186 protein-coding genes, 3 tRNA genes, 1 other RNA gene, 4 pseudogenes and 1 riboswitch (2 of these 195 running past the window's edge) are annotated in these 230,686 nt (G+C 45.2%); of the genes and pseudogenes, 80 read left to right on the top strand and 114 right to left on the bottom strand.

Annotation, left to right across the window (positions count from 1 at the left end; all coding sequences use genetic code 11):
• From AC1HDP_RS01995 to rssA, 6 genes are all read right to left on the bottom strand, one after another.
• Nucleotides 1–694 carry the 5' portion of a hypothetical protein gene (locus AC1HDP_RS01995; RefSeq protein ID WP_479637468.1) on the bottom strand. The gene continues 134 nt to the left of window position 1, outside the view, so the window shows 694 of its 828 coding nt (coding positions 1–694); it begins with the start codon at nt 692–694; the stop codon falls past the left edge of the window.
• A gap of 264 nt (nt 695–958) precedes the next feature.
• A complete protein-coding gene (gene ribA / locus AC1HDP_RS01990) occupies nt 959–1,570 on the bottom strand; it encodes a GTP cyclohydrolase II (protein ID WP_140932238.1) in 612 nt (203 codons plus the stop codon).
• Between the two features lie 178 nt (nt 1,571–1,748).
• Nucleotides 1,749–2,105 (bottom strand): YibL family ribosome-associated protein, encoded by a 357-nt coding sequence (locus AC1HDP_RS01985; RefSeq protein WP_479637467.1) that lies wholly within the window; start codon nt 2,103–2,105, stop codon nt 1,749–1,751.
• Nucleotides 2,106–2,194: 89 nt separating this feature from the next.
• Nucleotides 2,195–2,680 (bottom strand): anaerobic ribonucleoside-triphosphate reductase-activating protein, encoded by a 486-nt coding sequence (gene nrdG / locus AC1HDP_RS01980; RefSeq protein ID WP_140932236.1) that lies wholly within the window; start codon nt 2,678–2,680, stop codon nt 2,195–2,197.
• A gap of 60 nt (nt 2,681–2,740) precedes the next feature.
• Entirely contained in the window at nt 2,741–4,858 is a 2,118-nt protein-coding gene (nrdD, locus tag AC1HDP_RS01975; protein WP_479637466.1) for an anaerobic ribonucleoside-triphosphate reductase, read from the bottom strand.
• Between the two features lie 423 nt (nt 4,859–5,281).
• Entirely contained in the window at nt 5,282–6,235 is a 954-nt protein-coding gene (rssA, locus tag AC1HDP_RS01970; protein WP_479637465.1) for a patatin-like phospholipase RssA, read from the bottom strand.
• 149 nt (nt 6,236–6,384) lie between these two features.
• Here rssA and AC1HDP_RS01965 point away from each other — a divergent pair, with 149 nt between their 5' ends.
• The gene (locus AC1HDP_RS01965) at nt 6,385–7,749 is read left to right on the top strand and encodes a DEAD/DEAH box helicase (protein ID WP_479637464.1); all 1,365 of its coding nucleotides are present in this window, start codon (nt 6,385–6,387) and stop codon (nt 7,747–7,749) included.
• A gap of 138 nt (nt 7,750–7,887) precedes the next feature.
• Here AC1HDP_RS01965 and AC1HDP_RS01960 read toward each other — a convergent pair whose 3' ends face one another.
• Complete coding sequence (locus tag AC1HDP_RS01960) at nt 7,888–8,343, bottom strand: YHS domain-containing (seleno)protein (RefSeq protein WP_479637463.1); 456 nt, start codon at nt 8,341–8,343, stop codon at nt 7,888–7,890.
• A 112-nt stretch (nt 8,344–8,455) separates the two neighbouring features.
• On the opposite strand from AC1HDP_RS01960, the gene AC1HDP_RS01955 reads away from it, so the two are divergent.
• Together AC1HDP_RS01955 and AC1HDP_RS01950 are read left to right on the top strand one after the other, a co-directional pair.
• Nucleotides 8,456–8,893: a DUF3010 family protein gene (locus AC1HDP_RS01955; RefSeq protein WP_140932231.1), complete on the top strand. Its 438-nt coding sequence runs from the start codon at nt 8,456–8,458 to the stop codon at nt 8,891–8,893.
• A 39-nt stretch (nt 8,894–8,932) separates the two neighbouring features.
• A complete protein-coding gene (locus AC1HDP_RS01950) occupies nt 8,933–9,439 on the top strand; it encodes a M48 metallopeptidase family protein (RefSeq protein WP_479637462.1) in 507 nt (168 codons plus the stop codon).
• A gap of 65 nt (nt 9,440–9,504) precedes the next feature.
• On the opposite strand, the gene AC1HDP_RS01945 is transcribed toward AC1HDP_RS01950, so the two are convergent.
• From AC1HDP_RS01945 to AC1HDP_RS01900, 10 genes are all read right to left on the bottom strand, one after another.
• Nucleotides 9,505–10,773, bottom strand: coding sequence for a peptidoglycan DD-metalloendopeptidase family protein (locus AC1HDP_RS01945; protein WP_479637461.1), 1,269 nt, complete (start codon nt 10,771–10,773; stop codon nt 9,505–9,507).
• 125 nt (nt 10,774–10,898) lie between these two features.
• Nucleotides 10,899–14,627, bottom strand: a complete 3,729-nt coding sequence (locus tag AC1HDP_RS01940; RefSeq protein WP_479637460.1) for an AAA family ATPase — start codon at nt 14,625–14,627, stop codon at nt 10,899–10,901.
• Nucleotides 14,624–15,838, bottom strand: coding sequence for an exonuclease subunit SbcD (gene sbcD / locus AC1HDP_RS01935; RefSeq protein ID WP_479637459.1), 1,215 nt, complete (start codon nt 15,836–15,838; stop codon nt 14,624–14,626). The genes AC1HDP_RS01940 and sbcD overlap by 4 nt, the downstream gene beginning before the upstream one ends.
• 17 nt (nt 15,839–15,855) lie before the next feature.
• Nucleotides 15,856–16,626 carry a TSUP family transporter gene (locus tag AC1HDP_RS01930; RefSeq protein ID WP_479637458.1) on the bottom strand — a complete coding sequence of 257 codons (771 nt, stop codon included), beginning with the start codon at nt 16,624–16,626 and terminating at the stop codon, nt 15,856–15,858.
• A gap of 74 nt (nt 16,627–16,700) precedes the next feature.
• On the bottom strand, nt 16,701–18,656 hold the full coding sequence (locus AC1HDP_RS01925; protein ID WP_479637457.1) for an NERD domain-containing protein kinase family protein: 1,956 nt from the start codon (nt 18,654–18,656) through the stop codon (nt 16,701–16,703).
• A gap of 319 nt (nt 18,657–18,975) precedes the next feature.
• Nucleotides 18,976–19,365, bottom strand: coding sequence for a ribonuclease E inhibitor RraB (locus AC1HDP_RS01920; RefSeq protein ID WP_140932224.1), 390 nt, complete (start codon nt 19,363–19,365; stop codon nt 18,976–18,978).
• A 10-nt stretch (nt 19,366–19,375) separates the two neighbouring features.
• Nucleotides 19,376–19,609, bottom strand: a complete 234-nt coding sequence (locus AC1HDP_RS01915) for an RNA-binding S4 domain-containing protein (RefSeq protein ID WP_479637456.1) — start codon at nt 19,607–19,609, stop codon at nt 19,376–19,378.
• Between the two features lie 73 nt (nt 19,610–19,682).
• The gene (locus tag AC1HDP_RS01910) at nt 19,683–20,204 is read right to left on the bottom strand and encodes a GNAT family N-acetyltransferase (RefSeq protein WP_479637455.1); all 522 of its coding nucleotides are present in this window, start codon (nt 20,202–20,204) and stop codon (nt 19,683–19,685) included.
• Between the two features lie 44 nt (nt 20,205–20,248).
• Complete coding sequence (locus AC1HDP_RS01905; protein ID WP_140932221.1) at nt 20,249–20,527, bottom strand: peptidylprolyl isomerase; 279 nt, start codon at nt 20,525–20,527, stop codon at nt 20,249–20,251.
• 265 nt (nt 20,528–20,792) lie between these two features.
• Entirely contained in the window at nt 20,793–22,634 is a 1,842-nt protein-coding gene (locus AC1HDP_RS01900; protein ID WP_479637454.1) for a DUF885 domain-containing protein, read from the bottom strand.
• 69 nt (nt 22,635–22,703) lie between these two features.
• On the opposite strand from AC1HDP_RS01900, the gene AC1HDP_RS01895 reads away from it, so the two are divergent.
• Nucleotides 22,704–23,216 (top strand): diguanylate cyclase domain-containing protein, encoded by a 513-nt coding sequence (locus AC1HDP_RS01895; RefSeq protein ID WP_479637453.1) that lies wholly within the window; start codon nt 22,704–22,706, stop codon nt 23,214–23,216.
• A gap of 141 nt (nt 23,217–23,357) precedes the next feature.
• On the opposite strand, the gene AC1HDP_RS01890 is transcribed toward AC1HDP_RS01895, so the two are convergent.
• The 10 genes from AC1HDP_RS01890 to AC1HDP_RS01845 all read right to left on the bottom strand — a co-directional run bounded on the left by AC1HDP_RS01890 (nt 23,358) and on the right by AC1HDP_RS01845 (nt 39,229).
• Nucleotides 23,358–24,611, bottom strand: coding sequence for a tetratricopeptide repeat protein (locus AC1HDP_RS01890; protein WP_479637452.1), 1,254 nt, complete (start codon nt 24,609–24,611; stop codon nt 23,358–23,360).
• A 2-nt stretch (nt 24,612–24,613) separates the two neighbouring features.
• Entirely contained in the window at nt 24,614–25,240 is a 627-nt protein-coding gene (locus tag AC1HDP_RS01885) for an energy transducer TonB (protein WP_140932217.1), read from the bottom strand.
• A gap of 1 nt (nt 25,241) precedes the next feature.
• The gene (locus tag AC1HDP_RS01880) at nt 25,242–25,646 is read right to left on the bottom strand and encodes an ExbD/TolR family protein (protein WP_140932216.1); all 405 of its coding nucleotides are present in this window, start codon (nt 25,644–25,646) and stop codon (nt 25,242–25,244) included.
• A gap of 14 nt (nt 25,647–25,660) precedes the next feature.
• The gene (locus AC1HDP_RS01875; RefSeq protein WP_140932215.1) at nt 25,661–26,188 is read right to left on the bottom strand and encodes a MotA/TolQ/ExbB proton channel family protein; all 528 of its coding nucleotides are present in this window, start codon (nt 26,186–26,188) and stop codon (nt 25,661–25,663) included.
• The gene (locus AC1HDP_RS01870; RefSeq protein WP_140932214.1) at nt 26,188–27,540 is read right to left on the bottom strand and encodes a MotA/TolQ/ExbB proton channel family protein; all 1,353 of its coding nucleotides are present in this window, start codon (nt 27,538–27,540) and stop codon (nt 26,188–26,190) included. Before AC1HDP_RS01870 ends, AC1HDP_RS01875 begins: the two co-directional genes overlap by 1 nt.
• A complete protein-coding gene (locus tag AC1HDP_RS01865; protein WP_479637451.1) occupies nt 27,540–28,322 on the bottom strand; it encodes a DUF3450 domain-containing protein in 783 nt (260 codons plus the stop codon). Before AC1HDP_RS01865 ends, AC1HDP_RS01870 begins: the two co-directional genes overlap by 1 nt.
• 606 nt (nt 28,323–28,928) lie before the next feature.
• Entirely contained in the window at nt 28,929–31,694 is a 2,766-nt protein-coding gene (locus AC1HDP_RS01860; protein ID WP_479637450.1) for a TonB-dependent receptor, read from the bottom strand.
• A gap of 446 nt (nt 31,695–32,140) precedes the next feature.
• Nucleotides 32,141–34,891 (bottom strand): TonB-dependent receptor plug domain-containing protein, encoded by a 2,751-nt coding sequence (locus tag AC1HDP_RS01855; protein ID WP_479637449.1) that lies wholly within the window; start codon nt 34,889–34,891, stop codon nt 32,141–32,143.
• 413 nt (nt 34,892–35,304) lie between these two features.
• Complete coding sequence (locus AC1HDP_RS01850; protein ID WP_479637448.1) at nt 35,305–36,489, bottom strand: porin; 1,185 nt, start codon at nt 36,487–36,489, stop codon at nt 35,305–35,307.
• 223 nt (nt 36,490–36,712) lie between these two features.
• Entirely contained in the window at nt 36,713–39,229 is a 2,517-nt protein-coding gene (locus tag AC1HDP_RS01845; RefSeq protein ID WP_479637447.1) for a DNA polymerase II, read from the bottom strand.
• Nucleotides 39,230–39,401: 172 nt separating this feature from the next.
• Here AC1HDP_RS01845 and dinG point away from each other — a divergent pair, with 172 nt between their 5' ends.
• From dinG to AC1HDP_RS01830, 3 genes are read left to right on the top strand one after another with little or no spacing between them, the layout of a single operon-like run.
• Nucleotides 39,402–41,474 carry an ATP-dependent DNA helicase DinG gene (gene dinG / locus AC1HDP_RS01840; RefSeq protein ID WP_479637446.1) on the top strand — a complete coding sequence of 691 codons (2,073 nt, stop codon included), beginning with the start codon at nt 39,402–39,404 and terminating at the stop codon, nt 41,472–41,474.
• A gap of 10 nt (nt 41,475–41,484) precedes the next feature.
• Nucleotides 41,485–42,141 (top strand): primosomal replication protein, encoded by a 657-nt coding sequence (locus tag AC1HDP_RS01835; protein WP_479637445.1) that lies wholly within the window; start codon nt 41,485–41,487, stop codon nt 42,139–42,141.
• Between the two features lie 9 nt (nt 42,142–42,150).
• Nucleotides 42,151–42,879 carry a DUF2057 domain-containing protein gene (locus AC1HDP_RS01830; RefSeq protein ID WP_479637444.1) on the top strand — a complete coding sequence of 243 codons (729 nt, stop codon included), beginning with the start codon at nt 42,151–42,153 and terminating at the stop codon, nt 42,877–42,879.
• A gap of 452 nt (nt 42,880–43,331) precedes the next feature.
• On the opposite strand, the gene ffs is transcribed toward AC1HDP_RS01830, so the two are convergent.
• An RNA gene (gene ffs / locus AC1HDP_RS01825) (signal recognition particle sRNA small type) lies at nt 43,332–43,428 on the bottom strand.
• A 141-nt stretch (nt 43,429–43,569) separates the two neighbouring features.
• Nucleotides 43,570–43,974 (bottom strand): ComEA family DNA-binding protein, encoded by a 405-nt coding sequence (locus tag AC1HDP_RS01820; RefSeq protein ID WP_479637443.1) that lies wholly within the window; start codon nt 43,972–43,974, stop codon nt 43,570–43,572.
• A 343-nt stretch (nt 43,975–44,317) separates the two neighbouring features.
• Here AC1HDP_RS01820 and AC1HDP_RS01815 point away from each other — a divergent pair, with 343 nt between their 5' ends.
• Nucleotides 44,318–45,694, top strand: coding sequence for an SLC13 family permease (locus AC1HDP_RS01815; protein ID WP_479637442.1), 1,377 nt, complete (start codon nt 44,318–44,320; stop codon nt 45,692–45,694).
• Nucleotides 45,695–45,747: 53 nt separating this feature from the next.
• Here AC1HDP_RS01815 and AC1HDP_RS01810 read toward each other — a convergent pair whose 3' ends face one another.
• From AC1HDP_RS01810 to pspA, 6 genes are all read right to left on the bottom strand, one after another.
• Nucleotides 45,748–46,941, bottom strand: a complete 1,194-nt coding sequence (locus tag AC1HDP_RS01810) for a trans-sulfuration enzyme family protein (RefSeq protein ID WP_479639801.1) — start codon at nt 46,939–46,941, stop codon at nt 45,748–45,750.
• Between the two features lie 222 nt (nt 46,942–47,163).
• On the bottom strand, nt 47,164–48,309 hold the full coding sequence (locus AC1HDP_RS01805) for a TIGR01620 family protein (RefSeq protein WP_479637441.1): 1,146 nt from the start codon (nt 48,307–48,309) through the stop codon (nt 47,164–47,166).
• Nucleotides 48,306–49,721, bottom strand: a complete 1,416-nt coding sequence (locus AC1HDP_RS01800; protein ID WP_479637440.1) for a YcjX family GTP-binding protein — start codon at nt 49,719–49,721, stop codon at nt 48,306–48,308. Before AC1HDP_RS01800 ends, AC1HDP_RS01805 begins: the two co-directional genes overlap by 4 nt.
• A 55-nt stretch (nt 49,722–49,776) precedes the next feature.
• Nucleotides 49,777–50,163: an envelope stress response membrane protein PspC gene (gene pspC, locus AC1HDP_RS01795; protein WP_140932201.1), complete on the bottom strand. Its 387-nt coding sequence runs from the start codon at nt 50,161–50,163 to the stop codon at nt 49,777–49,779.
• Nucleotides 50,156–50,389, bottom strand: a complete 234-nt coding sequence (gene pspB, locus AC1HDP_RS01790; RefSeq protein WP_140932200.1) for an envelope stress response membrane protein PspB — start codon at nt 50,387–50,389, stop codon at nt 50,156–50,158. Before pspB ends, pspC begins: the two co-directional genes overlap by 8 nt.
• 10 nt (nt 50,390–50,399) lie before the next feature.
• The gene (pspA, locus tag AC1HDP_RS01785; RefSeq protein WP_479637439.1) at nt 50,400–51,095 is read right to left on the bottom strand and encodes a phage shock protein PspA; all 696 of its coding nucleotides are present in this window, start codon (nt 51,093–51,095) and stop codon (nt 50,400–50,402) included.
• Nucleotides 51,096–51,270: 175 nt separating this feature from the next.
• Between pspA and pspF the strand changes: the two genes are divergently transcribed.
• The 8 genes from pspF (at nt 51,271) to AC1HDP_RS01745 (ending at nt 59,441) form a co-directional block, all read left to right on the top strand.
• Nucleotides 51,271–52,359, top strand: a complete 1,089-nt coding sequence (pspF, locus tag AC1HDP_RS01780) for a phage shock protein operon transcriptional activator (protein ID WP_479637438.1) — start codon at nt 51,271–51,273, stop codon at nt 52,357–52,359.
• A gap of 71 nt (nt 52,360–52,430) precedes the next feature.
• Entirely contained in the window at nt 52,431–54,056 is a 1,626-nt protein-coding gene (locus tag AC1HDP_RS01775) for an ABC transporter substrate-binding protein (protein ID WP_479637437.1), read from the top strand.
• On the top strand, nt 54,053–55,084 hold the full coding sequence (locus AC1HDP_RS01770; RefSeq protein ID WP_479637436.1) for an ABC transporter permease subunit: 1,032 nt from the start codon (nt 54,053–54,055) through the stop codon (nt 55,082–55,084). Before AC1HDP_RS01775 ends, AC1HDP_RS01770 begins: the two co-directional genes overlap by 4 nt.
• Nucleotides 55,071–55,961 carry an ABC transporter permease subunit gene (locus AC1HDP_RS01765; protein WP_479637435.1) on the top strand — a complete coding sequence of 297 codons (891 nt, stop codon included), beginning with the start codon at nt 55,071–55,073 and terminating at the stop codon, nt 55,959–55,961. Before AC1HDP_RS01770 ends, AC1HDP_RS01765 begins: the two co-directional genes overlap by 14 nt.
• A 1-nt stretch (nt 55,962) precedes the next feature.
• Nucleotides 55,963–56,970: an oligopeptide/dipeptide ABC transporter ATP-binding protein gene (locus AC1HDP_RS01760; RefSeq protein ID WP_140932194.1), complete on the top strand. Its 1,008-nt coding sequence runs from the start codon at nt 55,963–55,965 to the stop codon at nt 56,968–56,970.
• Nucleotides 56,951–57,736 (top strand): peptide ABC transporter ATP-binding protein, encoded by a 786-nt coding sequence (locus tag AC1HDP_RS01755; RefSeq protein WP_140934039.1) that lies wholly within the window; start codon nt 56,951–56,953, stop codon nt 57,734–57,736. Before AC1HDP_RS01760 ends, AC1HDP_RS01755 begins: the two co-directional genes overlap by 20 nt.
• A gap of 196 nt (nt 57,737–57,932) precedes the next feature.
• On the top strand, nt 57,933–59,135 hold the full coding sequence (fabV, locus tag AC1HDP_RS01750; protein ID WP_140932193.1) for an enoyl-ACP reductase FabV: 1,203 nt from the start codon (nt 57,933–57,935) through the stop codon (nt 59,133–59,135).
• 96 nt (nt 59,136–59,231) lie between these two features.
• Nucleotides 59,232–59,441 carry a TOBE domain-containing protein gene (locus AC1HDP_RS01745; protein ID WP_479637434.1) on the top strand — a complete coding sequence of 70 codons (210 nt, stop codon included), beginning with the start codon at nt 59,232–59,234 and terminating at the stop codon, nt 59,439–59,441.
• A gap of 82 nt (nt 59,442–59,523) precedes the next feature.
• On the opposite strand, the gene ppiD is transcribed toward AC1HDP_RS01745, so the two are convergent.
• The 9 genes from ppiD to AC1HDP_RS01700 all read right to left on the bottom strand — a co-directional run bounded on the left by ppiD (nt 59,524) and on the right by AC1HDP_RS01700 (nt 68,509).
• Nucleotides 59,524–61,383 carry a peptidylprolyl isomerase gene (gene ppiD, locus AC1HDP_RS01740; protein WP_479637433.1) on the bottom strand — a complete coding sequence of 620 codons (1,860 nt, stop codon included), beginning with the start codon at nt 61,381–61,383 and terminating at the stop codon, nt 59,524–59,526.
• 191 nt (nt 61,384–61,574) lie between these two features.
• On the bottom strand, nt 61,575–61,847 hold the full coding sequence (locus AC1HDP_RS01735) for an HU family DNA-binding protein (RefSeq protein ID WP_140932190.1): 273 nt from the start codon (nt 61,845–61,847) through the stop codon (nt 61,575–61,577).
• A gap of 262 nt (nt 61,848–62,109) precedes the next feature.
• Nucleotides 62,110–64,461 carry an endopeptidase La gene (gene lon / locus AC1HDP_RS01730; RefSeq protein ID WP_479637432.1) on the bottom strand — a complete coding sequence of 784 codons (2,352 nt, stop codon included), beginning with the start codon at nt 64,459–64,461 and terminating at the stop codon, nt 62,110–62,112.
• Nucleotides 64,462–64,590: 129 nt separating this feature from the next.
• Nucleotides 64,591–65,871, bottom strand: a complete 1,281-nt coding sequence (gene clpX / locus AC1HDP_RS01725; protein ID WP_140932188.1) for an ATP-dependent protease ATP-binding subunit ClpX — start codon at nt 65,869–65,871, stop codon at nt 64,591–64,593.
• Between the two features lie 84 nt (nt 65,872–65,955).
• Complete coding sequence (gene clpP / locus AC1HDP_RS01720) at nt 65,956–66,567, bottom strand: ATP-dependent Clp endopeptidase proteolytic subunit ClpP (RefSeq protein ID WP_140932187.1); 612 nt, start codon at nt 66,565–66,567, stop codon at nt 65,956–65,958.
• 91 nt (nt 66,568–66,658) lie between these two features.
• Nucleotides 66,659–67,963: a trigger factor gene (gene tig / locus AC1HDP_RS01715; RefSeq protein WP_479637431.1), complete on the bottom strand. Its 1,305-nt coding sequence runs from the start codon at nt 67,961–67,963 to the stop codon at nt 66,659–66,661.
• A 244-nt stretch (nt 67,964–68,207) separates the two neighbouring features.
• Nucleotides 68,208–68,283 (bottom strand) — tRNA-His (locus AC1HDP_RS01710).
• Between the two features lie 8 nt (nt 68,284–68,291).
• Nucleotides 68,292–68,368, bottom strand: a tRNA-Arg gene (locus AC1HDP_RS01705).
• Between the two features lie 64 nt (nt 68,369–68,432).
• Nucleotides 68,433–68,509 (bottom strand) — tRNA-Pro (locus AC1HDP_RS01700).
• Between the two features lie 304 nt (nt 68,510–68,813).
• Between AC1HDP_RS01700 and folD the strand changes: the two genes are divergently transcribed.
• Complete coding sequence (folD, locus tag AC1HDP_RS01695; protein WP_479637430.1) at nt 68,814–69,680, top strand: bifunctional methylenetetrahydrofolate dehydrogenase/methenyltetrahydrofolate cyclohydrolase FolD; 867 nt, start codon at nt 68,814–68,816, stop codon at nt 69,678–69,680.
• A gap of 165 nt (nt 69,681–69,845) precedes the next feature.
• Here the strand turns inward: folD and cysS are convergent, their stop codons facing one another.
• On the bottom strand, nt 69,846–71,225 hold the full coding sequence (gene cysS, locus AC1HDP_RS01690) for a cysteine--tRNA ligase (protein ID WP_479637429.1): 1,380 nt from the start codon (nt 71,223–71,225) through the stop codon (nt 69,846–69,848).
• Nucleotides 71,226–71,366: 141 nt separating this feature from the next.
• Here cysS and AC1HDP_RS01685 point away from each other — a divergent pair, with 141 nt between their 5' ends.
• Both AC1HDP_RS01685 and AC1HDP_RS01680 read left to right on the top strand, forming a co-directional pair.
• Nucleotides 71,367–71,861: a peptidylprolyl isomerase gene (locus AC1HDP_RS01685; RefSeq protein WP_479637428.1), complete on the top strand. Its 495-nt coding sequence runs from the start codon at nt 71,367–71,369 to the stop codon at nt 71,859–71,861.
• 9 nt (nt 71,862–71,870) lie between these two features.
• Complete coding sequence (locus AC1HDP_RS01680; RefSeq protein ID WP_479637427.1) at nt 71,871–72,587, top strand: UDP-2,3-diacylglucosamine diphosphatase; 717 nt, start codon at nt 71,871–71,873, stop codon at nt 72,585–72,587.
• 89 nt (nt 72,588–72,676) lie between these two features.
• Here AC1HDP_RS01680 and miaE read toward each other — a convergent pair whose 3' ends face one another.
• Entirely contained in the window at nt 72,677–73,429 is a 753-nt protein-coding gene (miaE, locus tag AC1HDP_RS01675; RefSeq protein WP_140932181.1) for a tRNA isopentenyl-2-thiomethyl-A-37 hydroxylase MiaE, read from the bottom strand.
• A 267-nt stretch (nt 73,430–73,696) separates the two neighbouring features.
• On the opposite strand from miaE, the gene AC1HDP_RS01670 reads away from it, so the two are divergent.
• Nucleotides 73,697–74,293 carry a Yip1 family protein gene (locus AC1HDP_RS01670; protein ID WP_479637426.1) on the top strand — a complete coding sequence of 199 codons (597 nt, stop codon included), beginning with the start codon at nt 73,697–73,699 and terminating at the stop codon, nt 74,291–74,293.
• 94 nt (nt 74,294–74,387) lie between these two features.
• Here AC1HDP_RS01670 and glnS read toward each other — a convergent pair whose 3' ends face one another.
• The 3 genes from glnS to AC1HDP_RS01655 form a co-directional block, all read right to left on the bottom strand.
• Entirely contained in the window at nt 74,388–76,055 is a 1,668-nt protein-coding gene (glnS, locus tag AC1HDP_RS01665) for a glutamine--tRNA ligase (RefSeq protein WP_479637425.1), read from the bottom strand.
• Nucleotides 76,056–76,207: 152 nt separating this feature from the next.
• Nucleotides 76,208–78,502, bottom strand: a complete 2,295-nt coding sequence (gene feoB, locus AC1HDP_RS01660; RefSeq protein WP_479637424.1) for a Fe(2+) transporter permease subunit FeoB — start codon at nt 78,500–78,502, stop codon at nt 76,208–76,210.
• Nucleotides 78,495–78,734, bottom strand: a complete 240-nt coding sequence (locus tag AC1HDP_RS01655; protein WP_140932177.1) for a FeoA family protein — start codon at nt 78,732–78,734, stop codon at nt 78,495–78,497. The genes feoB and AC1HDP_RS01655 overlap by 8 nt, the downstream gene beginning before the upstream one ends.
• A 406-nt stretch (nt 78,735–79,140) precedes the next feature.
• Between AC1HDP_RS01655 and AC1HDP_RS01650 the strand changes: the two genes are divergently transcribed.
• From AC1HDP_RS01650 to panP, 8 genes are all read left to right on the top strand, one after another.
• Nucleotides 79,141–81,321, top strand: a complete 2,181-nt coding sequence (locus AC1HDP_RS01650) for an OmcA/MtrC family decaheme c-type cytochrome (protein WP_479637423.1) — start codon at nt 79,141–79,143, stop codon at nt 81,319–81,321.
• A gap of 329 nt (nt 81,322–81,650) precedes the next feature.
• Complete coding sequence (locus AC1HDP_RS01645; RefSeq protein WP_479637422.1) at nt 81,651–83,636, top strand: OmcA/MtrC family decaheme c-type cytochrome; 1,986 nt, start codon at nt 81,651–81,653, stop codon at nt 83,634–83,636.
• 61 nt (nt 83,637–83,697) lie between these two features.
• The gene (locus AC1HDP_RS01640; RefSeq protein ID WP_479637421.1) at nt 83,698–84,672 is read left to right on the top strand and encodes a DmsE family decaheme c-type cytochrome; all 975 of its coding nucleotides are present in this window, start codon (nt 83,698–83,700) and stop codon (nt 84,670–84,672) included.
• A 9-nt stretch (nt 84,673–84,681) separates the two neighbouring features.
• On the top strand, nt 84,682–86,766 hold the full coding sequence (locus tag AC1HDP_RS01635) for an MtrB/PioB family decaheme-associated outer membrane protein (protein ID WP_479637420.1): 2,085 nt from the start codon (nt 84,682–84,684) through the stop codon (nt 86,764–86,766).
• 215 nt (nt 86,767–86,981) lie between these two features.
• A complete protein-coding gene (locus AC1HDP_RS01630) occupies nt 86,982–87,617 on the top strand; it encodes a hypothetical protein (RefSeq protein ID WP_479637419.1) in 636 nt (211 codons plus the stop codon).
• Nucleotides 87,618–87,779: 162 nt separating this feature from the next.
• Entirely contained in the window at nt 87,780–87,911 is a 132-nt protein-coding gene (locus AC1HDP_RS01625) for a hypothetical protein (protein WP_479637418.1), read from the top strand.
• Between the two features lie 312 nt (nt 87,912–88,223).
• Nucleotides 88,224–89,405 (top strand): glycerate kinase, encoded by a 1,182-nt coding sequence (locus tag AC1HDP_RS01620; protein ID WP_479637417.1) that lies wholly within the window; start codon nt 88,224–88,226, stop codon nt 89,403–89,405.
• 468 nt (nt 89,406–89,873) lie between these two features.
• The gene (gene panP / locus AC1HDP_RS01615; protein WP_479639800.1) at nt 89,874–91,595 is read left to right on the top strand and encodes a pyridoxal-dependent aspartate 1-decarboxylase PanP; all 1,722 of its coding nucleotides are present in this window, start codon (nt 89,874–89,876) and stop codon (nt 91,593–91,595) included.
• Nucleotides 91,596–91,700: 105 nt separating this feature from the next.
• On the opposite strand, the gene AC1HDP_RS01610 is transcribed toward panP, so the two are convergent.
• Complete coding sequence (locus tag AC1HDP_RS01610) at nt 91,701–91,973, bottom strand: SpoIIAA family protein (protein ID WP_479637416.1); 273 nt, start codon at nt 91,971–91,973, stop codon at nt 91,701–91,703.
• A 527-nt stretch (nt 91,974–92,500) separates the two neighbouring features.
• Here AC1HDP_RS01610 and AC1HDP_RS01605 point away from each other — a divergent pair.
• The 4 genes from AC1HDP_RS01605 to AC1HDP_RS01590 all read left to right on the top strand — a co-directional run bounded on the left by AC1HDP_RS01605 (nt 92,501) and on the right by AC1HDP_RS01590 (nt 98,660).
• Nucleotides 92,501–94,030, top strand: coding sequence for a flavocytochrome c (locus AC1HDP_RS01605; RefSeq protein ID WP_479637415.1), 1,530 nt, complete (start codon nt 92,501–92,503; stop codon nt 94,028–94,030).
• A 2-nt stretch (nt 94,031–94,032) separates the two neighbouring features.
• Entirely contained in the window at nt 94,033–94,404 is a 372-nt protein-coding gene (locus tag AC1HDP_RS01600; protein ID WP_479637414.1) for a cytochrome c3 family protein, read from the top strand.
• A 536-nt stretch (nt 94,405–94,940) separates the two neighbouring features.
• Nucleotides 94,941–95,687 (top strand): TerC family protein, encoded by a 747-nt coding sequence (locus AC1HDP_RS01595; RefSeq protein ID WP_140932168.1) that lies wholly within the window; start codon nt 94,941–94,943, stop codon nt 95,685–95,687.
• Nucleotides 95,688–96,029: 342 nt separating this feature from the next.
• The gene (locus tag AC1HDP_RS01590; RefSeq protein ID WP_479637413.1) at nt 96,030–98,660 is read left to right on the top strand and encodes a glycosyltransferase; all 2,631 of its coding nucleotides are present in this window, start codon (nt 96,030–96,032) and stop codon (nt 98,658–98,660) included.
• 468 nt (nt 98,661–99,128) lie between these two features.
• Here the strand turns inward: AC1HDP_RS01590 and AC1HDP_RS01585 are convergent, their stop codons facing one another.
• The gene (locus tag AC1HDP_RS01585) at nt 99,129–100,958 is read right to left on the bottom strand and encodes an LTA synthase family protein (RefSeq protein ID WP_479637412.1); all 1,830 of its coding nucleotides are present in this window, start codon (nt 100,956–100,958) and stop codon (nt 99,129–99,131) included.
• Between the two features lie 319 nt (nt 100,959–101,277).
• Nucleotides 101,278–101,365, top strand: a riboswitch (cyclic di-GMP riboswitch).
• An 82-nt stretch (nt 101,366–101,447) separates the two neighbouring features.
• Between AC1HDP_RS01585 and AC1HDP_RS01580 the strand changes: the two genes are divergently transcribed.
• Both AC1HDP_RS01580 and AC1HDP_RS01575 read left to right on the top strand, forming a co-directional pair.
• Nucleotides 101,448–104,849 carry a M66 family metalloprotease gene (locus AC1HDP_RS01580; protein ID WP_479637411.1) on the top strand — a complete coding sequence of 1,134 codons (3,402 nt, stop codon included), beginning with the start codon at nt 101,448–101,450 and terminating at the stop codon, nt 104,847–104,849.
• Between the two features lie 202 nt (nt 104,850–105,051).
• Nucleotides 105,052–106,683 (top strand): methyl-accepting chemotaxis protein, encoded by a 1,632-nt coding sequence (locus AC1HDP_RS01575; RefSeq protein ID WP_479637410.1) that lies wholly within the window; start codon nt 105,052–105,054, stop codon nt 106,681–106,683.
• 162 nt (nt 106,684–106,845) lie between these two features.
• On the opposite strand, the gene AC1HDP_RS01570 is transcribed toward AC1HDP_RS01575, so the two are convergent.
• Nucleotides 106,846–108,456 carry an NAD(P)/FAD-dependent oxidoreductase gene (locus AC1HDP_RS01570; RefSeq protein WP_479637409.1) on the bottom strand — a complete coding sequence of 537 codons (1,611 nt, stop codon included), beginning with the start codon at nt 108,454–108,456 and terminating at the stop codon, nt 106,846–106,848.
• Nucleotides 108,457–108,659: 203 nt separating this feature from the next.
• Here AC1HDP_RS01570 and fdxA point away from each other — a divergent pair, with 203 nt between their 5' ends.
• Nucleotides 108,660–108,983, top strand: a complete 324-nt coding sequence (fdxA, locus tag AC1HDP_RS01565; RefSeq protein WP_479637408.1) for a ferredoxin FdxA — start codon at nt 108,660–108,662, stop codon at nt 108,981–108,983.
• Nucleotides 108,984–109,208: 225 nt separating this feature from the next.
• On the opposite strand, the gene AC1HDP_RS01560 is transcribed toward fdxA, so the two are convergent.
• The 4 genes from AC1HDP_RS01560 to xapA form a co-directional block, all read right to left on the bottom strand.
• Nucleotides 109,209–110,219, bottom strand: a complete 1,011-nt coding sequence (locus AC1HDP_RS01560; protein WP_479637407.1) for a DUF4382 domain-containing protein — start codon at nt 110,217–110,219, stop codon at nt 109,209–109,211.
• Nucleotides 110,220–110,418: 199 nt separating this feature from the next.
• Nucleotides 110,419–111,294, bottom strand: coding sequence for a DMT family transporter (locus AC1HDP_RS01555; RefSeq protein WP_479637406.1), 876 nt, complete (start codon nt 111,292–111,294; stop codon nt 110,419–110,421).
• A 63-nt stretch (nt 111,295–111,357) separates the two neighbouring features.
• A complete protein-coding gene (locus AC1HDP_RS01550; RefSeq protein ID WP_479637405.1) occupies nt 111,358–112,620 on the bottom strand; it encodes a NupC/NupG family nucleoside CNT transporter in 1,263 nt (420 codons plus the stop codon).
• A gap of 12 nt (nt 112,621–112,632) precedes the next feature.
• Nucleotides 112,633–113,463: a xanthosine phosphorylase gene (xapA, locus tag AC1HDP_RS01545; protein ID WP_479637404.1), complete on the bottom strand. Its 831-nt coding sequence runs from the start codon at nt 113,461–113,463 to the stop codon at nt 112,633–112,635.
• 182 nt (nt 113,464–113,645) lie between these two features.
• Between xapA and AC1HDP_RS01540 the strand changes: the two genes are divergently transcribed.
• Nucleotides 113,646–114,590: a LysR family transcriptional regulator gene (locus AC1HDP_RS01540; protein ID WP_479637403.1), complete on the top strand. Its 945-nt coding sequence runs from the start codon at nt 113,646–113,648 to the stop codon at nt 114,588–114,590.
• Nucleotides 114,591–114,915: 325 nt separating this feature from the next.
• Here the strand turns inward: AC1HDP_RS01540 and AC1HDP_RS01535 are convergent, their stop codons facing one another.
• The 4 genes from AC1HDP_RS01535 to acuI form a co-directional block, all read right to left on the bottom strand.
• On the bottom strand, nt 114,916–115,365 hold the full coding sequence (locus tag AC1HDP_RS01535; RefSeq protein WP_479637402.1) for a dCMP deaminase family protein: 450 nt from the start codon (nt 115,363–115,365) through the stop codon (nt 114,916–114,918).
• A gap of 157 nt (nt 115,366–115,522) precedes the next feature.
• Complete coding sequence (locus AC1HDP_RS01530; protein ID WP_479637401.1) at nt 115,523–116,017, bottom strand: ribosome recycling factor family protein; 495 nt, start codon at nt 116,015–116,017, stop codon at nt 115,523–115,525.
• Between the two features lie 300 nt (nt 116,018–116,317).
• Entirely contained in the window at nt 116,318–118,084 is a 1,767-nt protein-coding gene (locus AC1HDP_RS01525; RefSeq protein ID WP_479639799.1) for a phospho-sugar mutase, read from the bottom strand.
• A 310-nt stretch (nt 118,085–118,394) separates the two neighbouring features.
• The gene (gene acuI, locus AC1HDP_RS01520) at nt 118,395–119,378 is read right to left on the bottom strand and encodes an acrylyl-CoA reductase (NADPH) (RefSeq protein WP_479637400.1); all 984 of its coding nucleotides are present in this window, start codon (nt 119,376–119,378) and stop codon (nt 118,395–118,397) included.
• Between the two features lie 293 nt (nt 119,379–119,671).
• Here acuI and AC1HDP_RS01515 point away from each other — a divergent pair, with 293 nt between their 5' ends.
• A complete protein-coding gene (locus AC1HDP_RS01515; protein ID WP_479637399.1) occupies nt 119,672–120,331 on the top strand; it encodes a nitroreductase family protein in 660 nt (219 codons plus the stop codon).
• A gap of 214 nt (nt 120,332–120,545) precedes the next feature.
• Here the strand turns inward: AC1HDP_RS01515 and AC1HDP_RS01510 are convergent, their stop codons facing one another.
• Nucleotides 120,546–121,523, bottom strand: coding sequence for a LysR family transcriptional regulator (locus AC1HDP_RS01510; RefSeq protein WP_479637398.1), 978 nt, complete (start codon nt 121,521–121,523; stop codon nt 120,546–120,548).
• 462 nt (nt 121,524–121,985) lie between these two features.
• Here AC1HDP_RS01510 and AC1HDP_RS01505 point away from each other — a divergent pair, with 462 nt between their 5' ends.
• Entirely contained in the window at nt 121,986–122,564 is a 579-nt protein-coding gene (locus AC1HDP_RS01505; protein WP_479637397.1) for a DnaJ domain-containing protein, read from the top strand.
• Between the two features lie 124 nt (nt 122,565–122,688).
• Here the strand turns inward: AC1HDP_RS01505 and AC1HDP_RS01500 are convergent, their stop codons facing one another.
• The 5 genes from AC1HDP_RS01500 to AC1HDP_RS01480 form a co-directional block, all read right to left on the bottom strand.
• Nucleotides 122,689–122,934, bottom strand: coding sequence for a hypothetical protein (locus tag AC1HDP_RS01500; protein WP_240778870.1), 246 nt, complete (start codon nt 122,932–122,934; stop codon nt 122,689–122,691).
• A 342-nt stretch (nt 122,935–123,276) separates the two neighbouring features.
• Nucleotides 123,277–124,436, bottom strand: a protein-coding gene (locus AC1HDP_RS01495) for an IS3 family transposase (protein ID WP_479637396.1) whose coding sequence is annotated in 2 segments (ribosomal slippage) — nt 123,277–124,187 and nt 124,187–124,436 — 1,161 coding nt in all. Because the reading frame shifts where the segments join, the coding sequence is not laid out codon by codon here.
• Nucleotides 124,437–124,691: 255 nt separating this feature from the next.
• Entirely contained in the window at nt 124,692–124,961 is a 270-nt protein-coding gene (locus tag AC1HDP_RS01490) for a hypothetical protein (RefSeq protein ID WP_479637395.1), read from the bottom strand.
• A 294-nt stretch (nt 124,962–125,255) separates the two neighbouring features.
• Nucleotides 125,256–126,329 carry a patatin-like phospholipase family protein gene (locus AC1HDP_RS01485; protein WP_479637394.1) on the bottom strand — a complete coding sequence of 358 codons (1,074 nt, stop codon included), beginning with the start codon at nt 126,327–126,329 and terminating at the stop codon, nt 125,256–125,258.
• Nucleotides 126,326–127,216: a diguanylate cyclase regulator RdcB family protein gene (locus AC1HDP_RS01480; protein ID WP_479637393.1), complete on the bottom strand. Its 891-nt coding sequence runs from the start codon at nt 127,214–127,216 to the stop codon at nt 126,326–126,328. The genes AC1HDP_RS01485 and AC1HDP_RS01480 overlap by 4 nt, the downstream gene beginning before the upstream one ends.
• A gap of 162 nt (nt 127,217–127,378) precedes the next feature.
• Between AC1HDP_RS01480 and AC1HDP_RS01475 the strand changes: the two genes are divergently transcribed.
• Nucleotides 127,379–128,910 (top strand): IS3 family transposase gene (locus AC1HDP_RS01475; protein ID WP_479637392.1). Its coding sequence is split into 2 segments (ribosomal slippage): nt 127,379–127,823 and nt 127,823–128,910, totalling 1,533 coding nucleotides; the frame shifts between segments, so codons are not numbered across the junction.
• A 15-nt stretch (nt 128,911–128,925) separates the two neighbouring features.
• Here the strand turns inward: AC1HDP_RS01475 and AC1HDP_RS01470 are convergent.
• On the bottom strand, nt 128,926–131,256 hold the full coding sequence (locus tag AC1HDP_RS01470; protein WP_479637391.1) for a dynamin family protein: 2,331 nt from the start codon (nt 131,254–131,256) through the stop codon (nt 128,926–128,928).
• Nucleotides 131,257–131,738: 482 nt separating this feature from the next.
• On the bottom strand, nt 131,739–132,716 hold the full coding sequence (locus tag AC1HDP_RS01465) for a transposase (protein ID WP_479637390.1): 978 nt from the start codon (nt 132,714–132,716) through the stop codon (nt 131,739–131,741).
• 292 nt (nt 132,717–133,008) lie between these two features.
• Here AC1HDP_RS01465 and AC1HDP_RS01460 point away from each other — a divergent pair.
• Nucleotides 133,009–133,322, top strand: a pseudogene (locus AC1HDP_RS01460) (IS4 family transposase); the annotation flags it as partial.
• 128 nt (nt 133,323–133,450) lie between these two features.
• On the opposite strand, the gene AC1HDP_RS01455 reads toward AC1HDP_RS01460, so the two are convergent.
• Nucleotides 133,451–133,930, bottom strand: coding sequence for a YehS family protein (locus AC1HDP_RS01455; protein ID WP_479637389.1), 480 nt, complete (start codon nt 133,928–133,930; stop codon nt 133,451–133,453).
• 602 nt (nt 133,931–134,532) lie between these two features.
• Here AC1HDP_RS01455 and AC1HDP_RS01450 point away from each other — a divergent pair.
• Together AC1HDP_RS01450 and AC1HDP_RS01445 are read left to right on the top strand one after the other, a co-directional pair.
• Nucleotides 134,533–136,842: a peptidase U32 family protein gene (locus tag AC1HDP_RS01450; RefSeq protein WP_479637388.1), complete on the top strand. Its 2,310-nt coding sequence runs from the start codon at nt 134,533–134,535 to the stop codon at nt 136,840–136,842.
• 661 nt (nt 136,843–137,503) lie between these two features.
• Nucleotides 137,504–138,712, top strand: coding sequence for a NupC/NupG family nucleoside CNT transporter (locus AC1HDP_RS01445; RefSeq protein ID WP_479637387.1), 1,209 nt, complete (start codon nt 137,504–137,506; stop codon nt 138,710–138,712).
• Between the two features lie 234 nt (nt 138,713–138,946).
• Here AC1HDP_RS01445 and AC1HDP_RS01440 read toward each other — a convergent pair.
• Both AC1HDP_RS01440 and AC1HDP_RS01435 read right to left on the bottom strand, forming a co-directional pair.
• Nucleotides 138,947–139,084, bottom strand: a pseudogene (locus AC1HDP_RS01440) (excalibur calcium-binding domain-containing protein); the annotation flags it as partial.
• A 615-nt stretch (nt 139,085–139,699) separates the two neighbouring features.
• Nucleotides 139,700–143,062, bottom strand: a complete 3,363-nt coding sequence (locus AC1HDP_RS01435) for an Ig-like domain-containing protein (protein WP_479637386.1) — start codon at nt 143,060–143,062, stop codon at nt 139,700–139,702.
• Nucleotides 143,063–144,270: 1,208 nt separating this feature from the next.
• Between AC1HDP_RS01435 and AC1HDP_RS01430 the strand changes: the two genes are divergently transcribed.
• Nucleotides 144,271–144,783: a GNAT family N-acetyltransferase gene (locus tag AC1HDP_RS01430; protein WP_479637385.1), complete on the top strand. Its 513-nt coding sequence runs from the start codon at nt 144,271–144,273 to the stop codon at nt 144,781–144,783.
• Here AC1HDP_RS01430 and AC1HDP_RS01425 read toward each other — a convergent pair.
• From AC1HDP_RS01425 to AC1HDP_RS01415, 3 genes are all read right to left on the bottom strand, one after another.
• A complete protein-coding gene (locus tag AC1HDP_RS01425; RefSeq protein ID WP_479637384.1) occupies nt 144,728–145,504 on the bottom strand; it encodes a phosphatase PAP2 family protein in 777 nt (258 codons plus the stop codon). The genes AC1HDP_RS01430 and AC1HDP_RS01425 overlap by 56 nt on opposite strands.
• A gap of 206 nt (nt 145,505–145,710) precedes the next feature.
• Nucleotides 145,711–147,036: a methyltransferase gene (locus AC1HDP_RS01420; RefSeq protein ID WP_479637383.1), complete on the bottom strand. Its 1,326-nt coding sequence runs from the start codon at nt 147,034–147,036 to the stop codon at nt 145,711–145,713.
• Nucleotides 147,037–147,147: 111 nt separating this feature from the next.
• Nucleotides 147,148–148,314 carry a chemotaxis protein gene (locus tag AC1HDP_RS01415; protein WP_479637382.1) on the bottom strand — a complete coding sequence of 389 codons (1,167 nt, stop codon included), beginning with the start codon at nt 148,312–148,314 and terminating at the stop codon, nt 147,148–147,150.
• 82 nt (nt 148,315–148,396) lie between these two features.
• On the opposite strand from AC1HDP_RS01415, the gene AC1HDP_RS01410 reads away from it, so the two are divergent.
• Nucleotides 148,397–148,597, top strand: a complete 201-nt coding sequence (locus AC1HDP_RS01410) for a DUF1289 domain-containing protein (protein WP_479637381.1) — start codon at nt 148,397–148,399, stop codon at nt 148,595–148,597.
• A gap of 68 nt (nt 148,598–148,665) precedes the next feature.
• On the opposite strand, the gene AC1HDP_RS01405 is transcribed toward AC1HDP_RS01410, so the two are convergent.
• The gene (locus tag AC1HDP_RS01405; RefSeq protein WP_140932132.1) at nt 148,666–149,016 is read right to left on the bottom strand and encodes a YajD family HNH nuclease; all 351 of its coding nucleotides are present in this window, start codon (nt 149,014–149,016) and stop codon (nt 148,666–148,668) included.
• Between the two features lie 164 nt (nt 149,017–149,180).
• On the opposite strand from AC1HDP_RS01405, the pseudogene AC1HDP_RS01400 reads away from it, so the two are divergent.
• Nucleotides 149,181–150,504 (top strand): annotated as a pseudogene (locus AC1HDP_RS01400) (IS4 family transposase).
• Nucleotides 150,505–150,552: 48 nt separating this feature from the next.
• Here the strand turns inward: AC1HDP_RS01400 and phoU are convergent.
• The 4 genes from phoU to AC1HDP_RS01380 all read right to left on the bottom strand — a co-directional run bounded on the left by phoU (nt 150,553) and on the right by AC1HDP_RS01380 (nt 156,159).
• Entirely contained in the window at nt 150,553–151,263 is a 711-nt protein-coding gene (gene phoU, locus AC1HDP_RS01395) for a phosphate signaling complex protein PhoU (RefSeq protein WP_479637380.1), read from the bottom strand.
• A gap of 60 nt (nt 151,264–151,323) precedes the next feature.
• On the bottom strand, nt 151,324–152,142 hold the full coding sequence (gene pstB / locus AC1HDP_RS01390) for a phosphate ABC transporter ATP-binding protein PstB (RefSeq protein WP_140932128.1): 819 nt from the start codon (nt 152,140–152,142) through the stop codon (nt 151,324–151,326).
• A gap of 64 nt (nt 152,143–152,206) precedes the next feature.
• Nucleotides 152,207–153,859, bottom strand: a complete 1,653-nt coding sequence (gene pstA / locus AC1HDP_RS01385; RefSeq protein ID WP_479637379.1) for a phosphate ABC transporter permease PstA — start codon at nt 153,857–153,859, stop codon at nt 152,207–152,209.
• A 47-nt stretch (nt 153,860–153,906) separates the two neighbouring features.
• Nucleotides 153,907–156,159, bottom strand: a complete 2,253-nt coding sequence (locus AC1HDP_RS01380; RefSeq protein WP_479637378.1) for an ABC transporter permease subunit — start codon at nt 156,157–156,159, stop codon at nt 153,907–153,909.
• Nucleotides 156,160–156,310: 151 nt separating this feature from the next.
• Here AC1HDP_RS01380 and AC1HDP_RS01375 point away from each other — a divergent pair, with 151 nt between their 5' ends.
• Together AC1HDP_RS01375 and AC1HDP_RS01370 are read left to right on the top strand one after the other, a co-directional pair.
• Nucleotides 156,311–156,805 carry a glycine cleavage system transcriptional repressor gene (locus AC1HDP_RS01375; RefSeq protein ID WP_479637377.1) on the top strand — a complete coding sequence of 165 codons (495 nt, stop codon included), beginning with the start codon at nt 156,311–156,313 and terminating at the stop codon, nt 156,803–156,805.
• 77 nt (nt 156,806–156,882) lie between these two features.
• Complete coding sequence (locus AC1HDP_RS01370) at nt 156,883–157,707, top strand: DUF2797 domain-containing protein (RefSeq protein WP_479637376.1); 825 nt, start codon at nt 156,883–156,885, stop codon at nt 157,705–157,707.
• Nucleotides 157,708–157,808: 101 nt separating this feature from the next.
• On the opposite strand, the gene AC1HDP_RS01365 is transcribed toward AC1HDP_RS01370, so the two are convergent.
• A complete protein-coding gene (locus AC1HDP_RS01365) occupies nt 157,809–158,264 on the bottom strand; it encodes an N-acetyltransferase family protein (RefSeq protein WP_479637375.1) in 456 nt (151 codons plus the stop codon).
• A gap of 157 nt (nt 158,265–158,421) precedes the next feature.
• Here AC1HDP_RS01365 and AC1HDP_RS01360 point away from each other — a divergent pair, with 157 nt between their 5' ends.
• On the top strand, nt 158,422–159,351 hold the full coding sequence (locus AC1HDP_RS01360; RefSeq protein WP_479637374.1) for a LysR family transcriptional regulator: 930 nt from the start codon (nt 158,422–158,424) through the stop codon (nt 159,349–159,351).
• A gap of 7 nt (nt 159,352–159,358) precedes the next feature.
• Here AC1HDP_RS01360 and AC1HDP_RS01355 read toward each other — a convergent pair whose 3' ends face one another.
• Nucleotides 159,359–160,405: a YjjW family glycine radical enzyme activase gene (locus tag AC1HDP_RS01355; RefSeq protein ID WP_479637373.1), complete on the bottom strand. Its 1,047-nt coding sequence runs from the start codon at nt 160,403–160,405 to the stop codon at nt 159,359–159,361.
• A gap of 10 nt (nt 160,406–160,415) precedes the next feature.
• Nucleotides 160,416–161,951 carry a YjjI family glycine radical enzyme gene (locus tag AC1HDP_RS01350; protein ID WP_479637372.1) on the bottom strand — a complete coding sequence of 512 codons (1,536 nt, stop codon included), beginning with the start codon at nt 161,949–161,951 and terminating at the stop codon, nt 160,416–160,418.
• 235 nt (nt 161,952–162,186) lie between these two features.
• On the opposite strand from AC1HDP_RS01350, the gene AC1HDP_RS01345 reads away from it, so the two are divergent.
• Nucleotides 162,187–162,804, top strand: coding sequence for a peptidylprolyl isomerase (locus AC1HDP_RS01345; RefSeq protein ID WP_479637371.1), 618 nt, complete (start codon nt 162,187–162,189; stop codon nt 162,802–162,804).
• 87 nt (nt 162,805–162,891) lie between these two features.
• Here AC1HDP_RS01345 and AC1HDP_RS01340 read toward each other — a convergent pair whose 3' ends face one another.
• The 3 genes from AC1HDP_RS01340 to AC1HDP_RS01330 all read right to left on the bottom strand — a co-directional run bounded on the left by AC1HDP_RS01340 (nt 162,892) and on the right by AC1HDP_RS01330 (nt 164,647).
• On the bottom strand, nt 162,892–163,284 hold the full coding sequence (locus AC1HDP_RS01340) for a DUF2541 family protein (protein WP_479637370.1): 393 nt from the start codon (nt 163,282–163,284) through the stop codon (nt 162,892–162,894).
• Between the two features lie 502 nt (nt 163,285–163,786).
• Nucleotides 163,787–164,089: a YkgJ family cysteine cluster protein gene (locus AC1HDP_RS01335; protein ID WP_479637369.1), complete on the bottom strand. Its 303-nt coding sequence runs from the start codon at nt 164,087–164,089 to the stop codon at nt 163,787–163,789.
• A gap of 141 nt (nt 164,090–164,230) precedes the next feature.
• Nucleotides 164,231–164,647 carry a GNAT family N-acetyltransferase gene (locus AC1HDP_RS01330; protein WP_479637368.1) on the bottom strand — a complete coding sequence of 139 codons (417 nt, stop codon included), beginning with the start codon at nt 164,645–164,647 and terminating at the stop codon, nt 164,231–164,233.
• Between the two features lie 471 nt (nt 164,648–165,118).
• Between AC1HDP_RS01330 and AC1HDP_RS01325 the strand changes: the two genes are divergently transcribed.
• The 4 genes from AC1HDP_RS01325 to AC1HDP_RS01310 all read left to right on the top strand — a co-directional run bounded on the left by AC1HDP_RS01325 (nt 165,119) and on the right by AC1HDP_RS01310 (nt 168,354).
• Nucleotides 165,119–166,336, top strand: a complete 1,218-nt coding sequence (locus tag AC1HDP_RS01325; RefSeq protein ID WP_479637367.1) for a hypothetical protein — start codon at nt 165,119–165,121, stop codon at nt 166,334–166,336.
• The gene (locus AC1HDP_RS01320) at nt 166,275–166,691 is read left to right on the top strand and encodes a hypothetical protein (protein WP_479637366.1); all 417 of its coding nucleotides are present in this window, start codon (nt 166,275–166,277) and stop codon (nt 166,689–166,691) included. The genes AC1HDP_RS01325 and AC1HDP_RS01320 overlap by 62 nt, the downstream gene beginning before the upstream one ends.
• Before the next feature lie 392 nt (nt 166,692–167,083).
• Nucleotides 167,084–167,611 carry a DNA glycosylase AlkZ-like family protein gene (locus tag AC1HDP_RS01315; protein WP_479637365.1) on the top strand — a complete coding sequence of 176 codons (528 nt, stop codon included), beginning with the start codon at nt 167,084–167,086 and terminating at the stop codon, nt 167,609–167,611.
• On the top strand, nt 167,587–168,354 hold the full coding sequence (locus AC1HDP_RS01310; protein WP_479637364.1) for a DNA glycosylase AlkZ-like family protein: 768 nt from the start codon (nt 167,587–167,589) through the stop codon (nt 168,352–168,354). The genes AC1HDP_RS01315 and AC1HDP_RS01310 overlap by 25 nt, the downstream gene beginning before the upstream one ends.
• 201 nt (nt 168,355–168,555) lie before the next feature.
• On the opposite strand, the gene AC1HDP_RS01305 is transcribed toward AC1HDP_RS01310, so the two are convergent.
• The gene (locus tag AC1HDP_RS01305) at nt 168,556–168,831 is read right to left on the bottom strand and encodes a peptidylprolyl isomerase (protein ID WP_140932102.1); all 276 of its coding nucleotides are present in this window, start codon (nt 168,829–168,831) and stop codon (nt 168,556–168,558) included.
• Between the two features lie 299 nt (nt 168,832–169,130).
• Between AC1HDP_RS01305 and pyrC the strand changes: the two genes are divergently transcribed.
• Nucleotides 169,131–170,165 carry a dihydroorotase gene (gene pyrC / locus AC1HDP_RS01300; RefSeq protein ID WP_479637363.1) on the top strand — a complete coding sequence of 345 codons (1,035 nt, stop codon included), beginning with the start codon at nt 169,131–169,133 and terminating at the stop codon, nt 170,163–170,165.
• A 156-nt stretch (nt 170,166–170,321) separates the two neighbouring features.
• On the opposite strand, the gene AC1HDP_RS01295 is transcribed toward pyrC, so the two are convergent.
• Nucleotides 170,322–171,020, bottom strand: coding sequence for an NAD(P)H-binding protein (locus AC1HDP_RS01295; protein WP_479637362.1), 699 nt, complete (start codon nt 171,018–171,020; stop codon nt 170,322–170,324).
• 287 nt (nt 171,021–171,307) lie between these two features.
• Here AC1HDP_RS01295 and lgt point away from each other — a divergent pair, with 287 nt between their 5' ends.
• Nucleotides 171,308–172,105, top strand: a complete 798-nt coding sequence (gene lgt, locus AC1HDP_RS01290) for a prolipoprotein diacylglyceryl transferase (RefSeq protein ID WP_479637361.1) — start codon at nt 171,308–171,310, stop codon at nt 172,103–172,105.
• A gap of 145 nt (nt 172,106–172,250) precedes the next feature.
• Here lgt and fdhD read toward each other — a convergent pair whose 3' ends face one another.
• From fdhD to AC1HDP_RS01275, 3 genes are read right to left on the bottom strand one after another with little or no spacing between them, the layout of a single operon-like run.
• Nucleotides 172,251–172,994 (bottom strand): formate dehydrogenase accessory sulfurtransferase FdhD, encoded by a 744-nt coding sequence (gene fdhD, locus AC1HDP_RS01285; RefSeq protein ID WP_479639798.1) that lies wholly within the window; start codon nt 172,992–172,994, stop codon nt 172,251–172,253.
• A 29-nt stretch (nt 172,995–173,023) separates the two neighbouring features.
• Nucleotides 173,024–173,350 carry a hypothetical protein gene (locus tag AC1HDP_RS01280; RefSeq protein ID WP_479637360.1) on the bottom strand — a complete coding sequence of 109 codons (327 nt, stop codon included), beginning with the start codon at nt 173,348–173,350 and terminating at the stop codon, nt 173,024–173,026.
• Nucleotides 173,351–173,355: 5 nt separating this feature from the next.
• On the bottom strand, nt 173,356–174,081 hold the full coding sequence (locus AC1HDP_RS01275) for a 4Fe-4S dicluster domain-containing protein (protein WP_479637359.1): 726 nt from the start codon (nt 174,079–174,081) through the stop codon (nt 173,356–173,358).
• A 464-nt stretch (nt 174,082–174,545) separates the two neighbouring features.
• On the opposite strand from AC1HDP_RS01275, the gene AC1HDP_RS01270 reads away from it, so the two are divergent.
• Together AC1HDP_RS01270 and AC1HDP_RS01265 are read left to right on the top strand one after the other, a co-directional pair.
• On the top strand, nt 174,546–175,493 hold the full coding sequence (locus AC1HDP_RS01270) for an alpha/beta fold hydrolase (protein WP_479637358.1): 948 nt from the start codon (nt 174,546–174,548) through the stop codon (nt 175,491–175,493).
• Nucleotides 175,494–175,595: 102 nt separating this feature from the next.
• Nucleotides 175,596–176,919 (top strand): annotated as a pseudogene (locus AC1HDP_RS01265) (IS4 family transposase).
• 56 nt (nt 176,920–176,975) lie between these two features.
• Here AC1HDP_RS01265 and AC1HDP_RS01260 read toward each other — a convergent pair.
• Nucleotides 176,976–178,568, bottom strand: coding sequence for an ABC-F family ATPase (locus tag AC1HDP_RS01260; RefSeq protein WP_479637357.1), 1,593 nt, complete (start codon nt 178,566–178,568; stop codon nt 176,976–176,978).
• Between the two features lie 668 nt (nt 178,569–179,236).
• Nucleotides 179,237–179,362, bottom strand: coding sequence for a GlyGly-CTERM sorting domain-containing protein (locus AC1HDP_RS01255; RefSeq protein ID WP_479639797.1), 126 nt, complete (start codon nt 179,360–179,362; stop codon nt 179,237–179,239).
• Nucleotides 179,363–179,921: 559 nt separating this feature from the next.
• Between AC1HDP_RS01255 and arsB the strand changes: the two genes are divergently transcribed.
• The 3 genes from arsB to AC1HDP_RS01240 all read left to right on the top strand — a co-directional run bounded on the left by arsB (nt 179,922) and on the right by AC1HDP_RS01240 (nt 181,577).
• Entirely contained in the window at nt 179,922–180,977 is a 1,056-nt protein-coding gene (arsB, locus tag AC1HDP_RS01250; protein WP_479637356.1) for an ACR3 family arsenite efflux transporter, read from the top strand.
• Between the two features lie 99 nt (nt 180,978–181,076).
• Nucleotides 181,077–181,292: a protein-tyrosine phosphatase family protein gene (locus AC1HDP_RS01245; RefSeq protein ID WP_479637355.1), complete on the top strand. Its 216-nt coding sequence runs from the start codon at nt 181,077–181,079 to the stop codon at nt 181,290–181,292.
• 12 nt (nt 181,293–181,304) lie between these two features.
• Entirely contained in the window at nt 181,305–181,577 is a 273-nt protein-coding gene (locus AC1HDP_RS01240) for a phosphatase domain-containing protein (protein WP_479639796.1), read from the top strand.
• A 215-nt stretch (nt 181,578–181,792) separates the two neighbouring features.
• Here the strand turns inward: AC1HDP_RS01240 and AC1HDP_RS01235 are convergent, their stop codons facing one another.
• Together AC1HDP_RS01235 and AC1HDP_RS01230 are read right to left on the bottom strand one after the other, a co-directional pair.
• Nucleotides 181,793–183,814: a HAMP domain-containing methyl-accepting chemotaxis protein gene (locus tag AC1HDP_RS01235; RefSeq protein ID WP_479637354.1), complete on the bottom strand. Its 2,022-nt coding sequence runs from the start codon at nt 183,812–183,814 to the stop codon at nt 181,793–181,795.
• Nucleotides 183,815–184,072: 258 nt separating this feature from the next.
• Entirely contained in the window at nt 184,073–185,161 is a 1,089-nt protein-coding gene (locus AC1HDP_RS01230) for a TonB family protein (protein ID WP_479637353.1), read from the bottom strand.
• Between the two features lie 432 nt (nt 185,162–185,593).
• Between AC1HDP_RS01230 and AC1HDP_RS01225 the strand changes: the two genes are divergently transcribed.
• The 5 genes from AC1HDP_RS01225 (at nt 185,594) to pyrI (ending at nt 191,169) form a co-directional block, all read left to right on the top strand.
• Nucleotides 185,594–186,205, top strand: a complete 612-nt coding sequence (locus AC1HDP_RS01225; RefSeq protein WP_479637352.1) for a chemotaxis protein — start codon at nt 185,594–185,596, stop codon at nt 186,203–186,205.
• Between the two features lie 15 nt (nt 186,206–186,220).
• Nucleotides 186,221–186,952 (top strand): oxygen-binding di-iron domain-containing protein, encoded by a 732-nt coding sequence (locus AC1HDP_RS01220; RefSeq protein ID WP_479637351.1) that lies wholly within the window; start codon nt 186,221–186,223, stop codon nt 186,950–186,952.
• A gap of 468 nt (nt 186,953–187,420) precedes the next feature.
• Complete coding sequence (ushA, locus tag AC1HDP_RS01215) at nt 187,421–189,124, top strand: bifunctional UDP-sugar hydrolase/5'-nucleotidase UshA (RefSeq protein ID WP_479637350.1); 1,704 nt, start codon at nt 187,421–187,423, stop codon at nt 189,122–189,124.
• 636 nt (nt 189,125–189,760) lie between these two features.
• The gene (gene pyrB / locus AC1HDP_RS01210) at nt 189,761–190,690 is read left to right on the top strand and encodes an aspartate carbamoyltransferase (protein WP_140932056.1); all 930 of its coding nucleotides are present in this window, start codon (nt 189,761–189,763) and stop codon (nt 190,688–190,690) included.
• A gap of 11 nt (nt 190,691–190,701) precedes the next feature.
• A complete protein-coding gene (pyrI, locus tag AC1HDP_RS01205; RefSeq protein ID WP_140932054.1) occupies nt 190,702–191,169 on the top strand; it encodes an aspartate carbamoyltransferase regulatory subunit in 468 nt (155 codons plus the stop codon).
• 112 nt (nt 191,170–191,281) lie between these two features.
• Here the strand turns inward: pyrI and AC1HDP_RS01200 are convergent, their stop codons facing one another.
• Entirely contained in the window at nt 191,282–193,522 is a 2,241-nt protein-coding gene (locus tag AC1HDP_RS01200) for a heavy metal translocating P-type ATPase (RefSeq protein ID WP_479639795.1), read from the bottom strand.
• A 677-nt stretch (nt 193,523–194,199) separates the two neighbouring features.
• Here AC1HDP_RS01200 and AC1HDP_RS01195 point away from each other — a divergent pair.
• A complete protein-coding gene (locus tag AC1HDP_RS01195; protein ID WP_479637349.1) occupies nt 194,200–194,628 on the top strand; it encodes a MerR family DNA-binding protein in 429 nt (142 codons plus the stop codon).
• 56 nt (nt 194,629–194,684) lie between these two features.
• Here the strand turns inward: AC1HDP_RS01195 and AC1HDP_RS01190 are convergent, their stop codons facing one another.
• The 10 genes from AC1HDP_RS01190 to AC1HDP_RS01145 all read right to left on the bottom strand — a co-directional run bounded on the left by AC1HDP_RS01190 (nt 194,685) and on the right by AC1HDP_RS01145 (nt 204,789).
• On the bottom strand, nt 194,685–194,933 hold the full coding sequence (locus tag AC1HDP_RS01190) for a hypothetical protein (protein ID WP_140932050.1): 249 nt from the start codon (nt 194,931–194,933) through the stop codon (nt 194,685–194,687).
• 192 nt (nt 194,934–195,125) lie between these two features.
• Nucleotides 195,126–195,893 (bottom strand): SDR family oxidoreductase, encoded by a 768-nt coding sequence (locus AC1HDP_RS01185; protein ID WP_479637348.1) that lies wholly within the window; start codon nt 195,891–195,893, stop codon nt 195,126–195,128.
• A 16-nt stretch (nt 195,894–195,909) separates the two neighbouring features.
• Nucleotides 195,910–196,812 (bottom strand): 3-hydroxyisobutyrate dehydrogenase, encoded by a 903-nt coding sequence (mmsB, locus tag AC1HDP_RS01180; protein ID WP_479637347.1) that lies wholly within the window; start codon nt 196,810–196,812, stop codon nt 195,910–195,912.
• Between the two features lie 18 nt (nt 196,813–196,830).
• Nucleotides 196,831–197,946, bottom strand: a complete 1,116-nt coding sequence (locus tag AC1HDP_RS01175; RefSeq protein ID WP_479637346.1) for an enoyl-CoA hydratase/isomerase family protein — start codon at nt 197,944–197,946, stop codon at nt 196,831–196,833.
• Nucleotides 197,946–198,719 carry an enoyl-CoA hydratase gene (locus tag AC1HDP_RS01170; protein WP_479637345.1) on the bottom strand — a complete coding sequence of 258 codons (774 nt, stop codon included), beginning with the start codon at nt 198,717–198,719 and terminating at the stop codon, nt 197,946–197,948. Before AC1HDP_RS01170 ends, AC1HDP_RS01175 begins: the two co-directional genes overlap by 1 nt.
• 9 nt (nt 198,720–198,728) lie before the next feature.
• Entirely contained in the window at nt 198,729–199,886 is a 1,158-nt protein-coding gene (locus AC1HDP_RS01165; protein ID WP_479637344.1) for an acyl-CoA dehydrogenase family protein, read from the bottom strand.
• Nucleotides 199,887–199,918: 32 nt separating this feature from the next.
• Entirely contained in the window at nt 199,919–201,457 is a 1,539-nt protein-coding gene (locus AC1HDP_RS01160) for a CoA-acylating methylmalonate-semialdehyde dehydrogenase (protein WP_479637343.1), read from the bottom strand.
• A gap of 203 nt (nt 201,458–201,660) precedes the next feature.
• Nucleotides 201,661–202,845, bottom strand: a complete 1,185-nt coding sequence (locus AC1HDP_RS01155; RefSeq protein ID WP_479637342.1) for a thiolase family protein — start codon at nt 202,843–202,845, stop codon at nt 201,661–201,663.
• Between the two features lie 559 nt (nt 202,846–203,404).
• The gene (gene metA / locus AC1HDP_RS01150; RefSeq protein ID WP_479637341.1) at nt 203,405–204,346 is read right to left on the bottom strand and encodes a homoserine O-succinyltransferase MetA; all 942 of its coding nucleotides are present in this window, start codon (nt 204,344–204,346) and stop codon (nt 203,405–203,407) included.
• Nucleotides 204,347–204,387: 41 nt separating this feature from the next.
• Nucleotides 204,388–204,789: a YbaY family lipoprotein gene (locus AC1HDP_RS01145; RefSeq protein WP_140932032.1), complete on the bottom strand. Its 402-nt coding sequence runs from the start codon at nt 204,787–204,789 to the stop codon at nt 204,388–204,390.
• A 204-nt stretch (nt 204,790–204,993) separates the two neighbouring features.
• Here AC1HDP_RS01145 and AC1HDP_RS01140 point away from each other — a divergent pair, with 204 nt between their 5' ends.
• Nucleotides 204,994–205,737, top strand: a complete 744-nt coding sequence (locus AC1HDP_RS01140; RefSeq protein ID WP_479637340.1) for an SDR family NAD(P)-dependent oxidoreductase — start codon at nt 204,994–204,996, stop codon at nt 205,735–205,737.
• Nucleotides 205,738–205,813: 76 nt separating this feature from the next.
• Here the strand turns inward: AC1HDP_RS01140 and ompW are convergent, their stop codons facing one another.
• The 4 genes from ompW to AC1HDP_RS01120 all read right to left on the bottom strand — a co-directional run bounded on the left by ompW (nt 205,814) and on the right by AC1HDP_RS01120 (nt 208,970).
• Complete coding sequence (ompW, locus tag AC1HDP_RS01135) at nt 205,814–206,437, bottom strand: outer membrane protein OmpW (protein ID WP_479637339.1); 624 nt, start codon at nt 206,435–206,437, stop codon at nt 205,814–205,816.
• A gap of 264 nt (nt 206,438–206,701) precedes the next feature.
• Nucleotides 206,702–207,106 carry a YbaY family lipoprotein gene (locus AC1HDP_RS01130; protein WP_479637338.1) on the bottom strand — a complete coding sequence of 135 codons (405 nt, stop codon included), beginning with the start codon at nt 207,104–207,106 and terminating at the stop codon, nt 206,702–206,704.
• Between the two features lie 7 nt (nt 207,107–207,113).
• Nucleotides 207,114–207,977, bottom strand: coding sequence for an acyl-CoA thioesterase II (gene tesB, locus AC1HDP_RS01125; RefSeq protein ID WP_479637337.1), 864 nt, complete (start codon nt 207,975–207,977; stop codon nt 207,114–207,116).
• 96 nt (nt 207,978–208,073) lie between these two features.
• Nucleotides 208,074–208,970 carry an SDR family NAD(P)-dependent oxidoreductase gene (locus tag AC1HDP_RS01120; RefSeq protein ID WP_479637336.1) on the bottom strand — a complete coding sequence of 299 codons (897 nt, stop codon included), beginning with the start codon at nt 208,968–208,970 and terminating at the stop codon, nt 208,074–208,076.
• Between the two features lie 228 nt (nt 208,971–209,198).
• On the opposite strand from AC1HDP_RS01120, the gene AC1HDP_RS01115 reads away from it, so the two are divergent.
• The 4 genes from AC1HDP_RS01115 (at nt 209,199) to pepT (ending at nt 213,520) form a co-directional block, all read left to right on the top strand.
• Nucleotides 209,199–210,083 carry a 1,4-dihydroxy-2-naphthoate polyprenyltransferase gene (locus tag AC1HDP_RS01115; RefSeq protein ID WP_479637335.1) on the top strand — a complete coding sequence of 295 codons (885 nt, stop codon included), beginning with the start codon at nt 209,199–209,201 and terminating at the stop codon, nt 210,081–210,083.
• A gap of 580 nt (nt 210,084–210,663) precedes the next feature.
• Nucleotides 210,664–211,662: an AbgT family transporter gene (locus AC1HDP_RS01110; RefSeq protein WP_479637334.1), complete on the top strand. Its 999-nt coding sequence runs from the start codon at nt 210,664–210,666 to the stop codon at nt 211,660–211,662.
• A complete protein-coding gene (locus AC1HDP_RS01105) occupies nt 211,622–212,218 on the top strand; it encodes an AbgT family transporter (protein ID WP_479637333.1) in 597 nt (198 codons plus the stop codon). The genes AC1HDP_RS01110 and AC1HDP_RS01105 overlap by 41 nt, the downstream gene beginning before the upstream one ends.
• A gap of 60 nt (nt 212,219–212,278) precedes the next feature.
• Nucleotides 212,279–213,520 carry a peptidase T gene (gene pepT, locus AC1HDP_RS01100; protein ID WP_479637332.1) on the top strand — a complete coding sequence of 414 codons (1,242 nt, stop codon included), beginning with the start codon at nt 212,279–212,281 and terminating at the stop codon, nt 213,518–213,520.
• Nucleotides 213,521–213,636: 116 nt separating this feature from the next.
• Here pepT and AC1HDP_RS01095 read toward each other — a convergent pair whose 3' ends face one another.
• From AC1HDP_RS01095 to AC1HDP_RS01080, 4 genes are all read right to left on the bottom strand, one after another.
• Nucleotides 213,637–213,993, bottom strand: coding sequence for a 50S ribosome-binding protein YggL (locus AC1HDP_RS01095; protein WP_479637331.1), 357 nt, complete (start codon nt 213,991–213,993; stop codon nt 213,637–213,639).
• Between the two features lie 226 nt (nt 213,994–214,219).
• Complete coding sequence (locus AC1HDP_RS01090) at nt 214,220–214,738, bottom strand: hypothetical protein (protein ID WP_479637330.1); 519 nt, start codon at nt 214,736–214,738, stop codon at nt 214,220–214,222.
• Between the two features lie 332 nt (nt 214,739–215,070).
• On the bottom strand, nt 215,071–216,603 hold the full coding sequence (gene gndA, locus AC1HDP_RS01085; protein WP_479637329.1) for an NADP-dependent phosphogluconate dehydrogenase: 1,533 nt from the start codon (nt 216,601–216,603) through the stop codon (nt 215,071–215,073).
• 220 nt (nt 216,604–216,823) lie between these two features.
• Nucleotides 216,824–218,797, bottom strand: a complete 1,974-nt coding sequence (locus AC1HDP_RS01080) for a propionyl-CoA synthetase (protein WP_479637328.1) — start codon at nt 218,795–218,797, stop codon at nt 216,824–216,826.
• 324 nt (nt 218,798–219,121) lie between these two features.
• Between AC1HDP_RS01080 and AC1HDP_RS01075 the strand changes: the two genes are divergently transcribed.
• From AC1HDP_RS01075 to AC1HDP_RS01035, 9 genes are all read left to right on the top strand, one after another.
• A complete protein-coding gene (locus AC1HDP_RS01075; RefSeq protein ID WP_140932008.1) occupies nt 219,122–219,511 on the top strand; it encodes a MerR family transcriptional regulator in 390 nt (129 codons plus the stop codon).
• A 116-nt stretch (nt 219,512–219,627) separates the two neighbouring features.
• Nucleotides 219,628–220,797 (top strand): isovaleryl-CoA dehydrogenase, encoded by a 1,170-nt coding sequence (locus tag AC1HDP_RS01070; protein ID WP_479637327.1) that lies wholly within the window; start codon nt 219,628–219,630, stop codon nt 220,795–220,797.
• 109 nt (nt 220,798–220,906) lie between these two features.
• Complete coding sequence (locus AC1HDP_RS01065) at nt 220,907–222,514, top strand: carboxyl transferase domain-containing protein (RefSeq protein WP_479637326.1); 1,608 nt, start codon at nt 220,907–220,909, stop codon at nt 222,512–222,514.
• Nucleotides 222,515–222,536: 22 nt separating this feature from the next.
• Complete coding sequence (locus AC1HDP_RS01060) at nt 222,537–223,430, top strand: enoyl-CoA hydratase-related protein (protein ID WP_479637325.1); 894 nt, start codon at nt 222,537–222,539, stop codon at nt 223,428–223,430.
• A gap of 1 nt (nt 223,431) precedes the next feature.
• On the top strand, nt 223,432–225,498 hold the full coding sequence (locus AC1HDP_RS01055; protein WP_479637324.1) for an acetyl/propionyl/methylcrotonyl-CoA carboxylase subunit alpha: 2,067 nt from the start codon (nt 223,432–223,434) through the stop codon (nt 225,496–225,498).
• Nucleotide 225,499: 1 nt separating this feature from the next.
• Nucleotides 225,500–226,396, top strand: coding sequence for a hydroxymethylglutaryl-CoA lyase (locus AC1HDP_RS01050; protein ID WP_479637323.1), 897 nt, complete (start codon nt 225,500–225,502; stop codon nt 226,394–226,396).
• A gap of 54 nt (nt 226,397–226,450) precedes the next feature.
• The gene (locus AC1HDP_RS01045; protein WP_479637322.1) at nt 226,451–227,158 is read left to right on the top strand and encodes a CoA transferase subunit A; all 708 of its coding nucleotides are present in this window, start codon (nt 226,451–226,453) and stop codon (nt 227,156–227,158) included.
• A 10-nt stretch (nt 227,159–227,168) separates the two neighbouring features.
• The gene (locus AC1HDP_RS01040; protein ID WP_479637321.1) at nt 227,169–227,828 is read left to right on the top strand and encodes a 3-oxoacid CoA-transferase subunit B; all 660 of its coding nucleotides are present in this window, start codon (nt 227,169–227,171) and stop codon (nt 227,826–227,828) included.
• Between the two features lie 362 nt (nt 227,829–228,190).
• On the top strand, nt 228,191–230,143 hold the full coding sequence (locus AC1HDP_RS01035; protein ID WP_479637320.1) for a methyl-accepting chemotaxis protein: 1,953 nt from the start codon (nt 228,191–228,193) through the stop codon (nt 230,141–230,143).
• Between the two features lie 137 nt (nt 230,144–230,280).
• On the opposite strand, the gene rluF is transcribed toward AC1HDP_RS01035, so the two are convergent.
• Nucleotides 230,281–230,686 carry the end of a 23S rRNA pseudouridine(2604) synthase RluF gene (gene rluF, locus AC1HDP_RS01030; protein WP_479637319.1) on the bottom strand. Its footprint extends 506 nt past the window's final position, so the window shows 406 of its 912 coding nt (coding positions 507–912); the start codon falls outside the window, past its right edge — the gene reads right to left on this strand; the stop codon is at nt 230,281–230,283.

Genomic DNA, 230,686 nt, shown 5'->3' with positions numbered 1-230,686 from the left:
TGGCGTTATCAGCAAATAGATTCTTTTCACCTGAGTTAAAGTTAACTGGTGAAAAAAACCAGTAAGCGGCAGCAAATGCGCGCGGTTGCCACTGATGCGCTTGCCAATGCCATCCCTCCCCCAACGACCAATCAATGCCAGTATGTAAGGCACCATAGGTTTCGGTTTGGCCGCGGTTATTATCGTTATAGCCTGCGATATACAGCCTTGCGACCCAAATGGCCGCATCTTGTTCGGGGGTTAATTTATAGAGACTACTCACACCAGTGGAATAAATACCGACTTGGCGATTCTCACTAAAATTCCAACCTACACCTAAATCTAAATATGACTCTAAAGTAAGTTGCGGGTCAATAAACCAACTGTATTCAATCCCAGGGGTAAAGGTTGCTGTGCCTATGCTTGACGGTAAATCGCCAATAGGTAAGTCTTGCCATTGATAATCAAAAAAACCTAAGGACACAGGTAAGCGTAAATTGATCTTATGGTCGCTATCTTGCTCAAGGGTGACATATAAGGGTAAGTTGAGTACTGATGCTTGCTGGCCACTGGTGCGATAAATACCACTACCTAAATAACTGGCAAAGGCAAAATGCGCGTCACTACTGGAGTCAGTACTTTCTGTTGTTGCGAGAGCGCTTGTTGCAACGCAAAGATTAACCCCTGCCATCAGTGCCACTTGCCTCACATCCATTACTGCGCCCTCTTATGCTCTTACGGTAATTCGCTCACCATAATAAATGAGATAGGCATGATGTTAAGTAAAATTTTGATAATACTGATAAAACTTTGAAAGCTTGCAGGGATATACAAGGATAGAAGACACAAATATAGATGGGATGATATTAAGAAAAATAACTCATGAAAAAATAAGCTATGAAACAGAAGCAAAGCCTAAGCATATACACTTAAGCCTTACATCTAGCGACGCATAAGCAATAATGGATCTAAAGGCTAGTTAAGCCTCATCATTAAAATGATATTCGCTCATCATATGGCCTAGTTCAGTCGACTTGGTCTTTAGATAGGCTTCGTTATAGCGGTTTTTACCCACTTGCAAAGGCACGCGTTCAACCACATTGATACCAATATCTTTAAGCGCGTTTACTTTTCTTGGGTTATTGGTCATTAACTTAACCTGAGCTATGCCTAAATGCGCGAACATAGGCGCTATCATGTCATAGCGGCGCATATCGGCTTCAAAGCCCAGCATCTCATTAGCTTCAACGGTATTAGCGCCTTTATCTTGCAATTCATAGGCGCGAATTTTGTTGAGTAAGCCAATACCGCGGCCTTCTTGACGCAAATAAAGAATAAATCCTTGACCCGCTTCGGCAATATTTTGCATCGCCGTTTGTAACTGAAAACCACAATCACAACGTAAGCTAAACAGCGCATCACCGGTCAAACACTCAGAATGCACTCGGCCCAACACTGGAGTGTCTAACGACCACTCACCAAAAGTTAACGCTACATGCTCTTTGCCGGTTTCTGTATCTTCAAAACCATGCATAGCAAAAACGCCCCAAGGGGTGGGTAATTTTGAGGTAGCGACATAATTAATCGACATGTAAAAACCTTAACGACAACTCTATCCGTTGAATTCTATCCAATCCATTGAAGAGAAATCCTTTTAATAATTGAGTGTTGACATCACTAATGGTGTTTTCACACATAGACACAACACTCACTGACACGCTTACTCTGTGGACGTCTTAAATCCTAGACGGCAACCAATGGCGCTTTAATTAGAATGCGTTAGGAGCGTAACCAGTCACTTTAGTTAAGCCCATTTGACGGCCTAATTTAGTCATAGGATGCACGACAATTAAGTCTTTAACTGTCTTTTTCAGCTGTCCCATGTTGGCTTGCTCTTGCGAAGTTAATTCACGCTTAAATGGCAAGTTCTTGATATCTTGCCCTTCTTTATTAAGTAAACGGTCTTGTTGGCCTTTAATGCTAGCAATACGCTTAGTCACAGTGGCAATTTCACGTTTAAACTGCAGAATTACACCGGCATCGCCGCGCTGTTCAGCCACGGCCAGTTTACGGCGAAACTTATCCAGCTTGTCATTGAGCTGTTGCAGTTCTTCTTTCAAATTCATCTTGATACCTTAGGGATGGAAAATACAGCAAGCAATTGCTGTTTGTGCGCTGATTATAACACTGCCTGTCGCTTGAGAAACAGTCTGATTTATACCTCAGGGCTGGAGTTTACCGTCAAATAGTGAATTTGCTGATTACTTGAGCCCCGAAAACGCAAACTGGGATCGGCCAAGGCTTGCTCAAATTTACCATCCACCAGCACATCTATGAGTGCCACCACACGTTCTTGCGCGGCGCTTAAGCTCGATAATTCATAGCCAGTCCACAGCCACACATCTTTGCCAGGGCAATGTTCACGCACTTGCAATAATAAGTGTTCAATGGCGGCTAAATTCGCCGGATGCAAAGGATCGCCGCCACTTAATGACAAACCACGGCGTTTAATACGCTCATCGTTTAAATCGTTAATGATTTGCGTAACCATGGCGTCATCAAAATAATGCCCAGAATTGAGTCCCCAGGTGCTTTGGTTGTAGCAACCACGGCATTGATGCTCGCAGCCCGACACAAATAAGGTGGCGCGCGTGCCGGGACCATTAATCACATCGAGCGGAAAATATTGATGATAATTCATAATAACCTCAAAGGGCGCCTAAGGCGCCCTGTGGATGAATAGCAGAAGTAAACCTAGCCTTTATAAGTGTTTAACACGGCGCTTCACTTCTTCTTGCTTACCATAGTTAAATGGGCGCGCATCTGGGCTACCTAAATAACCACATACGCGGCGTGTCACTGACACTCGGCTCGGCTCATGGTTACCACACTTAGGGCAAGTAAAGCCTTTGCTGGTACAGCTAAATTCGCCAGTAAAACCGCAGTCATAACATTCATCGATTGGCGTGTTAGTGCCATAATATGGCACGCGGGAATAGCTGTAATCCCACACATCTTCCAGTGCTTCAATGTTGTGCTGCATGTTCGGGTATTCGCCGTAGCAAATAAAACCACCACTGGCGATTTCAGGATAAGCGCGCTCGAACTCTAATTTGTCATAAGGGTTCACCGCTTTTTCCACATCCAGATGGAAGCTGTTGGTGTAATAGCCTTTATCTGTCACACCGGTCACGACGCCAAACTCTTTGGTGTCAATTTTGGCAAAACGGCTACATAAGCTCTCACTTGGAGTACTGTATAAGCTAAAACCATAGCCAGTTTCTTCTTTCCAGCTATCGGTAGCATTGCGTAAGTATTGCACCACTTCAATGGCTTTTTGACGCAACACTTCACTGTCGTACACATGACCTTGGCCCACATACAAGGCATTAATGGTTTCATGTAACCCAATAAAACCTAATGAAATAGAGGCGCGGCCATTTTTGAAAATTGGCGCGATATCATCATCAGGGCCTAAACGTACGCCGCACGCGCCTTCCATATAAAGAATTGGAGCGACACGGGCTTTAACGCCATTTAAGCGCTCAATGCGCGAATCTAAGGCGCGGCGTGCCACCAGCAAACGCGCGTCTAAAATTTTATAAAACTCAGCTTCATCACCCTTAGCTTGTAAGGCAATGCGCGGTAAGTTTAAGCTCACAACACCGAGGTTATTACGGCCTTCGTGAATAAGCTCACCGTTTTCTTCATAAGTACCAAGGAAGCTGCGACAGCCCATAGGCGTTTTAAATGAGCCGGTGACGCGTTCAACTTGCTCGTAGTTTAAGATATCAGGGTACATACGCATGGTGGCGCACTCTAAGGCTAACTTCTTGATGTCATAGTTAACATCATTGGCCTTATGGTTTACACCATCACGAATGGCGAAGACTAATTTAGGGAATACCGCTGTTTTACGGTTTTTACCTAACCCACCAATGCGTACTTTCATCATAGATTGCTGGATTAAGCGTGATTCCCAGCTAATCCCTAAACCAAAACCAAAGGTCACAAACGGTGTTTGGCCATTGGCAGTATGCAAGGTATTGACTTCATACTCTAACGATTGAAAAGCGTCATAACATTCTTTTTCAGTTTGCGCGCGGGCAAAAGCGACAGGATCAGCAATCTGCCACTCTGTGCCTATGGCTAAATGCTTTTGATAACTCTTAGTCACAAATGGCGCTAACACTTCATCGATACGGTTAATCGTGGTGCCGCCATAAATATGGCTCGCCACCTGCGCAATGATTTGCGCGGTCACGGCAGTCGCGGTTGAAATCGATTTAGGCGTATCAATTTCAGCATTACCCATCTTAAAGCCTTGAGTTAACATGCCGGTCAAATCAATCAGCATACAGTTAAACATTGGGAAGAATGGCGAGTAATCTAAGTCGTGGAAGTGGATTTCACCCGCTTCGTGCGCGGCGACTACATCTTTTGGTAATAAATAGCGAGTGGCATAATGCTTAGCCACAATACCGGCTAACAGGTCTCTTTGAGTCGGAATAACCTTGGCATCTTTATTGGCATTTTCATTTAATAGCGCAGGATTGCTTTGCTCAACCAAGCCTTTAATCTCGAGATTCAGGCGACTGGTGGATTCACGCTGCACATCACGGTCATGGCGATATTCAATATAATGGCGCGCCACTTCCTTGTATGGGCCTTCCATCAGCGCATTTTCTACCGCATCTTGAAGACAAGCAATTTCTACTTCAGCCAAATGGGCAACAGCACCACTTACGCCTGCAGCAACCGCAACCGCATATTCATCATCTTGTATGCCAGCTGAGCAAGCTGCCGCCATTACTGCATCCTTGATCCTGGCTTCGTCAAACAAAGTACGGCAACCGTCTCGCTTAATCACTACTGGCATTATGATTTATCTCTCCACGCTATGATGAAAATACGCACTATATGTAGTGGCATTCAAAACTACAGACACAATATGTAGCGTATTAAGCGCCAAGCTGACAGAAAAAACATTGATCCAGATCATGCAAATTGTGTGATGGCTGCAACACTGCCCTATTAGTGATGCTCCGAGCACTGTTTGCCAAACTGCTACTTGACCCTAAGCATTTCTCGGAGTAACAGCGTCATTATTGCTGTTATTTTGGGCGTGAAAGCGACTATGGATTGAAACGAACAAACGGCGAAACCAATCAGAAAATAGCGAAACACGCTGATGGCGATTAATTGGATTGGGTAGAGTGAGTAGATTGAGTACTAACATATGTGCCTAGCGACAATGACTCTGCCACTAAGCACTTTTAATCATAAAAATATGAGTAACTCTCTAGTGGCCGCTTAATGCGGCTTCAATCAAATGGGCAGCCTCAATTACAGCTTGCTCACCAGCGGCAATCGCTTCACTGGCGCGATGAAATTCCATAGTGCCAATATCTGCCACTTTCGGGGCTAAACAGATATCCGGCGGGTCGCCCATTAAGCGCGCGCGTTTATGGCGCATTTCTAAGATTTCCATAGATTGCGACATCACTGCTAACATGCCAGGATCGCCAAAGCTTTGGCTAAGACTTAGCTTATCGGTTAAGCCCGACACATACTCTTTGCCTTTGGCGAGTAAATCCATAAAGCCTGCACTTTTGTGACCCGCATTATCCACCACATCTTGCGCGCTTGGAGTACTCGACATCATTTGCACTGGCAATACCTGCATGCGAGTGCGCTTATAGGCACTTAAATCAACCGCAATCACAATATCGACATCCATGGCTCTAGCCACAGATACAGGCACAGGGTTAACCACAGCGCCATCCACCAGCCAGCGTTGATTTAAGCGCACTGGTGATAAAATCCCCGGCATTGAGCAAGAAGCGCGCACGGCTTGGCGCAAGTCACCTTGTTGAAACCAAATTTCTTGGCCGGTATAAAGGTCAGTTGCTACCGCTGTAAACGGGCGTTTTAAGTCTTCGATCTTAACCGCGCCAATACTGGCCTGCATTTGATCAAATACCTTTTCACCGCCCATTAAGCCGCCTTTACGCCAGCTTAAATCCATCATGCCGAGCACGTCCCACGATGAGAAACCTTCCACCCAAGATTGCAATTGCTCTAAATGATCATTGGCATAGGCCGCGCCCACTAACGAGCCAATGGAGCAACCCGCCACTTTATCTGGCTCAATGCCCATCTTCTTTAAGCCATTAAGCACACCAATATGTGCCCAACCTTTGGCGGCACCACTGCCAAGGGCTAAGCCTATGGTTGCGCGTTTTTTACTTTGCATTGGTTTATTCATCCTAGCTAATCAAACTTGGCGCCATGTATACCATAGCTAGCAAAAGGCACAAGCCTTAGCTGTGATTATCCATCATTGCTGGTGCCAGACAGGCTTTGGGTTTACAATATTGGGTCAATTTTTTAAGGAGTTTTCTTTTGCACTTTACCGATTTTTCCCTTGATAAACGCTTAATGACGAGTCTTGAGCATATGGGGTTAACCACTCCAACCGACGTCCAGGCTCAGGCCATTCCAGTCGCTATGGCTGGCAAGGATTTAATGGTCTCGTCAAAAACGGGATCGGGTAAAACATTGGCGTTTTTATTACCGGCAATGCAAAGGATTATTTCTACCCGCGCACTGAATAAAAAAGACCCTCGGGTACTGATTTTACTGCCAACTCGCGAACTGGCTCATCAGGTGTATAGCCAATTACGCTTACTGATTGCTAATACCCAATATAAAGCGGTTAGCATTTTAGGCGGTGAGAACTTTAACGATCAGGCCAAAGCGCTTGCCCGCGAACCGCATTTTATTGTGGCAACCCCTGGGCGCATTGCCGATCACTTGCAAAAACGTCATTTATTTTTAAATGGCTTAGAGCTGCTGATCTTAGATGAAGCCGACCGTATGCTTGATTTAGGTTTTGCGCCGCAACTGCGTGCCATTAACTTGGCTGCGGATCATAAGCGTCGTCAAACCTTAATGTTCTCGGCCACCTTAGATCACAGCGATATCAATGAACTTGCCAGTGAATTACTGAAAAACCCTGAGCATATCGCCATTGGTAGCGCCAACGTCGCCCACCAAGATATTCAGCAAGCTGTGTACTTGTGCGATCACTTAGATCATAAGCAAGCGCTGTTAAGCCATTTGTTAACGGCTAAGACCCACAAGCAAGTGATTATCTTTACCGCGACTCGCAGTGATACCGAGCGTTTAGCGAGCTTGCTGAATCAATCAGGCCTTGGTGCTATCGCCTTAAGTGGTGAGTTAAAGCAAAATGAACGTAACCGCATCATGGATCAATTTAGCCGTGGTCAGTACAGCATTTTAGTGACCACAGACTTAGCCTCGCGCGGTCTGGACTTACTCAATGTGTCATTAGTGATTAACTTTGATATGCCAAAGTTTGCCGAAGAATATATTCACCGCATCGGTCGCACCGGTCGTGCTGGCGCTAAAGGGGATGCTATCTCTTTAGTCGGTCCTAAAGACTGGGCGAACTTTAAGAAAGTTGAATTGTTCTTACGCCAACAATTGGATTTCAGCCAAGTCGCTGGCCTTGAAGCAAAATTCAAAGGTTTGAGTGATAAGCCTAAAGCTAAAGCGGCCAATGTTAAGGTCAATACTGCTGCTAAGACGCTCCGTACCACTAGCACCAAAGCACCAAAAGCGGCGCCAAAGCGTGACAAACGCTTTATTACCGGTATTGATGTGGGTGATGCGCCAATGCGCCGAAAAGCTAAACCACTGCAAGATACTGATGAAGAAAGTATTATCGGTACGTTTGAAGATTAAATGCTAAAATCTCAGCTTTTGTAAAAATTAAGCCCCCGCACTTAGAGCCAAGCTTCTGAATGCGAGGGTTTTATTTTTTGTTGTTGTCTTAACTTTTCAGTACTTTTGATTCAGCCACCTTTGATGCTTACTCAAGCCTTATTCCTTCCTTTGCGCTTGCAGTTTTTCTTGCCAGTTGTCATTAGCGGCCTTTATATAACCCTCTTTATCTTGTAGCCAAGTTTCACGCACGTCCACACTGTAATTAAGGTACAGCTTATCTTTATACCAAGTAAAAGCCTTAGGATCTGAACTCACCACAAAGCCCTGCGCCATGGCATAAGCGCAATAACCGCCGTATTGGGGTAGATATTGTTGCGGGTTTTTACTAAATAATTTGGCATGTTCAGCCGAGCTAAAGCGCCAAACGGCATTAGCAATATTCACCACAAACTCATCCTTGCCCTCGAGAGCTTGCTGCTCGGTTTGATAACTCACCAAATCATACCCTGATGCGCCAAATCCTTGCTCATTCACATACCAATTATCACCGCCTAAGCTAGTGCAAGCGCTGATGCCAAGCATCAGAGTAACCAATAAAAAGAGTCTCATCATGGCTTTCCGTTAGTGAATCCTTGTCAGTTGACCTTAAGTATAAGGAAATCATTTCAGCTTTAGCCCGAAAGCTTATACAATGACGGCCTTAAAATTTGCTGACAGGTGTAACATGAAAGTTTGTGGTGTGGAGTTAAAAGGTGGCGAAGCCATTATTTGTTTACTGGAACAAAATGCGGATGTGTTTGTGGTGCCTGCATGCCGTAAGCAATCCTTTGCGGTACCGCAATCTGCCACCACTGAGGCAATTCGTAAGTTTCAGTTCGATTTTGCCAAGCTGATGGCTGACTACAAAGTCGATGAAGTGGTGATAGTTGAGCGCGAGCAGAAAGGTAAATTTGCCGGCAGTGCGACTAGCTTTAAATTAGAAGCGGCCATTCAGTTAATGGATTTACCGGTAAGTTTGATTAAAGCTGTCGATATTAAGGCGCAATTAAAGCGTAATCCGCCAGTTGCGGCATTTGAAGGTTTAGATTTAAAGAAATTCCAGCAATTATCTTTTGAAGCTGCCTATGCTCAGCACATGAATTTAATGTACAACAAAGATTAATCATTAATGCCGAAGCTAAGCTTCGGCATTTTTCATTAGGTGGCTATGCTCAAGTATCTCGCTCATTATCCAGAATCTCTGCAACAACAAGTACAAAGCTTACTCGACAACCAACAACTCAAGTTGGTGCTCGATAAAAAATACCCCCAACCCCAAAATAATCTGCGCAACGATAAAGCCTTGTATCAATATACTATGGCGCTTAAAAATCGGTATTTGAAAAATGCGCCGCCGTTGGCCAAGGTATGTTTTGATGACAAGCAAACCTTAAAGCAGCAAGCGCTAGGATTACATACTTACGCTCGGCGTCAGCATGGAAGTCGTATCAAGGCTAAGCATGAAATTAGGATAAGTGGTCAGTTAAAACAGTTACCGGAGGCGCTACTGCATATGGTAGTGGTGCACGAACTGGCCCATATTAAAGAAAAAGACCACGATAAGGCCTTCTATCAACTTTGTTGCCATATGGAGCCTGACTATCATCAGCTCGAACTCGACTTACGGCTATTTTTAACCTTGCAAGACCAAAAACTGCCAGCAAGTTAATGACCTAGCGCATTTGTGTCTATGGGCTTTAGCGTTGCGTTTTAGCCCATAGACACAGATGTTAGTTACACACCCATTTGAATATTGCGCTGACTGACCATGCTCTTAAAGCGTTTCAATTCGGCTTTATTTAGACGGCTTGCCATTGGGATCTTCGCTGTCATGGCATTTACTGGGCGACCATTGATATGGAACTCATAATGCAAATGCGGACCAGTCGTGCGACCAGTATTACCCGTTAATGCAATAGGTTGGCCACGAGTCACGCGTTGCCCTTTACGAACCATAGTTTTTGATAAATGCAGGTAACGGGTCACATATTGGTTGCCATGATCTATCACTATGTATTTACCCGCATAACGGTGATCGGTAACTAAAGTGACTACGCCATCACCTGGTGCAATCACTTGCGTGCCAATCGGGGTCGAGAAGTCAGTGCCGTTATGAGGCGCTATCCGCCCTGTCACAGGATGGCGACGCTTACCATTAAAGTTAGAGGTTAAACGATAAGTCTTAGCTAGCGGCGTACGCAGGAAAGCTCTAACTAAACTCTCACCATTGGCATCATAGTACTGACCATCACTGAATTGATAAGCATCAATTTGTTTACCACGATTATTGATATGAATCGCCAGCAGCTGACTATCACCACTCGCCACACCTTCAATGTATTGCTCACTTAAAGCCACAGAGAAACTTGCACCAGCTTGTAAGTCGCGGGCAAAATTGATTTTTTCTTTCAAAATAGTTTCAATGCGCTGAATTTGCCCAGCCGTTAAGCCTGCTTTGCTCGCCGAAGTATAAAAAGATCCATAAATATCGCCACTGACAGCTTTGGGCTGCCATTGACCTTTTTTCTGAATTTCTTCTACATCATAACTGCCATCAACTTGAGTAAATACCACTTGACGAGCTAAACTAAAATCAATCTCAAGACGCATCAATTGATGGTTTTCGTCAAGATAGAAACTGATCTCGTTCCCTGGCTGCAAGGTATCTAAGGCCAAAATATTTAAGTCGGCCTCAAGCACCTTATACATGGTTTGTTGATCAACCCCAGCGCGCTCAAATAACTTACTTAAGGTGTCACCAGTCGTGATAGTAGTGCTAAAAGCAGGCTTATCTGCCAAGGCTTCTAATGTATCTGGCACAGAGAAATGGGTACTAGTGCTTGATAAATCTAAGGGCAACGCAATGCGCTGACCTGTCGTTAATTGGGGCGTTGGCCATAGCAGTGCTGTAGCGAGTAATAACCCGCCGCCTAGTAACGCTCGCTTATGGTATACGCTTAGCCATTGAGGCCATGAACTAGGTTCTTGTTCCGATAAATGCACTCTTATAATCCTAGTAATTCACCTTAGGTGAAGCAAATTTGGGAAATAAATCGCCTTTAACCGGCGATGTTATCGTAAAAATTATCGGTTTGACAAATATTAACTACCACAGTTCCCAACCTTGATCACTCTGTTCTCATTTTAAAACAGTCTTGCAGCTGACTATAGCCAAGTCCAGACTGTTTTTTCACCTTGATTTGCACATCAATGCGCTCTTTCATCGCCTCAATATGACTGATCACACCAATCATTTTACCGCTAGCATGCAAGTTATCGAGCGCATCTAAAGCAATATCTAAGGTGTCCGCATCTAACGTACCGAAACCTTCATCTAAAAACAACGAGTCAATGCTAGTTTTATAACTAACAAGGTCGGACAAGGCCAACGCTAAGGCTAAACTCACAAGGAAACTCTCACCGCCAGAAAGGGTGCGAGTATCGCGGCTTATATCGCCTTGCCAAGTATCTATGACTTCAAGTTCAAGTAAACCATCAGCCTTACGTTGCAATAAATAACGGCCATGCAAGCGTTCAAGTTGGCGATTGGCCAGCGCCACTAAATGCTCTAAGGTAAGCCCTTGGGCAAAGCGTCTAAACTTACTGCCATCGCGCGAGCCAATTAAGCTATGTAAGCGTGCCCAATCTTCATGGGTTTGCTTAGCCAATTGCCATTGCTCTAACAATTGCTGCTGCGTTGCTCGCAGCTGATTATCTTGCTGCAGTTTTGCCTTAATACCACCAAGCTGCTCGTTACATAAGTCTCTGCCATGTTTAATGGCCACTATTTGGCTTTCAAGCGTATCAACATCAAGTTCAGGGCAAGCGCTAGCGGCCGCTAAATGCTGAGCTAGTTCACTGGTTACCGACTCAAGACTAAGGCGCGCATGTTGCAATTGTTGCTGCAATTCATGCTCAAGCGCTTGCAGTTGGTTACGCTCTTCATCATTTAACAATGCCGCCGTAAACTCGGCCTCATCATTAAATTCACTCTCATCAAGTAACTGTTGCCACTCGCTGATGGCAGCGCTCAAAAATGGCGCGAGTTTGAGGCTATCGGCATCGAGTGCCTCGATTACCCCTGCCTCATGGGCTAAACGCGTTTGCAAGCCTTGATGATTAAGCTGTAACTGCGCGGCACTCTCTTTATGTTGCTGATATATGCCTTGCTTAGTATCGAGCAAGAACTTAATGGGTAAATCGCCCACTAATTCAAAACGTTTGGCACGATTAGCACTAATTTTTTGGCTAAAGACTGCAAGCTTAGCCTCACTTAACTCAGTCTTAGCGCTTAAATCAGTATCTTTAGCATTGCTGACAGCTAAAGTGGAGCGCAGTTTATCGCTCTCGCTATTTAGTTCAGTGAGCTGTTGCTGCCAGTGTTGCCAAGCTTTCAGTTTATTGCGTAAGGCTTGCAGCCAAGCCTCTAGTTCATGATCTTGCGGCACCGCTAAGGCAAACGGCTGCAATTGACTCGCCAATTGCTCGCGCAAAGTACTTGCTTGCTGATTAGCCTGCTGATATTCCGCCAGTTGCTGCTGCTCTTGCTGCTGTAAATGCTTAAGCTCCAGCTCACTTTGCTGCTGCTGATAGCTTAAGCCTTGGCATTCTTGCTGCGCTTGCAATGCTTGCTGCTGACTCACTTGCAACGCTTGCTGCGCGGCGCGCAAATTATTGGCTTTCGCTTCAAGGCTAGCAAGTTCGGTACCAACATGGACTAAATGCGCCGCAATACTGGCTTCTGACTCACTTTCAATGGATACCAATAACAATGGGCTTATGCCAACGGGTGGCACTAAGTTCGTCATCACCTCAGTGATTAATGCCTGCCAGCGCGTCTGAATTTGGCCTTGATGGAGCTCAAATTCGGTAATTTTTTGTAATTGCTCAGTTTGCGATTGCAGCCATAATTTTTCGGTTTCAGTCAGAGTACTGCCCTGCTGCTTTATTTCCGCTAACTGCTTTTCTAATTCGCTATAGCGCTTTTGCGTATCGCTTACATCTAAGTGCTGATATTGCTCAACTAACGGATGCTCGCTAGCGCCACATAGTGGGCACGGCTGCTGGGGCTGCAGCTGCGCGCGCAGTTGCTGCAAATCCATGATGGTTTTTTCTTGGCTCAGCAAGATCGCCACATCATTAAATTGCTGCTGCACTTGGCGATACTGCACCCGCAGTTGCCCGCGTTTAGCATCAAGCTGCTGCAATTGCTGCTCGCGCTCATTATGCTGCTGGCGTAATTGACTGATTTGTTCATTATGCTGCTGGAACTCTCGCGCCAGCGGCTGCAAGGTTAAGAGCTTAGGCTGCAATTGCTGCCAGTAATGTAAGCTTTGATAGACCTCAGTATCACTGGCACCTGCCAGTAATTGGTTTAATGTATGACTGGCTTGTTGCTCGCGTTGTTGCACACTGGCTAATTGCTGCTGCGCCCGCTCAAGCGCGGGTAGCGCTTGTTTTATAGCATCAAGTTTTTTCGCCTGCGCTGCTTGCTGCTGCAAAGTCACCTGCTGCAAATTGGCGGCCGCAGAGCTTAACGCGTGCAATTGCAATAACTGTTGCTGCCAACCGCTTAAGGATGATGTGATATCACTACAATCTTGATATTCATTTTGCTGCTGATTAAGCGCATGCAATTGCAGCTCAATTTGCTGCAATGATGCCTGCATTGCGCTTTGCGCCGCGCGCGCCTCAACTATTTGCTGCTGATTAAGTTGCTGCTCTTCATTTAAGCTGCGCTGCTGCTCAGTTAACAATTCGCATTCGGTATCAAGCGGCCGCACTTGCTCATCTATGACTAAGGTTAAGGCGGCTAATTCGGTCTCAGCTTCCTGCAAACTCTGGCTAATATTGGCTAACTCAAGGGTTAGTGCTTGCTCTTGCTCTATTAAGGCAGCTTTAGCTTCAGCGCGGATCTGCTGCTTAGCGATTATCTCTGTCTGCTGGGTTTGCAGCGCCGTTTTCACTTGATAATGCCCTTGCAGGCGCTGCGCCGGCAAACTGCGCGCTAAGCGCTCAAGCGATGGCGCATTAGCCATCAGTGCTTGCTGCGCTTGCTCGTCTTGTGTGGTCGCAGCCAATTCCCGCGCCTTGAGCGCACTTCTTTGCTGCCACCAATTAACTTGTTGCTGCACTTGCGTAAACTGATTATCAAGCCCAGCCACCTCAGCATTGATATTGCTTTGCTGGTCAGTTAATTGAGTAAGCTCTTCTGCGGTTAGCAGCACAACCGATTCAGCCTTATCCTGCAAGTGAGCTAAGGCTAGCTTTGACTCACTATAATCAAGGTGCACTTGCTCTGAAATACGGCCATAAATCTCACTGCCAGTGAGCTCTTCCAATAACTCGGCGCGATCATTGGCCGATGCATTTAAAAATGCGGCAAATTGCCCTTGAGATAACATCATGGATTTAGTAAAACGGCCAAAATCCAAGCCGGTAATACTTTCCATCAGTTCAGATTTTTGTCTTATTTGGCTCGCTAAAATCTCGCCAGATTCTAAATAGGCCAGTTCCACCATGGCATCTTGCAGCTTGCCATCCACTTGATTACGGCTGCGTCTTTGGCTCCAAAAGGCGCGATAACCGACACCTTTTACCTCAAACTCGACCTCGGCGTGGGCTTCGGCGGTGCCGCGGGTCATCAGTTCATTACTGGTTTTGGAAATTAAGCCAAGTCTTGGGGTCTGATGATATAAGGCCAAGCAAATAGCATCTAATATGGAGGTTTTACCTGCACCCGTGGGGCCTGTAATGGCAAAGAGTCCAGAATCGGTAAAGGGCGCCGCCGTAAAATCAATAAACCAACTGCCTTTGAGGGAGTTAATATTGCTAAAGCGTAAACGTAAAATCTTCATGCCTCAGGGGCCTCCATTGCCGCCATACTGACTTGCTTAAATAAGGCGGTCAGTCGCAACTGCTCATCTTCAGTGTAAGGTTCACTCGCTAATCGGCGACTAAAGACTTCATCGACACTAAGCTCAGACAAGGTTTCACCAGTATCGATAGCGCTTAATTGCCGTTGGCTGCGCAACCGTTTGATTTGTAATACTTGCACTTGCGAGTCCGCCACTTGCGCTTGCAACCTTTGCTGTAAGTCACTGAGTAATTCATCACTGCCAAGGACGATACTGACCCACACGCTCTCGTTCATTGCCACCAGCTTTGCAAGCTCAGCTTCTACCTCACCGAACAGGCCTTTAACCACCATCAGCTTTTGATACATGGGTACGGCAAGTGATTCAACCTTGACTAGGGCTTGCTCATCAAAATGAGCCAGTAACACTTGTTTACTGCGGCTGACTTCATCAAAACTGAGTGGAATAGGTGAACCGCTGTAACGAATCGCTTCACTACCCGCCACCAATTGACCACGATGAATATGGCCAAGCGCTATGTAGCTTGCTGGCGGAAATGCATTAGCATTAAAGGCATCTAAACTGCCAATATAAATCTCGCGCACCGACTCACTACTGGTCGCGCCAACGGTGGTTAAATGCCCCGTCATTACTACAGGTAAAGGAGCATCAGCGCCAAGTTCAGTGGCTTTAGCTAACGCCAACTCATAATGGCTGTGGTAATAATCCCTGATGGCGTCCCCCAGTTGCTGCTGCTTATCTTGCCCGGTTTGCCCGGCTTCACTGCGAATAAGATCTCGTGGGCGTAAATAAGGCACGGCGGCAAGTACTAGGCCTGGTTGGCCATTTTTGTCATTGATAATAAAGGTTGATTGCTCAGCACTGGTGCCATTGGGCACGACATAGGTATTGAGGCAACTTAACAAACTTTGGGATTCAGCCAACATAGCGACCGAGTCATGATTGCCGCCAAGAATAAACATGGGGCAAGCTAAACGCTGCATTTGCACCACAAACTGGTTATATAAGGCGCGGGCGTAACTAGGGGGCGTACCGGTATCAAACACATCGCCTGCCACTATCAAGGCATCAATGCTGTGCTCACGCACTTGCTCTAATAACCAGCCTAAAAATGCTTGATGTTCTTCAAAGCGGCTTTTGCCATAAAACGATTGCCCTAAATGCCAATCTGAGGTGTGTAACACACGCATGACTTATTCCTATCTCACTAAAAAAATGAAAAGTGATCGTTCAGTAACTTAATACTCATCACCAATGACATGCTGACAACGAGTGGTTTCACTATGCTTGAGCCTTTAGTCACTACCATACGCGAACCTAATGTCGCGCCGAGGGCTTGGCCGAGTAACATAATGCCACCAAGTAACCACACCACCTTGCCACCCAAAGCGAAAAATATTAACGATGAGATATTGGTAGCAAAGTTCAATAACTTGGCGTGCGCTGTGGCTTTGGCAAGGCCAAAACCCGCTAATGAAACAAAGGCCAACGCAAAAAAGCTGCCGGTCGCTGGACCAAAAAAACCATCATAAAAACCTATGCTAAGCGCGGCGGTAAATGAAAATACTGTGGGCGTTAACACTCTATGGCGATCATCATCGGTGATTTTGGGTGAAAGCAAAAAATACATGCCAATGGCCAAGATAAGAAATGGCAGGGCTAATTGTAAAATACTGGCGTCAATGGCTTGCACTGTTAACGTGCCTATCGCCGCGCCCACAAACGCGCACGCTAAAGGCAGTTTCAGCTCAGAGATTTTTACTAAGCCTTTGCGCACAAAATAAAGACTGGCAAAAAAGCTGCCACCGCAAGCCTGCAACTTATTGGTTGCTAAGGCATGTGCTGGAGATAAACCGGCCCAGAGTAAGGCCGGGATAGTCAGTAAACCGCCGCCGCCAGCTATCGCATCAATAAATCCTGCAACTATTGCCACCCCAAAGAGGATGGTCACCAGTTGCCAAGTTAGTTCAAATTCCATGGCAGTATCCATACAGCGAAAGTGAGGCTATTAGACTCACTTTTGTTCGAAAATTCAAAAGGTAATCACCCTCTTCAGGCAGATAATCCGAAATTTGCTAAGTAGTCCTGACCTGGGGTCACATGTAAGCGAAAAGTAAGTACCTGCTCACAGGCTTGATACAGTGACGATTTGGCAAACATAGGTTGGATTTGCACTAATGCCGCGAGCAACCTCTCCGCGCTGGCCTCCTCACCATGACGGCTAATGCTGGCAATCATAGAAGCCACTAAACCATAGAGATCTTTCTCAGCAGGCCCTTCTTCTAGCCATAAAGCGGGATCGGCATACTGGCTGGCATAATGACTAGCAGCAATATCAAGCCCAATGCCAAAGTTGACTAAAATAGCGCGCCCGCCACGGACTATGATGTTTTTAGGGCAAATGGCCCCATGGTAAATATCTAATTGATGCAAGTATTGCAAGGCGCCAAGCAGCTGCACAAACCAAATCTTTAACTGCTCGGGCTCATAACTTTCTAGCTCATCAAGGGATACGCCATCTTCCCACGCCCGCACAATATACAAGTCATCACTCTTAGGCAGTTGACCAAAGGCCAGTAGCTTTTCAATGCTTGGATGATATAAGTGAGATAAGCTAACAAACTGGCTGCAAAGGCTCGGCCAATGACACTCAGTCTCACGATAAAAGCTAATCCCCACCGGATATTGCCCTTGAATGTGGCGCCCTTGCCATAACTCACTCGTGGCCGTTTTAGCGATAAAGCCTTGTAACTCATAATGATTGTCTAAGATAGCCGCGGGTGCGATAGTAAAGGCAACATCCAGACTATCGCACACCCCTTGCTGCATTAAGGCGCTTAAATCACAGCGTAAACCATCAATATCAACCGTGCTACCGCGCGCAGCTAAGCGATACCACGCCGTGATTCGCGGTTGATGAGTGCGTTCCGCCACCCTTAAGAAACACTTGGCATAAGCCATTATGTCTTGGCTGCTATCAATATTGTCACGGATATCTATGTACTCAACATCACCTATGGCTGAGATAAACACGCAGTTTTCGGCCCACCCGCCCACAGTAAAGCCGCGGCGATGAATTTGCTGCAGCCCAGTAACTGAGCGGCGCAATATCTCTAACAGTTGATAGGTTGTGAGCCTGTCGTACTCCACAATATTCATCGGCACGCCGCGCGGCATTCTTATGGGTAAAACCAGCTGCTCACCGTCTTGAATAAGCGGCGCGCAATAAGGCACGCCGCTGCAACCTGATAATGATTGCAAGCGCGCAAATTCATCACGCATAGTCAGTTCATGGGCATGGGCTTGCTCTGGCTCAGTAAACTCTACTGGGGTTAGAATTTTAAGTAACCAAGGCGCCGTCCAGCCACCAGGGCTATATTCGGCCTGCCAAATTTCAAGGCCATGTTGAATAAACAGACACTTTAATTTAATGAAATCCTGAATGCGATTATTGCGCTGCTCAACAATGGCGACCTGCCCTATGGTATCGAGCACCATTGCTTTTTGCTCTTCAGTGATCATATGTTTGCGCGGCGCTGTTAGCCACCACTCTTGGGTTAAAGCTTCAACAATTTGTCTTGGCGTATAAATACTTAAGGTGCCATCATCTTTTTCAAGCTCTATTTCTTCGCCTTTACGGCCAGTGACAAACACCATGCCTTGGCACCAAGGCGCGTACACGCCTACAGGGATTTTATATTTGAGTTTGCCAGCTAACACGCGCGCCACATAATTGGCTTTGGCCAAGGAATTATCCACATCACGGCCATCTAATGACCAAGCATGCATACCCGCATTTAAGCGCCCTATATAGCCTTTAACATCGACCACATACACGCCCCATTCGCCTATGACTAAGGCATCGACTTCTAAGGGTTGACCTGAGCGCGACGGGATTTCAACATTGGTGAGCAGGCTATAGTCATCGGGAAGCTCATCGGCTAATAAGGTGAATGCCCAACGCTCGGCGTCATTAACTGGGGTATTAAAGCTGATGTGTTTGGCCATAAAAAACATCCTGTTGGCTGGCAAAAGTTGAATCGAGTCTAAAGGGCGAGAGAGCAAATTACTAGGGCTAATCCCAGAGGCAGAATTTAGGGTTCAAGAGCGGCATTAGCTGCGGTAAAAACTGAGGTCATAGCAGAGGTAATTGCTGACTTAATCACTGACTAACAAACCACTTGCGGCTTCAAGAAGAATTCAAAGCGATCATCAAACCAAAGGTATCTGTCTTTAGCCAAGAAATAACATTAAGCGACAACACTGCAAAAAAAAGCCAACCTAAACAGGTTGGCAGTATTTTTTGACATTAATGGCAATGGGGCCATTAATGGTGGCAATGATCGCCACACTCATGATCGTCTTCGTCGCTAAATTCGTCATCACCATGTTGGTGCTGCATCACGCCCCAGCCATCACTTTGACCATCAAACTCACCGGCAAAGGTATTTAACCAAGTTTCTTTAGCCACCAGTGCATCGTACTCTGGCACCATGTTAAGACAGACTATCAGTTCCCACTTTTCCAACTCTTCGTTGAAAGTAAGTTCTAATTCACCATTAAGCTCAGAAGCACTTAAATCTTCTAAAGCTGATTCGGCGTCACGCTTGTCTTCAAACACTAAGAAGAAATCAACATCAAGAGCTTGGCTTAAATCAATACCAGACTCTTGCATGGCAGCTAGCATTTGGCCATTGTCATCATCAGGAAATTGCATGGTAGATTCCTTATTGCGCTGCAGAAATTACGACTGACTCACCATTAAATTGGATTTTGTCACCCACGACTAATTTTTTACGCTTGCGAGTTTCAACTACGCCATTCACTTTGACCTGGCCTTCGCTGATCAAATGCTTAGCATCGCCGCCGCCATCTACCCAGCTTTGGATTTTGAGTACCTTGTACAGTTCAACAAACTCATCCCCAGCTCGCAGGGGTAATTGCTCAATATTATCGCTCACGCGTATTCGCCTATTCGGTCAAAGAAATCATTCGGGCGCTAGTATACAGGCTGGCACGACAAGCATCAAAAAATTACGCCAGTACCTTACCTAATTGCACTTCATCAATCCAAATAGACCCAAGACGGTAGTTTTGTGATAACCACCCTTCCACTACAAAGTCACATTTTTCTAACACCCTAATGGATGCGAGATTATGATGATGACAATAGGCAATCGCCTTATGAACTTGATAAGTGAATTGAAGCCAGCGCAATAATTCAGTTAACGCTTCGGTGGCATAGCCTAAACCTTGATAGTCAGGGTTAAGCATATATCCCACTTGAATGCGCGCTGAAAACACATCCTCACAAAAACCGCCGATAATGCCGACAAACTTTTGCTGCTGATTGGTTATTTTTAAGCTGAGCCAGTCGCCAGACTCATAAACCCAAGGCTGTAGGGCTGTGATGAATTTAGCGCGGATTTTACAGATAGGGTCAGGTTCACGCACAAAATGATTGACGTCACTGTGTTGATGCAGAGTGACGAAATCTTGCCAATCACTGTCACGCAAGGGTGATAAATGCAGTCTTGCCGTCATTAAGTCAATCATAACGACTCCCCATAAAGAAACAGCAGCCGAAGCTGCTGTATTGATTAACCGCGGCTGGTTACTTCCAGTAAGTGGTAACCAAATTGGGTTTTAACTGGTCCTTGAACTTGGTTTAGCGGCGCACTAAATACCACTTCATCAAATTCTTTGACCATCATGCCTGGACCAAAAGAGCCTAATTCGCCGCCCTGAGCACCCGATGGACAGCTTGAATGTGCTTTAGCTATCTCGGCGAAATCCGCGCCATTTTCAATCTGTTGCTTCAGTTCGTTACACTTAGCTTCGCTGCTAACTAACAGATGTCTTGCGCTTGCTTGTACCATAATCACTATCCTTTATTTACTTCGCCATCGGCGAAAACTTCGCCATCGGCGAAAACTTCGCCATCGGCGAAAACTTCGCAGTCAATAACTGCCCGCCTGCAAGTATAAAAACTCACAAGCTGAATACCAGCACTTTTTAGTAAAATGATGGTCACTAAGGCAAACCTGCATACCTTAACGACCATCATGGGTAGCTTTAGCAAATCACTGGTAACTAGGAATGAATAACTAAGCTTCTAGTCTTTAATCCCGCTATTAATAACGGCTATGACTTAGGCTGCTTGTTGACAGCTATCCAAGCATCAATTTTTTGCTCTAACACTGCCATAGGCAGTGAGCCTGAGGTTAAGACTTCATCATGAAATGCTTTAAGATCAAAGCTGTCTCCTAAAGCCGCCTTAGCGCGCTCCCGCAATTCTAAGATCTTTAGCTGACCTATCTTATAAGATAGCGCTTGCCCAGGGATTGCCATATAACGCTCAACCTCAGCAATAATATCGCTCTTAGCCATGGGCGAATTATCCTGCATATAAGTAATAGCTTGTTCGCGACTCCAGCCTTTAGTGTGTAAGCCGGTATCAACGACTAGGCGCATGGCTCTGAGCATTTCATCCGATAACTTGCCAAAATATTGATAAGGGTCAGAAAACAAACCCATTTCAATACCTAACTCTTCTGCATATAAAGCCCAGCCTTCTTCAAACGCGGTATAGCCGCCAAAACGCTGAAAATCGGGTAGATTTTGTAACTCCTGCTTAATCGTTATTTGGAAATGATGTCCAGGTGAAGCTTCATGCAGAGATAACGTCGTCATTCCCCAAATAGGCTGCGCCATCAAATTGAAAGTATTGATATAAAAGATACCAGGACGTGAACCATCAATGGCAGGCGCTTGATAAGAGGCACCCGCGGCAGATTGATCTCTGAACGCTTCCACAGGTTTCACCACATAATCAGCTTGCGGTTTAACATTAAAGTATTGGGGCACAACTTGGTTAATGGTGACTCTTAAACTATCGTAGCCCTTAATGAGTGCCTCGGCGCTGGTATGAAAATACTGAGGTTCAGTCGATAATGACTTAAAAAACGCCTTAAGATCGCCATCAAAGTTAACCTGCTGCCTGACTTTATCCATCTCAGTTAAGATACGAGACACTTCCTGCAAGCCCACTTGATGAATGTCATCAACTGACATCTGGGTAGTTGTGTGTTGATTGGCCAAATGTTGATACCAAACCCGGCCATTAGGTAAGGCCCACCAGCCATCACTGCCGCGACTAGCTGGCAAATACACAGTTTCTAAATATTGCTGCATGTCATCCAGCGCAGGATATATCTTAGTTCCTATCATCTGTTTGAAATTAGCACGCATCACCTCTTGCTCGGCTAACGGCACAGCCTTTGGAAACTCTGCCACAGGTTGATAAAACACGCTGTCTTCAACGACTGGCGCGCGCATGCTTTTAATCTGCTCAATCATGCGTTCAACCAGAACTCGTGGCAGTACCACTTTACTGGCAATACCATCATTCATGCGCTGCTGCGCCATCTTGATCCACACAATAAAGCTATCAACCCGCGCGAGCCAAGCTTGATAATCCGCAAGGGTCGCGAACGGCTGCGCACTCTCACCGCTGCCTAATTGCATCAGTAAAAATAACTGACTATCAAATTGATTTAGCGGCATGAAGCGTTCAGGAAAAGTTTCGCTTACGAGGGCTTGCTCGCGCTCGTAAATAAAAATACTGCGGCTTAACTGTGATTGGGCTGATAACGCAGCGGCATCAATTGCTTTAACTTGGGCTAAAAAATCGGTATTGAGTTGATGACGTTTAGTCAGATATTCATCGCTTAAACCGTCAGTAAATACATGATTGTAATCATTAACGCCTACATAGGTGGCAAAGATAGGCTCAAGCGCTAGTAGCTTGGCAAAATAATCGGCTGTCAGCTTTTGATAAGCTTGCTCGGCATTAACCTCAGCTGACTTAACCGTATCAACCGCAGACGGTTGGCTATCATTTAGTGCCCCAGTTACCACACCATCATCACATCCCAATAGTCCGAAAGCGAGGATAATCCCTGCCAGTGTTTTCTTCTGTTTCATTTTTATTCTCCAGATGCAGGCTTTTTCCCAGATATTTCTATACTTATGATTAGGACAGGGAGGCGCCATATGATTTATTCATTTCGTAATGCCAGCTTTAGAGATCCACAAACTGGTATCTATAACCAAGAATATTTTCTTGAGGTATTTAATCGAGAATGGTATCGGCATTTGCGTGAAGAGCAAAGCTTAGCGCTAGTGTATCTAAGGCCGCATATTCATGAAATGATTAAACATCATAAATTACTCGAAATATTCAGTCATGACATTGAAAAAAGTTTATTAAGAGCGACCGATTTAATTGCGAAGTTTGACAAAGATATCTTTGCCTTAGGTTTATTTAACATTAATGAAGAAGGCGCGGATGTAGTTATTGCAAGAGTCGAAGAGCAGATAAGTCAGTTTGTGGCAACTTATGGCCAAGATCATAGTTTTACCCTTGACTATAAAATTGCCTCTGGCGTGTGCGTTCCTGATAGACGCAATAATATCGAGCAGTTATTTAATTTTGTGGAGCAAATCAGTGATGATTTAGAGCGGCAAAACCAACATTTAGCGCTTAAATATATGCAAAGAGCGTAACAGCCTGTACCACTTTATTATTCAATAAGTTAGCATTAATTTATGCCAAAAGCTAATCGCTAACCCACCAACTGGACACGAAATGTCGCTAGTAAAAAAGCCCGCTATGCGGGCTTTTTAAGGCATTAAATCAATAAACTATTACAAAGTAACGTTGTAAATACGCGCTTTTTCTTTGATATATGCCATATAACTCTTAGCACTGCGCTCTGTCTTCTTATCATTGGCAGCTAATACTGCATTATTATAAGCAGCCTTATACTGTTTAAGATTCAAATAGGCCAAAGCCATTTCAAACTGAGCTTCTCCTGGGTTTTTAATCCCAGCATCTAACGCTTTTTTCAACGCAGGAATAGCTTTTTCATACTCTTGACTTAAGGCTAACAGCCGGCCTTGTCGCAAATATAAATCACCATCGCCACCAGCATCAGCAGCTAAGCCATAATATTGTGCAGCTTTAGAGGTTTCTTTCGCATTTTGAAAGAAAGTCGCTAATAACTTATAGGACTTAGCATCTTTAGCGATAACACCACTATCCAACGCCTTTTGATAAATCTGAGCCGCACGGTAAGGTGACTCTTTTTGATTTAACAATTGGGCTAAACGGGTAATGTTAGCGTCAGTATCTAAAAAGCCATTTTTGTAAGCTAAATCGTATGTCGCTAGCGCTTTATCATAGTTTTCAGTAACTACATAAAACTGAGCTAATTGAACCCACAGGCGTTTATCTGTTTGCCAAATTGGGATCATCACCTCAAGCACAGAAACGGCATTTTTATACTGTTTCTTGTTGTAGTAAGCCGTCAACTTCATCTGATATAGCGTTTGATCTGGCTTATCAGCAAACTCGATACCTTTATCTGCTACCGCCAGCACTTTATCCCACTGTTCCAGCTCAGTGTGGGCTACCCCAATGCGCTTATAAATATTGGCATCATTGGTTTTACAGGTAAACTCCATCCACTTGTTGTAGTAAGGGATCGCCTCTTTATACTGTTTCTCTTGCAACAAGATATCAGCATATAGACGTAAAGTAGCCGCATGGTCAGTACCACTTAAAATATTGGCATCAACCGCTTGTTTCAGATATTTGCGAGCCGCCGACATGTCGCCTTTTTCGGCATAAAAGTTACCGAGCATGCGACCTACATAAGCCTTATCAAATGAATCAGAAGGATTTGCTTCTAGCAAAAGCCCAATGGCCTCATCTAAATTGCCGTTAGTATAGGCTTCGTAAGAACGTTGAACTTTCTTACCACTGCGCTCACCAACTGCTTGTGACTTACGTGTATCAACCGGGCAATCGCCTTTGGCCATGGCCACTGGCGATAACACTAGACTGCCACCACAAAGGGTTAATAATAATGCTGTGGCACATTGAGTTACTTTACGCATACTTATCCTCCCTGCTGTGCTTTATCTAGTTTAAAATCAAGTTGAACTGTCATGCCTGGTTGCTTCATTGGCTTGCCATCAACAATCTTCGGCTTGTACTTCCACTTTGACAATGCACGCTTGGCCTCACGATCAAATAAGCGCTTTGGCTCAGCATTCATGATTTCAATATCTTCAACGCCGCCGAGCTCGTTAATGGTAAAACTCAGCTGAACAAAGCCTTCTTTACCATCGCGTAACGCCTGCACTGGCCATTGGGGGTCAATACGAACAACCGGGGTGGCATCGCCATCTCGTGTCATCATATCGCCAAGTTTAAAGCCGGTACTCACACCCTCTGCCGCTACGCCATTCATGTTGAATGACATATTGGTGTCGAGGTTAGAAGACGTCTCAGGTGGAGCTTGCTCCAACTGCGGTGGCTTTTCTGGTGGTGGTGGCGGCTTAGGAACTACCCTTGGCTTCTTTTGAGCTGTCGAATCCTGTTTATCCATCGTTATTTCAATAACAGGTGCGTCTTCTCCGACGTCGGCGCGCTGGGCGCCGCCACCAATCAAAAACGCCATAAACACGAACAGAGCAAAAGTAATAGCAGCACCAACTATGATTGATACTATTGCTCTTAGCATATTAATCCTTCCCCGCTGATACGGATATTTTAGAAATACCGGCTGACTTAACTTGATCAAGAACCTTAACCACTAAGCCGTGCTGAGCGTCTTTGTCTGCTTGAATTAATACAGCAGCTTCAGGCGCTTCAGCCAACATACGTTCAACGTTAGCCGTTACTCGTTCGATATCAACCTGACGGTTTTCCATCATAATCACGCCTGTCTTACTTACACCAATAAAGATGTTCGCAGAAGGCTTCGTGGTCGCTTGGGACGCTTCAGGCTTGTTGTAGTCAAGACCTGAAGGCTTAACAAACGAGGTCGTCACAATAAAGAAGATCAGCATGATAAACACGATGTCTAGCATCGGTGTCATATCAATTTGCGCTTCATCATCCATTACGGAATGCTTTTTACGTGCCATGTTTAATATCTCTTCTAGTGGTGAGACAGGCTGTCTTTCAGCTTTTCCAGACTGATTTTCATCTTGGCATCTAACCGAGTGCTAAAAAACACCCCAGAAAGCGCCGCAACCATTCCCGCCATTGTCGGCACGGTCGCCATTGAAATACCAGCTGCCATCATACGAGCATTACTCGTCCCATGTACTGCCATTACATCGAACACTGCAATCATACCGGTTACCGTGCCAAGCAGACCTATCATTGGACAAACAGCTACCAGAGTTTTAATTAACAGCATACGCGCGTTTAATTCTTGCTTTGCTTGAGATATCCAAGCTTCACGGATGCGGTGTGCATACCAGGACGTAGTATCTGTCCTCTGTTCCCATGTAGCGATAATGGCTTTATGTTGATTTGGTGACACCCAATTGAGGTACCAAAAACGTTCAAGCATTAACACCCACATTAAAAACAACACTACCGCAACCAACCAGAGGACATCGCCTCCGGAGGCCATGAAGCCCCTGACGGAATCCCAAATATCCATCAGGAATAGCATCATTAGTCAGCCCTCTTCTCAGCGTGTGCGGCTATGATACCAGCACTTTGCTCTTCAAGAATTTGTACGATTGTCTTACTGCGAGCCACTAGAATGGCATGTAATAACATCAGAGGTAATGCTGCAACTAAGCCCTGAACTGTGGTTACCAGTGCCATAGAAATACCACCTGCCATCAGCTTAGGATCGCCAGTACCAAACAATTGGATACTTTGGAAGGTTGCAATCATACCTGTTACTGTACCTAACAGACCCATCATAGGAGCAATCGCCGCCAATACCTTAAGAATTGGAATACGAGCTTCAATGGCAGGTGTTTCTTTCAAGATGGCTTCATCTAACTTGAGTTCTAAGGTTTCAACGTCAACATTCTTGTTAGCTTGATAAACCTTCAAGATACGACCTAATGGGTTGTTACCTGGATTGTCCACATTCTTGCTCTGAGCCTTAACTTTGGCACCAATGACATACAGAGTAACAAGACGCTCAACAGAGATCAGCGCACCTAATGCCAGCAGTGCCAGAATGATGTAACCAATCACGCCACCCGACTCCAGACGGTCTTCAAAGGTTGCTTTCTGAGTAAAGATACTCAGTAACACGCCTTTAACTGGGTCGATGTACAATACTTCAGTGCCAGCAGATGCGGCCTGGAAAGGCTTCACTGTATTAACTACATAGCCATCAGGTTGTTGTGACAATTCCTGAATGATGTTAAGTTCATTGTTGTATACAACATATTCACCGTCGGCTAATAAGTTGAATGGACCCACACGAGTAATAGTGGTGTCACGTACGTTACCTTCAATATCAGTCACTTTACCCTGGAAGTTTACGACTTTGCCGCTTTCTACCATTTCAAATAACTGTGCTTCCCAGAATTGCTGCAATTCTTCAATCTTAGGTAACTGTTTACGAGCACCTAAATCGGCGATAAATGCATTGCGACCAGGATATTGAGCGCTAATGTTCGAACCCACTAACTTACCAGCGAAATCACCGGCTTCACCTTTAACCACACCAAACATTTCCCCCAAGTCACCTTGAGCTGTCTTTAAATCTTCTTCTAACTGAGCAATTTTACGCTCGTTATCAAGAAAGGCTTGGTTAAGATCAATACCACGCTGACGTTCAGCCGCTAAGCCATCTTTTTCACGCTTAAGCATGGCGGCTTTATCGCCACGTTCAGCTTGAAATTCAGCTTCACGTTTACTGTTAGTTTTCGCAGAGTTAGCGCGGTCTGCTTGTACTTGCTGAAATAATTGATCGATATTTTTAGGCTGTTCGGCAGCAATTGCCGTGCCCGTTAACGCGAAAGTTGCTGCTACTACAGCTGAAATAATTAACTTTTTCATTATTGTGCAGCCTCCGCCGCTGGAACTGGTAATGCGAACATATCTGGTGCGCCTTGCTTACGAGCAATGCGAATACCTTTGGTCAGTTCACGCATATAGCTGTCAGCCAGTACATCCCAAGATTTAGTTTCTGGGTTATATATCCAACCAGAACGTTGATCTAAGCTTTGCGCGTACAGAGCGACACGACCTAAGTTAAAGAAATCGACTAAGACTTCTTTACCATCTATGTTAATTTGGCCAGGCTTAACTTCAACAAAGTTACCGTATTCACGCTCAATACTGTAGGCATCTAATATCAAACGATATTTTTCAGCTAAAGAGACTTCTGCTGTATTGAGAAGAGTACGCAAGTTTTTAACACGTTCAGCACGAACATCTGAGTTAAAAGGTAAATCTAATTGAACGAACTGCTCCAACGAATCAACCATACTAAACATCAAAGGCACCACGCCTTGACGTAATTTGTCGATACCATTGATATCGGCTTGGATTGACGACATGGTGTTTTGTTGATCGGCAACTAAAGTCGCCACATAATTGTTATAGGCTTTAAGAGATTCACGCTCATCAGCGACAGAGCTGTATTCAAACAGCATGTCTTGCGCCTGATCAAAATGTTTATCAATTTTTTTCTGTGACGCAGCGCCTTCAGCGTGAATTTTGCTATCCGCTTGTTGCACGTCGGTAAGTGGATCTGCGACCACTAGGTTGCTGCTGGCTAACGCCAGAGCGCCAACAAGTGCAGTAGCGATTTTTGTTCTATTGCTTACCTTGGACATAGTTCCCAACCAATTTGAAGTGAATAAAAAGTTAACTTGCAGATAAAGGATGGCTTCGCGACACCTTGAGGGTGAAACTCACATACGTTACTGCTAAGTATGTCTTTCTCTTGTGATTGTTAGTATTTTATTTCGCTCTCTATATTCAGTACAAGGTATAGAGACAGAGGCATCATTTCACAAATTGTTGACCTATGTCAACAATTCGGCTTGAGCAAAAATAACAAAAAAAACATTTATCACACTTAATCATTCAAACTAAGTTGAGTTGTTTCTTGTTAAGCCTTTTTACTCAAGTAATACACTTATTTATACCACTAAAATCTGGTATAAAACAATACCTTAAGCATAGTGCATATTGACTATTGAGCAGGCTTTGTTCAACTTTTAGCAAAGGTAAACTCAGTCGTTTTTTGGCGTTAGCATGAATAAAAGTAAGCCTTATGCATTACATTGGTATTGTTAATGAAAAAATCATTATCAAAAATCAAAAACTCAGCTCAATTCGTACTATTTTTCAACTAGATTAATCCAATAAAAAAATCCGAACGTTTTACACGCTCGGATTTTTAAAGTTAATACGCTAATTAAGTATTTAAATCTAACTTAAAACTTTACGTCAGCTTGTAGATAGAACGTTCTACCAAACGAGTCGGTATAACGTGGGTCATAACCCACTTGATGGCCTGAACCACCGCCGCGTAATGATAACGATGGCGCTCTATCAAACAAGTTGGCAACACCAAAGGTGGCATTAAAGTTTTCAGTAAAGAAGTAACGTGACTGGAAATCAACTGTGGTGTACGAAGGTACATGTAATTGAATATCCACACACTCCCCAGCCGCATCAGTTACAGAACAATCATCTTTTGACTTAAATTGATCTTGATAACCTGACTTGTATTTAGCAATTAAACTCGTTTGAGTATCACCGACGGTTAAGGTAGTTCCTACGTGTGATACCACTCTAAAGGTCACAGAATTATTATCACCAAACGCGCCAAGGCTACTAATGTAGTCATTAGTACCAGGCTTAGTGTACTCACTATCTATCATGTAAGTCCCTACAAAGTAAGATGACAAATCACCCCAGCCTAAATCGTTATTAAGGGTTACATTCCAATCAACACCACTGTATTTTGCCTTACCAATATTCACTGCTGTTTGTAAAATGGCCAGCTCATCTTCGCCGGTGGCTAAATTGCGCTTGGTAGTGAATAAGTTGCGATACTTTTCTGCTTCAGAGAAAATTTGGTCTTCCGTTAGTGAAGTGACCTGATCTTCCATTTGAACATTCCAGTAATCAACACCAATGCTGAAATCTTTGCTTGGTGCAAATACACCACCAAATGAATACTGTGTTGATTTTTCAGGTTTTAGCTCAGGGAAACCTTGGGTAAATATTGAGTATTGTGACAGTCCTGGTAAACAGAAAGCCGCTAATGGGTCACCAGCAGGGAATGGGCAAGAGTAAGAATCACCGGTTACACCAAATTCTGCACGTGGACGCGCAATTTCCAGCATGGATGGAGCCTTAAAGCCTGTACCGTAAGAAGCACGTAACAACAAGTCTTCAGTGGCTTGGTAGCGAGCACTGAACTTATAAGTCACATCGCTAACCGAATCATTGACTGTCGTGCCCGCGTGGTTATCATCAACACCACCAATAGCGTCATACCGCAGCGCGCCTGTCACTTCAAGATCTTCAATCACAGGAACCACTAGTTCACTAAATAAGCCATAAGTGTTGCGCTCTAAATCATAAGTGTCATCCGTACTTAAAAATAAAATCTCTTCATTTTTGTTAGCCTCCGCGATATTTTGCTTAAAGGATGTCTTACGGTAATCCGCACCAAAGCCCAAATAGGCTTGGCCCGCATCCATTTCAAATACTGGTAATGAACCTTTGAAATCCCCGCCTAAGGTGTCAATGTTGTTACCGCTCCATGGACCAGAGTAAATGGCTTGTGCAAGTGCGTCTTTACTGGCTTGGTCTAGTTCTGATGGTGGTACAAAGACGTTAATACTACCGCTACTAACAGCTTTAAGGAACGGTTCGGCAAGTAACCAGCCGGTAGGATAGTTTTGATCTTGATCATTCGTTGAGTAAGTCAGTGCGGCTTCGAAATCAAAATCATTGATAGTACCATCAATACCCGTGACTAAATGCACAGCGGTTGTATCGTATTCAGTGGTGCGATTGCCCGCAGGTAAAGCTCGCCATCTCGACTGAGTATCCAATTTCCCTGCATCATAAAGAGCTTTTTCAGCGGCGGTTAAATACGGAACAATATATTGACTGACAAGCGCAGAGTTTGCAGGGATTGGAAAGTAGCCAGTAGGATAAGGGGCAATACGAGTTGTGGTTGAATGTTTGGCAAACACACCCTCAGCAAATAGCTTAATCTCTTCTGATAAAGCAACGTCGGCGTTAACGAATATGCTATCCCTTGAACTTTCAGGAACAATTTCAATGGTAGAAGTAAAGTCAAAGAAACATTGAGTGCCAACCAAAGCGTTGTTTGGCGCACACTCACCATTAGCTTTTTCGTAAGGATTGAATACTCTCCAGTTGGTTGTGCCTTTTTCCCGCACGCGTGCGTTACCAGGAATCGCATTACCGGAACCGTTGAAGAAGGTATAATCCTTACCCGCATTTTTGAAGTTAATAATACCAGAGCTGGCAAAGTCACGATCTTTTGAGGATAACTGGCTTTGATCATCGTGAGTATATGACAACATCACATTATAACCATCGGCATCAAAGTCACCAAAACCACCAGTGATACTACCATTCCAGCTATTTCCGCCCGACTCTTGAGGTTTATCGTAACGCCCTTGGAGTTGAACACCTTGAACATTATCTTTTAGAATAAAGTTAACCACACCAGCGATAGCATCAGAACCATACAATGCCGATGCACCGTCGGTGAGTACTTCAACGCGTTCAATGGCGGCTAAAGGAATGCTCTGAAGGTCAATAGTCGAACCTGAGGTTGATGGTGCTAAGCGGCGACCGTTAATCAACACTAAGGTATAGGATGCACCTAAGTCATGAATAGATGCGGTTTGCAAACCACCACCGCCACCACCGACCGAGTCAGCAGCAACAGTAAAACCTTGCATTGAAGGTAATTGCTGAATTAATTCAGCGGTATCGACAGCGCCTGATCGCAAAATATCTTCATTAGTAATAACGGTAACAGGCAACGCACCTTCCATATCGATACGTTTAATACTTGAACCTGTCACTTCAATTCGTTCAATTTTTTCTTCTGCGGCAATAGCCGAACCGACACCAAATGCAGCGACTCCAGCACTACCCAGTAAAGCTACTTTGATGGAACGAGCTAAGAATTTATTAATAAACATTAGTCTTTCTCCCAGTCATCTCTTGTTATTTGCCAACCCAGCGTGAGTTGGTGACACATTTACACCATAAAATGTGTACTAGCCGCACCCATGGAAACACAAAACAAACCTTTTGACAACAATTGCGCAACAAACACCACCAATCAGCGCGACTCTTTTATTTCATTTTTTACATTCAAAGTCAGTCTCTTAGGGGTAACAACTAACTTTGAATCAAGCAACAACCAGTAAGGACGCATAAGCACTTGATTTTCAAGGGCTCAATTAAAAACAATAAGTGATGGCTGTATTGCATGAGTTCAGCAAATAACAACAAACTATAGACATGAATAGATGGGGACCTTCCATATATGTAACAAATGTAGGGTCTGGCGTTGGTTTGTTTTGATATGACATGATCAAAAAAGGCCTCCGAAGAGGCCTACTGCACTAAATGATTATTTCAATTAGAAACTAACGTCATACTGCAGGTAAGCAAAACGACCTATGTTGTCGTATGAACCTTGCTCATAGAATGGCCAGCTGTATGGGTCACTGAATGATGGTTGACGGTCGAGTAAGTTACGAATACCCATGGTGACTTTATTGTGGTTATCAATATTGTAAACACTGGTTAAGTCAAATTGTACGTAACTAGCTACGTGCTGAGCTCGGCCAATATCGGTCAAATCACCGTTGGCATCGACTTCAGTACCGACATCATACCAACCCACTAACTGGCACGATTTATTACCAGTATTGCGTTTTTGATATTGATCGTATCCTTGTAACCAACGCGCATTTAACGTGGTCGCCATATCACCAGCGGTATAAGTGACATTACCATTTAAACGCCATTTTTCCATGGCATCATCTTCGGCCCAATCACACAGAGGCTGAACTGCTGAAGATTGCGTCTTATACGATAAATATTGCTCTGCACGTAATACCGCGCTCAAGCCACCAAATGAGAAATCACCAGCGTATTGCAGGTCATAAGTTAAACCTGTTGCACTCTTCTCGGTAAGGTTTTGTAAGTTAGTACGTACATAACCAGTACGAGCCGTGTCATCTAAACGACCCTGCGCGTTACGAATCACTAAATCCGTTAATTCACCCACAGCTTCGGCATCCAGAATTTCCTGCATGCTTAAACTGCCGACTATGTTATCCACCGATAATGACCAGTAATCCACTGAGAATGATAAATCATCAGTGAACTGATAAACACTGCCAACGTTATAAGAAGTTGAAGTTTCGGATTCTAAATTGACGTTTCCGCCAGATTTAGAATTAAGCTCTAATCGCTTACAATCAGCACTCGCAGGATTATTACCAGCAGCTTTACACAGCTTGGTATCAATCGCGAAAGTCACACCTGATGATTCGTTCAAATATAAGCTATCTAAACTTGGTGCTTTAAAGCCGGTGCCATAACTGGCACGCAGCAATAAGTCTTCAATCGGGGTATAAGCAATTTTGGCTGAATAAGTCGCCTTACTGTCATCATTCACTTCCCAATCAGCCATGTCGTAACGAGCGGCTAAGTTGACTTCAACATTTTCAATCACAGGCAATGAAACTTCAATGAAGCCTGCATTGTTAGTCGCGCTACCGCCACCGTTTGATCCAGCGCCACCAATCACTTGACCGGCAACTGATGCGGGATCTGAGCGATCTGAGTATTCTTCTTTGCGATAATCAAGACCTGTAGCCAAGCCAACATCACCGCCCCACAAAGTGATAGGCGTAGTACCTGCAAGCACTAATGAGGAGAAAGCCATCTTAAACTCACCGGTGCGGTGAATCGATGCTTGCAAATCTTTACAAGTTTCAGATAACTGCGCTGATGAACAGTCGTTGATAATGAAAGGATTTAGCGCGCCAGAAGCAAATGCCTCTTCCACACCTTCAATTAAGAGTTGACCCGCTGAGCCAATTTGACGGTTAGTCAAACGAGAAAAACCTAAGTCGTAATCTAAGTTCCAGTTATCGTCTAGGTTGTAATTTAAACCCACCACAGATTCAAACGTTTCGTTAGTATTATCCTTTTCACGATTAGGGAAATCGACATAACGGCGACCGACCTTAACAAAAGCATTACCTGCTTTAAGTTCTTCGATAACTTTTTGACCTGTCACTTGATCATCTTTATAGCGATCGTTCAACAAGAAATCATATAAGTACGGGCTGCTAGTGACATCAACGGCACCTGGTGATGGCGCATTCGAGGTGCGCGTGTAAGCACGCGAATAACGGAATTGACCATCAAGTTTTAAGTCAGCATTAAACTCATGATTAATCGCGGTAAATATGGACTGTCTGTCTGATGCTGGTTGAATTTGATATAAAGGGGCGAAGTCATAAGCGCAGCGACCACTACTTAAAATATTCTCAGGAGGACAATCAGACCAAGGCTTAGTGCCTTGTGTTGCTGAAACAGTACCTTTTTTACCACCAATTTGAGTAAAACCAGGAATGCCCCAAGTTGATTGACCATCACCGCCTTCATGGCCTTCGATATTAGCCGTACTACCAAACTGGCGATCTGTGGCTTCGATCGGTTTACGCTCAAAATATTCAGCGGCAAATAACACGTTAGTCTTATCGTTAGACGCGCCAGTCACCAGCGAGAAATTAGATTCATCGGCGTCCATATGTTCAAGCGCTGCGCCATAGCGAGCTGAGACATCTAAACCGTCAAAATCAGTTTTAGTAATAATGTTAATAACGCCAGCTACCGCATCAGAACCGTAAATGGCAGAGGCACCATCAGGTAACACTTCAATACGCGCTACCGCAGCAATAGGTAATTGGTTAACGTCGGTAAATATTCCGCCAGCAGAGTTTTTCGGCAGACGGCGACCATTCAATAATATCAAGGTGTAGTCAGGGGAAAAACCACGCAGGCCAACAGACGAGGCACCAGCGGCTTGGCTTAATGTTGATGATTCGTTAAAACCACCGGATGATGCTGTAGTACGTAAGAATTCAGCCACCGTTGCAAAACCCGTTTTATCGATATCTGCAGCGCTAAAAATGGTTACTGGGGTCGCAGTTTCCATATCGGTGCGTTGAATACGCGAGCCTGTCACTTCAATTCGTTCAACTTTATCTTGTTTAGCTTCAGCCGCAAATGTTGGGGTACTAAATGCTGCGGTGGCGGCGCCGCTAATTAAGGCAACGCGAATAGCCATTGTCAGTGTGTTGTTATCCATTACTCATTACTCCCTGGATTTTTAATTATGTTTTCGTATTAATAAAGTTCATTGCGATAAACAGGTAACTTCAGTAAGCCACCTATTTGACGCAATAAAAACATAACCAACGACAAATAACAACATCCCACCCATAATATTCAACATAGATTTATCACAGCGTTAACATATTGTTTTTTAACGCTAGATCAACAGCCTCCTTAACAATATGGCAACAATTGTAATGTAAGGGTATAAATTTGATAATTGATCATATCGCAGACGAAAATTTCAAATACTAAGAAATGAGAAGTGGCAATACGCTATTTAAATTTAAACAAAAAAAATGGATTGAAATTAATCAATCCATTTCTATTTTTAAAGCAACAACGTGTTAACACAAGCAACAAGTTGTTACTTTGATATATTGTTAATTAAAACTTATATGCCATACCAACAACGAAAGCATCACCTTCACCATCAGCAGCTTTACCAGCTAAAGGACCATTGATGTTGAAGTCACTGAAATCAAAACGACCTTCAGTGTACACAGTCAACTGTGGAGTCCATAAGTAATGTACGCCAGCAATCAGAGTTTCACGCTTGAACTCATCGCCAGCTTTGTAAGCTTCGGCATATTCATCGCCAGCTTTTAAGATGTTGTAAGAGACGATTGGGCGCAACTTGTTGGCAAAAGTGTAACTAGCAAAAGTTTCAAGACCTACAGATTCAGGCAGTAAACGGCCGGCGTTATCTGTGTCGTGGTTTTGGTTCTTGTTAACGTTAGCGGCTAAATACAGACCGTCATTCATGCTACCGTAAGTCATACCTACGCCATAAATGTAATCAGTTTCATCACGCTGAATACCATTTTCGGTAATGGTCAGCTCACCAGTATTACCACCAGCGATTAAGTTCAGCTTATCGGTAACTGCATAAGTGGCAGAGAAACCATAGGTATTCTGGTATTCAACCGTTAATGGAGTGGCTCGAGCAAAAGCCGCATCAGGATTAGAACCACCGTCTAAGATATCTTCAACTTCAACGTCATCTTGCTGCAGTTGGAACTGCAGGCCAAAGCTAAAGTCGCCTAAGGCATTGCGGTATTGAATGGCTTTGTCAGGACGTCCGGTACCGTTGAAAGAACCGTCTGATTTGTTATAGGTATAAGTGCCTGACGCGTTACCATCGAAACCGATAGCATTGTTGGTGCCGCCTGAAACGTCATACCATACGCTCCACTGCTTACCAAAGCTTAATTGACCATATTGGTCATGGCTCAGGCCAACATAACCTAAACGGTTACCGAGGAAGTTGCCCTTAGAATCTGAAAACTGACCGTTAGTATTAACATTAACGGTAGTGTTACCAAATGGGTTAACAGCCCACTCGAAATTACTGAATGCGCTCCAACCATCATTCAGCTGATGCTTGGAGGTGAAAAAGATACGTGACCAGCCAGGAACCATGTCAGTTTCGCCATGGCTGCTTACCACACGAACGTCAGCGATGCCGCCAACGGTTACAGAATTTGTGTCGTCGTTATAAACTTCTACTGCATATACTGCTGGCGCGGCGATAATGGCGGCCAATGCACTTGCTACGAGTGTCTTTTTCATTTGAGTAAACCTAACCTTTGTTATTTTCAATTTGTCATCCCCATTCCGTTGCTTTATAACTTTCCTTGTTGCAGCGAGATTAACAAAACATTAGTAGTCACTCAAAGATGAACTATCCAGAAATATGCGCAAGTTATCACTTTTATGCTTAAAACACCTGAATTTAACAAAGGTAGCACCAAGGATTAACCCCCAAGACCCAGCAATCAAACATTAACACCAGCTAAATTAACTTGAGTTGTTGACTGGTGATATTTTCGAAATCTAATTTCATTATCGAAAGTACTGGATCAGCAATCGCTTTTAATTGTTTATCGATGTAATAGTCATAATCCAGAGCGCTGTATTGATAATCGACAGGCTCTGCGCCCGCTTGCGTCATGACATAAGTAATGCTGGTGCCTAGATGACTAAAACGACTATTGCCACTGCGCTCCCACGCTAAACGAGCAGCTTTTACATGAGGACTGGCGGTAGCGCGATAATGATTGAGATCGCGCCGCAGCCGTTTAGTGAAGACTAACTTGTCATCATAACGGCCGGCATTAACATCTAGAATGACTTGCTTTAGGTAGGATTTAACATCAAGGCCCTGAAATAACAGTAAATATAATTGATACTGAACTTCTTTAGCAAATACGGTCCAGTCACTGCGCACTTGCTCCATGCCTTTAAAAGTCAATTGCCAGTGGCCATCATGTAAGCTCGCGCCGACATAGCGCTTTTTACTACCCACCTCAGAATCACGCAGGGTTGGCATCACAAACACGTGATAATGAGCATCAAACTCCAGCTCCAAATAACTGTTAATACCAAGTTCACTGGCAAGCTTTTGTTGCCACGCTTGATTAATCTCAGTCACTAATTGCTGCGCAGTCGAGTTGACATCATCCACCCCAGCTAAATGCACAAATGTAGAATCGGTATCGCCATAAATCACCTTAAAACCGCGCGCTTCAATCCAATCTCGAGTTAACTGCATGATTTCATGGCCGCGCAAGGTGATTGAGCTAGCAAGTTTGGGATCGTGAAACACGCAAGATTGGCTACCTAAGACGCCATAAAGTGAATTCATAATAATCTTAATCGCTTGCGATAACGCCTGATTACCCTCGAGTTTTGCTTGCTCCCGCGCCTCACTTAAACGCGCCACTATGCTAGGTAATATCGGTTGCTCCCGACTAAACCATGCTCCTAAAAAACCTGGTACAAGTTGATTATCATGGCAATGGTCATTCTCATGAGTCTTTGTGCGATAATCTTGGCGAGTACTAATTTGCGTGCTAAAGTCTGCGCTATCTTCAGTGCTAGTGCGCCGTTCACGCTCACTTTTTTGGTGCAAGCCTTCCACTAATCCTTTGGGGTCAATAACAAATGTGCGAATAATTGAAGGGTAGAGGCTCTTAAAATCCAGCACGACTATGTCTTGATATAACCCCGGCAGCGATTGCATTACATAGCCACCTGGGCTATCGGCTTGTAACACTTCATTACCTATGGGCGCCACATAACCATGCCTATGTAAGTGCGGTAAATATAAGTGCATAAAGGCAGCGACAGATGCACCAACGCGGCCGAGTTCCAGCCCTGTCATACCTGCGCGCTCAAGGGCAAAAGCCAGCAACTCCTTACTTTCAAAAATTCGCCACACTAAGCTGCAATCTTGCAGGTTATATTGCGCCAGTGCCGGTTTATCAAGATTAAATAAATGAGTAATTTGTTCGACTTTATTTTTAGTAGAATCAATCAGCTTACCGCTTGAAAATAGTTGTTGTGCGACAAACTCGAGGGAATAGCGTTCAAACTGATAGAAGGCTGCCTTTAACCATTCAATACCATCAAGCACCACTCGCCCTGGAATGATAAGGGTATCACTGCGATGCACATCTTTAACCTTCCAGCTTAACGCCCGCCCTGCCCGCCCAAGCAATAAAGGTAACTGATAGCCCTGCGCGCGTTGATGCAATAACGCTAAGTCAAAATTGACCACAGACCAGCCGATGATGACATCAGGATCTTGCTCGATAAACCAATCCATTAACTTGAGCAGTAACTGGCGCTCATCATTAACATACTCAAGTTCAAACTCGCAATCGCCTTCAAGTCTCTGCCGAGTGCATTGAGTGTCATTACCAGAATTGGCGATATTATTAGCGCCGTGACTGTTAATCATTAGCACCCGTTTATCACTGCCGCTGTAAAGCCCGATAGAGTAAAGCGCTCCAGAAGGGGCGCATTCAATATCTAATGACACCAAGCTCAATTCGCGCGCTGCCAGGGCTAAGGCGGGTCTTGCCTGAGTCATCTCAAATATAGGCACGCCATTATCATCGCCACGCCACTGACCACGGCACTCAATATCGAGATGAATATGGCGCTCCATTAAAAAGCGTTGCTCCGGCCTAAATTGACTCTCGTAAATGGGTAAACCGAGATCTAAGCCTTGCTTATACAATTGCCCCATAGCCGCCATAGAGGGCAGCTGCAGCAAAGTTAATGCCTGCCTCGCAAAGTTAGTTTGAGTGACGGGGCGACTCACACGAATATCAGTGCGTAATTGGCGAATTCGCGCTTCATCTTGCTGCAGGCAAAAACAGGTAGGCCATTGTTCTGCCATTTTGGCAAGCACAGTGCCATTTTGGGTGGCGATAAAATATTCAGCCCACGCTTGGCCTGAGGAAACTTGCCAGTGACGGCTTAAAATCCGTCCTGAAATAGTCGTGAGTACTGACAATGACACGCAAATATCCAATAAAGGTTTAAGGATGAATAGGCTACACTGAATTAGGCTGAGCTGCACTCTGGCATTGCTTGAGCATTAGTTCAGGCATTCGCTTCACATTGCTTGCACTAGTTTCACCGACCGCCAAATACTGATATTATGTACAGCCATTTTGCTAACGATTGCGGCCATGCTTCCTGATCTCGTTAAAACCCAAATCCGCACCATTTACAAAGCTGTTGCTTCGGCTATGCCTCACTTTTGCCCGCGCCGGGAACAGAACTATATGGTGGCAGAAATTGCCAAGACTTTAGTGGGCGAATACGATCAAAAACGCCCTATTATTGTGGTTGAGGCCGGTACCGGGATTGGTAAGTCATTATCCTATATTTTGGGGACCATACCGTTAGCCCTAAATACCAAGAAGAAAGTGTGCATTGCCACCGCAACTGTTGCTTTGCAAGAGCAGCTGCTGCATAAAGACTTGCCATTTTTTAAAGAAGTGTCCCAGCTAGATTTTCGCTATGGCCTAGTCAAAGGGCGCCAGCGTTATGTGTGCCTTGCGAAATTAGAACTGCTTTGCGGTGATAGCAATATCGACCAAATGGCCCTGTGGCAAACTAAACCTGACAATAGTCAGGTTGAATTGCTGCAATCTTTACTTAAAGATTATCACGCCAAACGCTGGAATGGTGAGCTAGATACCTTGCCGCAAGCTATCCCTGACTATTTATGGCAGCAGATATCTTGTGATAAGCATTCTTGCCAACGCGGCCACCCAAGTCATAGGCAATGCCCTTTCCATCTGGCCCGTGAAGATATGGACCAATGGGATGTACTAATCGTTAACCACAGCTTGCTGTTTGCTGATCTTGAACTCGGGGGCGGCATCATATTGCCAGATCCTGCCGAGCTTTATTATGTGATTGATGAGGCCCATCATTTACCATCGGTTGCTCGTGACTTTTCAAGTGCCCAAGCCACAGTCCGAGGCAGTATTGACTGGTTAGATAAAGCCTTAAAAACCAGTAAGAAACTGCAAGACTTGATTAAATCATCACAAGTCAATGGCCCAGTGCAGCAATTACAAGATGATGCCGGTGAATTAGCTCGCCTGCTTAATTTACTGGCCACCAGCTTAGATGCGAACCCTAAGATGTTTGCTAATCTTGATAATCGCTGGCGCTTTGAGCATGGTAAATTACCGCAGCAATTAACCAGCCATGCCAATGATTTAGCCAAGGCCAGCGCCACGACCTTAAAGAACTTTACTCGTCTGCAAAGCCTGTTAAATGAAGCCATTAAAGATGGTGACGTTGCCAAAGCCCAGGCCGATAGTTTACAAACCGATGTTGGTTTTACTATTCAGCGCCTAGAAAACATCAGCAAGTTATGGAAGATGATGGCCAAAGAAGACAGTCCTAAAGGCGCCCCGATGGCGCGCTGGATTGAAGTCATCAACAACCGCCAAAGTGATTTTTTAGTGTGCGCTTCCCCTATCGAAGTTGGCTATATGCTTGATAGTATGTTGTGGGAAAAAGCTGCCGGCGTGGTGTTATGTTCAGCCACACTGCGCGCCTTAAATAAATTTGACCATTTTGCCCATCAAGTGGGTCTTGGGCTCAATGATGGCAGTCGCTATTTGGCATTAGAATCGCCCTTTGATTATAAAAACAATGCCACCTTGTTTTTACCTAAGATGAAAACCGAGCCGACTGAAGACAGCTATACCGAAGAATTAGCCCAGCAAATAATTCAACTGGTTGAAGATGAAACCGCCACCTTAGTGCTATTTGCCTCTTATTGGCAAATGGAGAAAGTGGCCGACTTAGTTAAGCCTAAGTTAGGTAAGCACTTGTTAATCCAAAGTACTGATTCACGCCAAATGCTGCTGGAGCAACATAAAAAACGTTGTGATGACGGCCAAGTATCTATCTTGTTTGGTACTGGCAGTTTTTCAGAAGGTTTGGATTTACCAGGGGATTATCTAACTAACCTGATTATTACTAAGTTGCCGTTTTCAGTTCCTACCTCACCGGTTGAGCAGGCGCATGCTGAATATATTAAGTTACGCGGCGGTAACCCTTTCATGCAGTTAACAATTCCTGATGCTTCACGTAAATTAATTCAAAGTTGCGGACGTTTATTGCGTAAAGAGCAAGACTATGGTCGTATTACCATATTAGATAGACGATTAGTGACTAAGCGTTACGGTCAATCATTGCTGGACTCGTTACCACCTTATCGTCAGGTAATTGAATAGGCTTATTATTATGGCTTTAGACCCGTTACTACAATTACGCCAACAGCTACAACAACTGGAACAAGAAGTGCTACAGCATGACAGGTTGTTAACGGCGACCGCTTGTCGGCTAATTCAAGATACTGAACGTTTTAATAATGAGTTATTTGTGCAGCATGGCGCCGCCCTTACGCCATGCATTAAGCAAATTAGAACGGCCATTGAACAGCTTGAAAAACAATTGCGGATGAAATTAAGTCCACAATTGATTGCATTAAGTTGTCAGCGCATTCAAGATAAATTTATTGCCGTTAAAAAAGCCCTGACCTCGACCCAAATCAATGTTAAGGCCGCGCAGCAAACCCAAAGAACCCGTAAAACCCTATGGGCTAAGCGCCAACAAACTCAGCATGAACAAACCGGCTTTGAGTGGATTGCATCGGCGGTGATGCAAAATAGCCATGATTTATATCAAGAATTGAATAAGCATTTGAATTGGGCTGATAAATTCACACAAAAAATCGCTGAACTCGATATGCATCTTGCAAACTGTCATAGTAATGACAAAATCAAGTATCAAAATGAAATCCTATCAATGCATAAACGTTTAGGTAAATGCCGACAGGCAATTACCTACATTGAAGATAGGATCCAAGCGCTCGAGCGACCTAACTTTAGAAATAGATAAGGAGTTTCAATGAAATATTTAGTGCCAACGACTGCTTTTGCGAGTTTATTTTTCAGTGCATCTATATTGGCGTCAAGCTTAGAGATCCCGCTTAATTTTGAATATTTGGCCCTTGATGGCCAAGAAATTTCAACCACTTCGTTTAAACATAAAGCTGAGTTAGATTTAACCCCTGGCACACATAAAATCGCGATTCGTTTTCATGATATGGTGCAAGATCAGTACAGCGACAGCCAAACTTTCGTTAAATCATCCCCCTTTATCATTACCTTAGATGTGCAGGATAACACTGAATATCAGTTAGCTCCCGCCTCTGACTTAGCGCTCAAAGACCCAAAGAAATACGCAGAAACACCTAAGGTCAATATCAACAGCAACAATAATTCGCCGGTAAGTTTCCAATATGTATTAACCCATTATGAAGAGCCAAGCTTCTTTAGTCGGTTATTTACTGGTAGTCAAACGGCCAAAATTGATGCCAGCACAGCTGCTGCCACTGCTGTTGGCACTAGCGCTATGGTTCAAGCCAATACTCAGACAACGACCAATCAAGCAAATAGTGCGGATGCGATTGTGATAGCAACTGGCGCAGCGCCAGCGGCATCTGGTGTAGTCACTGCGCCAGCCACCGCCGTTAACGATGGTGCTAACCCAGAGCAAATGCTGCAATACTGGTGGTTACAAGCGGATGATAATACTCGTAAAGAATTTATGGGCTGGGCCATTAAGCAGCTGTAAGCTTAAGCGTAACAAATCTATTTACCTTTAGCTTTGATAAATGAGTTTTGATAAATAGGTTTTGATATATAGTTTTGAACCGCACTATGGATGCTAACCCTCTGGTTAGCATCCAGTTTTACCATCATCTATCCACAGTTAGTCTTAATCACAGTCATGCTGCCTGAATTTAGTGTATGCATTCGCAGACTAGTTCATAACGTTAGCAATGACGTTTAAGCACAAATGCCAAGTGCTAAAAAGCCTTGCTACAAAAATGGCAAATGAAACAGTAAGAAAGACCAAGAAAACCAAACAACAGCTTACTGAATTAACAACTAACTGGATTAATACGAAACGATTACATTAAATGACCATAAAACAAAGGGATAAATTAATTTACGCTGGAGAGTTATTGGTATAACAAGAAGGTTGAATTGATTTTAAGCTAAGGAATAAAACGATTTGGAGGTTCCCTAGAGCCACACCCCGGCACACGAGTCGCCTGCTGCGGTTGCTCCCTTCCGGGCCTGGCCGAGTTCACAGGTTATCATTGCGGGGGGACCCTAGGTCACCATTGATTTATCAGGATTTCTCTCTGACAACGAAGACATTATCCCTTAGCCCCTTAAGATATTCAAGCATTAAAAAGCCACTAACACTATTAGTGGCTTCAAGTGAACACTGATTGAACAAATACCACCTTTGTGATTATAAAACCAGCAGATTACGGTTACTATCCAGCGTCTTAGGACCTATGCCTTTCACATTCAGCAAGTCATCAATCGATGAAAACTTGCCATGTTGTTTGCGATAATCAACAATCGCTTGTGCTTTAGACGGGCCAACCCCATCAAGCATACTTAATTCTTCCACGTTTGCGGTATTGATATTAATCCGCATGGCTTGGCCGACACTCGACTTAGGCTTCTCCATGGCGCCTCGCGCTTCAGCTTTAGCCTCTAACGCTTTAGTGCTCACTTTATCTGTTGCTGTGCTAGTGACTGCTTTGGTGCTTTCATTCACCGCCTTAAGCTGTGGTTCTGCGGCTAACGCTGATGGCACATACAAGCATGACAACATAGACAAACCAAAAATTGACATTATTTTTCGCATTCATGTTCTCCAATGAGTAAATGACCAGAGCTTCCTCGGTCAAGTAAAAGCCTAGACCAGTAAAAGCTAAGTGCAACCTCCTAATGCTCACAAAAAAACCACACCAAGATCACATAAATGATATCTGGTTTAATTACAGTCTGTAGCCACGAAAGGATACTAACTATTGATATATCTAGTATTTGTTGAAAAATAACCTCATTAATTCGTCAACCAACCAAAACACCTAAAAATAAGTAGTGAAAGTGACAAAAAACCAACAAAGCAAGCATTAATAAAGATATTTGTATAAGGGTCTATCTCCCCTACAGTGAGTTAATAACTCGTGGATAAAGGGATAATTATGCAGCAAAAACAGAGTCGACCACCCAACCATCAAGTCGCAGCCAATTTAGCCATAGTGGGTGTTGATATAGTCTTGCTGTTCTTACTTAAGGAATTTTTACCCTATGAACCTGAGGTCAACACAGGGTTAGCCATCTTAGTATTTACCGCCATTTTATGGCTAACCGAAGCTACTCATCTGAGTGTCACTGCCATCTTAGTTCCCATAGTCGCTGTCGCCCTTGGGGTATTTGACGTCAAAACCGCTATGGCTAACTTTTCTAATCCCATCATTTATTTATTCTTCGGTGGTTTTGTCATGGCCGCGGCACTCAATTATCAAGGGATTGATAAGCTGATTGCCAACAAGGTACTTAAAGCGTCAAAAGGCAAACTGAGCTCAGCCTGTTTATTAATGTTTGCGGTGACAGCCTTATTGTCTATGTGGATAAGTAACACGGCGACTGCGGCTATGATGCTGCCGCTTGCCTTAGGTATTTTAAAACAGCTGGATTACAATCAGCATAAAAGTACCTATTTGTTTTTACTGTTAGGCATAGCTTATTCAGCGAATATTGGCGGTATAGGCACCTTAGTTGGCAGTCCGCCAAATGCCATTGCTGCCGCCCAAGTAGGGTTAAGTTTTGCTGATTGGCTCAAGTTTGGATTAATCACTGTCGCGTTAATGCTGCCAAGCATGCTTATTGCCTTATATTTTTTCTTAAAGCCTGATTTAGCCTTTGTTTGTAAAATCAATACTGAAGAGCAAGAACTCAGCTTTAGCGGCAAGGTTACTTTAGGAATTTTCTTACTCACAGTGCTGGCGTGGGTCTTTAGCGTACCACTAGCTTCAGCATTAGGCGGTATTTCACAGTTTGATACCATAGTGGCACTTAGCGCAGTAGCGTTACTGGCAGGATTGGGCTTAGTGAGCTGGAAGAAAATTGAGCAGACCACAGATTGGGGCGTGCTGATTTTATTTGGTGGCGGCCTAACCCTAAGCGCCATCTTAAAAACCACAGGAACCAGTGTATTTCTAGCTCATTGGGTAACTGATGTGTTTGGTAACACCCATATGGCGCTGTTCACTTTAGTGGTTATTGCCTTTGTGATCATGCTGACTGAATTTGCCAGTAATACGGCAAGCGCCGCCTTATTAGTACCTATTTTTGCGGCCATCGCCGAACCACTGGGTGTGTCGCCGATTATGCTGGCAGTGCTCATAGGAATAGCCGCGTCATGCGCGTTTATGTTACCTGTGGCAACACCTCCCAATGCCATTGTTTATGGTTCAGGTCATGTTCGCCAATCTGAAATGGTCAAAGCTGGCATGATAATTAACCTCATCAGCATAGTAGTGCTTTATATCGTGGCTCATACCTTTTGGAACATATAAGCCATAGCCATAAGTGCATAGTAAAGAGGTAATGGCTGGCGCTGCGCCAGCTATCACCCTATGCCGGCCAAGGCTTGTTTTAGGTCGGCAATAATATCCGCCTCATTTTCAAGCCCCACTGAGATGCGCAGTAAATTATCGGATATGCCAGCAAGTTTTCTAGCCTCTGGCGTATAAGGCGAGTGAGTCATAGAGGCAGGATGCTGAATTAAGGATTCGGCGTCGCCTAAACTGACGGCGATGCTAAATAACTGTAAGCGATTAACAAAGGCTTTGGCTTGCTGTAAATCGGCCTTCAATTCAAAGGCTATCACCCCGCCCGCCCCTTGCATTTGCGTGCTCATTAATAAATGCCCGACATGAGTGCTCAGCCCAGGGTAATAGACCTTACTCACTAAGCTGTGTGCCTGCAAAAACTCAGCCACCACTTGCGCGCTTTGGCAATGACGCGCCATCCTAATATCTAAGGTTTTAAGCCCCCGTGAAATAAGCCAAGCATCGTGCGGCGATAACACGCCGCCAAAGTCTTTAATGATGGTGCTTTTAAGATGCGAGATAAATAGCTCACTGCCACACACGACTCCTGCAATCACATCGCCATGACCATTAAGATACTTAGTGGCGCTATGTATGACTATGTCAGCGCCAAGGGCTAAGGGCTGCTGCAACAGCGGCGTCATAAAGGTGTTATCAACAATAGATATCAATTGATGGCGCTGACATATGTCTGATACCGCTGCAATATCATAGACATCTAAATGCGGGTTTACTGGCGTCTCGTAAAACACCAGCTTAGTATTGACTTTGATAGCCGCTGTAATGGCATCAAGTTGGGCAAAATCAACCAAACTCACCTGTATGCCAAATTTTGGTAATTGCTCAGTGATTAACGAGAAACTGCAACCGTAAATGGCGTGGCTGGCGATGAGATGATCGCCAGCTTGTAAATTAGCCAGCAAAGCGCCACTCACTGCCGCCATGCCAGAAGCTGTCGCCGCTGCTGCCTCTGCGCCTTCTAAAGCCGCTATGGTTTGTTCTAGCTCTCGAATGGATGGATTGCCAAGGCGGGTGTAAATATCACCACACTCTTCACCACTAAAACAGCGGCCACCTTGCTCGACACTGTCAAACACAAAGGTGGCACTTTGAACTAAAGGTTTAACCAAAGGACGCGCTTGATGACTAGGCTTGGGGCCATGAATGGCGAGAGTGGCAAGATGCCATTCTTTTGCTGTGTGTTTCATAATATATCCCTATGATCATTAGCTTCACTCTAGCGAGTCCAATGATCAGGGCATAGCAGCAACCTTAAATATCCCCAAAAACCAGCGTAACTAATACGTTACATTTTGGATGTCCTTGCTGTGTAGTGAGTGCGCATATGGCTTAAATAGTAGAGCGCTCATAGATAGCACTCATAGATAACATTCTTTGATGTCACTCATAGATGATATCGACTGACTTGTAGTTCAGCGCTTTACTTTTTCAGCTTCAGTGATTGTTTCAGCATTTAAGCCTGAGTCTTGCTTGTCGGTAAAAATCCGCTTTAGTTCAATGAGTAAGTCTTTATGAACCCTTGATAATTTAGGCTTGTGTTCAGGCGCAAAAGCTAACGGGCGACACAAGGCCATGGCTTGATAACCAAGCCTTGCCGTTAATAGTCCGCCGCCAACCCCTTGGGCTAAACGCGCCGACAACTTACCAGTCATTTCCATCGATAATAACTGACTGCCTAAATCGGTAATAATTTCAGTAGTACCAGCATAAATCACATTAAGCACTATGGTTTTCAGTAGCCTTATCCGGCTCCAATAGCCAAGCTCAATCCCGTAGCAAGCGGCAATATCATTTAATAGCTTTTGATTGCGCCACAAAATAATCGCCATATCCATCACAGCTAATGGACTTGCCGCTAACAAGGTCGCGGCTTCTAAGGCGTAGCGACTCACTATGCTTTGCGCCTGCTTATCAAGCGGATATAAGACTTCTATTTCAAATAATTGCACTTGCTCAGCGTCGTTATGATCAGCGGTCGCTTTAGCATAATACTGACTTAATGCCGTTTGCTGTATGGCCACTAACTTACGTTTTTTACCCTCGGCGTCTTTATCATCTCCAAACCCTTGGGCTAATTGCCGAATAAAAGGCGCCGCTTCACCAGATTGCATGCTAAGGCGCAGTCTATCGCCAGTCTCTTGCCATGCTAGCGTATGGCGTAAACGCCGCAATTTTTTTAACTCAGACCATAGCGCGCGGCCAGCAAATGCTACCAGCGCCACTAAGGTTGAGCCATACAAAGCAAAAAGCCACACAGATTGCGCCAAGGCCGCGCGCAGGCTCAAATATGTTTCAACGCCCACCACAGCGCACAATAATAAAACCACCAGCACCAATAAACGCGAGCGTTTGCCCTTAGTTTGGGCTGGCGCAAAGGCGGCATCTAAATTCTCTTGCTCAAGAGTTGATGTTTGCTCATCTATAGCCACAAAAGTATCGGCAGCAAACTGAGTGCGGCTTTGCAAATTATGTTTATCTTTTGAAGCTTCAGTGGCAGTATCATTCACCGCCGCAAACTCCTGGCGCCCTTTGAGGGAGTTATCAGCACCTGTATTCATAACAGCTTGTCTCCCAAAATAAATTCAAACAAGTGATCCATGCGAATATGCTCAAAGCGCTTATTTAGCGCCAATGGCGGCGCAAACGATGGAAAATCAAAGCCTTGAGACGACCAAAAACCAGCCTGAGGTAAACTTGTCGGCACTTCACCTGGGAAAATAGTGAGCGGTAAACCCGTATCAAGGGCATTGCCTTGCACGACTTCACATGGGCCTGTGGCAGTATCAACCATGCCATGTTTACTGGCTTTAATGGCGCTGATGGCCATAGTTTCAACGATACAACCATCAAATTTTGCCTGCTGCTGACCACTCTTTAATAGGTAGGTGAGTAAATGCAATAGATTAGCTTGTTGATCGCGACTGATATGATCCACTTTACTGGCAGCAAACAGCAATTTATCGATTTTGGGCGCAAATAATCGCTTCAATAAGCTATTTTGACCAAATTGAAAACTCTCGAGAATTTGCTCGAGCGCGGACGTCATATCTTCAAACTGATATTTACCGCGATTTAAGCCGCCTAAACAGTCCACCAGCACCACTTGCCTGTCAAAATGACAAAAGTAATCTCTATAAAAAGGCTTTACTACCTTAGCGATATATTGCTGGTATCTATGCTGCAACACATGGAAAAATGAATGTTTATCGCTATTGTTAAGCGCGGCCCACTCATCATCTGTCACAGTCAATAACGGGAAAAAGCTTAATATTGGCGCGCCAGCAAGCTCACCTGGCAATAACATCCGCCCAGGCTGCACTTGATAAAAACCTTGTTCATTCACTAAATCGACTAATAACGCCTGATAATGCTCACTGAGTTTAGCGAGCACTTGCTCATCGGCAGGTGCCGCTAAATCAAGTGCTGATAGTGCCTGAGTAAAGTCCGCAAATAGTGGACTATGACTCAATTTTTGCGCTTGGGCTTGCATCTCTTTAGACCACTGCACAAAGTCGAGTTTGAGCATAGGTAAATCAAGTAGCCATTCCCCAGGATAATCAATGATATCTAGATATAAAGTGGCAGAGTCCACCAGCTTAGCTCGCAGCCCTTTCGTTGGCTGATACCGCAAGGCTAATCTTAGCTCGCTAATACTGCGGGTTGATGATGGCCACTGAGGTGGCTCCCCTGTTAATTGCGCTATCGCTCCTTGATAATCAAAGCTCGCAATATTTAAATCGGGTTGCATCACGCGCTTAACCCCAATCAGCCTATGTTCGCGCGCGGCGGCAAATAACGGGAGCTTGTCTGTCCCTAAGGTCAATTGATTGACTAAGGCGGTCACAAAGGCGGTTTTACCTGCGCCCGATAAACCGGTAACTGCTAAACGAATCTGCCTATCACCGGCGCGTAGTGCCACTTGCTGCGCTTGCTGCTGCAGTCGTGACCATGAGTGACGCACATTTATCATAAAAGACCCCAAAAACAAAAGGTGGCATTAGCCACCTAGTATAACGAAAGCACATCTAAAGATTATTGATTTGTCTCTTTAAATCATATTGATCCGACGTTACATGGCGCTCGATATTCTGCAATCTAATATCAATGGCGCGAAAACGGCCGTTCAAATCTGCCAGCGCTTGTTTAGCGGGCTCACCTGCTTGCCACGCCTTTTTTTTAAGTCCAGACTCTTTATGATAAGCGTCCATATTTTGCGTTTTTGGCGTCTCATCAAGGATGACCCACAGCGCTATATACAAAATAAACACTACGCCAGAGCCGCCCAGTAGGAAAATCGACACGACTACAACTCGCACTAACCAAGTTTCAAAGTTGAAGTAATCCGCAAGGCCTGCGCATACTCCAGCGATTTTCCCCTGCGCACGATTGCGGTATAAGGTGCCTCTACTCATGACGACTCCTCCACTCTGGGCTATCGGTATCAAGGATTGCCTCTAAGCTTGCTATGCGCTGGCTCATTTTATCGGCCTTAACAATCAACTCATTAAGCTGAGTAAACTCTTCCTCCGTAAAGCCCTGATTAACTTGTTTCTTACTGCGGTAATGCAGCACCAACCAGATAGGTGCAACCACCACTAAAAAGATAATAATCGGGGCGATGAGCAGATCTAAATCCATAAGTTACTCCTTATGATTTTTTAGGTTCAGTGGCGGCATTAGCCTGCATTTTAGCTTTCATGGCCGCTAATTCAGCCGACACTTCATCTTCTGCTTGCAGCGCGGCAAATTCATCCGCTAATGAGCCTTTATTGGCGCCCTTAGATAATTCATAGGCTTCCGCTTGCGCTTCAATCCCTTCTACCCGGCGCTCGTACAGCTCAAATTTGAGCATGGCATCATCAATTTTGCTGGAATCTAAGCGGCGTTTCACTTCTAAGCGCGACGTCGCCGTTTGATTACGCATGATAATGGTTTTCTGACGCGCCTTCGCATCGGCTAACTTTTCTTGTAATTGCGTGATTTCATCTTTTAAGCGACTAATTTGCTCATCGATGATCAGCATTTCATCGCTCAAGGCTTTTAAGGTATCGTTGGCTTTTTGCTTTTCGACTAACGCGGCTTTGGCTAAATCTTCACGATCTTTAGATAACGCCAGTTCCGCTTTAGCATGCCAATCTGCCACTTGTTCTTCAATGCGAGCCACGCGGCGGTGCACTTCTTTTTTCTCAGCTAAAACACGAGCTGAGGTTGAGCGCACTTCAACTAAAGTATCTTCCATTTCTTGAATGATAAGACGTACCATTTTTTCAGGATCTTCGGCTTTATCTAATAAAGCACTGATGTTTGAATTAATGATATCTGCAAAGCGTGAAAAAATTCCCATAATATTATCCTCAAAGTTAGCGGTTACAATGTCCTTTAATCACATTTCGTGCCAACTTTTAAATTTCTTTCAATTACAATGTGATAGATATATTTTTAAGTTTATCTTTATTTTCACCAACTAGACACATATTATAATTTTCACCATTTGTTAGTGACATAGACCAAAAATTATCGTGGCTAAACAAAACCAACAAGACAATCTCATCGGCCAATCGAATGCCCTACTCGAAGTCCTTGAGCATGTATCGCAAATAGCGCCCTTATCTAAACCTGTACTTATCATAGGTGAACGAGGCACAGGTAAAGAACTGATTGCTGAACGCATTCATTTCTTATCGACCCGTTGGGATCAGAGCTTTATTAAGCTTAATTGCTCCTCCTTAAGTGATAGCCTATTAGAAAGCGAATTGTTTGGCCATGAAACCGGTGCATTCACTGGCGCCAAAGCACGCCATGAAGGTCGCTTTGAGCGCGCCGATGGTGGCACCTTATTTTTAGATGAACTGGCCAATACCTCAGGACTTATTCAAGAAAAGCTGTTGAGAGTCATTGAATATGGCGAGTATGAGCGTGTGGGCGGCAATCGCTCCTTAAAAACCGATGTGCGTTTAATATGCGCTGCTAATGAAGATTTACCTAGCCTTGCAGATGCGGGGGAGTTTCGCGCCGATTTACTCGATAGATTAGCCTTTGATGTCATCACCTTACCGCCGCTGCGCTGTCGCCCTGAAGATATTATGTCACTGGCAGAATATTTTGCTATTGGTATGGCGCGCCAACTTAGGCTTGAATACTTCGCGGGATTTAGTGCGAGCAGTAAACAAATCTTGCTTGATCATCAATGGCCTGGAAATATTCGTGAACTTAAAAACGTGGTGGAACGCGCCGTGTATCGTAATCAACAGCGCGATAAACCTATTCAAGACATTACCCTTGACCCCTTTGACTCTCCTTTTCGGCCTAAGCAAAGCATACGCACTCAAGATAGAAGACCAAGTAAGGCTCCAGTCACAAACGACACTAGCTCAATATCAGCAGCTAATGGTGCTAACGCTGCGACTCACGCTGCCACAACAAATGCCGCTCAGCTAAGCTTTCCACTGGATTTTAAAACTCATTGTGAACAACAAGAAAAATCTTTGTTAGAGCAAGCATTGACCATAGGGCAGTTTAATCAGAAGAAAACCGCAGAATTATTGTCATTAAGCTATCATCAGCTACGCGGAATTCTCAAAAAATACAATTTATTGGATAAAGATTGAGCTGGGTTTGCTCCAAACTCAAAGGCACTGTTAAAATACGATTCTTGTTATCTATAATAATCGATCTTGATATGAAGCTGTCCTTAAGTGGCACTATCTACCTTGGGTTGACCTTAGTCGCGGCGGTAATGCTTGGTGGCTGTAGTCCTCAAACACTACCGGCCGGATTAGTCTATTGCTCAGAGGGCAATCCAGAGACCTTTAATCCGCAATTAGTGACATCCGGCACCACTATCGATGCCACCTCTCAGCAGCTTTTTAATCGTTTGGTGGAATATAACCATCAACAAGAGACCATAGTTCCTTCCATCGCCAAACGATGGCATGTCAGTCAAGACGGCCTGAATTATCACTTTACCTTACGCGATGATGTGCAATTTCATCAAAGTGACATCTTTACCCCAAGTCGCACTTTAACGGCTGATGATGTTATCTTTTCATTTGAGCGCATTATCAACCCAAACCATCCTTATCACTTTGTTTCAAAAACTGGCTATCCATTTTTTGAAAGCATCAGTTTTGCTAAGCAAATAAAAAGCATAGACAAAATCAACGACTTAGAACTGGTGTTTCACTTAACTGAGCCGAATGGCACATTTTTATCGAATCTCGCCACAGATTTTGCCGTCATACATTCCAGTGAATATGCGCAGCAGTTATTGTTTACTAACATGCCCGAGCGTTTGGATACTGAAGTCATAGGTACAGGCCCGTATCAATTTCAGCAATATGTAAAAAATGAAATGATCCGTTATCGTCGCCATCCTAATTATTGGGGTGAGGTTGGGCAATTGCCTATGTTAGTGTTTGATATCACCCCCATAAGCGCTACCCGTCTGGTTAAATTAATCACAGGCGATTGCAGTGTTTCGGCCTTACCTAAGCCTGTAGAGTTTGACATTGTTGAGCTCCATCCAAAGCTTAGACTTGAGAGCCACCCGGGCTTAAATGTTTCATTTTGGGCCTTTAACACCCAAAAGAGTCCGTTTGATCGCTTAGAAGTGCGCCAAGCCTTAGAAATGGCGGTCAATAAACAAAACATACTCAATGCGGTTTACCGCGATAAAGGCATAATAGCCCATGGATTACTACCGCCAGCATCTTGGGCATTTGATGATATTCACGTCGATTCAGTGTATGACCCTGAGCGTGCTATTGCCTTACTTAAGCAAGCTGGCATTAGCGATTTAAGCTTAGATATTTGGTCGGCTCCTGTCGGGCGCAGCTACAACCCTAACCCCAACAAAACCGCCGAACTCATTCAAGCCGACTTAGCCAACATAGGCGTTAAAGCCAACATCGTGAGTTATGGCTGGAGTGTGTTTATCAATAAGCTCAATCAAGCCGATTACGATACGGTATTAATTGGCTGGAACGCAGATAATAGCGACCCCGATAACTTCTTTACGCCGTTACTAAGTTGTAACGCCATCATGAGTAGCACTAATCGTTCACGTTTTTGTCATGTCCCGTTAGAATCTTTGCTAAATCAAGCGCGCGCCACGCCATCGCAGTTAGCCCGTAAGGCTTTGTATGCCGATGCCGAAAAATTAGTGCGTCAACAAGTCCCCTTAGTGAGCCTAGCGCACGCGCAGCGCATGGTTTTAGTCAATGATACTGTGAGCCATATGCCCTTGCCCGCTTTTGGCGGCATTGCCTTTGATAAGGTGAAACAAGTGCAGGAGCTACAACCATGAGTTATTACTTACTAAGACGCCTTAATTTATTTCTAGCCACTAGTATAGTGTTGTTATTAGTGCTGTTTGTGGCCACTCACTTATTCCCTGTCAATAGCAGTTATGCTCTTAGCGGAATAGAGCAACCAACTGAATTACAAGCCGAGCAAATTAATCGCGATTATCATTTAGACGATGGTCAGTTCAGCCAGTTTATTGCCTATTTGCAGCAGAGGTTAAGTGGCAATCTTGGCATCTCAGTCACCTCCCAGCAAAGTGTTGCCAGTGAACTTGCCGATGTACTGCCAGCCTCGTTTGAACTCATCATAGTCACCGCCATGCTCGCCTTAGGTTTTGGTATTCCCATTGGCGTGATTGCGTCCTTAAGTAAAGATAAGCTCACTCAGAACAGTATTATTGCCATTACGCTCACAGGCTATTCCATTCCGGTATTTTGGTTAGGTTTGTCTTTATCACTGTGGTTTGGGGTTAAATTAGGCTGGCTTCCGATTTCAGGGCAAATTAACCTACTTTATGACATCCAGCCAGTCACTGGTTTTTTACTGATTGATTGCCTGTTATCGGATAATGAATATAGCTACAGCGCCTTTATTGATGCCTTGCAGCATATGATTTTACCGGCCTTCACCTTAGCGGTATTTCCATTCACTGTGGTTGTGCGCTTAACCCGCAGCGCCATGATGAATGTGATGCAGCAAACCTATATTCGCGCCGCAGAAGCGCGCGGCCTGCATACTCGCCAAATAGTAATGAAACATGCGCTACCTAACGCCTTAATCCCAGTACTCAAAAACCTAGGCATTATGCTGGGTCCCTTTGCCAGTTATGCCATAGTGGTGGAAGTGATCTTTGCTTGGCCTGGCGTTGGCGCTTGGTTAGTGCAAGGCATTTATCAGCGCGATTACACTGTCATTCAAGGCGGTATTATGGCGGTCGCCTTATTGATCATCTTCTTTAGTATTTTTATCGATATTATTCATACCGCAGCGAACCCAAAAAGTAGGAAAGAGATTTATGCCTCCCATTAGTATTTATCAAGAAGAGCGCATTCCCTCCCCTCGTAAACGGGTGTGGCGGTCGTTTTGCTCTAACCCCTTTTCTGTGGTGGGTTTATGGGCCGTGGGCTTATTGTTAGTCATTGCTATCTTTGGCCCATTAATGGCGCCTTATGCGCCGCAACTTCAAAATACTCAGTCAATTTTACTGCCGCCTTCATGGGATCCGGCCGGTACGGTTGAGCACTTTTTAGGGACAGATACTCTGGGGCGCGATATTTTCAGCCGTATCCTTTATGGCGCGCAGCTCACCTTAGGCTTATCTTTACTGGTCGTATTCACCGCCTTAGTGGTGGGTTTTATCATAGGCTCATTGTCAGGTATGATGAGCGGGCTTAAATCTTCCATTCTGTCGCACTTACTGGACGCCCTCTTATCCATTCCGTCACTGTTAATGGCGATATTGTTGGTCGCAGTAGCTGGCCCTGGCATTCAAAATGTATTTTGGGCTGTGGGTTTATCGTTAACGCCGCAATTTGTGCGCGCTATTCATCAAGCCGTGCACGAAGAGTCACAAAAAGAGTATGTGACCGCCGCAAGGCTTGATGGCGCTAATACCTTGCAAGTTTACTGGTATGTGATTTTACCTAATATATGGGACGCCTTAATAGTGCAGACCACCCTAGCCATTTCTGCCGCTATTTTAGATATAGCCGCCTTAGGTTTTTTAGGTCTTGGCGCGCAATCACCGAGCCCAGAATGGGGCGCTATGGTGGCGCAAGGAATTGACTCTTTATTAGTCGCACCTTGGAATGTCACCATTCCTGGACTTGCGCTGCTTTTTACTGTGTTATCGATAAACCTAGTTGGCGATGGGTTACGTACCGCCATGTCACGAGGGAATCAATAATATGCCATTACTTGATATTAGAAACTTAACCATCGAGTTAGATACGCCCTACGGCCGAGTTAAAGCCCTAGAAAAAGTCAGCTTAACCTTAAATGCCGGTGAAGTGCATGGCTTGCTTGGGGAATCGGGCTCTGGTCGCACCCTACTGGCGCGCGCCATTATGGGCATTCCAGAAGCCAATTGGACGGTCACCGTCGATCGCATGATGTGGGATGGCATGAACTTGTTAGAAATGCCACAACAACAAAGGCGGCAAATCATGGGTTCAGAAATTTCTATGATATTTCAAGACCCATCGGCAAGCTTAGATCCCTCCATCACCATCGGCGCGCAATTACTTGAAGCTATGCCGAGCAACCCGCAATTACCTTTTTGGCAACGGGGTAAAGCCCGCAAGCTTAATATGCAAAAGTGGTTACATAAAGTCGGCGTTAAAGATCCCGACCGCATTATCCGCCGTTATGCGTGGGAGTTATCAGAAGGCGAATGCCAAAAAGTGATGATTGCCATGGCACTAGCAAAGCAGCCCAAACTGCTGATTGCCGATGAACCCACCAACCTGATGGAAGTCAGTACTCAGGCACAAATTTTTAGATTGCTATCTAAGCTCAATCAACTGCAAGATGTTTCCATCTTATTGATTAGCCATGAAATTGAAACATTAGCGCAATGGTGCGGGCGCGTAACTGTATTTTACTCTGGGCAAGTGATGGAATCTGGTCCAACCGAAGAGCTGCTTGCAAGTCCGTTTCATCCTTATACCAAAGCTATGCTCGAATGTTTACCTGATTATGGTAATCCCATGCGTCATAAGATGATCATGCCAACGCTTGCAGGCTCGGCGCCGCCGCTGCAGCATTTACCCATTGGCTGTCGTTTAGGGCCGCGTTGCCCACAAGCGCAAAGACAATGCGTGAATCAACCGAATTTACGCCATATTCGCGATAGGTATTATGCCTGTCATTTCCCATACCAAACCGAGTCAGACAATGACGACAGCGCTGCTTAAAGTAAACCATCTCAATAAACGCTATTTCAGCGGTTATCGACGCCTGCGCAAGCAATACTCACAAGCATTATCCGACGTGAGTTTTGAGCTTAATGCCGGCGAAACTTTAGCGATAGTAGGTGAAGCTGGGTCAGGTAAAAGTACCTTGGCCCGTATCTTAGTGGGCGCTGAGCCGCGCACTAATGGGGAAATCTTGTTTGAAGGCGTGTCATTAGATAGCCATGATAACTCTAAACGCTGCCGCCTCATTCGCATGATATTTCAAGATCCTAACACCTCGCTTAACCCAAGGCTCACCATTGGTGAACTCTTGGCTGAACCGTTACGCTTTAATACTCAGTTAGATAAAGCCACTATTAACAAGCAAGTATTTGATACTTTACGCAAAGTTGGCCTGCTACCTGAACATGCTGAATTTTACCCGCACATGATTTCTGAAGGTCAAAAACAGCGCGTCGCGGTGGCACGAGCATTAATGCTCGATCCTAAAATCATTATTGCCGATGAAGCCTTAACCGCACTCGACTTTAGCGTCCGCTCGCAAATTCTGAATTTATTGCTAAAACTGCAGCAAGAGCTGGGATTATCGTACATTTTTGTATCGCATCATCTTGGCATCATTCGTCAATTTAGTGACAAAATCATGGTGATGCAAAAAGGTGTAGTGGTTGAAAAAGCCCGTACTGAAGAATTATTTAACCATCCTCAGCATGAATATACCCAAAGGCTTATTGCCGAGCAGGACTTATTGTTCAATCGTAAATAGTTTAAGCCGTAAATAGTTGTTAGTGCGGTAAGGCGAGTGAGTATGGTCGCAATGGCTCATGGCTAAAACCATGGCTATTACTAACACTATACTGCTCCAACCACTGTGAATTTTAGGGATGATGGCAAAATAGCAGTGCCATTTATTCACTGAAATCATTATCCTATTGTGCAAAGTTGACTCTAGAAGCGATCTCATGATTATTAAACCGAAAATTCGTGGATTTATCTGTACGACCACTCATCCATTAGGCTGTGAAGCCAATGTGTTAGAGCAAATCAACCTGACTAAAGCCCAAGGCCCAATTAAGCACGGTCCTAAGCGCGTATTAGTCGTGGGAGCCTCCAGTGGTTATGGCATGTCATCTCGTATTGCCGCGGGCTTTGGCTGCGGCGCTGCAACCATAGGCGTATTCTTTGAGAAGCCATCGACAGAAGCCAAACCTGGTACTGCCGGTTGGTATAACTCTGCCGCCTATGACAAGTTTGCCAAAGAAGCGGGCCTTTATGCCAAATCTATCAATGGCGATGCCTTCAGCCATGAAGCTAAAGCCAAAGTTATCGAACTTATCAAAGCTGATCTTGGCCAAATTGATATGGTGGTGTACTCACTGGCATCGCCCGTTCGTAAAATGCCTGACAGCGGCGAGCTTATTCGCTCATCATTAAAGCCTATTGGTGACATTTATACTGCCACTGCGGTTGATACCAATAAAGACTGCATCATTGAAGCGTCAGTTGAACCTGCTACCGAGCAAGAGATTGCTGATACTGTCACTGTGATGGGCGGCCAAGACTGGGAATTGTGGATTGATGCCCTGAATGATGCCGGCGTATTAGCGCCAGGCTGCAAAACAGTGGCTTATTCTTACATAGGCACTGAAATCACTTGGCCTATCTACTGGCATGGCGCCCTTGGCAAAGCCAAGATGGATTTAGATCGCGCCGCTCATGAGTTAAACAGCTTATTAGCTCCAACTGGCGGTAGCGCTAATGTGGCAGTATTAAAAAGCGTTGTGACTCAAGCAAGCTCAGCCATTCCTGTCATGCCACTTTACATTGCTATGGTCTTTAAAAAGATGCGTGAGCAAGGCCTGCATGAAGGTTGCATGGAGCAGATTTTGCGTTTGTTCCGCGAGCGCTTATATCAAGACGATGGTGCACAACCACAAACTGATGCAGACAACCGCCTGCGTTTAGATGATTGGGAATTAAGAGAAGATATTCAGCAGCATTGCCAGCAATTGTGGCCACAAGTGACCACAGAGAATTTAGCGCAATTAACTGACTACCTTGAATACAAAGCAGAATTTATCAAGTTGTTCGGTTTTGGTATCGACAGCATAGATTATGAGGCTGATGTGAGTACTGCGGTTGAGTTTGATGTCATCAATCTCTAATAGATCACATTCTTACGTAAAATGGCTATCTTAATGATAGCCTTTTTTATTATTATCTAGTCCGCTCCAACCAATTGAAATATTTAGGAATATATTATGAAAATTAGCGCACGCAACAACCTGAAAGGCACTGTAGTTTCTATCGCTGAAGGTTCAGTAAACAATGAAGTAGCCATCGAAGTAGCACCAAACGTTGTTATCACTTCTATCGTGACTAAGAACGCTTGCGAAGCTTTAGGCTTAAAAGTCGGTGGCGAAGCTTACGCTATCGTTAAAGCAAGCAGCGTAATGGTTGCTGTTGATTAATCTATGGATTAATTGCTAATAAAAAAGGTCAGCAGCTGCTGACCTTTTTGTTATCTCATTTTAAGAATGACGATTTAAAGCACTATTCCGTAGGGAAAGTAATTTCAGCTGTTTTCTTTAAGCTATCAATCATAGCCATATAGTCAGTTTGACTCAGTGACGTGCTTAAGCCTTGGCTTAGGGTCGCTAATACTTCAGCCGTAATGCCTTCAGCGGCATTAACGCCGTCTAACACGACTACGCCATAACCTTGGCTTAAAGCCACAGTATCAACTACTGGCGTGCCTTGTGGGCTTGGCATTTGGAAAGCCTTAGTCACTATGGCAGGATTAATATCTTGGGTATAACGCCCAATCTTATCCTGAGCCACTAAGTTAGCATCTGGTTTATCCGCCTTGATGCTAGCCATTACGTTTTGCGCCGCCACTTTAGCTTGCTCTAACGCTTGCTCTTGCTGTAAACGCGCCACGATATCGGCTTTTACATCAGCAAACGGAACAGAACCTGCACGTTGGTGCTTGTTCAAACGCAGTACCATCACATGATTAGGGGCAATCTGTAGCACATCTGAGTTCAAGCCTGATAATAATACTTGCTCAGAGAAGGCCGCTTTCACTATCTCAGGAGTATTAAAGCCTGCTGGAGCATTTTGACGGCTAAATAATTCAGTGGTTTGCACTTTACCATTGATGGCTTGCGCCGCATCAATCAAACTATCTGGCACTTCATAAGACACGTCAGCCAGCTTTTGTTGCAACTGGTAAAACTCGTTAGTGGCTTTATCTTGCTGCAGCTTAGCTATGATTTCAGCTTTCACTGTATCAAAGGCTTCGGCTTGACCAGGTTGAACATCCACTAACTTAATGATTTGATAACCATAGTCAGATTTAACCACCGCAGATACACCGCCCTTGGCAGTAATAGCAAACAAGGCTTCATCGAACTCAGGCGACATCACGCCTTGTTCAAACCAATCCAGTTCACCGCCATTAACCGCCGTGAACTTGTCACTAGACTCTTGCTTGGCTAACTGCGCAAAATCAGCGCCTGCTAACAACTGCTGATGAATGTCATTGGCTTTCTGCTCAGCGCCTTCTTGACCGGCATCAATCAGGATATGTGCAGCCAGACGCTTTTCAGCAGTCTGATAATCCGTCTTGTGCTCATCATAATAGGCTTGCGCTTGCTCATCAGTCACAGCAACCGTCTTCGCCATTTGCGACAAATCTAAGTCAACATAATCTAAGCTTACAAGCTCTGGGCTAGTAAATTGCGCTTGATTAGTATCATAAAAACTTTTTGCTTGCTCATCGCTAATCACCACATTGGCCGCTAAAGGCGCCGCATCGATAATTTGGTAGCGAATATTACGCGTCTGGCCTTGAAGTTTAGCTAATTGCTCAGCTTCACCCGCTAACACGAACTCACTGCCAACCACTGAGCTCACCAACTGACGGCGAGTCATGTCTTGGCGCATCATGTCGCTGAATTGAATTGGCTGATAGCCTAACTGACGCAATACCGCTTGATAACGTTCGTTATCAAACTGACCATTGGTTTGGAACGCAGTTTCAGTGAAAATGGCTTGCTTAATCTGCTCGTCAGAAACTCGTAAACCGATTTTATCGGCCGCTTGATCCAGTAAGATATCACCAATTAAGCGATCTAATACTGACTGCTTTAAACGGTTCATGTAGTTATCATCGGCAGATAAGGCCGCGAACATGTCACCCAACTGTTGTTCCATACGTGACTTCTCACCTTGGAACGCATGTTCTAATTGTGCTTGGGTAATTTCTTGGCCATTCACTGTCGCAGCGGGTACTTCAGTCGAAGTGCCTAAATAGCTGCTGACTCCTGCAAATGCGAAAGACAGTATCACAAGTACCAAAATACTCTTGGCAATGACCCCTTGTGAACCTTCGCGAATTTTTTCTAACATTGTTGAACTCGCTTATTGGCGAAAAAAAAATAAAAAAGCGCAGCCATTGCTGGTGCGCCTTTAATGTCTTTGCAACTATAACTGTTGTCATATTGCCGGCGCCGACTCAATTGAATCACCACCTTTTAATTCGTAAAAAGCACTGCTAGGCAGTGCTTCATTTTACGAGCCCTTAAAGGCCGTGCGCAATCTTAGTTAACTGCGTCTTTCAGCGCTTTACCGGCTTTGAAAGCTGGAATGTTAGCTGCTGCAATCTTAATTTCTTGACCAGTTTGTGGATTACGGCCAGTACGCTCAGCGCGCTGACGTACTTCAAAAGTACCAAAACCAACTAGAGAAATTTTATCGCCTTCTTTCAGACCTTCAGAAACTGCTTCAATGAAAGAATCCAGTGCACGGCCAGCAGCCGCCTTAGAAATATCAGCACCAGTAGCAATTTTCTCGATCAGTTCAGATTTGTTCATGTCATCCCCTTGAATGTAATTTTTCGCTCCGCATCCAAATCCATGTTAAGAGCGGACTGCGGAGGCTTTTATAACAAGCTTATTCACAAAGAGCAAGCCTAATCAAAAAACCAAAATATAATATTGGAAGTTGCTAGAAGCCAGTCACCCCAAGGGCTAGGGGCAACCGACCCTTCACAAACTTAGGCTACCACATGAATAGCGTTTGTTAATCCATTTTTTTCAATTTTTTAGTGTGTTAGCGCAATTTCTTGCGTTTTTGCTATTTTTTAACCACTTCAAAACCTTCGACCGGTCTTTCCAAGGCTAATTTAAGTACTTCATCCACCCAACGCACAGGATGAATGCACAAATCGGCGATAACATTTTGTGGAATTTCTTCCAAATCACGTTCGTTTTCCTTAGGGATCAACACGTGTTTGATGCCGCCGCGATGCGCTGCTAACAGTTTTTCTTTAAGGCCACCAATAGGTAACACTTCACCGCGTAAGGTAATTTCACCTGTCATAGCAACATCAGCGCGAACTGGATTACCCGTTAAGCTTGACACTAAAGCCGTGCACATAGCTGCGCCAGCTGAAGGTCCATCTTTCGGAGTAGCGCCTTCTGGCACATGCACATGGATATCACGTTTCTCATAAAAATCAGCGTTAATTCCCAATTGCTCAGCGCGGGCACGCACCACTGTCATCGCCGCCTGAATCGACTCTTGCATGACATCGCCTAATGAACCGGTAAACAGCAGTTTGCCTTTACCAGCCACAGAGGTAGCTTCAATAGTGAGTAAATCACCACCGACTTGTGTCCATGCTAAGCCCGTCACTTGACCGACTTGATTTTTACTTTCCGCTTTACCGTAATCAAAACGCTGCACGCCTAAAAATTCTTTTAGATTATCAGCGGTAACATCAACATGCTTAATGTCTTTATTCAGCAGAATTTGTTTAACGACTTTACGGCAAATCTTTGATAACTCACGCTCAAGCGCACGTACACCCGCTTCACGGCTGTAGTAGCGAATAATGTTGAGTAGCGCGCCATCATCTATGCTGATTTCACTCTTCTTCAAGCCATTACGCTCAAGCTGCTTAGTCAGTAAGTGCTGCTTAGCAATATTAAGTTTTTCATCTTCGGTGTAACCCGATAAACGAATCACTTCCATGCGGTCAAGCAGTGGTCCTGGAATATCCATAGAGTTAGATGTTGCCACAAACATCACGTCCGATAGGTCGTAATCCACTTCTAAGTAGTGATCGCTAAAGGTTGAGTTCTGCTCAGGATCTAACACTTCAAGCAAGGCTGATGCCGGGTCGCCACGCATATCCGAGCTCATTTTGTCGATTTCATCGAGCAAAAATAGCGGGTTCTTAACCCCGACTTTAGCCATTTTTTGGATAATCTTTCCTGGCATAGAACCAATATAAGTACGGCGATGACCACGAATTTCCGCTTCATCACGTACGCCGCCTAAGGCAACTCGTACATATTCGCGTCCTGTCGCTTTAGCAATCGACTGACCTAATGAGGTTTTACCAACACCTGGTGGTCCGACTAAACATAAAATAGGGCCTTTAAGCTGTTTAACTCGGCTTTGAACCGCTAAATACTCCAAAATGCGATCTTTGACTTTTTCTAAGCCAAAGTGATCAGCATCCAGAATAGTTTGCGCTTTGCCTAAATCTTTCTTGATGCGTGAGCGCTCTTTCCAAGGCACTGAAGTCATCCAATCGACGTATGAGCGCACCACAGTGGCTTCAGCCGACATAGGCGACATCATCCGCAGCTTATTGAGCTCAGCAATGGCCTTATCTTTGGCATCCTTTGGCATGCCAGCATCTTCAATCTTCTTGGCAAGCACATCAAATTCATCACCGCCCTCATCGAGATCGCCAAGTTCTTTTTGAATGGCTTTCATCTGTTCGTTGAGGTAATACTCGCGCTGACTCTTTTCCATCTGCTTTTTGACGCGAGAACGAATGCGTTTTTCAACCTGTAACAGGTCAATTTCCGCTTCCATCATGGCCATCAGATATTCTAAACGCTCGGAAATGTTAACCATTTCCAGCACAGATTGCTTGTCAGCCAATTTCAATGGCATATGCGCAGCCATGGTATCTGCTAGACGCGCGGCTTCATCAATGCCTGACAATGAGGTCAGGACTTCTGGCGGGATCTTTTTGTTAAGCTTAACATAACCTTCGAATTGACTTAATGCACTACGAACAAGGACTTCTTCTTCCTTGTCTTCCATGTCAGCAGATTCTAGGTATTTAGCCTTAGCGACAAAAAATTCGTTTTCTTGAGTAAAGCGAGTAATGCGAGCACGGCGCCCGCCTTCGACTAATACTTTGACGGTTCCATCCGGCAATTTAAGTAATTGCAAAATAGAGGCAACCGTACCCACCTCATAAATATCATCTACGGTTGGTTCATCTAGATCGGCATCGCGCTGAGCTACCAGAATAATTTGTTTATCCAACTCCATTGCAGTTTCAAGGCAGCGAATTGATTTCTCTCTACCCACGAACAACGGAATAACCATATGAGGATAAACCACTACATCACGTAGGGGCAGCACGGGAAGTTCGATTTGCGTCTCACGCTCTATTGTCATAGCTCGATTCCGTTTTTTAGTTGCATTATTAGCGAGTATATTGGGGCAAGGGATAGTGTTTCAATGGACTATACGAAAAAAAGGAGCCCTAAGGCTCCTTTATTTTTCGATTTAATTACAATCGCTTAATTAATGCTCACCGGACGCAACTTGCGCTTCAGTATTTTCATACATCAAGATTGGTGCAGATTCACCTTTAACCACAGATTCATCAACCACAGCTTTCACTACACCTTCTGCTGACGGCAAGTCATACATGGTATCAAGCAGAATGCTTTCAACGATAGAACGTAGACCACGAGCACCTGTCTTACGTGTCATAGCTTTGTGCGCTATGGCGCGCAGCGCATCTTCACGGAACTCAAGCTCAACGTTTTCCATCTCAAATAACGCAGCATACTGCTTAGTCAGCGCGTTTTTAGGCTCAGATAGAATCTGCACTAAGGCAGCTTCATCCAGCTCTTCCAAAGTGGCTAACACAGGTAAACGGCCAATAAATTCTGGAATTAAGCCAAACTTCACTAAATCTTCAGGTTCTACCTGAGCTAAGGTTTGTGAAATTGTGGCTTTATCGCTTTGACCTTTAACTTCAGCACCAAAACCTATGCCTGAACCTTTGTGCGAGCGTTGCTCAATCACCTTCTCTAGGCCAGCAAAAGCGCCGCCACAGATAAACAGGATCTTAGAGGTATCTACTTGCAAAAACTCTTGCTGAGGGTGCTTACGGCCGCCTTGTGGTGGTACTGCAGCAACAGTTCCTTCAATCAGCTTAAGTAAAGCTTGCTGCACACCTTCACCAGACACGTCGCGAGTAATTGATGGGTTGTCAGACTTTCGACTGATTTTATCAATTTCATCGATATAGACGATACCGCGCTGCGCTTTCTCTACGTCGTAATCACATTTTTGCAGTAATTTCTGAATGATGTTTTCAACGTCTTCACCCACATAACCGGCTTCGGTTAACGTGGTGGCATCAGCCATAGTGAATGGCACATTCAAGAAACGCGCTAAGGTTTCTGCCAATAAGGTCTTACCGCTACCGGTTGGGCCTAACAGCAGAATATTACTCTTGCCTAGTTCAACGCCGTCTTTTGGACTGGCGTTCTTTAAGCGCTTGTAATGGTTATACACGGCTACCGACAATACTTTCTTGGCTTTTTCTTGGCCAATCACGTAATCATCTAAATGCGCACGTAATTCATGCGGAGTCGGTAATTTTTCTTGCCCGCGTTTTGGAGAAATCTCTTTAATTTCTTCACGAATAATGTCATTGCATAATTCAACGCATTCATCGCAAACATAGACGGAAGGGCCAGCTATTAATTTGCGTACTTCATGCTGACTCTTTCCACAAAAAGAGCAATACAGCAGTTTGCCGCCATCACCGTTACTCTTGTTATCGCCCATTCTACTACCTCATCTGCAGCTTGCTCTACTGCCTAGATTTTTTTCATCGCTTATCTCTGAGCATAGCCCAGCAATCAGCAAAGATCAGCCACGTTTAGTTAACACGGAATCAACCAGACCATAGTCCACAGCCTGAGTTGCGCTCATGAAATTGTCACGATCCGTGTCACGTTCAATTACTTCTAACGATTGACCAGTGTGATCCGCCAGCATTTGATTGAGCTTATTCTTGATGCCCAAAATTTCCTGAGCATGAATAGCGATATCAGAAGCTTGACCTTGGAAACCACCCAGAGGCTGATGGATCATTACTCGTGAATTAGGTAAACAATGACGCTTACCTGGAGCACCACCAGCTAATAAAAATGCGCCCATGCTGGCAGCTTGGCCAATACATACAGTACTGACGTTTGGCTTAATGAATTGCATGGTGTCATAAATCGCCATACCCGCAGTCACACTACCGCCAGGTGAGTTGATATACAAATGAATGTCTTTATCTGGATTTTCAGATTCAAGGAACAATAACTGCGCCACAATCAAATTGGCCATATGTTCTTCAACTTGACCCACCAGAAAAATCACACGCTCTTTAAGTAAGCGTGAATAAATGTCATACGAGCGTTCACCTTTAGCTGTCTGTTCAACAACCATAGGTACGAGTGCATTTTGTACGGATCCCGACGTATTAACCATTATTAGTTTCCCTAAAATAAAAAATGGCTCGTATGAGGAGCCCCATACGAACCATTATAAATGGCTAAGTGCCAAATAAGTCAAGTTTCACTTACGCGCGAGCGCCAGCCTTGTTCATAAATTCTTCGAACTCAACTGCTTTTTCAGCAACTTTAGCGCCTGACAGTAAGGCTTCAACCGCTTGCTCTTCTAAAGCAACGTTGCGCATATTCTGCATCAGCTCTTTGTTATTGTTGTAATAAGCGATTACTTCACTTGGATCTTCATAGGCAGAAGCCATAGATTCAATCAGTGCTACAACACGAGCTTCATCAGCTTTCAGCTCGTTAGTCTTGATCACTTCACCTAACAACAGACCTACTTTAACGCGACGCTCAGCTTGCTCAGTGAACAAGTCAGCTGGTAATTCAGGCATGTTAGCGGCTTGGCCACCAAAACGTTGCATAGCTTGCTGACGCAATACGTTGATTTCGCTTTCGATCATAGCTTTAGGCAGGCTCAGTTCATTGTTAGCTAATAAGCCTTCAATCACTTGCTGCTTAACGTTAGCTTTCAAAGCTTGCTCTAATTCGCGAATCATGTTCTTACGGATTTCAGCTTCTAAAGCAGCAACGCCGCCTTCAGAAATGCCGAACAGAGTTGCGAACTCATCAGTGACTTCTGGTAAAGATGCGGCACGCACTTCATTCAAGGTAATAGCGAAAGTAGCTACTTTACCCTTCAAGTTTTCAGCGTGGTAATCTTCTGGGAAGGTCACTTCGATATCAAACTGCTCACCGGCTTTATGACCGATAACACCAGTTTCAAAACCTGGGATCATACGGTTGCTGCCTAATTCCAGCTCGAAGCCTTCAGCTTTGCCGCCGTCAAATTCTTCACCGTCAATGCTACCGACGAAATCGATAATAGCTTTGTCGCCTTCAGCAGCAGCGCGCTCAACTGCGTCGAAAGTAGCGTGTTGCTTACGCAGAGTTTCGATCATAGTCGCTACGTTAGCGTCAGTAACTTCAGCAGTAGGCTTTTCTACTTCGATAGCATCTAAACCAGTCAGAGTAACTTCTGGGTAAACTTCAAAAGTCGCTACGAATTCAAACTTTTCAGCATCAGATTGACCTGGTACGAAAGTTGGAGCACCGGCTGGATTCATTTTCTCAGCAATGATAGCTTCGATGAAGTTACGTTGCATGATTTCACCAGTCACTTCCTGGCGAATCGCAGCGCCATAGCGCTTGTTGATCACGCTAGCAGGAACTTTACCTGGGCGGAAACCTGGGATACGTGCGCGCTTGGCTTCACGTTGCAGGTTATCATTAACCAGCTTTTCGATTTGTTCAGCTGGTACACTAATTGTCAGGCGACGCTCTAAGCCTTGAGTTGTTTCAACAGAAACTTGCATTGTATTACCTCGAAATATGTCTAACGTCCTTTGTAATAGTCGAGTCATCAACTATTCAGGTATTCGTTGCTTGATTTAATTACGCTTGAATGCCTATCGTATTAGATTTGTGGCACTTCTCGCTCGGAGTTGATACTGATCAAGACGCGACATTATAGCCAGCGTTTTTTGTTGAGTCGAGGGGCAATTCCCTGCAATCGGACATAAAAAAAGCGACCAGAGGTCGCTTTTTTTATTTTTATAATGGGGTGACTGATGGGGCTCGAACCCACGACAACCGGAATCACAATCCGGGACTCTACCAACTGAGCTACAATCACCATAATTTTGGTACGCCCGGCAGGATTCGAACCTGCGACCATCCGCTTAGAAGGCGGATGCTCTATCCAACTGAGCTACGGGCGCATGGTTAACAGTAAACACTATTTCCTAATAGTGTTTGACTCAATGCTAAGCATTAAATCGAATATGGTCGGTGATAGAGGATTCGAACCTCTGACCCTCTGCTCCCAAAGCAGATGCGCTACCGGGCTGCGCTAATCACCGAATGTTCTTATCTAACAAGATAAAGAGCTTAACTCTTTCAACCATCAGACTTGTTAGCGGCTCACTTACCGCCGGAGAACGGAGCGCATATTAGCGGTACAGGTGAATGGCGTCAACCCCTTTTTTACCCCGCAACCACTGATTGCTGAAATATAAATCAATTGGCGTATTTTTACAGCATTTCCTATCAATACATTGATTTAAAGTCGAAACACAGCGTTTATTAGTCTTTTATGACACCAGAAACACAGACTGCTAGAATGGCGGTGTTTTTCACTGTCACGCTACGAGGACATGTACCACCATGACAGCCCAAATTATCGATGGGAAAGTTATTTCACAAGCCGTTCGCCACCGTCTCGCCCACGCCGTCAGCGAGAGAATCGCACAAGGTAAACGTCCACCCGGACTGGCTGTCATTTTAGTCGGTGCCGATCCCGCGTCACAAGTGTATGTTGGCAGTAAGCGTAAAGCCTGTGAGGAAGTGGGTTTTGCCTCTTATTCTTATGATTTACCGGCTGATACTTCAGAACATGCATTATTGACTCTGATTGATGAGTGCAACGCCGACCCTAAAGTCGATGGCATTTTAGTGCAATTGCCCCTACCCGCTCATATCAGTGACGCTAAAGTAATTGAACGGATTGCGCCAGATAAAGATGTTGATGGTTTTCATCCTTACAACATCGGCCGTTTAGCCCAGCGCAATCCCTTGCTGCGGCCTTGCACCCCTAAAGGCATTATGACCTTGATTGAGTCCACCGGCATTGATACCTATGGTTTAGATGCTGTGATTGTGGGTGCCTCCAACATAGTTGGCCGGCCAATGACGCTGGAATTATTACTCGCAGGCTGCACTACTACCACTTGTCATCGTTTTACCAAAGATCTTGAAGGTAAAATTCGCCGCGCCGACTTACTAGTGGTTGCTGTCGGTAAACCGCACTTTATTCCTGGCGATTGGATTAAGCCTGGCGCCATTGTGATAGATGTTGGTATTAACCGTTTAGATTCAGGTAAGTTAGTCGGTGATGTTGATTTTGATGGCGCCGTTAACCGCGCGCAATTTATTACGCCAGTGCCTGGCGGAGTTGGCCCGATGACGATTGCCAGCCTATTAGAAAATACCTTATTTGCCGCTGAGCAATATCATGACCAGCAGGATGCTTGATAGTTTGCAGCTTAAACACCTGCTAAACACTGATTAAGCTTCAACAGCCATGATGTAGAAAATCAAGGTATAAAGAATACAACAACAAAAACGCCAGCAATTGCTGGCGTTTTTTATTAGCGAATATGAATCAAGTATGACTCACTGATATTTCAAGTAAGCGTATTACTTCTTGCGCCAAGTAGTGCCACTTGGGCCATCTTCAAGCACAACCCCTAACGCATTGATGCGATCGCGAGCAACATCGGCCGCTGGCCAATCTTTTTCAGTTCGAGCGCGATTACGCTCAACAATTAAGGCTTCAATTTCTGCCACTTCATCATCTGTGCCTTCGCCTTTAAAAAAGCTATCGGCATCTTGGCTCATAATGCCAAGTACATCAGCGAGTTGCTTCATGGCAACACCTAAGGCAGAAGCCGCGTTGATATCTTCAAGCTTCAAGCGGTTAATATCACGCACCATATCAAACAGCACTGAATAGGCTTCAGGGGTGTTGAAGTCATCATCCATAGCTGCCGTAAAACGGCTGACATAATCAGTGGCAGGCGCTGCCGTCACCGTTAAATCTAAGTCATTTAATGCTGTGTATAAGCGTTCTAACGCCGCACGAGCTTGCTTTAAATTATCTTCTGAATAATTTAATTGGCTGCGATAGTGACCAGACAGTAAGAAGTAACGTACGGTTTGTGCGTCATAGTGAGACAATACATCGCGGATAGTGAAGAAGTTGTCTAATGATTTAGACATTTTTTCTCTATCAACCATCACCATGCCGGTGTGCATCCAGTAGTTCACATATGGCGTGTCATGGGCGCAGCAAGACTGAGCAATTTCATTTTCATGATGGGGGAACTGTAAATCACTGCCGCCACCATGAATATCAAAATGCAGACCTAAATGCTTGCTGTTCATGGCTGAACATTCAATGTGCCAACCAGGGCGGCCCGGTCCCCATGGTGATTCCCAGGTAGGTTCACCCGGCTTAGACATTTTCCACAGCACAAAATCCATTGGATTATGCTTATGCTCATCGACTTCAACGCGCGCGCCAGCTTGCAGTTGATCTAAATCTTGACCCGATAAACGGCCATACTCAGGGAATGATGGCACGCTGAACAGTACATCACCGTTAGTGGCCACATAAGCGTGTTTGCGCTCGATTAATCGCTCAACCATGTCAATGATTTCAGCAATATGCAAGGTGGCACGTGGCTCAAAGTCAGGGCGCATCATATTAAGCGCATCGAAATCTTGATGCATTTCAGCAATTAAGCGTTCAGTTAATGACTCACAGGTCTCATTATTTTCGTTAGCGCGCTTAATGATTTTATCGTCAATGTCAGTAATATTTCGTTGAAAATTAACCTCATAACCCTTGTAGCGCAGATAGCGAACTATCATATCGAATGAAACAAAGGTGCGCCCATGGCCAATATGACATAAATCATAAATGGTTACCCCGCACACATACATGCCGATTTTACCTGGCACTATGGGTACAAACTCTTGTTTTTGGCGGGTAATACTGTTGTATATTTGCAACATCGGCATTCTCTTTAAAGATATGATTAAAATAAAAATCTACCATCGAGTTTATCATGGGTCAGACAAGATTGAACACTGCCCTTTAAGCTCAGGGTCTTATAAGTTAGAATCCGCCCACATTTATACAAGAGTCTTACGAAAATGATTACATTACATACCAACCACGGCGATATTAAAATTCAATTAGATTTTGACAATGCCCCTGCCACCGCAGAAAACTTCGCTCAATATGCTAAAGACGGCTTTTACGATGGCACCATTTTCCATCGCGTAATTGATGGTTTCATGGTTCAAGGCGGTGGTTTTGATACTGCTATGCAGCAAAAAACCACTCGCGCTACCATTAAGAACGAAGCCAACAACGGTTTATCGAATAAAATCGGAACCTTAGCTATGGCTCGTACTTCAGATCCACATTCTGCTACCGGTCAGTTCTTCATTAACGTCAACAACAACACCTTCTTAGATTTCACTAAAGAAACGACTCAAGGTTATGGCTACTGCGTATTTGCCGAAGTTGTTGAAGGCATGGACGTGGTTAACGCGATAAAAGGCGTGAGCACAGGCAACAAGGGGATGCATCAAGATGTTCCTTTAGAGCCAGTTGTGATTGAAAGCGTTACCATTAGCGAATAATTTGAGCTAATGCGCACTCTTTTTATTGGCGATCTGCATTTAAGTTCTGATCGCCCTGATATCACGCAAGCCTTTGAAACCTTCTTACAGCAACTCCCCAATGACACAGATGCCTTATATATCATCGGTGACTTATTTGAGGTGTGGGTAGGTGATGACTTGGCCGAACCCTTTGCCAAGCAACTGGCTGAACAGTTATTGCAAGTTTCAACGCGCATCCCTATTTACTATATCCATGGCAATCGCGATTTTATGCTCGGCAAACAGTTTGCCAAACGCGCAGGCTTACAATTATTGCCAGAGCATTATGCGACCAATATTTATGGTAAAACTTGTCTACTTTTGCATGGCGATAGCTTATGCACCTTAGATGCTGCTTACCAACGTTTTCGCCGCTTTCGCAATATCGGCGTATTTAGATGGTTGTATGGCAAATTGCCTAAGCGCAAACGCCTTAGCATAGCTGCCAATATTCGCGCTAAGAGTAAAAGTGGCAATCGCAGTAAAACTATGGAAATCATGGATGTAGAACCTGCAAGCGTTGATGCTTTATTACTGCAATATCAATGTGAATGGATGATCCACGGCCATACCCATAGACCGAATATTCATTCTCTGGCTCACAATAAGCAGCGCATGGTTGTGGGAGATTGGTATCAGCAAGGCAGCGTACTCACAATGACACCTGATGAGGTGAGTTTGCAGCAACTGCCCTTTTCAAAGTGAATTGTCATTAAAAAGCTCAGCGTGTTAACTGAGCTCTTTGTTTTATCTAACAGCTTACCCATTTGCTTAGTGTTTCACTTAGCTAGTAGCTATTCTGGCGCGCCGCTATGAAACTTAAAATCATTATCTGCAGATAGAATTAAATCAGCTTCCATCACACCAAAATAGCGCACTCGATCGCTAATATCATGCCCTGCAATTTGCTCAGCTAATGCCAGATAATCCTGATAATGACGGGCTTCCGAGCGCAGTAACGACACATAAAAATCCCCCAAACGCTTATCCACCAATGGCGCTAATTTGGCAAAGCGCTCACACGAGCGAGCTTCAATATAAGCGCCGCAAATCAGCTTATCAATTAAGGTATGCGGTTCATGAGTGATCACATGGCTAAGCAGGCCTTTGGCATAACGACTTGAGCTAATGGTTTCATAAGGAATATTGTATTCAGCCATGATCTCAAGAACTTGATAAAAATGATGCAGCTCTTCTTTAATCAGTAGCACCATCTTATCAATCAAATCTTGGCCATAAGCCGTACCAGATTTTGGCAACATGCTTTTAGACACGCCTTTAACTTGCCCAAGACTTTGCCAATCACCGATTTTGCGATATGCAAAATCTTCATAAGGCTTAAACCAAGCAAGCAAAGCATCGCCACTTTCTTTATCAACGGCATATTTACGAATAAGAAACATGGCCGACTGACCCGCCTTTAATTCGCAAATTAAGTGATCAAGTAAAATCACTTTTAAGTTTTCAGGCTTTTGCGCCTCATCCAGCCAAGATTGAGGGGTTTCGCAGTGCAAAAAATTAGTTATCGGTGCCAGTATTAAATCCATATTACCTAAAAAGACTCATAGCAATTTTGGCTATTTTACCACAGGCAAGCACTGGATTAGCGCTAAATCTGGACTTGTTAACCATGACGCTCGGTAATTTGCTCACGCATTAAACAAACCACTTGGCTTAAATGGATGTGACGAGCTTGATTGAAATACAGCCAAATCTTGATCTTATTAAGATGATGCACGATAAATAGACTGTAAGTGAAATCGCTTTTATCTGTCGTGCGGCGATTATTGGGGACACTATGAGGACATTTGCATATGATATTAGATCACATAAAAGGACTCTACACACATCCAAAGGAAGAGTGGCATCACATTGATGATAACCACGAATCGATTGCCGACAGCTTAGGCCACATCTTTTTAGTCGCGTTAATACCAGCTATTTGCTCATACTTTGCCAACGCCCATATAGGTTGGGACTTAGGTGTGGGTGACAAATTATTTCTTACCAATGAAAGTGCGATTTACATGTCAATAGCCACCTACTTTGGCTTAATTGGTGGGGTGTTTGCCCTCGCGTACCTCATCTTCTGGATGGCAAAAACCTTCGATTCAACGCCGACTTATACTCAATCTTTTGAACTTGCGGTATATACGGCAACGCCGCTGTTTATGGTGGGCTTTGGCGCACTTTACCCTGTGATTTGGGTGATGATGTTAGTCGGGTTAGTTGGGCTAACGTATTCGGTATACCTTTTATATACCGGTGTGCCCATCATGATGCATATCCCAGAAGAGAAAGGCTTTATTTATGCAAGCTCAGTAGTCACCGCAGGCTTAGTGTTACTGGTCGCGCTAATGACAGGGAGCGTGATTATTTGGAGTTTTGGTTTTGGCCCAGCCTACGTTTAATGTATTGCTTAAGTTTTAGCGCGCAATAAAAAAGGCCACTCTTAAGTGGCCTTTCGTTTTTTGCGATGACTATTGCTTAAGCAAAAGTATCTGATTAAGCAAAAGTATCACGCAGAGCGACGGTCAAGTTAAACACTAAATGTTCAGGGCTTGAATCCTTGTTATCCGCGCAGAAGTAACCTTCACGCTCAAACTGATAAGCTTGCTCAGCAGCAGCGTTAGCCAGCGATGCTTCAGCCACACCGTGACGCACGACCAATGATTCTGGATTCAGCACTTCATCCACAGTGTCAGCAGCAGCAGGGTTAGCATCAGTAAATAGACGACCATATAAACGGAATTCAGCAGGGACGGCAGAGCTTGCTTCAACCCAATGAATTACGCCTTTTACTTTACGCCCATCGCTTGGGTTTTTACCTAAAGTTTCAGGGTCATAAGTACAATAAATGGTGGTCACATTACCATCTACGTCTTTATCACAACGCTCAGCTTTAATGACATAGGCATTGCGTAAACGCACCTCTTTACCTTGCACTAAGCGCTTGTATTGCTTGTTGGCTTCTTCACGGAAGTCTTCAGCATCAATAAAGATTTCACGGCCAAAGGCCAAGGTACGCTCGCCCATTTCTGGCAGATTCGGGTGCATAGGCGCCTTAATCATTTCATTATCACCGCTAAAGTTTTCAATAATCACTTTAACAGGCTTAATGACTGCCATAGCGCGCGGTGCATGTTCGTTTAATTCTTCACGAATACACGCATCTAACATGCCAACTTCAATCAGGTTGTCTTGCTTAGTTACACCAATGCGCTTGCAGAATTCACGAATAGCCGCTGGGGTATAACCACGACGACGAAGACCAGCAATGGTCGGCATACGTGGGTCATCCCAACCAGATACCAGTTCGCGCACCACTAAGTCATTAAGCTTACGCTTAGACATTAAGGTGTATTCTAAATTTAAGCGCGAAAACTCGTACTGACGAGTACGATTTGGCTGCTGGAAATCACTCAGATTATCAAGCACCCAGTCATACAGACGACGGTTGTCTTGGAACTCTAACGTACATAATGAGTGACTGATATTTTCCAGCGCATCAGAAATACAATGAGTAAAGTCGTACATAGGATAAATGCACCACTTATCACCAGTTTGGTGATGATGGGCAAATTTCACGCGGTAAATAATCGGATCACGCATACACATAAATGGTGATGCCATGTCGATTTTAGCGCGCAGAACACACTCACCTTCTTTGTACTCACCGTTGCGCATCTTGGCAAATAAAGCCAAGTTTTCAACAACATCAGTATTGCGACACGGGCTATCTTTACCTGGCTCTTTTAAGTTACCACGGTATTCACGGGTCTGCTCAGGGCTCATAAAGCACACATAAGCTAAACCTTTTTCGATAAGTTCCACCGCATAATCGTGCAGTTGATCGAAGTAATCGGATGAATAATGTATGTCACCGGTCCACTGGAAACCGAGCCACTGCACATCCCGCTGGATAGAGTTAACATAATCTATGTTCTCTTTTTCAGGGTTGGTATCATCAAAACGCAAGTTACATTGGCCTTGGTAATCTTTGGCAATGCCAAAGTTAAGGCAAATAGATTTAGCATGACCGATATGCAGGTAACCATTAGGCTCTGGCGGAAAGCGAGTATGAACCTGGGTATGTTTACCGCTCTTCAGATCTTCATCAATGATGTTGCGAATGAAGTTGCTTGGACGCGCTTCGTTGTCCACATGACTCATGGAATTCCTCTTTACAGCAGTGGCAATTTGACTAAACGATAATGATCCTACAGATCAGGCCTCAGCACAATCCCCAGACTAAAAAACTCTGAATAACTCTGAATAAAAACAACAAAGCAGCCATCTGGCTGCTTTGTTTCAACGCGTTATGTTTATTCAGTAACCACTTTGATGGCAAGCGGTGTTTGCTCGGTGCGCTTAGCTAAATGCTTAAGCCAAGCCACAAACGCTAGCAGTGATGAGATAATCGCCACTATCCACATTGACGACTGCAGTGGATGCTGGTTAAAGGTACCCACTTGGTACACTAAGGTCGCTGAACCATAAGCTAAACCAAAGGTCCATAAGGCGGCAAATCTTGCCCAGCGTATCCCAAATTCATTCACTAAGGCGCCCATAGCCGCCACACATGGGGTATAGAGCAACACAAACAGCAAATAACTGAAGGCGGCAATCGTGCTACCAAAACCTACCTGCAGCGCAGTAAAGGTTGAAGTATCAACGCCCTGCTCTTCTGCTGCTACCTGCTGGTTAGCAATCTCACCAACCGCTAACGATAATGGGTCGCGCAAATCAATCCCAAATAAATTATCTGGAATGGTATGCAGCGCTTCCATAAAGCTTTCACTTAATGGCGTTAAGCCTTCATCAGTAGGGGTTGCATCGGTATATAAGCTGTTTAACGTGCCGACCACAGCTTCTTTAGCAAAAATACCTGTGACAATACCCACAGTCGCTGGCCAGTTATGCGCTTCTACGCCCATAGGGGTGAACACAGGCGTAATTTGCTGACTAACGACACTCAGCAGTGAAGCTTTCGAGTCTTCATGGCCAAAACTACCATCAGTGCCAATCGCATTAACAAAGTTAAGCAAGGTCACGACGATAACTATGGTTTTACCGGCGCCGAAAATGAATCCCTTAGTCCGCTTACCCGCACGCTTAAGTGATGGCATTAATTTAGGTAATTCGTAATCAGGTAATTCCATCACCACCGCACTACTGCTGCCTGGCAGCAAGGTATAGCGCAATAATAATCCAGTACCTATGGCGGCGACAATTCCCAATAAATACAGTAAGAACACTAAATTCTGACCATGTTCTGGGAAAAATGCCGCGGCAAATAAGGCGTATACAGGTAAACGTGCGCCGCACGACATAAATGGCGCCATCATACCAGTCACAATCCGCTCACGCTGACTGCCTAACGTACGGGTCGCCATAATTGCCGGCACAGAGCAACCAAAGCCCACTATCATAGGCACGAAAGCCTTACCTGGCAGACCAATGCGGCGCATTAAACCATCGACCACAAAGGCCGCGCGTGACATGTAGCCAGAACTTTCTAAGACAGATAAGCCTAAGAATAAAAAGGCAATTACTGGAATAAAGGTGGCTACTGTTTGTATGCCTTGGCCAATACCGCCCGCCAAAATAGTCACTAACCAACTCGGTGAGCCTATGCTTTCCAGCAAGGCGCCAAAATGATCCACAAATAAGGTGCCGGCACTGATATCAAAGAAATCAATGAAACTGCTGCCGACATTAATGGCAAACATAAACATCAAATACATGGCACCGAGGAAAATCGGAATGCCTAAGATGGGATGCAGCATCACTTTATCAAGACGATCACTTAAGGTCGGCTTACCACTACTGGTTACTGTCTTTTGAAAAATCACTTCAACAAAGTCAAAACGCGTGGCGGCAATCATGACTTCAATATCAAGCCCTGACTCAGTTAATTCTTTAGCGCAAGCTATGACTTGCGATTGCAACTGACCGTTAGCACATGAACCACAACCTAAACCATGACCAAACATAGCCAAAGTGCGACCTCGGCTTAAATCGGTTTGCTGCGCCATGGTTTGCGTCAGCGCATGTTCAATGCGGCTATCATAGTTGAGCACTAAGGCTTGCTCACTAATGTTACCGTCAAGCAGCTTTACCACTAATTGCTGAATTTGTTCAATATCAGCATCATCTTTAGCGCATACACCGATAACAGGACAACCTAATGCCGCCGTAATGGCTTCAAAGTCAACCTCGATGCCGTGCTCGCGAGCCACGTCCATCTTATTGACTACAACCACCATAGGAATGCCGAGTTCACGCAATTGCACTGTCAGGTACAAATGGCGCTCAATGTTGGTGGCATCGAGCATATTGATGATGCCATCAATCTTAGCTTCGGCTAAATATTGCTGGGCAATCTGCTCATCGAGCGAGCAATCGCACTGGCTACCTGCTGGCAATAAATCATAAATACCAGGTAAATCGGTTAACTTAACTTCAGTTCCCTTAAGGGTAAAACTGCCAGTTTTCTTTTCTACCGTCACCCCGGCCCAGTTACCAACATGTTGATTAGCACCGGTTAACGCATTAAATAAGGTCGATTTACCCGCATTCGGGTTACCGACAGTGACACAATGAAACGGCTTAGTCATTGGTAATCTCTACTTCAATAATATCGGCTAAATCACGACGCATACATAAGCGGCTACCACGGATATTGAGCTCTACTCCAGAGCCCATTGGCGCGCGTCGAATCAAACTAAAATGAGTATTGGGGGTGATCCCCATAGATAACAATTTGCGTTTTACTGATTGCGGTAACGACAACTGGCCGATTTCTGCAATGTACGCACGATCACCGGGATTAAGATCACTTAACTTCATTTGTGATTTCCTGAATCTTTTGAGCACAACTTGCGAGCATATTAGCCGAACTAAGGCGCGAAAAATGCTAGCTAAGTCATGGTTTGGCAACTTAAACGAGAATAGTTTTCAATTACATTTTGGATTATGGCGGATATTGACACATAAATAAAGACTTACGCCGCTTGACCAGCAGCACCTATCTCAGAGCTAGCAAATTAATCTAGTTTCACACAGCTGAACAGTGATAACTCACTGCCCGGCTAATACCCCTAAAGAAATAGTCAGACGTCAATCACAAACCGCACCTAAAAACGCTGCGAAATATTAACTATTTGTTAGCCTATCCTTGGAAAAAATTTCCACACACCTTATACGGACTTTCTGATGGTTTAAGGTGATGATTATAATGATGCAGGGAAATATTATGATGAAACACATTCGCTTAACTGCTCGCAGCGCTGCGTTTATTAGCGCAGGGATCATGTCGCTAGCGTTAGTTGGTTGTGGTGGTGATGACGGACAACCTGGCAAGGATGGCGTCGTTGGTATTGCCATTGACAGTAGCCCAACGGTTTTAGCTAAATTTACCAATGCCACCGTTGATAATGGCACTGTTACAGTCGATTTTTTACTAGAAAATGCCAATGGTGTTGCCATATTAGGGCTGACAAAAGAGCATGATTTGCGCTTTGGTGTGGCGCAATTAACTAAAGTGACTGAAACAACCATTACAGGTAAGTTCCCAGGGGAATATGACCGCGGCTTACAGTGGCAAGCTTATATCAATAGCGCTAAAACACCAGGCAAGATGCCAGAGGTTACAACCGATCTTAAGCCAGGCAATGCCTTTCAAGCGGCTGTTGAATCCGCCAATAAATGTGACACTTGCCTAGTCGATAATGGCGATGGTAGCTATCGTTATACCTTCCAGCAAAATATTGCCAAGGTTACCAGCCCTGTCGAAGTTATTTACAATGCTGAGGCCACACAAAGAGTTACTTTAGAATTAGAATTACCTCAAACAGTGGCAAATGCTCACCATGATTGGCAGCCATCAACAGGTTTAACTGAAGGTATTGCTAGTCGTGATGTAGTAGCCATTGAAACTTGCTATACCTGTCACCAACCCGACAGTATTGCGCTGCATGGTGGTCGCCGTATCGATATTGAAAACTGCGCGGCTTGTCATACGGCTACCTCTGGTGATCCAGAAAGCGGTAACAGTGTTGACTTTACCTATATGATCCACGCGATTCATAAAGGTAACACCCGCACCACAGTAAATACTGACGAGGAATCTGTGCCAGCCCCTTATAAGATTGTGGGTTATGGTGGCAAGCTGATTGATTATGGCAAGGTCATGTACCCACAAACTCCTGCTGCTGATTGCGCCGCTTGTCACGTAGAAGGTGAAGGTGCCCCAGCCAATGCTGGCCTGTTTAAAGCAGATTTAAGCAGCACGGCTTGTATTGGTTGCCATACCGAAAGACCGTCACCAAGCCATTCAGATAGCAACTGTGTTGCCTGTCATAATGCGACCAACACTTATAATGGTACGGGTAATGCGGCCAAACGTCATGGTGATGTTTTAAAAGCCTTTGACTTAGCCAAAGGTATGTCAGTTAAGTTTTCAAATACCGTTGTGAATGCCAGTAACCAACTGACTTTCGATGTTCAAGTTATGGGCAGTGACAATACCCCAATCGCGCCTGAGTTCTTAGACCCGAAAGCTATAGTCACCATGGCATGGGATAGTAATAAAGACTTCCCTGCCTACACTGAAGCCCCATTCTCAAATCGGCGTATGTCGTTAAGTGAAGCAAGCTACAATGCTGCAACTCAAACCTACTCATTTACCGCCAGCAAAGTTGCTTTGCCAGCCAATGCTGACACCAAAACCTTTGAATTGTGGTCTGATTTAAAAGTGTGCTTTAACAATGGTGGTTATCGTGTTGCTGATATTAAACTGACAGCATGTACAACAGATGGGGTTCGTAAGGTTGATATCAAAGAGCCAGCCTATCACTTTGTACTTAATCCAGCAGGCACTACTAAAGTCACTATGCGTCGCGCTATTATCGATGAAGCGAAGTGCCAAAGCTGCCATAACCAAGTTGTCTTTCACTATGACAATGGCATTAACTGTCAAACCTGTCATACCTCTGATAAAACAACAAAAATAGATAACAATTATCCAGGTGGTAAGAAATCTACTAGCTTTGCTTACAAAGCACACTTAGCTAGCGGTCACTATCTTAAATATGCCGGTGTTCAATCTGGTACTGTGCTAAAAACGGATTGCGCTACTTGCCACTCGATAGATAGTAAGTCAGGTGATATGGTAGGTATTCAATTAGGGCGAGCTCCTGAGCGTGTATGGCGTTACGGTGATACCTCAACGGGTGCAGATATTTGGGTTTCATCTGATGCTGGCGCTTGTTTAAGTTGCCATCAGAAATACCTGAGTGACTCAGGAAAATCCCATATTGAATCATTCGGTGGCGTACTCAATGGAACTGATGCAGCAGATGTTAATAATCGCGCCAGTGAGAGCTGCTCAACCTGTCACACCCCAGAGCAAGTGTTAAAATTACACGGTAACTAAACAAGTTTCGCTTAATACTATTAAGCATTAAGCGCTATCACTATGTACAGGGAGGCTTTGGCCTCCCTTTTTAACATTTATCTAGAAAAAATGTGCCAATACCCTGCGCCAACTACATGTGCAAAGTTTAACCTAGGCAGTGAATACCCCTAAAGAAATAGTCAGATCCAGTTCACACATCCCCGCCTAACTTGAAGTTTTTATATCCATCTTAAGATACTTTATCTTTGGGAATTTTTTTCCAGCAATGGCTTGAGACACTTACAAAATCATAAGCAGTGACTCAGTCGCTCAGCTCAAGCTTATTGCTCTTATTACGCAGGGATAACATGATGAACACACAAATAAAAAAAATAGCGCTACTCATAGCCACTGGTGCACTGTCAGTGGGACTAGCAGGTTGCGGCAGTGACGGTGACAATGGCAGCACAGGTAACCCTGGTGGTCCTGCTGCGAGCACAGTGGCACAGCTGAAACTGGATGTCACCGATGTCAATCACCAAGGCAGTGAATCACAAGTCACAGTATTTGCGACTAACGAACAAGATTTACCCGTGGTCGGCTTAAAAGATCTCGAAATCAAAAAACTGTCCCAGCTCATCCCACATGGTGCTACTGGCGCAGGCAATAGCGCAGCATGGCAAACTCTTGGTGCCACCAAAGTCTTTATCGATAATAAAGATGGCAGCTATAGTTTTAACGTTGACGTCAAAAACTTTGATCCATCCTTAACTCAACGTTTTAATATCATTGCGGCCGCCTCAACGCTGCAAGATGGCACCACCTCAGTACCTCGCACTGAATACACAGAAGATTTAGCCAGCGATGGCTCAGCGCCACGCTACACCAAAAATGTAGTAGCCACAGCAACCTGTAACACTTGTCACGCTGAAGGTGTCAAGATTTACCACGGTTACACTTCGCTTGAATCTTGTACTACTTGTCATAACGATGACATGGCTAACGATAAAAACAAAGTGCAAGTGGGCTTTAACCACTTGATCCACAATGTGCATAACAGCAACAAGATGTACGGCAAAAACTTAGATAAGTCAGCAGAAACTGCTCATAACTTAATTCAGGACAACTGCCAAGCGTGTCATATTCCGCCGCAAGCCGATGATAACGGTTTAACTGAATGGAATAACTGGTCACGAGTTCCAACCATGGAAACTTGTACTAGCTGCCATACCACTATCGATTTTAAAGCTGGCAAAGGCCATTCACAGCAAGTTGATAACAGCAATTGTGTGGCCTGTCATAACAGCCAATGGACCACAGAAATCCACACTGGCAAGGTCAACGCAAAAAGAGAGCTGATCAACAGCTATGGCTTATCGTCCGAGTTAGTGGCTAATAGCAATAATACTGCGACCTTAACCGTCACTATCACAGATAAAGCTGGTACTGCAGTCGATGCTGCAAGCTTACTGCCTAAAATTAAGCAGTTAGAAACCATCACTAACGTTGGCACTCAATATGCCATCATGGGCTACAATCCTGCGCCAGAAACTGACTTTAAGAAAATAGCGCAAGATTTAGTGAAAAATGGTGCCCTTGTTGCCCCTGCGGCCTTAGTCAATGGCAAGCTAGTGTTCACTACTCCGGTACTGCCTTTCAATCAAGGTGCCGCCGATACCAATACCGCCTTTAGCTTTATCGGTCTGGGTATGTGTAATGACGGTACGGCTTTTGTTGATTGCGCTGATGGCGTTGATTTCACTGGTATGAAAGCTGATTTAGCTTTTGCCGCCCAAGGCGGTAAAGTTACCACTCGTCATATAGACTCTGTGGCCATTGATACTTGTATCAATTGTCATGGCGACAGCTTTGATATTCATAAAGGCTATCACGCCGGTTTTGTACTATCGGAACAGCTAGGTCGTGAGATTGATGGCAAATTAATGACTGGCATTGATGGTTGCGTTAGCTGCCATACCCCTCATGGCACTTACGGTTCTGGCGCTAACAAAGGCGCTTTAGAGCTTAAATTGCACAAGACCCACAGCGCTTTCTACGGCTTGATTGGTGGTAACTGTAGTCAATGTCATAACGACTTCAACGTAGATGCCTTCAAAGCTAAAGGTGCATTAGCTACCGATGGCGGCGTCTATACCACACCCATTACAGCCACTTGTGGCTCATGTCACACCATAGGTTCTGAGTATTTTGACGCTCATACCCAAGCGCAGTTAGAAGGCTTTGGTGCAGTGATTAACGGTGATTTTACGGCGGCCACGCAAGCGGCTCAGTCTGAAACCTGTTTCTTCTGTCACAAGCCTACTGTCGCCAACCACGGTCACGTTGAAATGTAATCACGCTGGCGCAGCGCTGCTGCGCCTTTGACCCTAAGGGTAAGTCGATTAGGAATCTATTATGAAAAAAATCACCCTAATTCCAACGCTGCTGTTAAGCGCAGTGTTGTCGTTAATGGCAACCTCTGCCATGGCCGCAAAGTGGGATGCTAAGCTCACACCAGCGGAAGTTGAAGCCACCTTAGATAAGAAATTCGCAGAAGGGAATTACTCACCTAAAGGCGCTGATTCTTGCTTAATGTGCCATAAAAAATCAGAAAAAGTGATGGCGCTGTTTAGTGGCGTGCATGGCGCGGTTGAATCGAGCAAGAGCCCAATGGCTGGCTTACAATGTGAAGCCTGTCATGGCCCTATGGGTCAACACCAGCGCGGCGGCAACGAGCCCATGATTACCTTTGGTAAAGATGCCAGCTTAAGCGCCGCCAAGCAAAACAGTGTGTGTATGAGCTGTCACCAAGACGATACCCGCATTAATTGGCAAGGCAGCCATCATGACAACGCCGATGTTGCTTGCGCGTCTTGTCATAGCATCCACACCGCCGCAGATCCGATTTTAACTAAGCAAAATGAAGTTGAAATCTGTAGCCAGTGTCATACCCGTCAAAAGGCTGATTTGAACAAGCGTTCTAGTCACCCGATGAAATGGGCGCAAATGACTTGTTCTGATTGCCATAACCCACACGGCAGCATGACTGACAGCGATTTAGTGAAACCTAGCTTGAATGAAACTTGCTATAGCTGTCACGCAGAAAAGCGCGGCCCAAAGTTATGGGAACATGCTCCCGTGACCGAGAACTGCGCCAATTGTCATAACCCTCATGGCAGTGTTAACGATGCCATGCTCAACACCCGCGTGACTCAGTTGTGTCAGCAGTGCCATGCCAGCGATGGCCATGCTAGCAATGCTTATTTAGGCAACACAGCCCAAGGCAGTGAAGTGGGTAACAACGCCTTTACCGGTGGCCGCAGCTGTTTAAATTGTCACAGCCAAATCCATGGCTCTAATCATCCATCTGGCAAATTGCTACAGCGTTAAGGAGGCATTATGAATTTTAAACTCAATCTAATCACCTTAGCCCTAGTGGCTAGCAGCTCAATGGCGATGGCCGATGGCTATAACCTTAACAAGGCCAATACCGTCAAAGTGAAATATGACGCATGGCAATGTAAAGCTTGTACACAAGACACAGGTGTTAACGGCACTGTGGCTGTGGGCGTGGGTTATATCGACAGTAACGATAACTACTCAGGCAATAATTTTGGTAGCGATAACCAAGTACCTGCCAAACTGGATGCTAACTTAGTCACGACTGGCATTAATGGTCATCGCGCCACAGTTAATGCTTATCAGCTCGGTATGGATAATGGCTTTATTAATGTTAATGCCGGTAGCCCTGGCGATTTTAATATCAATGCCCGTTATCAAAATATTACTACCTGGCAAAATGATAATGCGTTAACCCCTTATCAAGGCGTAGGCGGCAATGATTTAACTTTGCCATCTAATTGGGTTACGGCTGGCAATACTGCGGGCATGACTCAATTAAATTCCAGCCTTAATGCTATTGATTTAACACTTAAGCGCGATCGCTATGGCTTAGGCTTGGTCTATCAAGCTGATAGCTTGTGGAGCAGCTTTATTGATTATGAGCGCGAGCATAAAACTGGCTTAAAAACGGCTTCTGGCAGCTTTTTCAATCAGTCTATGATGCTGGCTGAACGTGTGGATTACACCACAGATACCTTGGCTGCTGGAGTTAACTTAGCGGGAGACTCTTGGTTTTCACAATTAAGCTATCAAGGCTCAATGTTTAGCAATAATTATGCGCAGCTTAATTTTGATAATGCCTTTAACCCCACGTTTGGCGCGCAAACCCAAGGCGCTATGGCGCTCGACCCTGACAATCAGGCGCATACTGTTGCCTTAACAGGACAGTGGCGCCACAGTGACACCATAGTTAATGGCCGCCTGTACCTTGGGCAAATGAGCCAAGATCAAGCGCTAGTCACCTCAGGCTATGGTTATCAGTTACCGACCGAGGCCGTTGATGCCAAAGTCGATTTAACTGGCGCCACGGTTAAACTAGTGCAAAAACTCAGCAGCCAAGTGCGGATGCAAGCCAGTTATGATTATTACGACCGTGACAATCAGACTGATGTTGATGCTTGGACGCAAATTAGCATCAATGATGTTAATGGTAAGGTGAGCTATAACACCCCTTATGATTACACCAATCAGCAACTGAAACTGGCACTCGATTACCGCATTAGCCGCGGCATGAAGTTAGATGGTGGCTATGATTTCAAGCGGCAAGAGCGCGACTATGAAGACCGTGAAACCACAGATGAAAGCATCGTGTGGACGCGCTTTAGCTTAAGCAGTTTCGAGCCATGGAACTTCTCGGTTAAAGGTAGTTTTGGTCTGCGTGAAGGCTCGCGTTATCAAGCCTCGACACTGACATCGTCTGAAAACAATGCCTTACTGCGTAAATTCAATCTTGCCGATAGAAAACGTAGTCAAATCCAAGCGCAAGCAAGCTATGCCCCAACGGATAGCTTAAGCTTTGATTTGTCGGCGCGTTACGCCTTAGATGATTACGATCATAGCCAAATTGGCTTAACCGAAACCCAAGATTACAGCACAGATATTGGTGCTAATTATCTGATCACTGACGATATCAGCGTTAATGCTTTCTATGGTTATCAGCAGATTAACTCAAAGCAAAACGGTAGCAGTAACTTCAATGCGCCAACTTGGAGCAGTGATATTGACGATACCTTCCATTTTGCTGGCGCAGGCATTACTTACAACAACTTGATGGCCGATAAGTTAGCCTTAGGACTGGATTACAGCTATTCAGACTCGCAAGGGGATACTCAAGTCACTCAAGGCGTAACCGGTAACTATGGCGATTACTTTGCTAAGTCGCACAATGTTAACTTGTATGCGACTTATCAAGTGAGCCAGCAAGCCAGTGTGCGCATGGATTATATGTACGAGAGATATCAAGACAATGATCCGGCCAATAGCTTAAGCACAGATGCTATTTGGAACGTACTGAGCTTTGGTAATCTTAACCATGATTACAATGCCCACATGGTCATGTTAAGCCTGCAATACAAACTCTAATTGAATTGCTATTGCTAAGAACTAAACATTAAGTGCTAAGTGCTAACTATTAAGAGCTAAGGGCCCAATCGGGCCCTTTTTATTGGCAACAATCGAGAGAGTGAACCCATATTGGCTGTGACCAAATTCAAATTCCCTGAAAAAGCAGACGCTAACACTTGATTCAAATCAAGGTTTCACCCAAGGTAGGGGCAATTTTTTGATGGAGCCGCCCCATGCGTAAAACCAATACTCACGCTCGCCCCCAATCTTTTATTCCGAAAGCCTTGCCTAAAACCTTAGCTGCTAACGCCCTCATGCTAGGCGCCTTAACTTTAGTGCCAATGCCAGCCATGGCTTTTGATTTAGCGGGCGCGCAAGTGTCTATGTTCATCATCTTAGGGTTAGGAAGCCTTGGCCTGCTAAACCTTGGTTTACAGTTACTCTTCTATTTTGCCGGCATCTACTCTCGCCCAAAATTAGTTAGCGGCCATGTGGTTATCGCCCTCATCGCGCCCTTGATTGCCCTGCTATTTACTGTGCTTAATTGGCAAGGATTTGCCAGTGGCAGCTTAAATCTCAGCATAGTGTTAATTGCCACGGCGCTGGCCTTGCTGCCATTAAATCTGCGTCATAGCGCTAAGCCCATTACGGAAAGTAGCGCGCACTTATTAAGTTTTGGCGGCCTGTTATTTTGTATCATGGCGTTATTTATCGCCCCCATAGCGCTATTTGCTATGCCAGCGGCAGCATTGGCGCTTAGGTTGGCGCGCACTACGCAGCAGCGCCTGATGGCACTTGTTATTCTTGTGCCTGCCGCAGGCGTATTTTTGATTTGGCTTGGACAAATGATCAGCCCATTATTGGCGTAGTTTTACTTAGTTAGTGTATGAATAGCTAACGGCAAGTTAGCTAACTTAAGCTCCCATGCAGGCAAAGTGGCAAGTCTAGACAGAATGATCACGATATAAAAAGTGATAACAATATGAAGAGCAGCGATAGCCATAATTCTCGAACTTGTGGCGATCGCTGTAATGCCTGAGCCATTTACGGGCGTATCGCCCGCTAAACAGATAAATAAAGCCAATCAATATGAAAGCCTTAGCGCAAGTTATGGTACCTTGCCCGCCTTTGCGCCTATCATAGTGCCAATTAATACCGATTAGAGCCGATTTTACTGATTGGTTTGGCATCAATAGGCTAACTTCCCTGCCGCGTTATGGGTTAATAAACTCTGTTACCTAGTTAATTTCTAAGTAAATCACTGAGCTTGGTGGCGGCGCAAAGCTCGAAAATGGGCCTAGTATCAATGGCGATGCTAAAGCTCTGGCCATTTCGGCAATGATCGCAGTGAATGTCATAAGCCTATTGTTATTGTCACTGTTACATTTGTTCTTCCTGGAGTGGCGGGGTTTACCCCTCTGCCGCCCGCTTTTTTAGGTAAACCGACTTTGTTTACCGCGTGCCAAGGATTATTCATGAAAATTGTTATCGCCCCTGATTCCTTTAAAGAAAGCCTAAGCGCTCTTGATGTCGCTTGCGCCATTGAAACGGGGTTTAAACAAGTATTTCCAGATGCCGAATATATCAAGGTTCCTATGGCTGATGGTGGTGAAGGCACAGTCAATGCCATGGTCGATGCCACCGCTGGCAGCAGACGCACCATAGAAGTGACTGGCCCTCTTGGCAATAAAGTCATGGCAACTTATGGAATATTGGGTAGCGCTGGCCAACATAATAACCATAGCGCTACCAGCAAGCGCGCCATCATAGAAATGGCCGCCGCTTCAGGGTTACATTTAGTGCCTATGGAAAACCGCAACCCCTATATCACCACCAGCTTTGGTACGGGCGAACTGATAGCGGATGCGCTTAATAGTGGCGTGCGCCACATTATTCTAGGACTAGGAGGTAGCGCCACTAACGATGGCGGCGCCGGTATGCTGCAAGCGTTAGGAGTGGTATTAAGAGACAGATTCGGCCAAACACTCGCGCCAGGCGGCGCGGCCTTAATGCAATTAGCCAGCATAGATATCAGTGCTCTGCATCCTGCCCTCGCCGAGTGTCAAATCGAAGTGGCATGTGATGTGGATAACCCCCTGTGTGGAGAGCGCGGCGCTTCCCATGTTTTTGGCCGGCAAAAAGGCGCAAGCCCAGCCATGATAGATAAACTGGATAATGCCTTGGCAAGCTTTGCGGCCATAGTCAGTCATCACTTCCCACAAACCGCAGATATGTCAACGTTAGCGGGCGCTGGCGCTGCGGGGGGTATGGGGTATGCCATGGTGAGTTTACTGGGCGCATCCTTAACCCCAGGCGTACAACTTGTGACTACAGCCGTAGCATTAGCGAGCCATATGCCGGGCGCGACATTAGTCATTACTGGCGAAGGCCGAATTGATGCTCAAACCGTATCTGGCAAAACGCCCATGGGCGTGCTCAATGTTGCCAATGATTATCAAGTGCCTTGTATTGCACTATGTGGCTGCTTAGGCGTAGATGCCGACAAGATTAAAGCCCTTGGCATGCAAGCGATTTTCCCGATAGTGCCGGCCTCTGTCAGCCTAGAACAAGCGCTAGCCACAGGTACGCCCAATCTTATTCGCACTGCAGCCAATGTCGCGGCCCTGCTTAAATTAGGCGCGCGAGTGAATGGCTAGCGAAGTGATCAGCGTTAGGATTTAGGTGTTAGGTTTAAAATTTAGGTGTTAGCTGTGAAGCGCTCACTCACTTTGTACAGTTAGTGAGGAGTGCTTAGGCTTAAGAGCCTCAATAAAACCAATATTCATGTCATCACTATGCGCCTTTTGCGCAGGCGCATAGTCAATCGTTAAAGACTCACAATCAAATCTGTGATGTTAACTGACATTCCCCTACTGCCTGCTTGCGCTAATCGCAAATCATCACAAATAACAAATAATCACTATTTAGCCGCTCACACGCAGATGCCTTGATGTGCATGACTAGTTGCAGTAAAGTTGCAAACACTTTAGTTGCTTGCAAACATATAAAAATCAAGGCCGCGCCTAAATAAGGCGACATCAGCGACAACTAAGTGACATTAGCAAGCTAAGTTAACCGCCAACGCCCTGTTCCCAAGTCTAATAATAAGAGCGCCCATGACAGCCATGTCCCAAACTTCGCCTCAGCCGGTCTCGCAAGCACCAACGTCAGATGCCACAGCCATTGCTTCTGCAGAAACCATACTCAAAATTTTTACTGTGCCTGAGGCGCCAAACTCTACCTTAGGCCAGATAGAGCATAAATTGTCGCAAGATTTGGCGGGGTTTTTACGGGATAACATAGTCGCGTTGGAAAAACCATTAAGTGACATTGAAGCTGACTTTAATGACCATAGTATCCCCACTCGGCCAAGGTTTGTGTCAGATTATGTCGATGAAATCATGCACACTTTAGTGGCACAATCAGTACATACGGCATCCCCCAGTTTTATTGGCCACATGACATCCGCCCTGCCCCACTTTGTGCTGCCGCTCTCCAAAATCATGGTGGCGCTCAATCAAAATCTCGTCAAAATTGAAACCTCTAAAGCCTTTACGCCATTAGAGCGCCAAGTGCTCGGCATGATGCACCATTTGGTGTACCAACAAGCGCCGCAGTTTTATGCTGAATTTCAGCACCAAGCCGACACGGCCCTAGGTGCCTTTTGCTCTGGCGGCACGCTCGCTAATATCACAGCGCTATGGATAGCCCGCAATAACTTACTTAAAGCCCAAGGTGAGTTTAAAGGCGTGAGTCGCCATGGCCTAGCCAAAGCATTACGGCATTATGGTTTTGATGATATTGCGATTTTAGTGTCCGAGCGCGGCCACTACTCCCTAGGCAAAGCGGCCGATTTACTTGGTATTGGCCGCGACAATATCATCAGCATAGCGACAGATTGCCACAACAAAGTAGATGTCGCCCAAATGCGCGCTAAAGCCCAAGAATTACAAGTACGCAATATTCGGGTAATGGCGATAGTGGGCGTGGCGGGTACTACAGAAACCGGCAACATAGATGATTTAACGGCGCTAGCAACCTTGGCAAAAGAATTACACTGCCACTTTCATGTGGATGCGGCGTGGGGGGGAGCCACCTTATTATCGAGCCAATACCGCCACTTACTGCGCGGCATCGAACTTGCTGATTCTGTAACTATTGATGCCCACAAACAAATGTACGTGCCTATGGGCGCGGGCATGGTGTTATTTAAAGACCCATCGGCTTGCAGCGCCATAGTGCATCACGCCGAATATATTCTGCGTAAAGGCTCAAAAGATTTAGGTAGCCAGACGTTGGAAGGCTCGCGCCCTGGCATGGCGCTACAAGTGCATGCCTGTTTGCAAATCATAGGGCAGCAAGGTTATGAAATTCTCATTAATCGCAGCATTAACAATGCCCGCGCGTTTGCTGAAAAAGTAGCCAGCCACCCAGATTTTGAACTGACTAGCGCGCCCGAGTTATGCTTACTGACCTATCGCTATGTGCCCGCGTTAGTTAAGCACGCCTTAGCTCACGCCAAAATCCACAATGATGATGCCAGCCTCGAGCAATTAAATAGCCTGCTCGATGACTTGTGCCAACATATGCAAAAAACTCAGCGTGAAATGGGTAAATCCTTTGTCTCCCGCACCCGTATTCCACTAGCAAGCTTCACGCAGGCTAAATCCGTACTACGAAAATCCGTGGTATTTCGAGTGGTATTAGCCAATCCTCTCACCACTCTAGATATTCTTGATGCGGTACTGATTGAACAGGCGCACATTGCCGCCAATGAATTAGACATAATGCCGCAGTTATTGGCATTATCGCAGCGCACTATTGCAGTAAATAGTTGCATTAAATAGTTACAGTAAATAGCCGCAGCGAATAAACATTCACATGCCTATTCACCTGCTTACAGGGCTAATGACTATCACCTACTTAGCCCTGAATGCTGGGCTAAGATGTGATTAATCGTCTTTTAACCAAGCTAATGCGGCGACTTTATCTTCAAAGAACTTAACATCGTCGCCCATAAACCCGCTTGCAATTTTGGACATCCGTTGTAATTGCCCTTGGCCAACAATGGCAACCTTTTCAAAATGACGGCCAAATTTCACTCCGAATTTAATATCATCCCACATGGCTCTGGCTTCCCAGCCTTCAAGCTCGCGCACGTCACACAATAAATACAAATCAGGGTCACTCACTTCGCAGAGAGTTGATTCCACCATAGGGATCATGAGTTCATAATCTTAATGTGTCAGCTTGCCTGTTAATCTCATTTCAATGAAAAAGTCATCATCAACGGCGACTCAATCAAGTTCAGATGATTAAATCAACAACTAAGATTTGTGCCTTGCACATTTTTGCTAGTTCAGTTCCGAATTCAACGGCAACCTTATTAACTATTGGCCGCAAGGTGATTATTTGTTACACGCATCTAGGGTTAAGCTTATTAATTTAATTAATGGTAACTATATCAATTGAAACTAGAGCAATTGAAACTAGAGTAATTGAGACGCGAGCAGTTGATACCAAATTAATTGAAACTTAATTAATACGATAATCGTTAATAGTTAATTACGGGTAACTTTTTAGCCTCATTAAAAATAGCTAATTATAAAAATATAAGTGCCACTTCCCGAAAAAATTGTTCGTGACATGAGTCACGTAAACTTAAGGATTATCAATTTTAAAACGATGCAAATCACGGATACTCGTTTAATTCAATAATATATTAACGTCATTATCTTTATGGGGCGTTAATATGAATAACAGACGTAATTTTCTTAAGCTTTCAGCGGGCATGGCTGTGGGTAGTTTAGCGGCAGCCTTACCTGCCTCAGCCGCAGAATGTAAAGACACCATTAAATGGGATGAAACCCACGACATTATCATCATAGGTTCTGGCTTTGCCGGCTTATCTGCCGCGATTAATACTAAGCGCCAAGGCATTAATAAGGTGTTAGTGCTAGAGAAAATGATGCAGTTTGGTGGCAACTCGGCCATTAACGGCGGCTGGTTTGCCGTGCCGCGTAATCCGACTCAGCTAGCGCAAGGCATAGTAGATGACTCCCCTGAAGAATTAGTAAAAGATCAGATGATTGCTGGCCGCGGCCTAGCATCTGAGCCACATCTGTTAGCTATTGCTAATCGCGCCTTAGATGCTTACCACTTATGTGTTGATTCAGGCGTTAAATTCCGCGACGGCTTTAACCAGTTAGTGGGCGGCCATAACATTGCAAGAGCGGTGCGCACCGTTGATGGTACTGGCGGTGAAATTACCCGAAATCTCTACCGCGTGGCTAAAAATGAAGGCGTAGATTTACGCAACCAACAATATGTTGAAGACTTCATCATGGAAGGCAATAAAGTTATTGGCCTTAAAGTACGCCGCAACTTCCGCTTTCCGAATCTAAAAACTGGCGAAGTTGTGCATATTAAGGCCGATAAAGGCGTGGTCATTGCCACTGGCGGCTTTGCCATGAACAAAGAGCTGTGTGCCATTTTTGACCCATCCATTGACCCAAGCATGGATTGCACCAATGCCCATGGCGCCACTGGTGAAGTGACTTTAACCGCTATGTCCCACGGCGCTTTGCCTGTGCACATGAACATGATCCAAACAGGCCATTGGGGATCCCCTGACGAAGGCGGCTTTGGTTGGTCTAATGCCTTGTTATCTATTACTTTTCACCAAGGCATGATAGTGAGCGTACTCGACAGTAAGCGCTTTATGAATGAGCGTCTCGACCGCAAATATTGCTCTGATAGAATTTTGGCGCAGCGTAACCCAGATAACTCACCAGCCTATCCGGTAGGATTTTTCAATGCTAACGATTTCTCATTAGATGACGATCGTATCGGCCGCGCCCTACGCGACGAAATGGCATGGAAACTGGATTCAGTGCAAGCACTGGCTGACAAATTCAATATGGATGCCAAAGCCTTACAAGCTTCCATCGACCTGCACAATCAACACGTAAAACAGCAAAACGATCCCTTGTTCGACCGCGAAATGGATACAGCTAAGCATTTAGCGCCGCCTTTTATCGCCTCGCGCTTATGGCCAAAAGTTCACTACTGCATGGGCGGTCTTAAAACAGATGCTGACGGGCGAGTGATTGCTTCTAAAACCTTAACACCGATGGAAAACCTTTATGCCTTGGGCGAAGCCACCGGCGGTATTCATGGCGTCAACCGTTTGTCATCGTGCGCCTGTTTAGAAGGTCTGGCGATGGGCTTTGTGGTTGCCAACACTATTACCGACACCAATGCTGAACAGTTAAAGGGGTAATCATGAAAAAGTTATTAACCGCACTCGTTATCACCTTGTCACTGGGAAGCGCTGCGCAAGCGGGCGAATTATTCCAAGCTAAAGGCAAAATCTTTGGCCGTGACAATCACAGCGTTATCTATGACGATAAAAATGCCTGTAAGACCTGTCATGCATCAGGGCTTAAATCAACCACAGATGCCGCTTGTATTGAATGCCATGGCACTATCGATACTATCAAGATAGATACTGATAAGTTAGTTAACAGTCACGCTAATCCGCATCAGTCAGTGCATTATGCAGAAGCTATTAGCTGCCTTGCTTGTCACTCTGAACATCAAAAGAAAGCACCATTGTGCAGCGAATGTCACCGCACGTGGTTTACTGAAATGTAATAGTTAAATTGGCAATACATTGCCAACCCACAGCCGTTCAGGCCCTCGCATTGCGGGGGCCTATATTGTCCAAAGCATGACAGTGATAGGCTCTTATTTATTGCCATCCCCTCCCCGCAGTCCTTATTCATTCGTACTATTCATTTGTACTGTTCATTTCATTCAAACCATTCATTTAAACGTTAGATAGAAAATATACCTAGGCTGGTTTAATGTATTATCTTAATTAATGCTTAAATAACACGCTAAAAGAGCATGCTAATTATTCCATTAAAGATTCAGACATTAATGGTGAATGTAAACTTAATTGCCTGTTCAATAATTTTATCCCCCACATTCAAGTTTGATTATTTATTTTAACGGACTCATTAAGCAGGTTTACACCAGACTCTAGGATGAATTGCAGTCAACTGGCTTTTATGTAAATACAAATCAGTAATAATTTTGTTATTTTTCACAGTCACCTACTAGCAGTTTTAATTTAGACTGATAGACTAGCCGCAGACAAAGTAAGACACTAATGAAGGAAAATAGATATGTTTGAATGGATTGCCAGTCCTGAAGCCTGGATTGCCCTTGGCACCTTAGCGGCATTGGAAATAGTATTAGGCATAGATAATATTATATTTTTATCAATTCTCGTGGGACGCTTACCGGAAAAACAACGAGAATTTGCCCGTCGGGTCGGTCTATTCTTGGCGATGTTTGCGCGTCTAGCACTGTTATTTTCGATTTCGTGGGTAATGGGATTAACCGAAACTTGGTTCACTGTCTTAGATCAGGCTATCTCAGGGCGCGATGTCATTCTAATTGGTGGTGGTTTATTCTTGCTGGCAAAATCCACCCAAGAAATTCATCACAGTTTAGAAGGCGAGCACGAAGATCCGTCTGCGCCGAAAGCGGTCGCCAATAGCTTATTCATGGTGCTAATTCAGATCATGATTTTAGACATAGTCTTCTCACTGGATTCTGTGATCACTGCGGTTGGACTCGTCAATGACATTGAAATCATGGCGATTGCGATTATTGCCGCGGTATTAGTGATGATGTTCTCAGCCAAATCCATTGGTGAATTTGTCGATGCTCATCCATCCATCAAGATTTTAGCGTTATCTTTCCTCATCATGGTTGGCGCAATACTGATTGCCGAAGGCTTTGATGTCCATGTACCAAAAGGTTATATCTACTTTGCCATGGCATTCTCGTTAGTGGTCGAAATGATCAATATCAAGATGCGTAAAAAGTCACAACCTGTGACTTTGCATAAAAACACGCCAGAGTAACTGTTAGTTAGGGTCAGAGCCTTGCTCTGACCCTAACTATTCAACCCCATCCATAAACGACTACCAGCCCACAGACTCATTGCTTCCTTAGTCACGGCTCATATCCCCGCACAAATCCATGAACAAGCAGCAACCAATATACAAGTCGCAACAAAATCACAGGCAATATCGCACTTTTTAGCTATATATCCTTGATTTGGACAATCTTTTACTTTTAAATGTAGCAAGTTATTTACCAACTCTTTATTTCTTAGTTACCTCGCTTTGATAGTGGCTTCTGGCAATGTAAATGACCACTTCTAAGCCTAACTTCCTGCAATCTTTCCATTTGAGGTAGTAAACGTGAGTCGCGCATACATTATTTACCCACTCTTAATCGCAGGTCTTAGCGTGCTACTTTGGGCGCTGCTCAATCAGCCTGATCGCTTGCCACCTTGGCCACAAACGGTTCAAGGTTTTTCTTTTAGCCCCATGCAGCGTAACAATGACCCCACTCAAGGGCGCTTCCCAACCATTGAAGAAATCGATAGCGATTTAGCCTTATTGCAAGGTAAAACCCATGCGGTGCGAAGCTATACCGTCAGCGGTACTCAAGGTCAGATTGCCCACTTAGCTAAGCAATATGATCTTAACGTGGCGGTTGGCGCTTGGATTGGTCCAGATCTTGAAAAAAACAAGCAAGAAATCAATGAGCTATTTACCGTTTTCTCTAGCAATCAACGCAATATAGTGCGGGTGATAGTCGGTAACGAAGCCTTATTGCGTAAAGATGTCAGCGTTAATCAGTTGATCCAATATTTAGATAAAACCCGTAAGGCACTCAATGTGCCCATTAGTACCGCCGAGCCTTGGCACGTATGGTTAGCTAACCCAAAACTTGCTGAGCATGTGGATTTTATTGCGGTGCACATACTGCCTTACTGGGAAAACTTGGATGTGGATTACTCCATTACTTTTATCCAAGATAAAATGAATGAACTGCAAGCCGCCTTCCCTAATAAAAAAATTGTGATCAGTGAAGTGGGTTGGCCCAGTCGCGGCCCTACACGTGGCGCCGCCAAGGCATCTCTTGCCAACCAAGCACGCTTTTTACGTAACTTTTTAGAAGTGGCAGAACGCCAAGGCTACACCTATTACCTAATGGAAGCCTTTGATCAGCCGTGGAAATCTAGCATTGAAGGTCAAGCGGGTGATTTTTGGGGCGTATACAATGCCGATCGCACCTTAAAATTCCCGCAATTAGAGCCTGTAGTGAGAATTCCAGAGTGGCGCACTTTGGCAGGTATTTGTGTGGCTATCTCGCTCATTCTTATCAGTATCTTGTTCCGTGACAGTAAAGGTTTACACCACAGAGGCCGCGGCTTCTTAACTGTGATTAGTTTTGCCATAGCAACCGGCACAGTGTGGATTGTGTACGACTTTACCCAGCGCTATATGACCATAGGTACCTTTATTACTGGCTGTATTATTACCCTATCGGCCTTGGGGATTGGAGCCGTGGTGCTGGCCGAAGCTCATGAATGGGCCGAAGCGCAGTGGCTTAAAAAGTATCGGCGCACGCCCAAGCGCATGCTGCCAAATGAATATCACCCTAAAGTCTCTATTCATGTGCCAGCTTATAATGAGCCGCCTGAGATGCTCAAAGAGACACTTAATGCCTTAAGTCGCCTCGATTATCAAGACTATGAAGTGATAGTGATAGATAACAACACTAAAGATCCTAACGTCTGGCAACCCGTAGAGCAGCACTGCTTGACCTTAGGGGATAAGTTTAAATTCTTCCATGTTGACCCAATTTCGGGCTTTAAAGCGGGTGCCCTTAACTTTGCCTTAGGACACACGGCGAAAGATGCTGAAATCATTGCGGTTATCGACAGTGATTATCAAGTGGCGCCCGAATGGTTAAGTGAACTGGTGCCGGCCTTTGAAGATCCGAATATGGCCATAGTGCAAGCACCGCAGGATTATCATGATGGCGATGAATCCTTGTATAAGGCCATGATCAACGCCGAATACCAAGGCTTCTTCCATATAGGTATGGTGACCCGTAACGAGCGTAATGCCATCATTCAACATGGCACTATGACTATGGTGCGAGCGCAAGTGTTGCAAGACATGCGCTGGAGCGAATGGTCAATTACTGAAGATGCCGAGCTTGGGCTGCGAATTTTAGCCGCAGGTTACGGTGCCACTTATGTGCCGCGCAGCTATGGCCAAGGCGTCATGCCAGACACCTTTATCGACTATAAGAAACAGCGTTTTCGCTGGGCCTATGGCGCAGTGGTGATTATGCGCGAGCATTTATCTACCTTATTAGGTATGAATGATACCAAATTAAGTAAGGGGCAGCGTTATCACTTCCTCGCGGGCTGGTTGCCGTGGCTCGCCGATGGCATTAACTTGTTCTTTAACCTTGCTGCGATTTTTTGGACCGTGTTAATAGTCTTGTTCCCTGAGCACTTTGCTACGCCAGAAGCCTTATTATCGGTATTGCCCCTGTCTTTCTTTGTGTTCAAACTCAGTAAGATGTTTGTGCTTTATCGCCGCCGTGTGGGTACTAATTGGCGTCAATCTATCGCCTCTTGTATTGCTGGCTTAGCGCTATCTCATACCATTGGCCGCGCTATGGTGGCAGGCTTTGTCACCAGTAAAATTGGCTTCTTCCGTACCCCAAAACTTGCGGCTAAAAACCGCTTGTTAAAGGCATTGATGGATTGCCGCGAAGAGTTACTGTTTGCCATTGCTATGCTCGGCGGCGTGTATCTAATTACTCGCGGAATAGATACTGGCAGCTTAACCCACAACGTCAGCTTAATTGACTTGTACATGTGGCGTTTGGTGATTTTAGTGCAAAGTATTCCGTTTATTGCAGCAGTGGTGGTGAGCTTAATTAGCGCTATGCCAGGCATTCCCGCTAAGTTAATTGAACCGATGCGCCCGATTAATCGTGAAGAGCACATAGTCAAAAAATAAGCCTAATCTCTGAGCTTAAGCCTTGAAAACGTAAGCCTTGAAAGCCACCTTAATCGGTGGCTTTTTTTATAGGCTAACGCCGCTATCGTTAAACGCTGGTAATGCTGGCAATAAGAGTGAAACTAGGATGATGATAGTGAAACTATGCTGGTGATAGCTAAGCGATATCAATGCCATGGCAATCAAGCGCTAGGCCTGTTTTGATATGATGTTAATACTGGTATTAATATTTAGGACGATAACGACTGGAGCGCTTATCGCTGCGGCGATGCTGGTCAGCAGTCACACTTAGCGCAACTATTCCGGTAGCTCACTATTTATGTCACCAACCTCATTGTCAGCAAACACTTGTCATAGCCCCATAAAAAAGGCCGGTAACCATCAAAGGGTTATCGGCCTTTACTCTTAAGCGTTAACTGACTTAGCTGCTACAGCAATCATCTGAGTACAAGCTAACCAAGAGGCCTACTAGTCTTTCTGCGTTGGCGCTAAGCTCCACTGGGCGCCACTAAAGATATCTTGTGAAATAATGAGTGCTTGCTCTAACCACTCATTAAACACTCGGCATTCAGGCGTTTGTGATTGCTGCGCGCACAGCATTTTATCACCGGCGGGCGGCTGCACTATGCTGATCCCAGCGAGCGGGCGCACAGTGGCAGCTTGCGGCGATTTAAGCACAGTTAACAAGTTCTGCTGCGTATCCCCGAGCAAGGCCAAAATCCGGCGTGGCAACTCATACAAGGCAATCTCGCCCCATTGCTGCGGGCCATTAATGCCATCAATCACAATTAACGGCGTGCGCAGTGACGTGGCAAACATCTCAGGGCTAAAATCCGCTTTATTAGCACTGATGACGCCAGTTTGGGTATAGCCGTCGTAATTAGGCCCAAGAAACGGTAAGTGATCACCAAACATCACGATTAACGCTTGTGGGTCTTGCGCTTGCACTGTGGCAATAAAGTCCATGATTTCACGGGTTTTATAGTACATTTGATTGGCATATTTCACCGCCATCTCATTGGCGCCAGTCGCGCTTATTACCACAGGGCGGCGCTCGTTTAATGGATAATCCAAATGACCAAAAATCGTGACTATGTAATTTAGCGTCGCTTGGCCATTATCGCGATTAGCCGCCGTTTTATCCCACACTTGATTAAATAACGACACATCGCTCATAAACTCGCGGTTCATGTCATCTTGGCTGAAATCATTAATCGACCAGTATTTATCAAAACCTACGCGATTATAAGCATTAACTCGATTCCAAAAGCCCGCATGGTTGGGGTGTGAAGCTATGGTTTGATAGCCAGCATCGGATAAATAGCGCGGCAAGCACGGCACTTCATTGCGCAGCCAACCCTCAAAAAACACCGCATTTTGGGTGACAGGAAACCCGCATAAGGCTTCAAATTCACTATTGGCCGTATAACCACCAAATACTGGCGCTAGCACTGTGCTATTGGCTGTGGCTTGCCATAAATCGCGAAACCTTGGATCAAACGGGTCTTGATTAAAGCCCACGTTGCCAAGCGCCATAGGATCCCAAAAGGATTCCAGCAATAACACATAAACATTGCGCTTATCGCTAATGCTGGCGGCAGGAGCTAAGGCTTGCGCAGGGAAAATACTGGTTTTAGCGGCTAACACTTGCTCTTGTGTTACTTTCGTTTGACCACGAGCAATCACGCGGCTGCCTTCTACCGTCAAATGCAGCAACAAGCCGCGATCTTTATAGTTACCCGGTTGATCCCACACCCTATCGCCCACATGGACATCAAACCATGCTTGTAAACTACTGGATTGGTTAACATAAAAAAATCCAGCCCCAGCTAATAACGCCAGTAGCAACCAAGTGCGCTGCCGCTGCCAAGCAATCGCGACCATTAAGCCGCCAAATGGGATCAGTAGCGCCGCCCATAAGGCCCAGTAACGCCAATCATTAAATAACTGAAACATATTGCCGACGATACTAAAGTCATCAGGCATGATGGGGCTGCCTAAGATCATGAGCTTGAGCGCATTACTGACCTGCAGCACTAAGGTAAAGCTGGTGTACACCATGACCCAAGCTAAAAAATTGCGGCACAATACAAATAACAACCCCGCGAATACCAGCTGAATAATGGCATCTTTAACCCAAACCCCAGGCCAAACCCCGACATCAAAACTGCTCGCAAGCCCTAGCTGAATAAGGCTATACAAGGCCAGTGTATATAGCACCATATATAACCATGGGCGCCATAACGCTAAGCGCTTTTGTAAACGTGTTTTCGGGAAAACTATCCTTGATTGCTGCATATTGCCCTACATCCGAAACTAGCCAAGCTAGGTAACATATTGTGCAATATCATACTCATTTTGAAAGAATTTAATAGCTTAAGTCATTAATCATTCCATAACTTATGCCGACTTATTGCAACCTAGCCTATCTCGGTTTTTGCGCCTATGGTTAAACCATCATCTTAACTTGCGCCATTTCTCCTATTTTTGAGGTAAGCGCGCCCAAGATGAATCAGCAAGACAAGCAATGCCATCAAAATCAATTGGTTAATCAGACGCTTACATTGACACTGGATTAATTAATCTATATATTGGTCACCAGCAAAAATTGCTGACACATTGAAAAAGGCAAACCAGTTGAAAGGCTGGGACGCAAAACCACCGGTCTAAGGGGCGTTTGTACCTATGATAGCGGGGATGCCATTGGTATCAGACTTGTTGCCTTGTGCGGCAAGTCTAGTAATGCGTGTTGCCTTATTGAATTTCTATGCTCAATAAGGAAGATATATGTTTAAAACTCGTTTTTCCCCTCTCGCCTTAGTGATAGCTAGTACATTGGTGCCGGTAGCGGCGCAGGCCGAAGTCACTATGCAACAAGCTGCCGAACAAACCTTTAGCGTCATTAAAGCCATGAAACAGCGCGGTGAAGCTAATGATGGCGTGATTGTTGATGGTAACAAACGCTTTATTGTCTATAACGACTATCGTTTTGAACTGCATGATGATAATTACCCTAAATTTCCTTTCCCTTATGGCGGCGAAGAAGCCCTAGCCCCTTATTATGCCGCGTTCCCATTTTTAAATGATAAATGGGACATAGTGATGAATAATAACTATGGTTTTTATTTCATTCATGATGATTTTGGCAGCATGAGTAGCGACACTCAGGGTTGTTTTGTCGAATATTTTCCAGAACCCAGTTTCAGCGAAGATAAGATAATGCGTCTTGAAAATACTGAGTGTATCAGCGCACCTATGCTTACCGACGTTGCTTTATCTGGGGTATTTGATATTGGCGCCTCAGTGACTTGGCAAGGCCATGTTGAAGGCAATCGCTATCAGCTGAGCTTAAGTTCACCGTCAACTAAAACGCAAATGTTTAACGCCACCGCCCCTGAGTTCTACCTAGGTAATCTGTCACCAAACACTGATTATCAATTAGCCCTGGAAGCTTGTAATACCACAGCGTGTGTGGCACTTGAACCGATTACCTTTACGACTGAGTCAAGTAAAGCGGGTTTTCATGACGGTATTCGCCACTTAAATCACCTTGATGGTGAAATTGCCGCCCATGTATCCTTGATGCAAAGTCACAGCTTAACCGCCCCCTTTGGCAATGATGAGTTAAATGCGCCGGATGTGGTGATCAACCGTGCTGCCATGCTGCTAGTGACGCCAGAGCTTAACGACATTAACCAGTTATGGGTTGAGGTGTATTTTGAAGGCGAGCTTATCGCGCGCGAAATCATGCAGTCACCCGCCAATCAGCCCAAAACTGACCAATACGCCGTTGAAGGTCGGCCAATGGTTATTTTTGGCCATGATGTCTGGAGCTTGCCGCTTCAATGGAATTGGATGACCCCAGGCTTATCCCTTAAGTTTATCGATAACCACGGTCGCAGCTCAGAATTAGCGCAGCACAGCATTACCTTTGGCGGCGCGCCTGAGTTAGTCATCCAAAACATCGACATGGGCATGTTAACTAAGCCACGTGGCCGCAATACCATGGCTAACAATACTGCTGAACATGCCAGTGATTATTTTCAAAAAATCCCAGTATCTAAATTAGTGCTGGGCCAATACGCCCCTGCCCATTTTGAAACTGTCACTATGCCTAATGGCAAAGTGTACACTGAACGCAGTGACACTGATGGTGGCTGGCATTCTGGTGATATGCGCGAAGCCATTGGTAAGGCGTTAATTTCAACAGGTATTAATAATGCCAACGTCGGCATTACTACCTCAGCGGGTTATTCACAAGCTTATAATCGCCGTTTTAACCAACTGACAGCACACACTAATGTCGGCGTTTACACCCATCCAGACAATGGCTCGAACAAAACCGTAGTACATGGTGGTAGCGGTGGTGGTGGCATTTTAACTTTGGAAGCAACCACAGGTAATGAGTGGTCCCATGAAGTGGGACATAACTTTGGCAGAAGCCATTATCCGAGCATGGCCTCAGTGCATGATATGCAAAGCGGTTGGGGCTGGGACGAGGTATTCAAACGCTTTATCGGCAATATCGATTGGCGCGGCGCGCCAGCAATATCTGAAGCCGGCGGCGAAATATCTCCCCCCTATTTAGAGACCTTCCGCTTTTTACATGACGCCCAAGCCGGTGGTGAAAAGCAAAAAATTGGTTTAGTCAGTAACTTTACCCTTGAACACCCAACCCAAGCGCGCCGCACGCAAGCTTGGTTAAATAATGGTTTTAATCAAACGCCAGACGGCAATTATCACTATGCCACATGGGATCAAGCGCAACAAACCTATGTAGAAGCCAACACTACAGCACCAGCACCAGTAAAAACTGGCGTGCCGGTGACAACCTTAGTGGGTATTTACGATCCTACTGGTGTGAACCCAAGTCAGATTTATCCAGTACTTTATGGTAACTATGGTAATGTGTTTGATTTACCACCCGCAACCGATTATGAAGAACCTGACTCAGGTTCAAGCATCAAAGGCGGCTGGAATGAATATCGCGACCTAACGCCAGAACAGTTATCCTTATCTAGCTGGAAAACCATTATCGATAATGGCAGCCATAAACGTTTGTGCCAATTTAGCTTTACCACGACTACAGCAGAAACGGTTAATTTAGTTGGTCATGTCGAACCCGCCACCAATACTTGCCATGCGAGTGATGATATGCGTTGGAACCTTGCTGGCACATGGCAGGATATGGCATCTTTAGCTGGTGACTATTCAGTACTCTACCCTTATGGCCGTGGCAATGTTGTCTATTCACCGACACCTGATATCGGTGAAGTGCAACTCTGCTTACTTACTGATATCAACACTCCTAGCCATAATGGCGCGGGTTTTATTCAAGGCAACAAGTGTGTTCAAATACCAGGAATAACCCATAGTAACCGCAATGCGTGGAGTTATAGCCTCAGCCAGAACCGGATTGAACAGCCACAATACACTTATGTTAATGTGTGCCGACTTGATGTGGTCAGTAAAAATGGTCAGAGCATGAATTATGACTTAGCCGGCAACCGCTTAGGGGCAAATGAAAGTAATAAGTTCCACATCAACTTACCGCAGCAAGAACTCAGCAAAGTGACGCTAAGTTGCCAAGACGCTGAGGGTGTCACCATCCTCGATAGCTTAACGCCATCATTAACCACTGGGATTGAAGACTTACCACAAGCTGTGATCATAGGTCAGGAATACGGCTATCAAGTATTAGATTCAGCTATTGGTAAAGGCTGGTTTGATCACTCCGATGCCATGGACTTAGATAACTTATCTAAGCGCGATAGAAATGTGCTCGCCACCATGAGAGTGCGCGATCAACAACTGCCTTTATGCCGCTTTGATCTTACCATCAATGGCAAAGTGGAAACTGTGCACGGATTCGTCGAGCAATTAGTGACTAACGATTATCGTTGCACTGGCGGCGATGATATTAGTGTGGTGCAAGCGGGTAAAGAGCAGCGCCTTGAGTCCAGTGTTAACCAATTCCAGTGGTTATCTTTGTGGAATCCAGAGCATACAGGTGAACGCATCCCAGCCAAAAACAGTAATGAAAATCTATGCAGTGTGATAAATGATGGTTTTTACGGTGCAGGCTTTATCAATGCCGGTAATCAATGCGTGCAAGTGAAAGGCATTAAATGGTCAAACGGCAATGATTGGATATTTAGCAGTAAGCATGGCCAATACTCTTATAAGTAGCCACAGATAATGCACTCACTACGAATGTAGTGCCAACAAAACCAAAGTATCATCAACGATAAACAGCCAGTGAGTAATACCACTGGCTGTTTTTTTGGCTAATTCAATGAAGCTTAAACAAATATTAACTGCGGTCATTTGAAAATTTACACTTTCATACTTACGCTAATATGCACATACATGTGTAGTTTAAGGAAAAACTATGGAAGCGCTTCTTCGGGGTTTGTCGATAAAAACTCGCCTATTTAGTCTCTTATCGGTATTGCTCGTCATCATGATTGCTCTTGGCATCTATCAACGCGAATCTGTCGGCACAGTCAATAACATGCTTAATAACATGTTTGAAAATCAGCTCACCCCCATTGCCGCAATCTCTGATGCCAACATGCAAGCCATTTACCACAACCGTGCCTTATACGACTTAATCATAGAAACTGATGAGGCCAAGATGTACGCCATTGACAAAGAGATGAAAGACTTTGATGCCAAGATGGAAGAAAAGTTAGACGTCTACCGTAAAACCTCAATGTCTGATGAAGAAATTAAATTGCTCAACGAGTTTGAAGCATCTTGGGGAGTCTATGTAAAATCCGCCGCCGAGGTGGAAGCGGCATCGATAAAAGGTGACAACGCCTTAGCCATGTCCATCATGCAAGGTGCAACCACCGCCGCCTTTGACACGGCGGATAATTTATTAACCGCCTTAGTAACGCTTAATATGGACTTGGCCAAAGTCGCTTATGTTGATAGTGATGTGCTAGTCAATAACATCACTAACACTCTGATACTAGTGATTGCTGCGGTAGTGGTAGTGGTGTTGTTTGCCGGTTGGCAGGTCGCTTTCAGTATTTGCCGACCTTTAGCTGCAATCGTCGCCGACCTAAACGCATTAGCTCAAGGGGACTTGCAATCCAACGCCAAGAATGAAGGTAACGATGAAATTACCAGCATGCAAAAGGCGATGGCGTCGACGCGCGGCCGCTTGCGGGATGTGGTTCAAAATATTAAACAGGCCTCAAATGAACTCGGTCATTGCGGTAATAAATTGGTCGTCGCCGGTGAGCAAGTGATGGCAAGCTCTAAAGAGCAAGCTTCTGCCACCACCACATCGGCTGCGGCACTTGAGCAAATGGCCGCATCTATTGCTCATTTAGCAGATTCAGCCAAAGGCGCCAATCGACTAGCGGTAGAATCAGGTAAAGTGGCGCAATCGGGTGAATTGCAAGTAGAAAAAGTCTCTTCAGAAGTAGCTAACGTTAGTATCGCTATTAACGACTCATCACAAGATTTACGTCAACTGGCTGAAAACATTCAGCAAGTAAGCAAAATTTCGGTAATGATTAAAGGCGTTGCCGAACAAACCAACCTGTTAGCCCTCAACGCGGCCATTGAAGCAGCGCGCGCAGGTGAGCAAGGTCGAGGCTTTGCTGTGGTGGCAGATGAAGTGCGTAACCTAGCGGCACGAACGTCTAATGCTACCCATGAAATTGATCAAATGATAGGTACAGTGCAACAAGCCGCCGATAGTACAGTGGCGAACATGAACGCCTATTTGCAAACCATAGAGTCAGTGAAAACCAATGCATCGCTTGCCAGCACTATGATGGCACAAGTGGATAAAGGCTCGCAAGATGTGGTGCATTTAATGAGTGATATCACTCAAATGCTCAACGAACAATCAAGCGCGAGTAATGAAGTGGCAAAATCGGTGGAGTCGGTCAATACCATGTCGAAGCAAAACGTGGCGGCGTCTGACAACGTTAACCGTGAAGCCATACGCTTAACTGAGATAGTGCGCGATCTCAATAACGGCACTAACTTCTTTAAACTCTAAACGCCAAGGTGCGCACCACTGACTTAGGTTGTCAGTGGTGCGCTGCTTATGCGGGCTTAACACTCGCGGCCTCGTAAGTTCAGGTGCAACATTCAATCGTTAACCTAACATCCCACGCTTAATTCATTGACCGCGATTCATGCCACATCAATAGCCGTAAACTTAGGCAGATTGCTGCTCATTCATCGCCAACGCCATGGCTTCAGCAATACGAATACCATCGATAGCCGCCGACATAATGCCGCCCGCATAACCCGCGCCTTCACCGGCTGGGTATAGCCCTTTGGTGTTCACACTTTGATAATCACTGCCACGCTTAATCGACACCGGTGACGAGGTACGAGTTTCTACCCCAGTCATCATGGCCTCTTTCATAGCAAAACCATTGATTTTCTTGTTAAAGGCTGGAATAGCCTCGCGAATAGCTTCAAGGCAATAGGTAGGTAAAATCTCGGTCAAATCGGTAAGCTTTACCCCAGGCTTAAACGATGGCTCAACTTTACCAACTTGCGACGATGATTTACCCGCTAAATAGTCACCGACTAATTGCGCTGGCGCATCATAGTTTTCACCGCCCAAGACATAGGCCGCGCTTTCAAGCTGACGCTGGAATTCAATCCCAGCTAATGGGCCGCCAGGATAATCGCTCGGGTCGATACCCACCACTATGGCGCTGTTCGCATTGCGTTCATTGCGCGAATATTGGCTCATACCGTTAGTCACGACTCGGTGTTCTTCAGACGTTGCCGCCACGACTGTGCCACCAGGACACATACAGAAGCTATACACAGAGCGACCATTTTTACAGTGGTGCACTAACTTGTAATCGGCCGCGCCTAACAGTGGATTACCAGCATGCTTGCCAAATAACACTTCATCAATTGACGACTGATTGTGCTCAATCCGAAAACCGATAGAAAATGATTTAGCTTCTAAGTACACGCCCTTGCGATGCAGCATTTCAAACGTATCGCGGGCACTGTGGCCAGTCGCTAAGGCGATAAATTTAGAATGGATCACTTGGCCATCGGCTAAGGTCAACCCAGTGATTTGACCATCAGCAATATGGACATCATCAACACGGGAGTTAAAGCGGATTTCGCCGCCCAGCTCGATAATCTTGGCGCGCATTTTTTCAACCATGCCCACCAGCTTATAGGTGCCTATGTGTGGCTTGCTGACATATAAGATTTCAGCCGGGGCGCCCGCGTCAACAAAGTCGCGCAACACTTTACGGCCATAATGCTTTTTATCATTCACTTGGGTCCACAGCTTACCATCAGAGAAGGTACCTGCGCCGCCCTCACCAAACTGCACGTTGGATTCAGTGTTCAACTTACGATTACGCCAAAAACCAAAGGTATCCTTAGTGCGTTCCCGTACTTCTTTACCGCGCTCCAGCACAATCGGTCGATAACCCATTTCTGCCAGCACTAACGCGACAAAAATGCCACATGGCCCAAAACCTATCACTACCGGCCGCTCATTGAGCTCTTCTGGTGCTTTAGCCACGTATTGATACGTCATATCCGGCGTTGGCCGCACATTGTTATTGTCCACCTGCTGAGCCAGCACAGCGTCATTGTCTGTGGTGTTCACATCTAAGGTGTACATTAAGGAGATTTTATTCTTATTGCGCGCGTCAAACCCGCGGCGAAATACGGTGACATCGAGCAATTGTTCAGCGCTGATACAAAGGGCGGTAAGAATAGCTTGGGTTAATTGTTCAGGCTGGTGATCAAGCGGAAGTTGTACATTGGTAATGCGGATCATGGTTTATCCAAACTTTATGTTACTTGGTTATAGTAAAAATAAATAAATGCCGAGCATCTAGTACTCAAATGCCTTGTCTTGGCTGGATTTAATATTGCATTTAACAGCGCAACCAGTAATATACTGACGCTGAAAATAGTGCGTATGCACTGGGTTAACCGCGAAAGTTTACCAGAAACTGCCGCACAATAGCGATGAGAAATATGGCATTTGTTGTGACTGAAAACTGCATTCGGTGTAAATACTCCGACTGCGTGGCCGTGTGTCCGGTGGAGGCCTTTCATGAAGGTCCAAATTTTTTAGCCATCAATCCTGATGTGTGTATTGATTGTGATTTATGTGCCGCTGAGTGTCCGGCTAACGCGATATTTCAAGAAGATCAGCTACCTGCTGGCATGGAAGTGTATCGCGAATTAAACCGCGAATTAGTGCAAGATTGGCCAGTGATAACTGCCGTGATCCCGCCGCCCAGTGATGCTGATGAGTGGAATGGTGTCACTAATAAACTGCCGCTACTCGAGAGATAACGGCACTACTTGAACGACATAGTACCAACCAATTGAACGACATAGTACCAACCAACCGTGTTAATCCATGAGTTCGCGCCGGCAATGAAGCGCAAGCAATTAACCACAGGCAATGAACCACAGCCGATTTGCCACAGGCAATTAACCACAATTGTCGCGACCTAACGCTTGGCGTGTAAAGGCAGCCATGCTGCCAAATCACGCCAGCCTTAAGCGTTGTCAAGGCTAAAAATTAGCCACTGTCGCAACGCCTTTACTCACGACTACAGCTTGAGTATCAGCAAAGATAAAGAAAGGCGCAGCGTCGTCTTGCAGATTGATAGCCTCTGGGTCGTCATTTTGCGCCACACAGGTATAACCTAAGCTGTAATTGCCCGCGACCACAAAACCTAATTCGTAACCTTGACCTATCACTTGATTATTAGCATTGAGTAGGTCGTTCACTCGCGCCGCCGCCATCGGAGCAACTTGAGGTGCTGGCGTTGCAGTGCCCCTAAAATCACTCATATTGTCAAGTGAGGTTGATTGTGGATACAAGTACACGGCTTGGTGAAAGTCACTGCCACCCGCTGCAATTTCACACTCTGAGGTTAACGCACTAGGAATAGTACCTTTAATGCTCCCCACATCGACAACATTATGTAATTGCACCGAGGTTGGCTTAAGTGTCCAATAGGCTTTATTGCCATGGGGTTTTTGCAGGCCACTATTTAAGTCAAATTCGGCCACAAAATTATTAACGCCGACGGCAATCGTAAATGTCTTATTAAAAAATAATCGCCCGGTGTTGGCATCTTCAGCGCCAACACCACCGCACGAGCCATTACTGTTAGTCGTCAGTCCATAAAGATTACCATTATGGGTTTTGACATAAGAGCTATTTTCATTAGCGGTTTCACTGCGCTCCATATAAATACACATTTGGTATTCACCAACTGGCACATCTTTGCCCGTGACTAACTGCTCAACTTTAGCCCCTTGAAAATCAAGCAGATTGACTTGCTTTAAGGCGCCATTACTTGCCACCTCAAAAGAAGTACTGCCGGTGCTGTTTTTAAGCACCACTTGCTTAAAAGCAATAGTGACATCTTCTACGTCACTCGGGTTATCTGAGACGCCAAGACTGAAGGTTCCAGTTGCCGGCGGTGGAGTAACGCTCGAGTCATCACCACTTCCGCCGCATCCTGCCAGCAGTCCTGTTACAGTCATAGCCAACAGCGTGTTAATTGTTTTCATGTTTATCCTGCGCTTAAGTCAATTGTTACTGAGTGAATGAAATGAAAGGGGCATAGGTTTAGCCATGGGCTTGTAACACCTCATAGATCATACCTAATACCGCGGTTATCGCATCATTGGCTTATATATAAAGTAGTTCGATGATTAAGTCATCAGAAGCTAGGCATAAATAAACAAATAGGTAGCAAAGCTAACCGCATCATTGCGTTTTGCGCATCAATAACGCCATAGCTAACGTCACGGCCAACAAGGCAGGTAGCGCTAAGTACCAATTCACACCTAAGGTATCATTGGTTAATAACACGCACACAGGAATTAAAAAAACGTAGGCCGACACTTGCTGTGGCGCCAACTTAACACTGGCTTTTTGAAACAGAAAAAAGCTGAGTGCCGTGGCAAAAAAGGCTAAGTAAGCCGTGGCTAACCACGCTGATTGACTAACTTCTTGCCAATCATAAGCCACTATCTCAGGAGCAAGAGCCAGCGATAACATTAGACTTGCAGCAATTAAACTCCAACCGGTAAATACCATGAAGTTTTCTTGGCGATAGCATGCCTTGATGACTAAGGGGTTGGCTGCCATGGCAACACAGCCCAGCATAAAGAGGCTATACCCATCATTCCACACCACAGTCTGACTCGTATCTCCGCCCTGCAGCCACACTAATATTAATGCGCCCGTAAAACCTAGCGCTAACGCTCCCCAGTGATGTAGTTTGCCTACGCGGCGATTGATGAGCACCACTAACACGGCCGTCAGCAAGGGTACTGAGGTGTATAACGCACTGGTAGCAAAGGCTGACGTTTGTGTCAGCGCACTAAACATGGCAGTAAAGTACAAGAGTGATGGCAAGCTCACTAAGGCATAACGCAGAAAACTCTTACCACTGGGCAGCGACAACTGACGAGTCACTATCAGCATCACCATAAAAATCAGTGCCGCAATACTGTACCTAAGCCACGTTGCTATCATAGGTGGAACTTCTAGCATTAACTGCTTACCTATCGGGAATGTCATGGCAATCACTAAGGTAAAAATAAGCATTTGTAAGTGCGCGATCGCAGAAGTAAACATGGGTAACCTTCAATGAAAAAAGGGCCTAGACCAGCCCTTTGATACTAATAATGTAATTTAAGATTAACTCGCTAATGAGAAGAATATCCCAGCAATAGCCGCGCTCATTAAGTTCGAACAAGTCGCTGCAATTACCGTACGTACCCCATATTTAGCAATAAAATCGGTTCTTGATGGACACAAAGTGCCAAGTCCGCCAATCAAGATGCCCATAGAAGCTAAGTTGGCAAAACCACACAAGGCAAAGCTGATAATGACCTTACTCTTATCTTCTAATATTTGCAGACCTGCGGCGCTCACGTCAGCGCTGCTTTGTAAATAAGGCGCTAAGTCACTGTAAGCCACAAACTCATTTAGGATAATTTTCTTACCTATCATGGAGCCTGCAATCGCAATATCGGCCATAGGCACGCCGAGTAAAAAAGCTAAAGGTGCAAATATCCAGCCGAGAATACCTTCAAGCGACAATTGCATCCCCAACAGATCCCCAGCACCACCGAGTAAATTATTCACTAAGGTGACTAGACCTATCATAGCTATCAGCATGGCGCCTATCGCGGCCGCTAACTTTAAGCCACTGGCGGCGCCCTCACCTGCCGCGGCTAACACATTGACTGGCGGTTTTTGATCAAATTGCACACTGTCATTCATGCTATAAGCGGGCACTGTCGTTTCAGGTAGCATCAACTTAGCAAACAAGACACCACCAGGGGCCGCCATAAAAGATGCTGCCAGTAGATATTGCATATCTACGCCCATCATAGCGTAGCCAGCCAATACAGTGCCTGATACTGAGGCCATGCCACCGCACATCACAGTAAAAAATTCAGAGTCAGTCATTTTAGCCATATAGGGCTTAATTACGAGTGGCGCTTCACTTTGACCAACAAACACATTGGAGACGGCCGACATAGATTCTGGCTTTGTGGTTCCTAACAACTTCGCCATACCGCCGCCAATAATACGAATAATAAATTGCATTATTCCAAGGTAATACAGGACAGCAATCAAGGCGGAGAAAAACACAACTAGCGGTAATACATTGAGCGCAAATACAAAGCCAATGCCCTCAACCGAAAAATTAACGAGATTACCAAACAAGAAGCGAATACCGGCTTTACCGCTGTCGAGCACGACATGAACACCATGAGACATTGACTCTAACACTTGTCGACCAAGTGGCACATATAATACCAAGGCACCAATTAAGACCTGTAAGCCCATTGCGGCTGATACAGTACGAAGTTTAATGGCGCGGCGATTAACTGAACAAGCGATGCCAACACCAAGCAGTGTCAACATGCCTAAAAATCCAATGAACATCATAGTGTTATATCCTTATTTTTTTACGCTATCCACAAATGCATTAATCATCTTCAGAAAGTCGCCTTCCGCTAATTTGGCGCATTTTAGCGTTTGTTCATGGGACAGTTTCACATCCCCTAATCCTTCAGCCATGTTGGTAATGGCGCAGATAGCAAGCACAGGTAAACCACAATGTGCCGCTGAAATAACTTCAGGGACCACAGACATACCCACCACATCACCACCGATAATTTGCATCATGCGGATTTCAGCGGCGGTTTCAAAACATGGCCCTGAGTAAGATACAAATACCCCTTGGTTTAAGGTGATATTTTGCGCTTGAGCAATAGCTAAGGCCTGTTGACGTAGGTCTGTGTCGTAGGCATTGGCCAAACTAAAGAAACGTGGCCCATAGTGGTCATCATTCGCGCCAGTCAAAGGCGTACCCGGCATGGTATTGATATGATCGCTAAACACCACCAGCGAACCTACACCAATACGCTCTGGTCGCAATGAGCCTGCGGCATTGGTCACAAGTAACATTTCACAACCTAAAGATTTGAACGTGCGTACCGGGGTTGTCATTACCTTCATAGATTCATGTTCATAGAAATGACCACGGCCGTTCATGCAAGCGACTGGCACGCCATTGAGGTAGCCTAACACCAGCTCACCGCTATGGCCTTTAACAGTACTGACAGGAAAACCATCAAGTTCTTGATAACTAATGCTGATTTTATCTGTTAATTCATCAGCCAACACCCCTAGTCCTGAACCTAAGATCATGGCGATTTGCGGTTTGAAACCTGGCATGTATTTTTCGATGGTAGCGACAGCCTGTGGAACCGGATCAAATAGCGACATTTTTCATTCCTCATGAGATTTGTTATGGATTTCACGATATGCCAAGGTGGTTTTGATTAAAATCGCTATAAACAGTGCTATTGTGCTGTTTTTCAGTACAGAAGTGATGACAAGGGCAATGGGTGACACTGCATTGACGCCCTGCTATACCAGCCATAGTCAACAACAAATGGATTTATGTTTTGAATACTCCCAATAACCCGCCGCCATTAACCTTTAACAATTTATTCTGGGCAGAGCGTGTGAGCATGAAAATGCTTAGATATTTTTATGTGGCGAGCCATAGTCATAACTTCACGCAAACCGCAGAGCGCTTACATATTTCAAAATCGCCGTTAAGCACTCAAATGCGTGAACTTGAAACCATTTTGGGCGTCACCTTATTTAATCGTGAGCAACGCAGCATTCAATTAACCGCGACCGGCATGCTACTTAGGGATGAATGTCAGTTATTGTTTGATCAAATGGACAACTCGATTAATAAGGTCATACAGCATGCGCGAGAAGCCAAAGGGCATTTGCGGATTGGCATGGTCAGCTCAGCTTTTTGGGCGGGATTTGGTGATGCGAGTCAACAACTGAAACGCGAATTTTCACACGTTCAATTTGAATTTATTGAACAATCACCGCTACAGCAAAAAGTAGCGTTATTTAATAATGAAATTGATTTAGGGATAGTGAGGTATGCCGATACTCTCGACATTGAGCCGCTAGCATCATGCAACTTATACTGCGAGCCTATGGTAGTTGCCCTGCCGCATGGACACTTCTTGAGTACTAAGAAGCAATTATGCCTGTCGGAACTAGCCGCTGAAACGTTTGTGATGATGAATCAGAAAAACTCATCATCGGCGCAGTTAATCGTTAACCACTGCATAAGCTCAGGGTTTACTCCTCAGATAGTTCAAGAAGTGGTTGAGCCTATGACGTTAATGAACGTGATTGAAAGCCATGCTGGCATATCCATAGTGCCACAAAGCTTTAGTCGGCAACTCTGGCAACGCATTCAATTTGTGCCCCTAAAGCAGCCCATCCAAGCACATATTTGTGCCATTTATCATCCGCAGCAAATGGGCGCAGAAAAACAAGCAGTCATTCAATCTATCAACCGTTATATGTCCCAATAACTCGCAATTTCAATGGGCTAAATCGCGAATTAAATTAGCGCAGATGCAGGTTTTCACTGATGATAACCGGTGTTACGTTGAATTAAATCAAAGAGGGAGCCAGTCATAAGACTGGCTAATCACAAACCTAGGAACAAGCAAATTAGAGGTAACGTAATTTGCCTGTTCTTAGGTTTCAATGCATAGGCTTTACATGCTTTGGTTCAAATGCATAGGTTTTAAATACCTAGCTTGTAAATGCATTGGCTTTAAATGCGCAGCCTTTAAAGGCATGAGTTAAAACCCTGGTATTGAATCCTAAGCGTTAACGCTTGGCACTTAATCTCTACTCTTTAGCATTCGCATCGCGCGGTAACCAATCCACAGTCACGCCGACTTGCTCAAACATATCTTGGCTAATTTGGATTTTATCGCCCCAACGCGATAAGAAGTCTGGGCTTGGTGCTGGGCTATGCACGGCGCTTATGCCAGTTTGAATGATTTTCGCGGCGCAATTAGGGCAAGGGAAATGAGTGACCCAAATCTCGCAACCACTTAAGTCGCGCTTAGCGTAAAGAATGGCGTTCTCTTCAGCGTGTAAGGTTTTTAATAGCTTCATCTCGCGGTTATCAGTCTCGGCGCTATCGGAAATACCATGGGGATAACCGTTAAAACCAAGCGATACAATACGATTATTTTCAGTGATCACAGCGCCAACTTGGGTCGAAGGATCTTTACTCCACGACGCTACTAACTCTGCCATTTGTAAAAAACGTGTCGCCCATTTAGTCATCATCAGGTCGTATCCTTGTGGTATTGCAAAAATTTAGCACTTTCATCAGGCGCTATTTTCTATCCCACTTCAAGATAAATCAACCGCAAATAGCCATAGAGTCTGATAGTTAGCCATTTCACTTAAGTCGGCGTGCTCAAAATATGATTATCAAGAGCCGCTACCAAGTATCACTACTTAAACGGGCAAGGCGCGCTTGCGATTCGCTGCAATCGGTTTGCAGCATTAATTCATGCAAGGTGATAGTGGGCGACTCTCGCAGTAAGCGCGCCAGTTTTTGAGTGAGAGTTTCCAACTTATCGGCATGGGGGATAAGCCCATCATTGATCTTTTTAAGCAAGTACGGCCAATTCGCAGCGGTATTAATAACCACAAGCTCGCTGATCCTAGTATTGCTACTGTCATTGTGACTTTTACTATTACCGCCCATCACAGCCACTCGCGCGGCTAATGCTACAGCTAACCATGCTCTAAATGCCGCGATATCCATAGCCTTGCCAGTCAGTTGCCAATGGCGTGAGCGGCGCACGCGCGCAATAGCGCAGTGATGGTGCCCTGCAATAAGCTGCGCTTCAGTAACCGCCTCGCGGCCAATACGATGAATCAGCGCAGGCAATGCAATACAAATATGGCTTTGGTGTAGTTTCGGCTTCATGGGGCTGATTTGGCTTAATTTTTTGACTTAATTATTTGACTTAATTATTTGACTTAATTATTTGACTTAGTTTTTTGGCTTAAATGATTTCTAGATAAAATGTTTGGCGCCAGTGCTTAACGAGCGAGTAAAGCTCAATTCATAACACCTAATCAATAACCTAGGCGTTATACCACAGTTGCCAAAGAGTGTTGGCGGATCATGGCAAATTAACCTGAAAGAGCCCCAGATTATTAGCAACCTGGGGCTCTGGTGTTAAGCCAAGCTCTTAGTCCTAGCACTTGGCCTGAGCCTTAGTCCTTAGTCCTTAGGCAGCGATGCCTGATGGGCTTGAATAAAGCTATCCATCTGCGCCTTGGCGCGAATATTGGCTTGCTCCAATGACTCATCCGCCCCCATAGCGATAATAACCTCATAATAACACTTAATTTTGGGCTCAGTGCCTGAGGGTCTCACTATCACGCGGCTACCATTATCTAGGCGGTAAATCAGCACGTCACTGCTGGGTAAATCTATGGATTGCTGACTGCCATCGGCCAAGGTGCGAATGCCCACTTTAATATCATCAATACTGATAACGCTGGCATCACCAATCGTAAGCGGCGGCTTAGCGCGAAGTCCTTCGCCGATATTTGGAGTATTAGGCTCAAGTTTAATGCTGATTTGCGCATTGAAATGCAGCCCAAATTGACGATAAATCTCGCTTAATCTGTCCCAAATGGTTTGACCTTGGCGAGTTAATTCCGCCGTTAACTGCGCAAAGGCTAGCTGCGCGCTCAAGCCATCTTTATCCCACACTGTGCTGCCAACGGTATAACCTAAGGCTTCTTCATAGGCGAATAAAAAAGGTTGTTTTTGGGTTTGGCGCTGCTGCGCCACATTCATCAACCACTTAAAGCCAGTTAAGGTCGTATAACTTGTGGCGCCCATGCTATCGGCGATTTTAGCTAGTAAGCTTGATGACACTATAGTGTTGCCCACCAACGCGCCCTCGCCTTCCTTTTGGCTCAAGTGCTTCGAATGGGTTAGCAAATAGTGGCCCAATAATATGCCCACTTGATCGCCGCTTAGCATCTGATAATCACTCTCCCCGCCATCATAATCTTTACGCACCGCGACCGCAAAACGATCGGCATCGGGATCATTAGCGCACGCCAGTAATGACTGATGGGCTTTGGCCTCGGCAATCACTAAATCCATGGCGCCCGGCTCTTCGGGATTAGGAAAAGCCACCGTGGGGAAATTGCCATCGGGTAACCGCTGCGCCGCGACTGAATACACTTGAGTAAACCCAGCTTGCGCTAATATCGCCTCAGCCATAGGCGCGCCTACGCCGTGCATCGCGGTATAACTCATGGAGACTGATTCAGGGCGCAATGAGGCATGGCCAGATGGCTTAAGCTCGGGAGCATTAAGCACAGCTTGCTGATAAATATCGTAATAATCTTGCTCTAAATGTTGCAATTGGCCGCTCGCAAGGCCGTCATTTAATGGCATTAGCTTAATGATGTCAGTGCTTTTGGATTGAATGCAAGCCGCTATACCTGTGTCATGGGGCGTAATAATTTGCGCGCCATTGTCCCAATACACCTTATAACCATTGTATTGCGGCGGATTGTGACTAGCAGTGACCACTATGCCAGCGGCGCAGTTAAAGTGTTTGACCCCAAAGGCCACCAAAGGCGTGGGCGCCACTTGATAAGTGAGTTTAACTTGATACCCCATAGCTAGCAGTACGGCCGCGGTATCTTGGGAAAATTGCTTAGAATCATTGCGACCATCATAACCAATAATGACGCCGCGCTGCTTAGCATCGCTCACTTGCGCAGCTAAATATTGCCCAAGGCCCGCCGTAGTTTGCCTGACCAATAAGCGGTTCATGCGCATAGGGCCTGCGCCCACCACGCCGCGAATGCCAGCGGTGCCAAAATCTAGGCGGCCAGCAAATAATGATGCAAGCTCAGCCTCATTATTACTGGTGAGCAGCGCGTGCAAATATTCACGGGTTTGACTGTCAGGATCGTTAGCAATCCATTGATTCACTTGTCGCGTTAAATGGCTATTCATAGCATCCTCATGGGCTGAACTTATGTTATCTACCATAAGCAATCCCAAGGTGCACGACAAGTAAATCGCCATTCACTTAAGGCTGTTTAGGCCGTTTTCGCCAGATTGGGCTTATCGCTTTAATCTATCTAACCTTGGGTTTTGCGCAAAGCAAGCTGAGTAAGGCACAAACGCAGCAAGGCCAAGGCTTAAATATTTGAGGAATGCTTGAGGAAAAAGGAGTGAGCAAAGCATTAGCAGAACTCGCCCTTAACTAATGTGGTTAAGAGTAAGCTCTGCTAAATAAACACTCTGCTAACTATTGCTGTGATTACAGCTTAACTAATACGCGGCCAGTGATTTGACCTTGGGTAATAGCATCAGCGCAGCTAGCAACATCTGTTAATGCCACTTCGCGGCACGCCGCACTAAAGTAACTGGCTGGCAATAACTTAGCTAAGCGCTGCCAGGCTTGCAGGCGCTGTGGATACGGGCATTGCACTGAATCGACACCGCGCAAACTTACGTTGCGTAAAATAAATGGCATTACCGTAGTCGGTAAATCAAAACCGCCGGCTAAACCGCAAGCGGCCACGGCGCCGTTATAATCCATTTGGCTTAATACCTTAGCTAGCACTTTGCTGCCAACGGTATCAATAGCGCCAGCCCACAATTGCTTTTCTAGTGGGCGAGCATCTTGTTCAAACTCGCTACGCTCAATAATGCGCTTAGCCCCTAACTCGGTCAGCATGGCGCCATTAGCGGCGGCGCGGCCAGTCACAGCGGCTACTTGATAGCCTAATTGCGCTAATAAGCTTACCGCGACTGAACCCACGCCGCCGCTAGCACCTGTGACTAATACTTCACCGCGCTCAGGGGTAATGTCAGCATCCATTAACGCTTGCACGCACAGCATAGCGGTTAAGCCAGCAGTACCTATCATCATGCTGCGCTGCGGCGTTAAGCCATCCACTAATGGCACTAACCAATCGGCATTTACCCGCGCTTTTTGCGCCATACCGCCCCAATGATTTTCACCTACGCCCCAACCTGTCAGCACCACGTTATCACCGGCTTGATAGCGCGCGTCGCTGGAATCAATGACAGTGCCAACAAAATCAATGCCAGGCACCATAGGAAATTGACGAATAATTCGCCCGCGCCCAGTAATAGCTAAGCCATCTTTATAATTAAGTGAGCTGTATTGCACTGCCACAGTCACATCGCCCGCAGGCAACACGCTGTCATCGAGCTGCTCAATACTGGCAATCGTGCGCTTATCTTGCTGATTTAATACCAAGGCGGTAAAAGTCATAATGAATACTCGTTCGGTTATCGATTAATTAGCTTGAGTGTAACCGACTAATGCCTTGCCAGTTCATGAAACATGATTTGGCTAAGCCAGAATGGGATCTCAATCCCTTGTTACCTGCTTAAGTCGAAATGCGTCTGACTACCCGCACGCCCGTTGCGCGGATTATGGAACTAATTGTCCATAGTGATTGGAATTATCGGCCGTGTTGTTTGATTAACGCTTCAGGTATTGTGCCGTCATTAATAACGCCAAGCCCTGTTTGGTCTGCCACATTGTTTTGACGAGGAAAGTGTATGACTCACCCAATTATTGCCGATTTAATGTCTCGTTATACTGCTAAGAAATATGATGCTAGCCAGCGTATTAGTGCGGATGATATGGAGGTGATTAAACAAGCCATTCGTTTATCGGCCTCGTCAATCAATGCGCAGCCATGGAAGTTTATCGTGCTAGAAAGTGAGGCCGCTAAGCAGCGCTTTCACGATTCATTTGCCAATAACTTCCAGTTTAATCAGCTCCATGCTAAAGAAGCGTCGCACACTATTTTGTTTGCTTACAATCCGCATTTTACTAAAGATCAGTACAAGAAAGTGGTGGATGCTGAAGTGACCTCAGGCCATCTGCCCGCGGATAAATACAATTACATGCTAGATAATGCTTACGCTTTTGCTGAATTAAATACCGATGAGTTGGGTTTTAATGGTCACTGGACCAAGGCGCAAACCTATATCGCCTTAGGTAATACCTTGCATACTTTAGCGCGTATGGGCATAGCCTCAACCCCGATGGAAGGCGTAGATTCGGCCTTAATTGGTGAGTTGTTTAAAGAAGAACTCGACGGTTATGTGTGTGATTTTGCGTTGGCGCTTGGCTATCACAAAGACAATGAAGACTATAACTATGGCCTGCCTAAAGCACGCTTACCCATAGAAGATGTCATTACTGTTATCTAAGCTGACGTTAAGGTTTAGCCTTGCTTAGCTTGCCTTAGTTTATAGCCTGGTATGCAACATTAGCCGCAGTAAACCCAAGGTCAGAATCGATTCTGGCCTTTTTGCTATTTGCGCTTGGTTACTGGGTTGCTAAGTGCTAAGTGCTTGGTTGCAAATGTTGAATCATGCCCTAGATTGCTAGGCTCATCATTCAACTATTCACTCACTGATCCATTCACTTATTCGCACCATCATCAAACGGCTTGATGTGATAATAACGATCAAAATCTGGAATATGCTGCTCCCAGCGCGGGCTGGCACCTATGTAGTTTTCTACCGCGGCAATAAATTCTGTTACTAAGGCGGTTTTGCGTCGGTGGGGATACAAGGCATATAAAGCTAAACCTTGATTATCATGGGCATATTCAGTTAATAGCGGCCTTAACTGCATGTCGGCAAGCGGACGGTAAAGCACAGATGAGGCGATAGTGGCGTAACCTAACCCCGCCTGCACGGCTTCAAGTAAGCTTCTAACATCATTCACTTTATAATTGCCCTGCATAGGGTAATCAATAAAGCGCTTAGAACCTGGCTGCTCATTAAAGCGCATCATATCCACAGTTAAGCCGCCGTTACTGTAAATCACCGCCGGTAAATGGGAGAGTTCTTCTGGGGTTTGCACTGCGCCATAACGTTCAATAAAGGCATCGGATGCCAAAGTCACAACTCGAATATCGGCAATCTTTTTGGCGATTAAGCTTGAATCATCTAAGCGCGCTAAGCGAAACGCTACATCGAAATGATCAGAAATAATATCCGAGCGCTTATCATCCATCAGCAGCACTATCTCAACCGCAGGGAAACGCAGCATAAAATCAGTGATCACAGGTTGCAGGTACAACTGGCCAATATGTAAAGGCGCGGTAATACGAATGCGCCCTTTAGGTTCCGCCAGATACGAGTCAGCAATTAAACGCACCTGTTGCAAGGTATCCACCAACTGATAGGCTTGCTGTAATATCTCTTCGCCGGCGGGTGTCAAGGCAAACGAGCGGGTGGAGCGATTAAGTAATTGCACCCCAAGTTCAGTTTCCAGCTTTTTAATCTGTTTCGATAAGGATGAGTTATCCATATCATGCAGCGCTGCGGCTTTAGTAAAAGATTGCTGCTGCACGACATCGATAAAAAGCGCCAACTGTTGAACTAATGACATAGATTTCCTTGTGATAGCGCAAGCTTCAAGCGCCGCGACATAGCGTCTTTATCTTACAATAAAACAACCAGTTAGAATATCTAGCGACTAATGACCTCACCAATATGACTAGGCTTGTCTTTCACCCTTTAGCCAAAATAGCGGCACTAGCCAACATAATGGCACAAAGTTTTTTGTGCCAAGGCTCACACGCATGAGCAAAAATCAAACAACAATAAAACGATAGCGATATAATCCACGGCAATGACTTAAAGTCGTCAGCAACAAATACTGCTCACAGTTAATTACTGGCATAAACAGCCAAAAATAGTCTTAACTAAGTAACCACTAAGCAGTAGGCGCAACCTGATGTAAGCCACTAACATCTCGCAGCGACTCAGCCAGGGGCTAAGTCCAATCATTCACCGACAGAGTGAGGCCAAGGAGTCACCACCTGCATTTTGTCATTGTTTGTAATTACCCATGAACAATCCATACCTAACCTTAAAATTAGATGTTGGTGCCACCTTAGCGCACATTGAACAAGCCTATGATGAACTGCAGCAAGAATATCACTTAGCGTTTGAGCGCGGCTCTAAGGTCTATGCCAAATTGATGCTGGATGACATAACCGCGGCCTATCGCTTGCTATCGCATCCTGAATCGCGCCAAGCCTACGATAGCGCGTATAAAGACCAGCTTATCCAGCATTACAATTTGCAGCTTTCCACTAAACGCAGTTATGAAGATTGGGTCACGATTGAATCGAGTTACCCCGAAGTGCGCTTACTTGAAACCAGCTTAAAGATGATTTCACCGCGCTTATCTCTGGCGTTTCGCAGTGAATTATTGCATTCGCGTGAATACCTTAGGGTCACTAATCTGGTTAAAAGTATGGGCATTGAAGCCAATGTTGCCGCGCCGACATTAGCCCCAGTATTAACCGCAGCCAAGATACCAACCCCAGCATCTAAGCGCGCCCGCCTAAACTTTAAACCACTTTTTTGGGGCACTAATTTGCTGTGGTTGCTGTTAATCGCAGGGATTGGACTCGCTAGCTAGGAAGATGCGTAGCGAACGTGGCTTGGTATTAAGTGCGGGGGCGAGCTATTGGCGGCTTAACGTAAAAAAATGAATATGGCCAGAATGGCGATATTCATTTTTTTAAATGGATAAAGGCCTAAGTTTAGTCTTCCATCCAATCTAAATTTGGCATGGCATCTAAATGTTGGCTATAACGCTTTTCGTTAAACTTGGCGCCATTAAGCATGACATCACTGACTTCAATCGCCAGCGCACAGGCCATCCACTCAATCGCTTCTTCGCGCGGCGTACCTGTCATCACTAAACGCATTAACGTCTCTTTCACCTTTTTTGGCTCACCGTCGGCGATTTGATTTTCGACGGTTTCAATCAAGGTTTCTTCAGTCATGTAACTTTCTTGCTGATTATCCATTTTTACGGCTCGGTAATGAAATTGCCGCCATTATGCCGCAAGCGCGATCCCAGCCAAAGAGTTAATCTCGATTTGTCACAGCTTAATTAGCTTTGGCGTTACCGCTTAGGCTCGGAGGCAGAGCGGGATTAAACTTTGTGAAATCACTTAACCAAAGAAAATCTCGCTCCTAAAATCGCCATTCCATGTAGCCTTTCTTATTTTGGTTGGTTTACTGGCTTTTAGCGGATGCTGTTCTAAAAGGTTCAGCACAATATTGTTGGATGAACGTTGGAAGTTAGAAGATTTTTCGATTCTCACAAAAGAATACTGTACTGGTCAACTCAAACTGGACACTTTTAGTTGAGAATTTTCAAACTCTACTGGTGATAAATCATTATTAGCTGAATGAAGGCGCTCTAAGTTGTAATACCTCATATAAGCGGCCACATCCGACTTCATAAACTCATTTGTTGGTTGACTAACCTTAAAAATCCAATCGTGTTTTAAGCTACCAAAGAAACGCTCAACAACGGCATTATCCCAACACGCGCCAACATCACCCATGCTGGCTCGGATACCATAACTCGAGAGCAGCCTACCGAATTGCTTACTGGTATATTGCGAGCCTCGGTCACTGTGAAATACCAACCCTCTTGCCGGTCGGCGCAGGTTGTAAGCTTTCATTAATGCCTTAGATATCAAATCCGTGGTCATGCGTTTGTCTATGTGCCACCCCACAATCCGGCGTGAATATAAATCCATCACCACCGCCAAATATATCCAGCCTTCACCTGTCTTTAAATAGGTCACGTCACCTGCCCAAACCTGATTAACAGATACTGGGTTAAAGTTCATGTTTAGCAGGTTATTAGCCACGGCATCAGAGTGTTTGCGCTGTGTCGTCACCTTATAAGCCCGTCGCTGGGTTGCTTTGAGTCGAAGGCGGTGCATAATTTTACGAACGAGATAGCGACCAACCTGGTAGCCTTCCTTGCGCAATTTCTTCACCATTTCACGATTACCTAAGCTGCCTCGACTTTGCTTAAATAGCTTTCGAACAAGGCGATAAAGCTTCAGTGTTTCAAGACTTATCACGTTTGCAGGGCGTTTATGCCAATCGTAATAGCCTGACTTACTGACACTCATTACTCGGCATAACAGCGCAGTAGGAAACTGGTTAGATAACTGTTTAATGAAGCGAAATTTTACTTCATTTCTCTCGCAAAGAAGGCGCTTGCCTTTTTTAGAATTTCTTTCTCCATGCGTAGTTCTTTGTTTTCTCTACGTAATCTCTTTAACTCATCACGTTCAGATTCTTGTAGGGCGATACCCTGTTGCAATGCTTGGTGTTTTTCCTTCCAGTTATAAAGCAGGCTTGTGCTAATCCCAAGAGACTTTGCTGCCTCAGCAATACTATAGCCCTGTTCTAGCACCATTAAGACGGCTTCGTCTTTGAATGTCTGCGGATAACTTTTATGTGATTTTTTTAAACTCATATCGACCTCTTAATTTATTGACCATACTGTCTCAAAATTAAGTGTCCGATGGAATTAGACCAGAACACACCAACAACTTTATGGATTTTTCCATGCATTACGAGCGATCGATGAGGGTAAATTTTCTAGCTTAGAGTTTGAGCGAATGCCATGGCTAGGTGGTGGCAGTGTTGTTGGCTTTTTTAGCATCATTGGAAAATTTGTGAGTCATGAGGATCAACCTGTAGTTAAACGGATTCAATATGCTTCGCCGGGCTATATTGAACTTACACTTTTAACTGAAGTAGCCAAAGATTTGGTTACATCGGCCACTAGCTTCTGCCGTTGCAATTCGATTTCTTTGAGCATCTCTTTCGCAAGAAAGTCCGCCTGTAAGGTAGATTTTTGCATCAACTCATCAGCATATTTGTTGATGAAGAGCACTTTCTGGTCAATCATCGGCGACACATCATCATCGATAATCTTTTTTGCCACCACATGAACTTGATCGAGTTCTTTCGTCCAATCTGTTTCAAATAAAGCCATCACTGCATCCAAATAACTAAAGTTTTTTCAGCAGATTTGCCAGCATTTTTTCCGCGAAGTTAGGCTGCACTTGTTTTAGATGTTCGTTACCACAAGTTGGACACTTTTCAGGCACCTGTCCGGGATAACGGCTATCTCCCATTGGCGAGAACACTTTACTCCACATGCAGAATGGACATGTGAGCTTAAAAGCTGGTGCTAGGATTGGCATGTTAAATTCCTTTAGTGCCCTGATTGTAGTGCTTGAAACGGGTGCATTCAGTTAATGCACCCAAACTGAGACAGCTTTAGTTGCTATAACTTGTTCCTAAAAGCACGAAGCTTGGACATAGATGATTCGAGCTGCTTGTCAACAGCTTTGCTCTCCGCATCTCTGGACTTTAACTGTTGCTCTGCGATTTGCATTTCATGCCAAGATTTACTCAAGGTCATCACGCTTTCCATGCATATCTTGGTGTCGACGTAACCCTGCTCTATCCATGAAGTGATCTTTTCACTATTGAAACCAAGAATGTCTTTTACGGCACCGAGCATCCCTTTATCTCTACCAAGTGATGTTTGCGGTCTGATTTCCATTATGGTCGTCTCTGGAAAATCATGACGACTCCACAAGGAACCATCGTTCAGATGAGTAACAATAACCATATTACAACCAGCATCAATCAGCGGTTTAATCGGCGTATTACCATGCTGTTTACTCCATCCACCTTGCCCGCCATCAGTATAAATATCGTCTCCAATACGTTGATCACTGAAGATAATCGGGATCGCAGCCGAAGCCATCAACATCTGTTGCTGCTGACTATGAGGAAGCGATTGCAGATGGAAGTACTCGGAATCTGGGTTATTGGAAATTCCAAATTCTGCTTTTAATATGCCGGCAAAATCCATCAATACACCGCGAGTCTTAAAAACAGAAACGTAGAACGGTAAACCTTCTGATAACTTGTCGAGACAAAGATATTTGTCCAACAAATCGCTAAGAGGACGATTACTGAGAACAGCTGCATCGAAATTTTCTTGGTTTGGAAAATACCGTGTTGCTAGAGCCGGCCATACAAAACTTAATAACTTCAGCTGAGGATTTACCCGCAGCCCGGCAGAGAGTAACAATAATGGATACACTGATTTGTTAAACTCCAAGGGCGAATTATGGGCGAGCTCTTGCCAGATTTCCTCTAAACGCGCAGCACCTTCTGTTAAGGAAGATGATGAAGCTAAAATCGCCCCGTTCAAAGACCCAATGCTGGCCCCCGAAACAGCGTGTACTTCAGTACCTAATTCTGCCAGCGCTTTTAATACGCCAACCTGATAGGCGCCTTTTGCACCACCGCCCGAAAGCACAAGGCCAACCTTCATTTTACTCATGCGCATTCTCCCAGTACTTCTTCAACCAAAGCATCAGAAAGGCGCTCTGCAGAACAGATACGCGGTACAGCAAGAGGTAATATTTGACTACGACGAGCGACAGAACAGCTAAACGGTAAGTTCTTTTCATGGTAATCGCTTGCCATATATTCAGTTGCCGACAGATATTCTGCAGTTTTTAAGCTGACTGGATTCAACCACACATTAAAATTAACTCGCGTTTCAAGGCTCAAATCAGTATCTTCACGCATTTGAATGACCAGCCGGTTACTCAAGTCTTCAAGCATTTTGTTGACCTGATACTTTTCAGCAGAGCGAACTAAATCGCCATAGGCCCCCCAATTCAGCTCTTCCAAAGCTGCATACGCCCTTGTACCTACAGGCAAATGAACAAAACGGCCGGCTGCCCATTTGTGAAATACATGATCCACCTGATTAAAGGCACTAGTTTCCAGTTCAACTCTTGCTAAACGGTGTTCCAGCTCACGGAACCGCCCACAGACTTGGCTAGTTAACGATTCAAGCATTTCGCGTGTTTCAACGGAAAAATCGGCCAAATCAGCCACATCCTGAGTGAGATGGTTTAACCGTCCGGTCACACAATCGATTGCTTTTAATCCTAAGGTGACTTTATTGTTCAATTCATTGAGCATCTTGAGTTGGGACTGTGCGATAACAATCAGACTCGAATTTACCTCATACTGCCGCTGCCATTCCTGCCCGGTAACTCCATTATAAAGGCGTGAAAAAAAGCTTTTTTCCAAACTCTGCGTGCGTTCGTGATCTTTAAGAACGGTAATGTTATTAGCAAAATCAACAATGAATTTTTCTGGAACTGCAGACAACGTCTGACAAAGTTGGTCATTTAACAAGATCTTATCGGACATTGTTGCCACCTTGAGGATTAAGTGCATCCGTTTTCTTTAGGCTGTTCATTTCTTCGCTTAAACCATTGCTATCTATTTTTATTTCTCGGGCACCCCCTGTGTCAGGATAGTTGTCGCCTCAGTTTTTAATACTATTGGACAGGAGGCGGAAGTTAGGTTTGAGTGAGACATTATCCTGAAGCGCACAAAAAAGCAGTCGTTAGTAAGTTGATGGAAAGCGGTTTATCATTGCGTCAGTTTTCACAGAGAGAAGGTATTAGTCTTTCTACTCTGTATGGTTGGCGGGAAAAGTATGCAGAGGCCGATTTCAGTTTGACAAAAAGTAATGAACCAGATGATTGGTCCGCGGAGCGGAAGTTTTCTGCGGTGATAGAAACGGCCGCAATGTCGGCAGTTGAGTTAAGTGAGTATTGTCGCAAGAAAGGACTGTTTCCTGAGCAAATCCAGCAATGGAAACTGAGCTGTATTTCAGGTAATCAGACCGAGGCACAGAAGCGCAAGCAGCAGGCACAAGAGCGTAAAGCCGACAAAAAACGCATTAAAGAGTTGGAGAGAGAGTTAAAACGGAAAGATGCAGCCTTGGCCGAAACCGCAGCTCTTCTGGTGCTCAGAAAAAAGTTAAATGCCTACTGGGGGGAAGACGAGGACAATTAACCACGCTCTCAGATAGGCAATACTATGTATCTTTGGTTGATGATGCTGTCAGCGCAGGTGCGAGAAAGCATAAAGCCTGTGCGGAAATCGGATTATCCCTACGCACATTACAACGATGGTTGGAAACGGGTTGTGTCAGTGCAGATAAACGGCCAGAGGCGGCCAGACCCGTGCCTGCTAACAAGTTAACAGAAGCGGAACAACAAGCCATATTAGACATCAGTAACCAGGAGCGATTTGCCAGCCTGTCACCCAGCCAAATCGTACCGATATTGGCTGATGAAGCCGTGTATCTGGGTTCGGAATCGAGCTTTTATCGTATCCTCAAAGCCCATAATCAGCTGAAACACAGGGGCAAGGCTAAACCTAAAGGGAGCATAGCAAAACCAAATGGGTTTACCGCTACAGGGCCTTGTGAAGTGTGGACTTGGGATATTTCGTATTGCCCCTCAACAGTCATTGGTCGGTTTTTCTATCTGTATATGATAATGGATATATTTAGCCGCAAAGTGGTGGGATGGGAAGTGCATGACAGCGAGTCGGGTGAGCATGCAGCCAACCTTCTGGAACGCACCTTATGGTCTGAGAAATGCGTCAATGAAAAGATTGTTTTGCACTCTGACAATGGCAGCCCAATGAAGAGTTTGACCATGCAAGCAAAGATGATGGAAATGGGAGTTGTTGGCTCACGTAGCCGACCAGGTGTCAGCAATGATAATCCTTACTCAGAATCCCTGTTTCGCACAGTCAAATACAGTCGTCGATGGCCGAGTGAAGGCTTTAAAACACTGGACGATGCCAGGGCCTGGGTCAGAGACTTTGTTCAATGGTACAACACTGAGCATCGTCACAGCAGGATAAAATTTGTCACCCCAGCGCAGCGACATAAAGGTGAGGATCAGGCAATACTGGCTAATCGTTCAGAGTTGTATGCAAAGGCAAGAACACTGAATCCAAATCGCTGGTCCAAAGAGGTTAGGAACTGGGATCATGTTGGCGATGTGGATCTAAATCCGGAGAGGAAAAAAGAGGCAGCTTAATAGCTCAAGCGACAACTACCTTGAAAAACACCGGGCACGTTTTGTATATTTTTCTAAATAATTTAACAGCTCATCTTGGGTAGACTTCTCGTTTTGATGATCACGCACGCTCTGAAGAAGATCTGCCCTAATCTCTTCAATAATATTGCTGAGTTCAGAAAATAACTGATCAACTTCTCCTTTAAGAGGAGACACTATACGATTTTTTAAATCGGCCGATGTTTTATGTAGCTCTATATCTAATTTTTTACTTATTTTCTGCCTTATCACATCAATATCAACATCGAAATACGTTTGTTCGTATTCATAGCTTTCCCAGCCCCAGTCGTCGGTATTGAACCATCGGCATACCGTCCCCCAAGCACTGTCTTTTCTCCGTTGACCGCGTTCTGTTTTGGTGTGTTCTTTTGTCTCGTTAAGCTCAACATCCGCTAAAAGGTCTATGCCATTTAAGAAATCAAATTCTGGCACCCTGATATGTACCTTAAAGTTCCCTTTCTCCAACTTCGTCTGCACACCAGCCAGTAGACGTTCACACCGATGTTTTAAGTCAGAATTGAGATAATCATTGAATTGGCCAAGGTGGCCTGTTAATTCATCGTTCAGACCGGAAACTGAATCTTTAATGATACTGTCAAGTCGCTGTTTTATCTTACCTTGTAGCTCGTCAGCATCACTTTTAGACTCAAAGCGGATAACAGGGTTTGTTGCATCGAAATCCGCAGATTCCTGTCTGCCTGAACCAAAAAAGCCACTTAACAATCCACCAGTTTTTTGGCTTTTCGAAGTGGGCGACGCGTCACGTTGCGCTTTCTCTTTTTGCTTGCCCTCTTTAAAATAATATTCGATATCGCTCAACACTTTATTTTTGATATCGATAAACACACCAGTGCAAGACTTCTCTAAATTTGATGCTGAACTTTTAAGTTTGTTATTTGCTTCATCACCCAGAGCAGTTAAATCGGCAATATCTTTTTTCAGATAGCTGATTTGTTTTTGCAAATCCTCGACACTTGTTTTTAAGCCTGTATGCCGAACTTCGAGGAAATTTTCTACGTCCTGAGCGGTATGGTTAATCTTAGTAACCGCAGACTCAAGCGACAGAATGCCGGCATTTTCGTGCGAGCCCTTCACGACATCTTGTAATGGCGCAGTAAATCCGGCGTTTTCCCATACAGAGTTAGCTTTTTTGATCACCCGTTCACGATCATGGATATCATCATGCCAATCTTCGCCGAAGGCAGCTTTAGCAAAGTCTTCGACCCAGGGTTGTTTAACATCCAAGCTTTCACTTTTATCCAGTTCAGCCAGCGCTTTACAGGCTAAAAACGCCCGGTTGGCCGAAACCGGATACACATTGCAGGCTTTAACAGCACCGGCCATTAAGTTTTCTGCGACATATTTGGTAAGTGTTTCGGCCGAGTCGGCATGTCTGTCGCGCTGGTCAAATTTGTTAACCAGCACAAATAAACGGTCGCCACATTCAGCAACGATTTGCTGCAATTCTTGCCGGACCCCATGATCTGCCTCGGATTTCAGCTGGGTATAATCCAGCACTGTTAATACGGCAGATGCTTTTTTCAGCTGGTCACGCAGCATTGGTTTCAAATGCTCTTGGCCTGCTTCATTTGGGCCTGGCGTATCCAATAAGGTTAAGCCTCCAATCTGACTGCTGTAATCACTGAGATGAGCAAATTCAACTTCGATGACCGGCAGGTTGTCGACATTACGATAACTGGCAAATGGGAACTCGGTTTTGGTAATTACACTGAATCTGACCAGATCATTTAACATCTTTAAAAACTGATAGATATTGTCAGAGCCAGTGTATTGTTCCTGCAGCACATCCGGTTGCTTAAGCTTTGCAGCCAGCTCGAGCATATCCTGACAATGTTCCGCTCCAACGAGCTTCTCGTCGATATGCTGGTTTTCAAGTACTTTGTTTAAATCCGCGATAAAATTCGTCAGCGGTGCTCTATTTTGCAGATACAGCAATGGCTCTTTTTGACCTGCTTTGTGTCTAATCAAAGTAGGTAATGCCGTCATGGGTCTGTTTCTGTTTGGCAAAATTTCAGTTCCGACAATCGCATTAATCGTGGTCGATTTCCCCGCTTTCATTGTTCCGACAACAGCAAGCACCAGCTCTTGTTTTTCTAATTTAATTTTTTCACCTGACAGCACTTCAATTCGTGCTCTCACTGAATCCTGATCAAATGTCTGCTTTTCTGCATTATTTGCGGCTGTTACCAAACCATTAGTTTGCGACAGCTCGTTAAGGAAATTGGATTCGACGGTGATAAGTCTGATTGCTTCTTCCTGCAATAACTCAATATTCTTCTCATGCATATGTAGTCCTTACATCATTTTTGTTAATCGTTGTATTCGGTGGAAATTTTTCAAACGGCTGGCTTGATTTCAAAACACAGATTTAATGCTAGTGTTTGACCCGCTTCAAGCCTTTTTAGGTAAATATTTTGCCGCGATGCCACAGACAAAATTTAACGAATTTAACGTGCCACCCATTGTTAAATTTGCAGAGTGTATGCTTGTAAAAAAACAATAAAATGGCCACCCATTCCAAAAAAGAAAAATGCAAAAAAGAAAAATGCCACCCAAATTTCTAAACAGAAACATAACTGGTTTTAATTTCATTAGCGACGATTATTTTCAATATATTCAGATTTCAAATCATATGTAATTTAGCAGAAATTCATCACAACATTAACGATTTAGAAGTCATTAACTAAATTCCACCCAGCAGAAAAACTTGATATCAATCAAGTGTGCGTTGGAAAACTATTTGGATGAAAGCTAACGTTTAAGAATGGTTAAGCACACAACCAGCGTTGACAATTTGAAGCGCCTTGTCGTCGTTTGCGGTCTAAATGCTCACAATAGTCAGTTAATGCAGGCAAAGCACCTACTGCACCTTTGAATAATGTGCCAAATTCAGTAGTGATTTTTAACCAGTTTTCTTCGGGAATATTTAAGCGATTAAGTATGCTCTGGCTGCTTGCACTAATAGCTCCACGCTTATCTTCACGGATAATCTTCCCTGTATCTTCAACCAGTACGATGTAGTCTTTCACGCTGAACATTAATCCGTTAGGCATGTTTAAGCGCTCATTACCTACAAAAGGTAATAACTCTGATGGTTGTTCTCCTTTTACGGCTGAGTGAATACGGCGCTGAATACTGGTGTAATCTGAGGTTTCGGGGGTTGCGGCCATTTTAGCGCGAATAGGATTTAAATCGACATAGGCCATACAGGCTAATACTGCAGCTTCATCTAGTAAGGCTTGGGATTTGAATCTACCCTCCCAGAATCGCCCAGTGCATTTATCCTCTTTGTTGGCCATTCTGGCTATCGGCTCACTGAGTGAGCGCATAAACCAACTAATATCAATTAAGCGTTTACGGTACTCGGCAATGCATTCATTGACGGTTTGACGTTCAAATTGATTGAGGTCTTCCCCTTTTAAAAACTTATGGGTTAATAGTGTGCCTTTAAAGCCTTTGTGCCATTGAATCAGCACATCTTTATCTGACCAACCTTTTGCTTTGTCTGCATCGACTTTTACCACGACATGCAAATGGTTGCTCATCACTGCGTAAGCACAAATATCAATGGCAAAGATGGTCGCTAATTCAAGGATACGTGAATCCACCCACTCGCGCCGATGTTCAAAATTATCACCCGTTGATTTATCAATGCCACACAGAAAAGCCTTACGTACTACACGAGAGCAACAGTGATAGTAAGGCGTATCTTCTAGGCTAACGATAGTTTGTCTTGGTCTGGCCATCTTCAATTACCCTTTCTAGAAACGTAATTAAAGCCTAGTTGAGTGTTTACTATTTAGCCAGCTGGAATGGGTGGCCATTTCATTGCTAGCCAGCTGGAATGGGTGGCCATGCTATTGGGAATGCTATTTAGCCAGCTGTAATGGGTGGCCACGTTATTGTTTACTATTTAGCCAGCTGTAATGGGTGGCCATGTTATTGGCCTTGTTATTGTAAAACTATCAAGGGTACGAGCAGGGCTGGATTTAGGTGGTTGTTATTGATGGGTGGCCATGTAATTGACCATGTTATTGAGACTTGAAGAGTCCACAATACGCATGGGGCTGAGGCACTGCAAAAGTCGTTGTCCGAAGCGGCTAGATGTGTTGCTGCTCATCGCTATGCTGGCAGAAATTGCCTTATGGCTAATTGGTATCGTTGCCTTACATCTAGGCTGGCAAAAACACTTTCAGGCCAACACCATTCGGCACCGGCCTGTGCTTTCGATTGTCAGATTGGGGAAAGAGGTTCGGCGGAGGGAAAACTATCAAATAACAGCGCAGCATTTACGCTGGGCAATGCATGAATATATCAAGTTGGTTCACACTGCAGGGAGACCTGAATTATGAGGGGATCCCCCAGCGCCCGCCTAAGGGGCAGGCAACGTATACCACTAAACTCAATCGCAACCACACGAACCATAGCAGTTCATTGGGACTGAAAACGCCACACGTTGACAGCCCCAACAAGGCATTGGTCATGATTCTGATTTATCACCACTTTGATGCAACTGACGCTCGAGGCCTAGCAGGAAACTTTTAAGAACTTGGTCTTTACACTCTCTGTAATGCTTGTTATCTGGCTTACGGAAAAATGCATTCAATTCATGCTTGCTTAAACTACAGTCTGCACGTTGCAGGATCTCCAGAATGTCTTCAGCTTTCAAGTTCGCAGCAATACGTAATTTTTGAAACACAACATTATTGCTTATTTTCTCTACCGGTCGTGGTTCATCACCATCACGTTTACCACGCTTAACATCGATGAAGCCATTCAGAAATAAAGCAAGCTCTCTATCGCTAAGTTCAACAAAAGAATCATCTTCTTTATTTTTCAGCCAGCTAGAGACTTGTCCATCGACTACAGCAAAGTCTGCTAAAGAAAATATTTGGGAAATTGCCAGTTCATTCAGATTGAAGGTTTGGCTTACGCGGCATAAAACATCATTATTGGTCAAAATAGTTCCTAGTCTTAGGTAAATCCAGTGCTATCGAGGTGATTACTGGCAGGCTCGGATTTTAGCAGACTTGCTGCTTGCGCCCTACCAATTGTGCCAATTCACGGGAAATCGTCACGTTTTAGTATGGCTGCGCGTTTACCTCACGAGACAAGTAACAATGCGCAAACGACTGAGTTTACCAACACTCACAGCACCTAAGTCTACATCCGACTGCATTCCCATACATAGCTAGCCCTTGATGTGAGCCGAGCATTAGGTAAATAGATGAGATGTTGCCTGGTAACTCGCTCCGAGGTTTCGATTCACTCAACGAGTGCTAACAAGATTGTGGGCAGAATTGAGTTAACGCTAGTGAAGGCGCCCTGATTGCATCGTGAAGTCATAGTGATTTGAATATTGACAGGTCAAGTCCAGACCATTCTAGATAACAGCTAATCACCTGATTTTATTGATTTAACTAAATTAGCTTGTCCTTTAGTTAGCCTTAAGCCCCCACGTGAGCTCACGACGGCCACGGATAAATTGCCCGCAAACATATTCATCAGCAACAGATGCGGGTACCATTCGGCCCTTACAGTTGACTGAGACCTTGTGACGTGATGAAGCAAAAGATTGAATTACTAGCCCCCGGCGGCGATATTGATGCCATTAAAGCTGCGATTATTGCTGGCGCTAACGCCGTTTATTGCGGTTTAGATACCTTTAATGCTCGTAATCGTGCGGCTAATATTTCTTTCGATCAACTGGTTGGGGCTATCCGCCTCGCTCACCAATATGATTGCCGCATCTTCTTAACGCTTAACATTGTGATATTAGAGCATGAGTTTAAAAGCCTAGTTAAATTGCTTAATCGCTTAGTTAACACCACGCTCGATGGCGTGATAGTGCAAGATCTCGGCTTATTGTATGTGCTGCGTCAATATTTCCCGACACTGGATGTACATGCTTCAACCCAGCTCACCACCCATAATGCTGGCCAAATTCCCTTTCTTAAACAGCTTGGCACCAGCCGAGTTAACTTATCGCGCGAGCTTAACTTACGCGAAATTACGGCGCTGGCTAAGGTGGCACAACCCCATGACATGCTGCTTGAAGTGTTTGTCCATGGCTCGTTGTGTATTGCATTTTCTGGCTTATGTTATTCAACGTCGGCGTCTGCGGGTAACTCGGGCAACCGTGGTCGTTGCAGTCAAGCGTGCCGCGAGGAATATGAAACCACTGAATCTGGCCATAATTTCCCGCTCAATATTAAAGACAACTCGGCGTTTTTTGATTTACCGGCCTTGATTAATGCCGGCGTATATTCGTTTAAAGTGGAAGGACGCATTAAAGGCGCGGGCTATGTTCACACTGTCATCGACAGTTTTCGTAAGCAAATAGACGGGTTTATTGCCACCGGCGAGCTCACCCAAGATGGTGAACGATTATACAAAGTATTTAATCGTGACTTTACCAATGCCTTTTTGCGCGGTGATTTAAATCAATCCATGTTTATTGATAATCCACGCGATCATTCTGAGCATCACTTTATTGGTAAGCTGCGCGCCACTCCGGGGGATACGATTTCTGTGGTGCAGATTTTTGATACCACACAGCAAGTACGTGAAGACAAACAGCAAATCAATCATTCTGTGAGTGCTAAAATCGCTCACTTAAGCATAGAAAAAATCAAGCTGTCACTGCAATTTACCAGTGTTGTTGGCAAGCCGCTCACCTTAACTGTGACCACAGAGCCAAGCAATAACCTAATGAATCACAGCGTGGCGGCGCAAACCATAGTGTTAACTTCGCGCAGCTTACTGCAAGCCAGTGCACCGTTAAACGCCGATGATGGCGATGCGATGACAGCGGCCATAGAAAAACGTTTTAAAAGCATTGCCAACGCCAACTATGAATTAGTGATGCTAGATACGGCGCAATTAAGCGCTGGCTTAACCATCCCTTATCGTGACATTACTCAGCTTAAAAATGAATTATTGGCCTACTTAAATGAGGGTATAGCGACCATTGCTGAGGTTACTCTGCCTAAGCTTGAGCATCATCCTAAGCCTAGCGGCCAAGCGCCGCTGCTTTCACTGCTGATTTGCGACCCTGTTGATGCCGCGCTTGCAGATGTCACCAATAGCGATATCTATTTTAAGCTGCCCGATGCCTATAAGCGTGGTTGCACTCAATATGTGGATTTCTTGAAGCAAAATCCGCGCCTTATTCCGTGGTTCCCGGCGGTATTAATCGGTAAAGACTTTGACGTTGCGCTGACTATTTTAGAGCAGATTAAACCGCAGTGGATTGTGACGAATAACACAGGTATTGCTTATCACGCCGAGCGCCTTGGCATTCATTGGATTGCTGGCCCACTGCTTAATACCACTAACTCTTATGTATTGCAGTCACTGCAACAGCATTTCAACTGTCGCGGCGCGTTTATTTCTAATGAAATAAGTAAGCAGCAAATTCGCCACATAGCGCGGCCAAAGAATTTCAAAATGCTCTACAGCATTTATCACCCTATTTTGCTGATGGCGAGCCGCCAATGCTTTTTCCAGCAAAGTGTTGGCTGTGAAAAACCACGGATTGATAATGGCTGTATGTTGTCGTGTGATAAATCGACCACCATTAAAAACCTTAAAGGCGATTCATTTGCCATTGATAAGCAAAAGGCTGGATACCCAAGTATTTATAACCAAGACCAATTTTTAAATACCGACATCATTGCTGATCTCAGCGATTTGTTTGATGGCTTTATGATTGATTTAACTGACATTGGCGCCGGTGGTAAACCCACCCCAGATAAGGTCGCCTTGATTAAACAGTTTGAAGCATTGCTCAGCGGCCAAGAGGCTGCCTCAGAGCTTTTAGCCAGCATGGTGCCTCACTCAACCGACCAACAATACCACAATGGCTTATAGCACCAGTCTAAATAACTCAAGCCTGAATAACCCAAACTTAAAAAATTATGGCGCTGCGCTTAACGTGCGCGCCTAATGCCACGCCATTGACGCCACTCCTTTGATACTAAAGCTTTGATAGCAGCGCTTTGATACCACTGTGGCGCGGTACCCCCTAAGTGAGTGGCTTAGTTCTAGGCTAGCACTTAACCAATGCTGGCTTAGTACTAAATTAGTACTGCATGAGTTAGCCCATGATTACAGTGAATGTTGGGCTAGCTGGCTCGGTGCACTGCGATAGCTTGAACACTCGTTTAACAACCCCCAGCCGCGCAACATTACCTAGCGCACATTGAGCACAATCCATATGTGATAAAGATCTACATTAGCAAATTCAAGCAGATTAACCCTTGTTCACACAGGTCGCCCTGTTAGACTCGCCCGCGGATTGATACATCCAACCTTAGCCTGTTAGTCGCGCCGCGCGCCTAACCTATAAGTCTGGGGGTAAGTTTATCTCTCCTTAACAAGTTGTCATCTGGATGTGAATGACCCCAAGGAACTGGACCGGCATATTCTATTAGCTTGTTACTTTGATGTTCTCGCTCAGTAATGTCTGGGCAATTGCGGCATAGCGTCTATCCGCAGTATTGAGCATCGACTAACCCATTGGGAAAGTGTTATGCAACTCCTCTTAAGCCTGTTTGGCATTGCGTGTCTTATTTTTATCGCTTGGTTGTTATCTGAACAGCGCGAGCGCATTAATTGGCGCACCATCCTAGCCGCGTTAGGCTTACAAACCCTGTTTGCCGCCATTGCCCTGTATATCCCTGCTGGCGAGCGTGCCTTAGTCAGTGTCAGTAATGGCGTTGCCCATATCTTAAGTTTCGCCGATGAAGGTATTCGCTTCTTATTCGGTGACATGCCTTATAACGGTTTTATCTTCGCCTTTCGCGTATTGCCATTAGTGATTTTTATCAGCTCCTTGATTTCGCTCTTGTACTATTTAGGCGTGATCCAGTGGTTAATTAAAATCATCGGCGGCGCGATTCAAAAACTGCTGGGCACCAGCAAGGCTGAATCGTTAGCGGCCACAGGCAACATCTTTTTATCTCAAGGTGAAACGCCGTTACTTATCCGTCCATTTTTACCGCACATGACTCGCTCTGAGTTATTTACCATCATGACTTGCGGCATGGCATCGGTAGCAGGCTCTGTGATTGGTGGTTACGCTGCCCTTGGCATTGAGCTTAAGTACTTAATTGCCGCGAGCTTTATGGCCGCGCCTGGCAGTATCTTAATGGCGAAAATGCTGGTACCTGAAACTAAGGTGCAAGTTGAGCAAAGCGATATTGACTTAGACAAGAGTGAACACAGCAACGCTATTGATGCTCTCGCCTCTGGCGCCATGAGTGGCACTAAAGTGGCTGTGGCTATTGGTACTGTGCTGATGGCATTTATCAGTGTGATTGCCATGACGAATGCTGGCCTTGAATACTTAGGTGAACTGGTCGGTTGGCAGCAACTGAGCATGCAAAGCATTTTAGGGTATGTGTTTGCCCCTATCGCCTTTTTGATTGGCGTGCCAAGCACAGATATGCAGTTAGCGGGCTCGTTGATTGGTCAAAAGCTGGTATTAAATGAGTTTGTGGCTTATCTCAACTTCACTGAAATTCGCAGCGAATTAACAGTGCAGACTCAAGTAGTTATGGCCTTTGCCTTGTGCGGTTTTGCTAACTTCTGCTCGATTGCCATTCAAATTGGCTCCATTGGTATTTTAGCGCCAGAGCGCCGCGGTGAAATCGCAGGCTTAGGCATAAAAGCCGTATTAGCCGCGACATTAGCTAACCTTATGAGCGCCGCCTTAGCCGGATTATTCTTTAATCTGTAAGCACGGCGTCAAAGGTAGTGCGGTTATAAGCCGCTGAAAACCAGAGAGCCCCATAAATCAAAAAGCGCTAACTAGTCTCTAGTTAGCGCTTTTTTTGTTTATGGGTCACTTTTTACGGACTGAGTTTTATGAACTGACGTTTTAGACAGCGCAAAAGCAACTCTCAAACGATTAATGCCAATAAGCAGCCACTACTAAGTAACCTATTAAATCGAGGAAAACGAGGGCAACAACTTACCAACGTGAATCTCGCTCACAAGGAATGCCATCATTATCACCATCCATTTTGGTGTTTGGGCAATTGCGAACAAAATATTCAGCTTCTGCTCGAGAATTCATTTGAGTGCAATATTGCCGTCCATCACAACTGAAAGTATGAGAGCTAACACTGCTAGATATCACACGAGTTGGTAACGCACTGATTTCCGGCACATACATATCCAATGGCTCTATTGAGGTAGCTTCCGAATCCTTATAAAAATGGTTCCACAAGCCAAAAGCAATCAGTCCCAGAATTAAAATCTTTTTCATCCAATAACATCCCTATTCAAAAATATCCTCAAGGCAATTGCCCAGACGACTGGGATAGCCCAATAAACGTCACCAAAGCAGTCACCTCATGGCTAACACCTCGGCATTGTAATTAATACGTTAACTGTTTCAGTCGTGGCATAAGCTAACAAACTTCCCCCTAACTAGCTAATGCTTGATAACGCATAAGTATCTTCTGGCATGAGCGATTATGGCGGCGCAGTCGATAAGCTCAGGCTGGAATTTATGGCGGGCTGATACCCAATGACTCATGCAAGCATCTTGATACCCTTGGCCTTTAAATATGCTTATAACACTGTCCCCCTCCCCTTAAACGCTGAGGCTAAAAGGCAAAAAACTTGAATAAAAAAACCCTGCTTAAAAGCAGGGTTTGGGTGTTGATTTAGCTTGGCGGTTATTTACAACCGCGTCACCTAAAGGCTAGCTGGCAGCAAATTACTGCGGGCTCAGACCAAAGGTTTCTAACACTAACTTGAAGTTAGCGCGGCGCTCTTTAACGTTATGCACTTCGCCACTGCTACAAGTTAGATCAGGGCAACCACGGTTAACAATACCTGATACATCATCAATGAATTGTGAGCCTTTCATGCCGCTATCAACGTATTTCTTAATTTCGTTGTAGTAGTTCCAGTCACTGTATTGACCTTCATCAGCATAACCTTGCACTGAGGTAACCCAGTAGAACAAACCAGCAATCCACTTAATTTCTTTGTTTTCTTCAGAGCTACAAATCAGCCCAGGGTTAGAACAGAAATCCAGTTCAGCATACAAAGGGTTAGCTGGCGGCGCATCAACCACGACACCATCTATGGTTTGACCAATAGTGGCTGGGTCAACATGCGAGCGACCTAAGTAATGGTTAAGGGTACCGAAGTTTTGACGACCTGTGGTTTGAATAACACCACGGCCCCACCAACCACAACCTTCAACGCTTTCTTGGCTACTACCGTCCCAAATGAAAGTACCCGCTTTTTGACCGACATAAGTCTTACAATCATCGCGTTCCCACACTTGCTTAGAAGTGTCTACTGACTCTGGAATATCGTTACAGTGACCACTGTTAGTCCAGCGACCGACGCTGCCATTAACCAGTAAACCGCGCTCGGCAAGGACTGAATTTGGCGCAGCGAATACTGGCGCAGGGGCGCCGTACCACTTAGCGTGGGTCAGAGCACTCACTTCCATCTTGTTATCACGTGGACAAGAGTAAGCATGATCTAAACCGGTAGTCGGGTTAGTACCATAATCAGCATACTTTTGACCTAACTGACCACAACTGGCTGACATTGGGTAATCTGCCGGCGCGCCGTATTTCATTTCAGACCAGTTGTTCTCGTCACAAGCATTGTAACGAATAGTCTCTTGCATACTTTGCGCAAGGAAGGCAGCGATGGCCACTTTAGCGTATTTGATGTTAGTCGCATCATCCACACCATCGTGCATTAACCAGAACTTGTTACCAGCAACGCCTATGTTGTGCATCGCATTTAAGCCATCAAGGAAATCAGTCCACTTATAAACCGTTGACGGTTCCCACTGTGATTCCGGGGTTTCGTAGAGGAAGGCTGAATTGTTCATCGCATTTTCAGCATTGGCCAATTCTTGGTTCAGTGCTTCAATACGAGTTAATGAGCCATTCTCTAAGTCAGCACCTACATAGTAGAGCGGAACTTTAGTGTCTTGATAAGCTTCGATTTTGCCAGTTAAGGTCGCTGAATCATCAGCAAAGATGACGGCAAACACGTTGCTGTAAGCGGCTTTACGCAGCTGCGACTTAGCGCCAGCATGACCCATGAAGTAATCTGCGGCTTGTGCTGTAGGCATGTTTGCCAGCATAGCCGGAGTCTTCACAAAGTCAGTCACTTGCTTCACGTACTCAAGGGCATTGTGCCACTGCTCGCTTGACAAGGCAGTGGTATCACTTGATTTACTGAAGGCTACAAAGTCAGCTTTAGTGGCTGAATCGGCTTTATAAAGCTCAAAGCTATCTAACACATCGCTGCTATAAACAGAGGCTTTATCCCACACTGACTGACGACCAGAATGAGTCGCGTAAGCAAAATCACCAATGGCTAATGACCATGCAAAGCTCGCATCAGGTGCCAGCGTTGAAACGATCAGGTTATGCGCCTGCGCCCAACCTTTAACATCGTCGCTTAAACCATTAATGGCATCAATGTCGATTTGGCTGCCAGTAGCATCCATAGCACTGATTAACGCGGCTTTAACTGCCACAACGCCTACGGATTCGCCTTTATCTTTGGTGGCGTTATCTAACACATCGCTGTGCAGGATAATCGTTGATGCGCCAGCAGCTTCTGCTTGCTCCATCACTCGCACAAAGGCTTGGGTTAACGCGTTAGCGTCTTGCAATTCTTGGGTGCTCGCAAGGGCAATGGTTTGCGTCTTTGGTGCTGCTGTAGACGGGCTTGCTACCATTAAGGTATTTGGCCAGCCTGCAACTTCCAAACGCACTGGATCCATTGGGTTTTGCAGCGATAACAGTGGCGCGGTACCAGGCTCAGAGCCATCACAATTTAAGTGCAATGCCCAAGAGCTGTCGCTGCCTGGTACTGACTGAGTCCAGTAAATCGCTGAATAAGCGATGTTACTATGAACCATGATATCGCCACCGGTGGCATGATCGCCTTGGGTCCAATCTGGATAGACCTTAAAGTCAGCGCATAAGCTGCCAGGCGGTGTAACAGGTGGCTCTACCACGTCTTGCTCTATGGTGATATTGACACTAACTGACGTTGACAACTTCTCAGCATCGGTGGCTATCGCCTTAAGTGTCACTGGGCCTGTGTAAGTGGCTTGCCACTCACAGCTAAATGGGGCAATAGAGCTTGCATCAAATGAACAAATTTGCTGATTGTTGGCCTGAATAACGACCTTAGTTAAATCATCATCAACATCTGACGCATTAACGCTAATCGCAACAGTCGCTGCTTCACCAAAGGTTGCACCATTGGCTGGAGTGATAAAGCTCACCACTGGCGCAGTGAAATTATCATCTTCTTTCACAGTCACAGTGACAGCTTGCTGCTCAATTTTTTGATTGTTTTTATCAAAAACAAACACATTGATAACAGCGCTACCGGCCTCAGCAGGTGTCCAGTTATGGGAGTACAACGGCTTGTTGGCAACAATTGCTTGCTCCGCCAGCTTTTGGCTATTGACCCAAAACTCAACTTTTGCAGCCAACTTACCTTCAACCCGAGCGTTAATGGCAACAGCTTCATTGAGGTTAACTGACTGACCAGCCGTTGGCGAAACTATGGCTAACTTAGTCACATCTGGCTCACTTGGCTCGCTGCTACATTCAGCGACATCCCAAAACCATGAATCGGCTTTTGGTGTTTCCCATACGCCGGGGTTGTTTTTGGCAATAAAGCACTGATTACCAAAAGACACCATATCGCCATTGCTAACTTGAGTCTCACCTTCGATAAAAGGAATCACATCACCTGGATTTGGACCTGGCCCTGGCCCTGGCTCTGGCTCTGGCTCTGGCTCTGGCTCTGGCTCTGGCTCTGGCTCTGGCTCTGGCTCTCCAGAACATACTGCCACATCCCAAAACCATGAACTGCCATTTGGTGATTCCCACACACCTGGATTATTTTTGGCAATGAAACATTGGCCATTGTAAATAACCATATCACCGTTATTCACCTTGGTTTCACCGGGAACAAAAGAGATAACACCTGAATTGGCGCTGGCATCAGATGCATATAAACAACTGCTCAGCATAGCGGTCGATAATATGGCTAAAGTAATTCTATTTAACTTCTTCAAATTTGATTTCTTCTCTTACGATTTGATAACACTCGTATCAATAGCCGTTTAATGTTTTTAATGACCGAATATTGATAGATTACTTTGGAGAAAAGCATTTCATTACACTCAGATATACCTAATCATCCATTAAGATAAATCAAAGCATCCCTTGAAATAAGTCAGAGCGTCCATTGCAATGCAGCGGTTAAATACATAACGTTTACCACTACAGAACGGTAAGGTAATCGATTTTACTAATAAATTCAAGCGACAATAAAATACTTACATAAATGTAAACTTAGATTTATCACTATTTAGGTAACTTAATCAAGCCTCTTATATAACGCCTCTGACGACTACTTTAATAGCGTCTTTTAAATAACCACTCCATGAAGTACAAATACAGTGCCATGCTATTAAGCAGATTAACAACCAAGGGGGTTAAATATCCAAGCCATTATATAAATATATTTACAAGCTTTGCTTGCTGACCTAGAACTCAGTCATTAACTTTTTGATTTTAAACAAAACAACCAAAGAGCAAGCCATCGCAAGTCTGCTGACAATAATTATTCAACCCATACCTGTTTGTCAGATAATTGGCGGCAACAACAAAATAACCACAACTCGCACCTGCTGTGCCAATTAATTGACGAGCCGTACAGCCGCAATGGCAAATATTGATAAAATAGTGCAGATAACTATTGTTAGTCAAATATCAAAGCCATCCATTTTTAATATTGTTACTATTAATTATTCACTTATTTTAGCGCTAGCACCATTTAACTTTTTACTCTATCAGGCTATGCCAGAATTACAAAAAACTAAAAACGCGCTAAACAAGCGCCGCACCTATTCACAGCTAAAGCATAAATCAGTGATAGCTTAAATAAAAAGCACGACCTTAATATAAAGAGTCAAAATACTATTAGTGATTCACCTAGCCGTGTCATGCCATTAACGTTTAAATCATTCATAGCCAAAACCAACAATTTGACAACACCCATTAATAATTAACTATGCCAACGGCAGTGATTTATTCGCTAGCGGGCCAATAAGCTCAGTTTAATCGATCATTTTATCTCCTATTAACTAATAATGATGATTACCTTTATTTAGCATACGGGTTTGAGCTAAAGGTTATGGCTGCAATAGCAAAAACCACATGGTGTTAGCGCCTAATAAACGCTACACTCGGCGCGTTTTTTATTCAGGTCACTATTTCCATGAGCAGTTATTATCAGCGCGCCGATTTAAGTATTAATCCCATCACCCCTCTGCGCTTACAGGCATTAGCACTGTTAAGCTTAGCGCCCGAACAAGCTGGGTTTGTAGAATCAGTGGATGAATGCTTAGCAGAAGCGCAGCAAGATAAGCGTTATGTGCCAGCCGCCTTAAGCATAGATAGCCAAGTGATAGGTTTTGCTATGTATGGCTTATTTGATGAGGACTATGGCCCTAGGGTGTGGTTTGATCGCTATTTTATCGGCGCACAGTTTCAAGGTCAGGGTTACGGCCGTGCCTTTGCAAGCTTAATGCTTGATTATCTTTATGACTTTTATCAGTGTGACAGTATTTATTTGAGTGTCTATAGCCATAACCATGGCGCCATTAAGCTTTATCAAAGCCTAGGCTTTGGACTCAATGGCGAGCTTGATTGCAATGGTGAGCAAGTGATGGTGGCTAAGCGCAGCGCATTCGATAACGGCGCAGCATCAATAAATACAACAAGCTACTGACCCACCAGCTGATAGCCAATGACCAAAAACCGTGACTCATAAAATGGGCGCCGCGCAGTTGCTGACCTATATCCATTAAGCCGCCGCAGACTAATACCGCCGCCAGCGCTAAGTAACGCCATCTTGGCCAATAGACTAACGCCACAAAATATAAGCCTAACCAGCCATAACCGCCGCTGGCGTGCCCACCGGGGAAACAGCGCCCAGGGGTAACGCCTGTTGGCAGCGCACTAAAGGTAGGAACAAAAGGCTGTATGCCGCCAAACGCGACTAAATCCCAGGGGCAATTAACGTGAGTGAACTTTTTTAAGGCGGCGACTATTAAGGTAGTCACGGCAAAACAGACGATAAGATACAAGAGCGGCGCGCGATACTCTTGCCATGGCTGACGCTTAAGACTAATGACAAATGCAGCAAGTAAAGAAAGTGCCAGTACTACCACCAGATGATGCATGCCCTTATGCAATATGCCCTCTTCCAAAAAGCTAGATCGCAGGGTCCAGCGGCCAAATTCAGGACCGCCTTGATAACGGTATAAGCTCTCGGCAATCACTAAATCCACATGGCTCACTTCAATGGCATAACCCAAACTCAAAAAAAAGATGCTTGGCAGCAGCACATAACAGAAAATATCTGACCATAGACTGGCTGGCCGACGAGTGTGAGAATGAATTAACAAACTTTGTACTTTGGTCAATGAGCGAGATAACCAGCGTTTCAAGGGGTATCCTAGGCATTAATGCTAACGGGTGAGGATGATACGAATGGAGCTAAGTTTAGGCTAATTAAGCCTGTTTCATTTTTTGTGGATTTACGCTTTATGGACTTAAGTATTATTGGCTTAATTGCTTTGACATCGTTTTGCTTAAGTTTGCTCTTCAATTGAGCTCGCCAAATGTAAACGAGCCCAATGCCAACTAGCCCAGCTTATGCCGAGTGATTAACTGTGAGCCTTGCTAAGATCAGGGCATTTCGGGGAGTAACTGAGCTTGGGCAAAATGGTTGCAAACTCACCTGATAACCGTGTTGCTGTAAAAATGCGACTCTATCTAGCAGTAATGCATGTTCGAGTAATTGCCGAAACAAGTGCGACACGAGATCAAGACGACGCACTAGCAATAAACGCTGTTGGCCGATAGCAAGCCATGCTTGAGTCTCTATGCTGGCATCAAAGTTCAAGCCTTTTTGCGCCATCGCCCATTCACAAAAACGGTTAAAGCTAGCACTGAGTTGGCTGCGTTTGATGGCAGGCACCGGCAAATAACTATTTTCAGCGCGCACATAGCGCTGCAAGCTATCAAAGCCTAAGCGCCAACACATCTCTTGGTCGCGCAACTCTTTGTCTCGCGGGCTCGCTAAGCTGCTTTGTGCTAATGCCAGCTGCAAATCGCGCTTAGTTAAGATTAACGCTTGCTGTTGCCAAGTGCTGCTCAAGCCTTGATAGTGCTGGCTGCGAATTAAGTGATAACAACAAGGGGCGATAGCAAGCTGTTGAATACCATGAGTCACGCCTTGCTGCATTAGGCTCACATGTAAATCGCCGCAGGCATGTAAGGCTATGGCTTGCTGTTTGCCCATGAAAATGTGGCTTTGCGCCGCAAAGGCATCGCCACAAACAAAGGATTGATTTAATTGCCATTGACTGGCAAAGTCGCGCCCTTGCTCACATAAATCCGCTTGCCACTCGACACTTGTTACTGTGGCGTCATATTGCTTAGCGATAAGCCGGCCTAAATGACCTTTGCCAGCGCACCATTCGAGCACATTGTCATTAGTATTGATGGCTAACGCCTTAGTGAAACCTGTGATTTGCTGCCATTTGCGCCCTTTGATGTGGGCACTAAAATGGCTAAGCCAAGGGGCATTATCCATTGGCGGCAGTTCGGCATCACTTTTATCTGCCGTGTCTACAGGCTTGTGATCTGAGTCTACATGCTTGCGATCTGAATCTGAGACTGAGTATGGCTCTGAGGCTAACTCATAGATTAACTCCAATGCTTGCCAGTCAAACCCTAAAACCGCTAAGTCTTGGGCTAATGCTGGATACAAGGTTGAGACTAGCTCAGATTGCTGACTATCCAGCCTATCTATCTCAGCTAAATCAAGGGTTGAGACTAGAGTTGCAAGCTTTGGGAAATCACTCGCCCACGGCAAATGGCTTTGTTCAAAGGTGGCGAGTTGCCATAACGGCCGCGCCTCAGTTAACAAGGTTAATTGCCGCGCTAACACTTCGGCCTGATCAGAAAGTAACAAGTCACAACTCCGCTAACATCACAAAACAGTACCAAACAGTACCAACTCTGCCAACACCATACTCAGCTATATCAAAACGCCGCCCAAAGTGTGCTTAGGCGGCGCAGGTTATTAGCTCGCTTTTTTAGTTGCCATACGCTTACCTAACCATACTCCAAGCCCAAGCGGCGCAAAGAACACCACCAGCAAGAACAGAATTATATATAAGATCAGGCTTTTAATTAGGCCGCTCACTTCAGCAAAGGCTTGCTCTAAGGTGCGCTGCACTAAGGTATCAACATTTTGCGCTACGGCTTCTCGCTCGCGAGTCATCATAGTCTCTAAGGCTACACGCTCACGGGCGACCATGACTTCTAACGCTTGGCGCTCAACCGATAATTGCGCCAGATTTTTAGCCGCGCTGGCATCAAGCTTATCTAACAGCGGCGTTAATTCAGTGCGTAAATCAATGGCTAATTGCCCCATCAATTCAGGGCTTTGCGCCATTAACACTTGGAATTTAGCCGAAGTATCACTAATGCTAGTTAAGGTTTGCTGCAGCTCTTCACTATTGATATTGCTATGCAGGGCAAAAAACTCAGCTTTCCAGCCGAGGATTTTTGGGGTCTGCGCTGCCAACATCGCAATTCTATCTGACATATCTGTCATTACTTCGGGCACGCTACCAAAGGTAGTAACCGCATCAAATTCACCGATTTTTTTATAGCTTAGCCAGTCGGTAAAGGCCGAGGTGCGGCTAAACTGCAGATCAAACAGCGGTTTTTCGCTCACGTATTGTTTGATAAATGCTTGATTATCACTAAAGGCGCCAGCATTCATTAAACCGCGCATGCGCTTTTCATAATCTTGCAATAACTGCTTACTGGTCGCCGCCGCAAGATGGGTGTGCTCACCAAATACGGCCTGACCTTTGCCAGACTCAAAAAACTGCACCATTTGGGCACTAAAGGCCCAAGTATCTATCATGGCAGCGACTGGCGACACCTGAAAAATACTGTTTCCCATGGTTTGTTCAGCATTGATTTTCCAAAGTAAGCTATTACTTTTCATCAATAATTGGGCAGCGGCATCATCATGGGTTTGCAGCGCGATAAAGTCCGCGGTTTGCTCAACCCCAGCAAAAAAAGTGCTGCTGTATTCACGAGTAAAGACTCGCATGCTGAGCTGCTCTTGCGGTAATGGCTGAATGCCACTTTCAAGCTTAACTTCAAGTAAAGAGCAGCCACTTAAGACGCTCATTAGTAGGCAAGTTAACAGCCCTTGTTTACATCTGTTCATTACAACCTTCATAAAGAAGTAGATTGAAAAATAATGCTAATTTTAGCATTATCTACCCACCTAAAGTTAATTAAATCCCTCAATGCATGAGCCTAATCAACCCAATGTTCAACCTGCGTTAACGCCCTGTATTAGTTTATGTGGGTTAAATAGTGATGGCTTTTGCCGCGGGTGCGCGCGCACTATCGAGGAAATTAGTCAGTGGCGACTGTTAAGTGATGAGGATAAGCACGCTATTATGGCTGAGCTGCCAAGGCGCAAACAGAGCTTTATCGGAAATTGATAGTGCGGCATTAAGCGAGTGATGACATAAGTTAAGCATTTGCTTATGCCATCACTTAGCGCCTGATATTACTTCTTCATCATGGCTTTTAAATCTGCGAACGGGTTAAAGGTCGCCGCCGCTTGCTTACCTTCAGAGGTACCGCCAAACTGCACTAACTCTTCAAAACGTGAATGCTCATTGTCGTGGCAATATAAGCACAAGAGTTCCCAGTTAGAACCATCTGAGGGATTGTTATCATGATTGTGATCTCTATGATGCACAGTCAATTCGCGTAAATTCTTATGGGTAAAATCCCGTGAGCAACGACCACATACCCAAGGGTAAAGTTTTAATGCCTTTTCACGGTAGCCTTGCTCGCGGTTAGCTTGGTAAGCGCGTTGCTCGGCTAATACTTTATCTAGTTTGCTCATGGTCATGGGGTTATCTCAACGTCATTAATTGCCACTATTATTCCACTTTTGTTGCCCTTTGATAAACAAAAAAAGCCGCCAAGTGGTAATGCCGATCAGTTAAGACAGATTGCTTGACGATCTCACTGAAAGGATCAAAATCCGATGACCCCATGTCATCGGATTTTTTTATGCAACTTTCAGACGCTTTGGCGCGTACTCATATCAATCGCCATACCGAATTCACCTGTCTGGCCTATGTGCTTGAGCCTGATTTAATTCAGTCGTGCCTTGATTCTCATGGTGTTGCCAGTTTACAGCCACGTAAGTTACTTATGGATGCCATGATTTGGGCGGTGATTGGTATGGCTCTGTTCAGAGGCGAGTCCGTCCGCTCTCTCATCAATAAGCTTGCTATCGTCTTACCTCAAGAAGTGGATTACGTGGCTCGCAGTGCTGTCACGCAAGCGCGCAAGCGGCTGGGCTCTGACGTTGTTCAGGATGTGTTTAAGCGAAGTGCCAAGACCTGGCATGAGAGAGCCGAGCATCCTCATTGGTGTGGACTCAACCTCTACGGTGTCGATGGTGTCGTGTGGCGAACATCTGATAGTGAGCAAAACAATCAGGCCTTTGCCAAAACCGCCAATGCTGCTGGTGATGCTGCTTATCCTCAAATTCGTATGGTTTGCATGATGGAATTAAGCAGCCACTTGGTATTGAACAGTGCCTTTGATTCTGTTGCTGTCAGTGAAATGAATTTAGCCGCCGAACTGATATCCAGCATACCCAATAACAGCCTGACTCTGTTTGACAGAGGCTTCTATTCCTTGGGGCTTTTGCACGCCTGGCAACAGGCTCAACCTAACAGCCACTGGCTGCTGCCGTTGAAGAAAGGCACACAATATGAAGTGGTACGCTCTTTAGGAAAACACGACCAACTGGTGCAGTTAACCACCACAGCTCAAGCCAGAAAGAAATGGTCTATTGCCTGACAATATTGAAGCTCGCTTACTGACGAAGACGGTAAAAGGTAAGTTGGTTTCCATTTTGACCTCATTAACTGACCCCTTACGTTATCCGGGGGCCGAGATAGTGGATTTATATGCCCATCGATGGGAGATAGCAGTGGGCTATCGGGAGATGAAGCAACATCTGCTGGAGAGTCGCTTTACGTTACGCAGTCAATTACCAGAGCTGGTTATCCAAGAATTGTGGGGGGTACTGTTGGCCTATAACCTCATCAGATACAAGATGGTGTTGATGGCTAAAAGCTTACCGTCGTTACATCCGAACCAATTGAGCTTTAGAGATGCGTCGAGTTATATCATTTTAAAACTGACTCAGCTGCCATCTCAAACGCCAGGGAATGTTCCGAGAGATGTCTTGGACATAGTGCGTAATGCGATGCTGTTCAAGCTTGATGGGAAACGGGATAGAGCCTATCCACGTGCGTTAAAAATGAGTAAAAACAAGTATCCCATTAAGCCTAAGAAAAATGCCGTTCACACTAAGTGAACGGCATTACGCCAAGTGGCGACTTTTTGTAGAAATAGCGCGCTTGCCCTAGTTCTTGAGGTCTTTTTCCATATCTTCATAAGAAGTATGACGAACATCTTTGCCTTTGACGTAGTAAATCACGTATTCACAGATGTTTTTACAGCGATCGCCAACACGCTCAACAGCGCGGGCAGCCCACAATACATCTAATACGCCAGGAATGGAGCGCGGATCTTCCATCATATAGGTCATGAGCTGGCGAATAATGCTTTCATATTCAGCGTCAAGCTTGGCATCGCTCTTATGAATTTCAAGGGCGGCTTCAGCGTCCATCCGCGCCAGCGCATCTAAGGTTTGATGCAAGGTGCGCGTGGCATGGCGGCCCATATTTTCAATGCTTACTAGTAATGGCTGCTGATTATTAGTGCGCTTTTCTAAGGCTGCTTTGGCAATCCGCACACAAGCATCACCAATACGCTCTAGATCAGTAATGGTTTTAGAAATGGCAATAATCAGGCGTAAATCACTTGCTGCAGGTTGGCGCTTAGCTATGATGCGAGTGCACTGACTATCTATGTCCACTTCCATGCCATTAATGCGGCGATCGCCTTCAATCACTTGCTGAGCCAATTCCACATTGATGGTGGCTAAGGCATCGAGAGCGAACTCTAACTGGCGCTCAACCATACCGCCCATGGTCAGTACCCGATGGCGAATATCATCTAGTTCAGCATTAAACTGACCAGAAATATGTTTATTAAGATTCATATCTTCCATTGTCACTATCCTTTGCGCTAGTTTACGTGATTTACCTAACCCACCCAAGAATTGCCTCGATTAACCGTATCGTCCTGTGATGTAGTCTTCAGTCTTTTTCAGTTTTGGCGTGGTAAATAAGGTATTGGTATCGCCGTATTCCACCAAATCACCCATATACATAAAGGCGGTTTGATCTGACACCCGCGCCGCTTGCTGCATGTTATGAGTCACTATCACCACAGTGAATTGATTTTTAAGATCTGAAATCAGCTCTTCAATGGTCAAGGTTGAAATTGGGTCAAGGGCCGAGGTTGGCTCATCGAGCAATAACACTTCAGGTTCAATGGCAATGGCGCGCGCTATCACCAGACGCTGCTGCTGACCGCCTGATAACCCAAAGGCGTTTTCGTGCAATCTGTCTTTTACTTCTTCCCACAAGGCTGCGCCTCGAAGTGAACGCTCACACGCTTCATCTAAATCGCGGCGATTATTTATGCCTTGCAGTCTTAAGCCGTACACCACGTTCTCATAAATTGATTTTGGAAATGGATTAGGGCGTTGGAACACCATACCCACGTTGCGGCGCAGCGCAGCCACGTCCACCCCTTTATCATAGATATTTTGGCCATTAAGGTTAATTTTACCTGTGATATGGCAGTTATCGACCAAGTCATTCATGCGGTTAATGCAGCGCAACAAGGTCGACTTACCGCAGCCACTCGGGCCAATAAAGGCGGTGACTTTAGATTTAGGTATTTTCATCGACACATCAATTAACGCCGGCTTATTGCCGTACTTGAGCCCTAAATTAACAATTTCTAGGGCAATATCGGCCGCAGGTAAATTGGCGACATCTAAGCTGTTGGTACTCATAGTACTGGTATCAAGTGCAATCATGTTTTTATTCCTAGTGCTCAGTAGCTAACTAAAACCGAACTAATGCCAAATTAATGCTGCAAAATTAATGCTCTAATGAGCGATATTTTTCACGAAGATGGTTACGTATGCCAATGGCGGTAATGTTCAAGGCCATAATTACCCCCACTAATAAGAATGAGGTGGCATACACTAATGGCCGCGCCGCTTCGACATTGGGGCTTTGGAAGCCCACATCATAAATATGGAAACCTAAGTGCATAAACTTTCTATCTAAATGCACGAATGGGAAGTTCCAATCTAACGGTAAGGTCGGGGCTAATTTCACCACGCCCACCAGCATTAACGGTGCTACTTCACCGGCCGCGCGGGCTACCGCTAAAATCAAACCTGTCATAATGGCTGGGCTTGCCATAGGAATAACAATCCGCCACAAGGTCTCAGCTTTAGTTGCCCCTAAGGCTAAACTGCCTTGGCGCACTGCACTTGGAATGCGCGATAAGCCTTCTTCGGTGGAGACAATAACCACAGGCAAAGTCAAAATGGCCAAGGTTAATGCTGACCATAGCACGCCTGGCGATCCAAAGGTCGGCGCTGGCAATGCTTCAGGGTAAAACAATTGGTCGATAGAGCCACCCATCATGTATACAAAGAAGCCTAAACCAAACACACCGTACACAATCGAAGGCACGCCGGCTAAGTTAATCACGGCAATGCGGATCATCTTAGTGATAGGGCCTTTTTTGGCATACTCGTGCAAGTACACGGCGGCGATAACCCCAAATGGCGTCACTATCACGGCCATTAACATCACCATGAATACGGTACCGAATATGGCTGGGAATACCCCGCCCTCGGTATTGGCTTCGCGCGGGTCATCCACTACAAAGCCTGCCATAGCACTTAGCCAATGGGTGATCTTTTGGCCGAAATGTAAATCGTTAGGGTAAGAGATAGCGAGCACTTGGCTTAGGTTTAAGCGCACGTCTTGACCGCGCATATCTTTAACCACCACGCTATCACGCTCAGCTTGCTTGCGATAATCAAACAAGGTTTGCTCTAACACCTGATAATCGCTATTAAGCACATCGATTTGCGCTTTAATTTCCAGCTTAGCGGCGTCCGTTAACTCACCATCAAGCTGCAATTTACGTTGCTTTAAGCGTAAACGCTCAAGTTCATGGTTAATGGCGCCAATATCACGTTTTTGCAGCGTAAGTGCTTGCTCACTTAACTCAAGGGCTCTGCCCACATGCTCACTTAGGCTTAAGGCTAAGTTAGAGGTGGTTAGCGCTTCACCATCCACTAACACCGACTGTGGATAGCCATAAAAATTACCATTTTTAGCACGCTCAAAAATCGCAATATCTTTCGGCTCAGAGCGGCTAACTATGTCAGTTGCCAGTACCCAGCGAAAATCTAAACCTACGATTTCACGGTTACCGGTTTTAATTAAATAGCGCGTAATAAACTCATCTGGCGGCGTCGAAAACTCATAACCTGAGGCAATTAAGCGCTCGCTTGGCACTTGCTCTTGGTCATAAATTTGGCCGATTAAACTTGAGCTATTGCCTTGGCTATCTTGCAATTGCCATTCGTATACTGTGGTCGGCCAAAAGAAACTTAAGCCGCGCCATGAAATTAATAACAGCAATCCCAGCACAGAAATTAGGCTTAAGCTAACTGCCCCGCCTGTCATCCAAATCCAAGGTGAGCCGGATTTAAACCAGTTACCCATTGTGACTCCCGCTAATCATTATTTTAATCAATTTAAGTTATTGGCGATTACAGTGAGCTATAACGTTCACGTAAGCGCTGGCGCACCAATTCTGCAATAGTGTTGAAGAAGAAGGTGAATATAAACAATACAAATGCTGCTAAGAACAATACCCGGTAATGAGTACTGCCAATGGCCGACTCTGGCATTTCTACCGCAATGTTGGCCGATAAGCTGCGCATACCTTCAAGCACGCTCCACTCCATAATCGGGGTATTACCTGTGGCCATAAGTACAATCATGGTTTCCCCCACAGCGCGACCTAACCCCATCATTACCGCCGAAAATATGCCTGGACTTGCGGTTAATAACACCACCCGCGTTAAGGTTTGCCACTGAGTAGCTCCTAAGGCTAATGAGCCGTTAGATAAATGGCGTGGCACCGAGAAAATCGCATCTTCAGCAATCGAATAAATGGTTGGGATCACCGCAAAACCCATGGCGATACCGACAACTAAGGCGTTACGTTGATCAAAGGTGATACCTAAATCATTGGTAATAAACATGCGGGTATTACCATTAAACAGCCATAGCTCCACCAATGGGCTTAGACTAAAGCAGCCATAGGCCACTAACACCAAAATCGGTATCAATAACAGTTCGCGATAAGTATCAGGCACCACTTCTTTAAATTTGGCTGGGGTTAAGAACCATAAAAAGGCGCTGATAATAATGCTTAACGGCAGCAAGATAATTAAGGCCACTACCGCCGGCAGGTTGTTTTCAATCAAAGGCGCAAGCCATAATCCCGCTAAGAAACCTAAGATCACTGTGGGCAGGGCTTCCATGATTTCAATGGTCGGCTTAACTATGCCGCGCACTTTGGCTGACATAAAGTAAGCGGTATACACAGCCGCGCCGATGGCGATTGGTATGGCAAATAACAGCGCGTACATGGCCGCTTTCATGGTACCGAACACTAGCGGCATTAAGCTTAACTTGGCTTCAAAATCATCTGAGCCTGAGGTCGATTGCCACACATATTTGGGTTCAGGGTAGCCTTCATACCAGACTTTGCTCCATAACGAGCTCCAAGAAACCTCAGGGTGTGAGTTTTCAACCTTAAACAGGTGCAGTCTATTGTTAGCATCCACCACTAAGGCATTTGAGCGCGGGCTAAAGCCCATGCTGTTGACTGTACCTAAATCATAATACTCATCAAATAATTGCCGCTGACTGGTGGTGTAGAGCAGTGACAGTTCACCTTTATCAGTAATAGCCACAAAGCTCTTACGATAAAATTCTGCGGCCATGTGGGTAACACCAGACTCCAATCTAAAGTCACGTATCCACTCATATAAGCGCCCTTTGGGACTTAATACTTGGAAGTATTGATTAATCACGCCATCGCTATAAGCCACCAGCACTGAGCTGGCACCGGCTAATAAGTTAATATCGGTGATCTTATGATTAGCACGTTTTAAATCAACGACTTGAGATAAATTCACTTCATCTTCGTAGCGAATGTCGTAAATATATAGCTTGTTACCTGAATGCAGGAATAACTGGCGCTGATCTGGGGTCATCAACATTTCTTGCACGTTTTTAGGCGCTTCTGGCAGCGCAACGCTAGTTTGCGTCCATTCCACCTCTTCGGTCATGCGGTTTTCTTCACCTACCACCCGCGCTAGCCACCACTGCTGCTTAGCGTCTTGATAGGTAAAGCTCATTTTCTTTGAGTTAGCAGCAAACGCTAAACGATTAACGCTTTCACCCGTCATTAATTGTACTGGCGCTATCGGGTATCTGACCTTAGGCGTGACTAAACGCACATTGCCTGGATAACTCACACCAAAATCAATCTGACCAATCACGACTTGGCCATTATCTAAACCTAATGCAAAGCGCTTAGTCTCAGGAGTTGATACCGCTATGCTAGTGATTTGGGTATTGGCAGGCAGGGGCGGAGTCGTGGTTTCAATCACACTGCCATCTAACGTACGGAAAAACTCCACTTGGCCAGTATCGGCTAAGCGGAACAAGACTTCATTTTGCTCGTCACTCCCCACCAGCACACTCTTGTTATCCGTTAACTGATAGGGAATGTTTTTTTGCAGGCTGACATCCGCGCCATCAAAAATGGGCTTAATCACATACAGCAAATAGAAAAATATCAGTAATAGCGCTACAAACACTAACACGCCACCTAAGGTAACGCTGGCCTCAGTAAGTTTATCTTTAATGAGACGACTCTTAGCACCTCGAGTGCTATTTAAGATGTTTTTAGGGGGTTTCATCAGTGGACTTGGATGGCTGTCCATGTAGTACCTCTATTATTTATTGCTTGTACGAGTATTGAGAACCAAAACTGTGATGTGTTATCACTAGACTCAAATGCCAATAACCTTATTGACGGCATTATATGACGCTAATATGACAATCATGTTACTAAGACAATATAAGGACATTCCCATGGCAAGATATTTGTTAACGCTGCAAGTTCCCGATAGAACGGGTCTGGTTGAACTCATCGCTAGCGACATTAGCCGCCACCATGGCACTTGGCTCGACTCGCAGTTAATCCATCTCGACGGCATATTTGCCGCCATCATTCAGATTGCCGCTCCAGAAGATCAAATTGATACTCTGATTGAAAATATCGAATGTATCGATGGTCTGAGTCTACAGTATCAAAAGCTTGGGCAAACTCAGGTCAATCATAGTGTCAATTGGGAAATCGTGGCCTACGATAGAATCGGTTTAGTTAGAGATATTGCTAATATAATCAGCTCACTAAATATTAACATTGAATATTTCGCGAGCCAACTGGACCATGCCGAACACACAGGCGTCCCCTTATTTAGGGCGCAGTTGAGCCTTGCCAATTTGACTGAAACTAAGGCCAAGGCCTTAATGGATAGTCTTTACCAACTTGGTGACGACGTAGTGATAGATAAAATCGATTAGAACCTACCAGTCTGCCCAAGCGATTCCTGATACAATGACGCGTTAATTCGCGCTTTTTTTATGACAAGGAAATAAATATGCAAGGCACATTGGTAAAGATGCGCACTCACCTCGATGCAGACAATGGAGTGCAGTACCACTTGCCGGTCGGAGATCAATCATTACACCTCAACCCTGTGATCGGCAAAACTTTGACCTTGAATTTCAGCGGTCAGATTTTCTGTTGCCATTGCGGTAAAAAGACCAAAAAAAGTTATGCGCAAGGCCATTGTTATCCTTGTATGCAAAAACTGGCCAGTTGCGACATGTGTATTATGAAGCCCGAAACTTGTCACTATGATCAAGGCACTTGCCGCGAGCCTGAATGGGGCCAGAAAAACTGCTACACCCCGCATTATGTCTATTTGGCCAATACCTCAGGGTTAAAAGTCGGCATTACTCGCCATACGCAAATCCCGACTCGCTGGCTAGATCAAGGCGCTACCCAAGGACTACCGATTTTAAAAGTCGCAAACCGCCAATTATCTGGGTTAGTGGAAGTGGAATTGGCAAAATTAGTCAATGATAAGACCCATTGGCAAGCCATGCTTAAGGGCAATGCTGAAGATTTAGATTTAGCCGCGCAGGCAACATTGTTACTGCCGCACATTGAAGCGCGCTTACAATCTCTGTTAGCAGAGCAAGGCCCAGATAGCATTGAAGTCTTGCATCAAGCAACTCAAGCCATTGATTTCCCAGTGACAGTATTCCCAACTAAAGTGAAATCATTTAACGCGGATAAGCAGCCGTTAATCAGCGGCGTATTAATGGGGATTAAGGGGCAGTATTTACTGTTTGATACTGGCGTCATCAATATCCGTAAATACACTGGCTATGACGTGCACGTATCAGTTTCTGAATAAGCCAAGGGGCTAATGCTATTTTCTTTTGGGCTTGTGGCCGAGTACCAATGAACGAAAACACAAGCGCTGCGATTAACCGCAGCGCTTTTTTACAATGACTCTTAGCTTTTATGGCAACTGTAACCGTAAAAATCATCCAAGGAGCGATGAAAACCCAATGACTCATATAAGGCTTGCCCTATGACATTGGTTTTACCGGTTAATAAATCCACTCGCCCAGCGCCAGCCGTAAAGCTGTAATCACACGCAGCTTGCATCAACTGCCGAGCAATGCCTTGCTGACGAGCATGTTCAGCCACAAACAAGTCATACAAGATAACTATTTTAATGGCTTCTACTGAACAAAAACTCCAATACAACTGAGTGAACCCAAGTAATATATCCCCTTGGCTGGCAACAAAAATCACTGACTCGCCACTCGTTAAACGCTTACCAATAAAGTCTTCGGCCAAGGCTAAATCCGGCGGGCACTCATAAAATTGGCGATAAGCATCAAACAAGGACGCAATTGCCTTAATATCTTGGGAAACAGCACGACGGATAGTAATAGTCATCATTCACCTGCGCTTAGCTGAGTTAACAGTAACACCCAAAGAAATGGCGACCATGTGAGACTCGCCTCTTATAACAACCAAATATAGCGCTAATACCAGTGAATACCAGCCAATCCCTAAGGGATTAGGTATACTGCATTTTTTGTCAGTTAGATTGCCCATGAACACGCTGCAACTTTCACGTATTAACCTTAAACACTTGACCGTATTGCAAGTGTTACTGCAAACCATGAGCGTCACTAAAGCGGCTGAAAACTTATGTTTAAGCCCATCGACTGTCAGTAAAACCTTGGCGCAATTACGCTTATTGTTAGGCGATGAGCTGTTTTTTCGTGAAGGCAATAAGCTTACCGCCACCCCAATCGCCTTAACACTCGCCCCCGCCCTGCACTCAGTATTAAGCAGCATGCAAGGTTTGTTGCAGCAACAAACCTTTGAACCCGCAAGCTTCCAAGGTTCATTTCGCATTGCTATGCGTGAAAGCAGTGTGGAGTTATTTGCCAATGCCTTATGTCAGCATTTATTGGCTCATTGCCCGCAGGCGCAATTGACCTTGTACTCCAAAGAGCAGTACGGCATAGATGCCTTACTCAAAGGCTTAGTGGATGTCGTGATTTTACCCCACGATGTAAGTCAGCCGCCGACCCGTCATGATGACTTATTATGGCAACCGCTAATGACTGATGAAATGGTGTGTTTGATGGCCGCCAATCATCCGCTGGCGGAACTTGATGCAATAACTACGGCGGATTATCTTAATTTTCGCCATATTGGCATTAATGATACTGAGCTAAATCAACCCTATTTTGAATTACTGCTAGCGCAGCAATTTAGGCCGCGGGATATGGCATTAACTGTGGCGGATTTTGGTAGCGCGGCCTCCATGTGTCAGCACAGTCAGTTACTTTTTACTTGCTCTAAAGTCTGGGCTAGCCGCGCCTTACAGGCTAAAGCCTTAGTGCAAAAGACCTTACCCTTTGATTATGGTAAGGTCGCTTTTAGCTTAGTCTGGCACCCGCAAAGCTTAAACAACCCAGCGATTAAGTGGCTGCAACAGCAGCTAATTAGTGAGCTGAGTGAAACTCTTTAACGCCCATTTAGCCCATAAAGGGCATAGCTATATCGCGCCCTGAGTGCGCAATTAAGCCTTGCCTAAATTCAGCCATCTGCGCCTTAGTGCATTCAGGCCAAGTGGCGGCGCTGCCACGCACGCCGTGACGCCTAAAACCATTTAAGCGAATAATGATGTCTGGGGGTAAAGCGGCGAGCCACTGTCCGACGTCACTGAACCAGTGCTCAAAATCACTATGTGCTGGAATATGCAGTAACCGCACTTCCGCCAGTTTGTTGGCCGCGGCTAAACAAGCAATGCTTGCAAACACTTGGCGATGACTCCGCCCTGTGAGGGTTTTATGCACGCTTTCATCCCACGCCTTAACATCCACCATAGCGCCGTCAAGATATGGCATTAATTGCTGCCAACCACTCATGGCTAAATGGCCATTAGTATCTATGTAGCAACTTAAATGCGCCAAACTGTCATAACTTTTTATCGCCTTAAATAGCGCCACTACAAAATCAAGCTGCATACTGGCTTCACCGCCACTGACAGTCACGCCACTTAAAAAGGCGGCGCGCGGCAATAACAATTCAAGCAATTGCGCTACCGTATGACGGCTGATTTTCGGGCTTGATTGATAACTGCAAACCTCTAGGCACTTGTCGCAATTGATACATAACTCAGGTTGCCACAGCACTTTTGGTTTTTGAGCAGCTTCTGGAATAACTTCTTGAGCAGGCTTGTGAGTTGTTGTGGCCGTCCTATCAGTCTTGCCAGCGTTTTCATTAACGCCACGGGCAAAACTTAAGGCACCTGTGGGGCAAGTTGCCACACAATCACCGCAATGATTACAATTTTTAATGGTGTGCGGGTTATGACAAGAACCGCAATTAAAATTGCAGCCTTGCAAAAAGATCACCATCCGATTACCCGGACCATCAACACAAGAAAAAGGTAAGATGCGGCTCACATTGGCCACTAACTCAGCGCCGGACTCAGCGCCTAAGCCAGCTTCAGCCCTTGCCTCAACCACAAGTGGCCGAGTGTCATCCGTCAACGCTACTAACGCAATACGCTCGGCCATCATCAGTCCCTTACTTAGCAGCAGCCATAAATAATGGTGACATTTCTTGGCTTACTACTCTTGGAGCGCGGTTTAACACTTTGGTTTTATCAGCCGCTTCTGCGCCTAAAAAGGTAGTGTTAGTGCGTGATCCTTGCTCTTGATAAGTGGCGATATCAGACAGTTTCACCATGTAGCCTGTGATCCGCACTAAATCGTTACTGGCAACGTTAGCGGTAAACTCGCGGTAACCATTGGCAAAGGCACCTAAACATAAGTCTTTTAAGGCGGCGGGATTGGCTTTAATGGTGGCATCGATAGTCAGAATATCACTAATGCCAGAAGGGTAGTATTTATGCTGCGGCGCAGTGGCTAGCACATAGCTCACAGGATCTGGCTCATGGCCATAAGCAATGCGCACCCCAGGCGTCACATCAATATCTAAGCTAATGCCGCCTTGGGCATGCAATAACGCGCGCCCTTGCCATGCAAATTGTGCTTCTGTATTGGTGACTATGTCATGCAGGCGCGCTGATATCTCAAGTGCGAGTTTATTGGCGTTATCATCATGGCCATATCTGGCATCATTGCCTTCAAGGCTAAGCAAGGCGCTAACCGCTTCAGCCATGCCATAAATGCCGAACATAGGTACAAATCGGTCTTCTGCGATCAGACCTTCTGTCACTAAAAAGCTATTAAAGAAGCCTGATTTTTCATGTAAATAAGCGCTTCGTGCCGCCATTAAGCTAAACACCCGCTCACTGTAATCCGGTAACAGATTAGTAAAGAAGTCATCGCGACTCGTGGCAAGCAAAGCCAATTCTTTAAGATTCAAACGCACTAAGGTATTGGCGCCGCCAGCCAGTGGCAGTGCGTTATAACAGCTGACAATACCAAAACGGCCTTCACCAAACACTTGGTTATGCATTGGGGTGTTAGCGATATGCGGCTTACTGCATTCGGCAATATTGGCGCAGGCTTGCAACAGTAAATCGTCAGGCGTCACTTGCTGGTCATAATAGAAGGTCAAGTTAGGCGCTATCTGCTTAAGCTCAGCATCTATGGTTAAAATAGTGCGGCATACCAAGTTATCGCTCGGGCCAATATTCACATGCATAAAGGCATCGGGCAGAGTTCTATCTAGCATTATCCAAAAACGGCGTAACTTGGTGTATACCTGCTCAGCTGTTAACTCGCCCACATACGGCATTAATAAGCTATCTAAGTGACCCAAAAATACTGGAATGCCAGTGACTGACGGCACATGGTGATAAATGATGGTAAGCAGATTGATGGCATCATCAAAATCTGTCGCTGGCGCTAACTCTAAGTATTCAGAGCCTTGGGTTAACAGCACTTGATAATCTGGCAATACATACCTTGGTTTAAACGGCGCATTGCCTTCAAACATATCGCAAATGACCCCAGCGCTCATGGCCGCTAGCACCTTTTGGTCATCACAAGGATAAGGCATCATGCCTTCAGCTTCTAACGCCAACCACTGAGATTTTTGTTTAGCGGATAAATTAGCATTAGTGATAATTTTTTCGATATTAGCCTGAGTCATGAGAGTTACCCTTATTAATAGTGCGGGTATATTAACTAGGCTGGCGTCTAGCCACTATTGAAAAAACACTTAATGCTGATTTCCATTTTGGAAATCGCAGCACCAATTGTTACATCCAGATGTGACACTTTGTATTTATGTAACATTTAACTTGTCTATGAGTATTTTTCAGCCTATTGTGCGGCCATAGTCTTAGCCACTTGGCTATTGATCCCTTCATCAATAAGGACATTGCATGTTAAAGCCGGTTGTTGGTCTGGGTTTATTGTTGACTTTGACTGCTTGTGATAGCGATATTTTTACCACCTTCCCGCCCGTGGACCCAGACCCTACCCCGCCGACCATGGCGCAAGATAAATGCTACACAATTAGCACTAACTTAGGCGCCATTGCTATTGCCGTAGATATGACCAATACCCCAGTGACAGGTAAAAACTTCGCTCGGTATGTGGATGATGGCTTTTATAACGGCACCATTTTCCATCGGGTGATTTATAACTTTATGAGCCAAGCAGGGGGTTATACCAAGGACTTAGTGGCTAAACCCACCCGCACGCCCATTATCAATGAAGCTAAGGTTGGATTTCATAATCTACGTGGCACCCTTGCTATGGCGCGTTTTGATAATTCCCCCAACTCTGCTGACTCGCAATTTTTTATTAATGCGCTAGATAATCCGCAGCTTGATGCCAGTGCGAGTTCTGCAGGCTACGCCGTCTTTGGCCAAGTGATTGCCGGCATGGATGTGGTTGATCAAATCAATATAGTGCGCACGACTACTGTGGGTGCCTTTACGGACGTACCTGTTACTCACATAGTGATTTCAAACATCAGCCCACGCAGCTGCAGATAAAAAAACGCCTAACTTTATTGGAGTTAGGCGTTTTTTAGTATTTGTAAAGCAAGGTGTTAACCAAGAGCAAGCGTTAGCTTGGCTGAGTTATTTACGGCCATAGACTTTAACGCCAGCCTTAGAGCCTTCTGAATTACCAAACACTTCCAGCTTATCAACGCAGCGCTTATAGCCAAATTTGCGCCAATCTGTGGTTTCATCTTTCTTTAAGTGGCGGTTGAACTTAATGGTTTTAGTTTTGCCATTGTTAAAGGTCACCACGACTTTCTCTAACTCTAAATCACGCTCGGCTTTCACTTTAATGGCATCGCTTCGACGGCAGGCCAGTAAAGGGATTTCTGCGCCTTGAGCGCCAATACCCAGCAAAATAGTGCGACCTAAAGTGATTTGCTCATCCGCCAGCGCCTGTTGTGGCAGCGCCATTGCGCTTGCGGCTAACAGCAGCACAGTGCTTAACGAGACTTGTGATAATTTTTTCATGTTAACGACCTAAAAATTGGCGGCGCCATTTACGATACTGCGCCTAATGCGCCATATTCCATGGCCTAATTAAACTTAATTGCTAAAGATTATTGGGGAATAACGCCCGCCCTTCAGCAACAAATGGTCGGCAAGTGTACAGCATTTGCGCGCAATTACTTACTAATAAAGCCCGAAAACTTGAATTTGGCCACACACTGAATTGTCTACGCTTTGAGCATTAAGGTTTGCGTGCCCCAAAATAAGCCGCCGTGTTACGGCGTAGCCATGAGCCAATCCGCTGAGTGTAAGACATCAAACCACCACTCACGCCGTACAAACCTCAGCCATCAGCTAGGATTTATCTATAGCCATCAAACATCAGCACATAAGTTATACGCCGCCAAACAGTAGGAGCATCCCCATGATGGCACTTATGATAGCAAGGGGCGACTCAGTACCGCGACTGCCGCGCCTTGCTATTGATATAGTTATAGATATTAATTTTGAACTGTTTGCCGACTTAACTCGGCAAACAGTTAGCCTCAACTCTCACATCGTGGCAATCATAAGAGCCCATTTCAAACTCACGACAAATCCAAGGCCGATTTTCATAAATGGTGCACATAAAGGTTTCGCGATCTAACGCCGAGCACCAACCATCGTCTAAACGTAACATGGTCTCACCGCCCCATTTATCGGTCGCTATGTGCTGCTCGGGGACGCCAGTGTCAGTAATTATCATAACTTCTAAGCGGCAGCAGCAAGCCTGACAGTTGGAGCAAGTAAGTTCAGTGTGGGTTACATCGGTAATGGGAATAGTCATATCTGTCTTCAATCAACGCAGTGGTAGCATAGTACTCCACTTTAGGCTAATTTACCCCTATTGATGACCGACTAAATTTAAGCGGTGCATATTAATACACTGCCAGTAAGTAGCTAGTACTCGCCATAAAGGCTGCTGTGGTTATTTAAGCTCATTCGCGTTAGCCATCACCCATGCGCTGCCGTGCTGGGTAAAACCTATCTTGGGATAATATTCAGTGGCTTGAGGGGCAGAGAGTAACGTTAAAGTACAGGTCGGCTGCAAGTTGGCAAATGTCTGGCGAATTAATTCTTTACCTATGCCGCTTGCCTGAATGCGTTCTGATACTACTAATTCTGATAAATAGCAGCAGAAATGAAAATCGGTCACGCTGCGGGCAAGCCCCACCAAAGTGTTGCCAATCCATGCTGATATCAATAAATCCGCATGTTCTAGCATACCGGCCATGCACTCACGATTAGCCGTAGGTCGTCTGCCGCCTAAGGTTGTCTGCTCTAATAACGCCACAAATTGCTCCGGCGTAATTGGGCGATTGACACAATAAGTCACATCCATCATTAAGCATTCCTTGTTAGTTCTTTGGTTTTTTTGCGCTAATTTTATTGTTTTTGGTTTATAGCTAACTAGCTAAAAAACCACGCTAAAAAACTTATAAACCGACAAGGCGCCCTACATCAAGTCGCTTGCAGCATTTGTTAGATGTAAGCTGTAAATTTGCATGATTAAATGGCGATAACGGTGCAACTCATCGCCTGCAGCGGGCTACTGTGTTGTCAATTTCTCGACCCGCCGCAAGCACATCCATGTGGGCTCAACTACAACATCCCTGTTGTCGATGGTCTCGAACTCGACAACACAATATCGGATCCAACCGTTCATTATAGTGGTTAACTTTACCGACAAATTTCTGAATTAGATTAATACATTTTGGAGAGTTAATACGTTATCTTATTAATATTATTTGATTTTATACAATTAGCGGATAGAATAAATTTATTTGTTAGGTCAAAAATTCATAGGTTGTAGTGGATGGTTCAAAACCATAAAAGACATAATTTCCCTATTAAAACTAGAAATCAATTAAAAGATAATGTTGCATGTTTTTGCTCAAAACCTGACTGTCGAGTTCTTACTGTAGCCTCAAAATTTAATGGGATCTCTTCATCAAAAGTAGGAGTCGCAGCTCATATATGTGCTGCAGCACCAGGCGGACCTCGTTACAAGTCAGAACAAACAGAAGCAGAAAGAAAACATTATGACAATGGTATTTGGCTTTGTAGTACGTGTTCTAGGCTCATTGATGTTGATGAGGAGTCTTATTCTGAAGAGTTGTTAAATGCCTGGAAAGAACAAGCCTTAAATTACGCTAGAGATAATATTGGTAAGCAACTACTTCCTCAGAATGAAATTGAATCAAGGGCTATAAAAACCACTTTAGATTATGTCACTGGTAAAGACCCTATTCACTCTGCGAGTCTACCATCGCAGATAATTGGATTTATTGACGATCACCTTAATCAATTAGATCATAGATTTTCTGTTCAAACTGATGTTATCAATGGTGCTATACGTCGACAAATAATTCCTTTAACAAGTGATGCCAGCGTTTCTATATCGATGAGCCGAGCTGACAGCGAAGTATTTCAGGCTAATTTAGATCTAATGAGAGAAACAGGTAAGCCAGTAAAATTATCAAACAATATTTTCAAGTTTACTGGTTCGAAATTATTCGAGGCATTAGGCAATGATAACCGTGGAAATAAAGAACTAGTTATTAAGCCTAGTTATAAAAAAATAATGATCGACCTGTATGCAACATCCTCGTCCCATCAAATTTTTCTAGGCAGCTTTAAAGGTAAGCAAACCCTTTTAAAAAACGGGTTTAAATTTGAAGCTTTTGCATTCAATAAGTTGATTAAAATAGCATATTTCCACAACTGCACTGACATAAAATCACCAGAAACAAGATGCCAATTTACCATTGATACATCTTCATGGATAGGAAAGGATTTTGACAGTCTACCATTTTTAAATAAGCTATTAATGGCTAAAGATACCCTGCAAAACGGAGGAGGATTAACTATTGGTTTAGAATTAGACGAAGGTAAAACCATTGGTCCGTTGCAACTTGTAGAAAACAATGAATCAGAGTTAGAGCATTTAAAAGAATTTGGCAATATTATCCATGTTATTGAGTGCTATAAAAAAATCGCAAAAAAAATATCACTTACCTGCTCCTATTTATGATTACTTTGAAATATCAGCAGACGATTACGATTCATTAACCTACGCTTCAAACTTGCTCAATGAAGAAAAAGTTTCAATAGGTGAAAATATTAAATCATTTGGAATAACTACCAATTTAAGTACATATAATGAAATATTAAAAAGCAAAGAAAAAGGCAACTCAAATCTATTACGCTTTTGCAACGAAAACATTGTACCTAATCTATTCGGGTTTGATCTTAAATCATTAAAGCTTAAACGCATTTACTTTGACATGGATATAGATACAAAAATAGACGGTGAGATAGTTAAATTAAACTTTAAACCTAATGCAAACTCTAAATCAGTTTCCTGTCTATCAACCACTGATGATTAACCAGGGCGAAAGCATGAGTTGAATTAATGTTAACTTTCACAGGCCGTTAACCGTGGGATAGTTGTTTTAAGGTGCTTTTCTTTTATCCCTGTTTGTTTCTTGACCGCATAAATCTGGACTTAAGCAGCTTAATTCTTAGTGAGTTAACAAAGGTAGTGGTTTCAGTTTACAAATAATCTACTCATGCGGTTGCCCTGGATGATTAACCGATATTAAGCGCTGGCATGAAAGTGACCGTTGGCGGCATGGATGCCGCCATCGAGCATACAAGGAGGATGTACTTGCTGCGTGTCACGGGCATGACAGCGCTTAATAATACGCATATCTTTAGCTCAATGAACTCCAAACCATTGCCGCCTCTCCCACTCACAACAAAAGCACTAAGCGAGCCTATGACTATAAAGCTTGAGAGCCTTGAAGATATGAAGCGCCTGCGCCGTTTGGCATTGAACGCGCAAGGGTTATTGCAAGCTCAGCCGTTTGGGATGGGGATTAACGGCGCGCTGCAGGCCATTAACCATTTAGGTTATGTGCAGCTGGATACCATAGCTGTAGTGGAGCGCGCCCATCATCATGTGCTGCATTCGCGCGTGCCTGAGGTGACTGCGACCATGACTAATAGCCTGCTGCAAACAGGGGCTATTTTTGAATATTGGAGTCACGCCGCGGCGTTAATCCCTACCGCCGATTTTCGCTATTCATTGCCCGATAAACTGGCGATAAAAACTGGCCAACGCTCTTGGTATAAAAACTGCGATCATAAACTAATGGCTGAGCTTTTAAGCCGCATTAATACTGATGGACCGTTGCGCTCGCGCGACATTGCCACTCATACAAGCACTCACATAAGCACTAACTCAGGCACTAATTCAAGTACTAACGCAGCATGGTGGGATTGGAAACCCGCCAAAAAGCCTTAGAGCAACTGTATATGCAAGGCGATGTGATGGTGCGTGAACGCCAAGGATTTGAAAAAACCTATGATTTAACTGAGCGAGTAGTGCCAGTTGGCCTTGATATTAGCCTGCCAAGCACAGATGAGTGCGCGCAGCATCTATTAAGCCTGCAGCTTAAATGCCACGGCGCAATGTCAGTATCCGGCCTTACTTATCTGCGCAAAAGCCCAGCGCTTCGCCAAGCCATGAAGCGCTTAGTGCAGCAGCAAATTGCAAGCCAACACTTGCTTGAAATTACCCTGCCTAGCGGCGAGATATTAGTGATGCTAAATGGCAGCCTAGATACCCCAATAGCTGACACTGAGCCGCTACTTAAAATACTCTCGCCCTTTGATAACTGCGTTATCCAGCGTGAGCGCCTGCGCTCACTTTTTGGCTTTGATTATCAAATTGAATGCTATGTCCCCGCTGCCAAACGCCAATTCGGTTACTTTTGTTTGCCGTTATTATATGGCGAGCAGTTTATCGGCCGTATGGACTGTAAAGCCCATCGCAATATCAAGCTGTTAGAAATTAAGTCACTGCATTTAGCTGAAATGGATAAAGTGATTGACACTCTTGATGTTAACGCCGTGATAGCGGCCTTCATTGAAGCGCTCATCAGCGTTATGTCCTTTCAGCAATGTGAGGCGCTAACCCTCACTCAAGTATTCCCCAGTCATTGGCAAGCGCCACTGCAAGGCGCCATCAAGTCAGCCTTTGGTTAAGCACCATAAACTCGCCCAAGTTATTAGTGGTGATCAATGCGCTATAACAACTGATATGAGCGCTAAAAAGAGGGATGTAAGCAGTAAGCAGTGATGTAACAAGTAAGCGGCGCTTGCGGTGAAAGCATCACAAGGCAAGCGCATCAAATTGGCTAATGGACTCAGCCAATAGGGGGAACTAGAGGTAAATGCAGCTATAGTTTAAGTGCGGTACAGCACCTTAACTACATGCCAGCCGAATTTGGTTTTTACCAGATGCGGCACGATTAATTCACCAGAAAAGCAGACTTTATCAAACTGAGGCACCATTTGGCCGCGCTTAAATTCGCCTAAGTGACCACCGCTTTTAGCCGATGGGCAAGAGGAATACTTTTTGGCTAAGGTATCAAATCGAGCACCCTTATTGAGTTGCTGAATAATCTCTTCAGCAAGCTTTTGATGTTTAACTAAAATATGAACGGCGCTTGCGGTTTTCACTGAATGTCCTCAGCCATCTTGCTTGGGCAAACTGGCGATAATATCGATAACAATAGAACGCACTACCAGCCGGTTATGCCCAATTGCAGGCTTGCTAGCAGTGAATAAGCGGCGCATTTTACCCGCAGCCGCCCCGTTAGCAAAGCATTAAGTCAAAATGCCTGCGGTAGATGCAACGTCAGCCTAGCCACACGCAACGCATCACCTTGAGGCTTAATTCAAGCAATTGATGTTTTTTACTTTACCCAGAAAGCGCAGACACATAAGATCCCGCCATCAAAATGACCAAAGAGAAGTCGATGACAACTATAACTATTACTCGCCCTGACGATTGGCATGTTCATTTACGCGATGGCGCGCAGCTTAAGGATACTGTGCGCGATATTAGCCGCTATATGGGCCGCGCGATTGTAATGCCAAATCTCGTGCCTCCGGCCACAGATACTGATACTGCGCTGAGCTATTACGAGCGCATTGTGGCGGCGCGCCCGCACGCTAATTTTGAGCCATTAATGGTGCTGTATCTTACGGATAAGACCTGCCCTGAAGATATCCGCCGCGCTAAGGCCACGGGTAAAATTGTGGCCGCTAAGCTTTACCCTGCTGGCGCCACCACTAATTCAGATTCTGGCGTCACCGATGTTAACAAGATTTACCCTGTGCTTAAGGCCATGCAAGAGGTTGGCATGTTGCTATTAGTGCATGGTGAAGTGACTGACAGCGCCATTGATATTTTCGATCGCGAGCAACTCTTTATCGACACCATTTTGCGACCATTAGTGGCAGATTTCCCTGAGCTTAAAATCGTGCTCGAGCATATCACCACTAAAGATGCGGTGGAGTTTGTCACTAATGCCTCAGCCAATGTGGCCGCAACTATTACGGCTCATCACTTGCTCTATAACCGTAACCATATGCTGGCTGGCGGTATTCGCCCGCATTTTTACTGTTTACCGATTTTAAAGCGCAATATCCACCAGCAAGCGCTGCTTGGTGCTGCGGCGTCTGGCAACCCACGCTTCTTTTTAGGCACAGATTCGGCGCCACATTATCAAGATAAAAAAGAAGCAGCCTGTGGCTGCGCGGGCTCTTACACTGCCCATGCTGCCATTGAGCTGTATGCAGAAGCCTTTGAATCAGTGAACGCGCTTGATAAGCTTGAAGCCTTTGCTAGCTTTAACGGCCCAGATTTTTACGGCTTAGCGCGCAATCAAGATACCATTACTCTCACGAAACAAGCTTGGTCTGTGCCTGCAAGCTATCCGCTCGGTGACAGCCAAGTGGTGCCCATTCGCGCTGGTGAAACCATTGCGTGGTCAGTGACTAAGTCATAGCGCAAGCCTTGATAACTTAGTGCTTTATGCTGACTTACTAGCGCATTGAGTAAAAAAAACGGAGTGGCAGGTAACTGTCACTCCGTTTTTTTAGCTGTTTTTAAGCTGCTTTTAGCAAGTTTAAACGGTTTGTTGACGCAGTAAATTAAAGCCGCTTCAGCTAATGTCAAACAGCTTATCTAACCTGTGATAACTCACGCTCGCCGCCTCGTTATGAGTGGCTGTATTGGTTTGAGCAATGGTTTTAGCATCCATGGCGGTTATCACAAGGTGCCGCATTTTTTGCGCCACTTGCCGCCCGGTGATGGGGCGATATTTAGCAAGCGCTGGCAGCTTGCACAGCCAAGGCAATAGCCTACTACCAATCACTTCACCCAAGCGAAAATCACTGCGATCGCCCAATAACAGTGACGGTTGAATAACCACAGTGCGCGCAAAATGCAGCGCTATCACTAACTGCTCAAGCTCGCCCTTCATCTTAAGGTAAGCATTGCGACTGCTAGCATTGGCGCCGCTGGCTGAAACCAGTAAATACTGACTCACCCCTTGCGCCCGAGCCAACGTCGCGGCGCGGTATTGATAATCCACATCCACTTGCCGCTGGGCGAAAATAGTGCCGGCCTGCTTTAAAGTAGTGCCTAAACACGAGCAAAAAATATCGCCCGCAAATACTGAGGCAAAAGATTCTATATGATTGAAATCAATCACCTCATTAATAATCTTATCATTGGCATAAGTGACTGGGCTGCGGCTAATGGCCACCACCTTATCTATGCCATCGGTTTGACTTAATTGCTGCACTAATTCGCGCCCCACGACACCCGTAGCGCCAAGGACTATGGCAATCTTTCCCATAAGATGTTTCCCGTTTAATGGTGTTAGCCGGCTTCGCTCATTTACCAAAATAAAGCCGCATCGCTGCTCTTTGTTACTAGCATAACCTAAAGCGCGCCCTGCTATTAGCCACAATGCTATTAGCCACAATGCCATGCAGCTTCTCGCTAAGTAGCAACGGCTTATAGCGTAAGTTAACAAAAGTTTGCCAAGATAAGGTGCTGAAAAACTTGTCTATTGGCTCGCAACCAAGTAAAACAAGGCTTTTACGTGCGTCGATGCACCTAGGTTTGATGGAGTAAAACAAATTGGAACATTTCGTGTGGCAACTCGACCCAGTGTTGATTTCATTTATGGGGCTCAAAATCCATTGGTACGGCGCCTTGTTTGCGACGGCAATTTTAGCCGGGTTTCAGGTGATGAAGCGCATCTATGTCAAAGAAGGCTTAGATGTTCAATCCTTAGATAATTTACTCTTGTACTGCGTTATCGGCATAGTCGTCGGCGCCCGCTTAGCTCACTGTTTGTTTTACGATCCCGCCTATTACTTTGCTAACCCCCTCAAGATTTTTGCCATTTGGGAAGGCGGCTTAGCTAGCCATGGCGGCGGATTAGGGGCAATTTTGGCGCTCTATTATTACCAACGTAAGGTCAAGCTGCCGTTCTTATTCTTACTCGATAGACTGGCCATTGCCACCGCCATTTTTGGCTTCTTTGTGCGTATGGCCAACTTTGCCAACTCGGAAATCTTAGGTGTGCCAACTCAAGAACCTTGGGGCATTATCTTTGCTCGAGTGGATATGCTGCCAAGACACCCAGCGCAACTCTATGAAGCCCTTGCCTATTTAGTCATCTTTATTGGTCTATATGCCATCTATCAATTCACCCAAATGAAGCAGCGCCACGGCGCGATTTTCGGGCTGTTTTTAGTGACTATTTTTGGCGCGCGTATCGCCATTGAATCCATTAAAGTGAGTCAAGCGGCCTACCATGAAAGCCTATTAAGCGCAGGCCAATGGTTAAGCCTGCCCTTCTTAGCGGTCGGCGTTGTTCTGCTCGCTCTAGCTTATGCTAAAAAGCCTAGCGCTTCGGTGGTTAATAAATAACAAGGTCTCGACATTGGTATTAAGCAACAGGATTTAGCATCACCGCCTAAAAACAAAGGCGCTGCGGTTTGACCGCAGCGCCTTTTTTCTGACTTCACCCTGTAGATTTGCTTTTTATCAGTTCGCCTTTGCCATTTCAGGTAGCTTAAATAGCTTGCCGTTTAGTAGCTGAATTCTGGTCTATCACAGCCGCAACTAATGGGCTGACGGTTTGCGCTTCTGAAGTTAAATGTAAGCGCTCAGGGTGAGTATAAATCGTCACGCGACTATCGCGGCAAAAGCCCACTAAAGTAATATTAGATTGCTGCGCTATCTCTATTGCCAACGAGGTTGCTGATGAGATAGCCAATATAATACTAATATTGGCCATGGCCGCTTTTTGCACCATTTCAAAACTCGCGCGACTCGTTAATAAAATAGCGGCATTATTCGCCTTGTCATGCGCGGCAATATGGCCAATTAGTTTATCTAAAGCAACATGCCTGCCGACATCTTCAAAGCAGGAAGATATATCACCCGTTGCAGTTAACATAGCCGCGGCGTGTGTCGCTCCGGTTAAATTAAATGTGGTTTGATGGTGGTGTAAATTATCTAACGCTGTTTTTAGATGAATTAAATTAAATTTTTTATTGTTTGACACTTGCACTATGGGTTTAATAGTTTGCTCTATTTGTTCTACGCCACATAAACCGCAACCGGCTCTTCCGGCCATGCTGCGCCTACTCTCTTTTAATTGCATAAAACAGCGCTGATTAATTTCGATGTGCACTAACAAACCTGAAGCTATTGTTTCTATTTCTATGCCGCGAATATCACTTAACTGAGTAATGATGGCTTCTGACAGACTAAAACCTATGGCAAACTCTTTAATAAACATAGGCGATGCCATCATGACCACATGAGATATGCCATTGTAAATCAAGGCAACTCTGACTTCACTTGCCACAGTTCCACTAAGTGCTGCGCGAGCACGCTTGCATCTTTTACCTCTGAGTGTAACTCCAAAGCATGGCTATAAACTTTGGCAGCATTTGGCCACAGGCTAATTAACTCTTGAGCTAACGAATTTAAGCTTGATAAGGGGCGCGCCATTTGCGGCGTTCCGGCAATTGACCCCAACCATTGAAACGATGGGAAGAAGAAAGCAAAGCCCGTCATAAAGGAGACAAAACCCGTGGCGACAATAAACCAATGACAGATTCGGTCGAACAACTTATGGCGCAAAATCATATTCTGTTTATTCATGAGCGTTACTCCTTATCTGTCTTGGTTGTTGGCGTGGCGCTAGCGTCTTGTTGATCATGGCTATGATCAAACGCCGCCGGCTCATCTTCTTCAACGATATTGCGACCCACAGTAATGCGGTGCAAACAGGCCACCGCTACTGTTGCCAGAATACCGACGGCGCCCAATGGCTTGACTACGTCTTGCCATAACTTCACCGGTAAGCTGGTCTTAGGATCGGCTGGTAAACCGTAGCTTTCTGGCTCGTTGACATCATGCAAAATCCTCATCATGCCTGTGCCACCTACGCCCTCTGGGTTATAGCTACCAGCATTGGCGAAACTACGCTCTTGCAACTGTTTGACCCGTAAATCGGCAATAAACAGCATGTCTTCACGAGTACCAAACTTGAGTGCGCCTGTGGTACAGGTTTTAACGCAGGCGGGCTCTTGTCCGACTTGCAAGCGGTCTGAACACATGGTGCACTTGTAGGCCTTTTGATCGATAAGATCGAGCTTAGGCACATCAAATGGACAAGCGCTGACGCAATAACCGCAGCCAATACACTTGTCAGAGTCAAAATCCACCACACAGTTAGATCGTTGAATGATGGCGCCTTTAGTCGAACACGCCGTCAAACACGTAGGCTCTTCACAATGCATACAAGCACTATGAGTAAACTGACAACCCTTACAACCGTTGCACTGAGTGGCATCAAATAACTTAGCGACCTTGCTCAGCTTTTTTCGCACCTGCGCCGCAGGGGGCAGTTTGAATTTTCAGCGGCAAGCATCTTGATGAGAATGGCTATCAGTTAGCTAGGAGCAACGGTTCAGCACTTAACTCACTGAGCGAGACAATATGACTCAAGTGCGTGCCAAAAATATCCCGCACACTGGCCAATCACAGCCAAAAATGCAAGTTTTGCCGTTGACTGAAAAATCCCTAAACCGCACTCCCGCTGCTAACTATGACTCAATAAAAGCCCACTGAACCAAAGATAACCAAGCAGTCCAGCACGCCCGGTTTATGCATCCAGCAGTTTATCAACTCGGTTGCTGTATTTGTGCTCACATCAACCAAGCGTTAAGCTAGCTAACTGCAACACTTTTGCAACCTTAAGCCCAGTGACTTAAAGAGTCATGCATTAAGACTTAAGCAGCCAAGATCATATAAGTTAACAGTTAACTTTCAACCTCAGATTAAGGGAGACACTATGGCGTCATTGATCATATTCATTGCCCTAATACTCGCAGGCTTATGGTTTGGTGCTCAGCGCTACCCCAATAAAGCCTTACACTGGACCAGAAAACTTTATGCCAACTGGGCGCAGGTAGACACTTTATTTACCCCAGTATCAGGCTTAAAGCAGCATGCCTATTGGCGCTTAGCCCCCAGTACCGATAAGGATGTCCCTTGGATTGTCATGCTCCATGGTTTTAGTGCCGACAAAACTGTCTGGTGCCCATTTGCCCGTCATTTACCCAAAGAATACTCATTACTGATGGTGGATTTAACTGGCCATGGAGATTCAGAGGTCGATGCTAATTGCCAATTTGATATGAAAAATCAGGCACTTCGCCTGATTAAGTTGTTAGATAATTTAGGCATAGCAGAATGCCACTTAGTTGGAAATTCCATGGGCGGACAGCTTACCGCCTATGTGGCTACCCATTTTGCCGAGCGCTGCCTTAGTGCCTATTTGTTTAATCCTTCAGGCATAATTGCGCCCAAGGACAACGCCTTTAGTCGGGCGATTTTAGCTGGTAGAAACCCATTCTTTGGTGAAACCTATGCGGAGTTTGAAGGCTTTTATCAGCAAACCATGGCCAAGCCACCTTGGGTACCTGCGCCTATCCTTAACGCCATTTATAGGTATCACCAAAAAAGGCGTCCTTTACTTAAGCGAGTGTTTGCTGAATTTACCGCAGGCCATGGCAGTTTTGTGCCCAAAACCAACTGCCCGACCTGTATATGCTGGGGCGAGTTAGATGATATTTTAGATATCAGCGCCCTGGCGGTGTGGCAGCAACATTTACCCCAAGCGAGCACTCGGGTATATACCAGCATAGGTCACATGCCAATGCTGGAATGCCCCAAACTTGCCGCAGCCGATTATGGTCAATTTCTAAACTATTGCCGGTTTCTAAAAAGCAGCCAATAAAAAAACCGCGCCTCGGCGTAATGCCGATCAGTTAAGACAGATCGCTTGACGATCTCACTGAAAGGATCAAAATCCGATGACCCCATGTCATCGGATTTTTTTATGCAACTTTCAGACGCTTTGGCGCGTACTCATATCAATCGTCATACCGAATTCACCTGTCTGGCCGATGTGCTTGAGCCTGATTTAATTCAGTCGTGCCTTGATTCACATGGTGTTGCCAGTTTACGGCGACGTAAGTTACCTATGGATGCCATGATTTGGGCGGTGATTGGTATGGCTCTGTTCAGAGGCGAGTCCGTCCGCTCTCTCATCAATAAGCTTGATATCGTCTTACCTCAAGAAGTGGATTACGTGGCTCGCAGCGCTGTCACGCAAGCGCGTAAGCGGCTAGGCTCTGACGTTGTTCAGGATGTGTTTAAGCGAAGTGCCAAGACCTGGCATGAGAGAGCAGAGCATCCTCATTGGTGTGGACTCAACCTCTACGGTATCGATGGTGTCGTGTGGCGAACACCTGATAGTGAGCAAAACAATCAGGCCTTTGCCAAAACCGCCAATGCTGCTGGTGATGCTACCTATCCTCAAATTCGTATGGTTTGCATGATGGAATTAAGCAGCCACTTGGTATTGAACAGTGCCTTTGATTCTGTTGCTGTCAGTGAAATGAATTTAGCCGCCGAACTGATATCCAGCATACCCAATAACAGCCTGACTCTGTTTGACAGAGGCTTCTATTCCTTGGGGCTTTTGCACGCCTGGCAACAGGCTCAACCTAACAGTCACTGGCTGCTGCCGTTGAAGAAAGGCACACAATATGAAGTGGTACGCTCTGTAGGAAAACACGACCAACTGGTGCAGTTAACCACCACAGCTCAAGCCAGAAAGAAGTGGCCTATTGCCTGACAATATTGAAGCTCGCTTACTGACGAAGACGGTAAAAGGTAAGTTGGTTTCCATTTTGACCTCATTAACTGACCCCTTACGTTATCCGGGGGCCGAGATAGTGGATTTATATGCCCATCGATGGGAGATAGCAGTGGGCTATCGGGAGATGAAGCAACATCTGCTGGAGAGTCGCTTTACGTTACGCAGTCAATTGCCAGAGCTGGTTATCCAAGAATTGTGGGGGGTACTGTTGGCCTATAACCTCATCAGATACAAGATGGTGTTGATGGCTAAAAGCTTACCGTCGTTACATCCGAACCAATTAAGCTTTAGAGATGCGTCGAGTTATATCATTTTAAAACTGACTCAGCTGTCATCTCAAACGCCAGGGAATGTTCCGAGAGATGTCTTGGACATAGTGCGTAATGCGAGGCAGTTCAAGCTCGATGGGAAACGGGATAGAGCCTATCCACGTGCGTTAAAAATGAGTAAAAACAAGTATCCCATTAAGCCTAAGAAAAATGCCGTTCACACTAAGTGAACGGCATTACGCCTCGGCGCGGTTTTTCTGTATGACCTAAGCGTTAACAATAACGATTAAGCATCAACACCTTTATGACGTAAGAACTCGTCATAAGTGCCTTTGAAATCAGTGATGCCTTCTGGCGTGATTTCTAAAATACGGTTAGCCAAAGACGATACGAATGCGCGGTCATGAGAAACGAAGAACAAGGTGCCTTCGTACATTTCCAGCGCATTGTTTAATGATTCAATCGATTCCATATCCAAGTGGTTGGTTGGTTCGTCCATCACTAAGATATTAGGCTTTTGCATGATCATTTTGCCAAACAGCATACGACCTTGCTCACCACCTGACAGAATTTTTACTGACTTACGAATATCATCAGCGCCAAACAACATACGGCCTAAAATGCCACGTACCGCTTGCTCGTCGTCGGTTTCTTTCTTCCACTGGCTCATCCAGTCGAATACTGTCATGTCATTTTCAAAATCACTGGCGTGATCCTGCGCGTAGTAACCAAAGGTGGCATTTTCAGACCAATGGATAGTACCGCTGTCTTGGCTTAAATCGTGGATCAAGGTACGAACTAAGGTCGTCTTACCGGCGCCGTTCTCACCTAAAATCGCAATACGCTCACCCACTTCGGCTATGATGTTGAAATCTTTAATTAATGGCTTATCAAAGCCCTTAGTTAAGTTTTCAACCACTAAAGCATTACGGAATAATTTCTTTTCCTGCTCGAAGCGGATATAAGGGTTAACGCGGCTTGAAGCCTTAACTTCATCCAGCTTAATCTTATCAATTTGCTTAGCGCGAGACGTTGCCTGCTTAGCTTTAGACGCGTTAGCCGAGAAGCGCGATACGAAGGTTTGCAGTTCAGCAATCTGAGCTTTCTTCTTAGCATTATCAGATAACAGACGTTCACGGGCTTGAGTGGCCGCCATCATGTATTCGTCATAGTTACCTGGGTAAACGCGCAGCTCACCGTAATCCAAATCTGCCATATGAGTACATACAGAGTTTAAGAAGTATCTATCGTGCGAAATGATGATCATAGTACTGTTACGTTGGTTCAAGGTGTCTTGTAACCAGCGAATAGTGTCGATGTCCAAGTTGTTAGTTGGTTCGTCAAGCAACAAGACTTCTGGATCAGCAAACAGGGCTTGCGCCAACAGTACCCGCAGTTTCCAACCAGGAGCGACTTCGCTCATCAGGCCAAAATGCTGCTCTAATGGAATACCCACACCCAACAGAATTTCACCCGCGCGAGATTCAGCGGTATAACCGTCCATCTCGGCAAATTCCATTTCTAATTCAGCAACTTTAATACCATCATCTTCAGTCATGTCTGGCAGAGAGTAAATGCGGTCACGCTCTTGCTTGACGGCCCATAATTCTCTGTGCCCCATGATCACGGTATCGATAACGCTGAAGTTTTCGTAAGCGAACTGATCCTGGCTTAACTTACCCAGACGCTCATTTGGATCCATAGATACGTTACCGCCGCTAGGCTCTAACTCTCCACCGAGGATCTTCATAAAGGTTGACTTACCGCAACCATTCGCGCCGATAAGGCCATAGCGGTTACCGCCGCCAAACTTAACTGAGATGTTTTCAAACAGTGGCTTAGCGCCGAACTGCATGGTTATATTCGCTGTTGTGATCAAAATTCGCTTCCAAATTCAAGCTGAGGGTATGTAACCAACCCAAACGGTCGGCCTAAACAAATGGCGGAGTATAGCAGCATGGCGAAGTCTTGTCATGGGCAAGACTGAGTTGTGAGTGTATGAGTATGGTGGGGATTTGTAGCCGTAAATTGCTCAGCGTTTGGCTTTGTTATTGGCGATACGTTTTTTCATTAAGTGGTGTTTGTAATCCGATGGTTATGAGTAAAGGTAATGCTATTTTCCTTATCTATTCGTTGTCGTAGTCAATCGCCTGCGGCGGGCTACTGGGTTGTCAATTTCTCGACCCCGCAAGCACATCCATGTGGGCTTAACTAAAGCATCCTTACCTCAGATGGTCTCGAACTCGACAACACAATAGTTATGCAAGGGTTCGTATTGGCGTGAATTAAAAACCCAATATAGTGCCCACTGAATATGATATATGTTTATGATGTCTCGAGGATTAATACAAGTATAGGCGTAAATAGTACCAATCATTTGTTAGTAATAGAGTTAACTTTTTGGCAACCACACCTGTAATTTGTACCACTGACTATTGTATTATGCAGCGCCATAGTACTGATGAAAGAATACACAGTATTAAGATATCATCAGGTCACGCTGAACAATATTACTTCGTCAGCGTGACTGATGAGTTATTCGTTTATTTAGCCATGGCTATTATTTTTACTGCCCCGCCTAAAACCGAGCAACCCTAACAATACCAAACTAAATATACTCAGTGATCCACCATATTGATTGTTTTTAACGCAGCGATATTCCCAGCAAAACAGTCAATTTTTAGGGATTCTGATCACAGACTAAGGGTTATTTTTAAATAAAAAATATTCCAATAAATAATAAGCCGCACTGACTGCTCGCTATTAAAATATAAAACTATTTCAGCATTAATTTGTTGTTTAAATTCATAATAAAAGCTAAAAACAACACACTTATCCAAAAATATAAATAATGGTTAATATTTATATTTTTAATATTTTATGATTACTAAATCCTAACCGACCATCATTAAAGTGAGTACTTAATGCACTAATAACTATTAATATTCAGTTCAGATAATTTAAAATAGACAACCAGAAAACATGCAGATTTTAGCCATCTAAGCTCCATAGCTTACGACTTAATCAAGTAGCCTAAGTCATTCACGCTGCTCATTAGTTAACCACATCGCGGTTGGCACATTCGATTTTTATATATATTTTAATTTAGATATATGGAAAATCGCATAAGCAATATTAACACCTAAAAGGAGTGTCTTAGATAAGGCAATAGGTGCAGGCACAATCGACAACTTAGCGGTATTCGTTCAACAACTAACTAAAGGTTATTAATATGGGGATCTTCGAGCGTTATCTCAGTATCTGGGTAGGACTTACCATTGTGGTAGGCGTGCTGCTGGGTAATCTGATGCCTGGTTTCTTTGGCGCTGTGGCCGCATTTGAGTTTGCCCATGTCAACATCATCATCGCCTTGTTAATTTGGCTAATGATTTACCCTATGATGATCCAAATTGACTTCTCATCACTTAAAAGTGTGGGTGCTAAACCTAAGGGCCTGATGTTGACTATCGTGGTGAACTGGTTAATTAAACCTTTTACCATGGCGTTTTTAGGTTGGTTGTTCTTTAAAGGCATATTTGCCGATTGGGTCGACCCACAAACCGCCAGTGAATATATTGCCGGCATGATTTTACTCGGGGTTGCCCCTTGTACTGCTATGGTGTTTGTGTGGAGTCAACTGACCAAGGGCGATGCCAACTACACCTTAGTGCAGGTCTCAGTAAACGACATCATAATGATTTTTGCTTTTGCGCCATTAGCGGGCCTGCTACTTGGCGTGTCTGATATTACTGTGCCTTGGGACACCTTATTATTATCTGTGGTGTTATACGTAGTCATCCCACTAGTAGCAGGGGCTATTACCCGTAAACTGGTGGATAACCAAGATGGCGACAATAATGACCATAGCGCGCTTAATAACCTGCTCGCGTCACTCAAACCTTGGTCAATTATTGGTTTACTTAGCACAGTAGCACTGCTGTTTGGCTTTCAAGCGCAAACCATTATTGAAAATCCGCAGGCCATAGTGATGATAGCTATTCCGTTATTAATCCAAACCTACGGTATTTTCGCTATCACCTATTTCATCGCCTACAAGATGGGTTTAGCCCACAATATTGCGGCGCCCGCTTGTATGATCGGCACTTCAAATTTCTTTGAATTAGCGGTCGCAGTGGCGATTTCATTATTCGGCCAACACTCAGGCGCGGCGTTAGTCACTGTGGTTGGGGTATTAGTTGAAGTGCCTGTGATGCTGAGCCTAGTGTGGTTTGCTAGCCGCACCAATCACTGGTTTGCATATGCCGAGCAAGTAAAGTGCGTAAGCTAAAAAGCCCCATAAAAATAAGTGGTGATCTTTAAGCCCCTAAATAGAATTGGGGATTTAATTTCGCCACTATTAACTCAATCAAGCATGCAGAGAGTATTTATGACCCATCCTTTTGATGTTCTAACTTTAGCTAATGGTGCCGCGTATATTTTTACCCCATGCCCAGGAACAAAAGACGCCAACTTAAGGGATGCCATCGCCAGCTTAACAGCGGCTGGTACCCATGCCATTATGTGCTTGTTAGCCGATGATGAAATCGCGACTTTAGGGGTAACGGCTCTTGGCCATGACATTGTTCAGCAAGGCTTAGCTTAGTATCAGCTACCGATTGAAGATGATGAGGCGCCACAGCAGCCATTTTTATCTGGCTTTGCCATGGTAAAAAACGAGTTGTTAGCGCGCATGGCTGCGCAGCAAACCCTTGCTATTCATTGCCGCGGCGGCTCGGGGCGCACTGGGCTGATGGCTGCCATCTTATTATTAGAATCTGGCTTACCATGGCCACAAGTGCAAGGCTTGATTCAAGGGCTGCGTCCCAACGCGTTAACCTTAGCGCCGCACCTTAACTTTTTAAAAGCCCACTATCCTCAAGTCTCGTAAGTGGAAAACCAAATGTTTGCCATGACTCAATCCCACTGAGTCATGGCGCCGCTTAAAAATAGCGATGAGATGCGCGCACCTTATAAACCGCTAACACTGCAAATTTAAACCGCTAACACAGCAAGTATCCGCCAAAGCCCATACGTTAGCGCCATCATTTAGCGGCATAGATAATCCAAATGAAAGTCGCGCTACTCATCATTCGCCATCTAGGCTTAAGCTAATTTAAACTTACGGGTCAATTGGTTAAGAGTTTGCGCTTTCACTTCTAGCTGCGCCGCCGCATGCGCGCCATCGATAGTAACGGCTAACGTTTGGTTGATAACCGCCGCCATATTTGTAATGTTATGCGCCACTTCTTCAGAGACGCTGGCTTGCTGCTCACCGACCAAGGCAATGGCTTGAATGCTATCGGCCGCTTGCTGCGCTTGCTCGACTATGCGTTCAAGCTGCACTCCCGCATCTTGCGCCAGTCCTAAACCGCGCTGCACATGCTGAGTACTACCATCCATTTTCTCAATCACAATAATGGTTTGTTGCTGCATAGCAGCAATGGATTGCTTGATTTCTTCGGTAGCGCCCACGGTGCGCTGCGCCAAATTGCGAACTTCATCGGCCACTACCGAGAAACCGCGGCCATAATCCCCCGCTCTCGCAGCCTCAATGGCAGCGTTTAAAGCCAGCAAGTTCGTTTGTTCAGCAATGCTATTAATCACAGACACTATTGAGCCAATTTCATCGCCGCGCTCACCTAACTGCTTCACCGATAATGAAGAACTTTCCATAATCTCTGATACCAGCTCAATGTCGCTAATAGTTTTAGTGACCGCCTCTTTACCCGTTAAGGCAAGCGACTTAGTGGCATTGGCACCAGTAGCAGCATGGGCGCTCGAGTGCGCCACATCTTTAGTCGATGCACTCATCTCTTCCATTGCCGATGACACTGTGAGCGCTTGCTGATTTTGCTCATGTAATGCTGCTGTGGTTTTTTGACTACCGTTCGCGATTTGTATGGCTGCGCTAGAAACATCGTTGGCCGCGGTATCCACCGACTTTAACAAACTATTTAAAGATTGCGACATACCATTAAGCACATGGGTGAGATCGCCTAATTCATCATCAACATTCACAATCAATGGCCGACCCGATAAATCCCCCTGCGCAATAGCTGTGGTGCGATCTAAGATTTGTCTAATCGCGGTGGTGATTTGACGGCCAATGTATAAGGCGATGAATAGTGACATGATAATGGCAATCACTGTGGCTATGGTTTGATTGCGAATGGCCACAGCGTTAGTTGCCGCTAACAAGGCGGTATCCTCTTTGACTAGCTGATCTTGTGAGGTTCTTAGGCTCGCAAGAATTTGCTTAATCGTGGCCGCCCGAGGAGCAGCCTCACTCGCTAATAAACTATTGCCCTGATTCCAGTCTTTTGATGCCCGTAAATCAAACATTTGGCGCGAATAGCTTGAAAAAGTCAGGCGCTGCTTAATGTAATTTTCCCACTGCGGTAACTGCTCAGAGCTTAGCAAAGCTTTAGCGGCTTCAAGCTTAGTCAGCGCCTCGGTATTGGCCTGCCATTGCTGCTCAAATTCTTGACGAAATTTCTCATTACCCGTCAATAAGTACGCCCGAATATTGGCAAGCCCCATGGCAAATGTACCGCGAGAATCGGCCAAATTTTTAAATAACATTTTACGTTCAGGCGTTGCGGGTAACTGTTCTTCCATATTAATAAGCGCTGTGATGGCCGCTACAGTTTGGCTTGCAATTGGCGCGGCGTGGGTCACTAACATATCAAAAGCAGGAATGTTTTTATTGCTGTGGGCTATATCTTCAACTTGCTGCTGGGCAACACGAAGTTCTTCTATGGTTGTTTTTAAGGTGGCAAGCAGCTTAATGTTTTCAGGCACTGTCCAGTTAAGGGCAAAGCGGTCAAACTCAGCCACCGCAGTATCAATAGTGTCCCACGCCTGCGCCCGATTACTCTTCATTTTATCGGCCATCTCAGGGTTCGCACCTAAGATCATATAGCCTCTGAGATCGGCCAGTGACTGGTTAATGCCATTAAGGAGATCGCGGCCATTGACTATGGTTGGAAAACGTAAATCTACGACTCGACTTTCTATGCTGGCTATTTTTTGCAGTTGAATAAAACTAAGAATGGATGATAAGACCGTAAGCGATAGCACTAGGCCGAATCCTAGCACGAGCTTCTTTCCAATAGATAAACGCATACCTTTCCTCCATGAATTCAGACGCACCAAATAACTGTAGCTACAAAATTGAATGAATGCAGTTAATACACAGGGTTATTTATCGATGCGAGTTTCGGGGATCATTAGCAACTGATGGCCGTCATATCAATGATATACCCATTAAGGTGTAGACGTTAACAGCAGAGTATTTGAAGCGAAGTCTTGGGTAACACAAAAACAATCAAGCTATGCCAGCCTTTGATATGACAGGCATAACTGTTTTATCACCAACAATATTTACTCAGAAGTTTTAAAATCTAGACGCACACTGGTTGTCGAATCAACCGCAATCCCTTGTTCAAATTTTGGCGCATAACGCCACTGACTTAACACCGCAATCGCTGCGCGTTCAAATGCCTTACCGCCTTGTGAATTTAGCACTTGGGGATTGGTGACAAATCCCATGTCATTAACCGTAAGTGCTAACTCAACAAAACCTTCCTGACCTTTTTGAAGCAGCGACATAGGGTACACAGGACTGACTCTAAATAATGGTGTTTGCGCTTGAGTATCCGCCCAAGGAGTCATGGCGCCAATGGCTAAACAGTGCTCGGTGGCAGCGTCACTGTTGCCTTGCTTTTCAAGAGCGAAAATTAACGCGGCGCGGGTTTGCAGCTCAAATGGATGAGTCGCTCCCTTAAGTTCTGCAAATACGGCTAGATTGCGCTCAAACTCAGTCACGGCCTGTGAAAACTGACCTTTAGATAAGTAGTATTTACCCGCCAAGTGGTTAGCGGTAATGACTTTAGTATCATTCGCCGCAAAATGTTGAGTGAGGTATTCTTGCGCTTCAATAATCACCTTAGCTTTTTCTGCCCCCACCGTCAGCAACAGGGCACCCACATCTAACTGAATTTGGGCATACATGCCAGGCTGCTGCTCTTTATGGGCGCTAGCAATCTCTAAGGCTTTACGGTAATAGCTTTGTTGTCGCTTATGATTAGGGACACTGGCCGTGCCTAATTCAATATATACATCGATAAGCTCTAAGCCATTATTACCATATTTTTTTTGGTACGCAGGTATTTGCGCCGATAACAGTTCATAGGCCTGTTGCCATTGCCCTTGTTGATTTAAAGCCCGCGCTAAGTTGTAGGCAAGGTGGGCGCGATTAATGTCATCGCTACCAAACTTCACTAGACCTAATTCATAGGCAGTTTGCGCGTATGTTAAGGTATCTACGCCATTATTGGCGGCCGCAGCGGCTTGATATTGCTGATAGACATCAGAAAAATTAAGCTTAGTCGCATCACTAGCCACAGCCATAGTGCCTAATGATAACTGCATCACTATGGCGATACTTGAGTATTTTACTATTGATTTCATATTCATCCCTAAACTGACGTACATCCTGCCGCTGCATTACCGGTTAAGTGGTTTATTTCCGTGACTTGCCATAGCCACTTATCATCGTTTACTGCGAGAGTTACTTACGTTAGCTACTTGCGAGAGTGACTGATGAGAGTGACTTTCCATAGTTACAGCTATCGCAATCACACTCGCTCCTTAACAACCAACCCACTTATCACCTAACACCTCTGGTTGCAAATTACACAATTTCAGCTATCCATTCAATAGCATCACATCAATGGCTCATTGTCTATCCCTGAATTGAGTGGCAATTACAACAACCAAAGAGGGATGCGCGCGGATGACTGCGTCATAACAAGCTAGAAATTCTCACATTTTTCCATCTCGCTTTCTTGATTATAAGTATCTGTGTCTATACTCATCTTTATGCCTCTTAGGGATATGGATATGAAACACTTAGCAAATGGAAAACGCCCCTATTACGTCACGGCCGCATTAGTCGCAGCAGAGCTCAGCCAAACCTTGGCCAGCTGTAAAGAAATCAATCTTACCGCCAGTAATGCCCAAGCCGCATCGAGTCGTATTGGTAGCGCCGCCTTAGGTTTTAAAGCTTTGACCCACTATATTGATGAACTTGCCAGCTACACTAAGAAAGCTGCCAATGAAATCAACGAATTGGCCAAAGATGCCAGTAAAATCGCCACCAATACCGCCAGAACCGCCTCGGCGCTGCATTATTTTGAGTTAGCACGCATCAAGGCCCATGACGCTACTTATTGTGACAGCATGAATAAGGCCATAGATAAAACTCGGGCTCATTACAAGGAACAAAATACTGAGTTCAACAAGGTTTTATCTAAGATGGAGGTTCAACTTGCTGAGTTAAAACAAAATTTACGCAGCGCTAACGCCCTAGCTTCTATTTGCAGGGTCGAAGCGTGCCGAGTTGATACACATTTTCAAGCCATATTTGTCGATGTCGCTAATAAGGTCGATGTCGTGGCCGCGCAAATTCGTGAACGGGTCGATACGGCTATCCGCTTATTTGATTCAAATTAACGTTAAGGACAACGAATGAAGACTGAAGTTATCGTAGAAACCCCTACTCACAAGTGGTTGTATTTTGGGCGCGATCCTGAGCGCAATGACAAGATTATTGATACCAATCAGTACCTAGTTCAAAGTGGCCACCAATCCTTATTGATGGATCCAGGTGGGGTCGAATTATTTGCACCTATGCTGGCAAGCTTAGTGCGTCACTTACCTATAGAGCACCTCACCTATCTATTTGCCTCGCATCAAGACCCAGATATTATTTCGTCTTTAGGTTTATGGGATCAAACGCTGCCGAAAGCTAAGCTTTACTCGCCTTGGCTATGGGAGAGTTTTATTCGCCACTTTGGCATGAATAATATTAAGTTTGAGCCGATTGCCGATGAAGGCGGCAAATTACTGGTGGGCGAAGTTGAATTACAGTTTATTCCTGCCCACTACTTACATTCATCTGGCAACATGCATGTTTATGACCCTATAGCCAAAGTGCTTATGTCTGGTGATGTTGGCGCCGCCCTTGAAGATGATAATCCGGGGATATATGTGGATAATTTCCATAGCCACACGCAAAAAATGCAGTTTTTCCATCAACGCTGGATGCCTTCCAACCGTGCCAAAGATAATTGGATAGCAAGAGTGCGCAGTTTAGATATTCAATATATGTGTCCGCAACATGGACGCATATTTAGAGGCGAGCAGGTCAAGCAATTCTTAGATTGGTTTGCAGCACTCGATGTAGGTATCGCCAGTTGAGCTCTCACGCTTTGGGATTAAAGAGCTAAGTTTGTTCAGCCTATTTGATGTTTACTGCCTAATGCTGCATGTGTAAATCTAAGCCGCCACTAAATGGCGGCTTAGTGATATCTATCATCTTTAGCCAATGTGCTAGCTCTCGAATCCAGCAACAAATAACAACTTTTTTTAACGTCAACAATCAAGAGTTACAACCAAGCATTGTTTTGCATGCAAGACAATGCTTGGCAAGCAGTTTTTGCATGAACTTAGCCAGCATGGCTGCAATCGCATACTTTAGTGTATTTGCCACTATCAACAACAGTATTTTATGATGCCGATAATTCGCAATTTACTGCCAATAGATTAATGAAATGAGACATCCATCATCAAAAAACTCATATCATTACACCATCAACAAGCTAATATCTCCTCGTTAAACCGCATGTATATAAGTAAATATTAAAATAAAACGATGAGGTTGATGAAATGAGTCACATTTTAGTTAAAGGCTTGGTTGCTGCTGCTGTTTTCTCGGCATTAGTCGGTTGTAATGACAATGATGAGATGGACAATACCTGTGGCGCCGATAACTGTACCCGCTTTACTGTACTCCACACCAATGATAACCATGGCCGTTTCTGGCAAAACAAAGACGGTGAATACGGCATGGCTGCCCGTAAAACCCTCATTGAGCAAATTCGTGCTGACGTTAAAAGTAATGGCGGCGAAGTAATACTGCTCTCTGGCGGAGATATTAATACCGGTGTACCAGAATCAGACATGCAAAATGCTGTGCCTGATTTTATCGGCATGAACCTGATTGGTTATGACGCTATGGCCGTCGGTAACCATGAATTTGACAACACTCTTGATGTGTTGGCTATGCAGGCTAAATTAGCCAGCTTCCCTATGCTTGCTGCCAATATTTATATCAAAGATAAAAATGGCACAGTTACCGATGAGCGTTTATTCGATGCTTATCGTGTCTTTGATGTTAACGGCTTAAAAATCGCAGTGATTGGTTTAACCACTAAAGATACGGCCCATTTGGTGAATCCAAGTAATATCGCCACGATTCATTTTGCCGATCCACAGATAGAAATCCAAAAGACCCTCAAAGAAATTGAAGCCAATGAAAAAGTGGACTTAGTGTTTGCCACCACTCACATGGGCCATTATGCCGACGGTAACCATGGCTCGGAAGCGCCTGGTGATGTGTTACTGGCGCGCTCAGTGGCGGAAGGTAAGCTGCAGGCCATTATTGGTGGTCACTCACAAAACCCTGTGTGTATGGAGCCAGATAACAAGAACTATGCAGATTTCAAACCGGGCGATGATTGCCGCCCAGATCAGCAAAATGGTACTTGGATCATGCAAGCTCATGAATGGGGCAAGTATGTCGGCCGCGCTGACTTTGAGATGATCAACGGCAAGCTGAACTTAGTTAGCTATGATTTGATCCCTGTGAATCTGCTGGTTAAAGATGCAGACGGTAACAAGGTGTTGGCCGGTGAAGCCATTGCAGAAGATGCCACTGTGAAATCAATTCTTTATCCTTATCAACAAAAGGGTCAAGAATTACTCGATGTTAAGATTTCCAATACCGATGCTAAGCTCAACGGCGATCGTGACATGGTTCGTAGCCAACAAACTAACTTAGGTTGGTTACTGGGTGAAGCTTACCGCAGCTATCACTTAGTCGACGCCGATTTTGGCGTAATGAACTCAGGTGGTGTACGCGCTTCTATCGCCGCTGGCGATATCGCTTACCGTGATGTGTTAACCGTGCAGCCATTTGGTAACTTCGTGACTAAGGCGACTATGACAGGTGCTGAAGTCGCTAAGTATTTAGGTGAAGTCGGCACCAAAACTGGCGGCGCTTATGCGCAGTTGAAAAATATTTCAGTCACTATCGATTGCGATACTAAAACTGCAGACATCAGTGAAATCAATGGCAAGACATTCTCACCGACTGAAACCTATAGCTTCTCTATCATCAGCTTTAGCGCCGATGGTGGTGATGGTTATCCTAAAATTGACGTGTTAGATACCCAGCAAACCGATGCTGCGGTACTGCGCGACTATTTTGATAAAAATCAAAATATCAAAGCTGCTGATTTCGAGCCAATTCCAGGCAAGGTTACCCATGTTAAAAGTGGTGTGACTGTCAACAATTGTGGCGTAAAGTAATTTAGCTAATATCTATTCCAGCCTTAATCATACAGTTCAAAAAACTTATGATTGTTGGCTGGGGTAGTAACTATCAGTGTTATAGCAAAACTGCTACCTAATCTAGCTTATCATAGTAGAGTGCATCTATTAGCTGTGGCGATATTAGCAACAGTGTTATTAATATCGCCACAGCTAATGTATCCGCAACTAATAAATAGTGTTAAATATATACTATATATAGCCTCAATATACACAGTCCCAATATACTGCCTTAGATACAATCAATCGACCTAAATTACGCCTCACTACATCAAGCCTCCATTTATCAACTCAAACTAGTTTAGCTTAAACTTTATTCGAACCCTCCTTTGTCTTAATGAATTTAAAAATCATTATTTAAAAAAATTTGCTAAGCTGCTTGAATATTTATTTAATCGGAGTATATTCACCAAAATTTGATTTTTGCCCTAACAATGCATCGTATGATTAACATGGAAATTAACCCTGTGATCCTTAACAGCTCGAACAAGATGATTATTACTGCTGTTAACCGCCTCCCCTCTGGCGGGGCGTCTGCATTGCTATTGTTGGCTAGAAAATGAATAAACCTCCTATTGGAGGTTTTTTTTTGGGTTCACCGCCAAGGAAATAACTATGCCTAATCCGCTGTATAACAAACATATCATCTCTATTCCTGAGCTATCACGCCAAGAAATGGAGCTAGTCGTCGCAACCGCTGGTCAATTAAAAGTTGAGCCAAGACCTGAGCTACTGAAACATAAAGTGATTGCCAGCTGCTTTTTTGAAGCTTCCACTCGCACTCGTTTATCCTTTGAAACTGCAGTGCAGCGCTTAGGTGGCAGTGTCATTGGTTTCCCTGATGGCGGCAATACTTCAGCAGGTAAAAAAGGAGAAACCTTAGCGGATTCAGTGCGAGTGATTTCATCCTATGTCGATGCCTTTATCATGCGCCACCCACGTGAAGGTGCCGCGCGCCTCGCCTCTGAATTCTCAGCAGGCGTGCCCATTATTAACGGTGGCGATGGCGCCAATCAGCACCCAACTCAGACCTTACTGGATTTATTCAGTATTTATGAGACCCAAGGCCGCTTAGATAATTTACATATTGCTATGGTCGGGGATTTAAAATATGGCCGTACGGTGCATTCTCTCGCTCAAGCTTTATCAAAATTTAGCAATAACCGCTTTTATTTTATTGCGCCTGATGTTTTAGCTATGCCTGACTATATATTAAAAACCGTAGAAGATGCTGGCATGGAATATAGCATTCACGCCACGATTGATGAGGTGGTGCCACAACTTGATATTCTGTATATGACGCGCGTACAAAAAGAGCGTTTTGATGAGTCAGAATATGCCCATATTAAGTCAGCCTTTATTTTATCCACTGACAATCTCACTCATGCTAAAAGCAATCTTAAAGTGTTGCACCCTTTACCGCGAGTGGATGAAATTAGCGTTGATGTGGATAAGACCCCTCATGCCTATTATTTCGAGCAAGCTGAAAACGGGGTATATGCCCGCCAAGCCTTGTTAGCATTAGTCTTAAACGAACACATTTAATAGGAGTCGTCATGAGTAACGATAATCATCTGCAGGTTGAAGCCATTAAAGATGGCACTGTCATTGACCACATCCCTGCCAATGTCGGTTTTAAAGTAATTAAGCTGTTTAAACTGCAAAACTCTGAAGAGCGCGTCACTATTGGTTTAAATTTACCCTCATCAGCCTTGGGGCGTAAAGATTTAATCAAGATTGAAAACATTTGGTTTAGTGAAGCCCAAGCGCAGCGCTTAGCCTTGTATGCTCCCGATGCGACGGTTAACAAAATCGAGAACTATCAAGTCGTTGCTAAGTTGCCGCTAAACTTACCCAGCCATATTACTGGGGTGTTTAGCTGCCCTAATACTAACTGTATTACCCATGTTGAGCCGGCGGTTGAAACCCGCTTTGGCGTTACACTTAAGCAAGGTGATATTCAGTTAAGCTGCAAATATTGCGAGAAAGTCTTTAGCCGCGATGTAGTGACTGAGCGCGATTAAACCGCCCGCGATAAACAATAACGGCGCCTAATGGCGCCGTTATTATTTATTAAAGGATTACCGCTTCAGCTCACGACTTACGCAGCACACGCTATGCCAGTGAAACCCAGCCTTAATGCAAACGCGTTGATTTTAAACGATTGGCATTCATCACCACAGTTAAGGATGATAACGCCATTGCCCCGCCCGCGACGACTGGGCTTAATAAAATCCCAAACACAGGAAATAACACCCCAGCGGCAACAGGAATACCTAACGTATTGTAAATAAAAGCGCCAAATAGGTTTTGTTTGATATTACGCATACTGGCACGAGACAATGCCAGCGCGTCTACTAAGGTCATTAACTGATGTGATAGCAAGGTAATATCCGCGCTTTCAATCGCGACTTCAGTGCCTGAGCCCATAGCAATACCGACATCACTACTCATTAAGGCAGGCGCATCATTAATGCCATCCCCCACCATAGCAACCACTTCGCCTTGGCGCTGTAAATCTAAAACGACGGCTTGTTTTTCATGGGGTAATACTTGGGCGATCACTTCATCAATACCCACCTTTTTGGCCACGGCTTGCGCAGTGACTTGATTATCCCCTGATAACATCACTACCCGCAGCCCTTGCTGCTTAAGCTTAGTAATTACCTCTTTCGCATCGGCTTTGAGCGGATCGCTAATCATGATTAACGCGACTAACTCGCCACTGGCGCCAACCCACACAGGGGTTTTACCTTCAGCAGTAAATGCCAATTGCTGCGCCTCAACCTCAGCGCTAATGGCTATATCATGGTTTAACATCAAACTTTGATTACCCACCAGCCAAGTAGCATCCCCAATGTTGGCGCTCAGCCCTTGACCTTGATGGTTAATAAAATCAGTCACATCCGCCTGATTGCTAGCATGACTTGCAAGAGCATTGGCGCTATCAATAATCGCGGCAGCAAGTGGGTGGGATGAGCGCATCTCAAGACTTGCCACCTTGCTAAGCACTTGCTCTTGAGTCAAGGCGGCATTAACAGATGATGCTTGATTAAACAGCAGTATGTCAGTGACTTGCGGCTTACCTAAGGTAATAGTGCCCGTCTTATCTAATACCACAGTGGTGACTTTACTGGCAGTTTGTAACGCTTCACCATTTTTAATCAGCACTCCCATTTGCGCCGCGCGCCCTACCGCCACCATGATAGACATAGGCGTTGCTAACCCTAATGCACACGGGCAAGCAATGATTAACACGCTCACTAATACCACTAAGGCGTGGCTCAAGGCTGGCGCTGGGCCAAAGCCGAGCCAGATTGCGCTTGCCAGCAGCGCAATAATTACCACTACAGGCACAAAATAGGCGGCTATTTTATCGGTTAAGCGGCCAATGGGCATTTTCGAGGTTTGCGCTTCTTGCACTAGGCTGATGATTTTAGCAAGTTTGGTATCGCTCGCTATGGCAGTGACTTGATAGGTCAAGGCGCCATTGCCATTAACTGTGCCAGCACTCACGCCATCGCCTAAGGCTTTGCTCACAGCTAAAGGCTCCCCCGTTAACATGGACTCATCCAGTGAACTTTCGCCACTGATAACTACGCCATCAAGGGCGACTCTATCCCCTGGTTTTAATCTAAGCACGTCACCTAAGGCTAAATCACTAATGGCGACCACTTCATCGCCTTGTAGGCCAACACGCACGGCAGTATTGGCTTGCAGCCCTAAGAGTTTTTGCACTGCTTCACTGGTTTTACCGCGAGCTCTAAGCTCAAGCGCATGGCCTAAATTAATCAGGCCTAAAATCATGACGCTGGCTTCAAAATACACATGGCCAGTGCCTGCGGGAAATACCTCAGGTACTAGCACCACTAACATAGAAAACAGCCAAGCACTGGCGGTACCTAAGGCAATTAAGCTGTCCATATTGGCAGACTTAGCCTTTAATGAACGCCAAAATCCGCGGTAAAAATGGCTACCCGTTAACACCATTAACGCCAAGGTTAACAGTCCCACTATCCCCCAGCCTAATTGCGACGCGCTTGAATCTATGGTCATGCTGCCACCAAGCAGCCCCCACAGCATTAACGGCACTCCCGCCGCTAAACCAAAACCCGCTTGCCAAATACGAGTGCGATACTGCGCCTTATCGTGGCGCGCTTTATCTGCCGCCGCTTGACTCGCATCAACAATCAACTGCCCTTGAAAACCGACCGACGCTAAGATAGCTAACACTTGCGCGTCATCAGTGGCGCCGCTGATGCGCACTTGTTTGTCCGCCAAATTTACTTTGGCATCAAGCCCAGATTGCTTAGCAAAGGCTTGCTCGATTTTAGCCACGCAGCTAGCACAGCTCATTTCGGCAACAAATAAGGTCATCACAGGGGATGAATGAGCTGCGTGCTCAGGTTTTGACTCAGGTGCTTGCTTAGCGGGAATAGCTGGAGTTAACTCGCGCGCAGTTACATTAGTCGCAGTAGTTGCATCATTAATCAGCTCAGCAGGATATCCCGCGGTGGCCAAGCTTGCCATTAAGGCGCTCGCGCTCAAGTCACTCTTAACGCTTAATATTTTTTGCTCGAAATCTGCGCTTATGTCACGCGCCTCACCTAAGGCGGCGCGGATCTTGTTAAGGCAATTATTGCAATTCATCTTAGGCACATGAAATTGCAGTAAGTTTGATGCATCAGCTAGCGTTGGCGCAGTTGTCTCATTTTTAACAACGGCATTTGCTTCTAACCTTGGTGCTTGCGCATCAGGCAATACAGTCCATTGATAACCGCCAATAGACAGCGCCGCTTTGGCAGCGCCCAAACTAATATCACCATTCAGACTCACGGATTTAGTTGCTACCTCAGTGGTAACCACAACCTCGGCCAATGCCGGATTATCGTTAAATAACGCTTGGATCCGTTTGGCGCAGTTGCCACACTTCATATTGGCAATGTGAAAATGAATACTCGACATACTGACTCCAGCTAAGGGCCGTTGAATAACTAATGGCGACAGAGTAAAGTCTCCCCCAAGTGGAGAGTCAAGTCTAGAGGCATTAATTGATGAAAATTGGTGAAGTAGCAAGCAAAACTGGCATGTCTATCAAGAGCATACGTTATTACCATGACATAGGCTTAATCCAAGCTCGGCGTACTGACAATGGTTATCGCGATTACTTAGAAGCTGATGTTGCCGTACTGGCCTTTGTTAACCATTGCCGTCAACTAGGCTTTGGTTTAGATGAGTGCCGCGAATTATTATCACTTAAGCAAAACCAGCAACGCACCGCCAAAGAAGTGCAACGTTTAGCTAAAGCTCATTTAGATGAAGTGAATCAGCGCATAGTGCAACTGCAAAGCTTAGCTGGCGAGTTAGATCAATTAATTCAGCAATGCCGCGGTGATGACGGCCATGATTGCGCCATCATCAATGGTATAGGTAAAAGTTTGGAAGACACCGGCGAAGCAAAATGCGAGCAACTAGCGCGATGAATCAATGCGGTATGATGCAATAACGAAAATACAATGCGAGTTAAACCGGCGCTACATCAGCCCTTTGATTTGCGGCTGAATTTAGCTTTGAACCAGTGCAAGGTAGCAAGTTGATCTTGCGTTGATAAGCCAAAGAAAATACACGCCCAAGGCGATAGTAAAAATAGCCAAGAAATAGATTCAGTCGAGCGACCGCTAATTAAAAGATACAAAAAGCCTAAATAAATCACCAGCACGCCAGCAATACCCACCACGAGCAGCATTCGCTTAGTCCAGCGCTCAATGAGTTGTGCTAGTGCTCCCATCTGTACTCCAAGTGTGTCAATTACCGCGGTAAACCTCTGCCAGTAGCGCTCTTAATTGAACTATATAGGCCAACTGTAAACTGGGTCATTGTTAAATTGAACAAAAAAATTGTCAACATAAAATATGCAAGCCATTGACACATATAAATAAGGCCCGCCAATGCGAGCCTTATTTATTACCAAAAACCAATATTACATGGTCAAGCCGCCGTCAATATCAATCACGCAGCCATTGATGTAATCATTTTCTATGATAAAGCGTGCGGTTTTGGCGATTTCTGACGCTTCACCTAAACGCCCAACAGGCACAGATTGAGTTAATCGACCTAAAGCTTCTGGCTTCATGCCTGCCGTCATGTTGGTCGCTATCACGCCTGGCGCAATGGCAGCGGCGCGAATATTGTGACGACTTAACTCTTTTGCCCAGCCCATGGCCATGGACGCAACACCCGCCTTTGAGGCCGAGTAATTGCTTTGGCCAATATTGCCCATACGCGCAATGCTGGAGATATTAATAATCACCCCGGCTTGCTTAGAGGTAATCATGGCGGCAGCCGCTTCACGGCCACACAGGAAGCTACCAATCAAGTTGACATCGATAACAGATTGGAACTGTTGCAATGACATTCTGTCGGTGATCACTCCGTCTTTGGCTTTTAGCAGCATGCCATCGCGTAAAATTCCAGCGTTATTAATCAAGACGTTAATTTGGCCAAAATCTTCCAAAATATACTGAAATACCGATACCACATCTTCTTCATCGGTAATATCAAGTGCATAACCTTGTACTTCAACCCCAGGGTTAGCAGCAGCTAAGTCGGCACATGAGTTTTCAAGCTTGTTTTGATCGCTATCAATAATCGCTAATTTGGCGCCCGCCGCGGCAAATTCATTCGCCATCGCCAGCCCCAAACCACCAGCACCACCCGTGATCACTACGACTTTATTGGTTAACTCCATATGCATCCCTCATAAGTCACTTTACCTGATTAGCAAAGTGCTCAAAAATACTAGAAAAATCTAACATACCATTGCCCTCACGAGCATGGCTGACATATATATTGCGGGCTAAAGCGCCCATAGGTGTACTCGAACCGCTGGCTAATGAAGTAGCCATCGCTAAACCTAAATCTTTCACCATCAAGTTCACCATAAAGCCACCTTGGTAACCTTTTGACGACGGAACTTGCGGCATGACTCCAGGACAGGGATTATATTTATCTAACGTCCAATTACCACCACTGCTTACTTTCATTATGTCAGACAACACCTTAGGATCAAGTCCATTGTCTATACCTAAGGCTAAAGATTCGCTGGTCGCTATCATTAATACTGATAACAGCATGTTGTTACAGATTTTTGCGACTTGCCCCGCGCCCGCCCCTCCTGCATGAAATATATTCATACCCATATTGCTAAGTACAGGTTTAGCGCGCTCAAAGGCGTTATCACTGCCGCCACATATAAAGGTGAGAGTCGCAGCCGCTGCCCCTGCTGTGCCGCCAGAAACTGGGGCATCAATAAAATCTAGACCAAGCTTACTTGCCGCCGCGGCCACAGTGCGCGCGGCATCGGCTTCTATGGTGGAGCTATCTATGAGTAAACAGTGAGGGCCCACTATATCAAGTAAGCCCTTGTGGGTGTCATCCCCAAGGTACAAGCTCAGCACATGTTTGCCTGCTGGCAACATGGTAATAACTACATCTGCGCCAGCAGCAGCGCCGCAGGCCGATTTTGCCAGTAAGCCGCCTTGCTCAGCAAAATGAGTTAATGCCTCTTGGCTTAAATCAAAGCCTGTAACCGTGTGCCCCGCTTTCAGCAAGTTAACGGCCATAGGCCCACCCATGTTACCTAATCCAATAAATCCAATGCTTGCCATAACTGTCCTTATCATTGCTTACAAATGTTTAAGTGGGTGACTCTCTAGCCATGGGGAGGTCAGTAGCTTGCTTAGCATGGCATCAGTAACCTCTGACACTTGACTCACTTGCCATACTGGCATTCTGTCTTTATCTATCAGTAACGCTCGCACGCCTTCAATAAAATCACCATGAAGTGTGCAATTGGCGCTCCAATCCAGCTCTTGACGAAAGCAAGCCGCCAGTGACTTATTTGTGCCCAATTGCGATTGCTTAAAACCTAAATGAATACTGAGTGGACTGCCGGCCAAATAATTAGCCCGCGCCTTAGCTAACCAGTCTAAGTCGGTGCTAAGCGCGTTGAGTTTGCTATCTATCTCTATCAAGCTACCACTCATGAGCTCATCAAGCAGCGCTTGATGCTTTTTAAGCGGACTAATGGTTAAGGTTCTGCCTAATTGATTACGCAGCGCCACTAAGACATCACTGAACTTTTGCTTATTGAGGCTAGTATTCATGCCCCAATTAACTTCAGCTAATTTATCCAGTAGTAACTGTTTGTCATCGCGCAATAAATAATGCGTGCCAAGGCCGGTATATAAACAATCGGCAGCTTTGAGCGGGTAAGCAGTTAGCGCCACAAATAACCCAAGCTTACCCGGCATGCGATTTAAGAAATAACTGCCGCCAACATCAGGGTATAAACCTATGCTGACTTCTGGCATGGCGATACGCGAAAACTCAGTCACAACTCTGTGACTGGCGCCCACCATCAGGCCTAAACCGCCGCCCATCACTATGCCATCGCCCCACACCAGCAAAGGTTTTTCAAAGGTATGGATTAAATAATCGAGCTGATATTCTTCGCTGAAAAATTCAGTGACGGCATCAGCTATGTTGCCGTCGCTATCTTTTGCCGCTTGATAAAGGGCGCGAATATCGCCGCCCGCACAGAAGGCCTTATCGCCACTGCCATCTAAAATAACCGCCACAGTGGTGTCATCTTGCTGCCATGCCCGCAATTGGCGCATCAATGCTTTCACCATGTCGAGATTTAACGCATTGAGCGCCGCTTCCACATTGAGTGTCGCTATCCCTATGTGTTTACCACAAGCTGTGCCTAGGCTTTGAAAAACTACATCATTAGTAGCCATTAGCAGTTCTTCCATTGCGCTGGGCGTTTTTCTAAAAAAGCAGTAACGCCTTCGCTTTGATCTTCAGTATCAAATAAACCGATAAAGAGTTCTCGCTCTATGGGCAGCGCTTGATTACGCGGCATGGCGCGGCCCGCTTGGATTAACTGTTTACAGACGGCGACACTGCTTGGGCTTTGTTTCGCCACCGACATAGCCATGGCGATAGCGGCATTGAAAGACTCGCCTTTTTCCACCACTTGCTCAACTAAGCCTATGGCTTCGGCGCGCTTAGCATCGAGGCGTTCACCACATAAAATCATGCGTTTAGCCCAGCCTTCGCCCACTAACGCCGTTAAATTTTGGGTGCCGCCAGCGCATGGCAATAAACCTACCGCTGCTTCTGGTAAGGCCAAAATGGCCTGCGCCTCAGCAATGCGGATATCGCAAGCTAACGCCACTTCTAAGCCGCCGCCCATGGCATAACCATTAATGGCCGCAATCGACACCCCGCGAAATTCACTTAAGGTTTCAAAGGCATCACCAAAGGCCATGGCCATAGTGGCGGCCGTACCTTTATCGCCATCGGCAAACACGCTTAAATCGGCGCCGGCTGAAAAGAACTTATCCCCTTCGCCGGTTAACACTAAGGCATAGATATCGGGATCACTATTAAGCTCAAGTACCAGATTACGCAGACGAATAAGGCCATCAGCCGTCCAAGTATTGGCCGGTGGCTGACTGATGGTGAGAATGGCGATGTGCTCTTGCACTGTCATTTTTATTTGCGTCATTATGCTTCCTTAACGAATTGGGTTAGCTTGCTCATCTAATAAACGTCTAGCGATAATTAATCGCATGATTTCATTGGTGCCTTCCAAAATTTGATGCACGCGCACATCGCGGAAAAAACGCTCTAATGGGTATTCACGAATGTAACCGTAACCGCCATGCAATTGCAGGGCGCTGTCACAGACTTTAAAACCAATATCTGTGGCAAAGCGTTTGGCCATAGCGCAATAGGCGGTGGCTTCAGGGTCTTGTTCATCCAATTTACTGGCCGCTAAACGCACCATTTGCCGCGCCGCCACTAACTCGGTTGCCATATCGGCTAAGGTAAATTGCAACGCCTGAAACGCCGCTAACGGCTTACCAAATTGCCGACGTTCATTAAGATATTGAGTCGCTCGATTAAGCGCCGCTTGCGCTGTGCCCACCGAGCAAGTCGCGATATTAATGCGCCCGCCATCAAGTCCTTTCATGGCTAAGGTAAAGCCTTGGCCTTCAGCACCTAACAGGTGAGAAACCGGCACGCGCACATTATCAAAAGTCACTAAGCGTGTAGGCTGGGCGTTCCAACCCATTTTTTTCTCCGCCTTGCCATAAATAATCCCAGCGGTATCTGCTGGCACAGCAATGGCAGAAATGCCTTTGGGGCCAATATCTCCAGTGCGGCACATAACCACTAGCATTTCAGTGGCGCCTGCCCCTGAAATAAACATCTTGGCGCCATTAATCACATAATCATTACCGTCACGACTAGCTTTGGTGGTTAAGGCAGCAGCATCACTGCCAGCGCCAGGCTCAGTTAAACAGTAAGAAGCTAACTTTTGCCCTGAAGTGAGTGCTTCGCTCCACGCTTGGCGCAGCTCTTTCGTGCCCCAAGTAGTGATCATCCAAGTGGCCATATTATGAATCGTCAGCATGGCGGTCGTGGCAGTGCAGCCTTCGGCTAATGCCTCAAAAATTAACGAGGAGTCTAAGCGCGACAAGCCCAAACCGCCTTCAGATTCTGGTGAATAGAGGCCACAAAACCCCAGCTCGCCCGCCTTATGTAAGGTTGCTTTGGGGAAGATATGCTCCTCATCCCACTTGGCGGCAAAAGGCGCTAATTCTTGCTGACTAAATTGACTCGCAAGCTCAACAAACTGACGTTGGTCGTCATTAAGATTAAAATCCATAAACATTCTCCAATCGATTTGTTGATACTGAATTACTTAAGAGCAATTGTCATATTCGGCGCGCTCGATGAGTTAGATGGCGTTGCTGAATCAGCGACATTGGCTGAGCGGCTAATATCGTCATCAAACCAGCGGGCGGTAATAGTTTTGGTTTCAGTAAAAAAGCGCACCGCTTGCTTACCATAAGCATGCTGATCGCCATAAAAACTGCCCTTCCAGCCTGTGAATGAGAAAAACGGTAATGGCACAGGAATAGGCACGTTAATCCCCACCTGCCCGACTTCGATTTCATGTTGATACTTACGCGCGGCGGCGCCGCTGGCGGTAAATATTGAGGTGCCATTGCCGTAAGGGCTGGCATTGACTAGCGCTATGGCTTCCTCAAGGGTATCAACACACATGCAGCATAAAACTGGGCCAAAAATTTCCTCAGTGTAAATGCTCATGTCTGTGGTCACTTGATCAAATAAGGTAGGCCCTACCCAGTTACCCGCTTCAAAGCCAGCAACTGTCGCTTCACTGCCATCAAGTAAACAGTGCGCGCCTTGTTCTTTGCCTTCGCGAATGAGATTAAGCACGCGCGCCTTAGCGGCAGGACTAATTAATGGACCATAAGCGGCATTTTTATCATTCCACACCCCAGGTTTAACCTTGGCGAGCGCGTCACGCAGCTGCGGTATTATGCTATTGGCTGAACCCACAAACACGGCTACCGATAGCGCCATACAGCGCTGACCACCCGCGCCGACCGAAGCGCCCACTAAGTTATTAATCACTTGCTCTTTATTAGCATCAGGCATAATCACGCAGTGATTTTTAGCGCCCGCAAAGGCTTGCACGCGCTTAAGATTATCGGTGGCGGTTTTATAAATGTATTGACCAACCGCCACTGAACCCACAAAAGAAATGGCTTTAATATCTGGGTGCGACAATAAAATATCGACCACGGCTTTATCACCATGCAAGAGCTGCAATACCCCTTTAGGAGCGCCCGCCTCTTCAAACAACTGCACTAATCGCAGTGGCGTTAATGGGTCTTGCTCAGATGGTTTAAGCACAAAGGTATTGCCGCAAGCGATAGCTAACGGGAACATCCATAACGGGATCATGGCAGGAAAGTTAAACGGGGTAATGCCAGCGCACACGCCTAATGGCTGAGTATAAGAATAAGTATCTATCTGCCGAGCAACGTTTTCTACGGTTTCCCCCATAGATAACGAGGCAATATTGCAGGCATGCTCGGCCACTTCTATGCCGCGCCATACATCGCCTTTGGCATCTTCAAAGGTCTTACCGGTTTCTTTGGCTAAAATCGTGGCCAATTCATCATGGTGCTCTTTCAATAAATGCTGGTATCTCAGCATGACCCGCGCCCGCTCAGAGACTGGGGTGTCGCGCCAAGTGCTAAAGGCTAATTTAGCGCTGGCAATGGCAGCTAAAACCTGTTCATCACTGGCGCAATTGAGGCTGGCTATGGCTTGGTTATTGGCAGGGTTAGTGACAGTAATGACCCGCGGACTCGCGCCAGGCACATACTGACCATCGATAAAATGTAATACTTGCTGAGACATGATGTTTTCCTTTTAAGCAGCCCATGATGATTATTGTGTTGGCGCGATTACTCCGCGCCTATAGTGGGCTGATGTGGCTGAGTCTTGTTATAGGGCTTTTGCTATAGGGCACGGGTTATAAGGCACTGATAAAACCGTTACTCCAGACTCACTATCCCAATGCTCTACAAGCCATGGATTAGCGAGGCCGCAACTAGATTACGTTATTCCACCTTAATGGCGAGCGCTGTGGCTTCACCGCCACCGATACATAAACTGGCCATGCCGGTACTTAAACCGCGCTGACGCAGTGCATGAATCAGGCTCACGATAATGCGTGTGCCCGAGCAACCAATGGGATGGCCCAAAGCGCAGGCGCCGCCGTTGACATTGACTTTATCGACATCCAATTCAAGTGTTTGCATGGCCAGCATAGTGACCATGGCAAAGGCTTCGTTGATTTCAAATAAATCAAAATCATTAAGTGGCATGCCAAGCTGAGTGGCGAGTTTTTGCATGGCATACACAGGCGCTGTGGTGAATAATTCAGGCGCTTGCGCATGGGTGCTGTAACCTAAAATACTGGCTAAAATCGGTAAATTGAGGGCATTAGCATTAGCGCGCGTCATCAGCATAACGCTGGCGGCGCCATCAGAAATGGACGAGGAATTAGCAGCAGTAATAGTGCCATCTTTACTGAAGGCAGGACGCAGACTTGGGATTTTTTCAGGCTTGGCATTGCCAGGCTGCTCATCACAACTAATGACAATATCCCCGGTGCGAGAGCTTATTGTTACAGGCACTATTTCAGCATCAAAGGCGCCGGATTCTATGGCGCTCAAGGCTCGCTTTAATGAAGTTAAGGCATAAGCGTCCATGGACTCACGGGTTAAACCAAATTCATCCGCGGTCTTTTGCGCAAAAGTGCCCATGGCAGCGCCAGTATAAGCATCTTCTAAGCCATCGAGGAACATATGATCATAAGTCTTGCCATGGCCCATGCGCATGCCAGCGCGAGCCTTATCAAGTAAATATGGCGCGCGGCTCATGCTCTCCATGCCGCCAGCTATGACTATCTTGGCGGAACCGGCTTTAATCGCATCGGCCGCCATCATCACGGTTTTCATGCCGCTACCACAAACCTTATTGACTGTGGTCGCCGCCGCGCTCACAGGTAAACCTGCCTTTAACGCCACTTGCCGCGCAGGCGCTTGACCTAACCCTGCGGGTAACACGCAGCCAAAAAATACTTCATCAATCAAGTCTTTGGAGACTTGAGTCTGGTGCAACATACCCTCAATCGTTAAGGCTCCAAGCTCTGGGCTGGTTTTATCTGCCAAGGCGCCCATAAAACCGCCCATAGGGGTTCGCTTAGCCGCAACAATCACAATATCCGTCTGCGCACTCATAAGTACTCCACATCCATTTATATTATTGAGTTATCTCAAGTCACTAAGCGCAAAGGCGCTAGACTCACGGCCAACATCAAGCCTGTTAGTCAGACCCTACACTGTAGTAATCACAAGACAGCTGTACATTAAATCAACTGATAATACTTTGACGTTTACGCGAACGTAAGGCAAGTGTTAATTAGTCTAACATCCGCATATGGATTGCACCTGAAGCGGTAACATCGCTGTATGAATTTAACTCAATCACTGTAGTCAAACTTTGATCTACGCTAAGGCTTTTAGGTACTTATGTGGGAAACTTAGGCCAGTACTTAAGTTCAGCACTTAAGCGCAAAATTTAGTACTGCGTTATTGCAACATGAAGAGATTATTTAGGAGCAATTAAGAAAGGCAGGGGGAACTATGCCAGTGCTGGCGGGACATGTTTGTTGTAGTGCTCTGCTCAGTGCTGCAAAGCTAAGGCTGAATACGAGAGTAAGCGCCGCTTAACCTCAAATTCAACTAAGCAGCACTTGAGCAAGCGCTGCTTAGTTAGAAGGCTAATTTATTTAAAAGCCTAATTAACTTCCCACGGGGTGAGCGCTGACATATCGCTTAAATCATAAGGCGTCATCTGATACACATAATAATTAAGCCAATTACTCACTAATAAACTGCCATGAGAATGCCAGCGTGCCAGCGGTTCACACTCAGGGTTATCGTCAGGGAAATAGTGGCACGGAATATCAGGATTTAATCCTTGCAACACATCGCGCTGATATTCATCTCTCAAGGTGAGTTTTTGATATTCAGGGTGACCGGTCACAAACAGATTGCGGTTATTTTCACTAATGATTAAATACGCGCCCGCTTGCGCTGATTGCGCTAACACCTTTAATTCTTGATGTTCATTAAGCTCTGCTATTTCAATTTCAGCATAGCGCGAATGCGGCACAAAAAACTCATCATCAAAGCCGCGCAGCAAGGGCACAGCCTCATTGACCCTTTGATGCAAAAATACCCCTGAGCGTTTTTTAGTGAGCAATTTGCGCTCTAAGCCATATAAGTGATAGAGACCCGCGTGCGCTGCCCAGCATAAAAATAATACTGACGTAACATGAGTTTGCGACCAATCAATAATCTCAGTGATATGCGGCCAATAAGTCACATCGGTGAAATCCACTTGGCCAAGCGGCGCGCCAGTAATGATTAAGCCATCGTAATTGTTATGACTGACTTCCTCGAAACTGCGATAGAAGTTATTCATGTGATCGCTTGGGGTGTGTTTTGATTCTTTATCATGAATGCGCAGTAAATCGACATCCACTTGCAAGGGGGTATTACCGAGTAAACGTAATAATTGCGTTTCCGTCTCGATTTTGTTGGGCATTAAATTCAAGATCAGCACCTTCATCGGCCTGATATCTTGCAACGCCGCTCGTGACTCAGACATCACGAAAATGTTTTCCGAGGTTAAGATCTCGGCTGCGGGGAGATTATCCGGAATTTTTACCGGCATAGTGCGCCTCTTCCTGTTGAGGAGTCGGCGCAGTATTTAATTTACTGGCCAACTCGATTAAGCATAACCGACATAGGTTCATTGGCATTTAAATCAATACGATATGACTGAGTATTGATAAACATCAATTGACCATTAACCGTAATTTTGGCGGCGATAGTGTAAGTATGGCCCGCTTCAAATTGATCTTTTCCTATCACGAAGGAAAACGGTGCAGGAGTTGTTACGTCATTGCGTTCTAACTCGGCCAAGATTTGTGCTGGCGCATCGGCTCTAGACACATCTTGCACTTGCACAGTTAACACAGCTTCTGGTGGCAGCGCCATGCGCTCGCGATACCAAACTTCACCTTGCACTTCTACCATGGCATCTGGGGTTGCGCATCCGCCTAAACCTAATGTTGCCAGTAAAGGGATAATGCACATTTTCAGATAGGATTTCATGTTAGCTCCTTAATCATATAATAAGACTTCTAGATGTCCATACCTCTAAGCTTCAATTTAGCAGTATCTTTGACAATCTAAGATGAAAGATTTTCAGCGTCGATTCTAACTGACTAAGAGCTAGCCATAAAGCAGAGATAATATTCTTGTTCATGCTGGCAGATGTTTCTATCATAAGCGATACACTTTCAGCCAGATATCCTTATGACTCAAGCCAAAGCCATCATTGTTGGCGCTAGTTCGCAATTAAGCCAAGAAATCGTTCGTCAACTGTCGCAGCAAGGAGTGCGTTTGCACTTATTAGTGGCAGATCCTGAAAATTTGACTGAATGGGTGCAACAATTACCAACACCAGTCACCCTTGAAAAATTAGCGTTAGACAATGCAGACGCTGCGATTGCCACCCTTAAGCAAGCGTGGCAACAGATGGATAGTGTTGATTTAATTCTGGTGAATACCGGCGTCAATCTTTATCACCCAAGCTTGCCATGGGCGGCAGAGCAGCAAATGATCACTATCAATGTGCAAGGCTTTGCCGCTATCTGTAACACGGCCTTTGCGTTATTTAAACAGCAAGGCTATGGCCATTTAGGCGCGATTAATTCAATCGCAGGCCAGCGCGGCGGCTCATCTGTGGCTTATCATGCCTCAAAAGCTTTTGCTGCCAATTACTTGCAAGGCTTGTCTATGCATGCTCAGCGCCTAAAGTTGCCGCTCACCATCACAGATATTCAATTAGGCTTATTAGATAAAGCGGCTATGCATCAAAGTCGCCTTTGGTCTGCTCCCCTGCCAACCGTGGCGGGGCAAATCATCAAGGCATTAAATAAAGGCAAACGCCGCGCCTATGTGACTAAACGTTGGATGCTGATGGCTTGGCTTAGCAACATATTGCCTGAGTATATTTACAATACTCGCCGCTGGAAAAAGAAAGGCGAGCATAAATAGTTCATTACTGATACTTATGGACTCATAAAAAATGGCGCCTAGGCGCCATTTTAGTTAAGCAGCTAAATAGCACATCTTAAAATACGTAACCTAGGCTCAGCATATAAACCCATGGGTCGATATCGGTTTTAATCGGGGTTGGCGTGGCATTAAAGCTCACGTCTGTGCTTATTTGTGCGTACCACACAGAAGCGTTGAATAACCAGTTTTTATTGATTTTATAATCGGCGCCAATTTGCGCCGCTACGCCCCAGGAATTGCTCATGCTTAAATCCGCTAAGCCTAAATTTTTACCCGCTGCGGTAAATTCATTGTCAAAGAAATTCGTGAAGTTAACCCCAACGCCAATATAGGGGCGGAACTGACTACCCGTCTCGCCAAAATAATATTGTGCCACTAAGGTAGGTGGTAAATGTTTAGTTTCTGCAATCACAGTATTGGCAAGAGTAATATCGTGACTAAATGGCGTGGCCGCTAATAATTCCACGGCCCAATTATCAGTAATCATGTAGCCAAAGTTTAACCCTAGCTGGGTATTGCCATCGACACTAAATTCCCCTAAACCCAATACATCTGGGCTCGATTCATTAGGCGTTACCACGGCAAAACCAGCGCGCACTATAATGTCTCCCGCTTGGTGCGCAAGCACAGGTGCTGACAATAAACTGGCGCCAATCAATCCCATCAATACTTTCTTCATTGTTATACTCCATCATCACAATGTGATTGCTAAATTTGCAACTTAATTAACATTTAGCACTACACTGCCAGAAAAAGCCGTTAACAAACTTGACGCAGATCAATAAATCTAAGGCGTACAAAAATCAAACACTAACAACGAGATGCCGATCACAAAATAAACAGCTTGCATAAAAAACCGCGCATCTTCTTCGAGTAATATATCGAACTCAATGCACGGTCATTATTGCTGACTTAATTAGCTTTTATGGCAAACGCTACATTTTTAAGGCTGGTTTGGATATACCGGCTTCATGATGACTTCGGTGGTGAATTTATCATTATTGATCACTGGATATTTATCATAGGTCTGGAATAACACTTGCCCTTGATATTGGATCATAGCCACCACGCCATAATTTATGTTGGATTTAATGGAATCGGCCGGCAATAAAAACTTAAACGGTACAGGAACGCGCGCTACGTTAAAGTTCTTTTGCGCAATGATCGATCCTGGAGTATTAAAATCAATAATCGCAATATTAATCACACTGCCTGGCGGCAAACTGATTTTTTCTAAATAACCGGCCGCGCCATTAATCACTATAGGCTGAGGCGGTTCAACTGTCACGCAGCCGCTTAATACTAAGCTCGAGACGAGCAATAACATACTGGCGAAATATTTTTTCATTTGAGCCTTATCCTTTTAGCTGACGAATCAAGCCTTCTTGGGTGCAAGATGCAATTAACTGACCTTGGCGATTAAAGAATTGGCCACGCACAAAGCCGCGGCCATTGCTGGCACTTGGGCTATCCACACTATAGAGGATCCAATCTTGTAAATCGCATCGGCGGTGAAACCACATGGCATGATCAATCGTAGCTAAACGCATGCCTGGGGTTAAAAACGATACGCCGTGGGGCTGCAGCGCCGTAACTAAGAAATTAAAATCTGAGGCATAAGCCAGCAGCATATTATGGACGCTGTCATCACTTGGTAGCGCACCATTGACCCGAAACCATACATGGCGCTTAGTATCAGTGGCAGTGGGCGCCACAGGGTCTAACGCGTCCACTAAGCGCATTTCAATCGGCGCATCGGCCATGAATTTTTCTAAGATTGCAGGCGGCACCTTATTACGTAAGGTTAACGCTAACTCTTGCTGATTAAGTAAACCTTCAGGCCCTGCCACTGCAGGCATTGGGTCTTGATGTTCAAAGCCTTGCTCTGCTGTTTGAAATGAGCAGGTCATATAAAAAATTGGTCGACCTTTTTGAATAGCCTGAACGCGGCGCGCACTAAAGCTACCCCCATCACGCATATTTTCGACTTCATAAACTATGGGTAACTTCTCATCGCCAGCGCGCAGAAAATAAGAATGAAACGAATGAATTTTACGATCGCCAGCGACAGTTTGCCGAGCAGCACTGATGGCTTGCCCCATGACTTGACCGCCAAACACATGCCCAAAGCCTAAATCTTGGCTTTGACCGCGGTATAACCCTTGTTCTATCGGTTCCAACGCCAATAAGGCGAGTAAATCATCCAACACCTGACTCATATCAATACCTATTACACTAATGCTGCCCTCAAGATAAAGGTCCGCGCCAGCAAAGGCAAGCCAGAGGTGCTTAAGCCGCTTAAAGATCTAGCAAAGTTAAACCAGTTTAATATTGTGCTCTTTCGCGCCGCGAAATGACCAAGCGGAAATTTTACTCTCAGCCGAGGTATGAACCTCAAGCTGCCGGCAAGTCTTTGGATGGCGCCAGCGACTGGCAATGATTTCAGGCGTGCATTCCTCCGCAAAAAAATATTCGCTCGCATATTCAGCAAACGTGCCGCGACTAATGCTGCCTGCAGCAGCCAGTAAATGCTGCCCTGACGGCGCGCGGGGACTAACCAAAAATAGCATGGCGGCAATAGGGGTTTCTGTGCCAAAAATAGGCCTTACCCGCGCCGCTAAATGTTTTTCTGGTACTTCAGTAACGGCAAGGGCGCACAAACTATTGACATGAATATTGCTCTGCTCACCTTCAATGGTAAGGCTATTAACCATACCAAGTAACGCCATATTGGCCGAACTTAATGCCACTGAATGGTCGGAGCCATACAAGCCACTAATATTGGTGAGCATTAATACCCGCCCATAGTCTTGCGCCTTCATCAGAGGCCATAAGCCGTGGGTTAACAGCAGGCTAAAATTGACGGTAGTTTGCCATTGCTGCTGCCACTTAGCGGGATCGAGTTGATTAAAATCACTATAATAATCAAGGCTAGCGCCATTGATGAGCACATCAATACGCGGGCTTACGGCTACAATTTTACTGACTAATTCATCGGCTTGGGTTAAGGCTAAAAAGCTTTGCTCAAAATAATGAGCTTTGCTACCCAATGCTTTAATTTTAAGCACAAGTTCAATCACTTCTGGGGCGTTAACACTAAGTTCGTCGATAAGAATAAGTGTGGCGCCACGCTGAGCAAGCGCGAGCGCATAATGGCGTCCCAGTCCCTTGGCCGCACCAGAAATGACTATCTGCTGGTTATCAAATCGCATCTGTCTACCATCCATAGTTAACACAAATTCCTGCTTTACTAGAACATAAACAGAGCCAGTAAACTTTGAACTCAGCAGCATTTATTTATCATTACATCAAAGTGTTACGACTCACATCACATTCACATAAAATGAGGCTGAAATATGTTATCATCAGCCGTCTTGGCCCAAGCCAACTAACACATGTAACGTTTTATCCTTAATTAACGAAGAAGAATATCCCACATTATGAATCCTTGGTTGTTAGCCATCAGACCACGCACCCTACCCGCAGCGATTGGTCCCTTGCTGGTCGGTAATATGTTAGCCCTTAGCCTGCCAAGCTTTAGTCTTGCCATCGCCTTGATTTCAACCTTATGCGCGGTATTACTGCAGATTGCAGTCAATCTCGCCAACGATTACTTTGATTTTAAAAGTGGTATCGATACTGACGAGCGCTTAGGACCTGTGCGCGTGACTCAATCTGGGTTACTGCCAGCCACTACAGTTCGCAATGGCATGATAGCGGCATTAATCACCGCCATTTTAATTGGCTTTATCTTGATATGGCATGGCGGCCCAGTGGTCGCCGCGCTTGCCATTTTTGCGGTATTAGGCGCCCTTAGCTATAGCGGCGGCCCTTACCCATTAGCCAGCCACGGATTGGGTGAAGTAGCCGCCTTTGTCTTCTTTGGATTAGTGGCCGTGGTTGGCAGCTATTTTATTCAAGCAGGAAGTACAACTGTTGATGCTTGGCTGTTAGGCTCGGCCATTGGCTTATTTAATGCGGCAATTATGCTGGTTAACAATACCCGCGATATCACCACAGATACCAAGGCAGGTAAGCGCACCTTAGCGGTAAGAATTGGTAATAAAGCGGCAAAAAATCTTTATCAAGCCTTAGTGTATTTACCCTTTGCCTTGATTATTGGTGGGTTTTTATTAGGCTTGCTCGGCGGCATTCCAGTATTACTGGCAGGGTTATCGTTAATTATGGCCCGCGGCTTAGCCCGAGACTTTTTAGTGACCGATGGCCAAGCGCTCAATCCATTACTGGGTAAAACCGCAAAATTGACCATGATATTCTCAGGACTCTTTAGTCTTGGTTTAGCTATCCAAGCCTATAGCGCTTAATCAGCTGATGGCTTGCTAGCTGCAGGCCGCTAGATTCAGGCTGAATTCAAGTTCAATACAGACATTGCCACTTTCTAGGTTAAAAGCTAGCTTAATCATAGCAAGTGGCAAGTCAGTGATTTTCCCCGTTCAAACACATTCCCACGCCGCTACAATAGAAAATCACTTTAACCGTTGATTATTAAGCATTTAATTAAGTGCCTTATTAAGTACGTCATACTTAAGCATTTACTCTCGAAATTAGCTTTAGATGCAAGATAAAGCTCGCAATTTCAGCTAAAAATGCACTTTCATCTTAGGCTTTGCTGTATGTTTTAGGGCGTAGCGCTAACTACTGTTCACAAGTCGCGATGACAAATCGCTAAGACAAGTACCTGTAACAAGTAGCTATAACAAGTCCCTAACAGCGGAACTTATAACAAGGCACCACTATTATGACAGCGACATCTAAGTATCTGCATCTAAGTGCTTATCTCAAGGGTTAACACCAAGCGCTTAAGCCATCACCTTATTTCCACACGCTGAACTTTGATCTCGTCTATCGGGTGCTCACAAAAAATAGAATAAGAGTGAGTGATTTATGTCTGTCATTGTCCCAAACACCTCCCCATCATCGCGGGGGTTTATTGATATTGTCGAGCGCGCTGGTAATGCCCTACCCAATATCACTATGTTATTTGTGTATGCCTTAATCCTGTGCATGCTGTTAAGCCTTGGCTTGTCCTATCTGCAGTTTGATTATGTGCATCCATTGTCAAGCGAAGCCATTATCGTCAATAACATGTTTACGCCGCAGCGACTTATTGATTTCACCTTAGCCTTAGTCAATAACTTTGTTAATTACCCGCCGCTTGGCATGACCATAGTGGCCACCTTAGGCATAGGCATAGCTGAAGGCTCAGGTTATGTGAATGTGCTGATTAAAAAGATGCTGAAACTCACGCCTATGTCGTTATTAACGCCATCATTAGTGTTAATTGGGGTGATTTCACATGTAGTGTCTGACAGCGCTTATGTCATTTTAATGCCAGTGGCCGCCATGATGTTTTATGTCTCAGGTCGCCATCCATTGGCCGGCATTGCCGCGGCCTTTGCCGGTCTCGCTGGCGGCTTTACCGCGAGCTTTACCCCATCCATCATAGACCCTGTGATGCAATCTTTTACCCAAGATGCGGCGCGCATTATTGATGTTAATTATCACGTCAATGTCTTATGTAATTACTTTGTCAGCCTCGGCGGCACAGTCGGTGTCATTGGGGTGTGTTGGTACATTACCGATAAAATTGTCGAGCCACGCCTCAAACAAATGTGGCCAGTTAATTGCGAAATCGATACCTCAGATGTGGATGCCAAATTATCAGCGCAAGAACATCAAGCCTTTGTGAAGGCAAGCTTGTGGTTATTAGCCTTTGGCGCGCTCATTGTCGCCCTCGCCTATCCGGCTGACTCTTTACTCAGAGCACCCGATGTGCAGTTTAACCTCACCCCAAGCCGCCTTAATGCAAGCGATTGTGCCGATTATCTTAGTGGTGTTTTCTTTGCCAGGACTGGTTTATGGCTACGCCGTCGGGAAATTTAACAACGCTAATGATGTGACCCAGGCCATGGAGCGCGTCGTAAAGACCTTGATTGGCTTTATTGTGTTTGTCTTTTTCTCGGCGCAATTCTTATACGCCTTTAAGGTGTCAAACATAGGTACTTTAATTGCGGTCTCTGGCGCCGACTTTTTAAAGATGCTTGATATGCCCGCAGGCTTTACTGTGGTCGGTATTATCTTATTAACTGCGGTGTTGAATTTTGTGATCACCTCGGCCTCGTCTAAATGGGCAATTTTAGCGCCGATTTTTGTGCCCATGTTGATGGCGGTCGGCATTTCACCCGAACTCACCCAAGCAGCGTTTCGGATTTCTGATTCGGCCATTAACGTCTCAACCCCCATGTTTGCCTTTTATCCGCTCATCATCATGTATTGTCAGCGCTATGTAAAAGACACCGAGGTGGGCACGATTGTGGGCATGATGTTACCTTACAGCGTTGGCCTATTAATCGTATTAACCGCCACCTTATTTTTATTTTGGGGATTAGATATACCGCTGGGGTTTAACTCAGGTTACACCTATCCAGCGAGCAACTAAATGCAATAACATCCCTAAAAACCATAGATACTGATTGTTTTTTTAATGTTTGGAGTACCCATGAGTATTGAAAGCCGTTTAGAAGCTCGCTTCTTACGCTATGTCGCCATCGACAGCCAAAGTGCCATTAATCAAGAGCAAGTACCATCCACCCCAGGCCAATTACAGTTGGCGCACTTGCTTAACGATGAATTAAACGCCATGGGCATTAGCGATTGTGAGGTTGATAGTCATGGGATTTTAACCGCTAAAATCCCAGCCAATCTGAATGCTGATACCAAAGCCACCGCCATCGGCTTTGTGGCTCACTTAGATACAGTGGATGTCGGCTTATCATCCCGCATTAAACCGCAAAAAATTCATTACACAGGCCAAAGCTTATGCTTGAACTCCGAACTGAATATTGAATTTGATAAAACCGCGCATCCTGAAATCAATCAATATCTTAATGATGATATTTTCTTTAGTGACGGCACTAGTGTGCTTGGCGCCGATGATAAAGCCGCCATTAGCGTAGTCATGGAAATGGCGCAGTATTTATTGAGCCATGATATTCCCCATGGCGATATTTATCTCGCGTTTGTGCCTGATGAAGAAGTGGGACTTAAAGGGGTTAAGCTCATAGATTTACAACGCTTTTGCCCAGAATATGCCTACACCATAGATTGCTGCGAGTGCGGTGAACTCGTCTATGAAACCTTTAACGCGGCGCATGCCCGCATAGATATTAAAGGGGTAACGGCGCACCCGATGTCGGCCAAAAATGTGTTAGTTAATCCAATTTTGGTGGCAAAACATATTATTGATCAATGCGATCCGCTGCAAAGACCTGAGCACACCGAAGGGCGCGAAGGTTATATTTGGTTTACCGATATGCAGGCTAATGCCGCCCGCGCCCGCATGGATGCCGCCATTCGCGATCATGATGTGGTTAAGTTTACCGATAAAAAACAAGTGTTAACTCAAGCGGTGGCGCGCACCCAAGCAAGCTATCCGAGCGCAAGCATTACTCTTGAAATCACAGACACTTATGCCAATATCGCCAACACAGCCGATGCCAATCATCCTGCGGTAAAATCGATTTATACGGCATTTAAGCAATTAGATGTCACCCCAAAAACTATAGCTATGCGCGGCGGCACCGATGGCTCTGCGTTATCGGCCATGGGCATAGTGACGCCTAATTACTTTACTGGCGCCCATAACTTCCACTCAAAGTTTGAGTTTTTACCTATGTCATCCTTTGTGAAATCTTATCAAGTTACCTTGTCATTGGTGGCGCAAGCTGTCCAGACGTCATAACATAACCACTTGAATAGGCTTTAAAAGCCAAAAAAAAATGACAAAAAAATAGCACGTCCAAGACGTGCTATTTTTAACGCTATGGGCTGCCAAGCAGCCATTTAGCCATAGGTTAATTAAACTACTTCAAACTCATCGTAGGTTAAGTCTTGCAACTCACCTAACATAGGCTCAGACACCATAGGATGGCTCTCTAACCAAGTTTTCAGTGCCGCAATGGCAGAAGCTTCAGGAGCGCCATAACGGGCTTCTGGTAATACGATGGCATCACAACGACCTTTAGAAGCGCCGCATACAGTACATAACTGTTGCGCTTCTAAAAATACAAATAATTCGTCAGTGAAGGCATCGTACTGCGCATCTGTGGTGCATGACAGCTGACACTGCAATTGAAAGCCGAATACGGCAAACTCACCGAGGTACAGTTTCTTACGTAAACGCTTAGATTTGTTGTCAATCTTATCTAATTTCATTACTTTCCGCCTAAAGGTTACTATCAACGACTGCTTGCAGGCATAGTACTGCGCCATCGCCCCAGAAACCAGTAACAATTGCCCCTCAAGACGGTTTTTACTTGGCTAAGGCCAGTATTAATCTAATTCAGGCACAGTGGCAGTCTCTTTTGATTGCACTCTGACTATGTTCGCACTGCTCTAACCCAAGTGAGCCTAAGCAGATACCGCGATTACCTTAAGGCAGTTAACGCGTCACTTCACTCGATTTTGCAAATTGCCACTCATCGAGCAAAGTAATAAAATCTTGTTGCGATTCAAGCTTAAGCGCCAAGGTTAAATCATTAGCTGCCACATGAGTCTCTGCTTGCGGCAAGTCTAAATGGTATTCCAAATTAGACACTTGACCAGAATTAACTAGCTGCTGCATCTTGATAAATTCAGCTCGCCCTTGCGCAGATAGACGATAGAGATATTCAGTTTTTGGCAAAGAAGCGAAGAAAAATCCTTTACTCGGTTCAAAGCGTTGCACGCTGTCGCTTACGAGTTCGAAATGGAATTTTTGATTAGTTTTAGCCGTGAAAGTTAGCACTGGGGCGGCAAGCTTAATGTCATCGCCGGTCGAAATAACTTTAGCGCGAATATCATCGGCATTGAGCTTGGTAATATAGTCATCATTCATGAGTGAGAATTGCAGGCTAGATAACGAAGGAATACTGGAGCAAGCAGTTAAAACGAGACTCAAAAGTGCGACCACTAGTTTCATGTTAAATCCTTTATTCTTATTATTTTGGATTTGAAAGCCTGAACTGGATGATTAGGGTTCGATGGGCTCAGGGTCTTATTAACTTAGCTGGCGAATGACTCAATCTGTGTACTTACCCTTAAAAATCGCCAAGTTAGTTAATATTGCACCGCAGCCAGCAGTTGTAAACAAAAAGTTAACATCCGTATTGGGGGGATTATGGGTTTGGGTTTGGGTTTGTATTTGCGCAGCAATGACTGATGCACAGCTAGGTCATGCACCAATAATAAAACCCTAAATAAAAAAAGCGCCTGTGGCATAAGCCAAGGCGCTTGAGTCATCTGATTGACGACTTACAGCTTATTTAAGGTGCGCGTGCCACTCCAATCGAAATGGAATTTGTCTTGGGCTGGACCATCGATTCTGGCAAAGCTATGGGCGCCGAAATAATCGCGCTGCGCTTGCAACAAGTTGGCGGGTAAGGTCTGTGCGCGGTAGCTGTCATAATAGGCCAGCGCCGAACTAATGCAGGGGACGGGAATGCCTTGCATCACAGCGCTCGCTACGGCTTTACGCCATTGATATTGCTTATCTGACAAGCTAGTTGCAAAAATATCGGCCATCAATAAGTGACTGAGCTTACTATCTGCTTGATAAGCCTCAGTAATAGATTGCAAGAAAGTCGCGCGAATAATACAACCCGCCCGCCAAATCTTAGCAATTTCAGCAAAATCGAGCTGCCAACCTTGCTCCGCCGCAGTCATCGCCATTAATTGAAATCCTTGGGCGTAACAACACACCTTGGCGCAATAAAGCGCATCTTCAAGGGCATCAATAAATGCGCTGCGCTCGTCATCCGTCAAAGTGCTGGTATTGGCATTAACTCCTTGCAAGCGAGTGCTAAGCTCAGTGCGTAATGCCTTTTGAGTACTGACAGCGCGAGCATACACGGCTTCAGCTATGGTAGGTGCTGGGCAGCCAATCTGTAAGCTGCTAACCGCTGTCCACAAACCTGTGCCCTTTTGCCCGGCGGAATCTAAGATCATTTCCACCAGCGGCTTATCACTTAGTGGGTCAGCTTGCCTTAAAATCTCAGCGCTAATGCCCATTAAGTAGCTATTTAAACTGCCTTGATTCCAGCGGGCAAATACCGCCGCAATATCAACAGCCGCCATGCCAAGACCAGCACTGAGTAAATGATAAGCTTCACAAATGAGCTGCATATCGGCGTATTCAATGCCGTTATGCACCATTTTGACATAATGACCAGCGCCGCTCGGGCCAATATAAGTCGTGCAAGGCTCGCCTGCTGTCACTGGATTGCCGGGTTCAAAGCGCTCAATGGGTAAACCAGTGACGCCATCTACTTTAGCGGCTATGGCGCGCCAAATTGGGGCCACTCGCGCCCAAGCATCAAGATTACCACTAGGCATTAATGACGGCCCAAAGCGGGCGCCAACTTCTCCGCCAGAAACCGCAGAGCTAAAGAAAACAAACTGGCCTTGATAACTTTTTTCGCGCGCCACAGTATCAGTCCAAAGGCTATTGCCAGTGTCGATAACTATGTCATCGCTTGCTATGCCAGCTTCAATTAAGGCCGCGCACACACCATCAACAGGCGCGCCAGCGGGAACTGACAAGACTATGACTCTGGGCTTTTCAAGACTATTAAGCAGTGATTTAACATCAAGACATGGCTGAATTCTATGAGGGTCTAACTGCGGGCTTTCACTTTGAGCTTGGCTAACGAGGGAATGGATTTTCTGGTTATCAACATCAAAGGCACTGACTTTATAACCATTATCTGAAATGTTAAGCGCGAGGTTTTTACCCATCACGCCAAGACCGATTACCGCGATATCATTTAACTTGCTGTGGTTTTTCATATTATTTTTCCCACGGGTACTGAGGTGGTAACACCAAATTTGACGGGGATTATAACCATGTGCCACTTAATTCATAGTGACTTAATCCGATAGCCTTGATACCCAGCATCGATTTGCACACAATTTAAGCAAAAACCATTCACTTGCAATAGGTTAAGGCTTATCCCTATGGGATAAGCCTTAACTAATACTTGCTCTCGCCTTTAACTATTACTTAGGTTTAAGCCTCAGCCACTAACGCATCGGCATAACCTAGGCGAGTTAATATGTAGCGTACTAATTCAAGTGCCTGCGGATCTTCTATGGTCGCAGGAATGGTAAATTCCTGATTGTCTGCAATTTTTCGCATAGTGCCGCGCAATACTTTACCTGAGCGTGTCTTAGGTAATTTTTGAATAACGCTCACTAACTTAAATGAGGCTACAGGGCCAATCTGCTGTCTAACTAGCTGAATTAACTCATCATAAAGTGTGCTTTCATCAATATCGACGCCAAGTTTCAGCACTACTAACCCTAAAGGCACTTGCCCTTTAAGCTTATCTTCAACACCTATAACAGCAACTTCGGCAACATAAGGGTGCTGACATAAGACTTCTTCAAAGCGGCCGGTAGATAATCTGTGACCCGCCACGTTAATAATGTCATCAATGCGGCTCATGATATAAAGATAGCCATCATTATCTTTGTAACCCGCATCCCCAGTTAAGTAATAGCCAGGATACATGCTCAAATAACTGTCGATATAACGCTGATCGTTTTGCCATAAGCTAGTTAAGGTGCCTGGCGGTAGCGGCAACTTAATCACTATATTGCCAGAAGTATCTGCGGCAACCTCATCACCATGCTCATCAACCACTTGCACTTCATAGCCTGGTACAGGTAAAGCTGGAGACCCAGGCTTAATAGTCACAGGGGCAACGCCCATCATATTCGCGGCCACAGGCCAGCCCGTTTCCGTTTGCCACCAATGATCGATCACAGGTTTTTTAAGTAAATTTTGGCTCCATAACAAGGTATTAGGATCGCAGCGCTCACCGCCTAAAAACATTTGCCGCAGTGAGGATAAATCACAGTGCTGGCACAATAATCCTTGGCTATCTTCGCGCTTAATCGCCCGTATGGCCGTTGGCGCAGTAAAGAAGCTGCGTACCCCATACTTAGCAATAGTGCGCCAATAAATACCCGCATCTGGCGTGCCCACAGGTTTGCCTTCAAATAACAAACTCGTCGCGCCCATAAGTAACGGGCCATAGACAATATAAGAGTGCCCCACCACCCAGCCGACATCTGACGCCGCCCAGAAAGTATCACCTTGATTAATATCAAAAATATTGGCCATCGACCACATAAGCGCCACGGCATGACCACCATTGTCACGCACCACCCCTTTAGGTTGGCCGGTCGTGCCTGAGGTATATAAAATATACAGAGGATCTGTGGCTTTGACTGGCGTGCAGCCCACAGGGGTAGCCGCATTAAGCGCAACGTGCCAATCCAAGTCTCTAGGTGACTCTAATGCCGCTTGCGCCTGCGGGCGCTGCAAAATAATAGTGTGGCTGACGTTATGGGTAGCGAGTTCCAGCGCGCGATCAAGGAGCGGCTTATAGTGCACTGGGCCTGATGGCTCCATCCCACATGACGCGCTAATAATAAGTTTGGGTTTGGCATCATTAATACGCGCCGCCAATTCATGGGCCGCAAAACCGCCAAAAACCACAGAATGAATAGCGCCAATACGGGCGCAGGCGAGCATGGCCATAGCCGTTTCTGGCACCATGGGCATATAGATCACCACGCGATCGCCATGAGTAATGCCAAGTGAGGTTAATACCCCCGCCAAGCGACTCACCTTATCGAGCAATTGGCCATAACTGATGGCTTGATGGGTGTTAGTCACTGGGCTCACATACTGTAAGGCTATTGTCTCACTGCGGCCTGCTAATACGTGGCGATCGAGCGCGTTATAGCAAGTATTTAACTCGCCATCGCTAAACCATTGATACAGCCGCGCGCGGCATGAATCTAAAATACGAGTTGGCGGCGTAATCCAATCAATGGTCTTAGCGGCCTCAGCCCAAAATAGCTCGCGATGATCCAATGACGCTTGATGGATTTTATGGTGCACGCCTTGATTGGCAAAAAGTGCGCTCGCCACTAAATGCTCATCTTGATAGCCATTATCAGAACTTGCCATACCCTACTCCCTTAGTCTGTTAGCCCACAGCCGCTTATCTAACGCCATTATTGACTTAGGTGACTGGGTATCACTATTAGACGTTAGCCTAGGCTAGCATCTCAACTACCTGTCTAAGACTTATATCCCTGCTGGTGCCGCGCCCTTATGTGCTCGCGTTAATATCTGACTAACACTCTAGTTAAGTCATGATTTAAGCCATTGATAAGCCATGGCAACAAGCATGAACATGGGCGAAATAGCAGCAAGATTTTACCTAAAATCTTTACCTTGACGTAAACTTCATATAAGGTGTTAGCAATTCATTTACATGTGCAATGTACAATGCCGCAAAGTCAGAAAATTACGTATTCAATTAGTGAGTTATCAAAGGAATTTGATATCACCACCCGCAGTATTCGTTTCTACGAAGACCAAGGGCTGCTCAAACCCAAGCGTCGTGGCCAAACCCGAATTTATAACCTCAAAGATAAGGTCAGACTCAAGCTGATTTTACGCGGCAAGCGCTTAGGTTTTTCATTATCGGAAACCCGTATTTTATTTGAATTGTATGACGCCGATAAAAACAGTGTGTCCCAGCTTAATACCATGCTGTCCTTAATTAGCGACAAGAAAACGGCCTTGCAGCAACAGATGGACGATATCAAGGTGGTGTTAATGGAATTAAGTAGCGCCGAGCAGCAGTGCCGCGCAGCGCTTGCCAATGGCGACTAGACCATAAACACCGAGCAAGCTTTAGTTGCCTTGCTCGCAACAACCAAACCATAACTAAACCAATAATAATAAAAATAACAACCGAATAAGCATCAACAAGACCTCAAGGACCCGCCATGAATACTCACTACCGTCCCTTTAATTTCGGCCTAGGCGAAGACATTGATTTATTGCGTGAAGCCGTCAACCAATTTGCCGCCATTGAAATTGCGCCTCAAGCCGCCATGGTCGATAAAAACAATGAGTTTCCCAATGAGTTATGGCCAGTTTTGGGTGATATGGGATTGCTTGGTCTCACGGTAGCTGAGCAATATGGCGGCGCTGGCATGGGCTATTTAGCTCATGTAGTGGCGATGGAAGAAATCTCGCGGGCATCGGCCTCTATCGGCTTAAGTTATGGCGCGCATTCTAATTTATGCGTCAATCAAATTGCTCGTAATGGCAATGAGGAACAAAAACAACGCTACTTACCTAAGCTGATTAGCGGCGAGCATATCGGCGCGCTCGCCATGAGTGAGCCTAATGCCGGCTCTGATGTGGTTTCCATGAAACTAAGCGCCCGCAAGCAAGGCGCACACTATGTGCTTAATGGCAGCAAAATGTGGATCACTAATGGCCCTGATGCTCACACTTATGTGATTTACGCCAAAACCGATGTCGATAAAGGCCCCCACGGCATTACCGCCTTTATTGTTGAGCGGGATTCTCCCGGGTTTAGCCAAGCACAAAAGCTCGATAAATTGGGCATGCGCGGCTCCAATACCTGCGAGCTCGTTTTTCAAGATTGCTTAGTGCCAGAAGACAATATCTTAGGCGGGCTTAATCAAGGGGTAAAAGTCTTGATGAGCGGCCTAGATTATGAGCGCGTGGTGTTAAGCGGCGGGCCATTAGGCATTATGACGGCCTGTATGGACATAGTGATACCTTACATTCACGAGCGCGAGCAGTTTGGCAAGAGCATAGGCGAGTTCCAATTAGTGCAAGGCAAGCTTGCCGACATGTATACCGCCATGAACGCCGCTAAATCTTATGTGTACGCCGTTGCCAAAGCCTGCGATCGCGGCGAAGCCAGTCGAAAAGACGCCGCTGGCGCCATTCTTTATAGCGCGGAACTTGCCACCAAATTAGCCTTAGATGCCATTCAACTCTTAGGCGGCAATGGCTATGTTAATGACTACGCCACAGGGCGCTTATTGCGTGATGCCAAGCTTTACGAAATTGGCGCAGGCACTTCAGAAATCCGGCGCATGCTCATAGGTCGCGAGCTGTTTAACGAGTCTAAGTAGTCAATACTGGCGAGTGACTATTACGCCAGAGGCATGCAATCAACTTAACTCGATGAAACTGGCGTCCTAAACAACAGCCGATTAGCCACAGCAAAAGAAGGAACTTACCGTGAGTCAATTGCTAAGCCGCATCAATGCCCGCAGCGAAGAATTTATCGCCAAGCATACTGCCATGGCTACCTTAGTTACCGATTTGAAAGCCAAACTGGCCACTATTGCCCAAGGCGGTGGCCCGATTGCCATCGAGCGCCATGTCGCCAAAGGCAAATTGTTAGCGCGCGAGCGTATAGATAAACTGCTAGATGCTGGCTCCCCGTTTTTAGAGATAGCCCAGTTTGCTGCCTTTGAAGTGTACGATGAAGAAGTGCCTGCTGCTGGCGTAGTGGCTGGGATTGGCCGCGTAAGTGGTATTGAGTGCATGATTATTGCCAATGACGCCACAGTAAAAGGCGGCACTTATTATCCACTTACGGTAAAAAAACATCTGCGCGCCCAAGAGATAGCCTGTCGCTGTCACTTGCCTTGCATCTATTTAGTGGATTCTGGCGGCGCTAACTTGCCGCGCCAAGATGAAGTGTTTCCCGATCGCGATCACTTTGGCCGCATTTTTTATAACCAAGCACAAATGTCAGCCAAAGGCATACCGCAAATTGCTGTGGTGATGGGGTTATGCACCGCAGGCGGCGCCTATGTGCCAGCCATGGCCGATGAGTCGATAATAGTGAACGAGCAAGGCACCATTTTCCTCGCAGGTCCGCCACTGGTAAAAGCCGCCACAGGCGAAGAAGTCAGTGCCGAAGAGCTTGGCGGCGCGGCAGTGCACACTAAAATTTCAGGGGTTGCCGATCACTTAGCCCACAATGATGAACATGCCTTGGAGCTGGCAAGACGCGCCGTGCTGCGCCTTAACCATAGCAAAACCATCCTTAGCCCATTAACCCCAACGTTGCCGCCTAAATACGATATTAACGAGTTATACGGCATAGTGGGTACCGACCTTAAAAAGCCGTTTGACGTCAAAGAAGTGATAGCGCGCTTAGTGGATGATTCGGACTTTGATGAATTTAAAGCCAATTATGGCGCAACCTTAGTATGCGGCTTTGCCAGAATTCATGGCTATTTAGTCGGCATAGTGGCCAATAACGGCATTTTATTTTCTGAGTCGGCCCAAAAAGGCGCGCACTTTATCGAGCTTTGCTGTCAGCGCAAAATTCCGCTGTTATTCCTGCAAAACATCACAGGCTTTATGGTGGGCAAAAAATACGAGCATGAAGGCATAGCCAAGCATGGCGCCAAAATGGTGATGGCCGTGTCATGCGCAAATGTCCCCAAATTTACTGTGATCATAGGTGGCAGCTATGGCGCGGGCAATTATGGCATGTGCGGCCGCGCCTTTGAGCCCACTATGATGTGGATGTGGCCTAACGCCAGAATTTCAGTTATGGGCGGCGAACAAGCCGCTGGGGTTTTAGCCACAGTGCGCCGCGATAGTTTAGCCCGCCAAGGGCAAGAGTGGAGCAAGGCCGATGAGCAAGTATTTAAGGCGCCAATTATTGCCCAATATGACAAGGAAGGTCATCCCTATCATGCCAGCGCGCGCTTATGGGACGATGGTATTATCGACCCGGTGCAAACCAGAGACGTGGTCGGTCTAGCCCTTTCTGCGGCCTTAAATGCGCCAATTGCCGACACCCATTTTGGTGTGTTTCGGATGTAATTAAGCCAAAGAGGCAATGACAATGAACACACTTAGCAATTCCTTTAATTTAGACGCTAGCCAACAAGCCTTTAGCGATCATGAATTTAGCGCCATTGAATGCCACTTAAATGATGGCGTTGGCATCTTAACCCTCAATCGCACTGCGCTGCATAACGCTTTTAATGACAAGATGATAGCGGAAATGATTAGCGCCTTAGCCTTATTTAGCCGTGATACTCAGTGCCAAGTATTAGTGCTGCGCGCAAGCGGCAAGCATTTTAGCGCTGGCGCCGATTTAGACTGGATGCGCAAACAAGCGCACCTGGATTTTGAGCATAATCTTAACGATGCGCGCTCATTAGCGACCTTAATGCATATGCTAGATCAGTTCCCTAAACCCACCTTAGTGCTAGTGCAAGGCGCAGCCTATGGCGGCGCCTTAGGGCTGATTTGTTGCTGCGATATCGCTATTTCTACCCCAAATGCCAGCTTTTGTCTAAGCGAAGTTAAGCTTGGGCTCATCCCTGCGGTTATTAGCCCTTATGTGATACGCGCTATGGGGCAACGCCAAGCGCGGCGCTATATGCTAACGGCAGAGCGCTTTGATGCTGATATTGCTCTATCTCTTAATATTGTCCACCAGCTTAGCGATAACTTAGAGCAAGCGGCACTCACCCACCTGCAACACTTGCTGGCCAATAGTCCGCAAGCCATGGCGTGGGTGAAGCGTTTATTGCGCCATATTGAAGACGGTGCCATCAATCAAGACACCTTAGATTACACCAGTGAACGTATCGCTCGAATTCGCGTGTCCGCGGAAGGCCAAGAAGGCTTAAATGCCTTTTTTGATAAACGCGCGCCCAACTGGCGACCTTTGGATAGCAGCCAAGACAGCGCCATACCTTCGCCCGCCACAAACAGTGGAGCCCAGTAATATGTTCACTAAGATTTTGATTGCTAATCGCGGCGAAATTGCTTGTCGCATCATAACTACGGCCCAACAATTAGGCATACGCACAGTGGCGCTGTATTCAGATGCAGATACAACCGCGCGCCATGTTGCCATGGCCGATGAAGCCTTTTATATAGGTGCCAGCGCCCCCAGTGAGTCTTATCTTAAAGGCGAGCTGATTTTAGCCATAGCCCAAAAAGCAGGCGCAGAGGCGATTCATCCAGGCTACGGTTTTTTATCAGAAAATGCGCCATTTGCCCGCCAATGTGAAGCTGCTGGCATTCGCTTTATTGGCCCAAGTAGCGCCGCCATTGAAGCTATGGGCAGTAAAAGTGCCGCCAAAATCATTATGAGTAACGCCCAAGTGCCCTTAGTGCCGGGTTATCATGGCGACGATCAAAGTGATGCCGTACTTATTAGCAATGCCAATGACATAGGATTTCCGCTACTCATTAAAGCTGCCTTTGGCGGCGGCGGTAAAGGCATGCGGATTGTAGAGCACGCAGCGCAGCTTAACAGCGCTATCGACTCTGCGCGCCGCGAGGCAAGCTCGTCATTTGGTAATGATAAACTGCTGATTGAGCGCTATTTACGTGAGCCGCGCCACGTTGAAGTGCAAGTCTTTGCCGACACCTTTGGCAATACTATTTATTTGGGCGATAGAGACTGCTCGATTCAGCGCCGCCATCAAAAAGTCGTCGAAGAAGCCCCTGCGCCCGGATTATCAGCCGAGCTTAAAGCGCAGATGGGGCAAGCCGCCGTTGCCGCGGCCAAAGCCATTAACTATGTGGGCGCCGGGACGGTGGAATTTTTACTCGGCAGCGATAACCGTTTCTATTTTATGGAAATGAATACTCGCTTACAGGTTGAGCATCCCGTGACTGAGATGATCACCGGCCAAGATCTGGTGCACTGGCAATTGTTAGTGGCAAGCGGGCAACCCCTGCCGTTAACCCAAGAGCAAGTGCAGATTCGTGGCCACGCCTTTGAAGCGCGTATTTATGCTGAAGACCCGCACAACCACTTTTTACCTGCGAGCGGCAAACTTGAATTTCTGCGCGAGCCTAAATTAAGCCCCAATGTGCGCATTGATTCTGGGGTGCGTGAGCACGATGTCATCAGTAACTTTTACGACCCTATGATTGCCAAGCTCATAGTCTGGGATGAATCGCGCCCACGCGCCTTGCAGCGTTTAGCCCACGCCCTTGAGTCGTATCATATTGCCGGCCTTAAGCATAATGTGGAGTTTCTCACTAAGATTGCCACCCACCCTGAGTTTGCCGCGGCCAACTTTAGTACCAATTTTATTGAACGTTTTGGTGATGATTTACTTACTCAAGTTGAAGATGACAACCATCACGCCCAAGCGTTAGCCTGCGCCGCCCTCTATCAAGTATTAGCGCGCAAGCAGGCTGAGACTTTAAATAAAACCGCCACCGACCCGCATTCACCTTGGGATCTTGGCAACGGTTTTAGAATTAATAGCCACGGCGTGCATACTATTGTGTTGCTTGATGATGCCAATCATTTACAGCAATTACGTCTAAATGAGCAGCAAGATGGTTATCAGTTAGTCATCCAAGACAAGGTTTATGAGCTCACGGGCACATTAAGTGGGCAGCACTTATTAGCTGAGATTAATGGTCATAAAATGCAGGTAGCGTTTAGTCAGGTGGGCGATGATTTCACCTTGTTTTTAGCTACCGGCAGTCATCATTTCAAAGCCGTACAGCGCCAAGTACATGAACAAAAAATCAATGCTGAAGATAAGCTCAAAGCGCCGATGAATGGCACCATAGCGGCGCATTTAGTGGCCGCAGGTGACACAGTCGTGGCTGGCCAAGGTTTGTTAGTGATGGAAGCCATGAAGATGGAATACACAATCACGGCGCCCTTTGATGGCACTGTTAGCGCCTTCTTTTATGCCAAAGGCGAGTTAGTGAAAGATGGCAGTTTATTGGTAGAACTGCGCCCAGCGGACTTAGTTCAATCAGCTGAGCTAACACTAACACTAACAGAGCCTGCATCAGCCAAGGCGCAAGAGGCTTAATATGGTAAGCAATGATATTCATGTCAGTCTATTTGAAGTCGGCGCCCGCGATGGTCTGCAAAATGAAGTCGCCGTTCCTACCGCAGCTAAAGTGCAGCTCATTAATGCCTTAGCCCATGCTGGGGTGAAGCGCATTGAGGCTGCAAGCTTTGTCTCGCCCAAATGGGTGCCGCAAATGGCCGACTCAGCCCAAGTGTTACGGGATATCGAGCGTTTAGCTGGAGTGCGTTATAGCGCGCTGACCCCCAATATTACCGGTTATCAATTAGCGCTAAGCGCTCACGCCGATGAAGTGGCGATTTTTGGCTCGGCTTCACAAAGCTTTAGTCAGCGCAATATTAACTGCTCTATTGAAGCCTCCATCGAGCGCTTTATTCCGTTAATTGAATTAGCTAAATATCAAGGGGTGAAAGTGCGCGGTTATGTGTCTTGCACCTTAGGCTGCCCCTATGAAGGCAAGATAGCGCTAAGTGAAGTGGCGCGAGTGTCTGCCATTCTTTACAACTTAGGCTGCTATGAAATCTCGTTAGGCGACACCATAGGTATTGGCACAGCCCATGATGCCCGTAACATGGTGCAAGCGGTTAGTGAGCAAGTACCCATAGCGCAATTGGCCCTGCATTTTCATGATACTTATGGTCAAGCCCTTGCCAACATTTTGGCCTGTTTAGACACTGGCGTGCGCGTGTTTGATTCATCGGTGGCAGGCCTTGGTGGTTGTCCTTATGCCAAAGGCGCATCGGGTAATCTCGCCACGGAAGATTTAGTGTATATGCTCCATGGCTTAGGCCTAAATACTGGCATTGACCTTGAACAATTAGCTCAAGCAGGCCACGCCATTAGCCGCCACCTTGGTAAAAAGAGTGGCTCAAAAGTCGCTAATGCGCTGCTTGGATAAGTAAATGAAATACACCGATGATTCGCGGCATGTGCCGCCGGAAAAGGAACTCTTATGGCAGGTCTTAATAAAGTAGTGCACAGCTATGAACAAGCGCTTGATGGCTTAAGCGATAACATGACCATTATGGTGGGTGGTTTTGGCTTGTGCGGTATCCCTGAGGGGCTAATTAATCACATAGTTAAGATTGGCATTACCGGCTTAACCGCTATTTCTAACAATGCGGGGGTGGATGATTTTGGTTTAGGTTTATTACTTAAACATCAACAAATCTCGACCATGATAGCTTCTTATGTCGGCGAAAATGCCACCTTTGAGCGCCAAATGCTCTCAGGGGAATTAACCGTGATATTAACGCCACAAGGCACTCTTGCTGAGAAAATTCGCGCGGGCGGCGCGGGTATTCCGGCGTTTTTCACCGCCACAGGGTTTGGCACGCCCATAGCTGATGGCAAAGAAACCCGTGAAATCAATGGCCGCCATTATGTATTAGAGCATTCTTTAACCGCGGATTTTGCCTTAATCCGTGCGTGGAAGGCCGATACTATGGGCAATTTAATCTTCCGCAATACCGCCGCTAATTTTAACCCTATGATGGCAACCGCAGGCAAAATTACCGTGGTTGAAGCCGAGCATATTGTCGCGCCTGGCGAGCTTGACCCTAATCATATTCATACCCCTGGCATTTATGTTGATAGGGTTATTCAAGCCAGTTTTGAAAAACGCATAGAACAGCGCACCATCAAAGCAATCACAGAGTAAAGGAGGCCGCATGGCATTATCCAGAGAGCAACTGGCACAAAGGGTTGCCCAAGAATTACACGATGGTTTTTATGTGAATCTCGGTATAGGTATTCCCACCTTAGTGGCCAACTATATTCCAGCAGACATGCAAGTGATGCTGCAATCTGAAAATGGCTTACTTGGCATGGGCGAATTCCCGACCGAAGAAACCCTAGATGCCGACTTAATCAATGCTGGCAAACAAACTGTGACGGCGGTGAAAGGTGCCTCATTTTTTTCATCCGCCGAAAGCTTTGCCATGATCCGCGGCGGGCATGTGGATTTAACGGTTTTGGGCGCCTTTGAAGTGGACGTTAATGGCTCAATTGCATCTTGGATGATCCCAGGCAAGCTGATTAAAGGCATGGGCGGCGCTATGGATTTAGTGGCTGGCGCCGACAATATCATAGTCACCATGATGCACGCCGATAAGTACGGTAACTCTAAACTCTTGCCAGTATGCGAGTTACCGCTGACAGGGTTTGGCTGCATTAAACGAGTGGTGACTGACTTAGCCTTTATTGAAATTAAAGATGGGGCTTTTCATTTATTAGAGCGCGCCCCGAGTGTCAGCGTTGATGAAATTATCAGTAAAACCGCCGGTAAATTGATAGTGCCAGACCATGTACCAGAAATGCAGTTTAATTAAGCCAACGCGCAAATAGAGCATCACTGAATGGCTTCAGCCATTAATGATATACAGATAAATTAGCCCCATTCATTATCAAAAGAGTTAGTGTGACTCAATACTTACGCTAACTCTTTTTTATCCGCTTGCTGCGAGAATCAGCTCTATCGATATTCCCCCTACCACAGTAAAGGCCAGCCTTGCGGCAATCTCACCCACTTATTGCGCTTTTTATTCCAATGTTCATATTGATTTAGCACCTGCTGACTACTTACTTTGGCATAACGTTTTAAATCTTTAGCCGCTGTAATATTGGAAAAATAGCCATGCATGTACTAAAACTCTAATACTGGACGTTAAAACTTGGACTAATGGAGTTACATATGCTTTCAAGGTTGAAACTGGGTCAACAATTGTCGATGTCTTATCTCACCATCATAGCGCTCATGCTAGTCATCTCTACTGCTGGGTATATTGGTTTATCCGATACCTATAAGAATTTTATGACTTATCGCGCGCTAGCCAAAGATTCAAACGATGCCAGTGTGGCGCAATATGAAGTATTAAATACTCGCCTCACAGTATTAAATTATTTAAAAGATAATGATGCCAGTCTGATTGATGATGTTAAAAACAACATTACTTCCATTAAAGCCAATTTAGACAAATTACTGTCCAATGAAGATGATGCCATTCGCCTTAAAGAATTGCAGGAATCACAGAAATTAATTGAAGAGTACCAACTCGAATTCGATAACGCTGTCACTGACACTAACAAACGCCAAAATCTGATGTCTGAAAAGCTCGACGTGTATGGTTTTAGTATGCGGAACATAATTTCCAAAATTATGACCGACAGCCAAGGCTCAGAATACGCGAATCCCATTCTCACGGCGCAGGTGCAAGAAAAACTATTATTAGGTCGTTTATACGCAACCAAATTTATTCTTAGTAATAGCGATAAGGATTTAGAGCGCGCCAAAACTGAACTGGACGCCACGTTAGAGTTATTTACTAGCCTAAAACGCTCCCTTGGCCCTAGCATAGTTAATAATCAAGCCACTGAATTTGAACAGACGCTCAGTTCTTATGTAGAGAGCTTAGCTCAACTGGCTGAAATTACTCGCTCACAAAACAAAGCCATTGTTGAAGGACTCGATACTATTGGCCCTAAAATTACTACCAATATCACAGATTTTAATAATTCGCTTAAAGACTCACGCGATACTTTAGGCCCTAAAGTGCAAGCCAATATTGAATCCATTATCAATATTGTATTAGTAGTCTCAGTAATTGCCGTTTTAGTCGGCAGTTTACTCAGCGTCTTAGTCACTAAGGCTATCCGTAAACCCATAGGCGGCGAGCCTGCGGATATTGAGCGTATTGCCCGTAACATTGCTAGCGGTGACTTAACTCAAGCTTTTGATAGAAGCGGTGAGGCAACTGGGATTTATGGAGCTATGACAGCGGTCAGCACCAATTTACGCCAAATAGTGCAGCAGCTCAGTAGCTCATCATCGACCTTAGGCAATGCTTCTAACAGCTTAGTTAAAGTGACTGATGAAACCGTCACTAACTCAGAATCCCAAGCGCGTCAATTAGAGCAAACCGCGGCGGCAATGCAGGAAATGACACACACGGTTCTTAATATTGCTAGAAATGCACAAAATGCTTCTGACGCTGCCACTGAAGCCGATGCTTGTTCGCACAAAGGCCAATCAGCATTAGAAGAAACCCGAACCAGTATTAATACCTTAGTGACTAACATCAGTGATGTGAGCAATATCATTGAAAACTTAGAGAAAGAAACTGAAAACGTTGGCAGTATTTTGGATGTTATTCGCGGCATTGCCGAGCAAACGAACTTGCTGGCATTAAACGCGGCCATTGAAGCGGCGAGAGCCGGCGAGCAAGGCCGCGGCTTTGCTGTGGTGGCCGATGAAGTGCGCTCACTTGCCAGTCGCACCCAACAAAGCACTGAAGAAATTCAAACTTTAATCAGTCGCTTACAATCTGAATCTAAACGCTCGGTCGATTCAATGAAGCTAAGTGCAACCGAGGCTATTCGCACCTCAGAAAAAGCTAATGAAACCCATGAAGCCTTAATTGCCATTACTCAATCCGTCAGTAATATTCGTGATATGAACCATCAAATCGCGGTGGCGGCAGAACAGCAAAATACCGTGGTAATAACCATTAACAAGAGTGTTGACCAAGTGAATACTTTAGCGAAAAATACCTCTGAGGGCGCTAATTCAGTGTCGAACCAAGCCTCTGACTTGGCTAAAATCTCCAGCGATTTAAATTATATCGTGGCTAAGTTTAAGGTGGGGTAAACCGCCACCGTTATTATTTATTGTCTAGAATGCCGCGTTTTAAGCGCATAAAAAAACCACCGCGATAATCACTATCAAGGTGGTTTTTTATTAGTGTGCATTTTGTGAATGCACACTAATAAACTACAGCATTAGACTTATGATTTCTTTTTACCTAAGCGCTGATTTCTATGCTTAGGATTGCTATTCGATTTTGGCTTAGCGCGGTGCGACCCAGGCGTTTGCGGAATTAAGGCTTGAATGGCTTCTTTTGAGCGTTCTGGCGATTTAGCCTTAGCTTTAGCCTTTTGCTGAGCTTGAATGTTCTTCTTATTGGGCGCGGCTTCTGATGACGAGCCTTTAGCCGCATCTAGCATAATGCGCAGCTCATCTTCACTTAAATCGCGCCATTCGCCCACAGGCAAACCTTTCATATCTACGTGCATAATGCGCACGCGCTCAAGCTTAGTCACTTCATAATTAAAGTATTCACACATACGGCGAATTTGGCGGTTTAAGCCTTGCACTAAGGTGATTTTAAAGGTTTGGGCCGAGAGTTTTTCA

The organism is Shewanella sp. ISS20, assembly GCF_056522965.1.
This window is presented reverse-complemented; position numbering and strand designations above follow the sequence as displayed.

Coding starts and splice junctions, on each gene's coding strand:
- ribA (WP_140932238.1), bottom strand. CDS start 1,570: ATGTCGATTAATTATGTCGCTACCTCAAAATTACCCACCCCTTGGGGC.
- AC1HDP_RS01985 (WP_479637467.1), bottom strand. CDS start 2,105: ATGAATTTGAAAGAAGAACTGCAACAGCTCAATGACAAGCTGGATAAG.
- nrdG (WP_140932236.1), bottom strand. CDS start 2,680: ATGAATTATCATCAATATTTTCCGCTCGATGTGATTAATGGTCCCGGC.
- nrdD (WP_479637466.1), bottom strand. CDS start 4,858: ATGCCAGTAGTGATTAAGCGAGACGGTTGCCGTACTTTGTTTGACGAA.
- rssA (WP_479637465.1), bottom strand. CDS start 6,235: ATGCAAAGTAAAAAACGCGCAACCATAGGCTTAGCCCTTGGCAGTGGT.
- AC1HDP_RS01960 (WP_479637463.1), bottom strand. CDS start 8,343: ATGATGAGACTCTTTTTATTGGTTACTCTGATGCTTGGCATCAGCGCT.
- AC1HDP_RS01955 (WP_140932231.1), top strand. CDS start 8,456: ATGAAAGTTTGTGGTGTGGAGTTAAAAGGTGGCGAAGCCATTATTTGT.
- AC1HDP_RS01940 (WP_479637460.1), bottom strand. CDS start 14,627: ATGAAGATTTTACGTTTACGCTTTAGCAATATTAACTCCCTCAAAGGC.
- sbcD (WP_479637459.1), bottom strand. CDS start 15,838: ATGCGTGTGTTACACACCTCAGATTGGCATTTAGGGCAATCGTTTTAT.
- AC1HDP_RS01930 (WP_479637458.1), bottom strand. CDS start 16,626: ATGGAATTTGAACTAACTTGGCAACTGGTGACCATCCTCTTTGGGGTG.
- AC1HDP_RS01925 (WP_479637457.1), bottom strand. CDS start 18,656: ATGGCCAAACACATCAGCTTTAATACCCCAGTTAATGACGCCGAGCGT.
- AC1HDP_RS01920 (WP_140932224.1), bottom strand. CDS start 19,365: ATGCAATTTCCTGATGATGACAATGGCCAAATGCTAGCTGCCATGCAA.
- AC1HDP_RS01910 (WP_479637455.1), bottom strand. CDS start 20,204: ATGATTGACTTAATGACGGCAAGACTGCATTTATCACCCTTGCGTGAC.
- AC1HDP_RS01905 (WP_140932221.1), bottom strand. CDS start 20,527: ATGGTACAAGCAAGCGCAAGACATCTGTTAGTTAGCAGCGAAGCTAAG.
- AC1HDP_RS01900 (WP_479637454.1), bottom strand. CDS start 22,634: ATGAAACAGAAGAAAACACTGGCAGGGATTATCCTCGCTTTCGGACTA.
- AC1HDP_RS01895 (WP_479637453.1), top strand. CDS start 22,704: ATGATTTATTCATTTCGTAATGCCAGCTTTAGAGATCCACAAACTGGT.
- AC1HDP_RS01890 (WP_479637452.1), bottom strand. CDS start 24,611: ATGCGTAAAGTAACTCAATGTGCCACAGCATTATTATTAACCCTTTGT.
- AC1HDP_RS01885 (WP_140932217.1), bottom strand. CDS start 25,240: ATGCTAAGAGCAATAGTATCAATCATAGTTGGTGCTGCTATTACTTTT.
- AC1HDP_RS01880 (WP_140932216.1), bottom strand. CDS start 25,646: ATGGCACGTAAAAAGCATTCCGTAATGGATGATGAAGCGCAAATTGAT.
- AC1HDP_RS01875 (WP_140932215.1), bottom strand. CDS start 26,188: ATGATGCTATTCCTGATGGATATTTGGGATTCCGTCAGGGGCTTCATG.
- AC1HDP_RS01870 (WP_140932214.1), bottom strand. CDS start 27,540: ATGAAAAAGTTAATTATTTCAGCTGTAGTAGCAGCAACTTTCGCGTTA.
- AC1HDP_RS01865 (WP_479637451.1), bottom strand. CDS start 28,322: ATGTCCAAGGTAAGCAATAGAACAAAAATCGCTACTGCACTTGTTGGC.
- AC1HDP_RS01860 (WP_479637450.1), bottom strand. CDS start 31,694: ATGTTTATTAATAAATTCTTAGCTCGTTCCATCAAAGTAGCTTTACTG.
- AC1HDP_RS01855 (WP_479637449.1), bottom strand. CDS start 34,891: ATGGATAACAACACACTGACAATGGCTATTCGCGTTGCCTTAATTAGC.
- AC1HDP_RS01850 (WP_479637448.1), bottom strand. CDS start 36,489: ATGAAAAAGACACTCGTAGCAAGTGCATTGGCCGCCATTATCGCCGCG.
- dinG (WP_479637446.1), top strand. CDS start 39,402: ATGCTTCCTGATCTCGTTAAAACCCAAATCCGCACCATTTACAAAGCT.
- AC1HDP_RS01835 (WP_479637445.1), top strand. CDS start 41,485: ATGGCTTTAGACCCGTTACTACAATTACGCCAACAGCTACAACAACTG.
- AC1HDP_RS01830 (WP_479637444.1), top strand. CDS start 42,151: ATGAAATATTTAGTGCCAACGACTGCTTTTGCGAGTTTATTTTTCAGT.
- AC1HDP_RS01820 (WP_479637443.1), bottom strand. CDS start 43,974: ATGCGAAAAATAATGTCAATTTTTGGTTTGTCTATGTTGTCATGCTTG.
- AC1HDP_RS01815 (WP_479637442.1), top strand. CDS start 44,318: ATGCAGCAAAAACAGAGTCGACCACCCAACCATCAAGTCGCAGCCAAT.
- AC1HDP_RS01805 (WP_479637441.1), bottom strand. CDS start 48,309: ATGAATACAGGTGCTGATAACTCCCTCAAAGGGCGCCAGGAGTTTGCG.
- AC1HDP_RS01800 (WP_479637440.1), bottom strand. CDS start 49,721: ATGATAAATGTGCGTCACTCATGGTCACGACTGCAGCAGCAAGCGCAG.
- pspC (WP_140932201.1), bottom strand. CDS start 50,163: ATGAGTAGAGGCACCTTATACCGCAATCGTGCGCAGGGGAAAATCGCT.
- pspB (WP_140932200.1), bottom strand. CDS start 50,389: ATGGATTTAGATCTGCTCATCGCCCCGATTATTATCTTTTTAGTGGTG.
- pspA (WP_479637439.1), bottom strand. CDS start 51,095: ATGGGAATTTTTTCACGCTTTGCAGATATCATTAATTCAAACATCAGT.
- AC1HDP_RS01775 (WP_479637437.1), top strand. CDS start 52,431: ATGAAGCTGTCCTTAAGTGGCACTATCTACCTTGGGTTGACCTTAGTC.
- AC1HDP_RS01770 (WP_479637436.1), top strand. CDS start 54,053: ATGAGTTATTACTTACTAAGACGCCTTAATTTATTTCTAGCCACTAGT.
- AC1HDP_RS01765 (WP_479637435.1), top strand. CDS start 55,071: ATGCCTCCCATTAGTATTTATCAAGAAGAGCGCATTCCCTCCCCTCGT.
- AC1HDP_RS01760 (WP_140932194.1), top strand. CDS start 55,963: ATGCCATTACTTGATATTAGAAACTTAACCATCGAGTTAGATACGCCC.
- AC1HDP_RS01755 (WP_140934039.1), top strand. CDS start 56,951: ATGACGACAGCGCTGCTTAAAGTAAACCATCTCAATAAACGCTATTTC.
- fabV (WP_140932193.1), top strand. CDS start 57,933: ATGATTATTAAACCGAAAATTCGTGGATTTATCTGTACGACCACTCAT.
- AC1HDP_RS01745 (WP_479637434.1), top strand. CDS start 59,232: ATGAAAATTAGCGCACGCAACAACCTGAAAGGCACTGTAGTTTCTATC.
- ppiD (WP_479637433.1), bottom strand. CDS start 61,383: ATGTTAGAAAAAATTCGCGAAGGTTCACAAGGGGTCATTGCCAAGAGT.
- AC1HDP_RS01735 (WP_140932190.1), bottom strand. CDS start 61,847: ATGAACAAATCTGAACTGATCGAGAAAATTGCTACTGGTGCTGATATT.
- lon (WP_479637432.1), bottom strand. CDS start 64,461: ATGACAATAGAGCGTGAGACGCAAATCGAACTTCCCGTGCTGCCCCTA.
- clpX (WP_140932188.1), bottom strand. CDS start 65,871: ATGGGCGATAACAAGAGTAACGGTGATGGCGGCAAACTGCTGTATTGC.
- clpP (WP_140932187.1), bottom strand. CDS start 66,567: ATGGTTAATACGTCGGGATCCGTACAAAATGCACTCGTACCTATGGTT.
- tig (WP_479637431.1), bottom strand. CDS start 67,963: ATGCAAGTTTCTGTTGAAACAACTCAAGGCTTAGAGCGTCGCCTGACA.
- folD (WP_479637430.1), top strand. CDS start 68,814: ATGACAGCCCAAATTATCGATGGGAAAGTTATTTCACAAGCCGTTCGC.
- cysS (WP_479637429.1), bottom strand. CDS start 71,225: ATGTTGCAAATATACAACAGTATTACCCGCCAAAAACAAGAGTTTGTA.
- AC1HDP_RS01685 (WP_479637428.1), top strand. CDS start 71,367: ATGATTACATTACATACCAACCACGGCGATATTAAAATTCAATTAGAT.
- AC1HDP_RS01680 (WP_479637427.1), top strand. CDS start 71,871: ATGCGCACTCTTTTTATTGGCGATCTGCATTTAAGTTCTGATCGCCCT.
- miaE (WP_140932181.1), bottom strand. CDS start 73,429: ATGGATTTAATACTGGCACCGATAACTAATTTTTTGCACTGCGAAACC.
- AC1HDP_RS01670 (WP_479637426.1), top strand. CDS start 73,697: ATGATATTAGATCACATAAAAGGACTCTACACACATCCAAAGGAAGAG.
- glnS (WP_479637425.1), bottom strand. CDS start 76,055: ATGAGTCATGTGGACAACGAAGCGCGTCCAAGCAACTTCATTCGCAAC.
- feoB (WP_479637424.1), bottom strand. CDS start 78,502: ATGACTAAGCCGTTTCATTGTGTCACTGTCGGTAACCCGAATGCGGGT.
- AC1HDP_RS01655 (WP_140932177.1), bottom strand. CDS start 78,734: ATGAAGTTAAGTGATCTTAATCCCGGTGATCGTGCGTACATTGCAGAA.
- AC1HDP_RS01650 (WP_479637423.1), top strand. CDS start 79,141: ATGATGAAACACATTCGCTTAACTGCTCGCAGCGCTGCGTTTATTAGC.
- AC1HDP_RS01645 (WP_479637422.1), top strand. CDS start 81,651: ATGATGAACACACAAATAAAAAAAATAGCGCTACTCATAGCCACTGGT.
- AC1HDP_RS01640 (WP_479637421.1), top strand. CDS start 83,698: ATGAAAAAAATCACCCTAATTCCAACGCTGCTGTTAAGCGCAGTGTTG.
- AC1HDP_RS01635 (WP_479637420.1), top strand. CDS start 84,682: ATGAATTTTAAACTCAATCTAATCACCTTAGCCCTAGTGGCTAGCAGC.
- AC1HDP_RS01630 (WP_479637419.1), top strand. CDS start 86,982: ATGCGTAAAACCAATACTCACGCTCGCCCCCAATCTTTTATTCCGAAA.
- AC1HDP_RS01625 (WP_479637418.1), top strand. CDS start 87,780: ATGCCTGAGCCATTTACGGGCGTATCGCCCGCTAAACAGATAAATAAA.
- AC1HDP_RS01620 (WP_479637417.1), top strand. CDS start 88,224: ATGAAAATTGTTATCGCCCCTGATTCCTTTAAAGAAAGCCTAAGCGCT.
- panP (WP_479639800.1), top strand. CDS start 89,874: ATGTCCCAAACTTCGCCTCAGCCGGTCTCGCAAGCACCAACGTCAGAT.
- AC1HDP_RS01610 (WP_479637416.1), bottom strand. CDS start 91,973: ATGATCCCTATGGTGGAATCAACTCTCTGCGAAGTGAGTGACCCTGAT.
- AC1HDP_RS01605 (WP_479637415.1), top strand. CDS start 92,501: ATGAATAACAGACGTAATTTTCTTAAGCTTTCAGCGGGCATGGCTGTG.
- AC1HDP_RS01600 (WP_479637414.1), top strand. CDS start 94,033: ATGAAAAAGTTATTAACCGCACTCGTTATCACCTTGTCACTGGGAAGC.
- AC1HDP_RS01595 (WP_140932168.1), top strand. CDS start 94,941: ATGTTTGAATGGATTGCCAGTCCTGAAGCCTGGATTGCCCTTGGCACC.
- AC1HDP_RS01585 (WP_479637412.1), bottom strand. CDS start 100,958: ATGCAGCAATCAAGGATAGTTTTCCCGAAAACACGTTTACAAAAGCGC.
- AC1HDP_RS01580 (WP_479637411.1), top strand. CDS start 101,448: ATGTTTAAAACTCGTTTTTCCCCTCTCGCCTTAGTGATAGCTAGTACA.
- AC1HDP_RS01575 (WP_479637410.1), top strand. CDS start 105,052: ATGGAAGCGCTTCTTCGGGGTTTGTCGATAAAAACTCGCCTATTTAGT.
- AC1HDP_RS01570 (WP_479637409.1), bottom strand. CDS start 108,456: ATGATCCGCATTACCAATGTACAACTTCCGCTTGATCACCAGCCTGAA.
- fdxA (WP_479637408.1), top strand. CDS start 108,660: ATGGCATTTGTTGTGACTGAAAACTGCATTCGGTGTAAATACTCCGAC.
- AC1HDP_RS01560 (WP_479637407.1), bottom strand. CDS start 110,219: ATGAAAACAATTAACACGCTGTTGGCTATGACTGTAACAGGACTGCTG.
- AC1HDP_RS01555 (WP_479637406.1), bottom strand. CDS start 111,294: ATGTTTACTTCTGCGATCGCGCACTTACAAATGCTTATTTTTACCTTA.
- AC1HDP_RS01550 (WP_479637405.1), bottom strand. CDS start 112,620: ATGATGTTCATTGGATTTTTAGGCATGTTGACACTGCTTGGTGTTGGC.
- xapA (WP_479637404.1), bottom strand. CDS start 113,463: ATGTCGCTATTTGATCCGGTTCCACAGGCTGTCGCTACCATCGAAAAA.
- AC1HDP_RS01535 (WP_479637402.1), bottom strand. CDS start 115,365: ATGATGACTAAATGGGCGACACGTTTTTTACAAATGGCAGAGTTAGTA.
- AC1HDP_RS01530 (WP_479637401.1), bottom strand. CDS start 116,017: ATGAAGCCGAAACTACACCAAAGCCATATTTGTATTGCATTGCCTGCG.
- AC1HDP_RS01525 (WP_479639799.1), bottom strand. CDS start 118,084: ATGAATAGCCATTTAACGCGACAAGTGAATCAATGGATTGCTAACGAT.
- acuI (WP_479637400.1), bottom strand. CDS start 119,378: ATGACTTTTACCGCCTTGGTATTAAATCAGCAAGATAAGCGCACGATT.
- AC1HDP_RS01515 (WP_479637399.1), top strand. CDS start 119,672: ATGACTCACCCAATTATTGCCGATTTAATGTCTCGTTATACTGCTAAG.
- AC1HDP_RS01510 (WP_479637398.1), bottom strand. CDS start 121,523: ATGTCATTAGTTCAACAGTTGGCGCTTTTTATCGATGTCGTGCAGCAG.
- AC1HDP_RS01505 (WP_479637397.1), top strand. CDS start 121,986: ATGAACAATCCATACCTAACCTTAAAATTAGATGTTGGTGCCACCTTA.
- AC1HDP_RS01500 (WP_240778870.1), bottom strand. CDS start 122,934: ATGACTGAAGAAACCTTGATTGAAACCGTCGAAAATCAAATCGCCGAC.
- AC1HDP_RS01490 (WP_479637395.1), bottom strand. CDS start 124,961: ATGGCTTTATTTGAAACAGATTGGACGAAAGAACTCGATCAAGTTCAT.
- AC1HDP_RS01485 (WP_479637394.1), bottom strand. CDS start 126,329: ATGAGTAAAATGAAGGTTGGCCTTGTGCTTTCGGGCGGTGGTGCAAAA.
- AC1HDP_RS01480 (WP_479637393.1), bottom strand. CDS start 127,216: ATGTCCGATAAGATCTTGTTAAATGACCAACTTTGTCAGACGTTGTCT.
- AC1HDP_RS01470 (WP_479637391.1), bottom strand. CDS start 131,256: ATGCATGAGAAGAATATTGAGTTATTGCAGGAAGAAGCAATCAGACTT.
- AC1HDP_RS01465 (WP_479637390.1), bottom strand. CDS start 132,716: ATGGCCAGACCAAGACAAACTATCGTTAGCCTAGAAGATACGCCTTAC.
- AC1HDP_RS01450 (WP_479637388.1), top strand. CDS start 134,533: ATGAAGCAAAAGATTGAATTACTAGCCCCCGGCGGCGATATTGATGCC.
- AC1HDP_RS01445 (WP_479637387.1), top strand. CDS start 137,504: ATGCAACTCCTCTTAAGCCTGTTTGGCATTGCGTGTCTTATTTTTATC.
- AC1HDP_RS01430 (WP_479637385.1), top strand. CDS start 144,271: ATGAGCAGTTATTATCAGCGCGCCGATTTAAGTATTAATCCCATCACC.
- AC1HDP_RS01415 (WP_479637382.1), bottom strand. CDS start 148,314: ATGAACAGATGTAAACAAGGGCTGTTAACTTGCCTACTAATGAGCGTC.
- AC1HDP_RS01410 (WP_479637381.1), top strand. CDS start 148,397: ATGCATGAGCCTAATCAACCCAATGTTCAACCTGCGTTAACGCCCTGT.
- AC1HDP_RS01405 (WP_140932132.1), bottom strand. CDS start 149,016: ATGACCATGAGCAAACTAGATAAAGTATTAGCCGAGCAACGCGCTTAC.
- phoU (WP_479637380.1), bottom strand. CDS start 151,263: ATGGAAGATATGAATCTTAATAAACATATTTCTGGTCAGTTTAATGCT.
- pstB (WP_140932128.1), bottom strand. CDS start 152,142: ATGATTGCACTTGATACCAGTACTATGAGTACCAACAGCTTAGATGTC.
- pstA (WP_479637379.1), bottom strand. CDS start 153,859: ATGGGTAACTGGTTTAAATCCGGCTCACCTTGGATTTGGATGACAGGC.
- AC1HDP_RS01380 (WP_479637378.1), bottom strand. CDS start 156,159: ATGGACAGCCATCCAAGTCCACTGATGAAACCCCCTAAAAACATCTTA.
- AC1HDP_RS01375 (WP_479637377.1), top strand. CDS start 156,311: ATGGCAAGATATTTGTTAACGCTGCAAGTTCCCGATAGAACGGGTCTG.
- AC1HDP_RS01370 (WP_479637376.1), top strand. CDS start 156,883: ATGCAAGGCACATTGGTAAAGATGCGCACTCACCTCGATGCAGACAAT.
- AC1HDP_RS01365 (WP_479637375.1), bottom strand. CDS start 158,264: ATGATGACTATTACTATCCGTCGTGCTGTTTCCCAAGATATTAAGGCA.
- AC1HDP_RS01360 (WP_479637374.1), top strand. CDS start 158,422: ATGAACACGCTGCAACTTTCACGTATTAACCTTAAACACTTGACCGTA.
- AC1HDP_RS01355 (WP_479637373.1), bottom strand. CDS start 160,405: ATGGCCGAGCGTATTGCGTTAGTAGCGTTGACGGATGACACTCGGCCA.
- AC1HDP_RS01350 (WP_479637372.1), bottom strand. CDS start 161,951: ATGACTCAGGCTAATATCGAAAAAATTATCACTAATGCTAATTTATCC.
- AC1HDP_RS01345 (WP_479637371.1), top strand. CDS start 162,187: ATGTTAAAGCCGGTTGTTGGTCTGGGTTTATTGTTGACTTTGACTGCT.
- AC1HDP_RS01340 (WP_479637370.1), bottom strand. CDS start 163,284: ATGAAAAAATTATCACAAGTCTCGTTAAGCACTGTGCTGCTGTTAGCC.
- AC1HDP_RS01335 (WP_479637369.1), bottom strand. CDS start 164,089: ATGACTATTCCCATTACCGATGTAACCCACACTGAACTTACTTGCTCC.
- AC1HDP_RS01330 (WP_479637368.1), bottom strand. CDS start 164,647: ATGATGGATGTGACTTATTGTGTCAATCGCCCAATTACGCCGGAGCAA.
- AC1HDP_RS01325 (WP_479637367.1), top strand. CDS start 165,119: ATGGTTCAAAACCATAAAAGACATAATTTCCCTATTAAAACTAGAAAT.
- AC1HDP_RS01320 (WP_479637366.1), top strand. CDS start 166,275: ATGTTATTGAGTGCTATAAAAAAATCGCAAAAAAAATATCACTTACCT.
- AC1HDP_RS01315 (WP_479637365.1), top strand. CDS start 167,084: ATGACTATAAAGCTTGAGAGCCTTGAAGATATGAAGCGCCTGCGCCGT.
- pyrC (WP_479637363.1), top strand. CDS start 169,131: ATGACAACTATAACTATTACTCGCCCTGACGATTGGCATGTTCATTTA.
- AC1HDP_RS01295 (WP_479637362.1), bottom strand. CDS start 171,020: ATGGGAAAGATTGCCATAGTCCTTGGCGCTACGGGTGTCGTGGGGCGC.
- fdhD (WP_479639798.1), bottom strand. CDS start 172,994: ATGGCATCGCCTATGTTTATTAAAGAGTTTGCCATAGGTTTTAGTCTG.
- AC1HDP_RS01280 (WP_479637360.1), bottom strand. CDS start 173,350: ATGAATAAACAGAATATGATTTTGCGCCATAAGTTGTTCGACCGAATC.
- AC1HDP_RS01270 (WP_479637358.1), top strand. CDS start 174,546: ATGGCGTCATTGATCATATTCATTGCCCTAATACTCGCAGGCTTATGG.
- arsB (WP_479637356.1), top strand. CDS start 179,922: ATGGGGATCTTCGAGCGTTATCTCAGTATCTGGGTAGGACTTACCATT.
- AC1HDP_RS01245 (WP_479637355.1), top strand. CDS start 181,077: ATGACCCATCCTTTTGATGTTCTAACTTTAGCTAATGGTGCCGCGTAT.
- AC1HDP_RS01235 (WP_479637354.1), bottom strand. CDS start 183,814: ATGCGTTTATCTATTGGAAAGAAGCTCGTGCTAGGATTCGGCCTAGTG.
- AC1HDP_RS01230 (WP_479637353.1), bottom strand. CDS start 185,161: ATGAAATCAATAGTAAAATACTCAAGTATCGCCATAGTGATGCAGTTA.
- AC1HDP_RS01225 (WP_479637352.1), top strand. CDS start 185,594: ATGAAACACTTAGCAAATGGAAAACGCCCCTATTACGTCACGGCCGCA.
- AC1HDP_RS01220 (WP_479637351.1), top strand. CDS start 186,221: ATGAAGACTGAAGTTATCGTAGAAACCCCTACTCACAAGTGGTTGTAT.
- ushA (WP_479637350.1), top strand. CDS start 187,421: ATGAGTCACATTTTAGTTAAAGGCTTGGTTGCTGCTGCTGTTTTCTCG.
- pyrB (WP_140932056.1), top strand. CDS start 189,761: ATGCCTAATCCGCTGTATAACAAACATATCATCTCTATTCCTGAGCTA.
- pyrI (WP_140932054.1), top strand. CDS start 190,702: ATGAGTAACGATAATCATCTGCAGGTTGAAGCCATTAAAGATGGCACT.
- AC1HDP_RS01200 (WP_479639795.1), bottom strand. CDS start 193,522: ATGACCTTATTTGTTGCCGAAATGAGCTGTGCTAGCTGCGTGGCTAAA.
- AC1HDP_RS01195 (WP_479637349.1), top strand. CDS start 194,200: ATGAAAATTGGTGAAGTAGCAAGCAAAACTGGCATGTCTATCAAGAGC.
- AC1HDP_RS01190 (WP_140932050.1), bottom strand. CDS start 194,933: ATGGGAGCACTAGCACAACTCATTGAGCGCTGGACTAAGCGAATGCTG.
- AC1HDP_RS01185 (WP_479637348.1), bottom strand. CDS start 195,893: ATGGAGTTAACCAATAAAGTCGTAGTGATCACGGGTGGTGCTGGTGGT.
- mmsB (WP_479637347.1), bottom strand. CDS start 196,812: ATGGCAAGCATTGGATTTATTGGATTAGGTAACATGGGTGGGCCTATG.
- AC1HDP_RS01175 (WP_479637346.1), bottom strand. CDS start 197,946: ATGGCTACTAATGATGTAGTTTTTCAAAGCCTAGGCACAGCTTGTGGT.
- AC1HDP_RS01170 (WP_479637345.1), bottom strand. CDS start 198,719: ATGACGCAAATAAAAATGACAGTGCAAGAGCACATCGCCATTCTCACC.
- AC1HDP_RS01165 (WP_479637344.1), bottom strand. CDS start 199,886: ATGGATTTTAATCTTAATGACGACCAACGTCAGTTTGTTGAGCTTGCG.
- AC1HDP_RS01160 (WP_479637343.1), bottom strand. CDS start 201,457: ATGTCTCAGCAAGTATTACATTTTATCGATGGTCAGTATGTGCCTGGC.
- AC1HDP_RS01155 (WP_479637342.1), bottom strand. CDS start 202,845: ATGAGTGCGCAGACGGATATTGTGATTGTTGCGGCTAAGCGAACCCCT.
- metA (WP_479637341.1), bottom strand. CDS start 204,346: ATGCCGGTAAAAATTCCGGATAATCTCCCCGCAGCCGAGATCTTAACC.
- AC1HDP_RS01145 (WP_140932032.1), bottom strand. CDS start 204,789: ATGAAATCCTATCTGAAAATGTGCATTATCCCTTTACTGGCAACATTA.
- AC1HDP_RS01140 (WP_479637340.1), top strand. CDS start 204,994: ATGACTCAAGCCAAAGCCATCATTGTTGGCGCTAGTTCGCAATTAAGC.
- ompW (WP_479637339.1), bottom strand. CDS start 206,437: ATGAAGAAAGTATTGATGGGATTGATTGGCGCCAGTTTATTGTCAGCA.
- AC1HDP_RS01130 (WP_479637338.1), bottom strand. CDS start 207,106: ATGAAAAAATATTTCGCCAGTATGTTATTGCTCGTCTCGAGCTTAGTA.
- tesB (WP_479637337.1), bottom strand. CDS start 207,977: ATGAGTCAGGTGTTGGATGATTTACTCGCCTTATTGGCGTTGGAACCG.
- AC1HDP_RS01120 (WP_479637336.1), bottom strand. CDS start 208,970: ATGCGATTTGATAACCAGCAGATAGTCATTTCTGGTGCGGCCAAGGGA.
- AC1HDP_RS01115 (WP_479637335.1), top strand. CDS start 209,199: ATGAATCCTTGGTTGTTAGCCATCAGACCACGCACCCTACCCGCAGCG.
- AC1HDP_RS01110 (WP_479637334.1), top strand. CDS start 210,664: ATGTCTGTCATTGTCCCAAACACCTCCCCATCATCGCGGGGGTTTATT.
- pepT (WP_479637332.1), top strand. CDS start 212,279: ATGAGTATTGAAAGCCGTTTAGAAGCTCGCTTCTTACGCTATGTCGCC.
- AC1HDP_RS01095 (WP_479637331.1), bottom strand. CDS start 213,993: ATGAAATTAGATAAGATTGACAACAAATCTAAGCGTTTACGTAAGAAA.
- AC1HDP_RS01090 (WP_479637330.1), bottom strand. CDS start 214,738: ATGAAACTAGTGGTCGCACTTTTGAGTCTCGTTTTAACTGCTTGCTCC.
- gndA (WP_479637329.1), bottom strand. CDS start 216,603: ATGAAAAACCACAGCAAGTTAAATGATATCGCGGTAATCGGTCTTGGC.
- AC1HDP_RS01080 (WP_479637328.1), bottom strand. CDS start 218,797: ATGGCAAGTTCTGATAATGGCTATCAAGATGAGCATTTAGTGGCGAGC.
- AC1HDP_RS01075 (WP_140932008.1), top strand. CDS start 219,122: ATGCCGCAAAGTCAGAAAATTACGTATTCAATTAGTGAGTTATCAAAG.
- AC1HDP_RS01070 (WP_479637327.1), top strand. CDS start 219,628: ATGAATACTCACTACCGTCCCTTTAATTTCGGCCTAGGCGAAGACATT.
- AC1HDP_RS01060 (WP_479637325.1), top strand. CDS start 222,537: ATGAACACACTTAGCAATTCCTTTAATTTAGACGCTAGCCAACAAGCC.
- AC1HDP_RS01055 (WP_479637324.1), top strand. CDS start 223,432: ATGTTCACTAAGATTTTGATTGCTAATCGCGGCGAAATTGCTTGTCGC.
- AC1HDP_RS01050 (WP_479637323.1), top strand. CDS start 225,500: ATGGTAAGCAATGATATTCATGTCAGTCTATTTGAAGTCGGCGCCCGC.
- AC1HDP_RS01045 (WP_479637322.1), top strand. CDS start 226,451: ATGGCAGGTCTTAATAAAGTAGTGCACAGCTATGAACAAGCGCTTGAT.
- AC1HDP_RS01040 (WP_479637321.1), top strand. CDS start 227,169: ATGGCATTATCCAGAGAGCAACTGGCACAAAGGGTTGCCCAAGAATTA.
- AC1HDP_RS01035 (WP_479637320.1), top strand. CDS start 228,191: ATGCTTTCAAGGTTGAAACTGGGTCAACAATTGTCGATGTCTTATCTC.